Below are 222,083 nucleotides of genomic sequence, written 5' to 3' on the forward strand. Positions count from 1 at the left end.
AGATCACTCGAAGGATCACCCGATGACCGCGTTCACGTTCCCCGCGACGCGCCCACCGGGATCTCGTCGTACACCACTCTGCTGGACGCAACTGGCGGATTACAGTGCCTGCTGGGGATTCGAGGCTGTATGCGTTGCAGGTCTGAGGGAGAGCTGACCGCTGAAGCGTGCTTGGCGCCGTAGCCCGCTCTCGCCATGACAGCTGGATCACCACGGTCTTCGTTGCCGCTTTCCATCGCAGGAGGCTCACACATCAGGAGACGGCGGGGCGCGGTGGTGGTCGATCGCGTGGCCGCGCGCACCGCCGGGCGGTCGTCCGGATGACGCGGGCGATACCCCGCAGATCGTCGCGCGGCAGCCAGCTACACCTGGCGACAGCCAGCAAGGTCCGGCGGTAGCCGGCAAGGATGCACCGGCGATGAGCCGGGGGAGCACGCGTGGGGCCGGACCACGCGCGTTGCCTGAGTGTGCCCGGGATGGGATTCGAACCCGTATGCCTTGCGGCTGCGAGGCTTAAGTTCGACCTGGGGCTGTTCGGGGCGATCCGTGGACGGTCATCTCGTCTTGGTTGCGCGGCAATGCACGTCTCCCGAACGCGACTGAACTGGACCGAACTGCAACCGGCACTGCAACCGAGACGGTTGAGGTACCCGGCCGACTACCTGGCATCCCTCGGCGTCGCTGCAGCCCTGAACACCTGCTATCGGTGGTGGTCGGTTTGCGATCCGGCCACAGACCGTCGCTTCATAACGAACGAGGTCAGCTCCCTCGCCCTCGGGGCGGGTTCCCCGTACGGTCTGCGTCGTGAAGGAAAAGCTGCTGGTTCTCCTGGGTGGAGTGGTCCTCGCGGTTGCGGTAGGAGGAATTGCTGTGGTGGGGGATGGGCCTCCGATTCTCGCGTGTGCAGCGACCGTGGCCTTCGTCGCGCTGGGGTACGTGCTACGGCCCCGCGGACTGGCTCTGTTCATCGTGCGACGACGGCGGAAGCCGCTCGGAGTGGTAGGGGCCGCGGCCTTATTCGCCTTTCTGGGTGTCTGGTTGGTATGGGCGAGCACGGTTGCACTCGACGCCACCGATTCCTATACGCGCTTCGCGGGCTGGGTAGTGCTGGCTTGGTTCACCACTCTGGGGGCGAGCTCCGTGTCAGCACTGCGTTGCGCAGAGAGTCTGAAGGCCAGCCCGGCCGAGTAACCGCTTCTCTGACGCCTCCATGGCAGCAAGATTCAAGTTCGATCGGGCCATGTCTCGGCATGGTTCGAACAACGGTCGCCCTGTGGTCGCCGCGTCCGTGTGAACGCAGACGTCGCGGAGAGACCTGCAACTACGGCCAGAGGCTGACTACTTCCATGCCATGGTCGCCAGTCAGCCGAGCCAGCAAGACTGAAACCCGTCGATCGTCAATGAACCAAGGGGCTTCCGAGGAACGAGTTCGGACGAGATGCCGCGAGTTGATGGGCGTTGAAACGGGTGTGCGTCTCCCAAATCTCTCCCAACCGGCACCTCGGACGGTCATTCCCAGACGAGCGCGCCTCGTTGCAAACTCTTGCAACCGTTTCGAGCTCCTTGCCAACTGTTCTCGCCCGACAGCGCGACCGTTGCCCGTTCGTCGGCAAGGTGCCGCCTTCAGCGGGGGTTGGTGAGTTCTCGGGGAACGGTGCAGCTGATGCCAACGTCGTTCATGCGCTCGGTGATCGGCCGGCCTTCGGCGGTCGGGATGACGAACGGTGTGGGTCGATTCGAGCCGAGGTTGCGTGCGTATCGTGCTCGCTGGTCGATGAGTGTCTGCCAGTCCTCGAGCCAGCTGGGCGTTGGGCGGTCGTTGTCCAGGCGGTCGGATCCCAGAAGACGGATGGTGCGGATCATCGCGGCTACCGCGTCGTTCTGCTCCTCGATGGCACGGGCTTTGGTGGCATTGGTTGCACTAAGCGGAGGGGCGGCTTGTTGCACGGCCTGTGTCATGGTCGAGCAAGCGGATTCTGTCGTACTGACGACTTGTGGATCATCGATCAGTTCGGGCCGGTCGTGATTGATGTAGAGCCAGAGGCCGATCAGCGAGGCGACAAGAAATGCCCCGAGGACTGCTGCGACGGGGATCATGACCAGGGCCAGGACCCATCGCTGCCGACGTGTTCTTCTGCGCCTGGTTGGCTCGGGTGGCATCGGGAGCTGCCTCATGTCATCCGTCACGGATGCCATCGTGCCCGCACGCAGGCCAAGCTGCCACGACCCCAGCCGCAGGTTGACGGTTACGTGTCGAGGCGTGCGGTCAGTACTCCGCATCGGCCCCGATAGCTGCGCCCTTAGGTTCGGGTCGGTTACGTGTCAAGGGTCGGAGATCGCGGGGCGACGCCGGAGGCGCCCCTTGACGCGTGCCGGACCGGACCCCACTTCCAACGCTTGCTGTCGGGGCGATACGGAGCCCCAGCCATGTCGGCAGTCGGCAGGCGGCTTGAGCCACCGGCGTCGGTAGCCGGCCAATTGATGCCCACGGGTGTCGTTCGTTGATGACGAGATTTCGTTGTCTCCGGGCGGCACCGTTGTCGCCTGCGCGCCAAGCCAAGGGACCCGCCGGGAGCGCAGCGAAGCGGAGTGGAAGGCGGCACGGCCCGTCCTTCGGTGGTGGCGCGCTTTTCGGGCCCTGGAGGGGCCCGTCTTGAAGACGTAGAGAAAGTTGTCAGGGAACGGCTCCGGCAGGCTCCGGCCCCGTCGATTGGTGCACGACACTCGTCCGCCGGCAGTGGCTGGCCGGCCGATCTGGGTCTGACGTGCCCACAGGGTGGTCGGTGTTGCCGTATCTCACCGCGGGGGGCTCACGCATCAGGAGACGGCGCGGTGCGGGGGGTGTCGATCGCGCGGCAGCGGGGCGGCCCCGGGCGGCAGTCCGGAAGACGCGGGCGATAGCCCGCAGAACGTCGGCGTCAGCCGGCCACACCCGGCGTTAGCCGGCAAGGTCCGGCGGTAGCCGGCAAGGGATGTACCGGCGATGAGCTGGGGGTGGGTGGGAGCGGGTGTAGCGGGTGCGTTGAGGAGCGGAGCGACGAGGAGAGCGCCCGCGGAGCACGCGTGGGCCGGACCAGCGCGCGTTGCCTGAGTGTGCCCGGGACGGGATTCGAACCCGTATGCCTGTGAGGGCCGCGAGGTTTAAGCTCGCTGCGTCTGCCGTTCCGCCACCCGGGCTGCACGGCGAGGACTGAGACTACAACTTACTTGTAGACCTTGCGGGGGTAGACGGCGTGGGCGCCGGCGACGCGGTCGAGGAAGAGGTTGCCGTTGCAGTGGTCGATCTCGTGCTGGAGGGCGCGGGCTTCGAAGGCGTCGGTGGTGATGGTGAGTTCGTCCGTCGTACCGGGGAGGACGCCGGTGACGGTGAGGCGGGTGGCGCGTTTGACGTCGCCGGTGAAGTCGGGGACGGACATGCAGCCTTCGCGGCCCTTCTCCTGGCGGGTCGCCTCGACGACGACCGCGTTGCAGAGGACGAAGACGCCGTGGCAGGTGCGGGTCTTCGGGTGATCGGTGACGTCGAGCGAGAACATCTGCGCCGCCACGCCGACCTGCGGCGCCGCGAGCCCGACGCAGCCGGGGGACACCCGCATGGTCGCGACCAGGTCGGCGGCGAGCTGGATCATGGCCGGGTCGAGCGGATCCACCGTCGCGCCTTCGGTCGCGAGGACGGGGTGCGGTGCGTGGAGGACCTTCAGAACCTCGCCGGCAACCCCTAGCTGCGAAGGATCCCAGCCGGTCAGCACGGTCACAGGTCGTCGCTCTCGGCCGGCCGCAAGGTGACGCCGACGCCGAGCTCCTCGGCAGTGATCTCCAGGGCGCGGGAGAGCATCGACAGCTCGGCGGACGGCGGCAGCTCGACCTCCGCGGTCAGTACGTACAGCTCCCCGCTGAGCCGTGTGGTCAGGTCCGTGATCGTCCCGCCGGCCGCCGCGATCATCCGGGTCACCGCCGCCACGATCCCGGGCCGGTCCGCGCCGTGCACGCTCAGCATGTACGGCGGTCCGATCGGCGCGTGCTCGTGCTCCGGGCCGACCTGCCGCACCGTGATGACCAGCTCGCCACGCAGCGGCTCGAGCGCCGACTTCACCTCGTCGAACGGCCCCGAGCACACGATCATCATCGCGAAATGACCGCGCAGCAGCGTCATCGTGGAGTCTTCGAGGTTGACGCCGGTCCCGGCCAGGGCCTCGGTGACGTCCGCGATGATGCCCGGGCGGTCCGGGCCGATGACGGTGACAGCGAGCTGACTCATGCCCGGCAACCTACCGTTGACCTAAGTAGCTCAAGAAAACGACTTCGGTATCCGGACAGCCCCGAACCCTCCGGAGAGCGCTTACGCACCGCTACATTCGGAGACATGACCGCGTCCACGAACCGCCGCAGTACGCGCGACTGGATCGTGGACAGCATCACCTTCGTCCTGGCCGTCCTGCTCGGCCTGTACACGTACAGCGAGGGCGAGCACGACCCCGTCAACGACACATTGCTCGCGCTGGACCTCCTGTCGGGGATGGCGCTCTGCCTCACGCTCTGGTTCCGCCGCCGCTGGCCGGTGCAGCTGGCGCTCGTCGCGGCCGTGGTCTCGATCTACTCCGAGGCGGCCAGCGGCGCAACGCTGCTGCTGATCATGACGGTGGCGATCAACAAACCCTGGCGTACGTCGCTGCTGATCTTCGTCGCGAACTCCGTCAGCCTGGTCATGTACTTCCAGGTCAGGCAGAAGGACGACCAGCAGGCGCTCGCGGTCGCCGCGGTCGCGATCTACATCGCGGTGGCCGGCTGGGGCTTCTACATCCGCTCGCGCCGGCAGCTCCTGCAGACCCTGCGCGACCGCGCCGACCGGGCCGAGACCGTCGCCAAGCTGGAGGCCGAGCAGGCGCAGATGCGGGCCCGCGAGGAGATCGCCCGCGAGATGCACGACGTCCTCGGGCATCGGCTGTCGCTGCTGAGCGTGCACGCGGGCGCGCTCGCCTATCGACCGGACGCGTCCACCGAGGAGGTCTCCGGGGCCGCCGAGATCATCCGGGCCAGCGCGCACCAGGCTCTGCAGGATCTGCGCGAGGTGATCGGCGTACTGCGGGCTCCGGTCGGTGAACTCCCGCAGCCGACGTTCGCCGACCTGCCGCAGCTGGTCGAGGGCTCTCGCACGGCGGGCTTCCCGGTCGATCTCACGCTCGATGCTCCCGGCCCACTGCCGGACCACGTCGGGCGTACGGCGTACCGGATCGTTCAGGAAGGGCTCACCAACGCGATGAAGCACGCCCCGGGTGAGCAGGTGACGATCAGCGTGACCGGTGCCCCAGGCAACGGTCTGGAAGTCGAGGTGCGCAACCAGGCGCCGAACCGCAGACGGGGAGACGGGCAGGGTTTGAAAGGACTCGCCGAGCGCGCAGCCCTGGTGGAGGGGCGGGTGGAACACGGCCGCACCCCCGACGGCGAGTTCCGGCTGTTCGCCTGGTTACCGTGGCCCGCATGACCATTCGGGTACTCATCGTCGACGACGATCCGCTGCTGCGCGCCGGGCTGAAGATGATGCTCGCGGGCGCTCCCGACATCCGGGTGGTCGGCGAGGCCGGTGACGGCAGCGGCGTACAGGGCTTGATCGACCGGCTCGCCCCGGACGTGATCCTGATGGACATCCGCATGCCCGGCACCGACGGCCTGACCGCGACAGAAGCGGTACGGCGTCGCCCGGGCGCGCCCGAGGTCGTCATCCTCACCACCTTCGACGCCGACGAACACGTACTGCGCGCCCTCCGCGCCGGCGCGGCCGGTTTCGTCCTCAAGGACACCCCGCCCGTCGAGATCGTCGAATCGGTACGCCGGGTGGCCGGCGGGCAACCCGTACTCTCGCCGGCCGTCACCAAACGCCTGATCACCCGCGTCGCCGCCTCCGGCCACGACGACCGCAAGGCCAAGGCGGTCGCCCGGCTCCAGGGCCTGAACGACCGCGAGCGCGAGATCGCCGTCGCGGTCGGCGAGGGTAAGTCGAACGCGGAGATCAGCGCGACGCTCTACCTCAGTGTCCCGACCGTGAAGACGCACGTCTCCCGCATCCTCACGAAACTCGACTTGAACAACCGCGTCCAAATCGCTTTGCTCGTGCACGACGCGGGTCTCCTGCACTAGCCATCCCGCCGGAGCTACGACTAGGAGCGGCGCCCGCAGAGTGGGCACCGCTCCTGTCGACCACTGGTCAGGACTGCGTCGCCCGGCGGAACTCTTCGTTCGGAGTCTGCAGACTGCCAAGGCTGGTCACCTCGCGGCGGAAGAACAGCGCGAGCGTCCAGTCCAGGATCACGCGGGCCTTCCGGTTGAAGGTGGGGACGCGGGACACGTGGTACGTCCGGTGCAGGAACCAGGCCAGCCAGCCCTTCACCTTCACGCCGTACAGCTGGGCGACGCCCTTGTGCAGGCCGAGGCTCGCGACCGAGCCGACGTACTTGTGCTTGTAGTCCTGCGGCAGCTGACCGTCGACCACCCGAAGGATGTTCGCTGCGAGCTGGCGCGCCTGGCGGACCGCGTGCTGGGCGTTCGGAGCGCAGTAGGCGCCGGTCTCGCTCGTGAGGTCGGGAACGGCGGCGTTGTCACCGGCGGTCCAGGCGTCGGTGACACCCTCGATCCGCAGGTTCGCGAGCGTCTTGACGCGGCCCTTCTCGTCCAGCGGGAAGTCGGTCGCCGCGAGCGCCGGGTTCGCCTTCACGCCGGCGGTCCAGACGATCGTGTCGGCGTCGAACTCCTCGCCGTCGCTGAGGATCACGTGGCCCTTCTCGCAGGACTCCAGCCGGGTCTCCAGCCGGATGTCCATGTTCCGCTTGCGCAGCTGGTCCACGGTGTACTTGCCGAGATCCGGGCCGACCTCGGGCAGGATCCGGTCGGTGGCCTCGACCAGCACCCAGCGCATGTCCTCGGGCTTGATGTTGTCGTAGTACCGGGTGGCGTAGCGGGCCATGTCCTCGAGCTCGGCGAACGCCTCGACACCGGCGTACCCACCGCCGATGAAGACGAAGGTCAGCGCGGACTTGCGCAGCGCCGGGTCGGGCTGCGACGACGCGACGTCCAGCCGGTCCAGCACCTTGTTGCGCAGGGCGATCGCCTCTTCGACGTTCTTGAACCCGGTGGCCTCCTCGGCCAGGCCGGGGATCGGCAGCGTCCGGGCGATCGAGCCGAGCGCGACCACGATCTGGTCGTAGGCCAACTCGTACTCCGGGCCTTCCTCGGGCATCACCTTCGCGACCTTGTTCGCATGGTCGATCCCGGTCACCCGGCCGGTCACCACCCGGCAGCCTTTGAGGGTCTTGCGCAGCGGCACCACCACGTGCCGCGGTTCCACCGAGCCGGCCGCGGCCTCGGGCAGGAACGGCTGGTAGGTCATCACCGAACGCGGGTCGACCACGGTCACCCGGATCCGGCCCTTGCGAGCCGCGCGGCGCAGGCCGTACGCGGTGTACATCCCGACGTAACCGCCTCCGACGACGAGGATGTGCGGCACCTGGGCTGTCATGCGTTTCACTCTCCCTGAGTGGGTCCTCGACTTCATGTTCACTTCAACATTAAAGGCTCGTGAAAAATTTCACAAACCCTCTCAGGAGGGATCTCACCCACCGAACACTCCCCCGCCCGAGGGACCACCATCCCCTCATGGTGCGGCCCGGAACACCCTCCCGCCAGCACTGGCCCGCACCGTCATGGAACCGCAAGCCGCCCGCTCTGTTCAGCGTCTCCAAGCTCATCCCGCGAGGGTGAAGCCCGGGATTGTCCGGTCGGGTGAGACTCGCGGCATGACGCCTCCACGTGACGCCAGCGCCGCCGTCCGCGACCAGCACCGGGCTGCCCTGTCGACCTTGCCGATGTCCGATACCGCTGACTTCGAGGCGACCTCCCGGGGTCTGATCGCCGAGCTCAGCCCGGGCGTCGTACGGGCCGCGAGTGGCGAGGTCCTGTGGGACAACGACTCGTACGCATTCCTGTCCGGAGACGCCCCGGACTCGGTGCACCCGAGCTTGTGGCGGCAGTCGCAGCTGGTCGCGCGGCAAGGGCTCTTCGAGGTGGTCGAGGGCATCTACCAGGTCCGCGGCTTCGACCTGTCGAACATCACGTTCGTGGAGGGCGACACCGGTCTGATCGTCATCGATCCGCTGATCTCGTCCGAGACGGCTGCCGCCGCGCTCGCCATGTACCGCGAGCATCGTGGCGACCGGCCCGTCCACACGGTTGTCTACACCCACTCGCACATCGACCACTTCGGTGGCGTGAAGGGCGTGGTCTCGCAGGAGGAGGTGACCAGCGGCCGGGTGCGGATCCTCGCGCCGGAAGGGTTCACCGAGCACGCCGTCTCCGAGAACGTCTACGCCGGAACCGCGATGGCCCGGCGGGCCGGCTACATGTACGGCGCGGCGCTGGCTCGCGGCCCCCGCGGGCAGGTCGGCGCCGGGCTCGGCCAGACCACCTCGACCGGAACGATCACGCTGATCGCGCCGACCGAGTTCATCTCCACCACCGGCCAGGAGGAGACGATCGACGGGATCCGGATGGTGTTCCAGATGGCGCCCGACACCGAGGCGCCCGCGGAGATGCTGATCTACTTCCCCGACCACAAGGCACTGTGCGCCGCCGAGGACGCCACCCACACCCTGCACAACCTCCTCACCCTGCGAGGTGCGGTCGTCCGCGACCCGCACGGCTGGGCGGGCTATCTCACCGAGACCATCGATCTGTTCGGTGCGGATCTCGACGTCGTGTTCGCCTCACATCACTGGCCCACCTGGGGCAACGAGCAGGCCGTCGGCTACCTCGTGCTCCAACGCGATCTGTACGCCTACCTGCACGACCAGACCATGCGGATGCTGAACAAGGGACTGACCGGTGCGGAGATCGCCGAGCGGATCCAGCTCCCGCCCGCCCTCGAGAACGCCTGGCACACCCGGGGCTACTACGGCTCGGTGAGCCACAACGTGAAGGCGATCTATCAGCGCTACATCGGCTGGTTCGACGGCAACCCGGCCAAGCTGTGGCCACACCCACCCGTGGAAGCCGCCACCCGGTACGTCGAGTTCATGGGCGGAGCCGACGCCGTCGTGTCGAAGGCCCAGTCGTACTTCGATCGCGGTGACTTCCGCTGGGTCGCGGAGGTCCTCAACCACGTCGTCTTCGCGCAGCCGGACCACGCCGCCGCCCGCACCATGCTCGCCGACACCTACGAGCAGCTCGGCTACGGCTGCGAGAACGGCACCTGGCGCAACTTCTACCTCTCCGGTGCGACCGAGTTGCGCGAGGGCTCCTTCGGGACGCCGGCCCAGACCGCCTCAGGCGACATCCTCGGCCAGCTCAGCCCGGCGATGCTGTTCGACGCCCTCGCGATCCAGATCGACGGACCCCGGGCGTGGGACGAGACGTTCGCCATCGACATCGCGTTCGACGACGTCGACGAACGCTACCGGCTGCGCCTCTCCAACGGTGCTCTCACCTACAGCTCGGCGCCACAACGCGGAGACGCCGACGTGACCCTCAGCCTGCCTCGAGCCTCGCTGACGGCCCTGGCCCAGCAAACGACCGACCCCGCAGAACTGGCCGCCGCCGGCATCAAGATCACCGGCGACGCCAAGGTCCTCGCCCGGCTCTTCAGCCTCCTCGACCCCGGCGATCCGAACTTCACCATCGTCACCCCCGACTAGCTTCGCCCGGGCAGGCGGTAGACGGAGACGTGGGAGGGGGAGTCGGCGGTGAATTCCGTGCCGGTCCAGTCGGCGTGGCGGGATTCGAGGGTCAGGCCGGCGAGTTGGGCCATGAGGTCCAGTTCGGGTGGCCAGATGTAGCGGTGGGGGGTTCGGAAGAGTTGGGCCGCGGTGCCTTCGCCGAAGTGGAAGTGGTGGGAGGTGACGTGCTGGTTCAGGACGTCGTACGTGTCCAGGAGGATGTAGCCCGGGTCGGCGACGCCGACGGTGGCGGGGGTGCCGGGTGGGAGGCGGCGGAGTTCGGGGACCCAGAGTTCGACGACGAAGCGGCCGCCGGGGGAGAGGTGGCGGGCCGCGTTCCGGAAGCAGGCGACCTGTTCCTCCTGGGTCAGCAGGTTCGAGATCGTGTTGAAGACCAGGTAGACGAGGGAGAACTCGCCGGGAACGCGCACCGCGGACATGTCGCCGACGGCGACCGGGATCGTGGCCGCGTCGGCCTTCGTGCGGAGCTGGCCGAGCATCGCGGTGGACATCTCGATCCCGCTGACCGGTACGCCGCGTTCGGCCAGCGGTACGGCGATCCGCCCGGTGCCGATCGCGAATTCGAGCGCCCGCCCCTCGCCGGCCAGGTCCGCGAGCCGATCGACCGTCGGCCCGAGCACCTCCGCGGCGAACATCCCGGCTCCCGGGGTGTCGTACCGGCCGGCGGTCTCGGCGTTCCAGATCTCGTTCTGCCGCGCCGCGGCCGGGGCCAGCCAGCGGAGCTTGTCCTCGCCGTCGTCCCCGCCGATCCGCCGGAACCCGAGGCGGTCGTAGAGCCGCCGCGCGTCCGGATTGTTCCGCTCCACCCCGAGCTCCAGCGGTACCCCGGTCCGCGCGGCCTCGGACTGCAGTTCCGCGATGATCGCCGTACCGATCCCGCGGTTCTGGACCGAAGGCCGGAGCTGGATCCCGTTGAGCTCGAGCGCTTCCGCGGCCCGGCTGACCCGCAGTCGCCCGGCCGGCAGTCCGTCGACCTCGACGACGCTCAGGTCGGTGGATGCGTCCTCGATCGACTCGCGCGTCCACTCGGCGAACGATGCCCGCCACGCGGGCTCGTCGGTGTCGGCGGGCAGGCGGCCCTGCGCACGAGTCGCTTCGAAAACGACATCGGTGAGAACGTCGACGTCGTCGAGGACGGCCTGCCGGATCCGGTACGGGTCTGCCATGACTGATCAACCTAGGCAGCTGCGCCGGGATCGGCCACAGCTTTTACTCGCCGACCACGCCGTCGGTGGATTCCCGGAGGAGGTCGAGATGGCCGAGATGACGGGCCGTTTCCTCGATCATGTGGGCCAGCGCGTAGCGAAGGGTGAACGTCATACCGTCCGAGCGGGCGCGGTCGTCGAGGGACGCGGCCGCAGCGATCTCGCGCGAGCGGGCGCATTCAGCCCGGTACGACTCCAGCACGCCGTCGACCGTGTCGCCGGGAGCGATCGGGAACCCGCCGTGTGGATCCTCCTCGGTCCACGGCCACTCCACGTCCAGCCCGGCGAAGTCGATCGCGAACCAGAACCGCTCCACCGCGGTCAGGTGCTTGACGATGCCCGCCGGTGTCAAAGCGGACGGGTCGACCGGGCGGGCGAAGGCCTGATCCTCGGTCAGGCCGGTGAGCTTGAGCTCGATGGTCGAGCGGAGAAAGTCGAGCAGGCCGGTGAGCGTACCGCGTTCGCCGGCGTCCTCGGCGGGGCGGATTCGGGCGATCTCGGGCATTCGATCACGGTAGGCCCGATAGACCTCTGTGAGAAATGTTGATTGCCGGGGTCCGGTGAGGATCAATAGAAGAGTGGAGACCTACCGCAATCCGGTGCTGGCGGGTTCGTTGCTCGTGCCCCCGGCCGTGTGTGCGCTGCTGACGCCGTTCCGCGACAACTTCGACAATGCGAACGCCGCCCTGCTGCTGGTGGTCGTGATCGTCGGGGTCGCCGCGTTCGGGATCCGGCTGGCCGGTGTGCTGGCCGCGGTGTCGAGCGCGGTCTGGTTCGACTTCTTCCTGACCGTGCCCTACAACACGTTCACGATCAACAGCAGTGACGACGTCGAGCTGACCGTCCTGCTGGTGCTGATCGGGGCCGCGGTCACGGAGATCGCGATCTGGGGCCGGAGGCAACAAGCCAAGGCGTCCCGGCATCGCGGCTACCTGGACGGGGTGATCACCACCTCGCAGGCGGTCGCGGCCGGTGGGTCGACCGACGACCTGATCGAGCAGGTCCGCGCCGAGCTCACCGCCGTCCTGGGGATCGACGGGACGAAGTTCGTTGCCGGGGACAAGCAGACCCGGGCGCCGCGGCTGAACGCGGACGGCTCCGTGACCCGCGGCAGCCAGGTGCTCAAGGTCGAACGCGACGGTCTGCCGACGAACTCCGAGATCGAGCTGGCCGTCCAGCACGCCGGCGAGACCCGCGGCCGCTTCCTGCTCACCGCCGCCGCCCGGATCGCCCGGCCCGACCTCGAGCAGCGCCTCGTGGCCGTCGCCCTGGCCGACCAGGTCGGCGCCGCCCTCTCCACCCACGAAGCCCTGCACCCGCACCTCTGACAACCATCACCCCCGATCCGGCCTGCGGGAGCTCTACGTCCTGGGTGGCCGCCGGTCCCGGCGTCGTGCCTGCCCATACAGGCACGACGCCGCCAGACCGAGAGATTCCGTCCGCCGGAAACGCCCGTACGACGTACTCGCATCGGGAAGCGATTGGGTTGTGCAACCGCTTTCTCTGGAGGGGTTTCGGTTGGGGAACATCGGCTTGATTCTCAGATGTTGTTAAGGGTGGGACCGTAGTATCTCGATACGGCCCCGGGTGTGGGTCACCAGGAGGATGACATGCAGAGCAGTAACCCGGTCCTGAACCGGTCGAGTGCGTTCGCGCCTGGCCAAGGCCAGGCGTATCCGGGCGCCGCTCCGTACGGCCAGCCTGGACCGTACGGCTACGGCGGGCCGGGTCAGCCGCCGCAGCAGTACCAAGGTGCCCCGGCCGGCAGCCGGCCGATGACGCTGGACGACGTGATCGTCAAGACCAGCATCACGCTCGCCGTCGTCGTGGCTGCTGCTGCCATCGCGTGGTGGCGGACGCCGGACAATCTGGTCACCCCGGTGTTCCTGGCCGGTGCCCTGCTGGCCTTCATCATCGCGATGGTGCTGTCGTTCTCCCGCAAGGTGAACCCGGTGCTCGTGATGGTGTACGCCGCGGCCGAGGGCGTGTTCCTCGGGATCGGCAGCAAGTTCATCGCCAACTGGGTCGGTGACCCCGGCATCATCGTGCAGGCGGTGCTCGCCACCCTGGTGACGGCCGCCCTGACGTTGGCGACGTACAAGTACTTCGCGATCAAGGTGACGCCGCGATTCACCAAGATGGTGATCATCGCGACGATGGGCTTCGCCGGCGTGATCCTGATCAACTTCGTCGCCAGCCTGTTCGGCGTCAACACCGGCATCGCCGGGTTCGGCGCGATGGGCCTGATCTTCGCCGCGCTCGGTGCAGGCCTGGCGGTCTTCAACCTGATCCTCGACTTCGACCTGATCGAGCAGGGCGTCAAGCACGGCGCCCCGCAGCAGGAGGCCTGGCGGGCCGCGTTCGCCCTGACCGTCACCCTGGTCTGGCTCTACTGGAACATCCTGCGCATCCTCGCCATCCTCCGCGGCGGCGACTGATCCGCACTCACCCCGAAGGGCCGGCCCACCTGGGCCGGCCCTTCGGCCGTTTCTGGGCCCGGCTACTTGGACCAGACCTTGATGCGCGCGCCCCAGCGCTCGGAGGTCCACCAGTTGTCGGTGTACTCCTGCACGTAGATCGCGTTCAGGCTGTACGTCTGCTCGCTCACGTCGAAGGACTTGAGGTGGGCCATGCCGCACTTGCCGTCGGTATTGTTCACGATGTACTTCGTCTTGTCGTTGCCGATCAACGGATAGTCGAAGGTGACAGCCAGGGCGGCGTTCCGGTTGTCGCACTTGTCGTCCCGGATCCAGCCGTTGACTCGTGCCTTCTCGCCGTACGGCACGGTGACGTCGCCCCACGCCGACGCGCCGTCCACGCCGTACGTCTCGAAGTGGGTCGACCCACTGGCCTTGGCCGGAACTTGTACGCCGCTCGCCGTCAGAGTGCTGCCGGTGAGCGACAAGGCGGCTAACCCGAGGAGCAGTCCGGTTCGGGGTCTCATGCTCGAACCGTACGACTTACTTAGAGTGACGTCAACACTACCTAAAGTAATAGAGGAATCCGGAGGGAGATTGTCCGGATGTCGCCCTAGGGTGACCGTCATGGATGAGCTTGGGGACTGGCGGGCGGTCGGGGCTGGGGTGAGTGCCTGGTTCGGGGCCGGATCGCTGACGGCCGGCGCGGAGCTGGTTGAGCGGATCGCGGAGGTGGCCGGCGGCGAGCTGCCGGATGTGGATCTGCGGGCCGACGGGGTGCGGGTGGGGATCGGTGCCGACGGGACCTCGGAGGCGCTCGGCGAGGACGGCGTGGCCCTGGCGCGTGGGGTCTCGGCGGCGGCTCGCGAGTTGGGGCTGGCTGCGGATCCGGCGGTGCTGCAGGTCGTGCGGTTGGCGGTTGATGCTTCCGACCAGGCCGAGGTGATGTCGTTCTGGCGGACTGTCCTCGAATACGAGGTGGCGGGGGACGGCGTACTGGTGGATCCGTTGCGGCGGGATCCGCGCTTCTCGTTCCGTCGGCTGGATGAGCCTCGGCCGCTGCGCAATCGGATCCACGTCGACGTCAGTCGAGGCGCCGAGGCGGTAGAGGCGGTCAAGGCCGGGCTCGGTCGCGAGGCGTACGGCGTGTATGAGCTGACGCTCGCGGACACCGAGGGAAACGAGGTCGACCTGGTCCCCGGGGACGGGCTGCCGGACACGGCGGACTGGCGGACGCAGTTCGGCGCGATGACGTTCTATCCGACGGCATCGCCCGTACAGGCGAGTCGTCTGGCCGCTGGTGTGGCCCGGTTGGCCGACGAGGCCGGTGTGCCGATCCTGGTGGATTTGCGGCCGGAGGGCGTGACGATCGACAGCGGGAAGGACCAGTGGGACGACGACGGCACGGCCAGGCCGGACTTTGTCAAGCTCGCCGGCCGGATCGAGGCCGCCGCTCACGACCTCGGGCTCTCCGCCGATCCCAGTCGGCTGCGGTTCGTTCAGCTCGGGATCGATGCGGTCGACATCCCAGCCGTACGGGCGTTCTGGACGGCGCTACTCGGCTACGAGCAGGACCAGCGGGAGTTCCTCGCCGACATCTACGACCCGCGCCGCCTCAACCCGGTCATCATCTTCCAGCCGCTCGACCCGTCCGACGACCGCCTCCGCCAACGCAACCGCGTCCACTTCGAACTCGCCGTCCCGCGCGACCAGGCTCAGACTCGCATCAACACGGCCCTCGCCACGGGCGGCCGACTCCTGAGCGACCACCTGCTCGCCGACCCCGAGGGCAACGAGGTCTCTCTCATCACGCCCGCCTGAGCCCACACGTGCTACGCAGGCACTCCTTCGTCGCACCTGCTACGCGCGCTCCCACCCGCCCGAGGTTTCCTCCCGGCTGCCGCCCGCGCCTTGCGCGCTGCCGCGCTCGACTGCCCGGGCTGGTGTCCGTGCCCGGAGAGCCCGTTCGCACGCCAACCGTCGCCGCTGCGCTCACCAACCCGTGGTGGGTAACGCACACCCTGGCATCACGTCGTGCGGTGCCGAGCGCGAGACGGCCGAGTCGATGCTTCGTGCCTGCGTAGCACGCGTGGGAAGGACCGCGGGGGGAGAAACGTGAAGACCCGCCCTTCCACCTGAAAGGGCAGGTCTTCTGAAAGTTCGCTCCTGTTCGGGGTCAGCCCATTCGCCGGTGCGCCTTGACCAGGTCGTACTCGTGAACGATGGCGGTTGCGTGCCCGTGCGCGAGGGCGTACTCGCTGGAGAGCCATCTCACTCTGTCGTCGAAGCGCAGGAACGACGGTCCGTCGTTCATCAGCTGGAACCACTCGGTCATCTCACGTCCGGTGCACCTGGGCACCCTCTCCACCAGACGCTGATGCGTCTCCTCGGAGTGGCTCAAGCCCATCTTCGCCTCCCGTCATCGGGGTATTGCGTAGTTATCGACTGTGCACCACGAAGACGCCCACAGGCAAGACTTTCGTCATGAATGTCCCCGCTCAGCGGACGCACGAAAACGTCGCGACGCGACCGGAGCAGTCCCGGTACGGCGGAACGCCCCGAAGGTGACGCCGGACCGCCGTCCGATCCTGGTTTCTGCCGAGGGCGCGTCCCCGGCCGACCGGGCCGGCGTCAGTGCCCGACCGGGCCGGCGTCAGTGCCCGACCGGCATGGCGTCAGTTGCCGACTGGGACGGCGTCTGTGGGTTCGGTGGTGTCCTCGTCGACTCGGTCGACGTCGGCCTTCGGGTGGCGGCGGCGGTGTCGCAGGGCTGCCCAGCGACCGCGTGGGCCGCGCTCGCGGCCGGCGACCTCGGTGGCCGCGACCTCGGTCCCGGCGGTCCCGGCGGCCTGGACGGCGGCTTCCGCGATCGGCAGGATCGCCTCGCCCCGGAACGGCTCCGGGTGTACGAACGACTCCGGCCCGACCCCCATCGCGGCCGCGACCGAGGGCAGCAGCGCGGCGGAGGCGGCGGTGTACCCGGTGGCGGACGGGTGGAAGTTGTCCCGCCCCCACATCGACGGGTCGGTCCGGAACACCTCGCCGAGCAGCGATCCCAGCGACACAGTTCGGCCGCCTGCCTCGACCACTGCGATGGTCTGAGCGGCGGCCAGCCGGTGGCTCCAGGACCGGGCGACCTGCCGCAGCGGCGGCATGATCGACCGGACCACGCCGAGGTCCGGGCAGGTTCCCACCACCACCTCACAGTGCGCGGCCCGCAACCTGCGGACCGCGGCCGAGAGCAGCCGGACCGAGGTGGATGGCGGCATCTTCGACTTCACGTCGTTCACGCCGATCAGGATGACCGCGACATGCGGGCCCGCCTGCAGCGCGGCGTCCACCTGCGCGGCGAGATCGTTCGACCTCGCGCCGGTCTTGGCCACGTCGACCAGCCGCACCGGCCGTCTGGCCAGCTCGGCCAGACCAGAGGCGAGGAGCACCCCGGGCGTCTCGTCCGGCGACTCGGTGCCGTACCCCGCGGCACTGGAGTCGCCGAGGATGGCGAACGTGATCGGATGTCCTGGATACCGGCCGTACAGGCCGTTGCCCGGAGTCGGGTAGTAGCGCGCCGGTCCGATCACACGCTTCACATACTCGGCCTCAGCGGTGAGCACGCCGTACAGCGTCGCACCGATCAGACCGAGTCCCCCGCCCCCCAAAGCTGCGGCCTGGGCCAGTCGCTTCGCGGCCCTGGCTCTACTCATGAGTCAAGGATTACACGGAGTTACGACAACGCAAGTGAAAATAGGGGAACGGCGTACGTATCACTACAGTAAAGATGTGCGCTACGCAGACTCTCTCCTGGACCTGGTCGGCAACACCCCGCTCGTGAAGCTGGGGAGGACGACCGACGGTGCCAAGCCGCTCGTGCTCGCCAAGGTCGAGTACTTCAACCCCGGCGGCTCGGTGAAGGACCGGATCGCGGTCCGGATGATCGAGGCCGCGGAGGCCTCCGGCGAGCTCAAGCCCGGCGGCACGATCGTCGAGCCGACCTCCGGCAACACCGGCGTCGGGCTGGCGATGGTGGCCCAGCGGAAGGGCTACAAGTGCGTCTTCGTCTGCCCGGACAAGGTCAGCGAGGACAAGCGCAACGTGCTCAAGGCGTACGGCGCCGAGGTCGTGGTCTGCCCGACCGCGGTGGCCCCGGAGCACCCGGACTCGTACTACAACGTCTCCGACCGCCTGGTCCGCGAGATCGAGGGCGCCTGGAAGCCGAACCAGTACGCCAACCAGAACAACCCGCGCTCCCACTACGAGACCACCGGTCCGGAGTTGTGGGAGCAGACCGAGGGGAAGATCACCCACTTCGTCGCGGGCGTCGGCACCGGCGGCACGATCACCGGCACCGGCAAGTACCTCAAGGAGGTCTCCGGCGGGAAGGTGCAGATCATCGGCGCCGACCCTGAGGGCTCGGTGTACTCCGGCGGCACCGGCCGGCCGTACCTGGTCGAGGGCGTCGGCGAGGACTTCTGGCCGGAGACCTACGACCGGACCATCTGCGACCGCGTCATCGAGGTCTCGGACGCGGACTCGTTCGCACTGACCCGCAGGCTCGCTCGTGAAGAGGCGATGCTCGTCGGCGGTTCCGCCGGGATGGCGGCCGCGGCCGCGATCCGGCTGGCGCACGAGCTCGACGACCCCGACGCCGTCATCGTCGTACTCCTTCCGGACGGCGGCCGCGGCTACCTGACCAAGGTGTTCAACGACGACTGGCTGGCGCAGTACGGCTTCCTCGCGCACGCGCGCCAGGGCGCGACTCTCGGCGACATCCTGGCTCGCAAGGACGGCAGCCTGCCGCCGCTGGTGCACACCCACCCGCACGAGACGATCGCCGAGGCGGTCGCGATCCTGCGCGAGTACGGCGTCTCGCAGATGCCGGTCGTCCGGGCCGAGCCGCCGGTGATGGCGGCCGAGGTGGCCGGCGCGGTGTCGGAGCGGACGTTGATGGACGCCCTGTACTCCGGCAAGGCGCGGCTGGCCGACATGGTCGAGCAGCACATGGACCCGGCGCTGCCGTCCCTGGGCGCCGGCGAACCGGTCACCAAGGCGGTCGAGCTGCTCGAGGGTCGCGACGCCCTGATGGTGCTGGACGACGGCAAGCCGGTGGGCGTTCTGACCCGGCAGGACCTGTTGGTCCATCTGTCCGCCGACTGACTTCCCCGGAGGGAAAGACTTACCGGTCCACGACCGAGGGCACGATGGCGAGCAGGACCATGACCACGATGCCGATCACGATGGCTGCCGCTCCAGCGATCTGAAGGATTTCCATACCTCAAGAATCCTTCAGCGCGGGCCTGTGGACATCGGCCCGAGGACCGGTCTTGCCTTCATCCCAAGGTCGTAGATCCGCCGGCCCGGACTCCTCCTTCAGGAGTCCGGGTCATCACCTAGTGGACCAGGACGAAGTCGGCCGGATCCAGCCGCCGGGTACGGCGCCAGTACGACAGGGTCCACTCCGGCCAGATCGTCGAGTTCCGCCCGGACGCGTCCATGTACCAGCTGCTGCAGCCGGACTGCCAGACGGTGTCTCCGAGCTCACCCTGGATCCCGTCCACGAACCGCTCCTGGGCGTCGCCGCGGACCTCGACGTACGACGCTCCGCGCCGCCGGAGCAGGTGCAGCGCCTGCATCACGTAGCGGACCTGGGCCTCGATCATGAACACCATCGACGAGTGGCCGAGGACCGTGTTCGGGCCGACGAGCAGGAACAGGTTCGGGTAGCCGGAGACCGTGATGCCGAGGTGCGCGCCGATGCCGTTGCGCTTCCAGTGGTCGGCCAGGTCCACGCCGTCCTTGCCCAGGATCGGCATCCGGGTCAGGTTGGCCGACACCGCGAACCCGGTGCCGAGCACGATCGTGTCGCAGGCCCGCTCGGTCCCGTCCGTGGTGACGATGCCGGTCGGCGTGACCCGCGCGATCGGGGTGGTCACGACGTCGACGTTCGGCCGGGTGAGGGCGGGGTAGTAGTCGTTCGAGATCAGGATCCGCTTGCAGCCGATCTGGTAGTCCGGCGTCAGCTTGGCCCGCAGCTCGGGATCGGTGATCTGTTTGCGCAGGTGCCGTTTCGCCTGTAGTTCAAGGCCTTTCATCAACTTCGGGTTGCCCGCGAAGCCGGCGCCGCGGCCCTCGAGTCCCCAGTAGATGACGTTGCGGATCGCCCGCTGACCGGCCGGGAACCGCTCGTGCAGCCGGCGCTCCCACGGCCCGATCGAGCGATCCGGCTTGGGCGTGATCCACGGTGGGGTCCGCTGGTACACGTCGAGTTGCGCGACCTCCGGGGCGATCGCCGGCACGAACTGGATCGCGGACGCCCCGGTCCCGATCACGGCGACGTTCCGCCCGCGCAGGTCCTGGGAGTGATCCCATTGCGCGGAGTGGAACGTCGTGCCGGCGAAGGAGTCCAGTCCCGGGAGGTCGGGCAGCTTGGGCTGGTGCAGGCTGCCGACGCCCGCGACCAGGGCCTGGGTCTCGATCGTCTCGGCGTCGTTCACGGTCACGGTCCACCGGCCGGTCGCCTCGTCGAACACCGCCTCGGTGACCTCCGCGCCGTACCGGATCCTGTCCGCGATCCCGTACTTGTCCGCGCAGTGCCGCAGGTAGGCGAGGATCTCGTCCCACGGCGCGAACATCCGCCGCCAGTGCGGGTTCTGCTCGAACGAGAACGAGTAGAGGTACGACGGGATGTCGCAGGCGCAGCCGGGATAGGTGTTGTCCCGCCACGTGCCGCCGAGGTCGTCGGCCTGCTCCAGGATGACGAAGTCCTCACAACCGGCCTGCCGCAGCTTGATCCCCATGCACAACCCGGCGAACCCGGACCCGATGATGACAACCTCAGCCATAGCGCCCGACGTTACCCGCGAGTCACTCTCTGCGGCTAGATCAGCCGGTGGAGGATTTCGCCGGCGTTCGGGACCACCAGGGTGTCCGGGTCCTTCGCGTACTGCTCGAGGTCGACACTCGCCGGATCCAGGTAGCCGAGGTTGGCCCGGCGTACGACGTCCTCCGGGATGCCGGTGGCGAGGGTGACCCGGACGCGGAGGTGCTCGCCGGTCGCGGGGTCCCAGGTGCCGGCGCCGCGGAGATGGGTCGAGTGCGCGAGGACGCCCCAGTGCAGGTCGCGGAACCGCTCCCACTGGCCGATGAAGTAGTCGCGGCAGTGGTAGCCGATCTCCTCGATCTCGGGATGCATCGCGGCCAGCTGGGTGACGTGCGGCGCGTAGAGGACGACCTCACCGCCGTCCGCGACGATCGGCTCGACCTTGTAGAACCCCTTGGCCGCGGTCCAGATGTCGGCGTACTTGGGCGGCATCACCGACACCACGCGCTGGACCGGGTGGTCGACGTACCGGACGTGGGTCTGGGCCGAGATCTCGGCGGCCGCCCGCCACGACGAGATCGTGTCGCCGAACGCGACCGCGTGCAGGGCGTCGGTGCCGGACTGCGCGACGACCGAGAGCGCGAGCTTCTCGGCCGGGATCATGGCCGCGGCCTCGTCGATCAGGGCCCGGACCGGGGTGGTGCCCGGCCTACCGATGATGTTCGCGCTGGTGATCAGGGCGCCGAGCCAGTGGCTCAGGTCGATGACCTCCTGGCCGGCGACCCCGGGGAAGAAGTACTTGTTGCCGCCGGAGAAGCCGACCACCTCGTGCGGGAACACCGGGCCGACCACCAGCGCGACATCGTGCTCGACCACGGCGCGGTTGAGCCGGACCGGGACCTCGTCGCGGAGCATCTCGTCGGAGATCTCGCCGACCCGGTCCGGGGAGATCGTGCCGAGGTCGGCGAAGGTGTCCGGCTTCCACCACTCGTGGTTGATCACGTCCGGGTAGTCGCCGCCCAGGTGGGCGCGGAGCTGCTCGGGAGTCATCTCCGCATGGGTGCCCAGGGCAACCAAGATGGTGAGCCGGGAGACCCGGCCGTCGAGCGCGCCGTGGACCGCCTTCAGCAGCAAGGGGAGCGGGCAGCTCCGGGTGGCGTCCGGGACGATCACGCAGACGCTGCGCCCCGCCAGCCCCGCACCGGCCAGCGAGTCGCCGACGAAGCCGATCACCTCGTCCTCGGTCAGGACCTGTCCCGCACCACCGATCACCGCCGCAGTAGTCACGCTCCGACCCTACCGAGTCGTCGTCGGTGATCCCAGACCGAGAGCCGCTGCCGGGCGTGATCGGGTGCAAACCCTTGGTAGGGAAGGGGATTGCGTCATCGCGGGGTAAGGGACGAGGCGTTGACCGGGGCCGGGCGGGAGTGGACCATCGGTGGATCACCTGGGGGAGTGTGAGCAAGGGGGAGTTCCACCATGTCCGAGACGATCGAGTGGTCGAGACCGCAGGGTTTCGGGGGAGTGCTGTTGCGGGCCGGGGACGCGGAGTACGACGACGCCCGGACGGTCTTCAACGGGATGATCGACAAGCGGCCGGCGATGATCGCGCAGTGCGAGTCGGCGGCCGACGTCCAGGCGGCGGTCCGGTACGGCGTCGGCGAGGGACTCGAGGTCGCGGTCCGCGGTGGTGGTCACGGGGTGGCCGGTACCGCGGTCACCGAGGGCGGTCTGGTGGTGGACCTGCGCCGGATGAACAGCGTCCAGGTCGACCCGTTCGCCCGGATCGCCCGGGTCGGCGGCGGTGCGACCTGGGGTGATGTCGACCGGGCCTGCCAGACGTACCTGCTGGCGACGACCGGCGGGCGGGCGTCGACGACCGGGGTCGCCGGGCTCACCCTCGGCGGCGGGTCGGGCTGGCTGGAACGGAAGTTCGGGCTCGCCTGCGACGCGCTGATCTCGGTCGAGCTCGTCACCGCGGACGGGCGGTTGCTGATCGCGGACGAGACGAAGAACACCGAGTTGTTCTGGGCTTTGCACGGGGGCGGCGGGAACTTCGGGGTCGCGACGTCGATGACCTTCCATCTCCAGCAGTTGCCGACGACAACGTTGGCGTTGCTGATGTGGCCGGCGGCGATAGGTCCCGACGTACTCCGCGCGTACCGGGACCTGATCGAGGCGGGTGCGCCTGAGGACCTCGGGGGCGGCGTGATCTACCTGACCGGGCCGCCGGAGGAGTTCGTACCTCCGCACCTGCAGGGGCAGCTGATCGTCGGTGCGGCCGCGATCTACGCCGGGAGCGAGGCGGAGATGCGGGAGGCGTTCGCGCCGATGTTCGCGCTGGCGCCGGAGGCCGAGATGATCGCCGAGCTGCCGTACGCCGACCTTCAGTCGGCCCTCGACGATCCGCCGGGGTTCCGCAACTACTGGTCGGCGGAGCACCTCTCGTCGTTCCCGGATGCGGCGATCCAGGCGTTCGCCGACCGGTCGAAGGACATGATCACGCCGTCACCGTCGCAGCAGATCGTGGTCCCGTGGGGTGGTGCGGTGCTGCGTGGGGCCGACAAGTGGCCGCTCCCGCACCGGCAGGCGGCCTGGGTGGTGCATCCGTTCGGGCTGTGGTCCGATCCGACCGACGACGCGCGCGGGCGGCAGTGGTCGCGGGACCTGTGCCAGGACCTGGAGGAGTGGGCGACCGGGTACGTGTACCTGAACTTCATCGGCAACGAGGGGCAGAGCCGGGTGATCGCCGGGTTCGGCGAGGAGAACTACCAGCGGTTGTCGCGGGTGAAGTGCGAGTACGACCCCGAGAACGTCTTCCACCTCAACCAGAATATTGAGCCGGCCTGGCCTTGTTAGCCGGCTGACGCGACCACTGCACGGCCACGACCGCGGCGTAGGCGACCGCGCCCACCGGGACGGACCACAGCCGGAAGAACGGCAGTTGCCCGGTGAGCGCGGTCGCCGCGAAGATCACGCCGAACACGGTGACTCCGGCGACGGCCCCACGCCGCCTGCTGGCGAGCGCCGTACTCGGAAGTGGGCCCATGTGCCGGTCCAGGACGACGCCGAGCGCGCTCAGCCCGGCGATCGTCGCGATCACGCACAGGATCCCGCCGGGGAGACCGCCGAAGATGATCGCGGCGGCGTTGAAGAACGTGAGTACGGCGACCAGGACGCCGACATCGAGGGCGCCGAAGGTCAGCTGGTTGATCATCCGGCGGCGCAGGTTCACACCGTCCGCGGTCGTAGTGACGCCGGGTTCGCCGGAGAACTTCTTGAGGGTGTGGATCAGCCCGGTCACGAGCACGATCAGGACCAGTACGCCGACGACCGACAGCACCACGGACCGGGTCGTGGACATGTAGTGGACGGGGCCGTTCCCGAAGTCGCAGCTCGCCGACGGCGGGAACCAACCGGTGTGCACCTCGGCGCTGCCGCCGGGGTTGTCGTAGCCACCGAGCTTCCGCGTGCACGCCTCACTCGGGTCGAACCAGTTCGGCATGGACGCGGTCACCGCCGCCGTCCAGCCCAAGCTCAGAACCAGGCCCACCCCCAGCAACAACCCGGCCCGCCGCTTCACCCACTCCACACGCTCTACCCTCTCATCGATGACCTACGAAGGCTCATACCTGTGGGAGATCCGCCGGCGGGTGGGCTCGCGGCTGCTGCTGATGCCGGGAGCCCAGGTGCTGGTGGTCGACGCGGCCGACCGGATCCTCTTCCAGCGAAGCCGGGACTCCGGATTGTGGGAGCTCCCGGCCGGCGCCGCCGAGCCGGGGGACAGCTTCCGGGCGACGGCGGCCCGGGAGCTGTTCGAGGAGACCGGGCTGGTGGTGGAAGCTCAGGACCTGGTCCCGTTCGCGAGTCTGTCGGAGGCGGATCTGCATACGCTGACCTATCCGAATGGCGACGTACTGCAGTGCTTCGCGTTGTGCTTCGAGGCGCGTCGGTGGACTGGCTCGCTGGTGGCGGATCCGGGTGAGGTTCTGGAGCTCGGGTTCTTCGCCCAGGCGCCGGCCGAGTTGCACCCGCCGACGAAGGTGGTGCTGGAGTTGTACGCCGGCTATCGCGCGACGGGAGTGTTTCAGGCGCGGTAGGCGACGGTGACGATGTTCTCGCTGGTGGGGGTGAGGGGGCCTCGGGACCAGTCGCCGTACTGGGCTTCGACGGCGAAGCCGGTCTTGGTGAGTACGGCGTTCAGGGGATCGGCTCCGAGGAAGTTGAGGGTGGCGCGGTCGGTGCGGAGCGGGGTGTCGTCCCGCAGGGCGGTCGTTTCGGTGAAGGTGACGGCGTCGCCCTCGATCTGCTCGACGTGGTAGATCATCCGGAGTTCGCGGCCGGTGTGGTCGACGACGTCGTACGGGTTGGACGGGTTCCAGCTCTCCCACTCGCGGACCTGCGGGTTGCGGGTGCCGAAGACGAACCGCCCGCCGTCGACGAGCGCCGTACGGATCCTGGAGAGGGACTCCTCGAGGTCCGTCACCAGGAACTGGAACGCGTTGCTTGCCATCACCGCGACGTCGAACTCCCCGACCCAGGCGATGTCCGCGGCCTTCCCCTCGACCCACTCCGCATCCGGCACCCGCCGCCGCGCCCTGTCCAGCATCGCCACATCGGGATCGATCCCAGCCAACCGCCCGCTGTGCCCCTCCGCCCTGGCTCTCGCCAGCAGTGACCCCGTCCCACAACCCACGTCGAGCACATTGCGCGCGTCCATCACAAAGGACAGGTAGAAGTCGTCGCTCGCACCCCACCGGTTGAGCAGGTCATAGAGCGCGGCCGCATCGGCATCGGAGTACCCCATCCCCCCACCTTCTCCCACACCGCAAGTGATTTAGCTTCACTCGATCGGAGGTCGGCGAGAGGTTGTTGAAGGCAACCACCTTCCGGGAGGTCAGGCGCCGCGTGACTCCAGGACGGCGAGGTCGCGTTCGGCGTAGAGGTGGTGTTGCCATTCTTCGTTGAGGAGGATGAGGAGGCATTCGCGGACGGGGAAGCTCTCGGGTGGTGGCCAGCCGGCGCCTTCGGTGGGAGTGGTGTCGGCGGTCAGTTGGTCCTCGGTGAGGTTGTCGACATATCGCCGTACGGTCGTCATGCGGTCGGTTCGCAGGGCCAGGGCCTCGTCGAGGGACGGGCGGGCGGTGCGGTCGCGGGGTACGCCGGGGATGTCGGGCATCTCGTCCCACGGGAGGTCGAGCGGGTCCCACGGGCTCGGGTCGCCGAGGATCGCTCGCCGGATCCAGGAGTCGGTGGCGAACGCGAGGTGGCGCAGCGTCTCGATGAACGACCACTCGTCGTCGACCCGCTCATGGAGCAGCTCCGGCGGGAGCCGGCGGGCCCGTGAGACCGTCCCGGCCCACAAGCGTTCGACCACATCCCACGCCTCGCGGAACCCGGCCGGGTCGGTCGGTCGCATCTTCACGCGATCCGGGTACCGCCGGTCCAACTCGGCGTACACCAGTGGCGCGACCTCGACGCCGTTGATCACCAGATCCTCGATGTCGCCGTCGATCACCACGCGGCCCAGCTCCACGCCGCGCATCCGCGTCCCGCTCAACGACACCCCGCGGAACTGCGCGTCCCGCAGATCCACGTCCCGGAACACGGCCCGCCGCAGATCAACCTGCTCGAACACCTCAGCCATGCGAACAAGCTAAACCCGATTCCGGACAATTCCCGTCCGGAACGCCTGAACTCTGGCCGTGTCCCAGTTGCCCGGTTAGATTGCCACCAGCGCGAGACCTGGGGGACTGGTCGATCCGTTTTTTGGGGGAACCATGCGCATTTTCCGTCATCGTGGCGCCGCCGGCGCCGTCACTCTCACTCTGGCCGTGGCGTTGGTCGCCGCACAGCAGGCACCGGCCAGTGCCGATCCGAAAGACGAGCAGTACGCCGAACTGCTGGTCAAGAAGGTGGACGGCAAGAACGTCAAGAAACACCTGCTCGCCTTGCAGGCGATCGCCGATGCTAGCGGTGGTACGCGCGCCGCCGGCACACAGGGCTACGAACTGTCGGCCGCCTACGTGGCGCACCGGTTGAAGGCCGCCGGCTACAAGGTCACGCTCGACCCGATCAACTTCGTCGAGGCCTGGGTGGAGAACAGCCCACCGACACTGCAGCAGACGGCCCCGGTCGACAAGACGTACGTGCCGAACCAGGAATTCTTCACCTTCCAGCCGTCGCCGCCCGGTGACGTGACGGCCCAGGTCCAGGCCGTCGACCTGACGCTGCCGCCGACGCCGGTTCCGACGTCGACCAGCGGGTGCGAGACGTCCGACTTCGCCGGCTTCGTGCCGGGCCGGATCGCGCTCATCCAGCGCGGCACCTGCCCGTTCGCCACCAAGGTGCGCAACGCGGGCTTCGCGGGCGCGTCCGGGCTCATCATCTTCAACGAGGGCCAGCCGGGCCGGACCGACGCGTTCCCGCTGGACATCGGCGAGTGGCGGGCCGGGATCCCGATGGTGTTCGCCAGTTTCGCGATCGGCAACGAGTTGGCCGCGAATCCAGCGACCACAGTCCACCTGAAAGTCGACTCCACCTTGACCCTCGGCACCGATAACAACGTGATCGCCGAGACCGTGAAGGGCGACCCGAACAATGTCGTCATGGTCGGAGCACACCTCGACAGCGTCCCGGCCGGACCGGGCATCAACGACAACGGCTCCGGCACGGCCGCGATCCTCGAGACCGCGTTGCAGATCGGGAACTACCCGGTGAAGAACAAGGTCCGCTTCGGGTTCTGGGCCGCTGAGGAGATCGGCCTGCTCGGCTCCGACCAGTACGTCGAGGGCCTCTCCGCGGCGGAGCGCGACAAGATCCGGCTCTACCTCAACTTCGACATGGTCGCGTCACCGAACTACGCCTACAAGGTGTACGACGGGGACGACTCCGACGCGACCGGTGCACCGGCCGGACCGCCCGGCTCAGCGCAGATCGAGAACCAGTTGACGTCGTTCTTCGACAGCCGCGGCCTCGGTCACGTCGGCACCGACTTCGACGGTCGCTCCGACTACGGCCCGTTCATCGCGGCCGGCATCCCCGCCGGCGGCATCTTCACCGGCGCCGAAGGCATCAAGACCCCGGCCGAGGCCGCCCTGTTCGGCGGTACGGCGGGTGTCGCCTACGACGTCTGCTACCACCAGGCCTGCGACACCACGGCCAACGTCAACGACACCGCGCTGGACGTCAACTCCGACGCCATCGCCGACTCCACCGCCCGCTTCGCCTTCAACCTCAGCAGCATCCCCAACTGACACCGTCAGCCGACGTCGATGAGAACCTTGCCCACAGCGCCTTGTTCTACGGCGCTGTGGGCATCGGCGGCCTGCTCGAGCGAATAGTGATGCAGCGGTAGCCCAGCCTCGGGTCCGACGCGTACTGCGCCGGCCTGCACCGCGGCCGCGATATCGCCCACTGCCCGTGGGCGCCACGAGTCCGGAGCGTTGTAGAGCAGCACGAACTGCCACCGCACGTTCGGCACCATCGACGGCCGCACCGGCAACTCCATCGTGCTGCCTCCGTCGGTGGCGTACACCGCGACGGAGCCGTGCATCGCGACCACCTCGGCGTCGATGGCCGCGTTCGCCGCGGGGGACACCTCGACGATCGTGTTCACGCCATGCGGCGCGATCGCGCGGACTTCCTTGACGACGTCCTGCTGCTTGTAGTTGATGACGTGGTCGGCGCCGGCCAGCGCGGCCAGGTTGCCCTTCTCCGGGCTGCTGACCGTGGTGATCACGGTGGCGTCCGACCACCGCGCGAGCTGGATCGCGGCATTGCCGACCGCACCCGCGCCGCCGGCCACCAGGACGGTACACCCAGCCAACCTCCCCGGCCCGAGATGCTCAGGGCCGTCCTCGGTCACGGTCAGACAGCGATGAGCCGTCAGGAACGGCACACCGAGGCAGGCCCCGAGGTCGTACGACGCCTCGTCCGGGAGCGGCACCACATGCCGGACCGGGACCACCGCGTACTCCTGCGCCGTACCTCCGGAGGGACGCAGATAGGCCGCCTCCCAGATCCAGACGCGTCGGCCGTCGAGCGCCACGTCGACACCTTCGCCGACGGCGTCCACGGCACCGGAGCCGTCCTGGTTCGGGACCTGCGGCGGATCGACCGGCGTACCGGCGGCACTGCCCTGGCGCGACTTCCAGTCGGTCGGATTCACCCCGGACCGGTGGATGCGCACCCGCACCTCGCCCGGCCCGGGCTCGGGCATCGCCCGGTCGGCGAGCTTGAGAACACTGGGATCGCCGGTCATCGAGTACTCGATCGCACGCACCCCACGACGCTACCTCGCAGCCCCTCCGGCGACGAGAGGGCGCCGCCCGGAAGCGGCGCCCTGTCGTGTGTCAGCGAGTGGATCGAATGGCTTGCTCGATGACCTTGGTGACCGGGGCGGGGTCGGAGATCAGGCCGAGGTGGCCGGCCTTGATCCGGGTGATCGTGGAGCCGGCCCGGGTGGCCATGAACTCCTGGGCGGTCGGCGTGATGATCAGGTCCTTGGTGCCGAGGACGTACCAGGACGGGATCGTGGCGTACGCCGGCGTACCGGACGGCTCGAATCCGGCGCTGAGCGTCAACGGGCGCTGGGACGGGTAGAGGTTCTCCGCCTCGTGGCGGGGGACTCCGGACGCGAACGACGTCAGGAACGTGTCGTGCTTGAGGTAGAGGTCCACGTCACCGGCGGGTGCGCCGGGGTAGGGGACGAAATCGAAGACGGTGGAGGGTTCGACGGCCAGTGCGGAGTCCGCGCCGGCCAGGGGGAAGATCGCTTCTCCGGCCGCGGGGGCGAAGGCGTCGACGTACACCAGTGCCTTGACGTTCGGGTTGCCGGTCGCGGCGTTCGTGATGACGGCGCCGCCGTACGAGTGGCCGACCAGGACGATCGGGCCGGACAGCGTGGACAGGAAGTCCCTGATGGTTCCGGCGTCGTTGCTCAGGCTGCGCAGCGGGTTCGGTGGCACGCGGACGGTGTAGCCGTCGTTGATGAGACGACTGGTGACCTTGGCCCAGCTGGATCCGTCCGCCCAGGCACCGTGAACCAGGACGACGGTGGGTCTGGGCGAGGTCGAGTGTGTCGCCGCCGCGGGCGAGGCCGCGGCCAGCACCACGGCCAGTACGGCGACCAGGACGGTCAGCAAACGTTTGATCGGTGAGCGGTGCATCGAGAAATCCTTTCGTCGGGCGAGGGTCGCCATGGAAGGGCGCTGGTGCATGACGAACCCGGGGCGCCGGCTACGACCGGAGGAACTCCAGCAGGTCGGCGTTGACCACGTCGGCGTGCGTGGTCGGCATCCCGTGCGGGAAGTCCTCGTAGGTCTTGAGGACCCCGTTCTTCAGGAGGGCCGCGGACTTCGGGCCGGAGGCGACGTACGGAACGATCTGGTCGTCCTTGCTGTGCATCACCAGCACCGGGATCGTGATCTTCTTCAGGTCCTCGGTGAAGTCGGTCTGGGAGAAGGCGACGATGCCGTCGTAGTGTGCCTTGGCGCCGCCCATCATGCCCTGGCGCCACCAGTTGGCGATGACCGCTTCGGACGATTCCACGCCCGGCCGGTTGAACCCGTAGAACGGACCGGACGGCAGCGCGCGGTAGAACTCCGACCGGTTGGCCGCGAGCTGGGCCTGCAGGTCGTCGAAGACCTCCTTGGGCAGGCCCTCGGGGTTGGCGTCGGTCTTCACCATCAGCGGTGGCACCGCGCAGAGCAGCGCGGCCTTGGCAGCCCGTCCTTCGCCGTGCCGGGCCAGGTAGTGCGCGACTTCGCCGCCACCGGTCGAGTGACCGACGTGGATGGCGTCGTGCAGGTCGAGGTGCTCGACGACCGCGGCGAGGTCGTCGGCGTAGTGGTCCATGTCGTGACCGTCGCCGGTCTGCGTGGACCGTCCGTGACCGCGACGGTCGTGCGCGACGACGCGATAGCCGTGCTGCAGGAAGAACAGCATCTGGGTGTCCCAGTCGTCGGCCGACAACGGCCATCCGTGACTGAAGACGATCGGCTGGCCGTCGCCCCAGTCCTTGTAGAAGATTTCGGTGCCGTCGCTGGTCGTGATCGTTCCCACTGTTGGTGCCCCCTAGAAGGTCATCCGGGCATGACTCGAACAGACCGAACAGGCTCCCCACGGCCCCAGGCCCTCGGTCTCGGCATCAGCGCGAAACCCTTGTCCACAACAGGATCGGTGGCCTCGCCACCCCACGACACCTTATCCCCCGGTCGGCGATCTGAGGAGCCCCGAAATCATTCGTCGGGGGTGATGCGGGCCGCGGGGGTGGTGGGCAGGGTGGGCGCGAAGTCCACCGCCAATCGGAGGGAGGTCCCGATGGGGATCACACTTCCGGCCTTCACGCCGCTCGAGGACAGTCTGTGGTTGACCCTGTGCTGCCGTGCACTCGACTACCGATCACCAAGTCCGGTTCTCGGCGACGCGATGGCCGACCAGATCGTCCGTACCGTCGACTACGACTACAAGAAGCTGAAGATCGGCACCAACCTGCTGCTCAACGCGACCATCCGGGCGAAGAAGCTGGACGAGGTGGCGTCGAACTTCCTGGCCCGGCACCCGGACGCCGTCGGGCTCGACCTGGGCGCCGGACTCGACACCCGCAGCCAGCGGCTCGCCCCGCCGGACACCGTCGACTGGTACGACGTCGACTTCCCGGTCGTCGCCACCGCGCGCGGGGAGCTGATCCCGGAGCGCCCGCACACGCACGTCATCGGTGCCGACGTGACCGAGAAGGGCTGGCTGGACGGCGTCCCCGGCGACCGGCCGGCGATCATCGTGGCCGACGGGCTGATGGGGTTCCTCAGCCAGGACGAGCTGGTGGGACTGCTGGACCAGCTGACCACCCATTTCCCCAGCGGCCAGCTGGTGTTCAACAGCTACACCAAGTTCGCCGTCTTCGCGGCCCGGCACTCGCCCGGCACCGCGACGGTCGCCGAGCTGATCAAGTTCCCCGGCGTCGACGATCCGCGCGACTTCGAGAAGTGGAACCCGAAGCTGCAACTGGTCAAGGAGATCCTGCTCAGCCGCGAACCCGAGGTCGACCACTTCCCCAACCCCCTGCGCCTCTACTACAAGGCCCAGGCCCGCAGCACCGCGTGGTCCCGGAAGGGCACCATCGTGCTGCACTATCGCTTCTGACGAGTAGAGGTCATGAACTGACCGCTATGTCTTCTAGTCTCGGAGGATGACGACGAACGAGCAGACCCTGACCGGCGAGCGTGCGGACATCCTCGACTTCCTGGCCAAGCACCGCTACTTCCTGCGGCACACCGCGCAGGGCCTCACCGACGAGCAGGCGAACACTCGCAGCACCGTCAGTGCGCTGACGGTCGGCGGGCTGATCAAGCACGTCACCGCGGTCGAGCGGACCTGGGCCGACTTCGCGCAGCAGGGCGGCGGCAAGGAGGTCTCCGAGGAGACCGAGTACACGCCGGAGATGATCGCGGAGTGGGAGAACCAGTTCCGCCTCACCGAGGGCGAGACGCTGGCCGGCGTCCTCGCGGAGTACGAGAAGGTCGCGACCGCCACCGATGACCTGGTCCGCACGCTCGACCTGGACGCCAGCTACGAGCTGCCGGCCGCGCCCTGGCAGCCGCCGGGCGTCTTCTGGACGGTCCGCCGCGTGTTCCTGCACATCACCGCCGAGACCGCGCAGCACGCCGGCCACGCCGACATCATCCGGGAGACCATCGACGGCCAGAAGACGATGGGCTAGGCGCTCGTGGACTACACGATCAGGGCGCTGCGGGACGACGACCCGGAGGTGATCTCGGCGGCGTTCACCGCGATCGGCTGGGACAAGCCGGTGGCGCTGTACGAGAAGTATCTGGCCGATCAGCGGGCCGGGTTGCGTCAGGTGCTGGTGGCGACCGTCGACGACGAGTTCGCCGGGTATGTGACTGTGTGGTGGGAGTCGGCGTACGAGCCGTTCGGCGGGATCCCGGAGATCTCGGACTTCAATGTGCTGCCGGCGTACCGGCGGCGCGGGATCGGGAGCGGCCTGATGGATGCGGCCGAGGCGCTGGTCGCCGAGCGCTCCGACGTGGTCGGCATCGGCGTCGGCCTGTACGCCGACTACGGCACCGCCCAACGCATGTACGTACGCCGCGGCTACCTCCCCGACGGCCGCGGCCTGGTGTACGACGGCAAACCGGTCCCACCGGGCGAGCTCGTCCGCAACGACGACGCCGCCAACCTGATGTTCACCAAGCCCCTCCGCGCGTGAGTGGGACGCCGGTGCTCACCGGCGTCCCACTGTGCGGATCAGCGCTGGAGCAGTGCCTTGACGAGGCGGTCGGGCATCGAGGCGAAGGGGGAGTGGCTGGACGGGAGGGTGCGGACCACGAACTTGTTGCGGGGGGTGGCCGCGTCGGCCTCGCGGATCATCCGGTCCTGCAACGGCGTCGGGACGGTGTGGTCCTCGGTGGTTCGGATGAACACGCGCGGGACCCTGCCCCAGCGCTCGACCGTGCCCCGGGCGTCCTCGATCCCCACGCGCACGGGGAGATCCGGGTTGAAGGCGACGGCGTACCTGAGGTAGTCGTCGGTGCTCAGGTCGTTGTACAACGCCTGCCGGCCGCGTTCGACGTACTCCGGATCCCCGTTGCGCGGGTTGATCCGGACGGCGCCGGTGGCCACCGGATCGGCGACGACGATCGCGCCCGAGATGCCGGTCTGGTTCTCCGGGAGTTGGGCGTAGTCGTTGGCGGTGGCGAGGTTCACCGGCACGTAGGCACTGAGGTAGACCAGCCGCCGCAGCAGGTGCGGGACCGCCTCGGCCACCCGGGTGATCGTGAGGCCGCCCATGCTGTGACCGACCAGGGTGACCTTCCCGTGTTCGGCCATCTTCTCGACCTGGGCGATGACCGCGTTCGTGTAGTCCGCGAGGCCGATGTTCGCGACCGGCGACGGCTCGGTCGCGAAGGCGGCGAAGTCGTTGCGGAGGTACGACTGCGGGTAGGCGGCGTTGAGTCCGCTGCCGGGAAGGTCGATGGCGAAGGCGCGGTGCCCCATCGCCACCAGGCGTTCGGTGATCTCGTTCCAGTGCGTCGAGGAGTGCCAGGCCCCGTGGACGAAGAGGAAGTTCTGCTGGTCGTCGGTGGCGAGGGCCTGGGTGGCCGTGCCCGCGGCACCCGCGAGGGCGACGCCGGTACCGGCGATGAAGGTTCGTCTGTTCATGATCTTGATCCGTTTCTGTGAGGTCGGTTCTTCGAGGTCAGTACTCCCAGCGGGAGTACTCCGGGTTCTGGCGCTTCATGTCGTCGAAGAGGAGGCCCAGTTGCGGGTCGACGACGGCCGGGAGAACAGCACCGGGTTGACGCCCATGAAGACCAGCGACAGGCCGATCGGGATCAGCGACCACCAACCGATCCAGTCCCGGCTCCAGACCGAGATCGCGAGCAGGGGCAGGACACTGAAGCGGGTCCAGACGCTGACCGGGTTCGCGTGGCGCATCCAGTTGTCGTCGTCAAGGCCGAACATCCGCGCGAGCTTGGTCTCACGCGTGGGTGCGGCCGACTGAGTACTCATCTTTCCTCCGGGGATCGTCGATGGTGAGTGCCTTCGATCGCAGGTTGCGCCGGGCCGCTGCCGCCGTACTCGCGCCGCGGGGCCTTCCGCTGCCGTCGCGCTGCCATGGCGCTGCCGCATTGACGGGACCCCGGGTCCGAGGCAGCGTGAAATGTCGTGAGGGTGAAGATGCTCGGCCCGATCGAGGTCGAGGACGCCGACGGGAAGGCCGTGACGGTCGCCGGGACCAAGCAGCGCGCGGTGCTGGCGATCCTGGCGCTGAACGCGGCCCGGCCGGTGCCGGTCGAGACACTGGTCGATGCCGTCTGGGGTTCGGATCAGGCGTCGGACGCGCGCAACACCCTGCAGCACCAGGTGTCGCGCCTGCGCAAGACACTCGGCCGGTCGACGGTCACCAGCCAGGGGCCGACGTACGTACTGGACATCTCACCGGAGGACGTCGACGCCGTCCGGTTCGAGCGGCTCGCGACCGAGGGGCGAGCCAAGTTGCGGCTGGGGGATCTTCGCGCGGCTTCCGCCGTTCTCCTCCGGGCCGAGCAGTTGTGGCGTGGTCCGGCCTTGGAGGAGTTCGACGGGGATTGGGCGCGCGCCGATGCGGTCCGGCTCGAGCAGTTGCGGCTCGACGTACTCGAGGACCGGGTCGACGCCGATCTCCGGCTCGGCCATCATCGCGAGGTCGTCGGCGAGCTCGAGACGGCGGTGCGGGACCACCCGTATCGGGAGAAGCTCTGGGCGCACCTGATCGTCGCGCTCTATCGCTGCGGACGGCAGGCCGACGCGTTGGCGGCGTACCAGCAGGCCAGGACCTTGCTGGCGGCGGAACTGGGGATCGAGCCCGGACCTGAGCTGCGGGACCTGGAGGCCGCCGTACTGCGGCACGACCCGGCGCTGACCTGGTCGCCGCTGGACGGCTCGCCGGCTCCAGCCAGGTCCGCCGTCCAGGGCAGCCTGCCGATCCCGCTCACGAGCTTCGTCGGACGGGAAACCCAGCTGACGCAGGTACGGCGGGCAGTCGGCGAGCATCGCCTGGTCACGCTGACCGGTGCGGCCGGCTCCGGGAAGACCCGGCTCGCGATCGAGGCCGCTTCCGCCCTTCGCGACTCCTTCGCGGACGGCGTGTGGATGGTCGAGCTGGAACCGCTGGCCGATGCGGCCGCCGTACCGCAAGCGATTGCGTCCGCCCTCGCGGGCGGTGCCGCCGGGAGGCTGTCGGCCAGTGCGGATGAGGGGCCTGCTTCGGCCGGAGCCGGACTCCTCGAATACCTGCGGCCTCGGCAGTTGTTGGTGATCCTGGACAACTGCGAGCACTTGCTGTCGGGTGTCACCGAGTGGGCGCAGCTGGTGTTGTCGATCTGCCCTCGACTGCACGTTCTCGCCACCAGTCGCGAGCCGCTCGGCATCGTGGGCGAGATCCACTGGCTCGTTCCGCCGCTCGCCGTTCCCTCGGCGAGCGACGACGATCTCGCGACGCTGGCCGCGACGGAATCCGTGCGGCTGTTCGAGGAGCGGGCGCAGCGGGTGAGTGCCTTCGAGCTCACCGCCGACAACGCGCCAACTGTGGCCGGGCTGTGCCGTCACCTCGACGGGCTCCCACTTGCGATCGAGCTGGCCGCCGCGCGGACCAAGGCGCTGCCGGTGAGCTACATCGCCACCGAGTTGAGCAACCGCTTCACATTGCTTGTGTCGCCCGGCCGGACGTCGCCGGCGCGTCATCATTCGTTGCGGGCGACGATCGACTGGAGCTACGACCTGCTGGACGAGCGGGAGCGCACCCTGTTCGACCTGCTCTCGGTCTTCGAGGGTGGTTGCTCGATCGAGGCCGCGATGGCGCTGGCTCGCGTCGGCGGCATCGATCCGGCCGGGACGCTCGATCTGCTCACGCTGCTCGTCGACAAGTCGCTGATCGTTCCCGAAGCGGCGGGGCAGTTGAGTGCGCGCTACGACATGCTCGAGACGTTGCGCGAGTACGGGCGCGAACAGCTCGCCGCGGCTGGTCTGGTGGCGGAGGCGAGCCGGGCGCATCGCAACTACTTCGTCGCGCTGGCCGAGGAAGCCGAGGCCGGGCTGATGTCTCAGGACTACCGGGCTTGGCAGCTCCGGTTGGAGTCGGAGTTCGGCAACCTGCAGGCCGCGCAACGAAGTGCGATCTCGAGTGGGGCGTTCGAGGACTCTCTGCGGATCGCCTGTGGGCTGTGGTGGTTCTGGTCGAGCTCCGATCGGCATGCGGTCGGACGCGAGTGGATCGATGCGGCGCTCAGTGGATCTCAGGTGCGGCCGTTGCTGCGAGCTCGTGCCCTGACGGTGGTCTGCTACCTGGCCGGCCAGCAGCTCGATCTGGAGAACGCCATCGCCGCAGGAGAACAGGCTCTCGCGCTGGCAGTGGAGTCCGGTGACGCGTGGACGGCTGCTTGGTGCAAGCAGGCGCTCGGGCTGGCGATCGAGGTTGCGGGCGATCATCAGCGAGCCGCCGTACTGCTGGCCGAAGCTCGGGCGGTATTGGATGCTACGGGCAGTCATTGGTACGTCGCGGCGAACGATCTGATCACCTGTCTTCGATCACTGCGCACGGGTGACCTGGATGATCTCGACAAGGCGAGTCACGAAGTACTGAGTCGGGCTGCTTCGATCGGCTACGAACCGTTCCAGTGCTGGGCGTACCTGCTGTGCAGCCGGGTCGCGGAGCTCCGGGGCGAGAACAAGATCGCCCGTGCGGAGGCTGAACGAGCCGTGTTTGCAGCACGCCGTACGCAACTCAACCATTACGTGTCGTTCGCCTTGGTGCAGATGGGCCGCACTGCCCTCCTGGACAACGACCAGCCCGCCGCGGAAGGCGCCTACCGCGAAGCCGTGCTGGCCGCGGAAACAGCTGGAGCAGGCTGGTTCGCCGCGTTGGCGCGCGTTGGCCTGGCAGCCGCCCTACGCTCGAAGTCCGACGACCAGGCCGCAACGAGCGCCTTCCACCAGGTCCTCACGTGGGCCGACCACACCAACGCCACCAGCCGCCAGTTCTTCTATCTGGCCCTGGCCGGCAACCCCCAAACCCTAGCCACCGAAGCCCTCGCCTAGCTGGAGTATCGAATGACCCGTTATCTCTACCTGGCCAGGCATGCCGAGGCGCTGCCGGACCAGAGCGGATTGACCGAGCGCGGCCGTCGCCAGGCGGTCCTGCTCGGCCGGCGACTGCAGGACGTGCCGTTCTCCACCTTTCACCACAGTCCGCTTCCACGCGCAGTCCAAACCGCACGCCTCGTCAAGGACCAACTGAAGACCGACATCCCACCGGAGGTGGCCGAAGAGGCCGGAGACTACATCCCCTACGCGCCGGCCAGAGACGAGCTACCACCGGACTCGGCCGATTTCCTGCTCGGCTTCCTCCAGCAGTTCACCCCCGAGGAGCTCGAGCACGGACCAGAGCTCGGCCGCCTGGCCCTGGACCGCTTCACCGGCCCGGTCGACGGCGACCAGCACCACCTGCTGGTGACCCACAACTTCGTGGTCGCCTGGCTGGTCCGCGATGCCCTCGACGCCCCGAAGTGGCGCTGGCTGACCCTCAACCACTCCAACGCCGCCCTCACCGTCCTCATCTACCCACCCGACCGCCCCTCCTCGATCCACCTCTACAACGACATGCGCCACCTCCCTGCCAACCTCCGCTGGACGGGCTTCCCCCCAGACCTCCACATCTGAGCCGAGGAGTGCAGGACCGGAGCACGACCTCTGTTGAGTGGTCCGATATGTGGGGGGAGGGTGACCGGAGGGGGCGGTTAGGATAGCCTTTCCTCTGTGATCGTCTGCCATTGTGAGGTCGTCAGTGACCGCGAGGTGCTGGAGAGCATCGACGCCGGCGCTCGTACGGTCGCGCAGGTGTGCGGGGCGACCGGGGCCGGGCGGAACTGTGGTGGCTGCGTCTTCTCGTTGAAGCGGTTGTTGTGCCAGCATGGGAGGTCGGTCTCGGCACCATCGTTCACGGAGGTGGCAGGTGCAACCGGTTAGCCCACGCGTCGTCGTACTGCTCAACGAAGCGCTCACACTCGAGCTGACAGTGATCAACGGGTACTTCCTGGAAGCCCGGATGCTCGACAACTGGGGATTCAGCCGGCTCGGCAAGGTCTTCTACGACCTGTCCATCGACGAGATGAAGGACGCCGACGCGCTGATCAACCGCATCCTGCTGTTCGACGGTCACCCGAACCTGCAGAAGCTCGGCGCCGTGACGGTCGGCGAGGACGCCCAGGAGATGCTCCGGCTCGGCCTCGAGAGCGAGCACTCCGCTGTCGCCAAGTTCAACGCCTCCGCCCAGGAGTGCCACGACCTAGGCGACCACGGCACCGCCGCCGTCTTCGAAGACATGGTCCGCGACGAGGAGAAACACGTCGACTGGTTCGAGTCCCAACTCGACGCCATCCAACGCGTCGGCGCACAGCAATACCTGGCCCAGCAAATAGACCCAGGCAACTCACCCGGCTGAACCCTTCCCGATCACCGGATCAGCGGCGCGGTCTGCTCGTCAGGGTCGTGCGGGCGTCGAGTAGGTCGATCGCGGCGAGCGAGGTCCGGTACCACCTCACGCTGCGCTGGAAGACCGACTGGAACAGATTGCTGATCACGGAGAACCGGAAGTCCCAGTAGCAGAGGTCCCAGCTGTAGTTGTTCACACCGGCACCGCGCAACGCCTCCCAGTAGCGCCGCAGAAGCTCGCGATCCCGGCTGAGTCGATCGTCGGACGGTACGGCGGTCAAGCAATAGGCCAGGTCGTGTGGTGCCAGCCCGGGCTTCAGCTCGGACCAGTCGATCACCTTCGGGCGTGGTTCGCCCGCGGTGAAGAAGATGTTGCCGAGGAAATGGAAGTCGCCGTGGACGAGCGTGATCGCACGGCCGTCGGCGACGCGAGCCCGGAACTGGCGCTCCCACGCGTCGAGGACCTCCGGGAGGACCTGGCGCTCGGTCGGCTCGAGTTCAGAGGTCGTGGCGAAGAATCGTTCGGCCTCACTGCGCACCGCGTCAGCATTGCGCGTGATCACGTCGGGTGGCCACGCTTGCGCCGTACTGGTCGCCGACAGCTCGGCCTCGCCGCGGAGGTACTCCGGCACCTCGTTCCAGAAGTGGGCGTGGAAGTCGGCGAGCATGTCGATCGTGCCGTGGAGTTGTGCGTCCGAAACCTCACCACCGATGACGTGATAGCCCATCGCGCCCAGGTCTTCGGACAGCAGCAGGACGTCGTCGCCGTGATCCCGGAAGCCCAGCAGCCGCGGCGCGGGATGGTTCCACCGCGGCGCCAGTTCCTGGAAGAAGCGGATCTCCTGGCGGGCCGCGGTGGCGCCGGCACCGGTCGCCCGCTTGACGATGACGGTCGTGCTGGTGCCGTCCGGCCGGCGCAGTCGCAGCCGGACGACCTCGGCCTGCAACGCCGCGAACGTGTCGAGCACCTCCACGGCGGCCACCGGCGTACCCAGGGCCGCGCTGACGTCGGTGGCGGAGAGCGGTGCGCGGGTCATCGCGCACCATCTCACCACAGCAGAGCTATGGTCGCCCGCCCGGCTATTCGCCGGTTAGTTGGCTGCTGGTGCGGGAGGCGTGGGTGATGCCGTTGAAGACGACCGGAATCTTGCCGTAGGACACGATCGCGGTCGCCGTGCCGTTCGCCTTGCTCATGCCGTACTGGTAGCCGGAGTCGGTGTTGTGGTCGATCCCGACCACGACCGAGGCGCCGTTGGTGCCGCAGTGTTCGACGAGCAGGGACTCGAAGGACGACCAGCCGCTCTTGCGGATCAGTTTGACGACCGGCTTCGCCGTCGCCGTGACGGGAATGTGGATCGTGTAGAGCGCGCCGGCGGTGGTCGTCATCAGGAGCGTGTCGTAGGTCTGCATCTCGCTGATCACGGCCATCGTCTTGAAGCTCTTGAAGCCACCGAACGAGCCGTACGACTTGTAGCCGGTGCCGTTCGGCGCGTAGCGGTAGAGATTGCCGTTGCTGTTCAGGCCGTACAGATACGCGTGCGCGGGGCCGGGCGCGGGGGCCTGGTAGTTGGAGGTGGTGATGGACTTGAAGCTCGTCCAGCCACTTCCGAGCTTGGTCGCCGTCACCCGGTGCGTGCCGGTGACGGGCGTGGTGGTCACGTGCCGGTACAGGTTCCCGCCCTGGAGGAGAAGGCCGTAGGAGTACTGGGCGCCGCTGCGGCTCACCGTCCTGTACCACGTGGACATCGAGCGGATGGAGACGAAGTGGGCCAGGAGGAACCAGTCCACCACCATCGGTGGCTTCCGGGCCGTGATGCCGGCCTCGAGCGCGTCGTTCGCGGTATCCGTCCAGACCACCTCGTTGGTGCACGGGATGGCTGCCGCCCTCAAGGACGGTGGCGAGCCGGCGCCGACCGCCGTTCCAGGTACGGCAGCGGCGGCGAACAAGCCGACCCCGGCCAAGACGAGCGCAAGGCGTTGCAACTTCATCGAGTAATCCCCTCCAGCGAAGCCAGTCCCCCTGAGAACGAGCCACGATAACCGCACTCCCCGGCCAAATCCCCATCCATTGCCACTTCCTGCAACGCCCCGCTCGTACCGGGAAACGGCGCCGCACGATCGGCGCAGTTCCGCCCAGGGTGCTCAAGTGGGCTGGATGTTCTTGTTGTGGTGGAAGGTGTTGTCCGGGTCGTACTTGGCCTTGACCTCGGCGAGCCGCCGGTAGGTGTGATCGCCGTACGCCTCCCGAACCCGGCTGCTGTCGTCGTCGGCGTCGAGGAAGTTGATGTAGACGCCGGCGGCTCGGTGTGGCTCGAGGGCTTGCAGGAACTGTCGCGCCCACGCAGTCTCGTCGGCGGCCAGTTCGCCGGCTTGGTCGGGCAACCACACTCCTTCGATGACGATGTTGTGGGCCACCTCGCGACCGGCGTACGCGGTGGCGTCGTGGGGGACTCGGGCGACGGCGCCACCCAGATGAAACATCGCCGCGTACGACCGGGGCGAACCAGCGGTGTACGCGTGCTCGGCGATCACAGCGATGGCGTCGTCGGAGAGCCCGGCGAGATTCGTGGACTTCCAGTAGTAGTGCCAGCCATGGGGAACGGTGTCGTCGATCGCGCTCTGGAGCGCGACGTACGGCCTGGGTGCGAGCAGGTCCACGAGTGGCGTCCCGAACCGGCGGAGGCTCCGCACCGCACGCTCGCCCGCTTCGACGGCGCCGGCGTAGCAGCAGGCGACAGCGATCGCCGGCCGCCAGTGCAGGTCATCGGGGATGTCCGGCCAAGGAGGGACCGTGCCGAGCCGGACTACGCTGCCGAGTTCGTCGGGGGCTTCGGCAACGAAGTCCCGGTAGAAGCGCAGTACCTCCGCGGTGTCCTCGGCCGCCCAGAAGACGGGACCGGCGACGACGTCCGGGCCGAGGGAGTGCAGTGCGAACTGGAACGAGGTGACGATGCCGAAGTTGCCGCCGCCGCCCCGTAGTGCCCAGAACAAGTCGGGATGTTCGTCGGTGGAAGCCCGAACGATGCTTCCCTCGGCGGTGACCACCTCGGCGGCCAGCAAGTTGTCGACCGCGAGCCCGTGTTTGCGCATCAGCCAGCCGAGGCCGCCACCGAGGGTGAGCCCGGCGACGCCGGTGTGGCTCACGATGCCGCCGGTGGTGGCCAGACCGTGGGCCTGCGTCTCGTGGTCGACGTCGCTCCACAGGGCACCTCCCTGGACCCAGGCGGCCGGGCCGGCGGGGTCGACCCACACGGCCCGCATCGCCGAGAGGTCGATGACGATCCCGTCGTCGCATACCGCCGTACCGGCCACGTTGTGGCCCCCGCCCCGTACGGCGATCTCCAGGTCGTGGTCGTGGGCGAAACGCAGGGCAGCGACCACGTCGGCGGTCCCACTGCAGCGAGCGATCAGCCGGGGATGCCGGTCGATGACGCCGTTCCACACCGCTCGGGCGGCGTCATAGCCGGTGTGGTCGGCCATGATCAGCCGGCCCCGGAACCCATCGATCTCCATGGCGGCTACCTCCTCGCTCGGGTGGGCGACCTCGTCGGCCCTTCCGCTGCCGACGGCACCATCGCATCGCGGCCGACCCCGGCCGGGAAGTCAAGAATCTGGACTTCACACGCGAGGACCTCGGCAAGACACTGGCATCGTGAGGACATACGGCCAGTACTGCCCCATCTCGCGCGGCGCCGAGATCTTCGCCGAGCGCTGGACGCCGCTGATCGTCCGCAACCTGTATCTGGGGTGCGGCACCTTCAGCGAGATCCTGGAGGGCGCGCCCGGGCTCTCTCGCACCCTGCTCTCGCAGCGGCTCAAGCAGCTCGAACGGTTCGGAATCGTCAGCTCGGCACTCAAGCCCGACGGGCGCGGGCGCCACTACGAGCTCGCACCCGCCGGCCACGACCTGTTCAAGGTCTGCGTCTCGCTCGGCGAGTGGGGTGCCGCCTGGCTCGAGATCGCCCCCGAGCACCTCGATCCCTTTGTGGCGCTGTGGTCGATGTGCAACCTGCTCCGCCGGGACCGGCTCCCGGACCAGCGCGTCGTGGTCCGTTTCGACTTCACCGGCCGCCAGCACCCTGAGCGGTACTGGCTGCTGATCGAGCACGGCGACACCGAACTGTGCAAGACGTACCCCGGCCTCGACGAGGACCTCTACATCACCGCGGAAGCCGAAGCCTTCGTCAAGTGGCACGCCGGCCAGCTCAGCTGGGCAGAGGCCACCCGCAACCGTCGCATCCAGCTCCACGGCCCGTCGTCGCTCGTACGAGCGTTCCCGACCTGGAACGCCCGCAGCGCCTTCGCCCACATCAAGCCGATCCCCCACACCACAGCGACCTCAGCAGCCTGACCCGCGAGTCGCCGAGGGCGTCGCCGCCCCACCCGGCCTGTCTCCGATCTACTCGGATGGTGGCGCGAGGAGTAACGTCCGAAACAAGGACTGCGGACCGCGACGCGAGGGAGCCACCGCCCATCTGACTGGCGGGGATGCGTCGCCATGAGGTCGCCGCAGCTGCGGCCCCGGCCCCGTATGGCCGTATGCCTGGGCAACCGGGATCAAACGTATGTCGTGGGCGCGCGACCCTCGCCGCGTCGCACCACCGGGGGGAAGTCATGCGTGCGATCACCATACCCAGAGCGGCTGTCCGAGAGCCGGCATCCACACCACACCGAACGTCTCGATTCGCGGCTCTGGGAGGCCGCGCGGGGTGCTCGGTGGCCGCGATCGTGCTGCTGGCTGTAGCCCTGCTGACCGGCTGCTCCGTCGGCGTCCACATCGGGGACGACACGGTTGATTCGGACCGGACGGCGGACGCGGTCGGCGCGTACCTGCGTGAGCGGGTGCCCAACGTCCAGGTGGGCAGCGTCGCCTGTCCCGAAGGGGTGAAGGTCGCCGAGGGAGCGACCTTCCAGTGCACCGCAGAGCTGGCGGGCAGCACATTGCCGGTGACCGTGACCCTCAGCCAGGTGAGCGACGGCGATTACACCTACGAGCTCAAACCGGCCAAGCCGGTCATCGACATCGAGAAGGTCGTCGCCGAGATCCGGTCGAGGCTGCCGGCGCAGGCCGCGGGCGCCAAGGTCGACTGCGGTACGTCGCGTGTGCGGGTCGTCGAGGTCGGCGGGACGATCCCGTGCACCATCTCCTTGGGGACCAAGCGCCAGGCCGTACAGACCGTGGTCGAGAACCTTGACGGGACAGTGCATTTCGAGCCGGCCACGGTGTGGCCGGTGACGCCGCCGAAGCCTTCGACCGGCATGATCGGTGACAAGCTGACCGTCTACGGCGAGGCGGGTGCCGCCCAGCTCGAGGCCACCGTCACCCAGCTGAAGTTCGCTGCCGGCGACGACATCGACCGCCCCGAGCATGGTCTGTACATGGGCGCGTTCGTCAAGCTCCGCGCACTCGCGGACGAGCAGGACCTCGTGGAGATCACCGCGCTGGTGGGCGGCCACACCTACAGCGGGGACGCGATCATCACCTCGACCGCGTTCGATCCGCCCCTGGACCCGGTGATCCTCAACCGGGGCGAGCAGGCATCCGGCTGGCTGGTGTTCGATGTCCCTACCCGGCACGGCCAGTTGGTGATGCACGACCTCACCGGCCGTCAGACAGGCGCCTGGAAGTACTGAACGCCAGGGGACCCGAAGGGGTCCTGGCGCTCAGGGCCGGTTGTCAGCTGTCAGCCGGGAACGGAACACCGGTGTTGGAGTGGCACCGGTGGCCGTTGGGGTTCTTGTGCAGGTACTGCTGGTGGTAGCAATACCGCCAAGGCGATAGAAGCGTTGCGCACTTCCGCGCACAGATGTGCCGAGGAGGTGGCGGGGCTAGCGGCCGTAGGCGGTGAGGAACCGGTCCCGGAAGGTATCCATCGGCCAGACCGGTGCGCCGGCGTCCGGCCGCAGCCCGTCCCGCCAGCCCCAGTCGGCTACCCGATCCGTCACGGCCGGGTCGGCGGCGATGATACTCACCGGCACGTCGTGGCTCGCCCCATTGCCCGAGACGATGCTGGCCGGCTGATGGTCGCCGAGGACGACGAGCACCAGGTTGCGGTCGTGGAGCTGCTGTACGAACGAGGTCAGCGCGTCGAGCGAGTAGGCGATGGACTGTGCGTACGCCGCCTTCACCCGGTCCGGCTGCCGCCATACGTCTTCCGGCGAGTCGCCCTCGGCCGGCATCGGGTCGAAGACCGAGCCGTCACCCACCCGGCTCCAGTCGACCAGCCGGGGGAGCGGTGCCCAGGGTGTGTGGCTGGAAACCAGGTCGAGCTCGGCCATGACGGGAGCCCGGTTCGGCTTTTCCAACTCCAGCCGCTGGAATGCGGCCAGGGTGTACTGGTCAGGCATCGAGGCATAGCTGAACGACGGCCCGGCGTACCCCACGTTCCGGCGGTCGTAGACCATGTCGTAGTGGTAGTACGTCTTCGCCACCGACCAGTCCTCGTCGTTGGACGGTATGTCGGCGACTGTCCGCCAGCCGGCGCGACCGAACGCGTCGGTGAGGGTGACCCGATCGAGGGTGACGAGGTGGTCGTACAGCCGCTGGTTGTCCACCCACAGCCCGGACTGCAGGGAGGAGTGGGCCAGCCAACTGATGCCGCCGAAGGTCGGCGAGGTGAGGAAACCGCTGCGCGAGGAGAAGCCGGCCTGCTGCAGCCGCCGGTCCCCGGCCTCGAGCGCCGACCCGACCACAGGAGAGTCGAGCGCCGTGCGTCCGTAGCTCTCGACGAAGACCAGGAGCACGTCCTTGCCCCTCAGACCGGTCAGCAGGTCGTTGCCCGGGGTGTCGCGGAACGGATCCTGCTTGAGCGCCCGTTCGAACTCCCGCTGGTCGCGGAGGTCGTCACCGACTTGCGTGGCGAGCCGAGCTGCAGAGGTAGAGACGACCTGTCGTACGGGCTCCGGCCCGGCACCGGTCAGCGCCGGCACGATCGAGATCACGGCCAGGACGGCAACGATCCGCATCGTCGGCCGCCGGTGCCTCGCTACGAGCCGGGTCACCCGCACTGCCGACAGCGGCAGCAGCGCGAGCAGGGCCGCGCACAGTACTCCGGCTCCGATGAAGACTGCGATGGCGCCGACGCGGCCGATCGAGTCGCCGAGCAGGCCCAGCGCGGAGTCGGCGTACGCCGCGTCGTACACGGGGTGGAACCCGCGGTCGAAGGCGAAGTAGAAGCCTCTGTCGAGCAGCCGCAGAATCAGCAGCACCCCGACGAGCAGACCGCCGATGAGTGCGAGGATCCGCGCGAGTCTCGACGGCAGTACGCAGACCAGTACGACGAACACCAGGCCCTCGAGCGGGATCCGGAGGAAGGCGGCCGGCGACAGGCTTCCTGTGTGATCCGGCACGAGAAGCGCAGCCCAGAGCAGGAGCACTGCCAGCGCTGACGTCACGGCGGTGCGAGTGCCGGGCGGACTCCCGGCCTGGCGCCACAGCCCCCAGATCTGACGGCCGAACGACTCGGCCAGCAGTCCCAGCGCGATCAGCAGCACCACCGTCGTCACGGCATCGGGCAGGATGCCGGCCACCGCGGCGGTCAGGGTGATGCCCTGGATCGCGGCGACCACCTTGGCCCAGTAGCGGGGCGGGAGCGAGCCGCGCAGCCACGGCAACGCCCAGCCGGCGGCCACGAACAGATAGCGGGCCGCACCGATCGCAAGCACCCACCAGCCCGTCGTACGGGCGACGTACACGCTCAGGACGAGGACCAGGAATGAGTCGACCTCCATGTCGAAGCGCGCGCCGAACGCCGAAACGGTGCCGGTACGCCGGGCGACCTGCCCGTCCACCCCGTCGAGGACCAGCCCGATCGTCGCGAGCGCCACGAGGATCGCCACCGGCGCCTGGCCGCCGAGCGAGTCCGCCGTGAGCGCCGCGACCCCGCAGGCGAGGATCGCGCGAGCCAGTGTCACTCTGTCCGCAGGCCCCAGCCTGTCACGACGGTGATGCGCCATCGCGCGGGCGAGCAGCGCGGCAAGGCCGGCTCCGGAGACGACGCCGGTCACCCAGCCGGCGACGTCGAGGCCGGTGGTCTCCGCGAGTACACCGAGGAGCACGAGCAGGCAAGCGAAGCTGGCGAGTGGGCCGGTCAGGATGCCTTTGCGCACTCGACCCTGAACCAGACGCACAGTGCCTCCGTGTCTATGGGTACGACAGTCATACGAGAACAGCGTCGCACCGGTTCATCTGGCGGGAGAAGGAGGCGTGCGGTCTGCGGTGAGCCCGGGCACCGAGGTGCTGGTGTTCGCGGCTGACCGGCTGAACCAGCGGCAGGTGACAGTCGTGTCATTGTCACGGGGCCCCAACTACGAGATCGGAACCGCCATCAGCCGAAGCATCTGGACCTGGGCGCGCGTGGCGGGCGGCGCAGCGATCCTCGCCTTCCTCGCGTGGCGGGTGGGCGCCGGCCCGTTGGTGGACGGGCTCCGACTGACAACCGCATGGGCGCTCGCCGCCGCCCTGGCGATCACGTCGCTGACCACGTTGTGCTGTGCGTGGCGATGGAGGCTGGTCGCGGGCGGGCTCGGCGTCGAGATGCCGCTGAGGACCGCGGTGGCTGCGTACTACCGGTCCCAGTTCCTCAACGCCACGCTGCCCGGCGGGGTGGTGGGCGACGTACACCGCGCCGTGCGCCACGGGCGCGAAGTCGGCGACCTGGGCCGGAGCCTGCGCGCTGTCGCGTGGGAGCGGGCGTCGGGGTTTGCGGTACAGATCGTGCTGACCGTGGGCGTGCTGCTCCTGCTGTCCCGGCCCGCCGGCTCGCTTGTTCCCTCGGTCGCCGTGCCGGTCGTGGTCGTCGCCTGTGTGGCGCTCATCGCCGTACCCCTGTGCCTGAAGCGACGTCGCCTCCCTGCCCGGATCGCACGCGCATTCACCAGAGACCTCCGCGACGCGGTCCTCGCGCCGCGGGCCTGGCCGGGCATCGTGCTCGCCTCCACCGTCGCCGTGCTCGGGCACGCCGCGGTATTCCTGGTCGCAGTGCGAGCGACCGGGGTGGACGTGTCGCTGGGTCGGCTGCTGCCTTTGGCACTGGTCGTGCTGATGGCCTCGGCGGTGCCGACGAACATCGCAGGCTGGGGCCCGCGCGAGGGCGCGGCCGCATGGGCGTTCGGCTCGGTCGGGCTGGGCGCGGCGCAGGGCGTCACCGTCGCGGTGGTGTACGGCGTGCTCGCGCTGGTCGCCACCCTGCCTGGAGCTGTCGTCCTGCTGGTTGCGCGACGGCAGGCCCGGGACAGTGCGCGCGGCCCGACCGAGGTGCAGCCGGAGCGAGCCGGGAGCGTTGTGCATGGCTGATCGCCCTACACCCTGCTCAGCTGTGCCATGTCGATCGACGGCTACCTCGACACCGCCACCGACGAACGTCTGATGCTGTCCAACGATGCCGACTTCTTCGTCACCGGCGACATCGACAGCACTCCGATGCCAACCAGATAGTGCTGCCGTCGGTCACAGCGGCGCCGTAGTCACCCCAACGGGTCCGCGGCGGACCCCCCGACGAACGCCTTGTACGACGTGAATCCGTCAGCCGGCTCAGGCCTGCCGCTCCGGTCCAGGAGGCGCGCAAATACGCCTGATGCCCCTGAACTCGGAGAGTCCAGGGGCATCGCGGTGGATCTGTCAGGCGTCAGCCGGGAAAGGTACCCCGGTGTTGCTGTGGCAGCGGTAGCCGTTGGGCACCTTGTGAAGATACTGCTGGTGGCAGCGATACCAGCAAGGCGATAGAAACGTCGCGCTGCGCAGTCGGTCAACCCCTCCGCGTCTCAGATCGCCGGACCGGCGCGCGCCGCGCGAGGCCGGTCCGAGCCTGATTTCCGACTGCCGACTCGGGTCGGTTCGGAGGGAGGCGCCGGCTCTCGCGTCGCCTCCGGTCGGCGAGTAGCTTCAGGTCGAGAGGTCCTTTCGGGCGAGGAGAGTGCCTCGGCTCCCCGCTCTTGGGTGAAAGGGGGAGGCATGGGTAAGCGGTTGAGGGTTGTGCTCATCGGTGCCGCGTCGGCGGTGCTCTTGATTCCAGCGGGAAGTGCCAATGCGCTGAATCCGGACACGCTGATCACCGTCGGCAGCCCTAGCGCGCCGTTCTCGGCGAACAAGCAGAACGAGCCGGCGGTGGCGATCGACGCCAACCACCCGAGCGTGCTGGCGGCAGGCTCGAACGACAACATCGACATGGAGGCCTGCAACGCAGGTCTCGACAACGACTGTCCGTTCACCGAGGGGGTAGGCGTTTCGGGGGTCTACTTCTCGTTCAACAGCGGTACGACCTGGGTCCAGCCCACCTTCACGGGCTGGAGCGCGCGCAACTGCGCCGGCGTACCTGGCGACAGCGACCCAGCGTGTTCTCCGCGGGTCGGCCCGATCGGCACGTTGCCCGGGTACTTCGAGGCGGGCCTGGTATCCGACGGTGACCCTGCGGTGGCGTTCGGTCCCGTGTTCAGGAACGGCGAATTCTCGTGGGCGAACGGGTCGCGGCTGTACTACGCGAACCTGACGTCGAACTTCCCGGGTCGCTCGGCATTCAACGGCTTCGAGGCGATCGCGGTGTCACGGGTCGACGGTCCGGCCTCGACTGGACTGACAAACGCGATCGTGTCGAACCAGGCCAACTGGAAGCCACCGGTGATCGTCAGCAAGCAGAACTCGGCCCTGTTCTCCGATAAGGAGCAGGTCTGGGCGGACAATGCTTCCTCGAGCCCGTTCTTCGGGTACACCTACGTCTGCTCCGCGGCCTTCCGCGGTGTTCCGAGCAGGTCTCAGCCGCTGGTTGTCGCGACGTCGACCGACGGTGGTGACAACTGGACCACGCACCAGATCACACCGAGCACCAACAATCCCAACAGCCCGAACGGATTCGGCAGGTCCGGCTGCACCGTCCGGACCGACAGCCACGGTGTGGCGTACGTGTTCGCCTACCAATTCGCGTCAGGTACGCCGGGCAACGGCCTCCAGCTCATGTCCAAGTCCGTCGACGGTGGCCGGCACTGGACCCAGGCGCAACCGATCTTCCCGGCGACCGACCTGTGCAACGCCTTCGAGCCGTCCATCGGACGGTGCGTCGAAGACGGCATCGGCGGCGCCCGTGACGACCTCGGCCCGTCCCCGAGCGTGGATATCGCCAACGGCGCCCCGACTGGCACCGACGCGACGAACCAGATCGTCGACTCGTGGGCCGATGGCCGCGACGGCCTCAACCACGAGCACGTGATGTTCTCCACCTCGACCAACGGCGGCACAAGTTGGACCAGCGCCCGGACGATCGAGGCGGCCGGCGACCGTGGCTACTACGCCGCCCCGGCGATCTCGCCGAACGGGACCGACGTCTGGGTGGTGTACAACGCGTTCACCACGCCGTTCCGCAACGACACGACGTCGCCGAGGAATCTGGTCGGCGTGGTCAAGCACGCCGACGTCGGCCAAGGTGGCACCGTGGGTGCCTTCACCGAAACACACCGCAGCCCCGGCGGTGACCCGAGAGGCAGCAGCCAGAACAACCTGGCGGCGGAGTTCTTGGGCGACTACGTCTACGCCGCGGCCACCCGGACGTACGGAGCGGCCGTTTGGAACGACACCCGCGCGGCCGCCGTCTGCACGGCGATCAACACCTACCGCCAAGCTCTGCACAACGAGGCACTGGCGCTCGGAGCCCCAGTAGCGGACCCCGAAGAGCCACGCGGTGAGGAGGATGCCGTCCACCAGGCGTTCAAGACTCAAGAGCCGGATGCCGTAGCCCCGCCGGTCCAGCAGGTATGCGCCGGCACGTTCGGCAACTCCGACATATTCGGCGGGACCTACGCCGACCCGACTCCGTAGATGCGTGCGCGTCCGCGCCGGACGAGCGGGCGTTGATCAGTTCCGAACTACGACACGAACGAGGGCGCCACCCCTGCGGGTGACGCCCTCGCATCGCATCAAGTGTCAGCCTGGGAACGGGACCCCGGTGTTGCTGTGGCAGCGGTAGCCGTTGGGCACCTTGTGCAGGTACTGCTGGTGGTAACCCTCGGCGTAGTAGAAGGTGGTGGCGGGGGCGATCTCGGTGGTGATGTCGCCGTAGCCGAGGGGCTTGATGACCGGGGCGTACAGGTCGCGGGTGCGCTCGGCCTCGGCGCGCTGGGCGTCGGTGGTGTAGTAGATGGCCGAGCGGTACTGGGAGCCCAGGTCGTTGCCCTGGCGCATGCCCTGGGTCGGGTCGTGCGTCTCCCAGAAGACCTTCAGCAGGTCGGTGAAGGTGGTCTTGGTCGGGTCGTAGACGACCCGGACCGCCTCGGTCTGGCCGGTCCGCCCGCTGCAGACTTCCTCGTACGTCGGGTTCGGGGTGTAACCGCCCGCGTAGCCGACGGCCGTGGTGTAGACCCCGGGCTGCTGCCAGAAGATCTCCTCGGTACCCCAGAAGCATCCGGTACCGAACCAGACCTCCTCGAACCCCTCGGGCGCCGCCGCGGTCTGCGGCGTACCGAGCACGATGTTGTCCGCCGGGACGGCGAATCCGGGCTCCGGCCGGCCGGGCAGAGCGGCCTCGGGCTCGACCAGGGCTGTGTTGCGCTTGAAGAACGACATTCTCACGCCTCTCGCAGTGTGACTCTCATAGTGTCTCAACGCGACTGGTGAGGTGAACCTTCCCCGGCCCGATTACGGGACGCTCACGCGATCATGGCCGCCGTACGCCGGGTCGGCGCCGGCCCGCTGGTCAAAGCGGCGTACGACGACGCCAGCCGGCGGACCCCGTCACGCAGCGCATCCGCGGGCAGCGTGTAGGGCAACCGGATGAACGACTCCAGCCCGCCATCCGGCGAGAACCGCGCCCCCGCCACCAGCAGTACGCCGTTCCGCTGCGCGACCCCGACCAGACTCGAGCCCACCGGCTCCGGGAGTTCGCACCACAACGACAGACCGCCACCCGGCAGCCGGAATCGCCAGGACGGCAACTCGGTCGAGACAATCTCCGCCAGCGCGTCCCGCTGGCGAGCGAGGGCCAGCCGCCGCTCCGGGAGCAGTGCCGCCCGCTGCCGGAGCAGGCGTACGACGACCAACTGCTCCAGCACCGGAGCCCCCAGATCGAGCGACGCCCGCGCGTCGAGGACCTGGGCGACCAGGGACTCCGGCACCCGCATCCACCCGATCCGCAGCCCGCCCCAGAACAGCTTGCTCGCCGAGCCGACCGTGATCACCCCTTCCGGGTGGTACGACGCGAACGGCGGCGGCATCTCCTGACCGTCCAGCGACAGCCCGAACAGCGTCTCGTCGATGATCGCCGTCGTCCGGCTCCGCGCGAACGCCGTCGCCAGCTGCTGCCGGTCCGCCGCCGACATCAGCCAGCCGGTCGGGTTCTGGAAGTCCACCACCATCCAGGCGGCCCGCGGCGCAGTCTGCCTGATCGTTGCCTCCAGCAACGGCAGGTCCCAGCCGGTCGGCCCCATCGGTACCGCCACCAGCCGGCACCCGCTGCGCCGGATCGCGTCGACCGAGTTCGGGTGGGTCGGGCTCTCGGTCAGCACCCGGTCGCCGATCTGGGTCATCGCCCGGATCGCGATCGACGTCGCGGCCAGCGCCCCGGCGGTGATGATGATCTGCTCCGGCGAGGTCGGCAGCCCGCGTTCGGTGTAGACGGCCGCGACCTCCGCGCGCAGTTCCGGCAGACCCTGCGGGTGGTACCCGGGAGTCGCGAGGTGGGCCGGCAGATCGGGGGTCGCCGCGGCGACCGCGGCGCTGATCCCCGGGATCGCGGCCGGCGCCGCGGCAGTGAAGTCGTAGTGCGCGTCGGTGTCGAACGTGGGCGCGTGGTGCCGGCCGAGCTCGGGCTCGAGCCGGCCGGGGAGGGCCGTGACGCTGCCGGATCCGCGGCGGCTCATCAGGTACCCGCCGTCGCGCAACTCCCGGTACGCCGAGGCCACCGTCGTACGACTGACGCCGAGCATGTCGGTCAGCTCGCGCTCGCTCGGCAACCGTGAGCCGGGCATGATCCGGCCGTCCGCGATCAGCAGCCGGAGCCGCTCGGCGAGGACCCGGTACGCCGGACCGGTCCCGTCGGCCCAGGCGCCGAGCAGGCCGGCGAGCGTACTGGCGGGGAGATACTGCCCTTTCATGCAGTCCACTATTGCGTAATTGGCTATCGATTACCAGGCCACTTACTCCGCAGACTGGAGAAGTGACCGCCACTTCCGATGCCCCGCCGCGCCAACTCGCCCCCCTGAACCCGATCCAGCAGCTGAAAGCAGGCCACCTGCCGCGCCGTCTGGTCCAGCTGTACGTCGGCCTGACCCTGTACGGCGCCTCGATGGGACTGATGATCCAGGGCAACCTCGGCCTGGACCCGTGGGACGTGTTCCACTCCGGCATCACCAAGCACGTGCAGCTCAGCTTCGGCACCGTGGTGATCGCCGTGAGCTTCGTCGTACTGCTGGCCTGGATCCCGCTACGGCAGTGGCCCGGTCTCGGCACGATCAGCAACGCGATCGTGATCGGCCTGGTCACGGACCTGACGCTGGCGACGGTCGATCGGCCGGACGCGCTCTGGCTGCGGATCGTCTTCATGGTCGCGGGTGTCGTCCTGAACGCGCTGGCCAGTGCGCTCTACATCGGCGCCCAGTTCGGCCCCGGTCCCCGTGACGGCCTGATGACCGGCCTGGTACGCCGTACCGGCCTGAGCGTCCGCCTGGTCCGCACGACCCTCGAGCTCACCGTCCTCGCGACCGGGTTCCTGCTCGGCGGATCGATCGGAGTGGGCACGGTCGTCTACGCGCTGTCGATCGGCCCACTCGTCCACTTCCTCCTGCCGATCTTCACCGTCCGGCTGAAGACCGTGCGTCAGCCGACCGGTTCCAGCTGACGCTCCTCGGGAGCGGTCGAGCCGGAGGTGATCCGGCGCGGCCACCAGGCGCGGCGGCCGAGCAGGGCGACGACGCTGGGGACCAGGAAGATCGACATCACGAAGGCGGAGATGACGATGCCGGCGGCAACCGAGAAGCCCATCTCGGTCAGCAGCGCCATCCCCGCCAGCATCAGCGACGAGAACGTGCCGGCCAGGATCAGCCCGGCCGCGGCGACCGACGGGCCGCCGTGCTCGATCGCGAGGTCGGCGGCCTCGCGCGGTTCGGTCCCGCGCTCGGCCTCCTCCCGCAACCGCGCGATCATCAGGATGTTGTAATCGGTGCCGATGGCAACGACAAACAGGTAGAGCATGATCGGCAGCGAGAACGTCACACCCGCGTGCCCCGCGGCCCCCTGGAACACCAGCACCGTCGCGCCGATCGAGCTGAAGAAGCTCAGCACGACCGCGAGCATCAGCACCAGCGGAGCCAGCAGCGACCGCAGCAGCAGCGCGAGGATGATCGCGATCAGTCCGCCCGCGACCGGGAAGATCACCGACAGGTCCCGGCTGTTCGCGTCCCGGATGTCGGTGTAGCTCGCGGTCACCCCGCCGAGCAGCGCGGTCGTCCCGGCCGGCGCCTCGGCATGCGCGACCTCACGCAGCTTCCCGTCGACCAGGTCCAACGATGACGTCGCGTACGGCGGCTCACTCAGTACGACGTTGATCTGGGCAACCGTCTTGTCCGCGTTGAGCAGCGCCAGACTGCCGTCCGCGGTGGCCGGGAGCACGGCACCGACCCCGTCCACCTTCGCGAGCTTCCCGGCGTACGTCGTGAGCTCTGCCGGACTGAGCGCCGTACCGTCGGAGCTGCGCACGTAGACCGTGGTCGGGTTGAGCGCACCGGCGGGGAAGCCGGCCTGCAGATCCTTGACCGCGCGGGCGGATTCGGTGCCGTCGGGGAGCTGGCTGAACGCGTCGTAGTCGACCTTCATCCCGAGCGCGCCGAGGGCGAGCGCGACCATCACACCGCCCGAGGCCAGCGCGACCACGGCCGGACGCCGCGCGGTGAAGCGGCCGAAGCGCTTGAACATCGCGCCCTTCGGCGTCTTCTGCCACGACTTCGACGGCCAGAACACCTTCGAGCCGAGCAGCGAGACGACCGCCGGGATCAGCGTGATCGCGGCGAACGCCATCACCGCGACGGCGATCGCGAGGCCCGGGCCGAGGCTCTTGAACCCACCGAACACGGCCAGCAGCAGAGCACTGAAGGCGACGATGATCGCGCCCGCTGCCGAGACGATGACCTCGGCGACACGGGCGGTCGCGTTGACCAGGGCCTCCTTCGGCTGCTCGCCGGCGCGGAGACGTTCGCGGAAGCGGAACAGCAGGAACAGGATGTAGTCCGTGCCGACGCCGTACAGCACGACGGTCAGGATGGTCTGCAGATCCTGCGTCACCTGCAGGTCGAACGCCTTCGCCGCCAGCGCGATCAGACCGGGTGCGATCGCGGCGACCAGGCCGACGGTCAGGATCGGCAGGAACGCGGCGACCGGGCTGCGGTAGATGACCAGCAGCAGGCCGATGATCAGGACGACGGTTGCGATGCCGACCACGACGAACGCGTTGTTGAACGCGTCCTGGTTGTCGAGATAGAGCGCCGCGTCGCCGGTGACGCCGTACTCGAGATCCGCGCCGGTCAGGGCCGGGCCGGTGACGTCGCGGATCTTCTGCACCGCGTCGAGCACGGCCTGGTCGTCCGGCAGGCCCTTCAGGCCGACGCTGACGATCTGGACCTGCTTGTTCGGCGAGACCGCCTGCGGGCCGGTGATCGCGCCGGTGACGCGATCGATCTTCGCCGCGGTGATCTTCGTCGCGAGCTCGGCCACCTTGGCCTGGTCGGCGGCGGTCAGTTCGCCGCCGGCCGCGCGCTTGACCACGATGCTCGCGGTCGCGTCGTTGGTCTGCCCGAACGCGTCCGCGGCCAGCTTCTGTGCCTGCACGGACTCGTACGTGTCCGGCAGGAACGCTGCCTGGTCCTTGTTCGTGACGTCCGCGAGCGTCGGCGCGAAGGCGAGCACGGCCACCGCCGCGACCACCCACGCGGCGATCACTTTCCACGGGTTGTGGACGACGAATCGCCCGAGTCTGGTGAACACCCCGAACCCCTCCTGCGGGTTGTCTTTCCATCTCTACCTGCCGGTCGGTAGGTAGACTACCTGCCGCCCGGTAGGCAGGTGAAGTGAGAAGGTGGTGACGTGCAGCACGCGACCAGTTCCCGCGACACCAAGGCGGCCATCCATCGCGCCGCGCTCGAGCTGTTCTCGACCCAGGGGTACGAGAAGACGAGCCTGCGGGAGATCGCCGAGCAGGTCGGCATCACCAAGGCGTCGCTCTACTACCACTACTCGTCCAAGCAGGAGCTGCTCCGCGCGATCGTCGGCACCTTCCTCGACGACATGCAGCGCGTGCTGGCGCTGAGCGACGAGCTGGCCTGGTCCCCAGAGGCCGAGCGCGAGCTGCTCGGGGCGTACGTCGACGTCGTGATCCATCACCGATCGACCGGGCCCACGCTCCTCCGCGACATCGCCGCCGTACTCGCGGCCTTCGGTGACGACCTGGATCAGCTGATCGCGCGGAGCCGGCGATTCCAGCTCTGGCTCGCCGGCCCTGACCCGACGCCGGCCGACCGGCTACGCGCCGCCGCCGCGGTCGAGTCGATCGGGGCGGCGATGGCGATCGAACTCGACGTCGAGGTCACCGACGCCGAGATCCGATCCACCCTCCTGGACGCCGCCACCGCAATCCTCGCCCGCCGCACCCGCCAGGTCGCGGACGCATCACCGCTGAGCTAGCTGGGTTTGTCGGTGGTTGGGGTTAGCGTCTGGGGGTGAGCACGTTCCGGTTCTCGGCGCCGCTGTGGCAATACCCGGGTGAGGGCAGTTGGTACTTCGTCACCGTCCCCGAGGAGATCAGCGACGACATCGCCGACCTGACCGCAGGCACCCACAAAGGCTTCGGCTCGGTCCGCGTCACCGCCACGATCGGCAACACCACCTGGCAGACCTCGGTCTTCCCCAGCAAATCCGGCACCTATTTACTCCCCGTCAAGAAACCAGTCCGCACCGCCGAACACCTCACCGAAGGTGCCGAGGTGGAAACCCACCTCGAACTGGCCGACCTCTAGCCAGCCGCCCGCATGCCCCCGACTCTGCGCCGGCCGCCCCCGGCAGTCGGGAGCTGGGCCTGCACCAGGTGGTGACTGGTCCCGGCCGAGCGGTGCCTCTCCGCCGACCGGCGTCTGACGGCCGTCGGCGAGGTGGCACGGGCCGTGCCCGTTCCCACCGCCCGGCTCGCGTCGCGCGCCGTCCCGGGCTCGCCGGTCGGCGGGCGAAGGTCGATCGGTGGTCGGGTTAGGCGGCGTTGAGGTAGGCGACGAGTTCGCCGAGTTCGGCGGCCCAGCCTTCGGTGTTGCTGGTGAAGGCCTTGCGGTAGTCGTCGTCGGGGAGTTGTGCGAAGCCGGTCTCGACCACGGTGAGGCGGGTGCCGGTGTCGACGGGTTCGAGGGTGAACTCGACGTACGTACGCCGTGGGTCCTCGGCGGGGAGCCCGTAGATGTGCCAGGTGAAGCCGAACGTGGTCGGTTCGTCGACCCGCTCGATCCGCATCTCGGCCTTGTCGCCGCTGCTCCACGTCATCTGCGCGGACCCGCCCGGCCGCAGGTCGATCGTCGCCTGATGCCCGAACCAGGTGCCGAGCCCCTCGGCGGTGGTCAGCGCGGCCCACACCTTCTTCGGCGGATGCGCCAGCTCGACCGTCCGCTCGATCCGATCAGGAAACCCCATCACAACCTCCACAAATAGCAACCCATCAGTTGCAACCCAACTTATTGCAACCCTGAGGTTGCGTCAAGACTGGTGTGCGATCCAGGTGCCGCTGGAGGAGAGGCGCTGCGCTGGCGAGGGCTGCGGCTGGCCGGTGGCGAGGGCGAAGGCTGCGGGGGGTGATGGGGTGGGGAACGGCGAAGGCTGCGGGGTGCGGTGTTGGTGGGGTGGAAAGGCGAACGCCGCCGGGGTGGCCGGCGGCGTTCGGGGGGTGTTGGTGGTTACTTGGTGAGGTCGGGGCCTCGTTGGGTGGGGGATTGGGCGCCGGTCTTCTGAGCCTCGCCGTTGCCGGTCTGCTGTTGCGGGGCGCCTGCCTGCGGGCCGTGCTGGGCGGGAATGTTCCCGGCCGGAGCGAGGCCTTCGTTGGCGAACTTGTTGACGAGGTCGCGGTCGGAGCCGGCGGCCTGCTGGGTGTTCGAGGCCTGCATGGCCGCGGCGGCAGCGGCCAGGCGCTGGGCGGCGGCCGCCTGGGCCGCGGGACCCTGCTCCGCCGCTGCGACCAGTTGGTGGGCGTGAGCGGTCAGGGTCTGCAGATCCTTCTGCCCCGGGTCCAGCGCGACGAGATTCCGGTCGTTCCTGAACTGCTGGTACGCGCGCATCGCGGACTGCCCACGTTCGGTGGCGTAGGACCGCTTGCCCTGGTACCAGCGGGACACCTTGCCCGCGGTCTGCCGAGTGGCGTCGGCCACCTGGCGTCCGGCGCCCGCGACGGCCTGGGCGCCCGTCGTGACGGCGCCGCCGACGGCCCGGCCGGCGCCGCGGACCGCTTCGCTGGCTCGCTGCGCTGCCAGGTCGGCACGTACGGCGGTGTTCTGGCCGAACTGAACGGCGCTGTCCCGCATCTCGCCGACCCGGGCAGCGGCGTCACTGCCGAGCTGGCGCGCCTGGGCCGCCGTGTCGCGACCGAACTGAACAGCGCCGTCCCGGACCTCGCCGGCCCGAGCAGCGGTGCGCTCCCCGAACTCGGTCACGCGGTCGACGGTGTTGTCCCGGATCTCGCCGGCGCGGGCGGCGGTGCGCTGCCCGAACTCGGTCACGCGGTCGACGGTGTTGTCCCGGATCTCACCGGCCCGGGCGATGGCGTCGCGGCCGTACTGGCGGGTCTGGCTGGCCAGTGCCTGCGCGCTCTCGCTGAGGCGCTGCCCGGTCGCGATGGCGCTCTGCTGGACCCGCCTGGCCGTTTCGACGAGCCGGGTGAGGATCGGCTTGTGGTTCACCGCGCGGCGCAGATTCTCCTGCTGGGTGGCGTCGAGGTTCGCGAGCCATTCGAGCGCCCCGAAGGCGTCGCCCTGCCGCCACATCCCAGGGCCCTGGTGGGGGGTGGTCATATCCGAACTCCTAGTCGATGAAGACGGCGTAGTTGACGCCCACGGCCCTGGTCAGCGGGTCGCTGGTCGGTTTGTCGCTGAAGAGGTGGAACTCCGCCCCCGGGCGTACCCAGACGGCCAGATGCCGCCGGTCCGCGCCCGCGCCCGGGCCCCACTCGTCGAGGAAGGCCGGGCTGCTGTCGTCGCCGACGTAGTCGGGGTCGCCGAAGTGCTTGCGCGCGAGCTCGAGCTGAGCCGGCCAGTGCTCGTCCAGTCCGGTCTCGGCGGCCGCGATGTCGTCCGGGCCGATCTCGTACGCCGACCAGCCCGAGTTCCGGCAGTCGGCGAAGGCGAGGCCGTCGAAGACGATCATCGTGGTGCCGCGGCGGGTGGTGAAGCCCCAGGAGGCTACGGCGGGGTCGATCTGTTCACCGGCTTCCAGGGGCCAGGGCTGCCAGTCGGTGGCGGCGGTGACGCGCTGTACGAGCGCTCGCACCACGGCGGGGCCGGATGCGTCGCTGTCCGGGCCGGCCACCCTCGTCCAGTCCGCTACGTCGGCGAGGTCGGCCATCGCCAGGTCGTCCTCGTCGAGCGGCCTGTCCTGCGTCTTCATCCGGGCTTGTTCCTTCCGTCCGTGTCAAGCCTTTCGACCGCAACCGTAGGCCTCCGCCGGGGTCACGCCCGGCTTCCTGAACGGCGGTCGGATCCTGGGGTTGTAGGGGTCGTCAGCGTCGGAGTTGTGTGTCGGTGTTCCTGGTGGCGGCGTGGCCGTTCGTGCGGTGCTGTGCGGTGTCGGTGCCGGACTCGGTGACGGTTTCGCGGACCTGCTCGCCGGTCGATCCTTGCGCCTTCGCGACACCGCCGAACGCGGCGTGCATGTTCTGCATGTCGGCAGGGCTCAGCTCGGACTGACCGGTCACCGCCGGCGAATCGCCGTTGGCGAGTGCCTCTGCTTCCTGCCCATTGGCTTCGTGCTGGTCGGCAACCTGCGGCAGGGGCTGCACCGGAGCGTTGCCGGAGGCCACGTCGACCCAGTTCGACGGGTTGCTGGGGTCGGGGCCGGGCTGGAACGTCTCCTGGGTCTCGACGACGCGGTGCTTGCCGACGTAATCGGAGTTCTCCGCGACCGCCGCCGGCTGCTCGCCGCCCGGCTGTTGCGCCGCCGGCTCGTTGGTCTCGATGACCGCGTGCTTGCCGACGTGGTGCAGATTCTCGTCGACCCCCGCCTGCACGGCTTCAGGGCCGGGTTGTTGCTGCTGGCCTGTTTCCGGCTGCAGCATCTGGTTGACCTGGGCCTGCTGCGCCATCTGAGCCTGGTACATCGCGGTCAGCTGCGCGGTCTCGGCCTGGAGCTGAGCGATCCGGGTCTGCAGCAACTGCGCGGCCTGCGCCTGAAGCTGGTTGTACTCGGCAAGCAACTGCGTCATGCGGTCCTGCTGCGGCTGCATCACCTGTTGAGGCACCTGCTGCGGCTGAACCATCTGCTGCTGATCCGGCGCCGTCACCTGCTGCGATTGCTGCGGCATCGCACCGTTGCGGCCCTCAGGCAGGAAGGTCTGCTTCATATGCTCTTGGGAGAACGCCTGCAGATCTGCCGCGGTGAGCGTCGACCGCCCGATCGCTTCGCGCACGGCCGGATCCATCCGTTGCACGTCCCGCGCGGCTTGGATGTACGCCGCCTCGAGCGCCTTCGTGCCCTGCCGGGTATTTCGCCACCGGGAGACGCTGTTGGCCAGCCGCCGGAACGGATTGCTGGTCGGCGCCGCGGACGTCCCGGCTTGCTGCACCCGGGCGGCCGCGGAGCTCTCGAGGCCCTGCGCGGCCTGGCCGTACAGCTCCGGACGCCACCGGCGGCCGATGTTCGTTTCAGCGAGCATCTGCAGGTCGGCCGCGGTCATCTTGGCGCGCCCGATCCGCTCGCGCACGACCGGGTCGATCTGCTTCACGTCGCGGGCGGCCTGCGCGTACGCCGCCTTCAGCGTCTTCGTGCCGCGCCGCGTGGTGCGCCACCGCGAGACCCCGGTGCGCATGCGGCTCAGCCGGGAGGGTTCCTGGGAGGGCTCGCTCATCAGGTCTCCTAGTCGATGTACACGGCGTAGTTGACGCCGACGGCAGTCGTCAGCGGATCCTTGCTGGGCTTGGTGCTGTAGAGGTGGATCTGCGCGCCCGGCCGCAACCAGACCGCGAGGTGCCGTCGGCCGGTCCCGGCCCCGGGCTCCCACTCGTCCGCGAACGTCGGGCTCCGGTCGTCACCGACGTAGTCCGGCTGTCCCCAGTGCTTCGTCGCGAGCGCGAGGTGGTCGGGCCAGTGGTCGTCGAGCCCGCTCTCGGCGGCCGCGATGTCGTCCGGACCGATCTCGTACGCCGACCAGCCGCTGTCCGGGCAATCGGGGAACGCCAGCCCGTCGAACACGATCATCGTCGTCCCGCGAGGAGTGGTGAATCCCCACGAGACCATCTCGGCGCCGATCACCTCACCGGGCTCCAGCGGCCACGGCTGCCAGCTGGTCTGCGACATCACCCGATGGACGAGCGCGCGCACGACCTCGGGACCGGACTCGTCGCCGTCCGGGCCGGCGATGACGGTCCAGTCCGGAATCTCGGCGAGATCCGCCATCGCCAGGTCGTCCTGGTCGAGCGGCCTGTCCTGCGTCTTCATCCGGCGACGTGTCCTTCCGTATGCGGTCCGGTGGCAACCACTGTGCGCAACCGTAGGCTGCCGTACGGGTCAGTTGCCAGCGGGTTCGACGCGTCTGTGGACAACTCGGATCCACCGAATCGGCCCGGCTGTGGACGGCGTGCGTACCGGGATCAGACCAGGCCGTACGCTGGTCCGGTGAACACGGAACACCACTACGGCTTCGAGACGCTCGCCATCCACGCCGGGAACGAGCCCGACCCCACCACCGGTTCGGTGGTGCCGCCGATCTACGCGACCAGCACCTACAAGCAGGACGGCGTCGGCGGGCTGCGCAACGGCTACGAGTACTCCCGGTCGGCGAACCCGACCCGGACTGCGCTGGAGGAGTGTCTGGCCGCGATCGAGGCGGGCAGCCGCGGGTTCGCGTTCGCCAGCGGCCTGGCCGCCGAGGACACGCTGATCCGCTCGCTGTGCGTGCCCGGTGACCACGTGGTCTTCCCCGACGACGCGTACGGCGGCACGTTCCGGCTGTTCGCCCGGGTGCTCGGCACCTGGGGGGTCGAGATGACGCCCGCCGCGGTCACCCACCCGGCCGCGATCCGCGACGCGATCCGCCCCGGCAAGACCAAGGTGGTCTGGCTGGAGACGCCGACCAACCCGCTGCTGAACGTCGCGGACATCGCGATCGTCGCGCAGATCGCCCACGAGGCTGGTGCCCTGCTGGTGGTCGACAACACCTTCGCCTCGCCGTACCTGCAGCAGCCGCTGGAGCTCGGCGCGGACGTGGTCGTCCACTCGACCACGAAGTACATGGGCGGCCACTCCGACGTCGTCGGCGGCGCACTGATCGTCCGCGACGCCGAGCTGGCCGACAAGATCGCCTTCCACCAGAACGCGATCGGCGCGGTCGCCGGCCCGTTCGACGCGTGGCTGGTGCTGCGGGGCATCAAGACCCTCGGCGTCCGGATGGACCGGCACAGCGACAACGCGGAGAAGGTCGTCGAGTTCCTGCAGCGGCACAAGTCTGTCAGCCAGGTGCTCTACCCGGGTGTCGACGGCCATCCCGGCCACGAGACCGCCGCCAAGCAGATGAAGCGGTACGGCGGGATCGTGTCGTTCCGCGTCACCGGGGGCGAGCCGCACGCGCTGGACATCTGCAACAAGGCCGAGGTCTTCACGCTGGGCGAGTCGCTCGGCGGTGTCGAGTCGCTGATCGAGCACCCGGGCAAGATGACCCACGCCTCGGTCGCCGGCACGCCGCTCGAGGTCCCGGCCGACCTGATCCGGCTCAGCGTCGGGATCGAGACCGTCGACGACCTGTTGCAGGACCTCGACCGCGCGATGTCCTGATCCGTGGGCCTGGTGGTCGCGGTCGACTTCGGGTCGACCTTTACCAAGGCGATCGCGGTGGACTCCGGCTCGGGCGACCTGGTCGCCCGAGCCGAGCACCGCACCACGATCGACACGGACGTGATGGACGGCTGGCACGCCTGCCGGGCGATGCTGGCGGAGGTCGACCGCGGCGTCGAGAACGCCGAGGTGCTCGCCTGCTCGAGTGCGGGCGGTGGCCTGCGGATCGGTGTCGTGGGCAACGAGGAGCTCGTCACCGCGGAGGCTGGCCGGCGAGTCGCGCTGTCCAGCGGCGGCCGGGTCGTTGCTGTGGTCAACGGTGGGCTGACGGCAACCAGTCAGAAGGAGCTCCGCAAGGACCGCCCTGACGTGGTGCTGCTCTTGGGTGGCACCGACGGCGGCAACTCGGCAGTGTTGCTGAAGGCAACCGAGACGCTGGCGAAGTACAAGTGGCGCCGGCCGGTCGTTGTCGCGGGCAACGTCGAGGCCCGGGCCGAGGTCGGCGAGATCCTGACGGCGGCCGGCGTACCGCATGTGCTGGCGGACAACGTCGTACCGGAGATCGGGGTGTTCGCGCCGGACAGCGCGCGGGCCGCGATCCGGGAGATGTTCCTGAAGCATGTGATCGGCGGGAAGAACCTGTCCCGCGACCCCGCCTTCGCGCGCATGGTCCGGGCCGCCACGCCGGACGTCGTACTGCGCGGTGTCGAAGTGCTGGCCGGGTTGCACGGTGACGTGGCCGTCGTGGACATCGGTGGCGCGACGACCGACGTGCATTCGGTGATCGAGCTCGACCCCGAGGACGCGAACCTCGGCCGCGAGGTGGTCGCGACCCACCCGGTGACACGGACCGTCGAAGGCGACCTCGGCATGCGGTGGAGCGCCGTACCGGTGGTCGCCGCGGGTATCGAGGCCGGTCTCGTGGCGGACGACGACTCGATCCGTACGGCGGCCGCCCGCCGGCACGACGATCCGTCGTACCTGCCGGACAGTGCGATCGAGGCGTCGTACGACGAGACACTGGCGACCGTGGCCGCAACGGTCGCGCTCCGACGGCATGCGGGGCGGCAACGGATCGTGTTCGGCCCGGGGGGACGGGTGATCGAGCGGTCCGGGAAGGATCTGCGCGAGGTGGACCTGCTGGTCGGATCCGGGGGAGTGCTGCGGCACAACGGGCCGCAGGTGGCGGCGCGGATCCTGGGGGCGGTCGGGGCGAACGCACAGGAGGAAGGCTGGCTCGTTCCCGAGCGGGCCGAGGTCTGTGTGGACAAGGACTACGTGCTCGCGGGCGTCGGTCTGCTGGCCGACGAGAACCCGAAGGCCGCCGAGGGGCTGGCTGCGCACATTCATGGAACCAGCGCCACCGGGCACTAGTCTCAGCAGCAGGCGAGACGCGGAGGTGTGATGAGCGAGGCGGGGCGGGACGACGAGGACAGTCCGGTCGCTGACAACCAGGTGGCGGGGGAGTCCAGTGAGAGCGTGCCGGTCGAGCACGAGATCGCCGTTACGGACGAGCACCGGGTGGACACGGCGGATCGAGGGCCGTACGACGCCGGGGTGACGCGCGGGATGCACATCGCCAGTGCCTGGGCCTGGCGATTCCTGGTAATCGTGGCCGCCGTCGTCGTGATCGGCTACGGAATGCGGTACCTGTCCGAGGTGGTCGTTCCGGTCACGGTCGGCGTACTGCTCACCGCACTGCTTGTGCCGGTGACGAACGGTCTCCAGCGGCTGCGGCTCGCGCGTGGCCCGGCCGCGGGGATCACGGTGATCGCCACCATCGTGCTGGTCGCCGGCCTGCTCACCCTGGTCGGTACGCAGATCGCGAGTCAGTTCGACAGTCTGTCCACCCAGGTCGGCGAGGGCGTGCAGAAGCTCCGCGAGCTCGGCCGGATCAACCTCGGGCTCACCGACGAGGACGTCACCAATGCCATCAAGGCCCTGCGTGAGCAGATCACGTCCGGCGGCGCGCTCGGTCAGCAAGCCGCGGCGGTCGGTACGACGGCCACCCATATCGTCGCCGGGCTCTTCATCTCGCTGTTCTGCCTGTTCTTCTTCCTCTATCAGGGTGAGCAGATCTGGGCCTGGGTGGTCCGGCTGTTCCCGTGGCGGGCGCGGGAGAAGGCGGACTCGTCCGGCCGGAAGGCGTGGGTCTCGCTGACGGCGTTCGTCCGGGCCACGATCATCGTCGCCGCGGTCGACTCGATCGGGATCTCTCTGGGCGCGGCGATCCTGGGCCTGCCGCTGGTGAGTGCGATCGGCATCCTGGTGTTCGTCGGCGCGTTCGTCCCGGTGGTCGGTGCGCTGGTCAGCGGCATCGTCGCCGTGCTGGTCGCGTTGGTTGCCAAGGGCCCGATCGTCGCGATCATCATGCTGGGCGTGGTGATCGGCGTACAGCAACTCGAGGCCCACGTCCTGCAGCCGTTCCTGCTCGGCCGCGCGGTCAGCGTCCACCCCCTCGCCGTCATCCTCGCGATCGCCACCGGCGTGGTCATCGCCGGCATCGTCGGCGCCCTGGTCGCCGTCCCCACCGCCGCCGTCCTCAACACCATCGTCAACCACCTGGCCGGCAACGACGTGGACCCGGAACCCCCCAGACCCTTACCAAGACGAAGACACCACCCGACCGCCGGCCCCTCCGAGAACTAGCTCCCCCGCTCACCCATCCCGCGCCCCTGCTCGTACGGCGAGAACCGGCGGTCCGACTCGCCGTTCGAGCGAGCCGCCTGGCCGCTCCCGGGCCGCGCGTGACCGGAGTCCATCAGCCGCATCGCGTTGTCCATGTCGGGATTCGCCGCCCGGGTCCGCAACTGCTGGGCCCAGTTGGACATGTCCTGCTTGAGTGCCGCGGTCTGCTCACCGCTGAGGCCGTGCTCGGCGTACTTCGCGTCGGGGATCCGGCCGGCCTGGTCGAGCTGCTCGGCGAAGAGGTCGCGGTCGATCCCGGTCACCTCGCGCTCGTCGCCGAGCGCGAGCAGATCGTCGCGCGAGTACCGGCCGGACTGGGCGGCCGCCTCGAGGTCGATGTAGTCCTTCGCCTCGCCGCGCTCGTAGACCGCGCCGACCTTCGAACCGACCGCGTCCTCGGCGGAGATCATCGGGCCGACCTCGGTCTCGACCGGCGGCCGGCTGCGGAAGTCGCGCCCGACGTCGACCTGCGTGGTCCGGCCGTCCTTGGTCAGCTCGAACTGCGCGAACTCCGCGGACTGCCGGGAGATGTCGACCTGGTACCCCTCCTCGCGGTACGCCGTCTGCAGACGTCCGACCGCCGCGCCGAAGTCGGTCTGCCGATCGGTGAACAAGTCGACGTCCTGCGACTCCCGGACACCGATCCCGTGCGCGTTGAACGCCTGGCCGCCGGACAGGGCGAAGCCCTGGTCCCGGACCGCCGACAGCCCGATCCGGGCTACCTGGGCGTGTTCGGGGTCCATCACTGCCATATGCCGCCGGACCCCAGGGCCGCCAGTTGCGGGAACGCCTCGTGCCACCGGGGGACGCAGTACCGCGGCAGGCGCAGTTGGGGCCAGAGCTCGATCAGCAGGTCCTTGTTCAGGAAGCGGCTGAGGTCGTCCACGGTCGAGGCCTCGGTGATCACCTTGGTGTAGAGCGCAACGCGGTCGTCCGGGTTGTCCAGGTCGTAGCGGGGCTGCGGGCTCCAGTCGATCGGTCGCGGGAGCTCGATGATCCCGGTCCGCGGGCCGGTCAGTTGGTCCAGCGATTCGGGGACGACGTACGGGATGCGGGACGCGTACGTGTCCCCGGGTCGGGTCCGGCGCGGATCGTTCATTCGCCCATCTTCGCCGACGGCCGGTTCAGTTGTTCGGCCCACTCCAGGGCGGTGGACCGGATCCGGGCGATCAGCTCCGGGGTCGCGCCGTACCGCTCGAAGCCGCTGTCCGGCAGCCGGCTGCCGGCGCGCAGCTGTCCGGCGAACGTCGGCCGGTCGATCGGGGTCACTTCTCGCTGGTCCGCCAGCGCGAGTAGCGCGTCGCGGTCGTACCGGCCGCTGTCCAGGACGGCCTGGACGTCCATCAGGTCCCGAGGCTCGAGCCGTGAATACACGGCGCCGACCTTGCTGCCGACCGCATCCTCCTCCGAGAGGACCGGGCCGACCGCCATCGGTGCCGGCGGGAACTGGCGGTGGTCGACGCCGAGGTCTGCTTTGGCTTCGGCTCCCTGGGGGCCGGTGACGACGATCCGGGCGAAGGCGGGGGCTCGCCGGACGACCTCGGCTTGCAGGCCGTCCGCCCGGTAGGCGGCGACCAGCCGGTCGACGGCCGAGGCGAAGTGGTCGGCGTCCAGGACGTTGGTGAAGAGGTCGATGTCGTCGGACTCGCGGATGCCGTAGCCGTGGGCGCGGAGGGCGTACCCGCCGGCGAGCACGAAGCCGTCGTCGGCGATCGCGCGGAGGCCGACGGTCGCCATCCGGGTTTGCAGCGGATCCATGCGCTCAGTGTGCCGGGTCGGCTAGCGGGTGTGGCCGTCTTTGCCGGGGGTGCGCTGGTTGGTCTGAGGGCGTTCGGGGGTGGCTGCGGCAGCGCGGGTCTGGGTCGGACCGGTCGGTGGCAGGGAGGCGGCGCGGACGGAGTTGGCCAGGTCACCGGAGATGGCCGGCCGGGCCGTACGGGCTGCCGCGGCGGCGGTGAGGGCCTCGGGGGAGACGGTGCTGTTGGGGCCGGTGCCGGGGCGTACGGCGCTGTTGGCCAAGGCGTCTCGCTGGGCGGTGCGGAAGGCTCGCCGGGCCGTGACCGCGGGTCCTGCTGTCGTCATGTCCCCTCCTCGTTGAGGTAGACCACATAGTTGATTCCGACGGACACCGACAAAGGCTGCTTGGCCGGCTTGTTGCTGTACAGGTGGATCTCGGCACCCGGCGGGCTCCACACGGCCAGGTGCCGGCGATCAGCGCCCGCTCCCGGGGACCACTCGTCGACGAAGCCGGGGCCGCTGTCGGTTCCGACGTACGCCGGTTGTCCCCAGTGCCGGCGTGCGAGGTCGAACTTCGCCGGCCAGTGCTCGTCCAGGCCGGCGACCGCCGCGTCGATGTCGCCGGAACCGATCGCGTACGCGACCCAGCCGCTGAACGGGCTGTGCGGCAGGATCTGGTCGTCGTACACGGCCAGCTCGGTCTGGCGCCGGGTCAGGAAGCCCCAGCCGTCGAGCTGGTCGTCGATCACCGTCTTGCGGCCGACCGGCCACGGCCGCCAGCTGGTCGCGGACTTGACCCGCTTGATCAGCGCGCGGACGGGAACCGGGCCGGTCGCACCGGCGTGCGGGCCGCCGAGGCGGCGCCAGTCGCGGACCTCGGCGAGGTCCGCCATCGCGTGGTCGTCGTCGTCCAACGGCCGGTCGAGAGTCTTCATCCCGGTGAAAGTTAGTGGCCCGCGGGGTCAGCCGGACAGCAGAACAGCCGCCCCGGGAAACTCTCCCGGGACGGCTGTTCGATCGGACTGCGGTCAGTGCATCGCCGCGGCCGCGGAGGCCTCGACGGACTCCTCGCCGCTCTCCGGCTTCGGGCCGTCGTTGCGGCCGGCCAGCCGCTGCTCCGGCGTGATGATCGCCAGGATCAGCGCGATCGCCAGGAACGGGAGCGAGACCAGGAACACGTCGTCCATCGCGTCGACCAGCCCGTGCAGGGCGAAGCCCTTCAGCGGCTCCTTCAGCCCGTGCAGTGCCTGGACGCTGTTGGCCGCCTTGGCCAGTCCGTCGACCATGGCCTGCGTGGCGTTCGGAACGATGTCGGTCAGGTGGGCCTTCAGCCGGGTGGTCAGAACGGCGCCGTAGACCGCGGTGCCGATCGCGCCACCCATCGAGCGGAAGAAGGTCATCGTCGAGGTCGCCGTGCCCATGTGCTGCCGGGGCACGCTGTTCTGCGCGGCGGTGACGGTGATCTGCATCGACAGACCCAGACCGGCGCCCATCACGAACATGTAGATCGCCAGCTGCCAGTACGGCGTGGTCAGGCTCAGCGTGGACAGCAGCACCATCGCGCCGCTGACCAGGACCGCGGAGATGATCGGGAAGTGCTTGTACCGGCCGCTCTTGCTCATCATCTGGCCACTGGGGATCGACGCGGAGAAGATGCCGACGATCATCGGCAGCAACGCCAGACCGGAGCGGGTCGGCGACAGGTCCTTGACCGCCTGCAGGTACAGCGGCAGGAAGATCAGCGCGCCGAACATCGCGAATCCGAGCAGGAACGCGTACCCGGCGTACCCGGAGAAGATCCGGCCCTTGAACAGGTCCATCGGGATGATCGGCTCGGCCACCCGCAGCTCGATCACGACGAAGGCGACGGCCAGTGCGGCGGACGCGACCAGCAGACCGATCGTGGTGCCGGTGCCCCAGCCGTTGGTCGGGCCGCTCCAGGAGATCGCGAGCAGCAGCGACGTGACCGCGGCGGCGACCGTCGAGGCGCCCAGGTAGTCGATCTTGTGCGGACGCTTCACGTGCGGGAGCTTGAGCACGGCGGCGACGATGCCCAGGGCAACGAGTCCGATCGGCAGGTTGATCCAGAAGATCCAGCGCCAGCCGGGACCGTCGGTGAGCAGACCGCCGAGCAGCGGGCCGGCCACCGAGGACAGGCCGAAGACGGCGCCGAAGTACCCCATGTACTTACCGCGCTCGCGCGGCGGGATCACGTCGCCGATGGTGGCGAACGCCAGCGACATCAGACCGCCGGCGCCCAGACCCTGGACGGCGCGGAAGCCGATCAGCTGCTCGATGTTCTGCGACATCGCGGACAGCACGGAACCGGCGAGGAAGGTGACGATCGCCGCGATGAAGAGCGGGCGGCGTCCGTACAGGTCGGAGATCTTGCCCCACAGCGGGGTGGAGGCGGTCGAGGTCAGCAGGTACGCCGTGACCACCCAGGACAGCTTGTCCAGGCTGTTGAACTCGCTGACGATCCGCGGCAGCGCCGTACCGACGATGCTCTGGTCCAGCGCGGCCAGGAACATGCCGGCCATCAGGCCGCCGAGGATGACCAGGATCTGCTTGTGGGACAGGTAGCTCGGACCGCTATCGGGCGCAGCGCCCCCGGCGGTGGCGGGCTCAGTGGTGCTCATCTGGTGCTCTCCAGGTTGTTGTCGGTGTTCTCGCGGGCGGCGGGGTCTCCGCCGGGCGCGAAGTCTTCGTCGGTACGGCGCTCTGCCGGCGAGGCGGGGCGGATTCGCGGGGCGACCGCGGCCCAGCCCTTGTCGGCCCAGGCGCTGCCGGAAGGGGTCTCGGTTTGTGCGGCGACACCGTCGGCGAACCGGGTCATCAGTCGCTCGAAGGTCTGCACGTCGTCCTCGGACCAGCCCTCCATCGCCGCGCTGAGCAGCTCCATCCGGCGGCGGGCGTTGTCCTCCCACTGCTCGATGCCCTGCTCGGTCAGCTCGACCCGGAAGGCGCGGCCGTCGTCGGGGTCGGGGGAGCGGCGGACCAGGCCCAGCTGCTCCAGCGCCCGGACGTGCCGGCTCGCGGTCGAGGCGTCGAGCTCCATCCGCGCGGCCAGGTCGGACAGCCGCAGCGCGCCACTGCACCGCAGCACGAACAGCGCCACGTGCGCGCTGTGGTCGATCGTGTCGCCTGGCTGCTTGGCCTTCAGCCGGCGGCCGATCCGGGTGAACGCGTGCATGACGCCCTCGATGGGGGTCTGCGGAGTGTACGCGTCGTTTACTTGCATGCTGCAAGCATATACATGCTTGCGTGATACACGCAAATGAGTTTCCACAATGGACCAGTGAGTCGCCACTCACTTGCTCTCTGTCGCGAGCCGGTCACCGTCCGCAGTGGGGGAGAATCTGTGCACGCTTGTTCGACGGCTGAAGGGTGCCTTTTGTGACGCAGGTGGCAGTGGTGACCGGTGGCGGGTCCGGGCTGGGGCGGGAGATGGCGCTGGCGCTCGCGGCGGCCGGGTTCGAGGTGATCGTGACCGGCCGGACGGAGGAGCGGCTGCGCCAAACCGTGGCCGACGGCGGCGGGCGGGTGCGGCTCGCGGTGCTGGATGTCGCCGACGGGGACGCCGTCCGCGCGTTCTTCGGTGGGCTCGAGCGGATCGACGTACTGGTGAACAACGCGGGGACCGGGGCGCCGGCTGCGCCGGTGCAGGAGGTGTCGGAGGACGACTGGCGGCGGGTGGTGGACACCAACCTGACCGGCTCGTTCCTGTGTGCGCAGGCCGCGTTCGGGCTGATGCTGCGGCAGGACCCGAAGGGCGGCCGGATCATCAACAACGGGTCGATCTCGGCGCACGTACCGCGGCCGCACGGGATCGCCTACACCGCGAGCAAGCACGCGATCAGCGGTCTCACCAAAGGCCTCGAGCTGGAGGGCCGGGCGCACGGGATCACGGCCTGCCAGATCGACATCGGCAACGCCGCCACCCCGATGACCGAGCGGATGGGACAGGGCGTGCTGCAGCCCGACGGGTCGATCGCCGTCGAGCCGACGTTCGATCCCGGGATCGTCGCGGACTTCGTGGTCCGGATCGCGCAGTTGCCGACCTCGGTCGCGGTGCCGACGCTGACCGTGATGGCCGCCGGGATGCCGTACGTCGGCCGGGGTTGACCTCCAGCGTTGTTGAGGTTCTACGGTCACCAGATGGAACCGCCCAAAACGACAAGAAAAGTGTCGGGAGGTCCGTCTAGGGTCGGGCCCGTGAGCGAGCAGCGGGAGTCCTTGGTGCACGTCCGCGGGCTGCGGAAGTCGTACGGCGACTTCGAGGCGGTCCGCGGGATCGACCTGGACGTGTGGAAGGGCGAGGCGTTCGGGTTCCTCGGGCCGAACGGCGCGGGCAAGTCGTCGACGATGCGGATGATCGGCGCGGTCTCCCCGACCAGCGGCGGCACGCTGCGGATCCTCGGCCTGGACCCGGCCACCGACGGCCCGGCGATCCGGGCCCGGCTCGGCGTCTGCCCGCAGGACGACACTCTCGACACCGAGCTCACCGTCCGGGAGAACCTGACGATCTACGGGCGGTACTTCGGCCTCAGCCGGGCCGAGTCGCGGAGCCGGTCGGACGAGCTGCTCGAGTTCGTCGCGCTCACCGAGAAGGCGAACGTCAAGGTCGACGAGCTGTCCGGCGGCATGAAGCGGCGGCTGACGATCGCCCGCTCGCTGGTCAGCAAGCCGGACCTGCTGCTGCTCGACGAGCCGACCACCGGCCTCGACCCGCAGGCCCGGCACCTGCTGTGGGACAAGCTGTTCCGGCTCAAACAGGCCGGCGTGACGCTGATCATCACCACCCACTACATGGACGAGGCCGAGCAGTTGTGCGACCGGCTCGTCGTGATGGACGGCGGGCTGATCGCGGCCGAGGGGTCACCGGCCGATCTGATCCGGGACTACTCGACCCGCGAGGTGACCGAGCTGCGGTTCGGTCCGGACGTGATGCTGTCCGATCACGACGCGCTGGAGGACAAGGTCGCCGACCTGGCCCAGCGCATCGAGGTGCTGCCGGACCGCCTGTTGCTCTACACCGACGACGGTGAGCGCGCGGTCGCCGCGGTCCACGAGCGTGGCCTGCAGCCGGCCGCGGTGCTGGTGCGACGCTCGACGCTGGAGGACGTGTTCCTCCGGCTGACCGGTCGGACGCTGGTGGACTGATGGCCCTCGCACTGCAGAACGGGCGTCGCCAGTTCGACTACTGGCTGACCGTCTACAAACGGACCTGGAAGGGCACCCTGGTCAGCAGCTTCCTGCTGCCCCTGCTCTACCTGGCCTCGATGGGTGTCGGGCTCGGCTCGTTCGTCGACAGCAACGGGACCGGCGCGCTCGGTGGCGTGAGCTACCTGCAGTTCATCGCGCCGGGGTTGCTGGCCGCCACCGCGTTGCAGATCGCGGTCGGCGAGGCGACGTACCCGGTGATGAGTGGGCTGAAGTGGCAGAAGTTCTACCACTCGATGATCGCGACACCGCTGCGCCCGGCCGACGTCGCCTACGGGCAGCTCGGGTTCATCGCGTTCCGGGTGTTCAGCTCCTGTGCGGTGTTCATGGTGGTGATCACGCTGTTCGGCGGGCTGAAGTCGCCGCTCGGGCTGCTGGGGCTGCCGGTGGCCCTGCTGGTCGGGATGGCGGTGGCCGGCCCGGTCGCGGCGTACGCGACCAAGCTGGACAACGACTCGGGCTTCGCGATGATCTTCCGGTTCGGCGTGGTCCCGGCGTTCCTGTTCTCCGGTGCGTTCTTCCCGGTCTCGCAGCTGCCCAACTGGATCGAGTGGCTGGCCTATGTCAGCCCGTTGTGGCACGGCGTCGAGCTGGCCCGTGCGCTGAGCCTCGGCACGGTCGATCCGTGGCTCGCGCTCGTCAACATCGTCTACCTGCTGGTCTGGTTCGTCGGCGGCACCTGGCTGGCCGTCCGCGGCTTCTCGAAGAGGTTGGTCGGCTGATGACGACGATCGCTGCCCGCGTTGTCCCGGTTCCGGTTCGCCTCGGCGGCGGACGGCACATCGTCGAGCGGAACTTCCTGCTCTACCGGCGGTCCTGGGTGGTGTTCCTGTCCGGCTTCGTCGAGCCGGTGTTCTACCTGCTCTCGATCGGCATCGGGGTCGCGCACCTGGTCGGCGACTTCACCCTGTCCGACGGCACCACGATCGCGTACGCCGCGTTCGTCGCGCCGGCGATGCTGGCCAGTTCGGCGATGAACGGTGCGATCTTCGACTCGACGTACAACATCTTCTTCCGGATGAAGTACGCCAAGCTCTACGACTCGATGCTGGCGACGCCGCTGCGGCCGTGGGACATCGCCACCGGTGAGGTGACCTGGGCGCTGCTGCGGGGCGCTTGCTACGCGGCGATGTTCGTCGTGGTGATGCTGATCATGGGCCTGGTGTCGTCGTGGTGGGCGCTGCTCGCGCTTCCGGCCGCGGTGCTGATCGGGTTCGCGTTCGCGGGCGCCGGGATGGCGCTGACCACGTTCATGCGCAGCTGGCAGGACTTCGAGTTCGTGCAGCTGGCGATCATCCCGATGTTCCTGTTCTCGGCGACGTTCTACCCGATCGAGACCTACCCGGAGGCGATCCGCTGGCTGGTCGAGATCACCCCGCTCTACCAGGGCGTCGTCCTCGAGCGTGCCTTCACCACCGGCACCGTCGGCTGGTCGCTGCTGATCAACGCCGCCTACCTCGCCGTCATGGGCACCCTCGGAATGTACGTCGCCTCCGGCCGGCTCGGGAAGCTGCTGCTGAAGTAGTCACTGAGTGCGACCCGGCGGAACCGGAGGGTTTACGGCGCCGTCGGAAAGGCATGATCCGGCGGGTGAGGAATCCGATCGGGGCGTTGCGGCGCAGTCAGCAGGTGCGGGCCGGGTTGAAAGCACCCCGGGAGCGGCTGCCGGGCGGGCGCCGGCGCTGGATCCGGTCGTCGATGGACTGGCTGATCGCCGAGTTCGGGCGGGACGTCCTGCTCCGGCCGATCGTGCTGCCGGACGACCTCATCCCGGCCGGGTACGACGGCAGCCTCGCGGCCGCGGAGCAGCTGTGCGAGCGGGTCGCCGACCGGATGGGTCTCGTGCCGGGGCAGTGCGGACTCAGCTTCGAGCTCGTCGGTGACAGCGTCCGCCGACAGACGTACCGCAGGTCGGCTTCGACGCTGAAGTCGGCCTCGGCCGTCAAGTCGGTCTCGGTCGTGAAGGAGCCATCCGGCCGGTGGGTCCGTGGTGCCGACGGCAACCAGATCCACCTCGCGCCCGCGCTGGTCGCCGACCCGGTCGCGCTGATCGCGATCTACGCCCACGAGGTCGGGCACGAGCTCTTGCTTGGTAGCGACCGGATCTCGCTCGCACGGCGGCCGGACCACGAGCCGCTGACCGACCTGCTGACCGTCTTCTACGGACTCGGGATCTTCACGGCGAACGCGGCGTACGAGCGTCGCCCGCGACCGAACGGCCGGGGTAAGCAACCGCTCGCCCGCGGGTACCTACGCGAGGCGGCGTTGGCCGACGCACTCGCGTACTACGCCCTCCTGCGCGGCGAACGCCGTCCGGATTGGGACCGCTATCTCGACTCACCGGTTCGCCGCGGAATGCGGAACCAGTCGGCCATCTTGCACAAGTAGACGGGTCTACTGCTTGAGGAGCTGCCGCAGCCACCACACCGCTCCGCGGAACATGGACTCCCGGCTCGGCCCGGACAGGTGGTCCGGCAGGTGCAGCGAGGTCATCGTCTGGTGGAGCGCACCCAGCTCGTTGGCCAGCTCGAGCGCCCGGCGGAGCTCGGCCGGCGACGCGTACTCCTCCCACTCGGCCAGATAGGCGTCGGTCAACCGCGCGTCCTGCGAGATCGGTGAGCGGTCCTCCGCGAACGTCACCAGATCCAGGAACGGGTGCGACACGGACCCGTCGGTCCAGTCGAACGCCAGCACCCGGCCGTCCCGGACGGCGACGTTCCGCGGATGCAGGTCACCGTGCAGCAGGGTCTCCGGTACGCCGATCGCCGCCAGCTCGGTGATTGCCTCACGCAACTGTTCGGCCCGGCGCGGCAGCAGCGCGCGCTCGGCGGGCTCGAGCCGGTCGGTCGCCGGGTTCGGTCCGAGGAGGCGGTCGAGCTCGGCCGCCAGGACCGCGAGCCGCCGGTCGACGCAGCTGAACTCGAACAGCCGATCGGTCTGATCCACGTAGCTGCGCTGCAACCTGGCGTGCCCCCGCAGCGCGTCGATCCACACCGCGATGTCGGACTCGCCGGCCAACGGCGGGCCGAGATCGGGCAGCAGCATCCAGGCCCGCTTCTCGTCGATGGCCACGGGTGTCGGCACCGACCCGGGCCGATCCTCCGACAGCTCCTTCAACAGCAAAGGCTCGTGGGCGAACAAGAGTGGCAGTGCGTCCGGCCCAGCCGGCTGGATCGTGCTGGAGTGTGCGAGCGCCTTGAAGTAGATGTCCCCGTCCGGGCCGTTGACGCGCAGGACGTTCGACAACCCCCACGAGCGCACTTGGCTCCACGGGCCCGCAACGTGCTCGGCGATCCAGGGCAGGGCATCGTCGTACCAGTCCGGCATCGTCCACGCCGGGGTGACGGGGGAGTCCGGCGGCAGGGCGAGGTGTTGCCGCGCGGCGACCACTGCTGGGTCATCGACGTCGTACACCCAGCGCGCGTCGTCCGGTGCGGCGCCGGTCGAGACCATCAGGTAGGTCGTCGGCTCTTCGGTGAGGCAGGTCAGCACAGCGGCGTCGATACCGGCCAGTGCTCGCAGCACCGGCTCGACATCCGGGAACCAGACCTTCTCGGAGAACTCCACCCGCGGCAGACCGGACGGCAGTATCAGGACAGCCTGGTCGGACGCACGGACCACGACGGCTGTGATTTCCATGTCCTGCAGCGTATGTGGCCGGTGCAACGGCTTTTCGTGCGTAGGGTGAGGGCGTGATCGATGCCAGGGACATCGCGCGGGCGGCGGATCTGTTGCATGACGTGGTTGCGCCGACGCCGCTGGAGTACTCGCGGTGGCTGAGTGAACTCGTCGGTGGAGACGTGTTCCTGAAGTGCGAGAACCTGCAACGCACCGGGTCCTTCAAGCTGCGGGGTGCGTACGTGCGCATGGCCCGGCTGTCCAAGGCCGAACGCCGACGCGGTGTGGTCGCGGCCAGCGCCGGGAACCACGCCCAAGGTGTGGCGTTGGCGGCGCAGTTGCTCGGGATCAAGTCGACGGTCTTCATGCCGCACGGCGCCCCGATCCCGAAGGAGAAGGCGACTCGTGCGTACGGCGCCGAGGTCCGCTTCGTCGGGACGTCGATCGACGACTGTCTGCGGGCGGCCCTGGAGTTCGAGGCCGAGACGGGTGCGGTGCTGATCCACCCGTTCGACCATCCCGACATCGTCGCCGGTCAGGCGACCACCGGGCTGGAGATCGTCGAGCAGTGCCCGCAGGTGCGGACGGTCGTCGTACCGACCGGTGGCGGTGGACTGGTGGCCGGGATCGCGTGCGCGATGCAGCGTGACGGGGTGCCGATCGAGGTCGTCGGCGTCCAGGCCGCGGGCGCGGCGGCGTACCCGGCCTCGCTGGAGGCCGGCGAGCCGGTCCAGCTGGAGCACATGGCGACCATCGCGGACGGGATCGCGGTCGGGCTGCCGGGAAAGGTCCCGTTCGAGGCGATCCGGCAGTACGTCGGGGAGATGCGCACGGTCGGCGAGGATTCGTTGTCCAAGGCCCTCTTGCTGGTCCTGGAGCGCGCGAAGCTCGTGGTCGAACCGGCCGGCGCGGCAGCGGTGGCCGCCGTACTCGACGAGCCGAAGCGCTTCAAGCCGCCGGTCGTGGTGGTGCTGTCCGGAGGCAACATCGATCCGCTGCTGCTGATGCGCGTCATCCGGCAAGGGATGGCTGCGGCCGGCCGGTACCTGTCCTTGCGGGTGCGGATCCCGGACACGCCGGGTGGCCTGGCCAGACTGCTCACGCAGCTCGCGGACCTAGATGTGAACATCATCGAGGTGGTGCACGAACGCATCTCGGAGACGCTGCACCTTGATGAGGTCGAGGTGGCGCTGCAGCTCGAACTGCGCAGCGAGGATCACCGCGGGCGCGTGCTGAGCGCGCTGACGAGCAACGACTACAGCTACACGCTCAACTGATCAGTCGAGCGGGGCGCAGCTCTTCACCAGCGGGGCGTGCAGCCGCTCGGCCAGGACCTGGCGCTGGGTGGGCTTGGCCTCGGTCTGGCGCTGCAGGCCGGCCTCGGTCAGCCGGACGTTGACGGCGCGGCGGTCCTCCGCGCACATGTGCCGCTCGACCAGGCCGGCGACCTCGAGGCGGCCGATCACGCGGGACAGCGCGCTCTGGCTCAGGTGCACGGACTTGGCGATCGTCGCCACCTTGGCGGACTGCTCGGGCAGCTCGGCCAGGCGCTCGAGCACCTCGTACTCACTCATGCCGAGCTCGTGACCGGCCTGCAGGGCGCGGTCGAGGGCGCAGGTCAGGTCGGCGTGGCGAGCGAGCAGCTCACGCCATTCCCTGACATCAGCACTGACATCGGCGCCGGTCTCACCAGTCCCGACGCTGACCTTCGTAGCGGCCATGGAGGCGACGTTACCATGCGTGCGCAATCTATGCAAACGCATTTAATGCCTAGACATTAGATGCATGTGCATGGAATAGTCTCCCCTTGTGACACAGACAACGCACACCACATCACCGGCCCGCATGACCTGGGACGCGCGCCTCTGGGGCGCGCTTCTGGTGGTCTGCGGCGTGATCTTCCTCGACGGCCTGGACGTGTCCATGGTCGGTATGTCCCTGCCTTCCATCGGCGCCGACCTGGGCGTCTCGCTCTCCTCCCTGCAGTGGGTCGTGACCGGCTACGTGCTCGGGTACGGCGGCCTGCTGCTGCTCGGCGGCCGGACCGCCGACCTGCTCGGCCGGCGCCGCGTCTTCCTGATCGCGCTGGCCGTGTTCGCCGCGGTCTCGATGCTGAGCTCGCTGGCCACGAACGCCGAACTGCTCATCGCCGCGCGGTTCGTCAAGGGCGTCGCCGCCGCGTTCACCGCGCCGGCCGCGCTCTCCATCATCACCACGACCTTCCACGAGGGCCCGGACCGTAACCGCGCCCTCAGCATCTTCACCACCTGCGCCGCCAGCGGCTTCTCGATGGGCCTGATCCTGGGCGGCGCGCTGACCGAGGTCGGCTGGCGCTGGACCTTCCTGATGCCCGGCCCGGTCGCCCTGATCGTGCTGCTGTTCGCGATCAAGCTGATCCCGAACAGCCCGCGGGACGAGGTCGCCGGCGGGTACGACGTCCCCGGCGCGGTCACCGTCACCGGAGGCATGCTGTCGCTGGTCTACGCCGTCGTCGGCGCCGAGCACGCCGGCTGGGTCTCGGTGCAGACGTTCGGGATGTTCGCGCTGGCGATCGTCCTGCTGGGCGCCTTCGTCGCGATCGAGCTGCGGTCCAAGCACCCGCTGGTCCGGCTCGGCATCCTGCGCAACGCCTCGCTGCGGCGGGCCAACCTGGCCATCCTGACCGTGTTCGGTGCGTACGTCGCCTTCCAGCTGATCGGCACCATGTACATGCAGAACCTGCTCGGCTGGTCGTCGTTCGAGACCGCGCTGGCGTTCCTGCCGGCCGGCCTGCTGGTCGCCACCCTGTCGCCGAACGCGGGCAAGCTGGCCGACCGGTTCGGGACCGAGACGATGATCATCACCTCGATGGCGCTGTTCGTCGCCGGGTACGCCCTGTCGCTGCGGATCGGCCCGGAGGCGGCGTACTTCTCGACCGTCTTCCCGACGATCATGCTGCTCGGGCTCGGGTTCGCGATCGGGTTCCCGGCGCTGAACATCCAGGCGGTGTCGGGGGTTCCGGACCACGAGCAGGGGCTGGCGTCCGGACTGTTCAACACCTCCAACCAGGTCGGCGGCGCGGTGGTCCTCGCGATCGTGACCGCGGTGATCAGCAGCCAGTCGGTCGGTGTGACCACGCCGGCCGGGATGCTCTCGGCGTACAAGCCGGGGCTGGGTGTGGTGACCGGGATCGCGGCGCTCGGGCTGGTGATCGCACTGACCGGTCTGCGCGGGCTGCGGGCCCGCCGGGCCGCTGAGGAGGCGGAGACCGCTGAGCTGGCCGCCGTACAGAACGAACTGGCCGCGGAGGAGATGACCCCGGCCGCCTGACGACAACAACCAGCTCCTTGCTGGGGCTGTGCAGTTGATAGAGACGCAGTTGCGGGTTCCGGGCTACTCCCCGGGGCCCGCACTGCTGCGTTCGGTGAGGTTTCGGGGCCATCCCGGATTGGTTTCGACCCACCAGGGTGCTGGACTGGGGGCATGAGCAACCAGAGCGACTACGACCGGCGGGTCAAGGACATCCTCGACCGGGTCGCCAAGGGCCACTTGTCCCCGGAAGAAGCCACCACCCTGATCGCCGCCATCCCGAACCCGGCCGCCACTGAGGCCGCGGAGCCGACGGCGCAGCCTCCGGTTGCCGAAGACAACGCAGACTCGACAGCCGAGGGCGACGAGACACCGTCCCCCTCGGTGTGGGCCGACGTGGTCGACTCCCCGGACGCTGCTGACCAGCCCGCGCCCCGGCATGCGGCCGAATCTGCCGAGAACGGTGTCCAGGACAGTGTCGTCGACGAGGCCCCGGCCGAGACCGAGGAGGTCTCGGAGGAACCCACGGAGGTCGAGGAGGAGCACAGCAACGTGCCGGTGCCGGCGGGGGTGCTGCGGGTGACGGTTCGGGCGATCGGGCGGCGCGTGCGGTTGATCGGCGAGCCGGCGATCAACGGGGTCGCGGTGGACGGGCCGCACGTGATCAAGCGCGACGGTGACACCCTCGCGATCAGCAGTGAAGGCGACATGGGTGTCTCGATCGACGGGTTCAGCATGCTGCGCAACCCGACCGATCTGAAGTCCCACGTCAACGGCCTGGCCAAGGAGCTGTCCATCCGGGTCAACCCGAGCCTCCAGGTCGAGGTCGAGGTGACCGGCGGCAGCGTCAACGCCGAGCGCCTGCCCGGGCTGAGTCGGGTCCGTGTGACTGCCGGTACGGCGAAGGTCGCCGACGTCGACGGCCCGATCGACCTGCTCGTCCAGGCCGGCTCGGCCAACCTGGACGCCCAGCTCACCAAGGGCCGCTCCCGGGTCCGGGTCGAGTCCGGTACGGCGAACGTCGCCCTGCGCCGCGGTTCCGACGTACGCGTCCACACCGAGGCCCAGCTCGGCCGCGTCACCTGGACCGGCGCGGTCTCCGGTCAGTCCAAGGACGTGGAGATCGGCCGCGGTCGCGCCGCCCTCGACGTCGAGGTCCTGGTCGGCACCGCTCAGATCGCCTCCGACTGATCAAGGACCGCGGGGACGGTCCGCAGAGTACGGAACGGTGAGAAGTAGAGGAAGGACGTGCCTGCGAGGGTCGCCAGACCGGCGACCCACAAGGTCGCGTGCAGTCCGAACGCCGTACCGAGCGCACCACCCAGGAGGCTGCCGAGCGGCGCGGCTCCCCAGCTGACGAAGCTCATGGTCGCGCTGACGCGTCCCTGCAGCTCCGGCGGGCACAGGCGTTGTCGCAGGCTCACTTGCACGATGTAGCTGACGATGATGCAGAACCCGGCGAGCAGCATCGAGACGACGTACCAGCTGACCAGCCAGCCCGGTGCGGTCAGCGCCTGCAGGGTGAACGCGACGCCGATGCCGGTAGCGGACAGCAGCAGCGTACGGGCGTCGCCGTACCTGTTGCTGATCCTCTCTGTCACCACTGACGCGACTATGGCTCCGCCGAGGCCGATCATGCTCAGTACGCCGATCGTGCCCGGCTGCAAGTGCACCTCGCGGACGAGATAGACGATCATGATCGCGCCGGCGGCCGCCTGGAACAGCATGGTCGTCGCGGTGTTCAGTGCGATCGGCCGTAGCAGCGGATGCTTGAACACGTAGCGCAGGCCCTCTGCGATCTCGCGGCGCAGGTCGGGCCGGTCCGGCTTCACCGGTTGGGCTTCCGGCGTACGGATCGAGCGCAGCCAGAGTGCGGACCAGAGGAAGCTCAGGGCATCCAGTCCGATGGTCACAGCCGCACCGAGGAACTGGACGAGCACACCGCCCGCGCCGGCCCCGATCACCGCGCCGATGGAGTGATTGGCGGCCAGCTTCGCGTTGCCCGGCAGCAGCTGATCCGGCTCGAGCAATCGGGGCGGATAAGAACTGTGTGCCACGTCGAACAGCACGGCGAGGATCCCGGTCAGCGCCAGTACGACGTACAGCTGCGCCAGACTCAGTACGCCGAACCACGCGGCCACGGGGATCGACGCGAAGAGCAGTGCCCGGCCCAGATCGGCGTACACGAGCACTGGAAGGCATCGCACCCGGTCGACCCAAGCACCGGCGAACAGACCGAGGAGCAACCAGGCCGCCGTCTCGCAGGTCCGCAACAGCGACACCTGCAGGGTCGACGCGTCCAGCGTGAGTACGGCGAGCAGCGGGATCGCGATCATGCTCAGCCGCGAGCCGAGCTGGCTGAGCAGGTCGGCGATCCACAGGCGGCGGAAATCGGGGTGGCGGAGGATGCCCATTGCGTGACAGTAAGCGCCGGGTTGAGCGGTGTCGACTCAACTATCAACAAAGTTGAGCCTGGTCGACTCAATTTAATTCCCGGATGAAATTGTCGGACTCCTCGGGCATAGTGGCCTGCGTCACATCCAGAAGGGGGACGTGCGGAATGGCTGCTGTCGAGGCAACCGGCCTCGTGAAGACGTTCAAGACCAGGAAGAACACCGTCAAGGCGCTCGACGGGATCGATCTGGAGATCCCGGAGGGGAGTGTGCTCGGCCTGCTGGGGCCGAACGGCGCCGGCAAGACCACTGCGGTCCGGGTGCTGACCACCCTGATGACACCGGACGCCGGCTCGGCCCGGGTGCTCGGACGCGACGTGGTGAAGGACGCGGACACGGTCCGCTCGCTGGTCGGCCTGTCCGGTCAGTACGCCGCGGTCGACGAGCTGCTCACCGGCCGGGAGAACCTGTGGATGTTCGGCCGCCTGTACCGGCTGAGCAGCCAGCAGGCCAAGCAACGTGCGGACGAGCTGCTCGAGACGTTCGACCTCACCGACGCCGCGGACCGGATCCTGAAGACGTACTCGGGCGGCATGCGCCGGCGTCTGGACCTGGCCGGTTCGCTGATCGCCCATCCGAAGGTGCTGTTCCTCGACGAGCCGACGACGGGTCTGGACCCGCGCTCGCGGCTCGACCTGTGGAAGATCATCCGGGACCGGGTCAGCGAAGGCGTGACCATCCTGCTGACGACGCAGTACCTGGAGGAGGCCGACGAGCTCGCCGACAGCATCGTCGTGGTCGACCACGGCTCGGTGATCGCCCGCGGTACGGCGGACGAGCTCAAGGCGAAGGTCGGTGGCGAGCGGATCGAGGTCGTCGTGCACGACCCGGACGAGATCGATCGCGCCCTGGAGTTGCTGACCGCGGCTCTCGGCATCGTCGATCCGGACTCCACCACGCTCGAGCAGCACAGCCGGCGGATCACGGTGCCGGCGCCGGGCGGCTCGACCGCGCTGGTCGAGGTGATCCGGACGCTGGACGCCGCCGGGATCCGGATCGCCGACATCGGCCTGCGGCGGCCGACGCTGGATGACGTGTTCCTCACCCTGACCGGGCACGAGGCCGAGCAGAAGGAGTCGCTGTGAGTGTGGAGTTGCCGGCCCGGGTGAATCCGTTGGGCCGGGCGCTGACCGATGCCCGCATCCTGGCGTGGCGGAGCCTGAAACGGATCCCGCGGACGCCGGACATGGTGATCTACGCGACCATCCAGCCGATCATGTTCGTGCTGCTGTTCGCCTACGTCTTCGGCAATGCGATCCCGATCCCGGGCTTCCCGGGCCCGAAGGCGTACCGGGAGTTCCTGATGGCGGGGATCTTCGCCCAGACGATGGCGTTCGCGGTCGCGTCGGCGAGTGTCGGGCTGGCCGACGACATGTCGAAGGGGCTCATCGACCGGTTCCGATCGTTGCCGATGGCAAGGTCCGGGGTGATCGCCGGCCGCGTCGCCGGGGACCTGGTGTTCAACTCGTTCGTGATGGTGGTCATGGTGCTCTGCGGCCTGCTCGTGGGGTGGCGGTGGCACAACGGGTTCGGCCAGGCGCTGGCGGCGTTCGGGATCCTGTTGCTGTTCGCCTTCTCGATGCTCTGGGTCGGCGCGCTGATCGGCCTGTCGGTCGGCAGCCCCGAGGTGGCGGCGTCGGCCGGGCTGATCTGGCTGTTCCCGCTGACCTTCCTCTCGAACGCGTTCGTCCCGACGACGCAGCTGCCCAGCGGTTTGCAACCGATCGCCGTGTGGAACCCGATCTCATCGATTGTCGCCGCCTGCCGGCATCTCTTCGGCAATCCGTCCCCGTTTCCCAACCCGGACAGCTTTCCAGCCCAGCATCCCGTCTGGCTCTCGCTGATCTGGTGCTCGGTGATCATCGCCGTGTTCGCGCCGCTGGCCGTCCGCAAGTACCGGAGTGCCACGGCCCATTGACAAGACTTATACGCCGTACAAATAATTCGAACTGTGTTAAAGAAACCGGCGGCGAACTGGCGTGAGGCGCGGCGGGAGAGCGCCCGGGCCAGCGTGCTGTCGGCCGCCTGGGAGCTGGTCCGCGAGGACGGGCTGGCCGCCCTGTCCTTGCGCGAGCTCGCCCGCCGGGCCGGCATCACGACGCCGACGCTGTATGCGTACTTCGAGTCGAAGAACGCGATCCTGGACGCGATGTTCGCCCAGGCGGCGCAGGCGTTCGTCGACCTGAAGGCCTCACTTCCGGCGACGGACGACCCACAAGAGGATCTGCTGACCGAGGCGCGCGCGTTCACCGCGTTCTGCGTGTCCGACGTGCCTCGGTACCAGCTGCTCTTCCAGCACTCGGTCCCCGGCTTCACGCCGTCGGCCGAGTCCTACGAGCTCGCGATCGGTGCCCTGGAGGTCACCCGCGAGCTCCTCGCACGCAACGGCGTGCGCGATCCGCGGCACCTCGACATCTGGACCGCCATCACCGTCGGCCTGGTCGGCCAGCAGATCTCCAACGACCCGGGCGGCGACCGGTGGAGCGGGCTCGTCGAGGACGTCACCAGGATGTTCCTCGCCCAGTTCGGGAGCGGGGGAGCCACGTAACGCAAGGGGGAACCACTCATGACCACTGTCACCCAGCCACGACTCCATCACCTGGCCCTGACCGTGACCGACCTCGAGTCGAGCGTCCGGTGGTACGGCGAAGTGTTCGGAGTCCACCCGGTCATCGAGGTACCGCACGCAGGCGGTGTCGGCCGCATCCTCGCCGACCCCGACCATCAGCTGATGATCGCCCTGCACCACCACGACACCAACGACGGTGCCCTCTGCAAGGAGACCGTCACCGGCCTCGACCACGCCGGCTTCGCGGTGGACAGCCGTGCCGAGCTCGAGCGGTGGCAGGACCACCTCGAGGCCCACGGCGTCGTCCGTGCCGACACCGCCGACAAGCCGCTCACCCAGTCCCCGATCGCCGACGAGCCCTATGCCTCGGTCCTCGTCTTCCGCGACCAGGACAACATCCAGCTCGAGCTCTTCGCGCCGGCCGTTCAGTAGCCGAAAAGCAAGCGCCCCGGTGGTTGTCCACCGGGGCGCTCGGAGCTGGGTGGGTGAGGCCGTGTCTGATGGTTCCGCGCCTACTGCGCGGCACTCGGCACGGCACCTCGCCGCACGTGAGCAAAGGCCACGATGCTCCGCATCGAGACCTTCGCTCCCGCGCGCCGATGCACCGCACCGAGCACCTGCTCGCTACGGCGCGGAACCATCAGACACGGCCTAGCCGGTGAAGGGTTCCGCGCCGACGATCTCGACGGTCACGTCCTTGCCGTTGGGGGCCGCGTAGGTGGCCTTGTCGCCCTTCTTCTTGCCGAGGATCGCCGATCCGAGCGGGGACTGCGGCGAATACACGTCGATGTCGACCGACGCGTCCAGGGCGAGCAGTTCGCGGGAGCCGAGCAGGAACGTCTCGACGTCGTCGTCACCGGCGAACTTGATCGAGACCTTCATCCCCGGCCCGATCTTCGCGCCGGCCTTCGGGGTCTCGCCGACCCGGGCCCGCCGCAGCATGTCCTCCAGCTGCCGGATCCGGGCCTCGATCTTGCCCTGCTCGTCCTTGGCGGCGTGGTAGCCGCCGTTCTCCTTGAGGTCGCCCTCGTCCCGTGCCTCGCTGATCCGCTGGGTGATCTCGGCACGGGCGGGGCCCTTGAGGTGCTCGAGCTCGGACTTCAGCTGGTCATATCCATCCTGCGTCAGCCAGACAACGCTGTCCTCTTCGATCCGCTGCGTCACGGGCTGCTCCTTGTGTCGGTGGATGGGCAGAAAAGCTCTTGGCCGCCGTCGTCGACGGCGACCAATCCACTGAGCGTAGCAAGTTACGGCGGAGAACCCCACAGTTCTTCGAACCTTCAAACGCTGGGATACCGCTTGCCCGGTGGTTTTTCCCATCTCCTGGGCCGTTCACCGGCAATCGGTTGCCAATGGGGTCAGTGGGGCCGCTGGGAGTCGGCCGTCGTGCATCCGATCAGTACGACTGACGTCGCCGAGCGTTGCGTTGTCAGCGTGGCCGGGAGGGTCTGGTGACGGGGCGAGTCGGCCGGCACGGTCAGGGTGAGCTCGCCGACGATCGAGAAGTCGGCGGCCTTCGCCTGCAGCCGGCAGGTCGCCTCGACGGACTTGGTCCGGTCGACCTGGATCGTCGCCTTCGCACTGGTCGCCGACGTCACCTCGAACCCCAGCAGCCGCGACGTCACCTGGGGGTTGGACCCGACGATCGCCGCCCACGCGAGCCACGCCAGCCCTGCCAGCACCACCACGGCCAGCACGCCGATCAGCAACCACCGCCGCGACCTCCTGTCCCGCCCGTAGCGGGCGTCGAGGTCTGTCGTCGGGGTGCTGGGAGGTGACTCGGTCAACGTGGGTCCAGGGGGTCGGTGTGGGGTTGGGGCGGGGTTGGAGGACCATTGTGTCTTGTGAGCGGAGATCTTCGGTTGTTGCATGTGCACGCCCATCCGGATGACGAGTCGAGTAAGGGGGCCGCTTCGACGGCCCGGTACGTGGCCGAAGGTGTCCAGGTCATGGTGGCCACCTGTACGGGCGGGGAGCGCGGATCGATCCTGAACCCGAAGATGGACCGGCCGGAGGTGCTGGCGAACATCACCGAGATCCGCCGCAAGGAGATGGACGCGGCCCGGGAGATCCTCGGGATCCGGCAGGAGTGGCTCGGCTGGGTCGACTCGGGCTTTCCCGAGGGTGACCCGCTGCCGCCGCTGCCGGAGGGCTGCTTCGGTGCGCTCAAGGTCGAGGACGCGGCCGCCCCGCTGGTGAAGCTGATCCGCGAGTTCCGTCCGCAGGTCGTCACGACGTACGACGAGAACGGCGGCTACCCGCACCCGGACCACGTGATGTGCCACCAGATCACGGTGGCCGCGTTCGAGGCGGCCGGGGACAAGGACGCCTACCCGGAGCTCGGCGAACCGTTTCAGCCGCTCAAGCTCTACTACCACCACACCTTCCACTACGAGCGGATGAAGGCGCTGCACGACGGGATGCTCGCCCGCGGCCTGGAGTCGCCGTACGCCGATCGCCTCAAGGACTGGAAGCCGGACCCGGAGAACGAGCGCCGGATCACCACCCGGGTCGAGTGCGCCGAGTACTTCGAGGTCCGCGACCGGGCGCTGCTCGCGCACGCGACGCAGATCGACCCGGACGGCGCGTGGTTCGCCGTACCGCTGGCGGTGCACCAGTCCGCCTGGCCGACCGAGGACTACGAGCTGGCGCGGAGTCTGGTCGACTCGGAGCTGCCTGAAGACGATCTTTTCGCAGGGCTCCGCTGACGGCGGGTGTCGACAGTGAGAGACTGGTGGCGTGACAGCGACGACCTCCCTTCTGACGGCCGAGATCGACCCGAACTCGGTGCGCCCCGGCTGGGTCGCGCTGCTGATCGTGCTCGCTCTCGGTGCCGCCACGGTGCTGCTGTGGCGCAACATGGGCAAGCAGTTGAAGAAGATCGACTTCGACGGCGAGAACGACGGTGCGGCCGGCCCAGCACCGTCCGCCGGCCCAGCGACGCCGGACAGCTCGTCGTCCCCGGCTGGCGATGCCGAGCCGACGGCTACGGCGGAGACGCCGACGGCTACGGCGGAGACACCGACGCCGACGCAGAGTGAATCCAAGGAACACTCTCAGCAGTAATGCCGCGCTGATTTCCGTCGGCGACGCGACACGCTGATCACGAGATGGTGTCGGGCTGGGCAGCCCATCTCCGGCTGACCCTATAGTGAGCCGCGTGCTGAATGGTGCCGAGAGCGAGTCCGCTCTGTGACCGCGACCCGCGCCGCCCGGCACCGCATGCCCGGACGTCTGGTCGCGGGTGGTGTGGGTGCGATCGTGATCGCCACGGTGGTGATGGTGGTGGCCCTGTTCGCGGCCGACAGTGAGCCGCGCGACCTCGGGGGGATCGGCGGGCCGAGCCTGTTCGTGTCCTGGCTGCTGCCGTTCTTCCGGCTGATCGCCACGCTCGCGACGGTCGGCTGCGCGGGCGCCCTGCTCGCCGCGGTCGTGCTGCTCCGGGTCGAAGGCGGCCCGCTCGGTGTCCAGGGCCGCCGCGCGGTCCGGGATGCCAGCAACTCGGCCGTCATCTGGGCGGTCTGCTCCTTCGCCGGCGCGATCGTCACCGCGGCGATCCTGCTCGACACCCCGGTGAACCTGCTGCGCTTCCGCCTCGACGACGCGCTCGGCGTCCCCGAGGTCAAGTCGCTGCTGATCACCGGCATCCTGGTCGTCGCGCTCGCGATCGGCATCCGTCGGGTGCAGACCTCGTCGGCCGCGGGGCTCGGCGTCCTCGTCGCCATCGCCGCACTGGTGCCGACCGCGGTCACGGCGTACCCACGCAACGAGTCGTACGTCGTCATCGCCGGCGCGGCCCTGGTGGTGCACGTCATCGCCGCGACCACGTGGATCGGCGGTCTGGCCGGCCTGGTCAGGTACGGCCGGGCCAGTCGCACCGGGCTGCCGATCGTGCTCGAGCGCTACCAGCAGGTCGCGCTGATCTCGTCGATCGCGGTCCTGCTGAGCGGCTTGCTCAGCGCGGCCGGTCGCTTGGCCGCGGCGGGTGGCGGCTGGGGTTCGATCCCGGACGCCCTCACCTCGGACTCGTACGGCGCCCTCCTGATCGCCAAGGTCGCCGTCTTCGTAGTACTCATCCTGCTCGCCTGGCTCCACCGTCGCCGGGCGATCGGCGACCTCCTCGACGGCGGCCGCTCCTTCTGGCAGATCGTCGGCACCGAGCTCTTCGTCATGGCCCTGGCGCTGGGTCTGTCGGTCGCCCTGTCACAGACCGCCTGACCACGGGGCGGTGCGCAGGTCGTCCGTCGTACGGCGTTCTCGGTCGGCCGGGCGTTCTTCGGCGGCTCGGCCGACGGCGATCATCGAGACGATGTGCCAGCCCGCGCCGGGTGCCAGGTCCGCGGTCAGCCGGTCGAGATCGAAGGCCCGGAACTGACGGCAGGCCAGACCCATCGCGTGCGCCTGCAGGGTCAGGTGCGCGACCGACTGGCCCAGGTCGTAGTCCGCGAAGTCCGAGTACGCCCAATCGGTGTCCTCGACATAGCGATGCGCCATCGTCACGACCAGCAGCGCGGCGCTGGGCGCCCATCGGCCCGAGCTGGCCGCGAGGTGCTGGACGAGCCGCTTGTGGTCCGGCTCGCCGCGGCGCGCGGTGAAGTAGGCCCATGGCTGGGAGTTGCCGGCCGACGGTGCCCAGCGCGCCGCCTCCAGCAGGAGGTCCACGTCGTCATCCGTCAGGCTCCACCCGGGATCGAACCGGAGTGGGCTGAAGCGGGTGGCGAGCAACGGATGCACAGGCATGCCTGGTTCAAGTCTCGCCCGGCCCGGTCCATTCCGTCCGCAGCGACCGCCTACGGTTGAGGCATGGTCAACGAGCTCGGCCGAAGCACCAGCCCGTATCTCCGCCAGCACGCGGACAACCCGGTGGCGTGGCGGGAGTGGTCCGACCGGGCTTTCGCGGAGGCGCGCGAGCGGGACGTGCCGGTGTTCCTGTCGGTCGGGTACTCGGCCTGCCACTGGTGTCACGTGATGGCGCACGAGTCGTTCGAGGACGCGGAGACCGCCGCTTATCTGAACGAGCACTTCGTCAGCATCAAGGTGGACCGCGAGGAACGGCCGGACGTGGATGCGATCTACATGTCCGCGACCGTGGCGATGACCGGGCAGGGTGGCTGGCCGATGTCGGTGTTCCTCACGCCGGACGCGGAGCCGTTCTTCTGCGGGACGTACTTTCCGAAGGACCCGCGCGGCGGGATGGCGTCGTTCCGGCAGGTGCTGGAGTCGCTGACGGAGGCCTGGCAGACCAAGCGCGACCAGATCGACGGGATCGGGCGACGGGTGGTCGAGCAGCTGGGCGCCCGGCAGGCACCGGCCGAGGGCGAGATCGACACCGCGAGAGCGGCCCAGCTTCTCAAGACCGACTTCGATCTGGTGGACGCCGGCTTCGGGCAGGCGCCGAAGTTCCCGCCGTCGATGGTGCTCGACTTCCTGCTCCGCCACCACCGCCGGACCGGATCCCACGACGCGCTCGCGATGGTCGCGCAGACCTGTGAGCGGATGGCCCGCGGCGGCATGTACGACCAGCTCGCCGGCGGCTTCGCGCGGTACTCCGTCGACGGCCAGTGGGTCGTGCCGCACTTCGAGAAGATGCTCTACGACAACGCCCTCCTGCTCGACGTCTACACGCAATGGTGGGCGGTCAGCGCCGATCCGCTCGCCCGGCGCATCGCCGAGGAGACCGCCGGGTTCCTCCTGACGGAACTGCGCACGAAAGAAGGCGGTTTCGCCTCCGCCCTCGACGCCGACACCGAGGGGGAGGAAGGCAAGTACTACGTCTGGACGCCGCAGCAACTCCACGAAGTCCTCGGCACCGACGACGCCGCGTGGGTCGTCGATCTCTGCGACGTCACCGGAACGTTCGAGCACGGCTCCTCGGTCCTCCAACTGCGAAGCGATCCCGACGACGCCGAGCGCTGGCAGCGGATCCGGGCCCGGCTAGGGCAAGCACGGCAACTCCGCATCTACCCAGGGCGCGACGACAAGGTGGTTGCCGCCTGGAACGGTCTCGCCATCACCGCCCTGTCCCGGGCCGGCATCGTCCTCGACAAGCCCGAGTACGTCGAAGCCGCCGAAAACGCGGCCAGATTGGTCCGGGACGTACACCTCGACAGCGACACCGGTCGTCTCCATCGCACCTCCCGCGACGGCGTCCGTGGCACGGCTCACGGTGTGCTCGAGGACTACACGGCGTACGCGCAAGGCTGTCTGACGCTGTTGGGTGCCACCGGCAACATCGAGTGGTTCGAGACCGCACAGGCGTTGCTGGACCGGGCACTGGAGCAGTTTGTTGCTGATGGCTCCTATTTCGACACGGCCGCCGATGCCGAGGAGCTGGTCTGGCGGCCGCAGGACCCGACCGACAACGCCAGCCCGTCCGGCGTGAGCCTGGCCGCCGAGGCGTTCACGACCCTGGCCAGCCTGACCGGATCGGTCCGGTACGAGACCGCCGCCGAGCAGGCGCTGCAGGCCTCGGCGGTCATCGCCAACCGCGCGCCGAGGTTCGCCGGCCGCGCCCTGGCCGTCGCCGAAACGATTGCCGGCGGCCCCTTGGAGATCGCGATCGTCGGCGATTCCGCGGAGCTGCGGAGGGTCGCGCTGACCGCGGCGCCCTGGGGTACGGCGATCGTGGCCGGCGCCCCGGGTCTCGCCGTACCGCTGATGGAGGGCCGTGATCTGGTCCGGCAGCAGCCGGCTGCGTACGTCTGTCAGAAGTTCACCTGCCGGCTGCCCGTCGTGTTGCCGGAAGACCTTCGGCGGGAGCTGAACCCCGCCGGCTGACAACGCGGGCAGTGCGGGTTTTCCCTGTCGTTTCGGCCAAATCCCTTGACTCCGGGCGCGCCGGCGACCAGAGTCCTCCCTCAAGTCGGATGTAACAGAACTCGCACGTCCTGATACGTAGTGTCACAAATGAGGCAGTGGCACTGCTGCGTCAGTGCATCCGGCGTCCCCAACTGAATTCGGTCGCTGCGCCCAAACAGCGACCACACCGTGAGGAGATGTTGTCTTGAAACGACTGACATCAGCAGGGGCGGTGGCCATCGTCGCGGCAGCGGGTCTTGCCGGGGCGTTGACCGGCTCACCCGCGGGTGCCGCGCACCGAGCGGCTCCGCTTCCGGCGTCCGGCTTCAACCAGCCGGCCGCCGTCCAGGCCGAACAGGCGCTGACCGCGCAGACGGCCGCAGCCCTCGGACTCGCCGGTGGCGAGCAGCTCGTCGTCCGCGACGTGGTCAAGGACGCGGACGGCACCGAGTACGTCCGCTACGACCGCACCTACAACGGCCTGAAGGTCGTCGGCGGTGACCTGATCGTCAAGCGCACCGGCGCGACGGTCGGGCAGGTCACCTACAACCGCGGCGCCAAGGCCGTCGCGGTCGCCACCAAGCCGACTCTGTCCCAGTCGGCCGCGCTCACCAAGGCCGCCCGGTCGGCGAAGTTCAAGGCCACCGGGAACAAGGGTGCGCTGGTCGTCTTCGTGACGCCGAGCAAGCCCGTGCTCGCCTACGAGGTCGTCACCACCGGTGTGAAGCCGGACCAGACCCCGTCGGTGCTGCACTCGTTCATCGACGCGAAGACCGGCGCCCTGCTGGACCAGGACGACGAGATCAAGACCGGTACCGGCAACTCGATGTACTCCGGCACGGTCAGCATCGGTACGTCGGGCAGCTACACCATGACCGACCCGAGCCGCGGTGGGAACTACACCACCGACCTCAACGGTGCGACCTCCGGCAACGGCACCACGTTCACCGACCCCGACGACACCTGGGGCAACGGCGCCACGTCGAACCGCCAGACCGCCGGTGTGGACGCGCACTACGGCGCCCAGCTGACCTGGGACTACTACAAGAACGTCCACGGCCGCAACGGCATCTTCAACAACGGCCAGGGTGCTCGGTCGCGGGTGCACTACGGCAACGCGTACGTGAACGCGTTCTGGGACGGCACCCAGATGACGTACGGCGACGGCTCGGGCAACGCCCGTCCGCTGACCGCGATCGACGTCGCCGGCCACGAGATGAGCCATGGTGTCACCGAGGCGACCGCCAACCTGAACTACTCCGGTGACGCGGGCGGCCTGAACGAGGCGACGAGCGACATCTTCGGTACCGCGGTGGAGTTCTCGGCGAACAACTCGTCCGACCCGGGTGACTACCTGATCGGCGAGAAGATCAACATCAACGGTAACGGCACCCCGCTGCGCTACATGGACAAGCCGTCCAAGGACGGCCGCAGCGTGGACTGCTGGTCGACCAGCACCGGTGGGCTCGACCCGCACTACTCGTCCGGCCCGCTGAACCACTGGTTCTACCTGGCCTCCGAGGGCACCGGCAGCAAGGTCATCGGCGGCGTGACGCACAGCAGCACCGCCTGCAACGGCGCCACCATCACCGGTGTCGGCCGCGACGTGGCCGCCAAGGTCTGGTACCGCACGCTGAGCACCAAGCTCAGCTCGGGCAGCACCTACAAGGACGCCCGCGAGGGTGCCATCAACTCCGCCAAGGAGCTGTACGGCGCCGATTCCACGCAGTGCAAGGGCATCGAGGCCGCCTTCAGCGGGATCTCCGTCCCGGCCGGCGCGGCCGCCTGCACCGGTGGTGGCGACCCGGAGCCGCCGACCGGCGACAACCTGCTGCTCAACCCGGGCTTCGAGTCCGGCGCGGTGAACTGGACCGGCACCGCCGGCCCGATCACCAACAACACCGGCCGCCCGGCCCGCACGGGCACCTGGAAGCTCTGGCTGCAGGGCAACGGTCGCGCCACCACCGAGAACGTCGGCCAGTCGGTCGCGATCCCGGCCTCGGCGACGTCTGCCACGCTCTCGTTCTGGATCCGGATCGACACCGCCGAGACCACCACCGGGACCGTGTACGACACGGCGAAGGTGCAGATCGTCGACGGTTCGGCCACGACCACGCTGGCGACGTACTCGAACCTGAACAAGAACACGTCGTACGTGCAGAAGACCCTGAACGTCACGGCGTACAAGGGCAAGACCGTCACGGTGAAGTTCGTCGGCCAGGAGGACTCCTCCCTGCAGACCAGCTTCGTCATCGACGACACCTCGCTGACCGCGAGCTGAGAACTCCTATGCACAGGGTTCTCGGTCCGGGACTCGGTGCCGCACTGGTGGCCGCCACGTTGCTTGCTCCCGGCAACGTGGCGGTCGCCGCGGACTCCCCGGACATCTCCGTGACTAACACCAAGGCCCACCTGGACCAGTTGCAGTCGATCGCGACCAGCAACGGTGGCAACCGCTACACCGGCCGGCCCGGCTACAAGGCGTCGGCCGACTACGTGAAGGCCAAGCTCGACGCGGCCGGGTACACCACGACCCTGCAGTCGTTCAGCACCTCGGCGGGTACGTCGTACAACGTGATCGCGGAATGGCCGCACGGCGACGCGAACCACGTGGTGATGACCGGCTCGCACCTGGACAGCGTCAGCGCCGGTCCGGGGATCAACGACAACGGCTCAGGCAGCGCCGGCGTACTCGAAACCGCCCTCGCCTACGCTGCCGGCGGCCAGACTCCCAGGAACCGGTTGAGGTTCGGGTTCTGGGGTGCCGAGGAGCTCGGTCTGCTCGGCTCGAAGTACTACGTCAACAACCTGCCCGCGGCCGAGCGGGACAAGATCGAGCTGTACCTGAACTTCGACATGATCGCCTCGCCGAACCCGGGCTACTTCGTGTACGACGACAACCCGGCCGGCGACGGTGCCCGTGACGATCTGGTCTCCTACTTCACCGGTAAGAGCATCCAGACCGAGTTCATCGACGTCCAGGGCCGCTCCGACCACGCCGCGTTCCGGTCGCTCGGCATCCCGACCGCCGGGACGTTCTCCGGCGCGGAGGAGACGAAGTCGTCCGCCCAGGCAGCGAAGTGGGGTGGTACGGCGGGGCAGGCGTTCGACCGTTGTTACCACCGGTCCTGCGACACCATCAGCAACCTGGACCTGACCTCGCTGGACCGCCAGATCGATGCCATCGGCCACATGATCTGGAACTACGCCCAGAAGGACTACACCGGCGGCCCGCCGCCGACCGGCGGCAACCTCCTGCAGAACCCCGGCTTCGAATCCGGTCCGGCGAACTGGACCGGAACCACCGGCGTGATCACGAACAGCACGTCCCGGCCGGCGCACACCGGAAGCTACAAGGCGTGGCTGCAGGGCAACGGCCGGAGCAGTACCGAGAACCTCGGCCAATCGGTGGCGATCCCGGCCGCGGCCACGGCGGCCTCGCTGTCGCTGTGGATCCGGATCGACACGGCCGAGACCACCTCGTCGACGGTGTACGACACGGTGAAGGTGCAAGTCGTCGACGGCGCGACCACCACGACGCTGGCGACGTACTCGAACCTGAACAAGACCACGTCGTACGTGCAGAAGACGCTGGATGTCCTTGCCTACAAGGGGAAAACCGTGACCGTGCGGTTCCTCGGCCAGGAGGACTCGTCCCTGCAGACCAGCTTCGTCGTCGACGACGTGGCCCTGACGGCCGGCTAGATCTTCCGGCAGAGCTTGCCCGGTGGGATGGCGGCTTCGGTGAGCAGTTTGCTCACCGGGGCCGCCAGTGCCTTGACCTTGGGATCCTCCAGCCGGGCCGTCTTCCCGTTCGCGGAGACCGCGACGATCATGTCGTCGGGGTGCTTGAACGTCGGTTTGGTGGCGACCAGGCCGGCCCAGTCGACCTGCTGGGAGGCCGTGGAGATCATCGCCACCAGGCTCGGGTCGAGCTGGCAGCGGATCGTCTCCTTGCCCCGCGAACTCACCGTGGCGACACCGTCGGGAGTGATCAGCACCTGGTCGTCGAAGCCGGCGAACCCGCCGGTCCGGCTGACCGTCAGGGGCAGCCCGGCGCCGACCGGCGTCGACTGGGTGACCGTCGGAGTACTGCTCGGGGCCGCGGAGGGCGGTGGGTTGCCTGTGCCACCGCCGGACTCGTAACCGCACCCGCTCAGCACGAGTCCGGCGACCGCTGCGACCACTGCGTATCTGCTCAGGTTCCTCACGCACCATGGATACACGCAGGGGGTCTGTTCGTTGCAGCTGTGACAGTACTGAGATGTGATCGTCAGACCACCGGTGACACCAGGTCGACCAGCGCGCGGGTGAGCAGGACGCGGTCTTCGAACAGTCCCAGCGTGACCCCGTCCGCCTTGGTGATCTGCTCCAGCGGCAGCGCGGTGAAGGTCGCCCGAGCGCACAGCGAGCCGAGATAGCCGTAGAGCACCTGCTCCTCGGTCACCTGCATGCCCTCCTCGGCCAGGCCCTTCAGGAACGCCTTCACGATCACGCGGTGCACGCTCTGCAGTGCCTCCGGCGCCAGCTCGCCGGCGTGTGCGAGCCCGACGAGCAGCTGACCCAGGTCGAACCCGACCGCCTGCGGGCAGTCGAACCCCCAGTCGATCACCACGAACTCGTCCGGCTGTCCCTGCGGGACCAGGAGGTTCTGCGGACTCGCGTCCCCGTGCTGGTAGCACTGCGGGAGCGTGTCGAGCGCGTCGAGTACGGCGGGAAGCCGCTCGGCCAGGTCGAGCAGATCGCCCCGCAGCCGGTGGTCACCGACATTGCAGACCGCCGCCGCGAGTAGCGGATGCCGCCAGGTCTCCGGGTCCGCGATGGCCGGGATGGCGGCCCGCATCACGCGGCCGTCGGTGTAGTACCGCAGGCCGACGCCCGGAGTGGTGACGTTGCCGCGGGGGAGCAGCGGCTCGACCAGATGGGTCTGCCGTCTCGCCGAGAGCCGGCCGAGGAGGTACGCCGCCCGCTCGAACCGCCCGATCGGCCAGGGGCCGGGCTCCTGGATGACGTTCTCCATCCACAGCGTGCCGCGATCGTCGTCGTACACGTCGATCCGGTAGGCCCTGGGCAGGCGCATGCCGTCCGGGAGCAGTTCGGAGATACCGCTGCGGTGGACGGCGATCTCGAGCTGCCAGGGCAGGTTCTGGATGAAGGCGGCCCGGAACTGCTCGGGCACCATGTCGAGGAACGGCCAGTGCCGCACGGACTGCAGCTTCTTCACGAAACACGACCAGTCGACCGTGTCCCCGGTCGTGGTGGTCGCCGTACCGAACAGGCGGAGCAGTGCCTCGGTGCTCGGCGTACCGATCGGGTAGTCGACCGGCTCGACCCGGACGTCGCCGGGCGTGGCGGCCGGGTCCTCGGTGATGGTCCGGACGAGTTCGGTGAAGTCGTCGTGGGTCAGGGCATCCCGTCCCAGCGGTTCGAGTGCGGTGATCATGCGATTCCCCCAATGCCGTCTGGCTGCCCATCGTGCGCCCCGGCCTTCTGCCAGTCTTCAGAGCTGGCACGGAATGAAGTAAAGCAGCCTTACTATCTGGATAGTAAAGTTGCCTTATGACTTCCGTCAACGACCTTTCGGGCACTCCTGGCGGACCGTGGCCCGACCACATCGCCGGGCTGCTCGGGCAGGCGCTGAGGCGGCTCCGGGAGGAGATCCTGGCCACCTCGGACTTCCCGGGGCTGCGCGTGTCGCACTACCGGCTGCTCGAGTTGATTCCGGCCGACGGTGCCCGGATCACCGATCTCGCCGAGGTCGCGCTGATGACCAAGCAGGGCCTCGGGCAGCACGTGGACTACCTGCAGAAACTCGGCTACACCGAGTCGGACCGGCTCCGCGGAGACCGCCGGGTCCGGCTGGTACGGCGTACCGCCCGCGGCGACGACGCGGTCGCGTACAGCCGTGTCGCCATCGAACGCGTCGAAGCGCTCTGGGCGGACCAACTGGGCCCAGAGCGCTTCGAGGAATTCAGGGAGATCCTGCGGGTGATCGGGAGCTAGCCGGCCCGGTAGGTCGCGATGCTGACGGCGATGTAGTGGCAGATGAACGCCGCGACCGTGAACGCGTGGAAGATCTCGTGGAAGCCGAACCAGCGGGGGGACGGGTTCGGCCGTTTGGTGCCGTAGACGACCGCGCCGAGCGAGTACAGGCCGCCGCCGATCGCGATCAGCGTGACCACCGCGGCGCCGCCCTGGTGGTAGATGTCGCCCATCCAGAAGATCGCGACCCAGCCGAGCGCCAGGTAGATCGGCGTGTAGAGCCAGCGCGGAGCGTGCACCCAGAAGATCCGGAACAGGATGCCGGCCAGCGCCCCGCCCCAGACCAAGGTGAGCATCAGCAGTCGGTCCTTGCCGTGCAGCAGCACCATCCCCAGCGGGGTGTAGGTGCCGGCGATCAGCAGGAAGATGTTGGAGTGGTCGAGCCGGCGCAGGATCGCCTCACCGGTCGGGCCCCAGTAGAACCGGTGGTACAGCGCGGAGATGCCGAACAGCAGCATCGAGCCGGCCGTGTAGACCGCGGCGGCCCAGCGGGCGTTCGCGTGCGGCGCCAGGCAGATCAGCACGATGCCGGCGGCGGTGGCGAACGGGAAGGTGCCGGCGTGCAGCCAGCCGCGAAGCTTCGGCTTGAGCGGCCCGAGGCGGCCGGAGAGCCGGTGCCCGAGTTCCTGGGGCTGGGCGCTGGTAGCGGTCATCGCCGTCCTTTCGAGGGGTGCCGGGCGGTTCAGTACCTACGCAACCGTAACCTACGCAAGCGTAGGTTCAATGGTCCATAAGCACGAAATGTAGGCGATATCACCGATCGGCACACCGCCGCCCGCGTGTCCGACGCACGAACTCCGGCGAAAGTTCGAACTTCCCGGCAGGTTCCCCAGACCTGTTCTGTGCCCTCTCATTCCGGGTTGAATCTGGGCTAGCCTCGTGACCGAGAGCATTCGAGGCCCGGACGCGATGAGCTGTCCGACAAAGGGGGAGCACCCTGCCCATGCGGACACCTGGCAAGCAGAAGCTGCGCGACGCGGTGTACGGCCTGTACGAGCGCCGGCTGCGGCGATCCCTGGCACCCGACCGGATCCCGCGGCACATCGGCGTCATCATCGACGGCAACCGGCGCTGGGCCCGGGCGGTCGGCGACCCGGTCTCGCGCGGCCACGAGGCCGGGGCGAACAAGATCGTCGAGTTCCTCGACTGGTGCGACGACGTCGGCGTCAAGGTGGTCACGGTCTGGATGCTGTCCACCGACAACCTGAGCCGTCCGGCCGACGAGCTGGAGCCGCTGCTGCGGATCATCGAGCAGACGGTCGAGGAGCTGACCTCGATCGGCCGCTGGCGGATCCACCCGGTCGGCGCGCTCGACCTCCTGCCCGGAGCCACTGCCGAGGCGCTGAAGGGCGCCGAGGCGGCCACCCAGGGCGTCGAGGGGATGCTGGTCAACGTCGCCGTCGGGTACGGCGGCCGCCGCGAGCTGGCCGACGCGGTCCGCTCACTGCTGCTCGAGGAGGCCGCGCAGGGCATCTCGATCGAGGAGCTGGCCGAGCGGGTCGACGTCGAGCACATCGCGCGGCACCTCTACACGAAGGGCCAGCCCGACCCGGACCTGGTCATCCGGACCTCGGGTGAGCAGCGCCTGGGCGGCTTCCTGCTGTGGCAGAGCGCGCTGAGCGAGTTCTATTTCTGCGAAGCCCTCTGGCCGGACTTCCGGCACGTCGACTTCCTCCGTGCAGTCCGGAGCTACGCCCAACGAGAGCGCCGCTTCGGCACGTGACCCCGCGGCCGCACCGGGCGCACGTCGTACGGCGGCGCAGGTAGTAGGCGTAGGTCGCGGCGCCCAGAGCTATGCCCCAGACGACCCAGAGGATGCCGGGTGCGTTGATGGCCCAGTTGTCGCCGGTCAGGGGCAGTTGGCTGTTCATCAGCCCGGCCGGGATCAGGACGACGGCGACCAGGGACGCCGGGATGATGGCGAGCAATGGTGGGACGCGTTGGCCTGCCTTGAACCAGATCCAGTGCGGGTAGACCTCGCCCCAGCGGTGCACCAGGCCGTGGGTGAGGACGCCGCCGCCGAGGCCCAGCGCGGCCAGTCCGAGTCCCATCTCGAGCATCCCTGGCGTGTCGGCCATCATCCGGTGGAAGTCGTCGCTGATCCCGACCGGCCAGCCGAAGTACCAGGCCACGCGGGTGAACTCGTACGGAAGGTTCGCCGCCACCGCGACGGCGACCGCCCGCCGGCCCCACCGCAGTGCCGACTCAGGTCTCGTCCAGGCCTTCTCCACCCCGTCCGTACGACCGCAGGAGACGCAGGCGCCCCGGCTGCGGCGGTGGTACGCGAGTGCGGTCGCGGCCCACAGCAGACCGCCGGCGAACACGATGATCAGGTTCACCCGGTGCCAGTACAGGATGTCGCCGATGCCGGCCTGGTCCCCCGGTACGCCGGTGAACGCGAACACGACGATCGCCGGGGAGAGCGCGACGACCGCGATCAGTGTGTAGTCAGGGATCACGAGCGCCAGTCCGACCGCGAGTACGGCGGCGATCGACTGCAGCACCCGTCCGCGGGCTTGCCGTCGCGTCATCACGATCGCGAGGACGGCGCCGCCCAGGCCGAGCGCGGCGATGATCGGCGCGACCACGTGCACCGGCGACCCCTCCAGGATCGAGCCGGTCGCCCGATCATCGGCCACCTTCGCGAAGGGATAGGCCGCCCCGCCGAAGGCCCAATACAGCCCCAGGACGCCGTAGGCCAGGGACCACAGTGACGTTGCGTATCCGGTCCACACCGGCCAGTTCTTCCGCATGAGCCGAGGGTTTCGCGGCAGCCCGCCGGATCGGATCACCCGCCCGGGGGAACGGTCTCCCCCGCGTGGGGGGAAGGTGTAACACGGCGTTAACCCCGTGGCCGGGCGTGTCGGGCTGCGCCGTTTGCGGGACCCTCCTACCCTGACAATGACGGTCGGAGGGGAAGCCGGCTGTCCGGGAGGCCCGATCAGCTTGAGAATCGTTCGCCAGCCGGTTGCCCCATGAGGGGCAGAACGGAGTGCCCGAGACCCCAGGTCTCGATCTCACTGGTTCCCGGATCCGCTCGTGCGGCGATCCGGAGGGGATCTGCACCAGAACGCCCCCGCTCCCGGTCCAACACCTAACCACTGGTGGGCCGGGCGTGGTGCACGTCGCGGCCCGAGAGGACGTGCGACATGGCTGCCACCCACGCCAAGGCGTCAAGTACCTCATCCACACCGGACCAGCGCACTTTCGTGCTGGACACCTCGGTGCTCCTCTCCGACCCGCACGCGATGCTGCGGTTCGACGAGCACGAGGTGGTCGTCCCGGTGGTCGTCGTCACCGAATTGGAGGGCAAACGGCATCACCCGGAACTCGGCTACTTCGCTCGCACCGCGCTGCGGCTGCTCGACGAGCTCCGGATCCTGCACGGACGTCTGGACGCGCCCCTGCCAGTGGGGGAGAAGGGTGGAACGCTTCGGGTCGAACTGAACCATACGGACCCGGAGTCCCTGCCGGCCGGTTTCCGGCTCGGCGACAACGACAGCCGCATCCTGGCCGTGGCCTGCAACTTCATGGCCGAGGGCAAGGACGTCACGCTGGTCTCGAAGGACCTGCCGATGCGGGTCAAGGCCTCCGCCTGCGGCCTGCAGGCCGAGGAGTACCGGGCCGAGCTGACCCTGGAGTCCGGCTGGACCGGGATGGCCGAGCTCGAGGTCGAGACCCACGCGGTCGACGACCTGTACGAGAACGGCGTACTGGAGCTGCCGCAGGCCGGTGAGTTCCCGACCCACACCGGGCTGGTGCTGCTGTCCGAGCGGGGCAGTGCGCTCGGCCGGGTGATGCCGGACAAGCGGATCCGGCTGGTCCGGGGGGACCGGGAGGCGTTCGGGATCCGCGGCCGGTCCGCCGAGCAGCGGGTCGCGCTCGACCTGCTGCTGGACCCCGACGTCGGGATCATCTCGCTCGGCGGCCGCGCCGGTACCGGTAAGTCGGCGCTCGCGCTGTGCGCCGGCCTGGAGTCGGTGATGGAACGGCGGCAGCACAAGAAGGTCGTCGTGTTCCGGCCGCTGTTCGCGGTCGGCGGGCAGGAGCTCGGGTACCTGCCGGGCAGCGAGTCCGAGAAGATGCAGCCGTGGGCGCAGGCCGTGTACGACACGCTCGGCGCGCTGACCAGCGGTGACGTGATCGACGAGGTGATGGACCGCGGCATGCTCGAGGTGCTGCCGCTGACCCACATCCGTGGCCGCTCGCTGCACGACGCGTTCGTGATCGTGGACGAGGCCCAGTCGCTCGAGCGCAACGTGCTGCTGACCGTGCTGTCCCGGGTCGGCGCGAACTCGCGGGTCGTGCTCACCCACGACGTGGCCCAGCGGGACAACCTGCGGGTCGGCCGGCACGACGGCGTGGTCGCGGTGGTGGAGCAGCTGAAGGGGCATCCGCTGTTCGCGCACGTGACGCTGACCCGGTCGGAGCGCTCGCCGATCGCGGCTCTGGTCACCGAAATGCTGGACGATCTGCAGCTGTAAGGAGCGTCGGAGTTATTGGGTCATAGCTCTCGTGTAAAGCACGCGTAAGACTTCGAACGACGGTGCGGTCGCCACGCTGGCGGCCGCACTGTCGTGTTCGTGACCTGCTTGTGATCACGGACGGTTTACGCCAGAGTATGTTCTCGTTGCAGCCGACGGGGGTCGGGTTTTCTCGGAAGGACAGATGAAAGCGAAGCGCTCCGTCGCGGCTCTCTCAGTGACTGGGATCGTCGTCGTCTCCGTTGTCGCCGGTATCGACCTCTTCAGCTCCCCCGGGAGCAGCAGCGCGTCGGAGCAGGTGTCCGGTCGCGCCGAGATGGCCGTGCTGAACAGCGAGAAGGCCCACATCGCCAGTACTCCGTCGGTCAAGCCGAAGTCCGCCGCGGAGCAGGCCCAGGAAGTCATCCGGCTGCGGAACCAGATCGAGGCCGTCGAGGCGGCCCGGAAGGCGATGCAGGACCAGGCCGCGATCAAGCGGGCCGCGAAGAACGCGGCGCTGGCGCGGTACAAGGCGCTGCAGAAGACCGACGACAAGTCGCGCGAGGAGCGGGCCAGCCGCGACGCCGAGCGGAAGAAGATCGAGGGCACGCCCAAGGAGGTCGCGATGAACCTCCTGCCCGACCACGGCTGGGGCGAGAGCCAGTTCAGCTGCCTCGAGAAGCTGTGGAACAAGGAGTCCCGCTGGAAGGTCAACGCCGACAACCCGACCTCGTCGGCGTACGGCATCCCGCAGGCGCTGCCCGGTAACCGGATGGCGGCCTACGGCTCCGACTGGCGCACCAACCCGGTCACCCAGATCAAGTGGGGCCTGGACTACATCGAGGACGCCTACGGCTCCCCGTGCTCCGCGTGGGCGCACTCCCAGGCCAAGGGCTGGTACTGAGTTCTCTCCGTAGTGCTTCCGTGGCCGGCACGGAGGTGCTCGCGGTCCCTGCTGCGGCAGGCTTCGAACGGTAAGGACCACCTCTTCGAAGGAGAGCATCATGGCACTCGTCATCGCCGGGATCTCGATGTCGCTGGACGATTATGTGACCGGACCGCACGTCACCCGGGAACAGCAGCTCGGAGCCGGCGGCGACGTACTGCATCGCTGGCTGTGGGAGCCGACCGCGGAGGACGCGGCGCTCCTGGACGGCATGGTCGCGTCGGTCGGCTCGATCCTGATGGGGCGGCGCTCGTACGACCTGGCCGAGGGTGAAGGCGGCTGGGGTGACGGCGGGCCGGCCGGGCAGACGCCGTGCTTCGTCCTCACTCACAACGCGCCACGGACCGCTGTGGACGTGTTCACGTTCGTCACCGATGGCATCGAGTCGGCGGTCTCACAGGCCAAGGCTGCGGCGGGCGACGATCGGGTCGTCGGGGTGCACGGCGCGAGCGCCGCACAGCAGTGTCTGGCGGCCGGGTTGCTGGACGAGATCCAGTTGCATCTGGCCCCTGTTCTGCTGGAGTCGGGAACACGGCTGTTCGACAACATCGGCCGGCAGTTCCAGCTGGAGCGGACGGACGTCGTACCGACGGCGAACGCCACCCACCTGCGCTACAAGGTGCACTACTGAGGCCTGCCAAGGGGATGGGGCCGTCCCTTCCCGCTGACTGTCATGACACCATTCTCACCATGGAAGGCGAGGGGTTCGGCGTGGCGGAGATCGCGCGCGGGCGCAGCGAGCGGGGCGAGCTCGTCCTCCGGCGTCGCGAGGACGGTGCACTGGAGCTGCGGGTGAACGGTGTCTTCGTGATGGACGATCTGGAGACCTCCAGCGAGGAGCTGCTCGCGTCGGCCGCCTTGGCCGCGGTACGACGTCCCGACCGTGTGCTCGTGGGTGGCCTGGGGCTCGGCTACACCGTCCGTGCGCTGCTGGCCGACGCGCGCCTGGGCTCGGTGGTCGTCGCCGAGATCGAACCTGACCTGGTGGCGTGGATGCGGTCCGGGCTGGTGCCGTCGGTGCTCGACGACCCTCGCGTGTCCGTCGAAGTCGGCGACGTCCGCTCGGTCGTTGCCGCCTCACCGGATGCGTCGCTGGACGCCATCCTTCTCGACGTCGACAACGGGCCGGACTTCCTTGTCTACAACGAGAATTCGGCGATCTACACCTCGTCGTTCCTCGACGTGTGCCGCGGGAAACTCCGGCCCGGCGGTGCCCTTACCATCTGGTCGTCGTCGACGTCCTCTTCCCTGGAGTCCGCCGTTTCGTCGGCCTTCGGCGCCTGTGAGGTCAAGCCCGTTCCGGTCACGCTGCAGGGACGGGACGAGACCTACTACGTGTACCAGGGCTCGTTATCCACAGTCTGACGATCGGTCGCCGGTGGCGACGCGGAGCGACGTACTCTGCAGGTATGGGTGATGACGTGGAATTCAGGATCGAGCACGACACGATGGGCGAGGTCAGGGTGCCTCGGGAGGCGTTGTGGCGGGCGCAGACCCAGCGCGCGGTGGAGAACTTCCCGATCTCCGGGCGGCCGCTGGCGCCGGCGCTCGTGCACGCGCTCGCGCAGATCAAGGCCTCGGCGGCGGTGGTGAACGCCAGGCTCGGCGTGCTGGACGGGGAGCGGTCCGCCGCGATCGTGGCCGCCGCGGACCAGGTGGCCGCGGGGGAGTTCGACGCGGAGTTCCCGATCGACGTGTTCCAGACCGGGTCGGGGACGTCGACGAACATGAATGCGAACGAGGTGCTCGCGACGCTCGCCACCCGGTCGCTCGGCGCCGACGTGCATCCGAACGATCACGTGAACGCGTCCCAGTCCAGCAACGACACCTTCCCGTCGGCGATCCACGTCGCGGCCACGGCGGGTGTCGTCCACGAGCTGCTGCCGGCACTCGAGCACTTGGCGGATTCCCTGTCTCGTAAGGGATCTGAGTTCGCCGAGGTGGTCAAGTCGGGGCGGACGCACCTGATGGACGCGACGCCGGTGACGCTTGGGCAGGAGTTCGATGGGTATGCGCAGCAGGTGGGCCGCGGGGCGGACCGGGTCCGGGGGACGTTGTCGCGGGTGGCCGAGCTGCCGCTCGGTGGGACGGCGGTCGGGACGGGCATCAACACGCCTTCCGGGTTCGCCGCGGCCGTGATCGCCGAGCTGAACCGGCGGACCGGGCTCCAGTTCAGTGAGGCCGAGGACCACTTCGAGGCGCAGGGTGCGCGGGACGCGCTGGTCGAGCTGTCCGGGCAGCTGAAGACGGTCGCGGTCAGCCTGACGAAGATCTGCAACGACCTGCGCTGGATGGGATCCGGGCCGCGGGCCGGGCTGGGCGAGATCGCGCTGCCGGACCTGCAACCGGGTTCCAGCATCATGCCCGGCAAGGTGAACCCGGTGCTCTGCGAGGCGACGCTGATGGTCGCCGCCCAGGTGATCGGCAACGACACCGCGATCACCGTGGCCGGTGCCGGCGGCAACTTCGAGCTGAACGTGATGCTTCCGGTGATCGCCCGCAACCTGCTCGAATCCATCTCCCTCCTGGCGAACAGCTCCCGCCTGCTGGCCGACCGCTGCGTCGACGGCATCACCGCGAACGTCGAGCACGCCCGCGAGCTCGCGGAGTCCTCACCGTCGATCGTCACTCCGCTCAACCGCTACATCGGGTACGAGAACGCTGCCGCCGTGGCCAAGAGTGCTTTGAAACAAGGCAAGACGATCCGCGAGGTCGTGATCGAGAACGGGCACGTCGAGAAGGGTGACCTGACCGAGGAGCAGTTGGACGCGGCTCTCGACGTACTCTCGATGACGCGGCCGGACGCGTCGTGACGTCGGCCGCGGAGTCGGGGTTCTGGGAGCCGGGGACGACGATCGAGTGGGTGTACCAGGGGACCGGGCGGCATGCGGACCTGCCGAACGTCCGGCCGATGACGGTGGTGCGTGACGACGCGGACGGACTGGTCGCCTGGCTTGCCCCGGGGACGCCGCTGATCAAGCCGGTGCTGGCGGACGGACGCGAGACGCGGTACGCCGGTCCGATCGGGATGTTCACCGAGGACCGGGTGCTGAAGCTCGACATCTGGCGCGGCACCGGGATCCTCAAGGTGCTGCCACCGGACAAGCCGTGGTCGGTCTGGCACTTCTGGGGTGACGACGGCACGTTCCGCGGCTGGTACGTGAACCTCGAGGCGCCGCACCTCCGGGAGACCGGGGCGCGCCGGACCAGCACCGTCGATCATGTGCTTGACCTGTGGATAACTCCGGACCGGAAGATCGAATGGAAGGACGAGGACGAGCTGGAGGGCGCGGTCGTCGCCGGCCGTTTCACCGCCACCGAGGCAGCGTCGATCATCGCCGACGCCCACGCCGCGGTCCGCGAGATCGAAGCCTGGACCTCGCCGTTCTCCGACGGCTGGCAGACCTGGACCTCACCACCCCATTGGCACCTCCCGGTAGCGCCTACGACCCACCAGCCAACCCTCATAGCGGATGAACTCCACAGCTGACCGTAGGTGGGCTCACAACGGGTGGGTCACGAGCGGTTGCAACCTGCGGGTTCAGACTTACCTTGGGAATATGTACACGATTGAGCTGGAAGCCGAGGAGCTCCAACTACTGCGCTCGGCCTTGGGCTGCTACCTCCAGGCCTTCGGCCACAACGAAGCCGACCTCGTCAGCGCCGCAAGGGCTCTCCTCGCCAAACTCCCGGAGGCGGTCGACAGCAAGGCCAGCTGACGTCAGTCCGCTGCCTCCAGGACGGCGACCGGGATCGTGCGATGAGCCTTCACGGCGTATCGCCCGATGCGTGGATCCTCCCGCAGGATGACGTCGGTCCACGCCCGCGTCCGTTCCTCCCCGGTCAGCTCCCGCGCGTGCATCCGGACGTGCCGCGCGCCGATCTGCACGTGGGTCGTCGTCGCCGCGCGCAGGTTGCGGAACCAGTCCGGATCCTGCCGCGACCCTGACCCGGTGCCCCAGACGAGCAGCCCGTCGTCGGTCTCCAGGTACCGTACGCAGGTCGACCGTGGTTCGCCGGTCCGCCGGCCGGGCGTGGTCAGCAGCAGCACGTGCACGTTCTTGCTCCCGCTCGCCAGCCGCCCGTCGAGCGTGCGATACATCCACACCCCGATCTGGTTCCCGATCCGCAGCATCCGCCGGCCCATCACACCACCCCCCGTCTCCGAGGGTGATGCGATCATCCAGCCACGTCAAGCAGCCCGGTCAGCTCCGCGGGCGCACGGTGAGGGGGACTGGCTTGGCGGTGTCCGCCCCCACCACCAACTGCTTTTCAGCTCCGCGGACGCACGGTGAGGGCCACTGGTTTCGCGGTGTCCGCCCCCACCACCAACTGCTTTCAGCTCCGTGGGCGCACCGTGAGCGGAACTGGCTTGGCGGTGTCCGTGAAGAAGTCGTTGCCCTTGTCATCCACGACGATGAATGCCGGGAAGTCCTCCACCTGGATCTTCCAGACGGCCTCCATCCCGAGCTCGGCGTACTCGATCACGTCGACCGACTTGATGCAGTCCTGCGCCAGCCGCGCCGCCGGCCCGCCGATCGACCCCAGGTAGAACCCACCGTGCTCCTTGCACGCCGCCGTCACCTTCGCCGATCGGTTGCCCTTGGCAAGCATCACGAACGATCCACCGGCCGCCTGGAACTGGTCGACGTACGCGTCCATCCGCCCCGCCGTCGTCGGCCCGAACGACCCCGACGCGTACCCCTCGGGCGTCTTCGCCGGCCCCGCGTAGTACACGGCGTGATCGCGCAGGTACTGCGGCATCGGCTCGCCGGCGTCCAGCCGCTCCTTGATCTTGGCGTGCGCGATGTCGCGCGCCACCACCAGCGGCCCGCTCAGCGACAGCCGCGTCTTCACCGGCAGCTTGGACAGTTCGGCACGGATCTCGCTCATCGGCCGGTTCAGATCGATCCGTACGACGTCGGCCTCGTCTTCGAGGTGCTCGTCCGTGGTGTCCGGCAGGAACCGGGCCGGGTCGCGCTCGAGCTGCTCCAGGAACACACCCTCGGGCGTGATCTTGGCCAGCGCCTGCCGGTCCGCCGAGCAGGACACCGCGATCGCGACCGGGCACGACGCGCCGTGCCGCGGCAGCCGGATCACCCGGACGTCGTGGCAGAAGTACTTCCCGCCGAACTGCGCACCGATCCCGAACTGCTGCGTGAGCTTGAAGACCTCCTCCTCCAGCTCCAGGTCCCGGAACCCGTGTCCCAGCGGCGATCCCGCGGTCGGCAGCCCGTCGAGGTAGTGCGCGGACGCGTACTTCGCGGTCTTCAGCGCGTACTCGGCCGACGTACCGCCGACCACGACCGCGAGGTGGTACGGCGGGCAGGCCGCGGTCCCGAGCGAGCGGATCTTCTCGTCCAGGAACTTCATCATCCCGGCCGGGTTGAGCACCGCCTTGGTCTCCTGGAACAGGAACGACTTGTTCGCCGAGCCGCCGCCCTTGGCCATGAACAGGAACTTGTACGCCGGGTCGCCGTGCTGCGGGGTCGAGTACAGCTCGATCTGGGCCGGCAGGTTGGAGCCGGTGTTCTTCTCGTCCCACATGGTCAGCGGGGCCATCTGCGAGTAGCGCAGGTTCAGCTTGGTGTAGGCGTCGTACACCCCGCGGCTGATCCACTCCTCGTCGACCGCGCCGGTGAGCACGCCCTCGGACTTCTTGCCCATCACGATCGCGGTGCCGGTGTCCTGGCACATCGGGAGGACGCCGCCGGCCGAGATGTTCGCGTTCTTCAGCAGGTCGAGCGCGACGAACCGGTCGTTGCCGGACGCCTCCGGGTCGTCGATGATCCGGCGCAGCTGCGCGAGGTGCGCCGTCCGCAGGTAGTGCGAGATGTCGTGCATCGCCTCGGCCGTCAGCGCCTGCAGCACCTCCGGCTCCACTTGCAGGAACGTCCGGTCGCCCGCCGTGAACGTGCTGACACCCTCGGTCGTCAGCAGCCGGTACTCCGTCTCGTCAGCACCCAACGGCAACAGATCGGAGTAGTTGAAGTCGGCGGACACCGTCGTACCTCCAAGGCAGGTGGTCTGAGCCCTCCAAGCCTAGTTCGGCTCGCCCGCGGCTGCGCGCTCACCCCTGACCGCGCGCCAGGCCCCGCGCAGCTCGAAGCCCAGCGCCAGCCGGTGGTAGGCGAGCTGGTGGCCGGTCATGCTCCTGGTCAGCTTGTTCGTCGACTCCGGCACCCGGCGGCGAAGGACGAGGGACAGCGCGATGATGAGGAAGCCGCCGACCAGGAACAGGATGATCGCGCCGGTCTGCGGCGAGCCGTCTCCGGTCAATTGGCCGATCAGGGTCCACACGACACCGGCGTACAGAGCCGGGAAAGCAAGCAGATACGCGGCGGCCGTAGCCCGCCCCAGAAGTCCCGCGGGCCAGTTCATGGTGGACAGTATGACGGCCGGATCAGGGGTCGGGTCAGGGGTGAATCGGGGAAGAAACGGGCAGCGGGTGGGCTGGGGCGCGCGTATCGTTTTGGGCGTGGCTCAGGATGAGGTTCCTCAGGAGAATCGACCGCAGGATGTCGTGCCTGCCCAGGCGCCGCCGACCGGTGACGAGCTGGCGTTGCGCCGGCGGGTGTCCGACCTCGAGCGGGAAGAGGTCGCCGACGTACTGCGCGAGTCCGCCGCCGAGGGACGCCTGTCGTACGCCGAGCTCGAGGAGCGGCTCGAGACGTTGTACGCCGCCAAGACGTACGGCGAACTCGTCGAGCTCACCGTCGACCTGCCGAACGGTCCACGCGCTCCCGGTGTGCCGGCCGTCAGCCCGCACTACACCGGCGCGGTGGTCGAGAACGGCCCGGTGATCAACGCGTTCATGTCGGAGACCAAGCGCCAGGGCGGTTGGCTGGTGCCGCAGCGCCAGGAGGTCAACGCCGTCCTCGGCGACGTCACGCTGGACTACACCGAGGCCCAGATCCCGTTCGACGAGATCCACGTCGAGGTGAAGTCGATCCTCGCCGACGTGAAGATCCGCGTCCCGCAGAACGCGATCGTCCTGCTCGACAGCAACCCCATCCTCGGCTCCGTCTCCGAACAGGAAGCCGGCCTGGGCGTCGTTCCCGACCCCAACACCCCCGCCGCCCGCCCCACCACGTTCCACATCCGCGGCACCGCGATCCTGGGCGAGATCAAGATCAAACGAGGCCCCCGCCTCTCCAAACGCCTCCGCCTCACCTGACCCGCCGTTCGGCGAGCACCTCCTCCAACCACTTCGCGAAGGCTGGGATGTCGCGGATGTTGTCCTGGGTCAGGCGGTGGTGGGTGGCCCAGACGTCGGTCGGGATGATGGGGACGAGCAGGTAGAACTTCGGGCCGGTGGGGATGCCGATGGAGCCGACGGCGGTCCACGGGAGGTAGGTCCGGCCGGTGCGGATGCCGTCGTGGTCGATGATCACCGTGGGGCGCTGTGTGACGAACTGCCAGGTGCTGAGGCCGATGAGCACCAGGATGAGGGCGACGGACAACAGGCCGAGGACGAGGCGTGGTCCGCCGTCGTGGATCCACTCGGTGACCGACAGCGCCGGGTTGACGGCGAACACCGCGGCGAAGCACGCGCGCTGGATCACCAGCCGCTTCCGCCGTACCGGAAACACCACCCGGCCCGTCCGCCGGAACTCCTCCGCCCAGACCTCGGGCGGTTCCTCTCCCATCACCGCCATGTGCTCGCCCGGTGTTCGTCGAGCAGGGTCTCGAGCCAGCGGCGGAAGGCCGGGAGGTCCCGGATGTTCCGCTGCTCGAGCCTGAGGTCCTTCCCCCACGCGTCCTTCGCGATGATCGGCAACGACCTGCCCCACACCGGCCCATTCGCGATCCCGATGGCGCCGACCTCGGTCCACGGCATGAACCTCTTCCGGCCGCGCCGGATGCCCTCGAGGTCAACCGTCACCGTCGGCCGCTGGGTGACGAGCTGCCAAACACTGAGGCCGAGGGCAATCACGTAGGCCCCCACGAGCACCAGGACGCTGACACGTCGACCTCCGCCGGCCTCCAGCCCGCCCGGAACCCAGAAGACGGAGAACAACACGGCGGGCACCAGCCCCTGCGCCAATCCCCAGATCACCGTCCGCCGCCGGAGCGGAAACACCACCCGTCCCGCCCGCCGGAACTCCGCCGCCCAAACCTCCGGCGCCGCTTCACCCATCACCGTCATGCGTCCCCAGCCTTCACGACCCCACCCCCGGAGCAGGCTCACTGTAATGCACGAAAACCCTCGCCCGCGCAGCGAGAATTGCCGGATGAGTCGCGTCCGAGCAGCACCGAGCTGGGCCTTCGTCCGCGGCCCGGCCGCCGCCTACGAACTAGCGGACGGAAGCCGGCCGGGAGGCATGCGGCGGGCGACGGCTGGCGGCGGCGTGGGCAGCCGCTGGTGCCGTTGTCGCTGGTCGCGTTCTTCGCGTTGATGACGGCCGCCTTGGGCGCGGACGGCGGGTATTCGTGGCACCAGTCGCGGCCGCGCTCGGAGCCGACCGCGGTCGTCGACGGGATCGTTGTGGCGGAGCGCGAGCCGGGGTGGTTCAGCAAAGGGTCCGGTTCGGTGGTGATCCGCTACACGGTCGGCGGGGTGGGCTACACGATCGAGACCGGCAAGGAGCCGGGGGACCGTGTCCTCCGCGCGGGGGACGTCGTACCGGTGGAGTACGTCGTCACCCGGGCGGCGGATGGGTGTAGTACGTGGGCCGTGGAGGCGGCGCGGTCGGACGGGGTGTTCGGTCTGGTTGGTGCGTCCGGGTGTGCCGCGCTCGGTGTGCTCAGTGGGGTCGGGTACTTGGTCGGGCGGTGGCGGTCCAGCGGCCGGCGTGGTGGGTGATGTGGATGGGGTGGTTGAAGGCTTGGGAGACGAGGTCGGTGGTGAGGACGTCGTACGCCGGGCCGGCGGCCAGGACCCGGCCTTCGTGGAGGAGGGCTGCGTGGGTGGTGCAGGTGGGGAGCTCTTCGAGGTGGTGGGTGACGAGGACCCAGGCCAGGTGGGGATGGGAGGCGTTGATCTGGTCGAGGGTCTCGAGGAGTTGCTCGCGGGCCGCCACGTCGAGGCCGGTCGACGGTTCGTCGAGCAGCAGGAGGCGTGGGTCGGAGATCAGCGCGCGGGCGATCAGCGCCCGCCCGCGTTCGCCCTGGGACAGGGTCGTCCAGGAAGACGTGGCCAGTGCGCTGATACCGAGCAGCTCGATCAGCTCGAGAGCGCGCTCCCGCTGAGCAGGCGTCGCCTGCCAGCGGGGCATGAGCTCGATGGTCCCGGTCAGCCCGGTGAGGACGATGTCCACGATGCTCAGCGGAGACCGCAGCGGGTGCCGCGGATTGACGTGACCGATCGACTCGCGCAGCGTGCGGATGTCGACGGTGCCGAGCCGGCGGCCGAGGATCTCGACGGTCCCGCGGGTCGGGTGCGTGATCGCGCCACACAATCCCAGCAGCGTGCTCTTCCCGGCGCCGTTCGGCCCGAGCAGCGCCCACCGCTCACCCTCGCCGACCGTCAGCGACACCCCGCCGAGCAGCAGTTTGCCGTCCCGGACGAAGTCGACGTCCTTCAGTTCGAGCACCCGAAAACCTCCTCGTACAACGCCTTCAGCTCCTCCGCGCTCGCTTCCCGCCCGGTCCCGTCGGTGTGCCGCTGCACGTGCCGCGCGAACTCCCGTTCCTGCGCCGCCGACAGCCGCACGCCGTACGCAGTCTCCAGTACGTGCGCGATCCCGCCCTTGCCGGACTGGCTGTTCACCCGGACGACCGCCTCGTACCCCCGGCCCACATCCATCGGATCGATCGGCAGGTACGGCACGTCCCACGCACCGGGCCCTTGGACGGCGAACCCCTTCCGGATCGCGTCCTGATGGGTCCCTGAGAACGCCGTGTAGACGAGCTCCCCGACGTACGGATGCCGTGGATGGATCGGCATCCGCGTGCAGTGCTCCACGACCTCCCGGATCCGGTCGATGTCGGAGAAGTCGATCATCGGGTCGACGCCCTGGGCGTGCAGGTTCAGCGCGAGGGTGGCGATGTCGACGTTCCCGGTGCGTTCGCCGTTGCCGAAGATGCAGCCCTCGACCCGCTGCGCGCCGGCGAGTACGGCGAGCTCCGCGCAGGCGATGCCCGTGCCGCGGTCGTTGTGCGGGTGCACGGACAGGATCACGCCGTCGCGCCGCGGCAGGTTCTTGTGCATGTACTCGATCTGGTCGGCGTACACGTTCGGTGTCGCGGCCTCGATCGTGGCCGGCAGGTTGAGGATCACCGGCCGCTCCGGCGTCGCGTCCCACTGCTTGGTCAGGTGGTCGCTCAACTCGAGCACGTAGTCCGGCTCGGTCAGGTTGAACACCTCGGGCGAGAACTGGAACCGGACCGAGTCGCCGGCCAGCCGGAGGATCTCCTCGGATCCTGCGTAGATCATCGACGCGAGTTCGTCCTGCGTACGACGCAGTACGACGTCCCGCCACACCGGAGCCGTCGCCGCGTACATGTGGATCACCACGTCGCCACGCATCCCGGCCACCGACTCGACGGTCCGCGCGATCAGGTCGGGCCGGGCCGGCGTGAACACCACGATGGTGACATCGGCAGGCACCAGGTCCGACGTCGCCAGCAACCGGACGAAGTCGAAGTCGGTCTGCGAGGCGGACGGGTACCCGACCTCGATCTCTTTGTAGCCGATGGCAACCATCAGCTCGAAGAACGCCCGCTTGCGGTCGGGATCCATCGGGTCGGCCAGCGCCTGGTTGCCGTCGCGGAGGTCGACCGGCACCCACAGCGGCGCGGTGCTGATCCGGCGGTCCGGCCAGTCCCGGTCGATCGGTGCGACCGGCACCTTGGCGAAGATGTCGCGGTATCGGTGGCTGGGCATGGGGGAGTGCTGCTGGCGGTTCCAGTCCATGGGTGGTCCTTCGGTTCGAAGCGGAGGGACCGGCGACGACGGCACTCCACGGAGGGAGCGCCGATCGAATCAGCTCCCGCCGTGGCGGCCAAGGCGGAGGAGGCCCGCGCGCAGAAGGATCGACGACATGCCGAGCACGCTACCAACTCCTCAGACAAGCTGACAACTCGGATCCCTCTAGACTGACCCGCATGATTCGCCGTCACCCCCTCGCCGAGCAGGCCGCGGAGGAGCTCCTGCGCCGGATCGGCAGCGGTGAGTGGGCGCTCGGCGCGAAGCTCCCGGGCGAGACGACGCTGGCCGCGCAGCTCGGCGTCGGCCGGTCGACCATCCGCGAGGCGGTCCGCGAGCTGGCCGGTCGCCGGGTGCTCGAGAGCCGGCAGGGCGCCGGGGTGTTCGTGATCGCGCACCAGGCCGCCGAGGACTGGGACAAGGTGCTGCGGAAGGCCGACATCACCGACGTCCTCGAAGGACGGCTCGCGATCGAGACCGAGGCGGCCCGGCTCGCGGCCGAACGCCGTACGCCGGCCGACCTGAAGACCTTCCGCTACACGCTGGCCGACCGGAAGAAGGCCTCGGAGAAGTCACCGGACGACTGGTACGTCGAGGCCGACCTGGCCTTCCACCGGGCCGTGGTCACGGCCGCGCACAACGCCGTACTGACCGAGCTGTTCGACACGTTCGTACCGCGGATCCGGCGGGCGATGATCGACATGCTGAAGCTCGACGACCAGCATCGCCACCGCCACGACCAGGCCGCCCACGAGGCGATCGCCGACGCGATCCGCGCCCGCGACCCCGAGCTGGCCGCGGCACGCTCACGCGAACACCTCAGCGCCGTCCGGAGCAGCGTGTCCTAGGACCTGTGCTGGTCGAGCAGGGCGCGCAGCCAGGGAGTCAGCGCGTTCAGATCCTCGACGTTGTCCTGGGGAATGGTGATCGGACGGGTACGCCGATCCGCCGGCCGGATCTGCACGGTCCGGATCCCCGGCAGCCCGGCCGGGTCGTCGATGCTGGTGATCCCGGACCACCGCAGGCTCCGGCCGCGGGTGATGCCGTCGGCGTCGACCGTGATCACCGGTCGATTCGTGACCAGCTGCCACACCGTCAGCCCGGTGCCGTAGACGAACGCGGCCAGCGCCGTCAGTCGCAGTACGCCGAGCGCCCCGGACACGTCGTTCGCCCGGAAGTGGTCGAGATTCGTCCACGCGGACAGCACCATCAGCAGGCCGAACCCAGCCAGCCGGAGCATGAGCCGGCCACGGCGCGGCGGGAACACCACGCTGCCTTTGGACTCCAGTTCGGACGTCCAAGTCTCGGCGGACACCGTCATGAACCCCACTTTGCCGTGTGCTCGGCGGCCGTTGGCGGGTCAGCGCCGTGTCGCGTGCAGGTGATCGCGGCCGCCTTCACCGCGTAGTCCACGACAGCTCGCAGATCCTCGGCCGTCAGCCCGGCCAGCCGGGTCGCGCCGAGCAGGCCGCGGGCCTGCAGACCGGCGATCAGCGCGGCCATCAGCGAGTCGCCCGCGCCGACCGTGTCGACCACCTCGATCACCGGCGCCGGGACCTCGACGCGGAAGTCCCGGGTGATCCCGAGCGCGCCCTCGCCGCCGCGGGTGATCACGACGCACCGGGTCCGCTCGACGGTCAGCAGCTCGGCCGCGATCTCCTCCGGCGGCCTCCCGGGCTGCAGGAACTCGCAGTCCTCGTCGCTCAGCTTCACCAGGTCCGACCACGCGGCCAGGTGCCGGACAGCGACCCACGTCGACACCGGATCCGGGGTGATCGCCGGGCGGGCGTTCGGGTCCAGCGTCACGGTGACGGGTTGGTCGGCGACCGCCTTCAGGAACTCGCGGATCGCCGTCGCCCCCGGCTCGAGCATGGTCGCGATCGAACCGGTGTGGATCGCCGGGCACCCGCGCAGCAGCGACAACGCCGGCGGGTCCCAGGTCATGTCGAACTGGTACGACGCGACTCCGGCCGCATCGAGGGTCGCGGTCGCGGTGCTCGTCCGGAAACTCGGGTCGACCGTCCCGGGGGCGAGCTGAACCCCGTTCCCGAACAGGTGCGCCCCGAGCATGTCGCCGTACGGATCGGTCCCGAACCGCGCCACCAACTCGGTCGGCACACCGAGCCGCGCGAGACCGACCGCGACGTTCGCCGCGAAGCCACCAGGCACCGCGGTGGCCTTGCCGTTCCCGTTGCCGTTCCGCGCACCGCGGGATGCGGGCGCGACGATGTCCACGAGAGCCTCGCCGACGACGAGGACAGGTGCGGTCATCGGGCGTGCTCGAAGTCGATCGCCGAGTACGCGCGCAGCTTGGCCAACTGGTGCTCGCTCTCGATGCTGCGGATGGTGCCGCTGCGGGACCGCATCACCAGGGAGTGGGTTCGTGCGGTGGAGCGGCCGTAGCGGACGCCGCGGAGGAGTTCGCCGTCGGTGATGCCGGTTGCGACGAAGAAGCAGTCGTCGCCGCTGACCAGGTCGTCGGTGCTGAGCACCCGGTCGAGGTCGTGGCCGGCGTCGATCGCCTTCTGCCGTTCCTCGTCGTCGCGCGGCCAGAGCCGGCCCTGGATCAGGCCGCCGAGGCATTTCATCGCGCAGGCGGCGATGATGCCCTCCGGCGTACCGCCGATGCCGAGCAGCATGTCCAGACCGGTGTCCGGGCGAGCCGCCTCGACCGCACCGGCCACGTCGCCGTCGCTGATGAACTTGATCCGCGCGCCGGTGGCCCGGACCTGCTGGGCCAGGTCCTCGTGCCGCGGCCGGTCGAGGACGACGACAGTCACGTCGTCGACCGTCGAGCCCTTCGCCTTCGCGACCCGGCGGATGTTCTCGGCGACCGGGAGCCGGATGTCGACCACGTCGGCCGCCTCCGGGCCGACCACGAGCTTCTCCATGTAGAACACCGCGGACGGGTCGTACATCGAGTCGCGCGCGGAGACCGCCATCACGGCGATGCCGTTGTTCATGCCCTTGGCGACGAGCGTCGTACCGTCGACCGGGTCGACCGCGACGTCGCACTCCGGTCCGTCGCCGGAGCCGACCTGCTCGCCGTTGTAGAGCATCGGGGCGTTGTCCTTCTCGCCCTCGCCGATCACCACCACGCCGTTCATCCCGACCGTGCCGATCAGCGTGCGCATCGCGTTCACCGCCGCGCCGTCGGCGCCGTTCTTGTCGCCGCGACCGACCCAGCGGCCCGCCGCCATCGCCGCGGCCTCGGTGACCCGGACCAGTTCGAGGGCGAGGTTGCGGTCAGGCGCGTGCGCCTCGACCTCCAGATGGGCAGGTGGCGTGGTCGGGTCGCTCATGCCACCGGATCGTAGCCAACCGGTGTGAGGTCGTGCCCGGCGATCCCCCGCCTACTGCGCGGTGCTCGGCACGGCGTGGGATCACCGGTCACGACCTAGCCGCTGTTCGGCCGCATTGGGGGTCGCGAGACACTGGTGACATGAGTTCGACAGGTCAGGGCCCTTCCAGCGACGGCGCCCCCGCGGCGACGGAGGATCCGCGGGTCGTGGCCGCGGCCCGGGAGAAGGCGCGGGCGCGGGCCGAGGCGATCGCTTACCGGGAGCAGAACCGCAAGGACCGGGCGAAGGCGCGCACCCTGACCAACATGGTCTGGGCGCTGCTGGCCTGTTTCGTCGTGGTCGCGTTCCTGATGATCGTCACCTGGCGGCCCAAGAACGAAAACGTCCGCGCCATCGAGTACACCGCTCAACTGCAAGACGCCCGAAAGGCCGCCTCGTGGGTCCGTGGCCCGGAGCCGTTGCCGGCCGGCTGGGCCGCGACCAGCGTCGAATTCCGCGCCCCGGAGCAGGAGCCGATCACCTGGCACCTCGGCGTCGTGACGAACGAGAAGAAATACGTCGGCCTGGAGCAATCCAATGTCACCGGCGGCAAATTCCAGTCCGACAAGATGGGCCGGACCAGCGACAACGGGACGAGTACGGTCGGCGGGGTGACCTGGCAGCGCAAGGTCCTGCTCGACCGCAAGGCCGAGAACGCCTTGGTGCTGGTCGGTTCCGGAGTCACCACGATCGTCACCGGAAATGCGGGATATCCCGCGCTCGAAGCGTTTGCCTCGACTTTGCGTTAAACGCTCGCTGCGGAGTGTGATCCGCCGTACTGCTCAGAATTCCGGGTGTTGCTGACCACGTTCCGGACGGTCGTTGACACATCTGTCGGGCGCGGGGTTCCATCGATTCTTCGGCTTGTACTCGCTCGGGGAAAAGCGTTAGGGAGCCCTTACGTGGTCGCGGTATCTCCGGGCGGGAGTTGATCCGCCGATGTTCGTCACCGGGCTGCTGCTGGGCGCCGACAGTTCTCCACACCTCGGCGTGCCGTGGCAATTGCTGGCCTACCACGGCGAATCCCTGCTCGGCGCGACCCTGGACGTCGCGCGCGAATGTTCCTTCGACCAGCTGATCGTCACCTTGGGCAGTGCGTCGGAGCAGATCCACGACCGCGTCGACCTCTCCGGTGTCCGCGTGGTCGAGTCACCGCACGCGGACACCGGCAGCTCGTCGATCGTGCCGGCGCTGGACGCGGTGGACCGGCGGACCGGCGGCATCGTCGTACTGCTCGGCGACCAGCCCGGCGTGACGTCGGCCACGGTCTGGTCCCTGGTCGCGGAGGTCGCCGGCCCGGCGACCCCGATCGGGGTGAGCCGGTACGACGACGGCCACGGGCATCCGTGCTGGTTCGGGCGCGAGTTGTTCGGCGAGCTGCGGCAGTTGCGCAGCGACGCGGACCTGTGGGAGCTGATCGAGGGCGGCAGCTACCCGGTCACCCAGGTCGATGCCATCGGCAACGTTCCGCCGCGGGCCGGCACCTGGGACGACTACCGCCGCCTGGTCTCCGGCTACAGCGCCGCCCCCGGCGCCATCACCCCCGGCGCCTTCGAAGGCCCACCCGTAGACACCCACCCCGTCCCCCTCCCCACCCACACCCGCCCCCGCCGCCGCACCACCCACTAACCCGGCTCACCACCAGCTCCCGGCCCACCGCCACACCGCCGGCCACCGGCCATGCATCAGCGGCTCCCCGCCACTGCCAACACCGGCGGGTCCCCTCGACCACGCCACCGGGCCGCCCGCCGTCTCCCGCGGCGCCGCCGCTCGGCGGCACCGCCCGCCGCCGCTCGCCCCGGCCGGTGCCGCTCGCCCCGGCCGCTGCCGGGGAGCTGCGCTGGGTCGGACGCCGGGCACTCACCAACCGGCCTGCCTGGCTGGGGCTCAGGCGTGGGCACGCCTGCGGGGGTTGATCTGGTTGTGGTTGGTGAGTGGTGGGCGTCCGGCTAGTCGGCTCCGGCCAGGCGGAGGCCTACTACGCCGGTGACTATGAGGGCTATGCAGGCCAGGCGGGCGGGGGTGATGGGCTCGCCGAAGAGGATGATGCCGAGGGTCACCACCCCGACCGAGCCGAGGCCGGTCCAGATCGCGTACGCCGTACCGACGGGGAGCCGGTCCAGCGTCTTCGCCAGCAGGACGACCGAGATCACGCCGAACACGAGGACGCCGACGGTCGGCCACAGCCGGCTGAACCCTTCGCTCGGCTTGAGGCTGAGAGCGAACGCGATCTCGAACGCCGCGGCCGCCAGCAGCACGAGCCACGTCATCAGGCCGCCATGGCCCCGCGCAGATGCCGCTGGGTCACGGTCGCAACCCGGGCGCCGAGGGCTGCCGCAGTCCGCAGATCCGTCGCCGGCGGCGCCTTCTCGGCGGAGAGATCGGCGTCGGACTGCGCCATCGCGCCGAGCCAGCTGCCCAGCCGGTTGAGGTCCTCGATGCTCGCGGTGCTCTCCGCCCAGCCGGGGTAGAGGTCCAGCCCGACCCAGATCATCCCGTGCTGCGCGGCGAAGACTGCGAGGTCGACCAGGCTGTTCAGCTTGTCGCCGGACATCGCCTTCGAGTTGGTGAATCCGGCGGCGATCTTGTCCCGCCAGGCCAGGTCGGCGGCCCAGACCCGCACGCTCTCCTCGGCGAACTTCTTGAACACCGCACTCGGGCTGCCCATGTACGTCGGTGCGCCGAAAACGATCGCGTCCGCGGCGGTGAGCCGGGCCCAGACGTCCTCGGTCAGCTCGTCGAGCGGGACGAGCTCGGCGACGGTGCCCGGCACGGACTCGGCTCCGGCGGCGACCGCCTCGGCCTGCTTGGCGGTGTGACCGTACCCGGAGTGGAAGGCGATCGCGATCCGGGCGGGGGTAGTGCTCATGTGCTTCCTCCAAAGTCGTTAGCGGACTACAGTCCGTCTTATGAACGACAGTACCGGACCGCGGTCCGCTTCACAACGGAGTCTGCCGGTCGTCGGCGAACCACGCCCGGAACGCGCGGACGCGAGGCGCAACCGGCTGCGCGTACTGGAGGCGGCCGACCGGCTGTTCACCGAGCACGGCGTGAAGAACGTGTCGCTGGACGCGATCGCCGCCGAGGCCGGCGTGGGGAAGGGCACGGTGTTCCGCCGCTTCGGCGACCGGGCCGGTCTTGCGGTCGCCCTGCTCGACGAGCGCGAGCAGGAGTTGCAGGCCAAGGTCCTGAGCGGGCCACCGCCGCTGGGGCCGGGCGGCGTGCCGCCGGTGATCCGGGTGTTGGCGTTCCTCGATGCCTACCTGGATCTACTCGATCGGCACGTCGAGTTGTTCGTGGACAGCGAGAACGCGTCCGACGGCGCGCGCTACCGCATCGGCTCGTACCACCTCTGGCACCGGCACCTGGCGATGCTGATCGAGAGCGCCCGGCCGAACCTCGACGCCGACTACACGGCCCACGTCCTGCTGGCCCCGCTCGCGGCGGACCTGCACCACGCCCTGCGCATCCAAGGCTTCACCCTCGATCGGATGAAGTCCGGCCTACAAGCAGTCGTCACCAACCTGCTGGGACCCTAGGTTGTCACCGCCAGCCCGGGACCCTAGGTCGTCACCACCGGGCTGGGACTCAAGGGTGTCATCAACCTGCTAGGGCCTTAGGCCGTCATCACCTGCTGGGACCCTCGCTCGTCATCACCCGCTGGGATGGTTAGCCGGCACCGTCGAGCTGGGACCTCTACTTCGGCTTCTCGTCGTGGGCGGCTTGGGCTTTGGCGAGGCGTTCGCGGGCGCCGTCGAGCCAGCGCTGGCAGGTGGCGGCGAGTTCCTCGCCGCGCTCCCACAGCGCCAGGGACTCCTCGAGGCTGGTGCCGCCGGCCTCGAGTTTGCGGACCACCTCGACGAGCTCCTCGCGGGCCTGCTCGTAGGAAATCTCCGGTCGGTCGCCGCTCACGTGTCCTCCTCGGACTTGACTTCGACCGCGAACCGGCCGTCACTGACCCGCGCCTGCAGCAGGTCTCCAGGCGCCACCTGCGCCACTTCCCGGACGGCGGTCCCGTCGGCCAGCTGGAGCACCGAGTACCCGCGCTCCAGCGTCGCCTTCGGGGACAACGCGCGTACGCTCGCCAACCGGTGAGTGATGTCGTCACTCGCGCGGTCGAGGCGATGCGTCAGCGTCCGCCGGCTCCGGTCGATCAGGGCCGCGATCTCCTCGGACCGCCGCTCCAGCCCGCTCACCGGAGCGGCGAGCGCGGGCCGGCTCCGGATCGCGGCCAGCGCGTGCATCTCCCGATCCAGCCATGCGGTGATCGCCCGCTGCCCGCGCTCCCGCAGGAGGCGGACGCCGTCGAGCTCCTCGCGCACGTCCGGCACGATCCGCTTCGCCGCATCCGTCGGCGTGGACGCGCGCAGATCCGCGACGAGATCCAGCAGCGGTGAGTCCGGCTCGTGCCCGATCGCGCTCACCACCGGGGTCTTCGCCTGCGACACGGCCCGGATCAGCCCTTCGTCGGAGAACGGCAGCAGGTCTTCCAGCGAGCCGCCGCCGCGCGCGATCACGATCACGTCGACCGTGTCGTCCCCGTCGAGCTTCCGCAGCGCCGTCATCACCTCACCGGCCGCCGCCGGCCCCTGCACCGACGCGTACTCGATCCGGAACGCGACCGCCGGCCACCGCCGCTTCGCGTTCTCGAGTACGTCGCGTTCCGCCGCGGAGTCACGCCCGCAGATCAGCCCGATCGTGTGCGGCAGGAACGGCAGCTTCTGCTTCCGGTACGACGCGAAGAGCCCTTCGGCCGCGAGAAGTTGCTTCAGGCGCTCGATCCGGGCCAGCAGCTCACCGATGCCGACGTGCCGGATCTCGCTCACCGCCAGCGCGAGCGTGCCGCGCCGGGCGAAGAAGTTCGGCTTCGCGTTCACGACGACGCGGGATCCGTCGGTCACCGGCGGATCCACCGCCTCGAACACGCGCCGGTTGCAGGTGAACCGCAACGAGATGTCCGCGTCCGTGTCGCGCAGGGTCCCGAAGACCGTCGTCGTGCCGCGCCCGATCGAGACGTCCGTCAGCTGCCCCTCGACCCACACGGCGCCGAGCTGGTTGATCCAGCTCGCGATCCCGTTCGCAATCGTGCGAACGGCCGCAGGCGCATCCGGTGAGGTCTCCAAAGCCACCCCCAGACCCTACGACCCCCCACCGACAAACCCTAACGTTGAGTGATGCGCCCGCTCCTCTTACTCGACGCCGCCCCCCAACCGGGGTGGCCGTCACGGGAGCCGGTACGGCGCGGCTCCTGGAAGACGCCGTACGTCGCGAGCCGGGTGAGGGATCGTCCGTCCGCCGCGATCCGGGCTTGGGTGGGCGGAAAATCCTTTGCCGACAAGGTGTTTCGGCCGCAGACTTGAGGCCTGGTTACACCTCCCACGGGGGAGCCGTCCGGACAGGGCGGACGGCTCCTCGACGCCTGATCGCCGTGATGCTGCTCACAACGGCTGGGAGCGGTGCGCCACGGGCGGCCCGTACGATGGGGGCGTGACTGCCCAGCCTGAGACCTCTGGTACGACGACCGCCGTCCGGACCAAGCGGGTGCTGCTCGCCGCGCCGCGGGGGTACTGCGCCGGCGTGGACCGGGCGGTCGTGGCGGTCGAGAAGGCGCTCGACCTCTACGGGCCGCCGGTCTACGTGCGCAAGGAGATCGTGCACAACAAGCACGTCGTGCAGACCCTGCAGTCGCGCGGCGCGATCTTCGTCGACGAGACCGACGAGGTGCCCGAGGGCCAGACGGTGATCTTCTCCGCGCACGGCGTCGCCCCGGTGGTGCACCAGGAGGCCGCCGCGCGGCAGCTGAAGACGATCGACGCGACCTGCCCGCTGGTCACCAAGGTGCACCACGAGGCGAAGCGGTTCGCCGCCACCGACTACGACATCCTGCTGATCGGTCACGAGGGCCACGAGGAGGTCATCGGGACCAGCGGCGAGGCGCCGGAGCACATCCACCTCGTCGACGGACCGGGCGACGTGCCGAACGTGGTGGTCCGCGACCCGGAGAAGGTCGTCTGGCTGTCCCAGACCACGCTGTCCGTCGACGAGACGATGGAGACGGTCCGCCGCCTGCGCGAGCGGTTCCCGAGGTTGCAGGACCCGCCGAGCGACGACATCTGCTACGCGACCCAGAACCGCCAGGCCGCGGTGAAGAAGCTGGCCCCCGAGGCCGACCTGATGATCGTGGTCGGCTCCCGCAACTCGTCGAACTCGGTGCGCCTGGTCGAGGTCGCCGTCGAGCACGGCGCCAAGGCCGGCTACCTGGTCGACTACGCGGCCGAGATCGACGAGTCCTGGCTGGACGGCGTCGACTCCGTCGGTGTCACCAGCGGCGCGAGCGTTCCGGAGATCCTGGTCCGCGACGTGCTCGACTGGCTGGCCGAGCGTGGGTACGCCGACGTCCAGGAGGTCACCACGGCCGAGGAGAGCCTGACGTTCGCGCTCCCTCGTGAGCTCCGCAGTGACCTCAAGGCCGCCGGCCTCCCCACCACCGGTACCTCCGACCACGCCTGGACTATTTGATCGTCACCGTGGCGGTTCTGGTCACCGGCACCCAGTCCTGCGCGCCGCAGTACCGGACGGTGTAGCTGAAGGTGTAGGTGCCGGGCTTCGTGTACGTGTGCTTGGTCGGGGGGACCGGCCCTGGCGCGGTCCAGTCGATCAGCGTCCGTGTCGCCTGTCCGGTCTTGGTGGTCCGTGCCTTCGGGCAGTTCACGGCGCCGGAGTCGGAACCGGTGTCGTTGCCGTCGCCGTACGAGTACCGCTCGCTGCCGAGCACCGAGTAGAACCCTCCGCTCCCATCGTCTCCGATCGGCACCATCACCGTCCCCTTGACGGTGGCCTTGACCGTCAGCGTGCGGCCGCTGACCACCGGGTCGAGGGTGAGGTGCAGCCCGAGTGACGGCGTGTTCGTGGTGTGTTCCGACGCCGGGGGCGGGGTGTTGTTCTTCGGCGTGTGCACCGCACCGGTCGCGCCTACGGTGCCCGTGGTCTTCGCGGGTGTCGGGGTCGTGGCCGGCGTGGTGGTCGGCGTGGTCGTCGGCGGCCCGGTGACGATGGTCGTCGGGGCGCTGGGGGTGTGGGTCACCGGCGGGCTGCTGTTGATGTCCGTGAGGTTGCCCGCGGCAACGGCGACGGCGACCACCGCGGCCGCGACCAGCGTGACCACCCCGGCGGTACGACGGCGCCGTACGGTCCGGACCCGGGCGAACACGGTCTCGCTCGGCACCGCGCTCGGCGGCGGCGGATCGGCGACGAGCCGCTCGAACTGGTGCTTGAGATCGTCGGTCATGGGTCAGCCCTCCTTCTGGGCCGGAGCGGAAACGGCGTCGACCAGGTGGTGTTCGCGGAGCTTGGCCAGTCCGCGGGAGACGTTGGATTTCACGGTGCCGACCGAGCAGCCCATGATCTGGGCGATCTCGGCCTCCGGGAGGTCCTCGAAGTACCGCAGTACCAGCGTCGCGCGGGTACGGCGGGGGAGCGTGGCCAGTGCCCGTAGCAACAGGTCGCGGTCGTCGACGCTGCCGTACTGCTCCTGGGCCTGCGGCTCGGGCAACTGTTCGGTCGGGGTCTCGCCCCGCCACTTCCGCCGCCACCACTGGGTGCTGGTGTTCACCATCACCGTCCGGGTGTAACTCTCCAGCGCGTTGCCGCTGCGCAGCGAGTTGCGGTGGAACCACACCTTGGTCAGCGAGGTCTGCACCAGATCCTCGGCCAGATGCCATTCACCGGTCAGCAGGTAGCCGAACCGTTGTAGTGCGGTGAACCGCCCGTCCACGAATTCGGCGAACTCGTGGTCGCGTCCTGGATCCATCCCAACCCCCATCTCGTCCATCTCGGTCAGACATGTGATGACCGGGTGGGAGCAAAAGGTTGAGTCGCCGCCGGCAGCGCGCTTCAGACGGAGGCGTCGTACTGCGTCTGGGCCTCGGTGATGGCCGGGAGGTGCTCCTCGGCCCAGTTGCTGACGGCGGTGATCGGCTCGATCAGGGACTCGCCCACCGGGGTCAGAGCGTAGACGACGCGGGGTGGGATCTCGGCGAAGACCTCCCGGGTGACCAGGCCGTCGCGCTCCAGCCGGCGCAGCGTCTGGGTCAGCACCTTGGGCGCCACCCGGCCGATCCCGTCGCGGAGCGCGGTGAACCGGAGCGGGCCGTCCCGGAGCAGCAGGACGGCGAGCACCGTCCACTTGTCGCCGATCCGGTCGAGGATGACGCGGGTCGGGCAGTTCGGGTCGAAGACGTTGCCGCGCTCATTAGTTACCACAAGGTACTTATAGCACGTTGAAGTAGCCAGTTACCAATAGATACCGTTGCCGCGACATCAGCCAGTCGAGAGGAACGGTTATGAAGATCGCGGTCTACGGAGCGAGCGGCATGGTCGGCAGCCGGGTCGCCGCGGAGGCGGTGGGCCGGGGCCACGAGGTCGCCGGCATCACCCGCTCCGGCTGTGCGTTGCCGGACGGTGTCCGGGCGGTGCGGGGGAGCGCCAACGACATCGCGTCGGTGAAGGAGACCGCGGCGGAGGCCGACGTACTCGTCGCCGCGATCGGCCCGAGCCGGACCGGCGGTGACCACCAGGACTACCTCGACGCGATCGACACCCTGGTCGCGGCGGTGCGCGGCACGGCGACCCGGGTGCTCGTGGTCGGCGGCGCCGGCAGCTTGGTTGTCAACGGCAACCGGGTCGTCGACGGGCCGGAGTTCCCGGCCGAGTACAAGGCCGAGTCGCTCACCGTGTCGCAGGCGCTGGAGAATCTCCGCGCCAGCGACATCGACTGGAGCATGCTGTCCCCGGCCTTCGTGATCGCGCCGGGCGAGCGCACCGGGACCTTCCGGCTCGGCCTCGACGAGCCCGTCGGCGACCACATCTCCGCCGAGGACTTCGCCGTCGCCCTGGTCGACGAGCTCGAGAAGCCGGCGCACCAGCGCCGCCGTTTCACCCTTGGCTACTGAACGGCTTGCCCAGGTACCCGCGGGCGATCATCGTCACCCATTGGTAGACGGCGTCCTCCGCGGGTGCCAGGGGGCCGGGCCGGAAGTGCGGTGACTCCGCGCCACGCTGGACCGACTCGCACGCGGCCCAGTCCTCCCGGTTCGTGACGTCCCAGAACTCCACGGCGTACGACGGGTCCGTCACCTCGGCGGGGAAGTACCAGGAGCATTCGATCGCGGTCAGTCCGGGCGCGCGGGGCTCGAGGCGGTGGGTCATCACGTAGTCCGGGTGCAAGGAGAGCAGCAGGTTGGGGAAGAGCCCGAGGTAGTTCACCCGGCGCGGATCCACGCCCGGCAAGGGGATCCCGGCCGACCGCCCGTCGAGCGACATGGTCTCGGCCTCCGGTCGCAGGTCCATCAGTCCACCGACCCACGCGCCGGGGAGGTTCCAGTTGTCACCCGAGGTCGGCGGCGACACCTTGCACAGCTCGGGGTGGATCAGCGGGCAGTGGTAGCACTCGTGGTAGTTCTCGACGATCGTCTTCCAGTTCGACGCCACGTCGTAGGAGTGCCGCGCCTTCAGGACAAGGGTCTCCGGGGCGTACGGCGCGACCAGTTCGGTGATCCCGCCGAGATGCTCGGCGAACGACGTCGCCGTACCGGTGGCGTTCACGAACAGCCAGCCGTGCCACATCTCCGCGGGCAGCTCGACCAGGTTGTACGGCGTCGGGTCGAAGGTGTCGCCCATCCGGGGTGCGGCCTTCACCGCGCCGTCGAGCTCGTACGACCACCCGTGGTACGGGCAGACCACGGCCCGCCGATCGCTGGTCTCGTCCCGCCGGAGCAACTCGTGGCCGCGGTGCCGGCAGGTGTTCGCGAACGCGCGCGGCCGATCGCCGAACGTCAGCACCACGGCGATGTCGCCGATGGTCACCGCGCGATGCGTCGTACTCGCGGCCAACTCGTCGACCCGGCCGAGACAGGTCCAGCTGCCCGCGAAGAAGTGCCGGCGTTCCCACGCGAGGACGGCGGGATCGACGTACGCCTCGCGCGGCAGCATGACGGATTCACCATGCGGCCGCAGCGAGGCCTCCAGAGCGCGGGCATCAACGGGAGCGTTCGCCATCTGCCCACTATCGGCTGTGTACGGCGTGCCCCGCTACTGCAACGAGGACACGTACTGGCCGAGGACGTAGTCCCAGCCGGTGTCGTAGCCGGCCCGGGCGCGGGCCGCGTCAGGCCGGCGCTCCCAGCCGGAGTGCACGAGTTCGACCTCGGTGCCGGTGTCCGTCGGGGTGAACGAGACAGTCACGTGTCCCGCCTGCTGGGGATCGCTGCCCGGGTGCCAGGTGAAGCTAACCGTCTTCGGCGGATCCCAGTCCGACACCGTGCCCCAGGTGGCGAGCTCGCCCGCGTCGCCGTACTCGACGATCCGCCCGCCGACAGCTCCCTCGAGCCGCACCTCGCGGGCCTGGTCCTCGCCCACGGAGTGCGAAGGCAGCGGCCACCAGGCCGACATCTCGGCCGTGAACACCTCGAACGCCCGCTCCACACCCACCGGCACGACAACCTTCTTCACCAGCGGTGCGATCTCTTGCTCCACAGTCATCCCCGCTCCTCCTCGGTCCGTTCGATGTGGTCGGCGTACGCCTGCAGAGCGTCACCCCAGAACTGATCCAGCCAGTCCCGCAGCTCGTCGAGACCGGCCCGATGGATCCGGTAGATGTTCCGCGTCCCACGTGATTCGTGGCGCACCAGTCCGACCGCGCCCAGCACCTTCAGGTGCTGCGAGATCGCCGGCCGGCTGACGGGCACCTGTTCGGCCAGCACGCTGACCGAACAGGGCCCGCCCCGCCGCAAAGTCTCCAGAATTACCCGCCGCGTCGGATCTCCCAGTGCGTCCAGCACCGGGCCCGCGGTCTGCAGTGATTCGTAAGTCCCCACGAACGGTAAGTTGCCACTAACCAAGGCTGGAGTCAAGCCTCAGTCGAACGGGTCGAGGATGAGGCCGGCCTGCTGCGGGTTGCCGTCGTGCACGAGCGCCTCGTGGTTGCCGACGTCGTCGAACGCGAAACCGTACGCCTTGCCGTCCGCCATCTGCGCGTGGATCGCGCGGGAGTACTGGTTGGTGACCGCGTCCTGGTAGAAGTTGCCGTTGTCCGGGTCCGGCTGGTTCGGGTTGACCAGCAGGGTCGAGCGGTTGAAGCCCGCGCACAGGGTGCGGGAGATCGGGCCGCGGACCTGGTCGTTCGGCGCGTCGAGCAGGCCGGCGCAGCCGAAGATGCTGGCCGAGTTCGGCTTCTGGAACGACGTCACGGTGGCACCCGAGGCGTTGGTGAAGTTCATGACGTTGCCGGAGACGCGACCGAAGTACTTGATGCTCGGCTGGTCGCCGAACGGCGTGACGGTGAGCGTCTCCGAGCTGTACTTCGCCCAGACGCGATTCACGTAGTCGTCCAGCACGGTGGCGGGGAGCGCCCCGGTCTCGACGCCGTACAGCGGGGAGAGGGCTCGCAGGACCGAGCCGTCGGGTGCTGCCTGGATCAGGTTCGCCCAGCCGCCGGACTGGCCGCGGATCGCGTTGTAGAGGGCGTTGTAACCGCCGGGCTTCAGATGCCCCGTGGTCCTGGTGCTGCCGTCGGCCGCCGTCACCGAAACGGCGTACGGCGCGGAGACCATGTCCACCTGGGTGCTGTTGATCCAGATGCCGGAGTCGTTCAGCGTGTACTCCGACCAGTGGAACAGGATGTTCCGGTTCGGATCGCTCGGATTCTGTACGGCGGGCTGCACCAAGCCGCCCGTGGTCAGCTTGAAGACCAGCTTCTGCCCGTACGAGAAGTACACCCGGCCGGAGAACTTCGGCATCCGGATCGTGACCGACTGCCCGTTGGCCGGCCCGGCGATGGACGCGTCCGGGGCCGGAGTCGGCGGGTTGCCGCCGGCCGGCCAGGCATGGAAGTTGCCTGCGGCATCGGCCCAGCCCTGCTGCCCGGTCGCCAGGTTGGTGCCCAGGTTGTAGAGGTAGACCGCGTCGCCACGGCCGGAGTTGTTGGTGATCGTCAACGGAATGGTGGCCGGGACCGCTTGGGCCGGCCGGTCGATGGTCGCGGTCAGGACGCCGGCCACGCTCACCGCGGCCGCGACGAGCGCCAGCACTCGAGTTCTGATGCGCACAGTTCCTCCTCTGGTCAGTCCCTACGAGAAGGCGATGCGCCGGCCGGCCCACCCACAGCACCACCAGGCAGCAGCGGCACCCGAACCGGCGCTCAGGTCGCAACGGCGAGGGACGGTAGACCGCCGTACGACCGAGAGAGCGCTCTCATCGTTCCCCAATCCGGCCCCCTGCTGTCAACAGCCCACCCGTGTCGGGTTTCCGACAGCGATTCGCCGGAAACTGTCGGTGGGCTTCGGCACTATCTGTGACATGACGGGTACGACGGTGTTGCTGGTGCTCCTGTTCCTCGTGGTGGGGCTGCTGCTCGGGGCGGTGTTCGGCGTGCTCTGGGTGCGCGGGCGGGACGGCGCCCAGCTCGCGCGGGTGACTGCCGAGCGGGACGCGGCCGAGGATCGCGTCGTCGAGCTCACGCAGGAGCGCACCGCGGTCGGGCAGCAGATGGGTGGTCAGGCCGTCGTGAAGGAGGCGCTGGATCGCCTGCACGCACAGCTGAACCAGCTCGAGCAGGGCCGGGCGGCGTGGCAGAGCCAGCTCCATCAACAGGTCAACGAAGTGCGGATGAGCGGCGAGGCCTTGCGGCGCGAGACCGCGTCGCTGTCGACCGCGCTGCGCAAACCGCAGGTCCGCGGCCGCTGGGGTGAGCTGCACCTGCGGCGCACCGTCGAGCTGGCCGGGATGGTGGCCCACTGCGACTTCACCGAGCAGGCGACGACGTTCGGCGAGGACGGTGTCCTGCGGCCGGACCTGGTGGTGAGACTTGCCGAGGGCAAGAATCTCGTCGTCGACTCGAAGGTCCCGCTGGCGGCGTTCCTGGAGGCGGCCGAGTCGGATGACGCCGGGTTCCGCGAGGAGCGGTTGCTCGCCCATGCGCGGCACCTGCGGACGCACGTGGACCAGCTGGCGGCGAAGGCGTACTGGACGCGGCTGTCCCCGTCACCGGAGTTCGTCATCCTGTTCGTGCCGGGGGAGTCGTTCCTGTCCGCGGCGCTCGACGTCGAGCCGTCCCTGCTGGAGTACGCCGCCGAGCGCCGGGTGATCCTGGCGACGCCGACGACCCTCATCGCGACGCTGCGGGCGGCGGCGTACGCGTGGAACCAGTCGGCGCTGACCGAGTCCGCGCAACAGGTCTTCGAGCTCGGCCGCGAGTTGTACGACCGGCTGAGCGTCATGGGCGAGCACCTCGGGCGGGTCGGGCGCTCGCTGACGTCCGCGGTCGAGGCGTACAACGGCACTGTCGGGTCGTTCGAGCGCCGCGTCTTCATCACCGCCCGCAAACTCCGCGACCTGCACGTCACCGAGGCCGAGCTCACCGCGATGGAGTCGATCGAGGCCTCGGTCCGGCCGCTCACCGCACCGGAGTTCCTGGCCGTCGAGGACACCGACACGAGGAGGTGGCCGCCCTCCCAGACCGGCTAGCAGTCCATCGCGGGGAACTCGTAGCCCTGGGTCTTCAGGATCGGCAGGACCTGGTCGAGGGCCGCGACCGTCTGGGCGCGGTTCCCGCCGCCGTCGTGCATCAGGATGATGTTGTGGTTGTGCGCGTGCGTGAGGATGTTGTGCACGATCGCCGCCGTGCCGGGGCGGGCCCAGTCGCGCGGGTCGACGTCCCACAGCACCTGGACCATGCCGGCGGCCTTGATGTCCGCGCGGACCTTCGGGTTCGACGCGCCGTACGGCGGCCGGAAGCAGGTCGACTTCGGTCCGTCGAAGATCTCGTGGTGCCGCTTGGCGGGCGAGATCGCGGTCAGCTGCGGGTGCGTGATCGAGTGGCTGCCGATGGTGTTGCCGGCGGCAAGCACCTGCTCGCGCAGACCCGGATGGGCCGCCTGCATGGAGCCGAGCTCGAAGAACGTCGCGTGCGCGCCGTGCTTGGCCAGCACCTGCAGGACCTTCGGCGTCCAGTACGGGTCCGGTCCGTCGTCGAAGCTCAGGAACAGGACCTTTTTGTTGCCTACGGCAAGTGCCGCGGTCGGGTTCGGTGCCGGGCGGCGCGGGGTCGACGGCGGGGCGTTGACCGGCGTCTGGGTCGGCGTCGCGGACGGGGTGGCCGACGAGGTCTGCGTGGTCGCGGCGGCCGGTTTCGGAGGCCGTGAATGCCCGAGCGCCAGGGCCAGCAACGATCCGGCGACGACGGCCATGGCCACCCCGGTCGCGACGAAAGCTGCGAACTTTCGGGACATGATGCTCCCTTGCAGATCAGGCGGATGTTCCCCAGTCGCTCCCGCTCAGGAGCCTCACACGGAAGGAGACGCGTCACTCCTCGCTCTGGTTGGCGTCCCCGTGTTGCGGTGAGATCTCGACTGTTGCGGGCGCGCCCCGGTGGTACAGCCGGCCCTCGAGGGACTTCACGCTGGCGACCAGGACGAAGCTCATGCTGACCAGCAACGACCACGCGCCGAACTTCTGCGGGTGCACCAACTGCCACACGTCGACCTGGTCCGGGTAGTTCCAGGCATCCAGGAACGTGCCGAAGTTCTCCGCGATCCACAGGAAGAAGCCGATCAGCGCGAACGACAGCGCGAGCGGCATGCGGTACCGCCGTACACCGACCGTGTAGAAGACCCAGGTACGGCGGAGTACGACGAGCAGCCCGAGGGCGATCGGGATGCGCAGGTCGGGGAGCCAGTGGTGGGTGAAGAAGTTCGCGTAGATCAGCAGCGCGAGGATCGTGGTCTGGATCGGCCGGTAGCCGCTCACCCGCAGATCGAAGCGCCGCCAGGCCTGACAGAGGTAGCTGCCGACCGCGGCGTACATGAACCCGGCGAACAGCGGTACGCCGCCGAACTTGGTGACCGCGTCACCCGGGTACTGCCACGACCCGATCCGCACCTTGAACAGCTCCAGTCCGAGACCGACCAGGTGGAACCCGAAGATCACCGCGACCTCACGCCACGTCTCCAGGCGGACCACCCAGAACAGCAGGGTCAGACCGAGGCAGTAGATCAGCAGAGCGTCGTACCGGGCGATCGGCAGCTCGACGTACTTCGAGATCGCGAGGCCGGCGAACAGGAACGCCGGGAACAGGCACGAGACCAGCTCGAGCCATCCGAACCGCAGGAATTGCAGGCAACTGAACACGAAGCGTGAGGAGGATCCGGTGCGCAAGGTCCAAGTGGTCACAGACTGGAGACGTTGCTTGCACCGAGCTGGTTGGGACGGATAGATGAATCGGCAAGCGATGGGGAGGTGCCGATGGATCCGAAGGTGGTCTACGAGACGGACCGGCTCGTCGTACGTGACTGGGTGGACGCGGACGAGGACCGGGTGTTCGACATCTACCGGCGCTGGGAGGTGTCCCGGTGGCTCGGCGCCGAACCACGCGTGATGACCGACCGCGGTGCGGCCGCCAAGGTGATCGAGCGGTGGAACGAGCGCAACCAGAACCCGCCGTACGGCGTCTGGGCCGTCGAGGAGCGCTCGACGGCCACGGTCGCGGGGACCGTCCTGCTGGTGCCGCTGCCCGAGCCCTCCGACGGGACCGCGAGCAAGGGCGAGATCGAGGTCGGCTGGCACTTCCACCCGGACGCGTGGGGCCGCGGCCTGGCGACCGAGGCGGCGCGGGGCGCGATCGCGCACGGGTTCAAGTCCGGTCTCGGCCAGATCTACGCCGTGGTCCGGCCCGGCAACGTCGCCTCGCTCGCGGTCTGCCGCCGCCTCGGCATGCGCCCCATCGGCCGGGTGAGTCGCTGGTACGGCGCCGAACTGGAAGCCTTCCTCATCTGAATTGGGGTACGGGGCTGTTCCCCGCGTACTCTTGACGCCCGTGGCACTCACCATCGGAATCGTCGGGCTCCCCAACGCGGGCAAGTCCACCCTGTTCAACGCACTGACCAAGAACGACGTGCTCGCCGCGAACTACCCGTTCGCGACCATCGAGCCGAACGTCGGGGTGGTCGGCGTCCCGGACGCCCGACTGGGCAAGCTGGCCGAGCTGTACGACTCCGCGAAGGTGATCCCCGCCACCGTGCAGTTCGTCGACATCGCCGGCATCGTCCGCGGCGCGTCGGAGGGTGAGGGGCTGGGCAACAAGTTCCTCAGCCACATCCGCGAGTCCGACGCGATCTGCCAGGTCACCCGGATGTTCCGCGACGACGACGTCACCCACGTCGACGGCAAGGTCTCGCCGGCCGACGACATCTCCACCATCCAGACCGAGCTGATCCTGGCCGACCTGCAGACCGTCGAGAAGGCGATCCCGCGGCTGGAGAAGGAAGCCCGGCTGAAGAAGGAGAGCGCGGTCGTGCTCGAGGCGGTCCGGGCCGCGCAGAAGCACCTCGAGGCCGGTACGCCGATCATCGCGACCGACGTGGACCGGGACGCGATCCGCGAGCTCATGCTGATGACGGCCAAGCCGTACCTGTTCGTCTTCAACTGCGACGCCGACGAACTGTCCGACGAGCCGCTGAAGCAGCAGATGCGGGACCTGGTCGCGCCGGCCGAGGCGATCTTCCTGGACGCGAAGTTCGAGGCTGAGCTGGTCGAGCTCGGCGACGAGGACGAGGCCCGCGAGATGCTCACCGAGATGGGTATCGAGGAGCCCGGCCTGGACGTGCTGGCCCGGGTCGGCTTCGACACCCTCGGCCTGCAGACCTACCTCACCGCCGGGCCGAAGGAATCCCGCGCCTGGACCATCAAGCGCGGCGCCACCGCCCCCGAGGCCGCCGGCGTCATCCACACCGACTTCCAGCGTGGGTTCATCAAGGCCGAGATCGTCTCCTACACCGACCTGATGGAAGCCGGCTCCATGAACGCCGCCCGCTCCGCCGGCAAGGTCCGCATGGAGGGCAAGGACTACATCATGCAGGACGGAGACGTAGTCGAATTCCGCTTCAACGTCTGAGAAGAACCCCCTTCGGGGGGTTGGGGTGGGGACGGCGATGTAGTGGAGTTCCGGTTCAACGTGTAGTTGCTTCGTAGATGGTTCGGGCGGCTTCGCGGACCAGGGTGGTTAGTTCGGGTGGGGCCAGGACTTGGGCGTTGCCGGCTTGGGCGAGGACGGCGGCGCAGGCTTCGTGGGGGTTTTCGAGGTCGGTGTGGATGATCCACCAGCCGTCGGATTCCGGGTGCATGGGGGCGGTGGGGCGGAAGCGGCGAATGGCGTGGTCGCGGACGCGGAGGACGATCGGGTACGACGGGCGGCCGGCGCGGAACTCTCGTTGGGACTCGGCCCAGTAGCCGGCCAGGTCGAAGCCGGGTGGTCTGGTGAAGTTCTCCACCGTGAGACTTGCCGAGGTCAGGCGGCCCAGGCGGTAGGTGCGGAGTTGGCGGTCGGGGCGGGCTGCCACCAGGTACCAGGTGCGGGCTTTCGCTACCAGGCCCAGCGGCGCGACCGTGAAGGGGTCGGTGCGGTCCGCGTAGGTGATGGTGATGCGGCGTTCCTCCCACACGGCTTCGCGGCAGAGGTCGAGCCAGCGGGGTGCCTCGCGGCGGTCGTCCCACCCGGCGTGATCGATCAGGAGTCGTTGGCGCGCGTACTCCGCCTCCCGCCGGGTGCCCTCGGGTAGCGAGGCGATCAGCTTCGCCACAGCCTGGTCGCTCGACGCGTCCAGTCCGAGATCGGCCAGCACGTGGGCGGTGGCGCCGACGAAGACCGACATCACCTCGGACGGCGTCAGGCCGGTGAGCCGGCTGCGGTAGTCGGGGAGGAGGGCCCAGCCGCCGCCCCGGCCGCGGATCGAGTAGACGGGCACGCCGGCCAGGCTGAGTGCGTCGAGATCGCGCTGCACTGTCCGTGGCGAGACCTCGAGGGTGTGCGCGAGCTGGTCGACCGTCGACTGACCACGGGTCTGCAGGTGCAGCAGCAGTCGGAGGAGCCGTTCGGCGCGCATGGTTCGACTATGGCAGGAAAACAAGCCGTCAGCTGGCGTCTTTTCTTCCTACGGTCGGCGCATGACTGTTGTCGAGGTCGACGAATTGACCATGTCCTACCGCGCCCCGGTCCGCAAAGGTGGCCTCCGGGCGGCCCTGGGTTCCCTCGTCCGGCGTGAGTACCGAGCGGTGCAGGCCCTCGATCAGGTGACGTTCGCGATCGAGCCGGGTGAGGTCGTCGGCTTCATCGGCCCGAACGGCGCCGGCAAGACGACCACGATGAAGATCCTGTCCGGGATCCTGCACCCGACCGGCGGGCGGGTCCGCGTGCTGGAGTCCGTCCCGTGGCAACGACATTCCGGCTTCCTCAAGCGGATCGCGTTCGTCCGCGGCAGTCAGCCGGTCGGCGGCTCCCAGGAACTGACCGTGCTGGACGCACTGGAGTACCAGCGCCTGCTGTACGACGTACCGCGCCCGGACTTCCGCCGTACGCTCGCCGAACTGGAGGAACTGCTCACGCTGGGACCGCTGCTCGAGCGGCAACTGCGGGCACTGAGTCTCGGCGAGCGGATGCGGATCGGGCTGGCGATGGCGCTGATCTATCGCCCCGAGGTGCTGTTCCTCGACGAGCCGACCATCGGGCTCGATGTCACCGCGGGCAGCCAGATCCGCGAGTTCGTCGCCGACTACGTGCGGCAGACCCACGCGACCGTCCTGCTGACGAGCCACTACATGGCCGATGTCGCGTCGTTGTGCCCGCGGCTGATCCTGATCGATCAGGGCAGCGTCGAGTACGACGGACCGCTCGCGGAGTTATCCGCACGACTGTCGCCGTACAAGCTGATCCGGATCGCGGCGCGTGGGGACAGCGGCTCGCTCGGGGAATTCGGTGAAGTGGTCGAGTCGGCCGAGGGACAGTGGGTGCTGCGGGTCCGGCGGGACGAGGTCGCGCAGACGACGGCCCGGTTGCTGCAGGCGCTCGAGGTCGTCGATCTGTCGGTCGAGGAGCCGCCGCTGGAGAAGGTCATCGACCGGGCGTACCGCGAAGGCGTGCGATGAGGACGGCGCAACTGCTGGGATTTCGCGTCCGTCAACAGGTGCTGGAGTGGTCCGGCGCCTGGTGGTTCCTGCTGACTCTCGTCGTCCAGGCGGTGGTCGCGCCGTTGATCGGGTTGTTCATCTGGTCGGCGGTGTATCCGGACGATCCGGCGATCGCGCGCTATTACGTGGCCATCATGCTCGTGACCTTGATGACCGAGTCGTTCGAGCAGCACACGTTCTCCGGCAAGATCTACGACGGCACGCTCAGCCACGAACTTCTGCGACCGCAGCCGGTGGTGATCGGCGTCCTCGGCGAGAATCTCGCCGTCCGCGGCTGGCTGACCCTGCTCGGCGCGCCGATCGTGCTGCTGACCGGGATCGCGCTCCGGGCCGGCTTCGACTGGCGATCGGTGCTGCTCAGCCTCCCGTGCGTCGCCCTCGCGGCGGTGCTCGTCTTCCTGTACACGTTCCTGTTGTCGATGACGGCGTTCTGGACCGATCGCGTCCATGCGGTCGTCGGATTCGGCGGCCAGGTGAGCTTCCTGCTCGGTGGTACGGCGGCCCCGATCAGCCTGCTCCCGGACGGGTGGCGCCGGATCGCCGAACTGTCGCCGTTCTACGGCATGAACGGACTACCGGCCGAGATCGCGTCCAGCACGCCGTACGACGGATCGCCGGCCAGGGCGCTCGGGTATCAACTCGTCTGGGTGGTCGTGTTCGTGGTCATCGTCGCGGCAGTCTGGCGAGCCGGCGTACGGCGGTACACGGCGGTGGGATCGTGAAGCTGCTTCGCCTGCTGGGTGCGGGCTTCTCGATGTCTTTGCGACGGAGCGTCGCGTTCCGGATCAACCTGGCCTTCGATGTGCTGCTGGCGTTCACGGGTCTCGGTACGGCGGTGGCCGCCGTACTGATCGTGTTCACCCGGGCCGACACGCTGGCGGGCTGGTCGAAGGCGGAGTTCCTGGTGCTGATCGGGACGTACCAGCTGATCACCGGGCTGCGCGGGACCTTCATCGATCCGAATCTGTCCTGGTTCCCGGAGAACGGGATCCGCAACGGCAAGCTCGACGGGTATTTGTTGCAGCCGGCATCGAGTTTGTTCCTGGCGAGTCTGTCGCTGTCGTCGCCGTTGGCGTTGATCCAGGTTCTGCTGGGGATCGGGGTGCTCGGGTGGGGCCTCGGGGCGGCCGACGAGTCGCCCGGTCCGGGTGGCGTGGTGAGCTGGGTGGTGCTGGTCGTTGCCGCGTTGGTGGTGACGTGGGCGCTGAGCGTGTTGCTGGCCTGTCTGGCGTTCTGGGCGCCGAAGTTGCAGCTCGATGTGTTCTACCACTCCGCTTGGCAGCTCGGCCGGTATCCGACGGATGTGTTCGCGCGGCCGATCCGGGTGCTGCTGACGTATGTGTTCCCGATGGCCCTGATCGCGTCGGTGCCGACGGTCGCCCTCCTGCGCGGACCGCAGGTTGGTGTGCTGGCGGCCGGGGTGGCAGCGGCCGCGGGTGCCGCGGCGCTGGCAACCCTGGCGTGGAGAGCCGGCCTACGCCGCTACACCGGGGCGACCTCTTAATCTGTTGGCCGGGGAGTGCCTTGGAGGGTTAGCGTCGCGAGATGGTTGACGACTTGTTCGGGGTGCCCCGGTTGGCGGCGTTGTATGACGCGCTGGAGGAGGGGCGGGGGGATCTGGCGCACTACGCCGCGATGGTGGTGGAGTTCGGTGCGCGGCAGGTTCTGGATGTGGGCTGCGGGACCGGTGAGCTGGCCTGTCTGCTGGCGGGGCAGGGCGTCGAGGTCGTCGGGGTCGATCCGGCGGCGGCGTCGCTGGAGATTGCTCGGGGCAAGGAATTCGCGGACCGGGTGCGGTGGATCCACGGTGACGCGACGACGTTGCCGCCGCTGCAGGCCGACCTCGCGGTGATGACGGGCAACGTGGCGCAGGTCTTCCTGACCGATGACGAGTGGTCGGCGACGGTGGCCTGCGTCCATGCCGCGCTGAAGCCCGGTGGGCGGTTCGTGTTCGAGACGCGGGATCCGGCGCGGCGGGCGTGGGAGGAGTGGACGCGTGAGAATACGCATCAGGTGCAGTCGGTCGAGGGTGTCGGCACGGTGGAGAGCTGGGGCGAGTTGACCAGCGTTGAGCTGCCGTTCGTGTCCTTCCGGGGTACGTACGTCTTCGCGGCCGATGGCGCCGTACTCACGTCGGATTCGACGCTGCGGTTCCGCGAGCGGGGTGAGGTCGAGGACTCGCTGGCCGGGTTCGTGGTCGACGAGGTGCGGGAGGCGCCGGATCGGCCGGGGAAGGAGTTCGTGTTCGTGGCTAGGCGGCTGTGAGCAGCGCGGTCAGGGTGTGGTGGGCGGTGCGGGACATCACCGGGTTGGTCTCGACGTAGTACCAGAGGCAGCCGATGGCCTGGGCGAACGACCAGCCCATGCCGCGGCGCCACTCGGCGTCGTCACTCCCGAGCGCGGCGCGGAACGCCTCGCGGGCGCGCGCGTCGAGGAGGTTCCACGCTGGTTGGAGATCCATGGCGGGATCGGAGACGGTGAACGTGCCCACGTCGATGACTCCGGCCAGGCGACCGTCGGCGACGAGCAGGTTGCCTGGCATCAGGTCGCGATGCGTCCACACGTCCGGCTCGGTGCGCGGGGTGGTGCGCAGGTCCGCCCAGAGCCGGGCGAGCGCGTCCACGTCGATCATTCCGCGACTGCGCTCGAGCCCGTCGGCGACATACTCGTCCTGCGACGTCAGTACGCCGCCGCGCCACGTGCCGGTGAACACCCGGCCGTCGGTCGGTGCTGCCCGCAGTGCGAGGACGAAACGGGCGAGGTCCTCGGCGAAGGCGGTCGAGCCGGCGATGGCCACGTCGTACGCGATCGTGCCGTCGAGCCAGCTGTAGACGGCCCAGGGCAGCGGGTAGCCCTCGCCCGGTTCGCCGATCGCGATCGGCTCCGGAGTCGGGTACGGCGAGATCGCGCTGAGCCGGCGCGCTGCGTCGGCCTCGTCCTCGAGCTCCTTGCGGAGGTCGACCGGGTCGCCGGGCAGGATCGGGAACCGGCCGACCAGGTCGTCGCCGATCCGGAACAGCGCGTTGACCGTCCCGTGCGACGGCACCGCGCGGATCGCCGACGTACTCCACTCCGGGAACTGTGCCCGGAGCAGCCCCGCCACCAGGTCCGTCGTCACATCCAGCTGTCCAGCATGCATCGCCACGCCCAGCAGTATCCGCGAGCCCTCCAGCCCGCCGCACACGATTTAGCCCGGCACTGCAAGGCTCAGTGGGTCGCGAGGGGGCGAGCCCGGTCGGTGGCGAGGCGGACGGCGAACACGGCCAGGGCGGTGCCGGTGAGGTAGCGGTGGATGCGCATCCAGGTCGGGCGGCGGGCGAGGAAGACGGCGATCGAACCGGCGGTGATCACGAAGACCGCGTTCATCGCGACGCCGACCGCGAGCTGGATCAGGCCGAGGATCAGGCTCTGGGTGCCGACGTGACCGCGGCCCGGGTCCAGGAACTGGGGGAGCAGCGAGATGTAGAGGATCGCGATCTTCGGGTTCAGCAGGCAGGTGAGCAGGCCCATGCCGAACAGCTTCCGCGGCCGGTCGGGCTCGAGCTCCTGGGTCGCGAAGACGGAGCTCCCGCCGGGGCGCAGCGCGTTCCACGCGAGCCAGAGCAGGTAGGCGGCACCGGCGAGCTTCAGCGTCAGGTAGATCTCGGGGACCAGCGCGAACAGCGTCGCGAGGCCGACGCTCGCCGCCAGCAGGTACACCAGGAAGCCGATCCCCACGCCGGCCAGCGAGATCAGCCCGGCCCGGCGGCCCTGCGCGATCGACCGCGACACCAGGTAGATCATGTTCGGCCCCGGCACGATCACCAGACCCAGCTCCACCAGGGCGATCCCCAGCATCGCCTCACCACTGACCAGCATCCGCATCCCCTTTCGTCGCCCAAGAACCTACCGGCGCCGAGGCCGGGCCGCCGGGGTTTTCCCCAGGCTGAGATACCTTGCAGGTGAGTAAGCGGCCGGTATTCCGGTCGCGGTCTGTCCTTACCCTCGGTTAGCGTGGGTCCGTACGCCTGACGGTTTGTGAAGGAGACGGTATGAGCGACAAGTCCAGCAAGCCGGCGGACGATCTGCAGAAGAAGTTCCGTGAAGCGCTCGAGAAGAAGAACGCTCATCACAGTGCGCACCCGGGGTCCGGGACGCGCCGTGAGGGTGTCGGCGAGGCGCACAACGACAAGCAGAAGCGCCAGTTCCGGCGCAAGTCCGGCAGCTGAAGTCAGCCACCACTGTCCATCCATCCGCCTGAGCCCTGGGTTGCCACCCAGGGCTCGACCTTTGTCCGCAGGCTTTCAGCCTCGATCGGCCACGGGGTCTTGGGCGGTGAGGAGGTCGGCCAGGCGGGTCAGTTCCGGCTCCCAGCCCAGGCGGTGGTTCGCGGCGTCCTCCGCGGTCGCGAAGCCGGTGTGGGTGAGGAGCATGCGGGTGCCGTCGGCGACCTCGGTGAGCTGGACCTCGACCCGGGTCGGCTCGTCGTCGGTGCCGTCCCACTTCCAGCTGAACGCCAGCCGGCGCGGCGGCTCGACCTCGAGGTAGGTGCCGCGGACCACGTGCGGTCCCATCTCGACCACATAGTCGCCGCCGACCCGGACGTCGGCGGCGACCTTCAGGTCCCAGGCGGGGTTCGGGCAGTACCACCGGGCGAGCAGGTCGGCCCGGGTCCAGGCGTCGTACACCTGCCCGATGGTTGCCGGCAGCACCCGTTCGATGTGTACCTCAGTGTTCATGCCCGTCCCCTCGCAGGAGTTCTTCCAACCGGTCCACGGTGCTGTTCCAGTACGACGTGAGGTCGCCGAGCCACTGCTCGACCTCCGAGAACGCCTCCGGCCGGATCGTGCACACCACGGTCCGGCCGACCTTCCGTCGCGTCACCAGCCCGGCGTCGACCAGCACCCCGACGTGTTTGGTCATCGCGGGCAAGGTGATCCGGTGCGGCTCGGCGAGCTCGCCCATGGTCGCGTCGCCCCGGCTCAGCCGGCTCACGATGGCCAGCCGAGTCGGGTCCGCGAGCGCTCCGAAGGTCGTCGTCAGCACACGCAATACTTCACCAATTGGTTAAGTCTCTTGTCAAGGGCGCACCTCGAAGACCAGGTTGAACGGCGTCTCGGCGACCGTGCGGAACTGGGTGAAGCCGGCGGCCGTGGTGACGTCGTGGATGCGGGCCGGGCCGGCCTGCGTGCCCAGGGCCAGGCCGACGGGTTGCGAGAGCGAGGCCGGCGTACACAGGAGGGTGGAGAAGCCGTAGTACGCGCGGCCGACCGGGTTGAGGTTGTCCTCGACGCGATCGCCGGCCATCGGCTCCACCAGCATCCAGGTGCCGTCCGGCGCCAGCGACTCGCGGACGTGCCGGGCCGCGCCGACCGGGTCACCCATGTCGTGCAGCGCGTCGAACGTCGTCACCAGGTCGTACCCGGTACCACTGAAGCCGGCGGCCGGCGCGACCTCGAACCGCACCCGCTCGTCCAGGCCGGCCTCCGCTGCCCGCAGCCGAGCAGTTTCGATCGATTCCGGGTGATAGTCCGAGCCGACGAACGTCGACCGCGGGAACGCCTGGGCCATCAGGATCGTCGACGCGCCGTGCCCACACCCGATGTCGGCCACCGTCGCACCGCGCTCCAGCTTCGCCACCACACCGTCGAGCGCGGGCAGCCAATTGGTCAGCAGGTTCGCGTTGTACGACGGCCGGAAGAACCGCTCGCAGCCGACATGGACGTCGGAGTTGTGCTCGTGCCATCCGATCCCGGCACCGCTGCGGGCCGCTTCGATCGTCTCCGTGGTGTGCTGCACCGTGCCCAGTGCGATCTGGAAGAAGCCCGGCAGGTACGCCGGACTGCTCGGGTCGGTCAGCGCCACGGTCTGCTCCGGCGGCAGTGTGTAGCGGCCGGTCTCCGGGGCGTACTCGACGAAGCCGCCGGCGGCCTGCGCGTTCAGCCACTCCCGGGTGTAGTGCTCGCTGGTGCGGGTGGTCTCGGCCAGCTCACCCGGTGTGAGCGGGCCCAGGTCGGCGAGCGCCTGGTAGTAACCGAGCCGGTCGCCCATCACGACCAGGGCCGCGTTCAGCGTCGCCCCCACCTCGTCCACGGCCTTGTACACCAGGCCCATCAACTTCTCGCCGTCGATTGCAACAGTCATTTGCTTACTCCCCCTTAGGTTGTACGGCGAACCTAGGTAAGGCCGGTCGCCCGTCGCATCAGGTGGGGCACCTGGTGCACACTGCGAGACATGCTCATCGGGCGGGAGGCCGAGTGCCGGGTGATCGAGCAGCTTGTCGCGGGGGCGCGGGTCGGTGCTGCCGGCGTACTGCTCGTCACCGGCGAAGCCGGCATCGGTAAGACCGCCCTCCTCGACCAGGCCGCTGCTCTGGCGGGCGGACTCCGCGTTCTGCGTGCCCGTGGCACCGAGGCCGAGCAAGAGGTCCCCTTCGGCGCTCTGCTCCAGCTGCTGCGCCCAGCGCTCGACAGCCTCGACCGCATCCCCGGTCCGCAACAGGCCGCGCTCGCAGCGGCCCTGGCACTCGGACCGGCCACCCCGGCAGACCGCTTCGCTGTCGGTGCCGCGACACTCAGCCTGATCTGCCGGTACGCCGAAGAGGCGCCGCTCGCACTCATCGTCGACGATGCGCACCTGCTGGATCGCCCGTCCGCAGAAGCCCTGCTGTTCGCGGCCCGGCGCTTGGTGGCGGACCCGATCGTGTTGCTGATCGCAGCCCGTGCTCGCGAGCCGCATCCGTTGGCCGATGCGGATCTTCCGACGCTCCAACTCGATGGACTGCCCCTGGATGCCGCACGGCAGATCGTTCGGCACCTCCCGGCTGAGCTGGTCGAACGACTGCACCACACGTTCGCGGGTAATCCGCTGGCCTTGCTGGAGCTCGCCGACGATCCGGACCAGCTCCATCGCATGCCGCCCAGCGTTCCGTTCCCGGTCCCTGCCCTGCTCGCGGAGGCCTTTACCGCAAGGGCAAACCGCCTGAGCCCGGAGGCGCGGACCGCACTGCTCGTAGCAGCGGTCGACGACTGCGAGCTCAGGGCAGTGTCCAGAGCCTGCGAGCTGCTCGACGTAGAGGTCGGATCGCTGGAGGAGGCCGAGACAGCTGGGCTTGTGGCGATCCGCGAGGGCGAGGTCCAGTTCAGGCATCCCCTCGTGCGCTCCGCGGTCTATGCGAGCGCTGCGCCGGCTGAGCGTCGTACTGTGCACCGGGCGGTCGCTCGGGTCACGTCGGATGAGGACCGACGCGCCTGGCACCTGTCCGAGGCGGTGCTGGGCCCGGACGACGAGGTGGCCGCCGCACTGGTGGTCGCGGCTGAGCGAGCGGCCGGTCGTGGCGCGCATGCCGTCGCAGCGACGGCCTACGAACGCGCCGCCCGCCTCAGCGAAGGACTGCTGGACCGCGTATTGAGACTCATCGCGGCCGGCGAAGCGGCCTGGTCCGCCGGACTGGCCGATCGGGCCGACACTCTGCTCGACGATGCGTTGTCGCTCGACCCGCCGCTCCCGATCCGCATCGGCGCGGAGGAGCTCCGCGGTGACATCGAGGTCAAGTGCGGATCGCCTGCACGTGCCCGCGACATCCTGCTCACTGCCGCCGCGGAGTGCACGGACCCGGAGGTGGCCATCGGGCTGCTCGCCGACGCGGTCGGAGCCTGTTTCCGGCTGTGCGACACCGCGGCGGGTCTGGAGGTCGCCCACGTCATCGACCGTCTGCTGCCGGCCGTCGAACGGCAGGGCCCGCGCATCATCGGCATGCTGGCCAGCGGTGTCGCCAAAGTCCTGAGCGGACAAGGCGGGATGGACCAGATTCGTACGGCGGTCGCACTGGCGCCGTCCGACGAACTGGACCGCGATCGCCGCCGGCAGGTGTGGATGGTGATCGCAGCGCTGTTCCTCCGGGAGAGCGATGCCGGCCGGACGCTGCTGCAGCAGGCCATGCTCGAGCGACGCGAGGAGGTCGCGCTCGGCACTCTGCCCGGGCTGCTGTTCGTGCTGGCCCGCGACGATGCCACGACCGACCGCTGGGCCGACGCGGCGACGTCGTACGACGAGGGGATCCGGCTGTCCCGGGAGACCGGCCAGACGACCGAGCTGGTGATGAATCTGGCCGGACAGGCCTGGCTGTCCGCGCACCAGGGGCGTGCGGAGTGTCAGACCCTCGCTGCCGAGGCTCTGCGGATCTGCACCGAGCGCCAGATCCACCTGGGCACGGTCTGGTCGCTGTTCGCGCTCGGAGACCTGGAGCTCGGTCGAGGCGATCCTGCGCTGGCGCTACCGCACTACGAGCGGCTGGTCGACGTACTGCTCGCGAACGGGCTCAAGGACGCGGACTTGTCGCCCGCACCGGAGTTGGTCGAGGTCTACCTGCGACTGGGCCGGCCTGGTGACGCAGAGGAGATCGCGCGGGAGTACGCCGTACTCGCGGAGACGAAAGGGCAGCCGTGGTCACTCGCGCGGGCCGCGAGGGTCCGTGGCTTGGTCGAGGAGAGTGAGGCGGAGTTCGAGAGCGCACTCCGGTGGCATGCGGAGACTCTCGACGTGTTCGAGCTGGCCCGGACACGGTTGGCGTACGGAGCCTGGCTGCGCCGAGTGCGGCGGCGTGTGGACGCGCGTACTCAGCTCCGGCAGGCGGTGGAGGCGTTTGACGCGTTGGGCGCGGCCGGCTGGGCGGATCAGGCCGCGGCGGAGCTGAAGGCGACCGGGGAGACCGCACGGCGCAGGGTGCCGAGCACTGTGGACGAGCTGACCCCGCAGGAGCGGCAGATCGCGGTGCTGCTCGCCGACGGGCAGAGCATCCGGGAGGCCGCGGCCAGGCTGTTCCTGAGTCCGAAGACCGTCGAGTACCACCTCCGCAAGGTCTACGCGAAGCTCGGCATCCACTCCCGCGGGGAACTCGCAGCCCGTCTCGAAACGTAGTGTGCTGATATGAGGCAGCCGTTCACCGAAACCAGTGGGATTGCCCGTCATTGGGGCTTCGAGGACCTCGCGGCCAAGGGACCTGTGCAGTACCTGACGCTGTTCACCGGTGTCCCGGTCTGGCTCGTCACCGGGTACGCCGAGACCCGCGAGCTGCTCGCGCATCCGGACGTGGTCCGGTCACCGATGGACGGACCGCACCGCGACACGGTCGAGGAGCAGCTGATCAGCCGCACCGAGCGGCACATGCTCGGCGCCAATCCGCCCGATCACACCCGCTTGCGCAAGCTGGTGACGGCCGCCTTCACCCGCCGCCGGATCGAGGCCCTGGAGCCGCGGATCCGCGAGATCGCCGCCGGTCTGCTGGACGAGATGGCCGCCGCGGGCGACCGCGTCGATCTGGTGAACGCCTACAGCTACCCGTTGCCGATCACGGTGATCTGTGAGCTGATCGGGATCCCGCCGGTCCGCCGGGAGGACTTCCGCCGGTGGTCGTCGGTGTTCGTGAACGCGACCATGCACACCGCCGAGGAGTACGTCGACGCGACCACGCTGATGCTCGGCTTCGTGCACGACCTGATCGAGGAGAAGAGCGCCGCGCCGGCCGACGACCTGCTGTCCGGCCTGATCGCGGCGCGGGACGGCGGCGACCGCCTCAGCGAGGACGAGCTCACCTCGATGATCTTCCTGCTGCTCGCGGCCGGTCACGAGACCACGGTCAGCCTGATCACCAACGGCGTCCACGCGCTGCTGCGGCACCCCGACCAGCTCGCGCTGCTGCGGGCCGAGCCGGACCGGCTCCCGGCCGCCGTCGAGGAGCTGCTGCGGTACGACGGCCCGCTGCAGGCCGCGATCCCCTACATCGCCCGGGCGCCGATCGAGATCGCCGGCGAACGGATCGGGGCCGGCGAGGTGATCGTGTTCGCGCTGCTGCCGGCCAACCGGGACCCGCGCCGGATCGACCGGCCGAACGATCTGGACATCACCCGGACGGAGAACGCGCACCTCGCGTTCGGGCACGGGATCCACCACTGCATCGGGGCGCCGCTGGCCCGGCTGGAGGGCCGGATCGCGCTCGGCATGCTGTTCGAGCGGTTCCCCGATCTCCGGCTGGCCGAGCCGGACCGGGATCCGGCCCGGACGCCCGGACTGCTGATGAACGCCATCCGCGAACTGCCCGTACTGCTGTGACCACACCCTGCGGTCCGCGCTGAACATCCGGTGAACCACGCCTGAATCACACCGGTGGGATTGCGGTGGTTTTGGAAAGAGATGGCATCCTTCATCGGGTGACGGAGTTGATGGAGGTCTCGCGACACCTGCTGGGCGTTGCCATGGCCTCGCACTGGCTGCTGCTCATCCTGTTCGTGGCCGCCGCCGTCGACGCCGTCTTCCCGGTCGTGCCGAGCGAGGGCATGGTCGTGACCGCGGGGATGGCCGCTGCCGCCGGACACCAGAACCTGCTGCTCGTGATCGTGGTCGCCATGCTCGGCTCCGTCATCGGCGAGTCCGTCTGCTACTTCATGGGCCGTGGTTCCGGCCCCGCGCTGCACCGCTGGATGAAGCGGCAGGAGCGACGGCAGGCGATGTACGACAAAGTGTCGTCCGCGCTGCATTCCCGCGGCGGGCTGATCCTGATGACGGTCCGCTACATTCCCGGCGCGCGGATGGTCGCGACGCTGACCGCCGGCGCGACCCGGTACTCGTTCAAGAAGTTCATCATCTTCACGTTCGCGGGCGTGACCGTCGCGTACACGTACGTCGCTCTGCTCGGCTACGTCGGCGGGGACGCGTTCGCACACGACTCGCTGAAGGCCCTCGCCTTCAGCCTGAGCCTCGCAGGACTGATCGGCCTGGTGATCGAGACGTCCCGCCGGATCGCGGTACGCCGCCGGCGGTCGGCGGTCGTCCCGACGGAGTGACCACGGCGGGTTCGGGCAGCGCCCGCAGTCGCCGGACCGGTGACACGACCACCGCCGGGATCACGGCAGCCGATCCGATCGCGGCGATGATCAGTGCCTGCCGCGGCCCGAACGCGTCGCTCGCCAGTCCGGCGGCGAGGCCACCGAGCGCGCCGCCGCCGAACAGCAGCGTCCGGAACACCGCGGTCATGCGGCCCATCATCGCGGCCGGAGTGAGTACCTGACGCAGGCTGACGATGATCACGCCCGCGACCCCGAGTCCGAGGTAGGTCAGGAAGAAGGACGCGGCGAGCTGCGCCACCCGGAAGGACGCCGGTCCGGCCCAGGGGAGAAACGCGGGGCCGATCAGCAGCAGGCTCTGGGCGACGACGTACGCCCGGCCGAGCGGCACCCGGCGGATCACCCGCCGCGACAGCGCCGCGCCGATGAGGCCGCCGGCCGAAGCCACCGCGAAGATCCCGCCGATCGTCGGTGCGGCCAGAGCCAGATCCCGGCTGCCGTACAGCAGGAACATCGTCCAGACCGTGATCATCGAGAAGTTGCAGCAGAAGCCGATCAGCGCCAGCGCCCGCAGCACCGGGTTGCCGAACACCCAGCGCAGGCCGTCCCGGAACTCGGCCCGAACCTTCCTTCCCGTAGGAACCGGGCGTGGTTCGCGTGCTCCGATCCGCAGCAACGCCCCGATCGAGACCAGGTACGACACCGCGTCGACGACAAGGGCGACCGGCGCGGTCAGGGCGCCGATCAGCACGCCGGCCAGCCCCGGACCGGCGATGTCCGCGGCCGACGAACTCGTCGCCAGCTTGGCGCTCGCCTCGACATAGTGCACCGGGTCCTCGACCAGCGTCGGCACGTACGACATCCAGCTGACGTCGAACAGCACCGACGCCACCCCGATCGCACACGCGATCACCAGGAGCGGAGTGAGACTCAGTAGCCCCAGCCAGTGCAGCACCGGTACGGCGGTGATCAGCACGAACCGGGCCAGGTTCGCGCCGAGCATGACGTGGCGCCGCCGGACCCGGTCGACCCAGACGCCGAACAGCATCGCGAGCGCGAGGTAGGGGACGAGCTGCAGGAACCGGAGCAGGCCGACCTGCCGGTCCGACGCGTGGAAGGCGTCGATCGCGGTCAGCGGCAGGGCGAGGCTGGTCACCTGGGCCCCGACAAGGGACACCGACTCGCCGAACCAGAACCGCAGGAAGTCCCGGTTCCGCCAGAGCCCGCTCACCACGCCGCCCCGGCCGGCCCGGCGATGCTGCCGGCGACCAGGTGCGCCGAGCTGGTCCGCCGGCGATCCAGCTCCCGCCGACACCCGGAGTCTCCGCCCGATGCGGCCCCTGGTAGCACTTCTTCGTCGTGGTCGGTAGCGCTATTATCATCTTTCATGAATGACAGTACCAGTTCGGTTCGCGTGCTGGTCGACGAGTTGCGGCGGACCATCACGGAGCTGCGGCCGGGTGACCGGCTTCCGTCCAGCCGCGAGTTGATGGCCCGGTATCAGGTCGGTCCCGGCACGGTGTCGCGGGCTGTCGCGCGGCTGACTGCCGAGGGGATCGTGGAGCCCCGGGCGGGCAGCGGCACGTACGTCGCCGCCCGTCGAGCCGCCGCGAACCCACCGGCCGACCTGGCCTGGCAGTCGCTGGTGCTCGGCGACCGCACGGTGGATGCCACGCCGGTGTCCGATGACCTCGGTCAGTCGGCGGAGGGCACGATCCTGCTCGACGGCGGGTACCTGCATCGTGCACTTCAACCCACCAAGGCGCTGACGGCCGCGATGGTGCGAGCAGCACGTCGCCCGGACGCCTGGGATCGCGCGCCGGTGAGTGGCCTCAGTCCGTTGCGGTCGCTGTTCGCAGCCACCGTCGATGCGGCTGCCGAGGATGTCCTGATCACCGCAGGTGGCCAGAACGCCCTGTCGATCGCTTTCCGCGCACTGGCCGCGCCCGGCAGTCCGGTCCTGGTCGAGTCACCGACCTACCAGGGCGCCCTCGCCGCGGCGCGCAGTGCGGGGCTGCGGCCGGTGCCGGTACCGATCGACTCCGATGGCGTGCGCCCGGAGTTGCTAGCCGACGCATTCGAGCAGACCGGCGCTCGGGTCTTCTATTGTCAGCCTGCGGTACAGAATCCGGCCGGTACGACGCTCGAGGTGGAGCGGCGGACGCAGGTGCTGGACATCGCCCGGGCGATGAACGCCTTCGTGATCGAGGACGACTTCGCTCGCCTGCTCGGTCACGGGTCCGCTCTGCCGCGTCCGTTGCTGACCGACGACGGCTACGGGACGGTGGTCTACCTGACCTCGCTGACCAAGCCGGCCGCACCCAGCCTGCGGATCGGCGCGCTGATCGCTCGGGGCCCGGTGGCCGCGCGGCTGCGCGCCAGCCGGCAGGTCGACGACTTCTTCGTCAGCCGGCCGCTGCAGGAGGCGGTGGTCGAACTTCTCGGCTCCCCGGCCTGGGATCGTCATGTGCGCGCCCTCGGAGCCGAGCTGCGGCACCGCTGCCGAATCCTCGCCGACGCTCTCGGCGACCAGGTGCCGGGGTGGAGTATCGACCGGATGCCGGCCGGAGGTCTGCATCTGTGGGTCCGGCTGCCGGCCGTCCGAGACGAGAGTCGGATCCACACCGCGGCCCGGGAACGTCGGCTCGCTGTCGGCGCGGGCGTCCGCTACTTCGCGGCCGAGCCGCCCGGCGGATACCTGCGCCTCAACTTCGCGGCGACCGCGTCCACGGACGACCTGGTCGAGGCCGCACGGCGGTTGGCCGATGCGGCCGCCCCGGTGTGAGTGTGCGCGCGAAGGTCACAGGCGTGTAACGATCGACCCCTGGGTTTCCGCGCGGGTGCGTGTCCCGGGCCGACCTCACCGGGTGGGCATGCGTCAGTAGAGGCGTGCTGAGGCCTGGGGTGAACCTCGCAGGCGTCGCGCTCCTGGTCGCGGCGCTGGTCGTGGGATGCGCCGATGTTCCGCTCGAAGGTGCTCCCAGCCCGAGCAGCACGCCGACCAGGTCGGCGTCGCACCGACCCACTCCAACGCCAAGTCCGCGGCCGACCCCCACTCCTCCAACTCCCACCGCGAAGCTGCCCGATGCGGCGCCGGTGACCCGGGTGTTCCCGGGCCGGTTGCCGAGTGGCAAGCCGCCGCTGTTCGTCGTCGTCTCGTTCGACGGCGCCGGCGATCTCGCGCTCTGGGCACGCTGGCGGGCCGTCGCCCGGCAGGTCAACGCGCGGATGACGTTCTTCCTCTCCGGTCCGTACCTGTATCCCGGGGACCATCGCACCGACTACACACCGCCGTACCACCAGCCCGGTGCGTCCGACATCGGCTGGGGGGACGCGACGAACGTGCTCGGGCGGACGGCGGTGCTCCGGCAGGCGATCGCCGAGGGACACGAGATCGGTACGCACGCGAACGGGCACTTCTGCGGTACGACGGGCATCGGCCGGTGGACGACCGCGCAGTGGACCGCGGAGCTGGGCGCGTTCGACCGGATGGTGCGGACCGGGCCGACGCTGGCCGCCGGCAAGACGGTCGCGCCACCGTTCGACCCGGCGACCGTGAAGGGGATGCGGACGCCGTGTCTCGAGGGCAACCGGCCGGCGTACCGGCAGGCGATGGTCCAGCGCGGCATGCTGTACGACGCCTCCGCGCCCGGGTACATCGCCTGGCCGAAGAAGGTCGACGGTCTGTGGAACTTCCCGCTGCAGTCGGTCACGCTCGCAGGAAGCGGCAAGAAGACGCTGACGATGGACTACAACCTGTGGTTCAGCCAGACCGGCGCGAAGACCGCGCCGGTCACTCAGGTGCCCGCGCTCAAGGCGCAGGTCCTCGCGACGTACCGCCAGGCACTCGCCAGATCCCGGGCCAGTGGCAACCCGCCGCTGTTCCTCGGCAACCACTTCAACCGGTGGAACAACAGCGTCTACTCCGACGCCCTGACCACGTTCGTCGACGAGACGTGCACCCAGCCGGACGTGCGCTGCGTGAGCAACATGGAGCTCGTCAGCTGGCTCGCGAAGTACGGCGTACCGTCCGGCCGCAACCAGCCGTCCTAGAGCCGCAGGTAGCCGTACGCGCTCTGCCAGGTGCCGCCGTCCTTGATCCGGCCGACGACGAGCCGCTGCAGCCTGGTGTCCTGCGGGAGCTCGTCCAGGTGGTCGGTGCCGTGGGTGCGGAAGGTGAAGAAGATGGCGCCGTCCTGGCTGTCGGTCGGCGTCCCGTACGGCGTGAAGCGGCGGCCGAAGCGGACCATGTTCGAGTCCTGCGGGAGGTTGTCGAGCAGGTACGGATCGATCAGCCAGGACCACAGGTTCGCGGTCTTCACCGGGTACTCGGGGAAGTACCGCGGGAAGAACTCGCGGGCCTGCGCGAAGCTGTCGTCGACCGCCTCGGGGGTCAGCGGACCGGTCTCCGGGATGTGGACGCCGATGATCCACTCACCCGGCTCGGTCCCCGGCACCGGATTGTCCGCCGGGACCTGGTGCAGCAGGAACTGGAGCCGGCCGAGCGCGTAGATGTGCCCGGTCCAGGCGATCGTCAGCCACCAGTGCGTCTCCAGGCTGTACTCGCCGTGGGTCCGGCGACTCACCTTCAGCTGCTGACCGAGGTCCGCGAGGCTGGCCCAGCTGATCTCGTCCGGGATCCCGCGCTCGGTATGGAACCGGCGGATGTCCGGCACGGTGTCCAGGAACGCCTGCACCGAGTTGCGCCCGTCCTCCGGCATCCGCAGCTGCGGCTCCCGGCCGAGCTTCCCGATCTCCGCGCGGATCTGATCGGCGAGGTCCTTCACGACCACCTGATCCGCGTCGAACGCCTCCGCCGCCTCTCGGTCAGCGTCAGCGAACCCCAGCAAGCGATACTCGTCAGCAGTTGTCACTCGCCAACCGTAACCGATCCGGCGAGGGCCAGAGACTTACATTCCAGTCAGCGTTCCTCGGCCAGTCCGAGGTACAGGATGGTGGGGTCGGAGGGGTTGAAGGCGAGGGACGGGATGCCGTCGTTGTGGTTGTGGTTCTTGGTGAGATCGCCGGTCGAGGGGCGGAGGCGGTAGAGGTCGGCGCCGAAGTTCGCGAAGGAGGTGCCGAAGCTGAAGTACAGCAGGTCCGGATCGGCGGGACTGGCCCACATCCTGTTGCCGTTGATCAAGTCGGCGCGGCTCTGGTCGAGCACCTCGCGGAACTTCAGCCCGCCGTCGGCCGACTCCCAGATGAACCGGGCCGACCGGTCCCGGTCGTACCCCTCCATCCAGACCTTCGACGGGTCGGCCGGTGAGATCGCCAGGCTGAACGCGTTCACCCGTTCGACCGGCCGGGACCGGGTCCACGTGCGGCCGCCGTCGTACGTCACGTAGACGCCGTCCGACATCACGCCGATGACGATGTGGTCCGGGTTCCGTGGGTCCACGACAGCGTCGTACACGAAGAGATCCCGAGCCGCCGGTACGCCGTTGCGCTGCCAGCTCACGCCGTCGTCGGTCGAGTCGTACACCTGGCTGTCGCCCGCGACGACCCGCAGCCGGCCGGGCCGGGCGGCGAGCGCGGCGAGCCCGTTGCCGTCGACCGGTCCCTGGACGGTGGTGACGCGGGAGCCCTTGACCCGGTGGATCGGCTGGTCGTTCACGCTGTAGATGTACGCCGTGTCGCCCGGGCCCGGCTCCACGTCGTACGTACTCAGGTCATCGGGTGCCTTGTCGAGCAGTTGCCAGCTGCACCCCGCGTCACTGGATCGCTGGATCGACTGCCGGCCGATCGTGATCAGGGTGTTCGGCTCTTCCAGCGCGGCGACCTTCGCGTACGTGACCGGCCGCAGCGTGCCGGTCGTCGGTACGAGCGTCGCGCCGTCGGTCGTGGTGATCGTCACCGACCCGTCGCCGTACACGGTGTCGCAGTGGGGCTGGTTCCAGAACCAGCCAGGGCCCGACGCGCGGGCGGGTGCGGGGACGAGTGCGATCAGGACGGTGGCGGTGGCGCCGAGGGCGGCGAGGCGGCGTGAGGTCATGCCCCAAGATCTACGGGCCGATCGTGCACGTCTGCCAGCACTTGCGCTGGCAGACAACCGCCATGACGTACTGTGGCCAACCCGGAGGGGTCAGCCGGCCGCGGTGTCGATGTGCCGCGCCAGCACGAGGTCGTCCTCGGTGACGCCGCCGGCCTCGTGGCTGCTGACGCGGAACGTGATCGTCGTGTAGCGGATGTCGATGTCCGGGTGGTGGTTCATCGACTCGGCCAGCTGGGCGACCGTGGCGACCAGGCGGATGCCGTCCAGGAACGTGGCTGCGGTGACACTGCGGACCAGTTCCTTCTCCACGACCTTCCACTCCGGCAGGTGGTCACGGATCGCAAGATCGATCTGGTCGTCGGTCAGCAGCTCAGCCATGGGGTCACTCTAGACCCCGGCCTGATCCGGGTGCCGCCGCACTCGGCCGGCGGTCAGCAGACCCAGCAGGGCCAGGCCCGCGCCGGTGGTGATGATCGATCCGAAGACCCACGGCCGTGGGTCGTCGGCGTTGAGAGCGAGGAGCGTTCCGCTCACCGCCAGGGCGGTCGCGATGCTCATGGTGGCGGCCATCTGACCGGCGCTGCTGTTGCGGCCGGAGTTGCTGTGATCGGACAGGTCCAGTGTCAGCACCGACAGACTCGAAGAGCTCAGTCCCATCCCGATGCCCGCGAACGCCCACCCGATCAACCCGAACCACGTCGTGGTGTCCGTCCACGCGAGCAACGACGTGACCAGCAGACCACCCGTCATGAACGCGAGCCCGGCGCGCAACACGGTGACGCGCTCGATCCCGTGATCCCGGCCCTGCAGCCACGACCCGAACGCCCAACTCACGCCGGTGATCGACAGCGTCACCCCGGCCCGCGACGCGCTGAAGTCGTGCTGCAACGTGAGCAACAGCGGCAGGTACGCGCCGACTCCGGCGAACGCCGCCCCGCCGAGCCCGCGCACGGCGACCACCGCCGGGAAGCCGCGACGCGCGACGAACGTCCCCTTCGGCATCACGCGTACGGCGGCCAGCCCGAGGATCACCAGCGCCACCGGAATCGCCGTACCGCCGATCACCGGATGCGCCGCGAGGTGGTCACCGGCCAATGTCATCGAGAACAGCGCGACCGATGCGGCGAAGGCCCAGGGCAGTGCGGCCCGCCAGGCCTCCAGTTCGGCCGCGTCCTCGGCGCTGCGCTCGGGCGCCGGGGTGGTCAGCGACTGACGCATCGCCGGACCGAGCAACATCCAGCTCGGCACCAGCAGGACGACCGCGCCGAGGAACACCCAACGCCAGCCGAACTGCTCCGTCACCAGACCGGTCAGCACCGGGCCGAGCACCGACGGCAGGATCCACATCGCGGCGAACAACGAGAACATCCGCGGCCGCAGTACGGCGGGCAGCGCACGGGCGACCAGCACCATCAGCGAGACGTCGAGCAAGCCCTCCGCGAACCCGCTGAGCAACCGGCCGGCGACGACCATCGGCATCGCCGTCGCGGTCCCCACCAGCAGTTGCGCGAGGGCGAACGCGACCGCACCCACGCGCAACGTCGGGATCGGACCGCGCCGGTCGGACCACAGGCCGGCGATCGCGAGCGAGATGAGGTAGCTCGCGTTCGGGGCCGCGTTCGCCAGCCCGAAGCTGCCCAGCGCGTCGAACTCGCGCACCATCGTCGGCAACGCCGTACCGACGGCCCGGTTCTCGAACGCGCCGAGGGTGACGAGGCCGATCACCCCGAGCACGAGCGGCAGGTGCGGGCCGGTGAACAGCCGGAGGCGAGGGGCGTCGACGGGCGTGGTGGAAGTCATGCCCGCCATGGTCGAAGTTCAAGTGAGGTTGAAGTCAAGACGATCGGTGGCCGGGCAGCCGGAAGACCAGGACCAGGACGCGCAGGACGAGGACCGCGCAGATCACCAGCAGGTTGTAGCCGAACAGCTGGAACAGGCTCATCGAGTCGGTCACCGCCGGGCCGCCCGGCGTCCCGAGGAGGAGCACAGCCATGATGCCCGCGGTCGCGCCGAGGACCGCCAGCAAAACCTGGTGCAGCAGGCTGGTGAAGTGCCGGCGATCGCGTTCGTCCGCGAACAGCCGCACGTTCAGGCCGAGCCGCCCGCTCTCCGCCGCGGCCGCGATCCGGTCGATCCGCCGCGGCAGCCGGCGCAGCATCGGCAACAACGTCGCCAGTTCCTCGGTCGCCGTACGGCGTAACGCGCCGGGCGCCAGGCGGTCGGTGACATGGGCCGCGGCGAACTGACGTGACGCGGCCACCAGATCGAAACCGGGGGAGATCCGCGAGATCGTGCCCTCGATCGTCGCCAGCGCCCGGAACACCGCCGCCACCTCCGGCGGTACGCCGAGATCGTGCGAGGTGATGATCCTGAACAGGTCGTTGAACATCGCCGGCCCGAGCGTCACGCCCGCGGCGAGGTGCCGGGTCATGAACTGGCCGACGGCCCGCTCGAGAGCACGCTCGTCGATGACGTCGGGACGGTAGACGATCTCCAGCAGGGCGTCGGTCGCGGCCACCGGATCGCCGTGGTCGATCGCGAGCAGGAAGCGCTGCAGCGCGTCGCGGGTGGCCGGGTCGAGCCGGCCGACCGACCCGAGGTCGAGCATGCCGATCCGGCCGTCGGCGAGCAGCAGGAAGTTGCCGGGGTGCGGGTCGGCGTGGAAGACGCCGTCGATCGCGACCTGGCCGAGCAGGCAGTCGAACAGCGCGCGGCCGAGGCGGGCGGCGTCCAGGCCGCGTTCGGTGATCGCCTGGGCGGCGCTGCCCAGGCCGATGCCGTCCAGTCGTTGCATGGTCAGCACCCGGCGCGTGGACTGCTCCGGGTAGAGCTCGGGCACGACGAGGTCGTTGCTGGTGGCAACGGATCGGCCGGCCGCGACCGTGGTCATGTTGCCGGCCTCGACGGTGAAGTCGAGCTCCTCGCGCATCGCGTCGGCGAACCCGGCCGCCAGTGCGCGGACGCCCATCGAGCGGCCCCAGTCGGTGTTCCGTTCGAGCAGGCGGGCGAGCCGGGAGACGATGTCGAGGTCCCGCTCGATGACGCTCGCGATGCCGGGGCGCTGGACCTTGACCACGACGCGCGGACCGTCGGGCAGGCGGGCCGCGTAGACCTGCGCGACACTCGCGGACGCGAGCGGCTTGGTGTCGAAGTCGGCGTACAGGTGGTGTGGGGAGGTGCCGAGCTCGTCGGTGAGGACCTGCTCGATGTCCCGCCAGGGGGCGGGGGAGACCTGGTCCTGCAGGCGGCTGAGCTCGATGGCGACCGAGGCGGGGATGACGTCGCTGCGGGTGGACAGGACCTGGCCGAGCTTGACGAACGTGACGCCGGCCTCGTCGAGGGCGAGGCGGAGCGAGCGGGCCAGCTCCGCCTGGCCGGCGGCGTTCTCCCGGCCGGGGCGACGGCGGCCGCGCAGGTACGGGCCGAGGCCGTGGCGGATCGCGATCCGGAGGATCTCCAGGTAGCGCCGGGTGCGTGCGATCCGGCCGCTCAGGTCCCGCCGGAGATCACGGGCCCTGGGCAACGATCCGGTCGGCACGAGGGCCTCTGACAGCACCAGGAAGACGAGTCCGGCGAGCATCGAGCAGACCGCGGTCAGCGCGAGGAACGCGACCGCGGCGGCGTTGGAGCCCTCGAAGGGCAGTCGCCCGACCAGTGCGTTCGCGATCGGACTGAACACCGTCAGCGTCAGCGCGGCCCCCAGCGCCAGCCGCACCAGCCCGAACCGCACCCCCAGCAACCGCTGCGAGAACGGCACGAAGATCACCATGAAGACCGCAATGCTGAACAACCCCGCCACAACGATGTCCATGCCGGGAACCCTAGGTGCAGGACCAGCCCAACCACCTCACCTACGCGAGTGAAGGGGCCCCGACCTCACCCCGGAAACGCCGCCCCGCCGCCCTCCGGGCGGCGGGGCGGCGGAAGAAAGGCGAGGAGCCGGCCGGCCCCTTGGCTGGGGCCAGTTGCGCGCCGGCAGCCGGCTGCCGGCCACGGGCAGCGGAAAGCCCCTGACCGAGCAGTCAGGGGCTTCCCACCGGATGCATCAGGCCGGGCGGCGGCGGATCTTGTTGCCCAGCCAGACGATCGGGTCGTACTTGCGGTCGACGACGCGTTCCTTCATCGGGATGAGGGCGTTGTCGGTGATCTTGATGTGCTCGGGGCACACCTCCGTGCAGCACTTGGTGATGTTGCAGAAGCCCAGGCCGTGCTGCTCCTGGGCCGCGTGCTGCCGGTCGGCGTCGTCGAGCGGGTGCATGTCCAGCTCGGCGATCCGCATCAGGAACCGCGGACCGGAGAAGTTCTCCTTGTTCTCCTCGTGGTCCCGGATCACGTGACAGGTGTCCTGGCACAGGAAGCACTCGATGCACTTGCGGAACTCCTGCGAGCGTTCCACGTCGACCTGCTGCATCCGGTACTCGCCCGGCTTGACGTCCGCCGGCGGCTTGAAGGCCGGGATCTCCCGCGCCTTCTGGTAGTTGAACGACACGTCCGTGACGAGGTCGCGGATCACCGGGAAGGTGCGCATCGGCGTCACCGTGACGACCTCGTCCTCGCCGAACGTGTTCATCCGGCACATGCACATCAGCTTCGGCATGCCGTTGATCTCGGCGCTGCAGGACCCGCACTTGCCGGCCTTGCAGTTCCACCGGACCGCCATGTCCGGCGCCTGGGTCGCCTGCAGCCGGTGGATGACGTCGAGGACGACCTCGCCCTCGTTCACCTCGACCTCGTAGTCCTTGAGGTCACCGCCCTCGGAGTCGCCCCGCCAGACGCGGAACTTGCCTTGATAACTCATTTGGCGGGCAGCTCCTCTTCGGTCAGGTACTTCTTCAGCTCGTCGAGTTCGAACAGTTCCAGCAGGTCCTCGCGCATCGGGATCTGGTCCTTGCGGACCACGTTCACCGAGTCGTCGGCGTCGAGTGAGCAGACCAGCAGGATCTTGCGCCAGTCGGCGTTCATGCCCGGGTAGTCGTCGCGGGTGTGACCGCCGCGGGACTCCTGCCGCTGCAGGGCCGCCTTCGCCACGCACTCGGACACGGTCAGCATGTTGCGCAGGTCGAGGGCCAGGTGCCAGCCGGGGTTGAACTGCCGGTGACCCTCCACCGTCATCTTCGCGATCCGGCCGCGGAACTCGGCCAGCCGGCCGAGCGCCTGCTCCATCTCCTCTTCCTTGCGGATGATGCCGACCAGGTCGTTCATCGACTGCTGCAGTTCCTGGTGGATCGAGTACGGGTTCTCGCCGCCCTCGAGCTCGAACGGTGCCAGTGCCTCGGCGGCCGCCGCGTCGATGTCGGCCTCGTCGATCTTCGGCCGCTCCTGCAGCGAGTCGACGTACACCGCCGCGCCCATGCCGGCCCGGCGCCCGAAGACGAGCAGGTCGGACAGTGAGTTGCCGCCCAGCCGGTTCGACCCGTGCATGCCGCCGGCCACCTCACCGGCCGCGAACAGGCCCGGTACGACGGACTGCGCGGTGTCCGGGTCGACCTCGACCCCGCCCATCACGTAGTGACAGGTCGGACCGACCTCCATCGGCTCGGCGGTGATGTCGACGTCGGCCAGCTCCTTGAACTGGTGGTGCATCGACGGCAGGCGCCGGGTGATCTCCTCGGCCGGGAGCCGCGTCGACACGTCCAGGAACACCCCGCCGTGCGGCGTACCCCGGCCGGCTTTCACCTCGGAGTTGATCGCCCGGGCGACCTCGTCCCGCGGCAGCAGTTCGGGTGGGCGCCGGTTGGTGTCCGGGTCCTTGTACCAGCCGTCCGCCTCCTCCTCGGTCTCGGCGTACTGCGCCCGGAAGACGTCGGGGACGTACTCGAACATGAACCGCTTGCCTTCGGAGTTCTTCAGTACGCCGCCGTCGCCGCGGACCGACTCCGTGACCAGGATCCCCTTCACCGACGGCGGCCAGACCATGCCGGTCGGGTGGAACTGGATGAACTCCATGTTGATCAGCGTGGCGCCGGCCCGCATCGCCAGCGCGTGCCCGTCACCGGTGTACTCCCAGGAGTTCGAGGTGACCTTGAAGGACTTGCCGACGCCGCCGGTGGCCAGGATGACCGCGGGGGCGTCGAACAGGATGAAGCGGCCGGACTCGCGCCAGTACCCGAAGGCGCCGGAGATCGCGTCGCCGTCCTTGAGCAGCTCGGTGACGGTGCACTCGGCGTACACCTTGAGGTTGGCCTCGTAGTCGCCGGTCTTCTCGAAGTCCTCCTGCTGCAGCGAGACGATCTTCTGCTGCAGGGTGCGGATCAGCTCCAGGCCGGTGCGGTCGCCGACGTGCGCGAGCCGCGGGTAGGTGTGGCCGCCGAAGTTGCGCTGGCTGATCCGGCCGTCGGGCGTGCGGTCGAACAGCGCGCCGTACGTCTCCAGTTCCCAGACCCGGTCGGGGGCTTCCTGCGCGTGCAGCTCGGCCATCCGCCAGTTGTTCAGGAACTTCCCGCCGCGCATGGTGTCGCGGTAGTGGACCTGCCAGTTGTCGTTGGAGTTCGCGTTGCCCATCGCGGCCGCGCAACCACCCTCGGCCATCACGGTGTGCGCCTTGCCGAACAGGGACTTGCAGACGATCGCGGTCCGCTTGCCCTGCTCACGGGCCTCGATCGCCGCGCGCAGGCCGGCGCCGCCGGCCCCGATCACGACGACGTCGTATGAGTGTCGTTCCAGCTCAGTCATGTCTGCAGAGATCCGTATCAGTTGAGAATGCGCAGGTCGGAGAACCACTCGGCCGAGAGCGCCATGATGTAAGCATCGGTGAGGATCACGGTGAACAGCGACGCCATCGCGAACGTGCCGTGCTTCGGGTTCAGCTTGGACACGAAGGTCCAGTACCGGTAGCGCATCGGGTGCTTGGAGAAGTTCTTCAGCCGGCCGCCGACGATGTGCCGGCAGGCGTGGCAGGACAGCGTGTACAGCCACAGCATCACCAGGTTGACCCAGATGATCACCGTGCCGAGGCCGATGCCGAAGCCACCGTCCTTGCCGTGGAAGGCCTGGATGCCGTCGTACACGTTGAGCAGGCCGAAGACCAGCGCACCGTAGAAGAAGTAGCGGTGCAGGTTCAGCGCGACCAGCGGGAACTTCCGCTCACCGGTGTACTTCTTGTGCGGCTCCGGGACCGCGCACGCGGCCGGCGCGAAGAACAGCGACCGGTAGCCCGCCTTGCGGTAGTAGTAGCAAGTGCCGCGGAAGCCGGCCAGCACGACGAACGTGATGATGCTGAACGGGATGATCCGGGGGAAGGCCCCGAACCAGGTGCCCAGGTGACTCGAGCCCTCGACACAGGACGAGGTCAGGCACGGTGAGTACAGCGGGGTGAGGTAGTGGTACGCGTCGACCCAGTACCACTTGTTCATGAAGATCCGGACCGTCGCATAGACGATGAAGAAGATCAGGATCACGCCGATCCGCAGCGGCGCCAGCCACCAGCGGTCGGTTCGTAGGGTTTTCTGCCCGATCTGCGCGCGACCGGGTGCGCTTACGCCCGTCGCCATCAGGGAGCGTGCCTGTCCGGCGCGCCGAAGCCTTCATGCTCCGCGTCTGTCCACATGGACGCGTCATACTCCACGTCGGGAATCTCCTCGAGTTCCTCCGGAACAGGTCCGGGTCTGTGCTTGGGGTCGGGTGGGCCGAGCTCTGCGAGATCGTCGTTCAGCCGGGCCACGTCGGACACCAGGCGGCGGATGCCGAGGGTGTCACCGTACTCCTGGCTGAGTTTGCCGACGGCCGCATGCAGTCCTTCGAGCGCGCGGACGACCGCGGCGACGCCGCTGTTGCCCCCACTGTTGACCTCAGCACCCATGCCGACTCCAGTGATGATGATGTTGCTGTCAGTATGGGCACACTTTGCCCCCGCCAGGCGCCCATTGGAAGACCCCTCGGTACGGCGTGTTTCCAGTTAGGGTCACCTCAGTTGCGACGTGCCGACGGGTGGAGTAATGGAGCGAATCCGGCCTGCAGCACAACGAGATTCGCCGGTGGGGTGAGGACCGCGACGTCGCGCAGTCCCGGTGGTTGCCGGGGTTCGCCGTACCCCTGCCAGGACCAGGGCAGGACCTGGTGGCCGAGGACGAGGGCAGGGCGTCCGTCGTACCGGATCATCGCTCCGTCGGGGAGGGTGGCGAGGTCCTGGACGGTCGTGCGTTGTTGCCTGGTGCGTGGATCGACGCGTTCGCTGTGGAGTTGCGCGTCCATCGCGGCGGCGCGCGGCCGCTCGTCGAGGTCGCGGCCGCGCGCCCAGGCGCCGGCGTAGAGGAGGAAATCCCTGCGACGGCAGTAATGACAGGGGCGATGGCCGGCCGCGAGGGCGACGGCTTCGTCGAAGAAGAACAGTGCCGTCCAGCGGCCGGGTGGCATCGGATCGCGCTGAACGCCCTTCCAGTCAAGGACGCAGCAGATCCACGCCTTCGAGCGCCAGCGGGTGGTGCCGAGGCGGCGATCCGGGCTGTGCAGGGTGCCGCGGTTGCCCATCAGCAGGCCGCGGCCGTCGTCGGCCACGATCTCCTGGGTGGGGAGAACCCTGTTCTGCAACGGCATGTGGCCCATCCTGCCGAAGTTGACCGACAGTTTCTGGCAGAGTCACGACGTGCAGATTGTCGTGGGAGTAGCCGTAGTACGGGATGGCTTGGTGCTGGCGGCGTACCGGCCGGGGCCTGAAGGCGGCTGGGAGTTTCCCGGTGGGAAGGTCGAGCCGGGGGAGACCGAGGAGCAGGCGGCGGTGCGGGAGATCCGCGAGGAGCTCGACCTGGAGATCAAGGTCGGGGAGTCGCTCGGGCCGGCCGTCGACATCTCCGAGCGCTACCGGCTGCACGTCTACCTGGCGTCGATCGTCGACGGCGAACCGGTACGCCGGGAGCACGACGAGCTCCGGTGGTTCGGCGTCGCCGAACTGGACGAAGCGGAGTGGCTGGTCCCGGATCGGCCGTTCGTCCGGGAGCTCCGGACCCGGCTCTGAGTGGCGGAAGTCACACCAGTTCGGAGCGTGCGGAAAGCCATCACGGCCTCACGCAGAGGAACTTGTATGGGTCAGTTGTATGGGTTGTACCTGGTGAGTGGATCAGACCACCGAGACAATCCTGCCCTGGGACTTCTTGGGGAGGAGTGAGGTATGTCGGTGTATCCGGCCGTTACTGCGGTGCGGGACTTCGCGCCGGAGATCGTCTGTGAGGTGTACGAGCTGGGGTCGCGACGGCAGACTCCGGTCGCGGTCAAGGAGCTGACCAGCCGTCAGGTGGCGATCGGCCGGATGATGTCCACCGGCGCCAAGGACGCCGCGATCGCGCGTGAGCTGGGGCTGTCGCTGCGCACCGTGCGGGCCGAGATCAGCGCCCTGATCCTCGGGCTCGGCGCCAAGTCCCGCTTCCAGGCCGGCTGCCTGCTCGTCCGCCGCTTCGGCTGAGCGGACGTCCGTTTCTGTCCGGGGGTCGACGTAGGCTTTCGGCATGGTTGAGCTTCCGGATCGCCGGCTGATGCTGGTGCACGCCCACCCCGACGACGAGACGATCAACAACGGCGTGACGATGGCGCGCTATGTGGCCGAAGGCGCCCATGTCACGTTGATCACCTGCACCCTCGGTGAGGAGGGGGAGGTGCTCGTCCCGGACCTCGTCCACCTGGCCGCCGACCAGACCGACCAGCTCGGTGAGCACCGGATCGGCGAGCTCGCCGCGGCGATGGCGGAGCTGGGGGTCACCGACCACCGCTTCCTCGGGGCCCCGGGCAAGTACCGCGACACCGGGATGATCTACAACGACGAAGGCAACGCGGACGTCCCGCCGGAGACCCGCAAGGACAGTTTCTGGCAGGCCGACCTGCTGACCGCCGCCAACGATCTGGTCCCGGTCATCCGGGAGATCCGGCCCCAGGTGCTGGTGACCTACGACCAGTACGGCAACTACGGCCATCCCGACCACATCAAGGCCCACCGCGTCGCGACGTACGCCGCCGCCCTGGCCGGCGCGCGGTCCTACCGGGAGGACCTCGGTGAGGCGTGGGACATCCCGAAGATCTACTGGACGGCGATGGCGGAGTCGCGGATACGCGCGAGCCTGCGCGAGCTGCGCGACGCCGGTGACACCACGACCTTCGAGGGGCTGGACCCGGACGGTCCGCTCGGCCCGTTCGTCACGCCGGACCGGCTGATCGACTGCGTGATCGACGCGGACGCGTACCTGGATCGCAAGATGAACGCGATGAAGGCGCACGCCACCCAGATCACCGTCGACGGACCGTTCTTCGCGCTGTCGAACAACAACGGCAACCAGATCTGGGGCTCGGAGCCGTACCGCCTGGTCAAGGGCACGGCCGCGCCCGGTCCGGACGGTGTCGAGCACGACCTGTTCGCCGGTCTGTAGACCGGAGTGACCGTTCCCACACGCTCGGTTGAGGCATCAACCTTCCAGCGGGCATAACCTGCTGGGGTGTCCGCATCCGAGCCCAGTGGGAGTGTTGCGCCCGCGGAGTTCCGTGCGGCGCTGGGACGGTTCGCGTCCGGGATCACGATCATGAGCACGCTGCAGGACGGCGTGGCCCACGCGATGACGGCGAACGCGTTCACCTCGGTCTCGCTGGATCCGCCGCTGGTGCTGGTCTGCGTCGACAAGGGTGTCCGGATGCACGACGCCGTACTGGACTGTGGTTATTGGGCCGCCTCGGTGCTGGCGGGGGACCAGCAGCCGATCGCGGACCGGTTCGCCCGGTCCGGACGCGACCTGTACAGCCAGTTCGACGGCATCGGTACGACAGCCGGCCCGAAGACCGGCTGCCCGTTGGTCGACGGCGCGCTGTCCTGGATCGAGTGCCGGACCTGGGCGACGTACGACGGCGGCGATCACACGATCGTGGTCGGTGAGGTGCTGAGTCTCGGGCTGGGCGAACCGGCCGATCCGAGCGCCCTGATCTATCATTCGAGTCACTACCGGCAACTGCCCGACGCCTGAGGGTGATCTCGGGGCACCCCGGGGCAGGCCCATCGGTCGGAGGGGCATGCCCCGTCCCGTAGTATGTGCCCTTGTGCCTGCGCTGCGTCCGTGTGGCGCAGCCTGACCATGGCTTCGAGCAGGAGGACACTTTCCGGTGGGGAGAAAGCAGCTCGCGGGGATCATCGCCGCGGCGGGGCTCGGTGTGTTCCTGGTGGGGTACGGGGCGGCCTTCGCCTTCGCCGGCGACAAGATCCCCGGTGACACCACCATCCTCGGCATCCCGGTCGGTGGCCTCTCGAAGCCGGACGCGAAGGCCAAGCTCCAGGCAGGTCTCGAGGACCGCGTGAACCAGCCGATCGCGCTGAAGGCGGGCGAGGCGAAGTTCCAGGTGAACCCGGCCGACGCCGGCCTGTCCGTGGACCTGGACGCCACCGTGTCCGCCGCGGGCGCGGGCCGCAGCCTGGCCCCCGGCCGGATCTGGCACGGCCTGACCGGCGGCGACGCGATCCAGCCGGTGGTCACCAAGGACGACGCGAAGCTGCGGGCCGCGGTCGAGAAGCTCGCCAAGCAGGTGAACCGGCCGGCCACCGAAGGCACCATCACGTTCGACGGCACCAAGCCGGTCACGCAGGCACCGGCCGACGGCCTGCAACTGGACAACGCCAAGGCCGAGGACGCGGTGCTCGCCGCGTATCCGACCGACGGCGACGCGAAGGATCTCCCGGTCGGCGTGACCAAGCCGCAGGCCGGGACCGACGCGCTCGACAACGCCCTGAAGGAGTACGCCGAACCGGCGATGTCCGGCCCGATCCGGCTCACCGTCGGGTCCAAGTCGGTCGAACTGGAGCCGGCCGAGATCGCGCCGGCGCTGGCGGTGACGCTGCCCGGCGGCAAGATCACGCCGACGCTGGACGCGAAGAAGCTGGAGCCGCTGTTCCAGAAGCGGTTCAAGGCCCTGGAGACGTTGCCGAAGGACGCGACCGTCCAGATCGTCGGCAACGCGCCGAAGGTGGTGCCGGCTGTCGACGGCATGGTTGTCGACCGGACCAAGGTGGCGCCGGCGATCCTCGGCATCCTGGCCAAGCCGGCCGGCGAGCGCCGGGCCGCGGTCGGGCTGGCGAACACCCAGGCGGCGGTGACGACCGAGCAGGTGACCGCGCTCGGGATCAAGGAAGTGATGGGGGAGTTCACCACCCGCTTCCCGCACGCGCCCTACCGCAACGTCAACATCGGCACCGCGGCGGCCAAGATCAACGGCACGCTGCTGAAGCCGGGCGAGACGTTCAGCCTGAACAAGATCGTCGGCGAGCGGACCAAGGAGAACGGCTTCACCGAGGGCAACATCATCAGCGGCGGGAAGTTCGTCCTCGATCTCGGCGGCGGCGTGTCGCAATCGGCGACCACCACCTTCAACGCGGCGTTCTTCGCTGGGCTGAAGGACGTCGAGCACAAGGCGCACAGCGTCTACATCAGCCGCTACCCGATCGGCCGGGAGGCAACGGTCGCCTGGCCGGCGGTGGACATGAAGTTCCTGAACGACTCCGGCCACGGGATCCTGGTGCAGACCATCTTCAAGGCGTCCACGCCGGGCAGCCAGGGCAGCATCACGGTGAAGATCTGGGGCACCAAGGTCTGGGACATCACCGCGGGGCAGTCGGGGAAGTCCAACCCGCGCGCACCGAAGGTGGTCTACAGCCAGGCGGGCGACTGCCGGCCGCAGGCGCCGACCGCCGGGTTCGACATCACCGTCTACCGGTACTTCGCGCAGAACGGCGTACGGAAGAAGACCGAGTCGTTCACCACCAAGTACAACGCGGCCGACGACATCCGCTGCGGCCCCAAGCCCGGCACCACGCCGCCGCCGCCCGGCATCAGCACCCCGCCCACCCTCGGCAAACCCACCACGCCCCGCCGCCCCAGCTAGCTGCGGTGGAGGGTGTGGAGTTCGGCGGCGACCTCGTTGAAGAGGTCCTCGCCGATGACGGCACCCTCGCGGCGGACCTGGGACGGGTCGATCCGTAGCACCCGGTCCAGGCGGATCTCGCTGCGGCGGCCCTCCTTGTCCCAGGGGCCGCTGCCGATGTCCATCCAGACCCGCCCCCAGCGCGCCTCGTCGGCGGCGTCGCGGTCGTGGTCCTTGCTGGTCAGGATCAAGGCCAGCAACAGCGGCCCGTCCGACCCGACCACCAGCACCGGCCGGTCCTTCCCGCGGGTGTAGTCCTCCTCGAACGGCACCCAGGTCCACACGATCTCGCCCGGATCCGCCACCCCGTCGTCCGGGTGCGGCGTGTACTCCACGTGCACCGTTCCCTCGAAGTCCCCCGCGTACTCGGGCCGTTCCGCCACGTGATCCGCCATGGCACCCGAGACTAACGCCCTCACATCCCACCCACCTCGAACCGTTCCTCCGAGCGTGGCACTCACTCAGACTCCGACGCGCGGCCGGAACGCGATCCTCGCCGTCCTGCTGACCGGCCAGTTCATGGCGAACATCGACACCGCGGTCGCGAACATCGCCGGCCCGTCGATCGGCGCCGATCTGCACGCCTCCGAGGGAGCGGTCGGCCTGGTCGTGTCCGGATACGTCGTCGCCTTCGCCGTGCTGCTGATCACCGGCGCCCGCCTCGGCTCGTCGCTCGGCTACCGTACGACGTTCCTCCTCGGCCTGACCGTGTTCACGGTGGCCTCGCTGGCGTGCGGGCTCGCGCCGGAGATCATCACGCTGGTCGTCGCCCGCTTCGTCCAGGGTGCCGGCGCCGCGCTGATGGTCCCGCAGGTGCTGAGCGGCATTCAGCTGCACTTCCAGGGCCGCGATCGGCTGAAGGCACTCGGCTACTTCTCGATCGCGCTGTCCGGCGGTGCCGTCGCCGGGCAGATTCTCGGCGGCGTCCTGATCGCGGCTGACCTGTTCGGCACCAGCTGGCGCCCGATCTTCCTGGTCAACGTCCCCATCGGCATCGCCCTCGCGATCGCCGCGCGCCGACGGCTCCCCGCCGATCCGGCCGGGCACCGTGATCGCCTGGACCTGCTCGGCGTACTCACGTTGTCCACAACGGTTCTGCTCGTCATCGTCCCGCTCCTGCTGGGCTCGGAGCGCGGCTGGCCGGCCTGGTCCTGGGTCTGCCTCCTGCTGAGCCTCCCGGCCCTGGCCCTCTTCGAGTACGGCGAACGCCGTACAGCCGCCCGTGGTGGTCGTCCACTGATCGCCCGCCAGGTCTTGAGCACCCCGTCCGTCCGGGCCGGTCTGCTCGCTCACGGTTGTACGTCGGGCACGTACTTCGCCCTGCTCTTCGTTCTCGCCCTCTACCTCCAGGACGGCCTCCACAAAGGCCCTGCCTACTCAGGCTTCGCCATGGTGATCTGGGTGGCCGCCTTCGGTCTGGCCGGTCCTGTACTACCCAGACTGCGCAGGGGAGTGCGGTGGATGCCGGTCATCGGCTGCCTGGTCCTCGCGGCCGGCTATCTGTCGGTGCTGGCCTATCTGCTGCTGGGCGGCCGCACTGGGCCATTCCTGTTCGTGTTGCTGGGCATCGGCGGCCTCGGGCTCGGTATCAGCGCCAACACGCTGATCGGGGCCATCACATCCAGCATGACTCCGCAGTACGCCGCTGACCTGTCTGGAGTGGTTGCCACCAACGCACAGCTCTCCGGCGCACTGGGCGTCGCTCTGGCCGGTTCTACCTATGCCGCGCTGGCAACTGACCCCAGTCGCGCGCTGAGCGTCGTACTGGCTGGGTTTGTCGTTCTCACCCTGATCGGGGCGGGCGCGGCTCAGCGGCTGGTCAGGTAGCGGTAGCGGTACGCCTCGCGGTAGCCGAGCCTTCCGTAGGTGGCTATCGCGGGGCCGTTCTCCTCCAGCACCTCCAGGTAGGTGCGGCGACCGCCCAACGGACCGGACCAGCGGGCCAGAGCCTGCAGGATCGCCGAGCCCAGGCCACGGCGGCGGTACGCCGGGTCGACGCGGATCGCATCGGCGCCGAGCCAATGGCCCGTCATGGATCCACGCCCAACGGCCACAATCCGGCCGTCCAAGGTGATCGAGGCGAAGACGGCCTTCGGTGCGCCCTCGAGCACCTTCGGCGCGGGCTCGGGCACCGGACCGTCGAACGCGGCCGCGTACCAGGCGTCTCCCGGGTGCTCCGCGACCAGTACGTCGTACTCCGGTGCGGCGTTCACGTGGTCGAGCGTGGTGTGCATGACGAGGACGTCGGACTGCTCGGGGCGGGCGTCGACCCAGCCGAGGTCACGGAGCTCCTCCGCCTCCGGGCTGCCGAGCCGGATCAGGGCCTGCGGGGGCAGGCCGCGCTCGTCGTAGAAGGCTTCAGCGTGCTTGAGGGCCTCGGCCACGGGCATCCCGGGGCTGCCCGCCGGCAGCAGCGAGTTCCCCCGGCCGGTCCAGCCGGCCGATGCCCGGAGCAACCAGTGACCGACGTACGACGTTTCGACCGCGGGGCGGCCCAGTGCGGTGGTCAGGAAGAGCTGCTCGACGTCCACCGGGCGCAGCGGCAGCTCGGGGATCGTTTTCGCCGCTGTAACCTCACCGGCGCCGATCTGGTGCAGACTGCTGTCAGCGTGCCGAACGACCAGGCCTGCGGGGTCCCAGGACTGCAGGACGCCGATCACGTCGGTGAGGCCGCCCGGTATCCGGTGCCGGACCACGACACGGTGGCCGATATCACGGGTATCCAGGCCTGACACGATGCGGACTCCTGGCAGAGTGGGCGAAGTATTACCGTGATACTAGAGACCCTGCACCAAGCACAGCACCACCGCATCGCAGCACCCCAAGTCCAGCGCTGCGCTTGCCTGCCATAGGAGGAGAGCAGTGACCTACGTCATCGCGCAGCCGTGTGTTGACCTGAAGGACCTCGCGTGTGTCGAGGAGTGCCCCGTCGACTGCATCTACGAGGGCAACCGGATGCTGTACATCCACCCCGACGAGTGTGTCGACTGCGGAGCGTGCGAGCCGGTCTGCCCGGTAGAGGCGATCTACTACGAGGACGACACCCCGGAGCAGTGGAAGGACTACTACACCGCGAACGTCGACTTCTTCAACGACCTGGGCTCCCCCGGCGGCGCGTCGAAGATGGGCAAGATCGACAAGGATCACCCGTTCATCGCGGCGCTGCCCCCGCGGGAGCACGACGAGTAATCGTCCGACTACCTACTGATGCGGGGCGTCCTCGAGTGGGCGCCCCGCATCATTGCTCCTGGACGTCCACGTGGACGTGGTCGAGGTGGCGGAGGATGGCCGGGTCGCCGGAGCGCTCAGGTGGGGTGTAGTCCCGCCAGCCGCTGTCCGAGCGGCCGCCCGCGGTCCAGATCTTGTCGCTGAAGATGACCGTCTTGATCTTCAGCACGTCCGCCCGCGCGACCAGGTACTGCGCCATCGCCCAGCCCTTGGTCGTGTTGGCCGCCGAGATCGGCCGGACGAACACGTCGACCGCCCGGCCGTCGTAGTGCGCCGAGCCCTCCATGTGCCCTGACCGGACGCCACCCGCCGCGTATCCGCCGGTCGACAACTCCCCGAACGTCTGGATCAGATCCTTCCGTACGGCGTCCGCCCGCGGCGTCAGCCCGTTCCGGCCCATAGTCTCGGCCGGCACCGACGCCGTGTTCACGGTGCAGCTGAACACGCTCTTCGACTGCCCGGTCAGCGCCGACGCGAGGACCCGGGCGTCCGCCTCGTGGTCGGCGTACGCGTTGGGGAACGCGCTGCGCTGCACCGCGTCTGCCGCGACCGTGACCGCGAGCTTCTGGTAGTTCTTCACCTTCACCAGCGCGTCGTAGAACTTCCCGGCCGCGTAGTGCGGGTCCCGCACCTGCGCCTCGGTGCCCCAGCCCTGCGACGGCCGCTGCTGGAACAGCCCGAGTGAGTCCCGGTCCCCGTGCGCCAGGTTGCGCAGTCCGGACTCCTGGTACGCCGTCGCGAGCGCGATCGTCGCCGCCCGCGCCGGCAGCCCACGGCGTACGGCGACGCCCGCGATGATGGCGGCCGACTCGGCCTGCTCCAGGTCGAGGACCACGGTCTGGTTGTCGACCGTGGCCTCGCACTGCTCTGGGGGCGGCAGGATCGACCCGATGTTCTTGCCGCCGACCCACGCGATGCCGACGCCGATCGCCAGGCTGAGCGCCCCGATCGCGCCCAGGGCAACCACGGCACCCCGCTTCATCGGCATACCGCTCCCAACGTCCGGGGGCGGTGGGCAGGTTCCGATCTGTGCGTCACGAAGTGGTTGACGTGCACAACCTCACATTGGTTGGCCGAAGTCACGCGTTGGCGTGCAGGGCCTCGTTGAGCGTGATGCCCTCACCCTTGCGCGGCCGCGCCTCGACCGCACCGGTGACCGAGTTGCGGATGAACAGCAGGCCAGGCTGGCCCGACAGGTCGCGGGCCTTCACCACGCTGCCGTCCGGGAGGGTGATCTTGGTACCGGCGGTCACGTACAGACCGGCCTCCACCACGCAGTCGTCGCCGAGCGAGATGCCGGTGCCGCCGTTCGCGCCGAGCAGGCAGCGCTTGCCGATCGAGACGACCCGCGTGCCGCCGCCGGACAAGGTGCCCATGATCGACGCCCCCGCACCGATGTCGCTGCCGTCGTCGACCACGACGCCGGCCACGATCCGGCCCTCGACCATCGACGTACCGAGCGTGCCGGCGTTGAAGTTCACGAATCCCTCGTGCATCACGGTCGTCCCCGAGGCCAGGTGCGCGCCCAGCCGGACCCGGTCCGCGTCGCCGATCCGGACCCCACTCGGTACGACGTAGTCCGTCATCCGGGGGAACTTGTCGACGCTGGTCACCGACAGGTGCTGCCCGGCCGCGCGGGCCCGGAGCCGGACCTGCTCGATCTCCTCGACCGGGACCGGGCCGAGCGACGTCCACGCGTTGTTCGGCAGGGCGGCGAAGATGCCGTCCAGGTTGAGGCCGTGCGGGCGGACCAGGCGGTGTGACAGCAGGTGCAGCCGCAGGTACGCGTCCGCGGTCCCGGCCGGGGCCTGGTCCAGCGTGATCCCGGTCGCGACGACCGCACGCCGTACCTGCCGGAGCTCGTCGTAGCCCTCGGCCGCGATCAGCTCGGCGGGCGCCTTCGCGCCGTCCGGCTGGGTGCCGAGCTCGGGGGCCGGGAACCAGACGTCGAGGACGGTCCCGGCGGCGGTGACGGTGGCGAGGCCGAAGCCCCAGGCGTGCGTGGCGTTCTCGGTCATACCCACACCCTAATTCGGCGGCGCCCGGCGACGGACCGTGGTCTACTCTTCGGATGCTTCCCGCCTGGCTTCCCCGCGGCCCGGTCCTCCGGGCGACCGAGGCGCCGTCGGTCGAGGCGTTGCACGGGGAGCTGCTGCGGCAGTGGGGGTCGTCGGAGGTGTGGCGGCTGTCGTACGGCCTGCGCAGCGTGATCGTGAAGCGCGGGACGGACGCGCAGTCCGGTGAGGCGACGGCGTACGAGCGGTTCGTCGTTCCGCTCGGTTTGCCGGCTCCGGAGCTGCTCTCGGCGACTGACGGCGTGCTGGTGCTCGCGGATGTCGGACGGGTGACCCTGGAGCAGGAGCCGTCGGCGGAGGGGTTCCTGGCCGCGGCTGGGCTGCTCGCCGAGATTCGTCGCCGGGCTGTTTCCGGACCGACCGGTTTCCCGCCGGAGCACGCCAAGGAACTGGCCGACCGGATCGGGCGGGTCTCGTTCGATGTGGCGCCGTTGACGCAGGCACTCGCCGCGCTCCACCAGCAGGCGCCGCTGGGTATCGTCCACGGCGACTTCGTACCGAAGAACCTGGTGACGGACGGGACCTCTTGGACCGCAGTCGACTGGCCGCTCGTGTACGTCGCTCCGCACCTCAGCGACCTCTACACGCTGGTCCGCGATGCCGTTGCCCTCGGCCACGACCGTGGGCCGATCGTGGGCCGGTACGTCGAAGCCGCCGGAGCCGACCCCTTCCTGGTCGACCGGCAGGTGCTCGTCGGCGGCGCGTGTTTCTGCCTGCGCGCCCTGGACTTCGTCATCGCGGAAGGTCTGCGCACGATCCCGGGCTCCGAGGACTGGATCGATCCGCTGCTGGCCGAGCTCGAAGGTCTCGTGGGGCAGCTCGCGTGAAGCTCCTCGTCCTCGGCGGCACGAAGAACCTCGGCCGCCACGTCGTCGAGGCCGCTCTCCGCGACGGCCACGAGGTGACCCTGTTCAACCGCGGGCGGACGAATCCCGGCCTGTTCCCCGAGGTACGCCGGTTGACCGGTGAGCGCGCGGATCCCGGCGTACTGGCGACGGGGGAGTGGGACGGCGTCATCGACATGTCCGGCTTCCTGGTCCACGACGTCCGCCTGAGCGCCTCGCTGCTCCGCGACCGCTGTGCGCACTACACGTACATGTCGTCGATCGCCGTCTACGCCAGCAAGACCACGCCCGGCATGACCGAATCCGCGCCTCTCTTGGCTTGGCCGGCCGGCGCACCCGAGGACCACTTCACCATGGATCTCTACGGCCCCTCCAAGGTCCGGTGCGAGGCGCTGCTCGCCGACACCTTCGGCCCCCGGACCGCCGCCGTACGCTCCGGCTTCGTCGTCGGCCCCTACAACCCCGACTTCGGCAACTGGGGCTGGGCCCTGGCCCACAACACCCCGATGGAATGCGCCGCCCGCCCCGGCCAGCCCATCCAGTACATCGACGCCCGCGACCTGGCCGCCTTCCTCCTCCACCTCACCACCGCTGCCGTCCCCGGCCCCTACAACGCCGTCGGCCCCACCCACACCATGTCCGCCCTCGCCGACACCTGGCGCTCCGCCGTCCCCACCGCACCCCCCATCAACTGGACCCCCGCCGTGGACCGCTTCCACCTCCCCCACGACGGCACCAACGACGGCACCTTCCAACTGGACAACACCCGAGCCCGCACCGCCGGCCTCCACCTCCGCCCACCCGAATCCACCGCCCGCGACTACATCACCTGGGTCCAAGATGGGAACACCCCACCCCCACCACCGCACTGAATCCAGGGCAACCTGGGGCATTCAAGAGCAGATATCCACAGACCCAGTTCTGAGCCGCCACGGACGCCTGCCGGCTCATAGGGTTTCCGTCCATGTACTTCGAACGGCCGCTGGTGCGTGCCTACGTGGACGAGACCGGCGACCGTGGTCTGTCGCTGCGTGCGTCGCGATACTTCGGCATGGTCGCGGTCGTCGTCGCTGACGAGGACGATGCAGGGCTTCGGCGTGCGATCGCGCACTGCAGGCATCGGCTGTCGGTCCCGGTGCGGAAGCCGTTGCACTGGACAGAGCACGTGAAGAGGTTCCCCCGGCGGCAGTTCGTGGCGGCGCAGCTGGCGGCGGTGCCGGGCGTTGTGGTGAATTTCGTTCTGGTGGAGAAGTCGGCGATCGGCCTGCTGGAGGAGGCGATCTCCGATCAGGTCGCCTTCTACAACTTCGTGGCCGGGCGGGTGCTCGAGCAGGTGCTGCGGACGGCCGACGAATGGCCGGGAGGTCGGCGGGATGTGGTGATCTCCTTCGGGCATGTCCGGGGGTTCCGGCATGAGGAGACGTTGGCCTGGTTCGAGAAGTTGCGGGTGCGGGCTGCCGATCGTGCGCCGTGGGAGCTGCTGCGAGGGCGGCCCGCATTCCTGGGTCCCGGGCAGCTAGACGGGCTCCAGGCTGCGGACCAGTACGCCGGCATGCTGAGGGCAGCGCTCGAGGCGGACGAGTTCGGGGGCTTCGAGGCGCACCACCTGATGGCTGTCCGGCATCAGATCCGACGTGCAGACGACGGCCCAGGTGGCTTCGAGGTCGTCGTGGTGCCTGGGACGTTGGAGGCGTACCCGTGGTGGCCGCGCACCGGGTTGTGAACAGCAACGAGACCTTCGATGGTCCGGAGCGCCGCACCTGATCAGGCGGGTCTGGCAGCAGACCTGGCGTTCTCTCCGCGGCCATCGAAGGCCTCGTAATCAACAGCCTAGCAGGAGACCAGCACGCCTTGAGACGTTTGCACGGCCCGCCGCGTTGAAACGTAGCATTGCGGCCGTGATGATCGAGACAGGTGGCGGTCCGGGTGGGCCGAACAGTCCGCGGGCCGGGTTCAGCAGTGTTGACGCTGTGCGTTATGCGGGGGCGGGTGGGCGGCAGGAGGCCGAGCTGCCGGGCGTTGACGTTGGTGCGCGGGCCGGGGATCGGTTGCGGTACAAGATCTATCCGGAGCTTGATGGTCAGCTGAGCTACGCGGCGACGTACGCCGCGGTGGATCTGGTGTTCACCGACGGGTCCCGGCTGTCGGAGGCCGGTGCCACGGATCAGTACGGGATGCCGTTCGACGCGGCGGGGCAGGGTGCGGCGAAGATTCTGTACGCCGACCAGTGGAACGACGTGCAGGTCGATCTCTCGGCGGTCGTGGGGAAGACGGTCGAGCGGGTGCTGCTGGTGGTTGATGCGCCGGACTCGGACTTCCAAGGGTGGATCGACGACCTCGAGATCTCGCCGGCACCGGCGCGACTCGACGGGTCGGACCTGGTTGCGTACGTCGACACGCGGCGCGGCACCAACGCCAGCCACGGCTTCTCCCGCGGCAACACGCTGCCGATCACCGCCTGGCCGAACGGATTCAACTTCCTCACCCCGGTGACCGACGCCTCCACGCATCGCTGGCCGTACGAGTACCACCGGACCAACAACGCCGACAACCGCCCCGAGCTGCAGGGACTCACGTTCTCCCACCAGCCGAGCCCGTGGATGGGCGACCGCGACCAGCTCACGATCATGCCGGTCGCGGCGGCCGAGCCGCTCGGCGATCCGGCCGAGCGAGCCGTTGCCTTCAGCCACGATGACGAGCTGGCGCGCCCGGACGTGTACTCGGTTGCCCTCAGCAACGGCGTACGCGCGGAACTGGCGCCGACCGACCACGGCGCGATCTTCCGCATCACCTTCCCCGGCGACGCGCCGGGCCGGCACCTGGTCTTCGACACCATCGACGAGAACGGCGCCTTCGGGTACGACGGGACCGCGCTGACCGGCTGGGTCGAGAACGGCTCGGAGACCGGCCGGACCCGGATGTACTGCTACGGACTCTTCTCCGCGACCCCGACCGGCTTCGGACCGGCGACCGGCGGCCGGGAGAACGCCCGCGCCGCGACGTTCGGCGCGTCCGAGGTGACCCTGAGGATCGCGACGTCGTTCATCGGCGTCGACCAGGCCCGGCACAACCTGGAGCTCGAGCTCGACGGCCGCACCTTCGACGACATCCAGCGGGCCGCCAACGAAGCCTGGAACGAGCGCCTGCAGGTGATCCGCCCCGAGGGCGCGACCGAGCCGCAGTTGCGCACGGTCTACGGCAACCTCTACCGCCTCAACCTCTACCCGAACTCCCACTTCGAGAACGCCGGTTCGCACGACGCCCCCGACCACCGCTACGCCAGCCCGGTGCTGCCGACCGAGGGTACGGCGACCGACCGCGAGACCAACTCGGTCGTCAAGCCGGGGAAGATGTACGTCAACAGCGGCTTCTGGGACACGTATCGGACCGCGTGGCCGGCGTACGCGTTCCTCTACCCGGAGCTGACCGCCGAGCTGGTGGACGGTTTCGTGCAGCAGTACCGCGACGGTGGGTGGATCGCCCGCTGGTCGTCGCCCGGTTACGCGGACTGCATGACCGGGACGAGCTCCGACGTCTCGTTCGCGGACGCCTACCTGAAGGGCGTCGCGCTGCCCGACCCGCTGGCGACGTACGACGCCGGTCTGCGCAACGCGACCGTCGCGCCCACCGAGACCGAGGTCGGGCGGAAGGGTGTGGCGACCGGGTTCTTCGCCGGCTACGTGAGTACCGACACCGAGGAGAGCGTGTCGTGGTCGCTCGAGGCGTACCTCAACGACTTCGGTCTCGCGCTGATGGCCGACCGCTTGGCCGACGACCCGGCCGTGCCCGCGGAACGACGGGCCCGCTTGCACGAGGAAGCGTCGTACCTGCGGCGCCGCTCGCTGAACTACGTCCTGCTGTTCGACCCGGACATCAACTTCTTCCAGGGCCGGCGGCCGGACGGGCAGTTCGCGAAGACGCCCGCGGAGTTCGACCCCTGTGAGTGGGGCGGCGACTTCACCGAGACCGACGGCTGGAACTTCGCCTTCCACGTCGCCCATGACGGCCGCGGCCTGGCGAACCTGTACGGCGGCCCGCGTGGTCTGGAGGCCAAGCTCGACGAGTTCTTCGCAACGCCCGAGCTGGCCACGAAGAAGGGCACCTACTCGATCGTCATCCACGAGATGCTCGAGGCCCAAGCCGTCCGGATGGGCCAGTTCGGCTTCAGCAACCAGCCGGCACACCACATCGCGTGGATGTACAACTACGCCGGTACGCCGTACAAGACGCAAGCGATCGTCCGCGAGGTCCTGCAACGCCTCTTCGTCGGCGAACAGATCGGGCAGGGCTACCCGGGCGACGAGGACAACGGCGAGATGTCCGCGTGGTACCTCTTCAGTGCCCTAGGCATCTATCCGCTCCGCGTCGGCGCCCCCGAGTACGCCATCGGCTCCCCGCTCTTCGCCCGGACCGTGGTCACCCCGCTCGGCGGCACGCCGATCGTGATCACCGCCTCCGATCACCGGCACCCCTACGTGCAAGAGGTCCTCGTCGACGGCAAACAGTTGCCGACAGCATCCATCCCCGACGACGTCCTGCGGTCCGCCCGCGAGCTCCACTTCGTCCTCGGCCCCGAGCCGTCCGACTGGGGAACCCTCGACACCCCACCCGCGCTCACCACCGACGACGCGGTCCCCGCACCCCTGATCGACCTGATCCCTCGCCAGGACCACCCGCTCTTCGACGACGACTCCACCACCGAAACCCGCTTGTCGACACCGACGGTCACCTGGTCCCTCCCCGAGCCCGCGACCGCCGGCTTCTACACCCTCACCTCCGGCTCATCCGAAGGTGACCCAACCTCCTGGCGCCTGGAGGCGTCCCTCGACGGCACCACCTGGTCCGTCCTCGACACCCGCACCAACGAGACATTCCCCTGGCGCCGCCAAACCCGCCCCTTCACGATCACCACCCCGGACGCCTATACGCACTACCGCTTGACGATCACGGCCTCGACCTCGGACGTCAGCCTCAGCCAAATCGAGCTCCTAGCCTGACTAGGTAGACGTCGCAAGCGCGGTCGGTGGCGGACGGTCTCAACCATCCGCCCCGACCGCGCTGCGTTCGGCATGTGGGCCGCGGCAGTAGCAGGTGGTGTCACGCTGACCGAGTCGACTGGTTTCGCCGGCGTCAGTGCCAGAGCTCGGCGATTAGCTCCGCCAGCGCTCGGCCCTGGTCGTAGCCTCCTCGCGCGGCCTGCACACGGGTTGACGGATCCATCGCATTGGCGTTGAACACGTCACCCGCGCCGACATCCGGAAAGACCGTCTCGACCCTGCTACCCCCGGCGCGCAGCTCGTCGACCTGGGTCGCGAGATCCATGCCCCACTCCAGCGGCATCCGCGACCTGCCGCCGAACGGCGACAGCACCAGCACCCGCCCGTAGCCAGCCGCCAGGTCAGCGTTCTCGCTCCGTCGGTAGCCCCCGTTGATGTACCGGTTCTTGCCGACGCGGTACGGAGGGACGGAACCGAATCCGTTGCTGGTGCTGGCGGCAACGGCATCCACCAGCTCGATTCCGCTGTGTCGGTCGAACACGACCGGTTCCCCGGTCTGTGCATCAACAGCCGTGATGAGCACACGCCGTTCCGGCCACTGCCGACTGGGAAGCCGAGCCGCCACGATGTCGCGCCAGCGCGGGTTGAAGCCGTTGGAAGCATCCGCCTCGAGCGCCGCGGCCCCCATCCTGCGGCGCATGTCGGCCGCATCCCGAGCAGAACCGATGATCGCGTTCGACCAGTCCAGATAGCTCTGCCCCGACAAACTTGGAGCACGTCCGCCGGCCGATCCGGCGCCGCTGGTCTGTGGCTGAGGCACCTCGCCGAGGATCGCCGCATACAGTTCGGCCGGCCGAGTCCCGCTGGTGATCTGGGCAGCCACTGTCGACCCTGCCGACGTCCCGATGATGAGATCAGCCTCGGTGACATCAACCCCGGCATCGGCCAGCCCAGCGATGAGACCAAGCTCCCACGCATTGCCCGCCGCCCCACCACCAGCGAGAACCAAGGCCCGCTTATCCGAGTCGCCCGCTAGTCCTACGGAGTCGACCCGCTGCTCGACCATCGGCCCGTGCCCTGGCATCCGCGCCCCCGCGATGCCATCGGACGCAGCCGTCGAGCTGCTGCCCGGAGTCGAAGAAGATGTTGTGTCCATGGGAGTCGCCTTTCACAAGTTGCCTGTCAGGCGCTCCCAGCCGCGACTACCTCAGTAGCCCGATCGCAGACTGCAGGGAAGCACCCACTACGGATACTGCGCACATGGGTCCCACCTCCCGCCGATCGATCCAATACCGCCAAGATGCTAACAGCACCTAACGCCCATCGCGCCGGCTCATGTCACATCCCACGCACCGCCGGAGGGCGGTCGCCTGCCGTGTGAGGGAGCCCGTGGTCCCTCCCGCGCGCGACCTCTCGCCCCACGATCGCCACCACCTGCCGCGCACAGACCCACGAGGTTGCCCCCCTCAACCGGAGGGTTGCCCAGCAGGTTCTCGGTGGGCAACCCTCCAGCTGATGGGGCAACCTCGTGCGGTGTCGCCCAAAGCTCGGCATGGTCGACCCGGAGATGACCGAGGACGACGCGGACAGCACCTGGCGCTAACCGCGCCGGCTCGTGTCACATCCCGCGCCCACCGCCGAAGGCGGCCGGACTAGCAGTCGCCGCGAAGCGGTGTCCTTTTCACGTGCAGCCCGCACACCGACAGCACCTGGCGCCAACCCGGCCGGCTCGTGACTCATCCCGCGCGCCGCCGCCGGAGGAGCAGTCGCCGCGAGCGGTGTCCCATCACGTGCAGCCCCCTCACCCACAGCACCTGGCGCCAAACCCGGCCGACGCGCGACACATCCCGCGCCTGCCGCCGGAGGCGGCCGGAGGAGCAGCTCGCCGCGAAGCGGTGTCCTTTCACGTGCGGGGCCCGCTCATCCACAGCACGTGGCGCCAACCCGGCCGGCTCGTGACTCATCCCGCGCCCGTCGCCGGAGGCGGCCGGAGCAGCAGTCGCCGCGAAGCGGTGTCCTTTACCTCTTGCGGGGGGCTGAGGTGGCTCGGATGTGGAGTTCGGTGCGGAGGGTGACCGTGGACGGCGGGCGTCCGGGGGAGGCCGTCCGGTCTTTCAGGAGCAGCCCGGCGGTTCGACCCAGCTCGTACGTCGGCTGGGCCACCGTAGTCAGGCTGGGTACGACGAGATCCGCCCACGGGATGTCGTCGAAGCCGACCACGGCGATGTCCTTCGGTGCCCGAAGCCCCTTCTTGGCCAGGCATTCCAGCGCCCCGACCGTCATCAGGTTGTTCGTCACGAACAGCGCCTCGGGCGGCTCCGGCAACTCCAGCAAGCTCTCCATCGCCGCATACCCGCCCGCCTCGCGGAAGTCCGCGTGCCGGACCAGATCCTTGTCGTACCGGATGCCGCCCGCCCGCAGCGCGGACCGATACCCGGCCAGCCGGTCCATCGCTGTGGAGACCTTGCGCGGCCCAGTGATGCAGGCGATCCGCCGGTACCCACCGTCGATCAAGTGTTTGACGCCCTCGTTCGCACCGTGTTCGTTGTCGACCAGCACGGTGTCCGCCTCGACCCCGTCGACGCGCCGGTCGATCAGCACCATCGGGAGCTTGGCATCCGCGAGCAGCTGCACGCCTTCCGCCGTACTGGTCGGGGAGATCACCACGCCGGCCATCTGATCGGTCAGGACGGCGGACGCGTACGCCGCTTCCTTGGCGGGATCCTCGTCGGAGTTGCAGAGGACCACGTGGTAGCCCTCGGTCTGGGCGACGTCCTCGAGGCCGCGGACCAGCGAGGTGAAGAACGGGTTCTCGATGTCGGAGATGACGACGGCCCACAGGTTCGTGCTGGACTTGCGCAGGTTGCGGGCGACGCCGTTCGGGCGGTACCCGAGCTCGGCCACCGCGGCGCGGACCTTCTCGGACAGCTCCGGATCGACGTTGCGGCGGCCGCTCAGTACGCGCGACACGGTTGCCGGCGACACACCCGACCTGCGCGCGACGTCGTAGATCGTCGTCATGCCCGCTCCCCGCTGGTCCGATGGTCGTCTGGGTCGCACCTTAGTCCCGATCCAGAGCAAAGGATCTCACGGAGACCGCAAACTGAGGGGGGCGCGCCATCCAGGAAGGCAAGGGCGGCGGCCCGACGCAGTGCCGAGTCCGCGGCGCCGTTGACGGTTGTCGACAATGCACCGGCCGCGTTGGCGAGCCGGACGGATTCCACCAGGTCAGCGCCGGAGGCGAGGGAGGCAGCCAGCGAGCCGCAGAAGGCGTCACCCGCGCCGACGGCGACCTGTGGCCGTCCTGCTGGGCCGGCAACGACGAGCTGTACGCCGCCAACGGCGACGGCAAGGGATTCAGCCTGGGCGGCGACTTCGCCGGCATCGCGGTCAGCGAGACCAACGGCACGCCCGGAAACTTGTCCGGGGCAACGATCTCCCCGGGAAGATCAGGTCGGATCGGTGTGGAGTGGTGCCGGGTACAACCGCAAGCCCATGAGCGTCGGCATGCAGGCGTTCGTCGGCGAGACCGCCACCGGCCTGGTGTGTCCCGGCGACACCCTCTACTCGCGGTCCAGGATCTCGCGCTCGACTTCAACGACGTACCGGCCGCAACGATCCTGAAGTCCACGGGCCACGGCAAGACCTGGGCGTGGGACAGGAAGAAGCCGATGTTCGCGGACCACCTGTTCACGACGATCTGGTTCGCCGACTTCGGTCGCGGTGGCGCGCTGGCGCCGGACGGTACGTCCATACCTACGGGCTGGACGGGAACTGGCGGGACTCGTTCGACGACACGGTGCCGGATCCGCAGGATGTGTTCCTGGCCCGGTTCCCGCTTCACGGTCGGCTAGGGCCAGGGGAGCAGGTCGGGTGCCGGGCCGCTGATCGGGCCTGGCGCCTTCCTGCCTGCGTACCAGGCGGTGAGGTCGGTGAGGTTGCCGGTGAGGGCTCGGGGGTCGCCGGTGCCGGTGTCCCAGGTGGGGCCGTTGTCGGCTTGGAGGATGAGGTGGATGTCTTCGGGGGTGCGGGCGCGGAGGAAGTCGAGGAGGTGGAGGCAGAAGTCGGTCGGCCACTCGGCTGGGGTGGCGCCGAGGTTCAGGTCGGTGGTGTGGATGGTGAGTTCGCGCCAGGTCGCGTCGAGGCCGGCGGCGAGGTTGCTGTTGCGGTGCAGGATGGGGCGGGCCCAGTCGTCGGGGCCGACCTTGTCCCAGGCGGTCAGCAAGGCGGTGGTTGCTTGGGTGAGGTGGTCGGTCAGCTCGGCGGCGGGGCGGTGGGCTCCGGCCTCGATACCGGCGTCCCGGGCCGGGCGGCCGCCGTCGTACACCTCGATCACGCGGCCTTTGAGGGCCTCCTCGACCTGGCGGGTCATGGCTTCGGAGAAGTTGGCGATGTGAGTGATCACGTGGCCGCGGGACCAGCCCGGCAGGCCGGACGCGGCCCGCGCGGTGTCGTCGTCCAGGTCCGCCACCAGAGTGTTCAGCCGGGTGGCGATCGTCTTCACGTCGGTCAGGGCCACAAGCGCTCCTTGGTCCAGTCGGGTCCGTCCAGCCGGTAGCGGAGGCGGAGATGCCGGCGATCCGGATCCGCCTGCCAGAACTCCACTTCGTCGGCCTGCAAGCTGTAGAGAGTCCAGTTCGGTGCGACCAACCCCGGCTCGGCCGTCAGTCGCTCGGTCTGCTCAGCAACCACCGCACTGATGTCCGCCGGATCATCCAGTACGGCGCTCTGCCGTCCGGCCAGCGTCTCGGCCCGAGCCGGCATCGGCCGCGACAGGAAGTCCCGCGCCGAGTCCTCCGGATCCGCAGGCACGACCCGGCCCAGCACACGGACCTGCCGCCCCAGTGGGATCCAGTAGAACGTCAGAGCGGCGTACGGCGATGCACTGAGCTCCTCGCCCTTCCGGCTGCTCGCGGACGACGCGAACTGCCAGCCGTCGTCGGTCACGTCCTTGAGGATCAGCACTCGCGCATTGGGCCGCCCGTCGGCGCGCACCGTCGACAGCGTCGCCGCACACGCTTCCGGCACTTGTCGGTCAACCGCGTCCAGCAGCCAGTCGACGAACAGCGGCTGCGGCGTCTCCGGAGTACGGACGGGGTCGAACGCCGGCGGGGTCCCGGTCAGCGTCGGTACGGCGCGAAGCCTCGTGCGGAGATCGGTCACGGGGCGACCCTAGAGCAGCTATTCACATGGCAGCAAGCGGATATCCCATTAGGATGGCGACCGTGAGCATGCTGGCTTTCGCACTGGCGGCGACGATCAAGCACGACGGGCACGGTGGCGTCGCCGACCTCCTCGCGACCCCCGAGGAGGCTGGGGGATGGCTCGAGCAGCACCAGGAGTTGGTGACCGGGGTGCTCGGCCGGCCGCTCGGGGGAGTGGACGACGCGCGCGACGAGCTGGTGCGAGTCCGGCGTGCGGTACGAGCGCTCTTCGCCCGGGCGGTCGCGCCGGAGCCGCCGAGCAAGGCGGACGCGGATCGGCTGATGGATGCGGAGGCCGCGCTGCGCATGGTCAACCGGGCCGCCGACAGGCTCGGGACCCTGCGGTTGGACTGGCCCTCCGAGGGCGCACCAGTCATGCGCTGGGCCGGACGAACGGAAGACCCGGTCGCGTTGCTGGTCGGTGCGGTCGGCCGGTCCACGATCGACTTCCTGGCCGGACCGGACCGGGCTCGGCTGCGCGCCTGCCCGGCCGGGCGGTGCGTCAAGTACTTCCTGCAGGACGATCCGCGCCAGCTGTGGTGCTCGCCGACGTGCGGCAACAGGGAGCGGGTGAACCGCCACTACCGTCGGCAGCAGGGCCGATAGCCTTTGCGTTATGACCGTCGCGCGTTTCAAGGACTTGTGTGTCGATGCGACGTGCCCCAGTGCGATGACGGCGTTCTGGGGGCGGGTGATCGGGCTGACGTCGCCGGCCGACCACCCGAACGTTCTGGTCGGGGACGTGCCGGAGAAGACCATCTGGATCAACAAGGTCGACGAACCGCCGACGGTGAAGCATCGGGTGCACCTGGACGTGCACACCGGCGCGATCGCCGATCTGGAGCGCGAGGGCGCGACCGTGCATTCGCCGTCGACCGACGAGCAGCACTGGACCGTGCTGGAGGACCCGGAGGGCGGTCAGTTCTGCGGATTCGTCCGCGCCGCGGTTCCGGCGTACCGGCTGATGGAACTCGTGGTCGACTCGGCCGATCCGGAGGCCCAGGCGCGCTGGTGGGCCGGTGTGGTCGGTGGCGACATCGCGAGTACGCCGGGCAAGCCCTGGCGCTGGCTGGAGAACGTACCGGGGCTCCCGTTCCCGTACTGGGTCTTCGTACCGGTGCCCGAGCCCAAGACAGTCAAGAACCGGGTGCACTGGGATGTCACCGCGCCCGCGCTGCAGCCGGTGCTCGACGCGGGTGCGACACTGCTGCGGCCCAAGGACGACGAGATCGGCTGGAACGTCTGCGCCGACCCCGAAGGCAACGAGTTCTGCGTGTTCCTGCCACCAGCAGAGGAGTCTTGATGGCCAAGCTCGACCTCACCATGTCCGGCCCCGACCTGACCGAGGCGCTGGTGAACATCTCCTCGGTCAGTGGGACCGAGGAGCCGCTTGCGGACGAGGTGGAGGCCGCGCTGTCGTCGTACGCGCATCTGAAGGTGTTCCGGCACGGAAACACCGTCGTCGCGCGGACCGACCTCGGCCTGGACGAGCGGATCGTCATCGCCGGGCACCTCGACACGGTCCCGCTGAACGACAACCTCCCGGCCCGCCGTGCCGACGGACTGATCCACGGGCTCGGCGCGTGCGACATGAAGGGCGGTGTCGCGGTCGGACTCCGGCTGGCGGCGACGCTGGACGAGCCGAACCGGGACGTCACCTATGTCTTCTACGACTGCGAAGAGGTCGAGTCCGAGCGCAACGGCCTGTTCCGGCTGACCCGGTCCAACCCGGAGCTGCTGGAGGGCGTGTTCGCGGTCGTGATGGAGCCGTCGAACGCCGTGGTCGAGGCCGGTTGCCAGGGCACCATGCGGATCGAGGTCACCACCCGCGGGGAGCGCGCGCACTCGGCCCGGTCCTGGATGGGGACGAACGCGATCCACGCCGCGGGCGAGGTGCTCGCGCGACTGGCGGCGTACGAACCGCGGCGGGTGCCGATCGACGGGCTGGAGTACCGCGAAGGGCTGAACGCGGTCGGGATCCACGGCGGCGTCGCGGGGAACGTCGTACCCGATCTGTGCACGGTGGAGATCAACTACCGGTTCGCACCGAGCCGGTCGGAGGCCGAGGCCGAGGCGCACCTGCGCGAGGTGTTCGACGGGTACGACGTGGTCGTGACGGACTCGGCGCCCGGTGGGCTGCCGGGGCTGGAGCGGCCGGCCGCGGCGGCGTTCCTGCAGGTGGTCGGGGGTGAGCCGAAGCCGAAGTTCGGGTGGACCGACGTGGCCCGGTTCACGCTGCTCGGCGTACCGGCGGTGAACTACGGGCCGGGCGACCCGCTGTACGCGCACAAGCAGGACGAGTTCGTGCCGGAGGAGGAGATCGAGCTGTGTGAACAGCGGCTGAGGGCCTGGTTGACGGCGTAGGTACTCCGGGTGGCGGACCTCGCGTTTCCGGGCTCGCCCGGAATGTCCGCACTAATCTGGAGGTATGGCAGAACCATCGATCCACCCCGACCGTCCGATCGGCCAGCAGCAGCGCGGGCCGGTCGTGATGCGCCGCAACCAGGTGCAGCAGTCCACCTCCGAGCAGCGGCTGCTGGACAGCCGCGGACCCTCGGACTGGGTGCACACCGACCCGTGGCGGGTCTTGCGGATCCAGTCGGAGTTCATCGAGGGGTTCGGCATGCTCGCCGAGCTCGGCGCGGCGATCAGCGTGTTCGGTTCGGCCCGGACCAAGCCGGACGACCCGATGTACGCGGCCGCGGAGGTGCTCGGGCGGAAACTGGTCGAGGCCGGTTTCGCGGTCATCACCGGTGGCGGACCGGGCGTGATGGAAGCGGCGAACAAGGGCGCGTCCGAGGCCGGCGGCGTGTCGGTCGGGCTCGGCATCGAGCTGCCGTTCGAGAACGGCCTGAACGAGTGGGTCGACGTCGGGATGAACTTCCGGTACTTCTTCACCCGCAAGACCATGTTCGTGAAGTACGCGCAGGGGTTCGTGGTGATGCCGGGCGGGTTCGGCACGCTCGACGAGCTGTTCGAGGCGCTCACGCTGGCGCAGACGCGGAAGGTCACGTCGTTCCCGGTCGTGCTGTTCGGTACGTCGTACTGGGGCGGCCTCGCGGACTGGCTGCGGGAGACGATGCTCGCGGACGGGAAGATCTCGGCGGCCGACCTCGAGATGTTCACGATCACCGACGATGTGGACGAGGCGATCAGCTACATCGTGAAGGCCGGCGAACTCGCGGACGCGGCGGCGGAGGAGGCCGCCGCGACGGCGGCGCGCGAGGTGGCCGAGGCGGACAGTCCCGAGGCCCGGGCGCGACGCGAGGCACACCGGTTGGGCTCCGACGGAAGCTGACCGCGGTCCTGCTGCGGCGTGGCCGTCGCCTGGTTCGGCCTGCTGTTGTGGGCGTTGCCGGGGGTGTGGGAGCTTCGCTCTCGGCCGAATCGGGCTCCGATTGTGCGGGTGACTTCGTCGGCATGGCACGATCGGTCCCGTGATGTGGTTCTTCGGGCTGATCGTGGTGCTGTTGATCGGGGCTGTCGCGGTAGTGGCCTCGGGTCGTTGGGGTGCCATGAGTACGGCGTACGACGACCGGCCCGACATGACCGTCCCGGCCCGGCAGGCACTGACCTCCACCGACATCGAGTCGGCCCGGTTCGCCGTCGGGCTGCGCGGCTACCGGATGGACGAGGTCGACACGCTCCTCGAACGCGTCGCGAAGGAGGTCGCCGAACGCGACCGCCGCATCGCCGACCTCGAACGCGCCGTCGCCCCCATCGTCGACGCCCCCGACGGCGCCGGCTTCACCTCCCGAGCCACCTACGACCCCGCCGACTTCGACGACACCGGCACCCAGAAACCCATCCTCGTAGGCGGCGACTTCCCAGCCACGACCGCCGAGCCCGGTCCTGCTGGGACCTCCACCGAGACCGGCCCTGCTGGGACCTCCACCGAGGTCGGCGCTGCCGGGATTGCCACCGAGGCCGGCGCTGCTCGGACCTCGACCGAGGCCGGCACCGCTGGGACCGCCACCGAGTCAGGCCCTGCTGGGACCGCCGCCGAGTCCGCCGGCGCACCCGCTGACCCAGCCGCCGCCGCGCCCGCCGAGTCGGCCCCCGCTGCGCCGGCGTCCGGTACTGCCTCGCCTCCGCCCGACTCTCCGTCGACTTCAACCGCCCAGTCCGCGTCGGCACCCACCGAGGGCCCCGCCCGGACCACCGCCGAGGACGACGAGCCCGACACCAGCGAGATCCCTCAAACCACCCACGCAGAAGCGGCCAACGAGTACGAGCGCCTCCAAGCCGAAGCCCGCGCCCTCCTCGACGCCCAGTCCCACCCCACCACCCCCCGCCGCCCAACCGGCCCCGCCGCACCCCAGCCACAAGCACCACAACACCCGGGCGCAGCCTCACCCGAGCACCCCCAGGCGCAAGCAACCGAGCAGCCCGGCACGCAGCAGCCCCAGCCCGGTGCCTACTCCCAGCAGCCCGAGCAGCAGGCCTACACAACCCAGCACCCCGAGGCGCACTCGCAGCAGCCGGAGCACCAGGCGTACTCGCCCCAGGCACAGACCTACGAGCCACACCAGCCGGAGTCCGAGCCCTGGTTCCAACCGACCGACCCCACCACGGACCCCCGGTCGCCCCAGGCACGCGCCGCACGACAGTCGCCCGTACAGCTGCAGCAACCCACGCAACCCCCGCCGCAGTCCACGCCCACGCAGCCCTCGCCGCAGTCCGGCCCCACCCAGCCGCAGACCTCGGCCCTGCAGTTCCCCACAGACCAGCCGCCCACGCTGAACCCGCAGATCCGCCTACAACAACCCCAGGCCGACCTCTCACCCCAGCAAGCCCCGCCGGAGCCGGCCCCCGCCCAGTCCCACACCTCAACCCTGCTCCTCCCCACCGACGAGCAGCCCCCCACACAACCCCAAATCCGCCTGCAGCAACCCACAGCCGACCAAGCACCCGCGCAGCAACCCCCCACGCAACAGCCACGCACGCAGGACTGGCCCGCCCAGCAGCCACCCGCGCAGCAATCGCCCACGCAGGAGTGGCCGGCCGAGCAGCCGCCCGCGGAGCCCACCTCCGCGCAGCCGCAGCAGTCGCCGACGGACCCCGGCTTGGCGCAGCCGCAGCCCGCACTGCGGTTCTCCATGGACCAGCAGGCTCCAGCTGAGCACCAGTCGTCAGCGCAGCAGCACCCGGCAGGCTCCAGTCGCGAACCGCAGTACGACGCCCCCGCGCAGCAGTTCCCGGCCGGGCAACAGTCGGCACCGAACCCGCAGACGCCGACCGCACCGTCATCCGACTGGTCGCAGCCGTCTGCACCTCCCGCCGGAGCGCAGTCCGAGCGGACCCTGCACTGGACCCTCGCCGACCCAGCCTCCCAGTGGCAGCAGCCGTCGGACTCATCCCCACAGCCGCCCACCCAGCAGACCCAGTGGCAGCAACCGACCGCCTCCACGCAGCCACCGACTCAGCAACCTGCACAGCCCGACTACCAGCACGAGCAGCAGGCGCGCTACCCGTCGGACGAAGAGCAGACCTCCGAGCATCCGGCGTACGTGGACGACGAGCCGCAGACCGCCGAGCACCCGGCGTACCTGGACGACGAGCCGCAGACCGCCGAGCACCCGGCGTACAAGCAAGACCACCAGCCCGCGCAGCAGCCCACCTACCAGCAGCAGCCGCGTCCGGCGTTCGAGCGGGAACAGCGGCCCGCCCACCAGTCGGCGTACCAGCAACCGCAGCAGCCGGCCTACGAGTCGGCGCAGCAACAGCAGCCGGGTTACCAGCCAGCGCACCAGCAACAGCAGCCCGCTTACGAGCAAGCGCAGCAGGCGCCGCAACCGCAGCCGACCGCGTACGAGCAGGCGCCCCGGCAGCAGCAGGAACCGGGCTACCAGCAGCCGACGCAGCAGCAGTCGACGCAGCCTCAGTACCAGTCATCGCAGCAGCAAGCGGCTGAGCGCGAGTACGAGCAGCCGCAGCAAGCGGCTGAGCGCGAGTACCAGCCGCGGCAGCCAGCGGCGCAGGGCGAGCACTGGCAGCCGCAGCAGTCCGCGCAGCCTGAGCACCAGCAGGATCAGGCTGCGCAGCCTGAGCACGAGTCGCAGCGCGACGCTCAGCCGCAGCGAGCCGCGCAGCCTGAGCACGAGTCGGAGCGGTCCGCGCAGTCTGACGCTCAGCCGCAGGAGGCGGCTCAGCCTGGTTATCAGCCGGCGCAGGAGCCCGCGCAGCAGGAGGGCGACGGATGGCAGTTCTGGCCGCCGGCGGATCAGCAGGGGGCTCCGGTGTGGCCGGCGCAGCCGGGGAACGGGCAGCCGACGGATCAGGGTGGCTCGGCAGGCGACGGTACGCACGGGCGGCACAGTGCGGCGCCTGGTGAGGGTGCTTATCAGCGTCCCAACTGATCTACTCGGGTGATGGATTCCGAGGGCGGATGCCACGCGGAGGCATCAATCGAGCTGGACCTGGACCCGCAGACCGCGTGGGACGTGGTGATGGACTGGGAGCGCCAGTCCCGCTGGATGCTGCTGACCCGCGTCTGGGCAACCAACCAGAACGGCACCGGCGTAGGCGCCGGCGTCGCAGCCCGGACTTCTGTCGGTGCCATCGGGTTCACTGACCACATGGTCATCACCCACTGGGACCCACCTCGAGAATGCACGGTCAAACACCTGGGCAAACTCGTCCGAGGCACCGGCACCTTCACCATCACCCCGACCTCGTCCACCACCCCGTCCTCCGGCACCACCGTGGGTTCGGGCGCCTCGCCATCGTCCGGCACCATCCCCGGGTTCGCGTCCACCGCGAGGTCCTCCGGCGCTGCGCCGGCTTCTCCGTCCACGCCGGACTCGACTGCACCGGCTTCTCCGGCCGCACCGGGTTCGGCCGGGCCGGGTTCGGCCGGGCCGGGTTGGGCCGGGCCGGGTTGGGCCGGGCCGGGTTCGACCATGCCCGGCTCGACCGGTCTGGGCTCGACTGCGCCGGGGTCCTCCAGTGCGTCGGCTTCGACGAGCACGTCGGCTTCTGCCACGGCCGGCGAGTCGGGTGCCGGTGCGGGTGCGGGTGCCACGGGGAGCAGGTTTACGTGGGCGGAGGACGTTGTGCCGCCGTTGGGGAGGGTGGGGGTGCTGGCTTGGCCGGTGGTTCGGGTGGGGTTCGAGTGGCTGATGCGGGTGTCGTTGCGGCGGCTGGTGCGGGAGGTGGCGGGATGACGGTGATCGGGGCGGACGGGCAGCCGCGGTGCGGGTGGGCGACCTCGGCGCCGGAGTACGTCGAGTATCACGACAACGAGTGGGGCAAGGAGATCCGCGACGACATCGCGCTGTTCGAGCGGATGACGTTGGAGGGGTTCCAGTCGGGGCTGTCGTGGATCACGATCCTGCGGAAGCGGGAGAACTTCCGGGCCGCGTTCGCGCACTTCGACCCGGCGATCATCGCGAAGTACGACGGTGCCGACTTCGATCGGCTGATGGCGGATCCGGGGATCGTTCGCAACCGGCTCAAGATCAACGCGACGATCTCGAACGCGCGGGCGTTGCTCGAGCTCGACGAGGGTGAGTTCACCGAGCTGCTGTGGTCGTTCCGGCCGGCCGAGCACAAAGCTCCGAAGACGCTCGGCGATGTGCCTGCGACCACGCCGGAGTCCGTTGCCATGTCGAAAGCCCTGAAGAAGAAGGGTTTCGTCTTCGTGGGGCCGACCACGGCGTATGCGTTGATGCAGGCAACGGGCATCGTCAACGATCACCTCTCCACCTGCATCGCCCGCTGATCCACGCTTGGCGGATTGTGGGAACCGAGGGCGGAGTGTGGTGAGTTGCACCTTCGCTAGTCGGTGGTGAGGCGAGGTGCGGATGGTCGGGCGATGGCCTGTGCTGCTGGTCGTTGAGACGGCGCAGGTGGGGCGCAGGTGGGTGCGGGTTGGCGGGCGTGCCGGGGGTGTCCGCGGTTGGTGGGGGCGTGGGATGCGGAGGGGATGGCGTGCGTTGTCTGACTGTCCGCGGGTGCGGCGCTCGCGTGCGCGGTCGGTGGGTGGGAGCGAAGGGGTGGATGGGGGCGCGTTTCGCTTGCTGACGGGCTGCGAACGAGGGGCCGGGTGGGGTGGGTTTTGGACTGGTCCTGGTGGGTGGTTGGGGTGGGGTTTGTGGGGGTGAATGCCGCGTGTGGGTGGGGGTTTCGGCGTGCGTTCAGCACCTGCACGTGCAGGTGGAATGTGCATCTGCAAGGGGTGCCGGAGATTGATGAAATTGGGTAAAACACAAACGGCTGAACGAGTTGTGCTTTGGGCACTGAACGTGATGAGGTGTTCCTCGGGCGCCCCCGGCTGTCAGGTGGTTGTCCGGCCGTGACTCGCCCGGCCGGAACACGGTCGGGGGGCCCACCAACGTTTACAGGCCCCTCCGATGTGCGTGGACGACCAACGTTTGCGGGCCCGCTCGGGCTCAGCGACCTTTGTGGCCTAGCCGAGGTTCACCGACCCACCAACAGATGCGTGCCGAGCTCCTCCTCCGGGACGTTGACGGACCGGCCTCGGTGTTGACAGGTCCACCCGAAGTTGCCGCACGCCCGCGTTTACGGGGCTTCGTTGTCGCCTTCCGGGGTGTAGGTGGTGTGGAAGGTGTCGGTGGTGGTCAGGCCGGAGAGGTGGATGCGGGTGGGTGTTGGGGCGAGGTAGAGGTTGGCCTCGGCGAAGGGGTCGGCGGCGTCGTCGTCGGGGGTGCCGAACTGGCGGGTCCAGGTTCGGGTGTGGCCGGGGGAGTACTTCGTGAGGACGGCGTCGAACTTGCCCAGGGGTGTTTCGAGGGCTCCGTCGGTGAAGCCTGCTGCGTAGAGGTTGCCGGAGTCGTCGACCGCTAGTGCGGCGCCCTTGTCGTTGCCGGTGGTCCCGAATTGGTCCCGCCAGGTCACAACGCCGTTGACGTCGACGCGCGCGACCAGGAAGTCCTTGTCGCCGGCCAGAGTGCCGGAGAAGTCGCCGGCGGTGTAGCCGGTCAGGTAGACGCCGCCGGCTGGATCGGCCGCCAGCCCCCAGGCTTCGTCCGACGCGGGTGTGCCGAACTGCGTCATCCAGACCGGCTCGCCGGAGGTCGAGTAACGAGCGACGAAGCCGTCGATTCCGCCGGCCGGTGTCCCGAGGGAGCCTGCTGTCATGCCGGCGATGTAGACAGAGCCTCCGGAGAACGTGATCGCCATCCCCTTGTCCTCGGCGGTGCTTCCGACCTGGCGCAGCCAGACCTGTCGGCCGTCGGCGTCGAGCCGGGCGAGGAAGACATCCTTGTCGCCCTGGTTCGCGCCGCCCAGCGAGCCCTTCGTGTAGCCGCCGACATAGATGTCCGACCCGTCAACAGCGATCGAGTAACTCCGATCAGCAACCCCAGGTACGCCGAGTTGCGTCACCCACCGGCGATTGCCCGCAGCGTCGTACTGCGCCACGAACGCATCGTCCGAAGCGTTCCCCGCATGCGCGCCGTCGAGATCACCAGTCGTGTAGCCGGTCACCACGACACGCCCCTCCGCGTCCACGGCAACGCCGTACGGGCGTTCGGTCCCAGCGGTCCCGAGTGAGCGCGTCCACTCGCGTGTCCCGTCCGGGCGGGTCTTGATCAGCGCGACGTCCTTCGCGCCGGCGTACGGCTGACCGTCCAGCGAGCCCTCCACCGCGATCGCCTGATAAACGTTGCCTGAGGCATCAGTTGCGATCCCGCCGGCCCGGTCCTCGCCCGGCGTGCCGGTGATGGTCGCCTTCATCGGGACGGCCGGCGGCTTCCCGATGTACTGGAAGATGTACTTCGCTCCCTCGGCGAACGTCGCCCCCCAGACGTCCCAGTCGTGCCCGCCGTCGACGACCCGGAACTCCGAGGTCAGTGTCGGCACCCGGACCGCCTGGTTGAACACGACATGCGCCTCGAAGTCGAGGTCGTGGGTCGCGTCGATCGCCTTCGGGTTCTTGTACTCGTCGTCGCCGACCGCGATGTAGAGATGCGACGGCAGCCCGGTCGCCGCGAACGACTTCAGCGCCGCCGGCCAGTTCAGCCGCAGGTACGTCGCCTCCGAGAACGGATCCTTCCCCTTGCCGAAGGCACCGAACTCCCGGGTGCTCGAGTCCGCCGGTGGCAACGGGAAGTACACCGCCGGACTGAGGGCGATCGACGCGCCGAACACCTCCGGATGCGCCAGCGCATAACGCAGCGCGCCCGCCCCGCCCATCGAGTACCCGGCGACCGCGCGCCCGGTCCGGTCCGCGATCGTCCGGTACGACGCGTCCACCTGCGGGATCAGATCGTGGAAGAACGCGGTCTCGACCGGCCGTCCAGGGGGTACGGCGCCATCCGCGGAGCCGCGGTACGCCGAATCGACGTACCAGCCGGCGCGGTTGCTCCAGGGGGCATCCGGCATGATCGCGATCGTCGGCGGGATCTCGCCGGAGCCGATCAGCTCGTCGAGCCGGCTCTTCACCTGGGTCCAGGCGGCCATCGAGTCGCCGCGGCCGTGCAGGAGGTAGAGGACGGGGTAGCGCTGGGTCGAGTCGGCGTACCCGGCCGGGAGGTAGACGTTGTAGTCGATGTCCTCGCCGAGGGTCGCCGACCGCACGCTGGCGGCGGTGATGGTTCCGGGCTGGGTGGTCGGCTGAGCACTCGAACCGGGCACGACAAGACTCCCAACCAACGTGGCGACCGTCAGGGCGGCAGGCAGCAGCAGTTTCCTCACACGTCAGGTTGTAATCGGTTACGTAAACGATTACAAGAGCCGGGACCCAGCGAACGGCGGGAGGGCGGACGCCGGCTAGCGGCCGGTGAAGGTGGGCTTCTGCTTGGCGACGAAGGAAGCGACGGCGTTGTGATGGTCCTCGGTGTCGCCGGTGAGTTGCATCTTCCCCGCCTCGAAGACGAGGGACTCGGCCAGCGTGTGGGTCGCCGAATAGCCGAGGGACTGGCGGACGGCGCCGTACGCGACCGTCGGGCCGGTGGCGAGCTTGCCGGAAAGGTCAGCGACGGCGGAGGCCAGCTCGGCGGCGGGGACCACCGAGGTGGCGAGCCCGAGGTCGAGGGCCTCGGCGGCGGGGATCGTACGGGGGAAGTAGAGGAGCTCGAGCGCCTTGGCGTGCCCGATCAGGCGGGGAAGGGTCCAGGAGATGCCCGTGTCGCAGGACAGGGCGATGCCGGTGAAGGCGAGGTTGAAGCCGGCCGTGTCGGCCACCACCCGGAAGTCGCACGCGAACGCCATCGACGCGCCGGCGCCGGCCGCGACCCCGTTCACCGCGGCGATCACCGGCTTCGGCATCTCGGCCAGCGCCAGCGCGATCGGCGCGTAGTGGTCCGGGACCGTGCTCCACAGCGCGGCGGTGTCGTTTGCCTGGAGCAGCCCGATGTGCTCCTTCAGGTCCTGACCGACACAGAACGCCCGGCCGGTCCCGGTCAGCACGACGACGCGGACGGCGTCGTCCTCGGCGGCGGCCTGGACGGTGTCGCGGAGCAGGACCTTGGTCGCGGTGTCGAGCGAGTTCATCGCGTCCGGCCGGTTCAGCGTGATGGTGGCCACGCCCTCGGCGACGGCGTAGGTGACGGAGTCACTCATCGTGGTCAGCTCCTTGACATTCGGTGAGATTTTCAGTGCAGTGTCAGGCAGTCGTCGACGAAACGCCCGGCCGCGGGGCTCAGTCGTTCGGCGTGGAAATCGAAGAACGCGGCGGCCCGGGTGCCGGCCCAGTCGGCGGGCAGCAGCTCGGCCGGCAGCCCCGGATCCCGGAACAGGAACTTGCGCCATTCGTGCACGAGTTCGGACCGGACCGCGAACGCCTGCTCGTCGGTGGTGTCGTCGCCCGCGGCGTCGACCAGCGCCTTGGCTTCGATCAGCCAGGCGTCGTACGACGCGCCGAGCTCGTCGAGCCGCCAGACCCGCCGGGCGAACTCGACCGCGCCGTCGTCGATCGGTGCGCGGAACCGGTCCGCGGCGATCCCTTCCACGCCGAGGATCTGGTCCACCTCGGCGTCGTTGCGCAGTCCGACCCAGGCGCCGTCGGACAGCGGAGCCCAACCCAGAAAGGCGAGTTGGCTCGCGAGCTGTTCGCGGCGGCGCGCGTTCGGCACCTCGCGGAGGACACCCAGATGCCAGTGCCGGTCCCAGTCCGCGGAGCCCTCGGAACCGGCCGCGACCGGGGTGCCGTCGGGGGCGGTGCGATAGATCCGGGCAGCCGCGTCGTCGAGGCGGCGACGCGCCCGGGACGTCAGCGCGTACCCGGGCTGGCCGTCGAGCCGGACCGGCTCCAGCCAGCCCTGCCGGACCATCCGGGACACGGCGGTGCGCACCGCCGGCGGATGGACGCCGAGCGGCGCGAGCAGCCGGACCAGGGCCGCGACCGGGGCCCGCGCACCTCGCGCGCGCAGGTGGTCGCCGTAGAGGTCGAAAAGGGCTGAACGGGCGTGCACAAGACTTGAGTCTGCCGTATGGTGCACGGCTCTGGCCTGTGATCGGGAATAATGGGGTCCGATACACACTGCGATACGCGCCGACGGCGCATCACCGCAACGGCGCCGGCGACGGTCGGTCCCGCGCGGTGTCGTCGCTCAACACCGACACTGGGAAGGGGTGCGCGCATGGCGGCGATGAAGCCGCGGACGGGCGATGGTCCGCTCGAGGTCACCAAGGAGGGTCGGGGGATCGTGATGCGGGTTCCGCTCGAGGGCGGCGGCCGGCTCGTCGTCGAGCTGAATGCCGACGAAGCCACCGAGCTCGGCAACGCGCTCAAAGCAGTCGTCGGCTGACCGGATCCTCCCGGGGTGCTCTCGCACCTCTGCCAATCATTCCGACCCCGGTGGGTGCCCTTTTCGGCACCGGCCGGGGTCGTTACGGTTGGCCCGGCACAACTCCCTTTGATCAAACTCCAGTGAGGTCGTCCTAGTGGCTCGCCGCAGCAGTTCGTTCGCGTTCCCGACTCTTCCGGCTGTGGCCTGGCAGCCAGGGCTGCCCGTGCACGGCGCCCCGACCTGGGTGGTCGTGGTCGGCGAGGGCGGTCTGCCGGCCGCCGCGAAAGAGGCCGGTGAACGGCTCGGCGTCGATCTCGGCCGGCTGCTCGAGGCGCAGCAGGCGACCGGCTTCACCACAGCTGCCGGCGCGACGGCGGCGTACCCGCTGCTGGCCGGCGAGGTGACCGAGATCCTGCTGGTCGGTGCCGGTGACGGCAGTGCGAAGGACCTGCGACACGCCGGGGCGGCGATCGCCCGGTTCGGTCGCGGCAAGGACGAGCTCACCACGGTCGTTGCTGAGGGCATCGATGACGCGGCGCTGCAGGCGTTCGCGGAGGGCATCGTGCTCGGATCGTTCACGTACACCCTCAAGACCGTCGACGCGGGCAAGCCGGTGCTGGCCCGCCTCACGCTGACCGACGGATCGTCGGCGGCCCGGCAGCCGGTGCTGGACCGTGGCGTCGTGATCGGGCGGACCGGCTGGCTGGCCCGGCAGTTCGCGATCACCCCGTCGAACGAGAAGGACCCGGCCTGGCTGGCCGCCCGCGCCACCGAGCTGGCCGCGTCGACCGGTCTCGAGGTGACGGTCTGGGACGAGAAGAAGCTGGCCGCCGACGGGTTCGGCGGCATCCTCGCGGTCGGCCAGGGATCGACCAGGCCGCCGCGGTTCATCCGGCTGGACTACGTGCCGGAAGGTGCCACCAAGGACACGCCGTACGTCGTCCTGGTCGGCAAGGGCATCACCTACGACACCGGTGGCCTGTCGCTGAAGCCGCGCGAGGGCATGGTGTCGATGAAGCGCGACATGACCGGCGGCGGCTCCGTGATCGCCACCCTGTCGGCGCTGCGCGAGCTCGGTGCCCAGGTCAAGGTGACGGGCCTGATCTGCTCGGCCGAGAACATGCCGTCCGGTACGTCGTACCGCCCGGACGACGTGATCCGGCACTACGGCGGCCGCACCACCGAGGTGAAGAACACCGACGCCGAGGGCCGGCTGGTAATGGCCGACGGACTCGCGTACGCCGTGAAGGAGCTCAAGCCGGACGTCCTCGTCGACATCGCCACGCTGACCGGCGCGATCAAGGTGTCGCTCGGATCGATGCTGTACGGCGGACTGTTCGCGACCGATGACGCGCTGGCGGACAACCTCGCGGACGCCGGCCGGGTGTCCGGTGAGGAACTGTGGCGGATGCCGCTGCCGGCCGAGTACGAGGAGCTGATCTCGACGCCGATCGCCGACTCGGTCAACAGCTCGAAGGGCCCGGGCTCGATCACCGCCGCCCTGTTCCTGAAGGCCTTCGCCGGCGATGTCCCGTGGGCGCACCTCGACCTGTCGTCGATCGCCGAGTCGCCGGCCGACCGCTTCGAGTACTCGATCGGTGCCACCGGCGCCGGCGCCCGCCTCCTCACCACCTGGCTGACCTCAGACACGCCAACCTCCGGCATCGGCTGAGTCAGCCGATCATCCCCGGGCTCCGATGGAGTCGAGTTCGGCGACGGCGTCGGACGGGAGAGCCAGGTCGGCGGCCGCGGTGTTTTCGCGAAGGTGGGCTACCGACGAGGTGCCGGGGATGACGATGCTGGTGGCGGAGCGCTGCAGGAGCCAGGCGAGGGCGACCTGTTGCGGGGACGCGTTCAGGCGGGTGGCGACCTTGGCCAGGGTTTCCGACTGGAGCGGGCTGAAGCCGCGGAGGGGGAAGAACGAGGCGAAGGCGATGTTGTTGGCGGCGCAGTAGTCGACGACGTCGTCGTCCTGGCGCCGGACCAGGTTGTAGAGGTTCTGCACGGTGACGACCGGCGCGATGGCCTGCGCCTCGCGGATCTGGGTGACGGTGACGCCGCTCAGCCCGAGATGGCGGATCAGGCCTTCCTGCTGCAGCTCGGCCAGCACGGTGAACGGAGCGGCGATCGAGTCCTCGCTGCCGCCGTCGTGTGCGGCGCTGCGGAAGTTGACGACGTCGAGGACGTCCAGGCCGAGGTGCTCGAGATTCTCATGGACCTGGGCCTTGAGGTCGTCCGGCTCCTCGGAGTGGATCCAGCTCGCGTCGTCGCCGCGGCGGGCGCCGACCTTGGTGACGAGGTGCAGGTCCGCCGGGTACGGGTACAGCGCCTCCTTGATCAGCTCGTTGACCACGGCCGGGCCGTAGAAGTCGCTGGTGTCGATGTGGGTGATGCCGAGGTCGACGACCTCCCGCAGTACGGCGATCGCCTGGTCGCGGTCCTTCGGTGGGCCGAAGACACCCGGGCCGGCGAGTTGCATGGCGCCGTACCCGAGTCGGGTGATGGTCAGGTCGTCGGCGAGGGTGATGGTGGTGTTGGTCATGCCTCCACTGTTCGTCGGCTTGACGCCGGCAGGGAGTACCCCGCTGTTCCTGGTAGTGACAGGACCCAGTCACCGGAGCGTGCCTCCCACTACCGTGGAAGGCATGGAGAGTACGAACGCGCTCGGCGAGTTCCTCCGCGCCCGGCGCGAGCAGGTCAAGCCCGAGGACGTCGGTCTCCGCCGGGTCGGGCTGCGACGGGTGCCGGGGCTGCGGCGCGAGGAGGTCGCGATGCTGGCCGGGATCAGCTCGGACTACTACCTCCGGCTGGAGCAGGGCCGGGACCGCAACCCGTCCGTGCAGGTCCTCGAGTCCCTGGCCGACGTACTGCGGCTGGACGCGGACGCGACGGCGTACCTGATCGGGCTCGCCCAGGAGCGTCCGCACGTCGCCCCGAGGCTGCGGGCGAGCGTGCCGGACAGCATCCTGGAGCTGATCGACGGCTGGCCGGACAACCCCGCCTACGTGCAGAACAAGTACACCGATGTCCTCGCCGTCAACGCGTTGTGCGCGGCGCTGTCCCCGAACTACGCCGTCGGGGTGAACCTCCTGTCCGCCGTCCTGCTCGACCCCAGCGAGCGCGAGCTGCGCCGGGACTGGGACGAGCTGACCGAGGAGGGCGTCGCGATCCTCCGCACCGAGCTCGGGCCGGACGTGGACGACCCGCGCCTGAAGGAGCTGGTCGGCGACCTCTCGCTGCGCAGCGACAGGTTCCGGCAGCTGTGGGCGCGGCACGACGTGCGCCCACGGCGCGGCCGGCTGAGCCAACTGACCCATCCTGCCGTCGGTGATCTGGACCTCCGCTCCGACAAGCTCACGATCGGCGGCACCGACAACATCACGCTCGTCGTCTTCCATGCCGTGCCCGGCTCGCGTGACGTCGAGTCGCTCGCGCTGCTGGGCAGCCTCACCGCCACCACCGAGGACGTGCCGGAGCGGAGCATCAAGCCCACCGACCGAAAGCCCGAATGATCCGCGGGAACGCCGCGTACGCCGTGCCGAAGTGGTCGACCGCGCCCATCGAGTGGACGGTGACCTCGGCGCCTCGAGCGCGCAACGAGGTGGCGCAGGAGTCTGCGTTCGCGGCCACGACGTCTGTGTCCTTCGTGCCGCTGTAGAGGTGTACCGGGACTCGCGGAGTCCAGTCATGGCAGATCTCGTCAGCCGCGCGCAGTGCCCGCAGGAAGCGGCCGGTCGGGTGCTGGAGACGCTCGGCGAACTCGGGTGTGAACAGCTTCTGCGGTGAGTCCGGCAGTGCGGCGGCGATCTCCTCGTCGGGGTGTGTCCCGTCGAACAGTCCCTCGATGGTGTCGGCGTACGGCTCCCGGAAGGCCTCGCGGGGGTCGTCGTACAGGCCGACCGTTCGGTTCCAGGCGGTGACGAAGTACGCGAGGTAGAACGCCGCGGTCGGGGGCGCGACACCGCCGTCGAAGGTTGCCGGCAGTTCGCTGCCGAGCAGGTCGTACGGTCCGGCGACGGCCTGTAGCGCACCGAGCCGGAACGGCCCGGCCTCACCGCGGCTCAACGCCCGCCCGAGCGCGAGCGAGGCCCGGCCGCCCTGCGAGAAGCCGGTGACCAGGACGTCCCGCTTGAGTGCCACCCCGTGCTTGGCCGCGAAGGTCCGGGCCGCGAGCAACAGGTCCGCGGACGCGGTCGTCTCGGTCCTGGTGTCGATGTACGGGTGCAGACCCGGACCGAGTCCCAGACCGAGGTAGTCCGGCGCGACGCCGACCAGACCAGCCCCGGCGAAGAGCGCGGTGACCAGGCGATCGGTCGAGGTGTCGTCGACCGACGCCGCGTAGGCCTTGGTCGCGAGGGTCCCGTGCAGGTACTCCGCGACCGTGAGCGCGCCCCGCCGCCCGTTCGGCAGCACGACGATGCCGCTCGCGGTCGTCGGCCGGCCGTCATGGTCGATCGTGCGATAGATCAAGCGGTACGCCGTCACGCCGTACCGAGCGGGTGGGGTGCCAGTGAAGTCGGCCGCGGCGGCGTCCAGTTGGGCGGCCGTCAGTGTGGCGACGGGGACCGCGGAGACGAGCGCGCCACGGACGGCATGCGTGCTGGTGACGGCGGCCTCGGACAGCGTCGGCTGGGTGACCGAGGCGTAGGCCGAGAGCGGGAAGGCGACGAGGGCTGCGGTGGCCAGGGTGGCGGCGACCGTCTTGGTCAGGCGAGAAGTCATACCTCAACCCAACCGCCGGGCCGCCACCCGGACGATGGTGCGAACCCCCGTGCCCGTAGTGGGGTTTTCCCTACCCGAGCAGGCCGGTGTACAGCTGCACGGTCCGGTCCGCGACGGCGTCCCAGCCGAACTCCGAGACCGCGCGCTCGCGACCGGCCTTGCCCATCGCCTCGGCCTTGGCCGGGTCGCCGACCAGCTCGTTGATCCCCGCGGCCAGCCCGCGCTCGAAGGTGTCGATGTCGTTCTCGTCGTACGGCACCAGGATGCCGGTCTCCCCGTCGTTGACGACCTCGGGGATCCCGCCGACCGCGCTGGCCACGACGGCCGTCTCGCACGCCATCGCCTCCAGGTTGACGATGCCGAGCGGCTCGTAGATCGACGGGCAGCAGAACGCCAGCGCGTGCGTCAGCACCTGCCGGACCTCTTCGCGCGGCAGCATCTCGGAGACCACGAACACGCCGTCCCGGGCCAGCTTGAGGTCGTCGATCAGCGCATCCGTCTCGGCCTTCAGCTCGACCGTGTCGGCCGCGCCGGCCAGCAGCACCAGCTGCACGGAAGGGTCGAGCCGCAGACCGGCCCGGAGCAGGTGCGGCACACCCTTCTGGCGGGTGATCCGGCCGACGAACGTCACGTACGGGCGGTTCAGGTCGACCCCGAGCCGCTCGAGCACGCTGGTCTTCGGGTCCGGGCGGTAGAAGTCCGCGTCGATCCCGTTCGAGATCACGTGCACCTTGGCCGGGTCGATCGCCGGGTAGCAGTCGAGGACGTCGTCCCGCATCCCGCGGCTCACCGCGACCACGGCATCGGCCGCCTCGTACGCCGTCTGCTCGGCCCAGCTGGACAGCCGGTAGCCACCGCCGAGCTGCTCGGCCTTCCACGGGCGGCGCGGCTCCAGCGAGTGGGCGGTCACCACGTGCGGGACGCCGTACAGGAGCTTGGCCCAGTGGCCGGCCATGTTCGCGTACCAGGTGTGGGAGTGCACGAGCTGTGAGTCGCCGACCGCGGCGGTCATGGTCAGGTCGGTGGACAGGATGCGCAGGGCCGCGTTCGCGTCGCGCATCCTGTCGTCGTCCTCGGAGTGCGCGGTCGCGCCGTGCCGGGGCTCGCCCATGCAATGGACGTCCACGTCGATCAGGCGGCGCAGCTCGCGGACCAGGAAGTCCACGTGCACTCCCGCCCCGCCGTACACATCCGGAGGAAACTCACGCGTCAGGATGGCGACCTTCATGAGGCCGACCATAGGTCATCACGCGACGTGTGTCGGCACCCAGAACCGCAGCTTTCCGTGTCGTTCGTCTTCCAATTCGCCACCGGCCGCCTCGATGACCTTGCGCGAGGCGGCGTTGCCGGTGTCGCAGGTGACCAGGGCCGGGTCGATGCCGAGGGCGGCCGCGATCGGGAGCGACTGGGTCAGCATCTGGGTCGCGTAGCCCTTGCGGCGGGCCGACGGGCGGACGTAGTACCCGATGTGGCCGCCGATCTCGGTCAGGGCCGGGGTGAGGTCGTGCCGGATCGACAGCCGGCCGAGCCACTCGATGCCGTCGACGAACCAGAGCACGGTCTGGTGCACGATCCCCGGCGGCAGCTCGGTCTCCGGCTCCGCCTCGACTCTGATGGCGTCGACCATCCGGGCGAACTCGGCCGGATCGTCCGCCTGCTCCCGCGTCCACTCCTCCTCCGCCCCCGCCACCGAGCGCGCCCCCATCCACCGCTCCTCCGCCGCCCCCGCCTCGTCCCAAGCAGCCAGGAACCCTCGGTGAACAGCGGTAGACGGTACGACAAGGATCGGCATCTGCCCAGTGTCCAGGGTCGGGGGTGGCTTCGCACCAGCGCCGACCCTGAACACTTAGTGTCGCGACACTCGCAAGCGCTTATGCCTGCGGGTTCTCGGAGCTAAGGCCATGTGCCCCCCTCCTGCACAGCACGATCGGGCACTCGGTGGGCACCTCGCGGCACCGGAGAGCCGACCACGATGCTCCGCATCGAGGTCACCTCTCCGGCACCCCGATGCACTCCACCGAGCACCCGCTCGCACTGCACATGAGGGGGGCACATGGCCTAAGGTGCGGACATGGCAAAGGCGCCCAGAGTTCTCGGAATCGTGCTGGCCGGCGGTGAGGGCAAGCGGCTGATGCCGCTGACCGGGGACCGGGCCAAACCGGCCGTCCCGTTCGGGGGCAGTTATCGGCTGATCGATTTCGTGCTGTCCAACCTGGTCAATGCCGGCTACCGGAACCTCTGCGTGCTGACGCAGTACAAGTCGCACTCGCTCGACCGGCACGTCACGCTCACCTGGCGGATGTCGACGCTGCTGGGCAACTTCGTCACCTGTGTGCCGGCCCAGCAGCGGCTCGGCCCGCAGTGGTACCAGGGCAGCGCGGACGCGATCTACCAGTCGATGAACCTGATCGCCGACCACAAGCCCGACATCATCGTCGTGTTCGGCGCCGACCACGTCTACCGGATGGACGCCTCGCAGATGGTGGCGGCGCACCTCGAGCGTGGGAACGGCGTGACCGTGGCGGGGATCCGGGTGCCCCGGGTGGAGGCGACCGAGTTCGGCGTGATCAAGACCGGCGCGGACGGGCACTCGATCGAGGAGTTCCTGGAGAAGCCGGCCGACCCGCCGGGCCTGCCGGACTCCCCGGACGAGACGTTCGCCTCGATGGGCAACTACGTGTTCACCGCCGACGTCCTGGTCGAGGCGCTGCGCAAGGACGCCGCCAACCCGGCGTCCCGGCACGACATGGGCGGCGACATCGTGCCGATGCTGGTTGCCGAGGGCAAGGCCGGCGTCTACGACTTCAAGGACAACGACGTCCCGGGCGCGCTGGACCGGGATCGTTCGTACTGGCGCGACGTCGGGTCGCTGGACTCCTACCACGAGGCCCACATGGACCTGGTCTCGATCCAGCCGGTGTTCAACCTCTACAACTCCGACTGGCCGATCTTCACCTCGCACCCGCAGCTGCCGGGCGCGAAGTTCACCGACGACGCGACCGTCGGCGAGTCGATCGTCTGCCAGGGCTCGATCGTGTCCGGCGCGACCGTCGAGCACTCGGTGCTCGGCTCCAACGTGATCGTCAGCGCCGGCGCCTTCATCGAGCGCGCGGTGATCATGGACAACTGCAAGATCGGTGCGAACGCCGTCCTGAAGAACGTCATCCTGGACAAGAACGTGATCGTCCCGGACGGCGTCGAGATCGGCGTCGACCCCGATCACGACCGGGAGCGGGGATTCACTGTCTCCAAGGGCGGTGTCACGGTGCTCGGCAAGGGCCAGGTGATCGATCCGCCGAAGGCCGATGCCGCGTCCGACGAGTCAGAAGACGAGGTTGCCAAGGCGTGAGCACGGAGACTGAGGCATTGGAGCTCGATGCCACGGATCCGGGGCATCGCGACCTCTTCGACGTACCGCTGGCGCAGGGTGGCGACCACGCCGACGTGGCGTACTTCGCCGGCAACTCGCTCGGCCTGCGCCCGCGCGCGACCCGCACCGAGCTGCTCGAGGACCTCGACGCGTGGGCCGCCCTGGGCGTCGAAGGGCACCTGGACGCCGAGCGGCCCTGGCTGCCGTACCACGAGCTGCTGACCGGTCCCGCGTCCCGGCTGGTCGGTGCGCTGCCGAGCGAGACCGTCGTGATGAACTCGCTCACCGTCAACCTGCACCTGCTGATGGTCTCGTTCTACCGCCCGACCCGCTCGCGGCACCGGATCGTGATCGAGGACTCGGCCTTCCCCTCGGACAGTTACGCCGTCCGCTCGCAGGCCCGCTTCCACGGGTACGACGCCGAGGACGCAATCATCCGCCTCCGGCCCCGGCCCGGCGAGGACTGTCTGCGGACGGCGGATGTCGTCGAGCAACTGGGTGCCGACGTGGCGCTGGTCCTGCTGGGCGGCGTGAACTACCTGACCGGTGAGCTGATGGACATCCCCACGATCACCAAGGCCGGTCACGCGGCCGGCGCGATCGTCGGCTGGGATCTCGCGCACGCGGCCGGCAACGTCCCGTTGGCGTTGCACGATTGGGGTGTGGACTTCGCGGCCTGGTGTTCGTACAAGTACCTCAACTCGGGGCCCGGCGCGCTCGCGGGCGCCTTCGTGCACGAGCGGCACGTCGGTGGCGACCTCCCGCGGTTCGAGGGCTGGTGGAGCACGGACCCGTCGACCCGGTTCGAGATGACGCCGGAGTCGCGGCCGCCCGCGTCCGCGGATGCCTGGCAGGTGTCGAACCCGCCGATCTTCTCGATGAGCCCGGTCCGGACGTCGCTGGAGATCTTCGACAAGGTCGGCATCGGGGTGCTGCGCGAGCGCAGTCTGCGGCTGACGGCGTACCTGGAGAAGCTGTTGACCGGATGTTCCTTGCGGGTGATCACGCCGTCCGACCCGGAGAGGCGTGGGGCGCAGTTGTCCTTGAAGGTGGTGGGGATGCGGGCGGGTGACTTGGCGCGGCGGCTCCGGTTCGAGTACGGCGTGATCGCGGACGCGCGGGAGCCCGACGTACTGCGGCTCGCGCCGGTGCCGCTCTACTCGACGTACCACGACTGCTGGCGGGCCGCGTCCGCTCTGGCCGAGGTGATGCCGGCATGAAGGTCGCGATCGTCGGGGCGGGGCTGACGGGAAGCTTGCTCGCGTGTTTCCTGGCGCGGCGTGGATTGCAGGTGATGTTGTACGAGCGGCGCCCGGATCCGCGGGTCGCGCAGGTCGAGCGCGGCCGGTCGATCAACCTGGCGATCTCCGAGCGCGGACTGGACGCGCTGCGGCGGATCGGCTTGGTCGACCAGGTGATGGCCGACGCGCTGCCGATGAAGGGCCGGATGATCCACCCGGTCTCCGGGCCGCTGGATTTCCAGGCCTACTCGGCCTCCGGCGATCGCGCGATCAACTCGATCAGCCGGGGTGCGCTCAACAACGCCTTGCTGACGGCGGCTTCGGACGCCCCCGGGGTGACTGTCGTCTTCGAGCATCGGCTGGTGGAGCTGGACTCGCAGGCCGGCCGGATGGTGTTCGCGACGCCGTCTGGGAAGGTGTCGGCGTCGGCCGACGTGGTTCTGGGTGCGGACGGAGCGGGCTCCGCGGTCCGCGAGCAGTTGCTTGCCGAAGGCATCGTTGCCGAGGACGTCGACTTCCTCGACTACGGCTACAAGGAGCTGTCGATCCCGGCCGTGGACGGCGAGTTCGCGCTCGATCCGGGCGCCCTGCACATCTGGCCGCGCGGGACGTCGATGATGATCGCGCTGCCGAACCCGGACCGGTCCTTCACCTGCACGCTGTTCTGGCCGGCCGGATCCTTCGACGCACTGACCGACGCCGCCGGCATCGAAGCGCACTTCCAGCAGAACTACCCGGACCTGTTGCCGTTGGCACCGGATCTGGTCGACGACTACCTGCACAACCCGGTCGGTGTGCTCGGCACCGTCCACACGTTGCCCTGGCAGGCTCACGGGCGTACGGCGCTGCTCGGGGACGCCGCCCACGCGATCGTCCCGTTCTACGGCCAGGGGGCGAACTGCGCCTTCGAGGACGTGGTCGAGCTGGACCGGTGCCTCGACGACACGGGCGGCTCGTGGGCCCGGGCATTGCCGTTGTTCGAGGCGCGTCGCCGTGAGAACACCGAGGCCATCGCCAGTATGGCGCTGGCCAACTTCATCGAGATGCGCGACAAGGTGGCGTCCCCGGTCTTCCGGCTGACCAAGCGCTTCGAGCACGCGCTGGAGCGGTTGCTCCCCGGCCGGTACGTCTCCCGCTACGAGCTGGTCTCCTTCTCGACCACGCCGTACGCGGAGGTCCAGCAGCGGGTGAAGCGGCAGCATCAGGTGCTGGGGCTGGGCGCGGTCGCCGCGGCCGGTGTACTCCTCGGGGTGGCGCGAAGGCGGGGCCGGCGATGAGTTTGTGGACACCTGAGTTGCTGACCGGGCAACCGAGCTCGGTCGGATTGTTGCGGCACTTCGTCGACGGACAGTTCGTGGAGAGTGCGTCGACGTTCGCGAAGGTCTCACCGGTGACCGGCGAGCAGATCTTCGACGTGTGTGAGGCGGACTCCGACACCGTCGATGCGGCGGTTCAGGCCGCGCGGGGTGCGTTGCGCGGTCCGTGGGGCCGGATGAGCGAGCAGGAACGGGCCGCGGTCCTGCGGCGGGTCGCGGACGGGTTGGAGCGGCGGTTCGACGACCTGGTCGCGGCCGAGGTGGGCGACACCGGGAAGTCGGTCAGCCAGGCGCGGACGCTGGACATCCCGCGCGGCGCGGCCAACTTCCGGGCCTTCGCCGACTTCGCCACCACGGCGGCCACCGAGTCGTACACGACCGTGCTGGCCGACGGGCGGCGGGCGCTGAACTACGCGGTCCGGAAACCGGTCGGTGTGGTCGCGATCGTCGTACCGTGGAACCTGCCGTTGCTGCTGCTGACCTGGAAGGTCGCGCCGGCGCTTGCCTGTGGCAACGCGGTGATCGTCAAGCCCTCCGAGGAGACCCCGGCCTCGGCGACCGTGCTCGCCGAGGTGATGGCGGAGGCCGGCGTACCGCCGGGGGTGTTCAACCTCGTGCACGGGTTCGGGCCGTCGTCGGCGGGGGAGTACCTGACCCGGCATCCGGGCGTGGACGCGATCACGTTCACGGGCGAGTCCGCGACGGGTACGGCGATCGCCAAGGTCGCGGCGGATCGGGTCAAGGCGGTGTCGTTCGAGCTGGGCGGGAAGAACGCCGGGCTGGTCTTCGCCGACGCGTCGCTGGATGCCGCGGTCGAGGGATCGGTGCGATCGGTCTTCACCAACGGCGGGCAGGTCTGCCTGTGCACCGAACGCTTGTACGTCGAACGGCCCGTCTTCGACGAATTCTGCTCCCGACTGGCCCACCGTGCGTCCGAGCTGACCTACGGCTGGCCTTCGGACGAGGCGACGATGAACATGCCGCTGATCTCGAAGCAGCACCGCGACAAGGTCCTGTCGTACTACGACCTCGCGCGGACCGAGGGAGCCGAGGTGCTCACGGGTGGCGGCGTACCGTCGTTCGGCGATGCCCGTGATGGTGGTTGCTACGTGCAACCAACCGTCGTCACCGGGCTGCCGGCCGACGCGCGGACGAACACCGAGGAGATCTTCGGCCCGATCTGCCACATCGCGCCCTTCGACAGCGAGGAGGAGGCGTACGCGCTGGCGAACGGGTCCGACTACGGGCTGGCGGCAACGGTCTGGACCCGCGACGTCGGCCGCGCGCACCGGGCCGGGCCGGCCCTGGAGGTCGGCATCGTCTGGGTCAACACCTGGTTCCTCCGCGACCTGCGCACGCCCTTCGGCGGCATGAAGCTGTCGGGCGTCGGGCGCGAGGGCGGCCGGCACTCGCTGGACTTCTACTCCGAACCGACCAACGTCTGCGTGGAGCTGACATGACCCTGCTTTTGGCCGGGCCTTCGGCGCCGGCGTGGTCATGGGACCTTGGCTCCCGGCCTTCCCTCGTCGCTCCGGTCGCTTCGCTCCCTGCGCTCCTCAGTCCAGGCCGGGAGGCCCCATGACCGTCGTGCCAGGTAAGGCGGTGCCGCGGGGGCGGTTTCCGCACGTCAAGGTCAGCGGTGGGTTCGCGTTCGTCTCCGGGACGTCGAGCCGGCGGCCGGACAACACGATCGCCGGTGCGTCCGTGGACGAGCTGGGGACGGTGGCGCTGGACATCCGGGAGCAGACCCGGGCGGTGCTGGAGAACATCGCGGACGTCCTCGGGGCCATCGGCGCGGGACTGCAGGATCTTGTCAGCGTGACGACGTACCTGGTGACGATGAACGACTTCGGCGGGTACAACGAGGTGTATGGCGAATTCTTCGACGAGTCCGGGCCGGCCCGGACCACCGTCGCAGTCCATCAGCTGCCGCATCCCCAGCTGCTGATCGAGATATCCGCTGTCGCGGCGATCCCGCACAAGGAGGAGTAGGGCATGGCCAACCTGGAGTCGACGAACTTTCCGCAGTGGATCGAGGAGAACAAGCACCTGCTGAAGCCGCCGGTCGGCAACAAGCAGATGTTCCCGACCGGTGACGACTTCATCACCATGGTGGTCGGCGGGCCGAACCAGCGCACCGACTTCCACGTCGACCCGTACGAGGAGTTCTTCTACCAGATCCGTGGGCACGCCCACGTCAACGTCATGACGGAGGACGGGCCGGCCCGGGTCGACATCGACGAGGGCGAGATGTGGGTCCTGCCGCGGAACATGCCGCACTCCCCGCAGCGCGCGGCGGACTCGATCGGCCTGGTGATCGAGCGGGTCCGTGAGCCCGGGGTCCTGGAGAAGTTCCGCTGGTACTGCGAGAACTGCAACGCGATCGTGCACGAGGTCGAGCTCCAGGTGACGGACATCGTCGCCGACCTGCCGCCGGTGTTCAAGGCCTTCTACGAGAGCGAGGACGCGCGCACCTGCCCGGAGTGCGGCACTGTGCACCCGGGCAAGGGCTGATGACCGTTGACGTCCACACCCATCTGGTGCCGAAGGGGTGGCCGGATCTCTCGGTAGCGTGCGGCGGCGACGGCTGGCCGTGGCTGCGGATCGACTCCGAGCGGGCCGCGATGATCATGGTCGGCTCGACCGAGTTCCGCCCGATCGGCCCGCAGGCCTGGGATCCGGCGACCCGGCGTGCGGACATGGATGCCGACGGCATCGACGTCCAGGTGGTCTCGCCGACGCCGGTGTTCTTCGGCTACGACCGGCCCGCCGACCAGGCGGTGAAATTGGCGCGCATCTTCAACGACCTCACCCTGGAGACCTTGGCCGGGGACGACCGCTTCGTGGCGTTCTGCCAGGTGCCGCTGCAGGATCCGGACGCCGCGTGCGCCGAGCTCGACCGCTGCCGGGCGGCCGGTCACGCGGGGGTGGAGATCGGGAACCACGTCGGTGACAAGGATCTCGACGACGCCGGGATCGTTGCCTTTCTCAACCATTGTGCCGCGACCGGGACACCGGTGCTGGTGCATCCGTGGGACATGCCGGGCGGTCCGCGGCTGGACCGGTGGATGGCGCGCTGGCTGACCGGGATGCCGGCCGAGACCCACCTGTCCGTGCTGGCGATGATCCTCGGCGGTGCCTTCGACGCGCTTCCGCCGTCGCTGCGGATCTGTTTCGCCCACGGGGGTGGGAGTTTCGCGTTCTGGCTGGGCCGGCTGGAGAACGCCTGGCACCGGCGCGGCGACATCGTCCGTGGTTGCTCCGAGCATCCACCGTCGCACTACCTGGACCGGTTCTTCGTCGACACGGTGGTGTTCGAATCAGCGCCTTTACGGCTACTTGTCGATACCTTGGGGGAAGACCGCGTTCTGGTCGGCAGTGATTATCCCTATCCACTGGGTGAGCGGCCGGTCGGGGAGGTGGTACGGAAGGCCGGTTTCCTGACCGCGGACCAGCAGCGGAAACTGCTGTCCACGAACGCACTGCGCTATCTCGGGAGGTCTGATGAGTGAAGACCGATCGGTACTGTCGCGCGAAGCGCGTGAGCCCGACGAGGAGCTCCGGTACGGCGACCACGCGGACCAGGTGATCGACTACTGGCACGCGAAGGAGTACCGGCCGCTGGTCGTGTTCGTGCACGGTGGTTTCTGGCGGCCGGAGTACGACCGGATGCACGCCCGCCCGCTCGGTGAGGCGATCTCCGACCTCGGCTGGCCGGTGCTGTCCCTGGAGTACCGCCGCGAGCCCGGCGATCCCGATGTCACGACGTCGGACGTCCGTACGGCGCTCGACGCGCTACCGGACCTGGTCGACGTCCACGCCGGCTACGTGCTGATCGGCCACTCCGCGGGCGGCCAGCTCGCCCTGTGGGCCGCGTCCACCCTGAACCCGGTCCGCCTTCGTGGCCTGATCGCGCTCGCCCCGGTCGCCGACCTGCTGATGGCCGACCGCCTGCACCTCGACGACGGCGCCGTCCAGGACTTCATCGGCAGCGGCGTCCGCAACGACCTCGACCCGGTCCACCTCCCCGCCTCGATCGCCCGCGTCACCCTCATCCACGGCACCGCCGACATCCGCGTCCCCATCACCGTCACCGAGTCGTACTTCACCGCCCACCCCACCGCCCGCTTCGTCCGGGTGGACCACGCCGGCCACTACGATCTCATCGACCCGCTCAGTGACGCCTGGCACGAGGTCACCACCGAACTCACCCACCTGACGGGCTGATCAGCATGCTCAAGGGACGACGGATCGTGTTGCGTCCGGTGCGTGAGCGCGACCTGGACGCCTTCATCACCGCCCACACCGAGATCTCCACCCGCGGTGCGTACTTCCCGCTCGGCGTCCACTCGGAGTCGGTGCTGCGGCGGACGTACGCCGAGACCGGATTCTGGGAGCGTGACGAGGGCACCCTGCTGATCTGGGACCGGGAGGAGATCCTGGTCGGCCACATCGAGTTCTTCAAGTCGGTCGGCTACTGGGACGCCTACGAACTCTCCTACCAGCTCTACGGCCCGGAGCACGCCGGCCAGGGCTACACAACCGAGGCGGTCTGCCTTCTGGTCGACTACTTGTTCGGCTCGAAGAAGGTCAACCGCCTCTCCCTCGTCATCGTCCCCGAGAACGCTCCGAGCCGGCGCATCGCCGAGAAGTGCGGCTTCCAGCTCGAAGGCACCGCCCGAGGCGCTTTCTTCAACGCCGGCCGCAACCTCGACGTCCTCGTCTACTCACTCCTCCGCGACGACCCCCGCCCCTGGCACCGCCCCAGCTGAGGCGGGCGGCCTCAGCCCTCGCGCCCGGGATCGCGGCGCGGGTCGGAGGTGACGGCGTCGATGACGTCGTCGAGGGCGGCCGGAGCTTCGTCGTCACCGGCTCGCGCGGGCACCTCCGCCTGGTCGGCCTCGGCCTCCTCGAGCTGCTCGGCGATCTCGACGACGTCCGCGGCGGTGAGGTCCTGATCGGCCAGCCGCGCGTGCACCACGAACTCGTACAGCAGGAACAGGCTGACGTCGTCGTCCCCGCGCTCCTGGCCGACCTTGAAGGGTTTGTTGATGACGTTGAGCAGCCGGAGCAGGTAGAGGAAGAAGAACGACAGGAACCCCAGCGTCACCAGGGTTTCCGTCTGGCCCCCGATCCTGGTGAACATCAGCAGCAGCACGATCATCACCACGAACGAGACGATCATCGCGTAGGCCGAGGGCAGGAACTCCTCACGCTGGATGTGGTAGACCCGCAGTGCTGATTTGCGCAGACCGGCCTGCTCGGCCCGGAGCCGTACGACGTAGTTGGCGGGGGCGTCGGACTCGTCCAGTTCGACGAACGACTCCGAGAGCTGCTCGATCGCGTCCTGGCACTTGCGGGTGTCACCCGCGCTGATGTCCTGTCGCAACGCGTCCACGACGCCGATGAGCCGCTCCCGCAGCGAGTGCAGGTTCGGCGACCCCCAGACGCGGCTCATCGATTCGCATTCCCGCAGGATCGCGTACAGGCCCGCCGCGAGGTCGGTGGGGGCGCGTTCGGCGTCCTTGTAGTCCGACAGGGTCCCGGCGATCACCAGCGCCATCACGAACACCCCACCGGCGATGATGCTCGAGGCGAGCGCGGTCGGGCCGATGCCCTCGACCCCGATGCTCCACAGCACCGCCCGGATCCCGACCAGCACCACGACGACGGCCAGCGTCTGGAGGGCGAGGCGGTAGTCCTTCAACGAGTTTCGCCACGGCATCTGCGGCCTCCACGTGCTCCCTGCTACTGGGCATCTCCCGCTCCGGAACGGAGGGGCGGACCGCGGCGACCGGCAGTCACGCCCGTCCCGAACACCGTAACGTCCACAGAGACCCGAGGCGACGCCTGGCACGAACCGGTGTGGGCATCAGGCGGATTTGTGGCGGGCACCGCCCTCGATGTGGATCGTCTCGCCGGAGATGAAGCCCGCGCGGAGGAGCCACATCACTGTGTCGACGACGTCCTCGGTCTCGCCATGGCGGCCGACGAAGGTGCCGGCCGCGCTCTTGCTCAGCAACGCGGCCTTGTTGTCACCCAGACGATCCCATGCGCCCGAGTCCACAACACCGGGCGAGACGGCATTGACCCGCACCGGAGCGAGATCCGCAGCCAGGTGGCGCGCGGCGTACTCGACCGCACCGTTCGTGATCCCCTTGACCAGCGAGCCCGGCCCGGGCCGCCAGCCGACGACGCCGGAGAACATCACTATCGACCCGGTCGGCCGCAGAACAGGGGCGAAGTGCTTGGCGACCAGCAGGGGGCCGACCACCTTCGCCGTGAACGCAGCCAGCAGCTTGTCGCGATCCAGCTCGGTCGCGCGCACGTCGTGCGGCGCCGAACCGGTCGTCACGAGGTGATCGATTCCGTCCTTCAGCCGCTCCGCCGCGGCCGCGATCGTCGACTCGTCCTGCAGATCGACCCGTATCGCGGTGGCGCCGATCTCGCGGGCGAGCACGTCGGCCGCCGCCAGATCACGCGCGCCGACGACGACGTCGTACCCGTCCTTCACCGCACGCCGCGCCACGGCCGCGCCGAGCGCCCGTGCACCGCCGATGACCAGGATCCGCTCCATGTGTGTCACTCCCTCTCGTAGGATCGGGAGTAACGGTATGGATTTGATACCGGTATCTTCAACGGAACTGGGAGCACCCATGGGCAAGGCGTACAACGTGATGGCGGCGACCTGCCCGAGCCGCACCGTGCTGCACCGCATCGGAGCCCGCTGGACCGTGTTCGTCGTCAACGCCCTGGACGAGGGACCGCGCCGCTTCACCGAACTGAAGGCGCACATCCAGGGCATCACCCCGAAGGTCCTGACCGAGACCCTGCGTTCCCTGGAAGCCGACGGCCTGATCAGCCGGCGCGATTACGACGAGAACCCGCCTCGCGTCGAGTACGCCCTGACGCCACTGGGCCGTTCTCTGCTCATCCCGCTCCGCGCCGTGCGGCTCTGGGCCGAACAGCACGTCCCCGACATCGAGGCAGCCCGAGCCCGTCGGCCTACGCACCTCAGCGGCTGAGGCATCACCGTCGAGCCGCAGCCCGCCTGGCCCGTAGGTACTCGCCCGGTCCCGCAGTTGTCGTGGTGGGTCAGCTGAGGCGTTTGGCGGCGGTGAGGAGGCCCTCGGAGGTGGGGAGGAGGGCGGAGACCAGATCGTCGTCGTCGCGGACGGCGCGGATGAGGTCGCGGAGGGCGTTGGTGTCGGGGTCGCGGATGGCCGGGTCGGCGACGCGGCCGCCGGTGAGGATGCCGGCGAAGGCGACGACGCCGCCGGGACGCAGCAGGCGGAGCGCCTCGTGCAGGTACGCCGTGTTCTCGCGGCGGTCGGCGTCGCAGAAGACGAGGTCGTAGTGGCCGTCGGTGAGCCGGGTGACCACGTCCAGTCCGGCACCGGCGATCAGGCGGAACCGGTTCGACGGGATGCCGGAGTCCAGGAACGTCTTGCGGGCCAGGCGCTGGTTCTCCGCGTCGATGTCGACCGTGGTCAGGGTGCCGTCGGTGCGCATGCCGCGCAGCAGCGCCAGCCCGGAGACGCCGGTGCCGGTGCCGATCTCGACGACCGCCTTGGCGCCCACGCCCGCGGCCAGCATGCTCAGCGCGGCGGCCGCGCCGGGGCCGATCGGGGCGACTCCGCTCTCCGCGGCGCTCGCCCGTGCACCGGTGACGACCTCGTCCTCACCGGTGTAGTCCTCGGCGTAGGCCCAGGACGTCGGGTCGATGCCGGTGGCGATGATGCCCTCCCAGGGATCTACGGCTGCGCTACTCATGCTGAACCGAAGCCTAGCGCCCCGAGGTCCGCATTCCGTGCTGCACGCGCGGACACTGCGCACTCCTGCTCATTACACACGGGCTTGAATCAGATATGATCGTCCTTTGGCAGGTATGGCGCGGTCCGGTGAGGGGAGGTGCGGAGTGAGTTCAGGCGCGGATGACGTCGATGCCGGCTTCCTTGAAGACGGTCAGCTGGGACTCGTCGGCCTGGGCGTCGGTGACGAGGGTGTCGATCTCGCTCAGCTCGCAGATCCGGGCGAACGCCCGCTGCCCGAGCTTGGAGGAGTCGGCCACCACGACGACCTTCGCGGCCCGGCTGACGATCAGCTGGTTGATGTTCGCCTCGCCCTCGTGGTGGGCGGTGGCGCCGGTCTCGTCGATCCCGTCCACGCCGATGAAGGCGATGTCCAGGGACAGGTCGGACAGGATCCGGTGCGACAGCGGCCCGATCATCTCGTAGGACTGCGGCCGGGCGACGCCGCCGGTCAGCACCATCTTCACGTGCGGCCGGACGATCAGCTCGTTGGCGATGTTCAGCGCGTTGGTGACGAGGGTGAACGCGGGCTCGCCGTGCTCGGCCGACAGCTCCGGCCGGGTCGCCAGCGTGCGCGCCACCTCCGAGATCGTGGTGCCGCCGTTCATCCCGATCACCATGCCGCGGCGCACCAGTGTGGCCGCCGCCTGCGCGATCCGCTGCTTCTCGGACGCGAAACGCGCAGTCTTGTAGCGCAGCGGCAGGTCGTACGACACCGCGTTGGCGACCGCGCCGCCGCGGGTCCGCGTCAGGAGCTGCTGCTTGCCGAGGTGGTCCAGATCGCGCCGAATCGTCGCTGCGGACACATGCAACTGCTCGGCCAGCTCATCGACGTCGATGGCGCCCTTCTCGGCGAGCGACTCGAGCAAGGTGTTCAGGCGTTCATAACGCTTCACCCGGGGCTCCTCCTTCACACAATCGGTCAGCCCGGTGGCGGCTGGTTGGCACCATTCGATCACGTTCGAGCAGTTTCGACCATGACAAGTGCGGAGACGACATGACGCAGACGCCATTTGTGAGCACTGAGATCGCCACCCAGCCGGACCTGTGGAGGCAGGTCTCGGACGGTTTCGCGCAGTACGGCGGTGCATTGCCGAAGGCCGGTCAACGGGTCGCCGCGGTGGGCTGCGGCACGTCGTGGTTCATGGCGATGGCGTACGCCGCCCTCCGCGAGGACCTGGGTCAGGGGGAGACCGACGCCTTCGCCGGCTCGGAGTTCCCGGCGGGCCGCACGTACGACGCGGTGGTTGTGATCAGCCGCTCCGGGACGACGACCGAGGTGCTGGACCTGATCCGCACGACCGACCTGCCGACCATCGCGATCACGGCGACCCCGGGCTCGCCGATCGTCGACCTGGCGGACCAGACCATCATGCTGGACTTCGCGGACGAGCAGTCCGTGGTGCAGACCCGGTTCGCGACCACCACGCTGGCGTTGCTGCGCGCTTCGCTGGGCCAGGACCTCACGCAGGCCGCCGCGGACGCTCAGACCGCGCTGACCATCGACGTGGACGAGCTGGCGAAGCTGGAGCAGGTCACGTACGTCGGCACCCGGTGGACCGTCGGCCTGGCGCACGAGGCCGCGCTGAAGCAGCGTGAGGCCGCGTCGGCGTGGACCGAGGCGTACCCGGCGATGGACTACCGGCACGGCCCGATCGCGATCGCCCAGCCCGGGCGCGGCGTCTGGATCTTCGGCGAGTCGCCGGCCGGCCTGCTCGACGACGTCGCAGCCACCGGTGCGACCGTCGTCCACCACGCTGAGCTCGACCCGATGGCCTCCCTGGTGGTGGCCCAGCGGGTCGCCGTCGCCAAGTCCCTCGCTCTCGGCCTGAACCCGGACCAGCCCCGCAGCCTCACCCGCTCCGTCATCCTCGACTGATCCCGGCGAGCCGACCGAGCGCCGCTGCGGCGACCAGGCCGAGTCCGACGGTGACCACGGCCACGTGGGTGCCGACCGCCGGTACGAGGACGCCGGCGGTCGCCTGACCGAGCGCGGAACTGCCGACACGGAGGCTCGCGGCGGAGGTGCTGACGCGGCCCTGCAGCGACCGCGGGCTGTACTGCTGACGGGCCGCGAACATCGCGGGCAGCGCAGGTCCTTCGGCCAGGCCCGCGGCGACCGCGAGCAGCAGGAGTACGGCGAACGTCGGGGCGAGCGGCCAACTGGTCAGCACGAGGCCGTAGGCGGCGACCGACAGCATCACGACGTACTCGGGACGCAGGCGGGTCTGCAGGCGCCCGAGGAGCAGCGCCGTGGTGACGCTGCCGAGCTCGACCGCTGTCCACAGGTAGCCGGCCGTGGACTTCGGCAGGCCGAGCTCCGGCATGTGCAGGGGCAGTGCGATCAGCAGGATGCCGGTGAAGCCCATGAGCAGGGTGGTCGTCACGGTCGAGGCGCGCAGGCGCGGGGTGTGTGCGAGGTGCACGAGACCGCCGACGACCGCCGTCAGGAAGGGCTGGCCGCCGGCGCCGACCGGCGGGAGCGCCGGCAGGCGACCGATCGCGACGATGCTGAGCATCGCGGCACCGACGATGACCGCGACCGCTGCGTCGACGGAGACCACGGCCGTCACGGTCGCGGCGGTGGCGGGACCCGCGATGGTCGCGGCGCTGAAGCTGGCCGACTCGAACGCGTTGGCCCGCGCCAGCCGCTCCGGCCGGAAGAGGCTCGGCAGCATGCTCGTGAACCCGCCGCTCACCATCGGCAGCGTCGCGCCGGCCACCGCGGCCAGGGCCGGTGCGACCCAGTGCGCGCTGTGCCCGACGACGGCGAGGAGGGCGAGCATGACCGCGGCCAACGTCGCCTGGTTGATCGCGAGCGCGCTCCGGCGATGGGAGGTCCGGTCGAGCCAGGCGCCGAGCAGCGGACCCGTGACGACAGCAGGCAGCGCGTAGGCCGCGCCGGTGACGCCCGCCAGTGCCGGGCTGCCGGTCCGGTCGAGCACCAGCAGGACGAGCGTGAACGCCACCATCTCGTCGGCGAACCGGGCCAGCGTCGCCGCGAGGTAGTAGCTGGGCACGCCGATCCTCCTGTAACGCAAAGGTGGTTGTTACGCGTTACGCTAACAAATACGTTACGGGAGGAGTCCAGTGGAAATTCAGACCTCGGACCGGCTCGTCCGGCTCGCCGTCGACCTGGTGAACACCCGCACCCGTGATCCGGAGCAGTTGACCACCCTCGCAGACGTTCGCGAGTTCCTGCTCGAGCACGGTGAGCCGGAGCCGGTCGCGCTCGACGAGGACGATCTGGCGCAGATCCGGGCGGTCCGTGAACGGATACGGCCGGTTTTCCACGCCGATCCGCCAGCGGCGGCCCGACTCCTCAACGAGTTGCTGACGGAGTACGCCGTACGCCCGTATCTGTCGGAGCACGACGGGGCGCCGTGGCACTTGCACGTGAGTAAGCCGGAGGCCACGTGGGCCGAGTGGCTGGCGGCGACGACCGCGCTCGGGTTGGCGAGTTTCGCGGCCGGCCACGGGTTCGGGGCGCTCGGGGTGTGCGCGGCGGTGGATTGCGAGCGGGTCTTCGTGAATCCGGCCGAGCGGCGGCCGCGGAGGTTCTGTACGCCGCGGTGCGCGAGCCGGACCCGGGTCGCCTCACACCGGGCCCGCCAGGGCTGAGCGAAACCAGTTTCGCTTCAGGTCTGGTCTTTGCGAAAGCGCTTGCGCTACTCTGCGGAACGGTCGGCTCGCCGATCGCCATCCCCGCTGAGGAGTTCCGATGACCAGAACCGCAATCCGTTCCACCGCAGCGCTTTCCGCCTCCCTGACCGTGCTGGCCGGACTGGTGGCCTGTTCCAGCGCGCCGTCCGCGTCCGGTGATGCCGCTGCCTCCGGGCAGGTCACGATCACCGTCGGTGACCGCCCGAGCAGCTCCGATCCGGCCAACCGGGCCTCGTTCGACAAGAAGGTGGCCGACTTCCAGAAGGCGAACCCGGACATCAAGCTCGACCCGGTCGAGACGATCTGGGACCCGACCACGTTCCAGGCCCAGGCGGCCGGCGGCCAGTTGCCCGACGTACTGAACGTGCCGTTCACCGAGCCGCAGGGCATGATCGCCCGCAAGCAGGTCGCGGACCTGACCAAGGTGCTCAAGGACGACGGTCTGCTCGACGAGCTGAACCCGAACGTGCTGAAGATCGCCCAGGACCAGTCCGGCAACGTGTTCGCGGTCCCGACCGCGGCGTACTCGGTCGGCCTGGTCTACAACCGCGACCTGTTCACCAAGGCCGGGCTCGACCCGGACAAGCCGCCGGCGACCTGGGACGAGGTCCGCGCCGACGCCAAGCTGATCGCTCAGAAGACCGGTCAGGCCGGCTACGCGCAGATGACCACGAGCAACACCGGCGGCTGGATGTTCACCACCCAGACCTACGCCTTCGGCGGCACGATCGAGAACGAGGACGGCACCAAGGCGTCCTTCGACGACGCACCGTCGCGGGCGGCGCTGCAGGCACTGCACGACATGAAGTGGGTCGACAAGTCGATGGGCCAGGCCGTGCTCTACGACATCGACGGCATCTCGAAGGCGTTCGCGGCCGGCAAGATCGGCATGTACATGTCCGCGCCGGACGCCTACCGCACGCTGGTCGACACCAACGGCCTCAAGGCATCGGCCTTCGGGATCGGTCCGATGCCGCAGCAGGGCGGTGACCACGGCACCCTCAGCGGTGGCAGCGTGCAGATCGTCAGCCCGAACGCGACGGACGCCGAGAAGGCGGCCGCGGTCAAGTGGATCAAGTTCAGCTACCTGAACAAGTACGTCGACCAGGACGCCGCGGTCACCAGTGCCAAGAACGGCGTGGCGGGCAAGCTGCCGGTCGGGGTGCCGGGTCTCCCGGTGGTCGCGACCGACCAGTGGGCGACGTACCAGTCCTGGATCAAGCCGTACGTGAACGTGCCGCTGGCGAACTTCGCGCCGTACACGAAGGTGGCGGCCGACCAGAAGATCATCCCCGAGCCGCCGGTCAAGGCGCAGGAGGTGTACGCCGCGCTCGACCCGGTGGTGCAGACCGTGCTCGGCAACGAGAAGGCCGACATCCCGGCCCTGCTGACCAAGGCCACCGCCACGGTGAACGCCAAGCTCGGGCGCTGAGTTGATCCGGCGCCTGCGCAACGGAGTGCCGGCAGTGCTGTTCGCGCTGCCGGTGCTCCTGGTCTTCCTGGTCTTCTCCTGGGGCCCGATCGTCCGCGGGCTGGTGATGAGCCTGCAGCAGACCAATCTGATCGACCCGGTCAAGTGGGTCGGCCTGGAGAACTTCCGGTACGTGCTGACCGATCCTGCGGTCGGTCAGGCGACCGTGAACACGGTCTGGTTCACCCTGCTGGCGCTGCTGTTCGGCTTCCCGTTGCCGATCCTGCTGGCGATGTTCCTGTCCGAGCTGCGCGGCCGGTCCTGGGCCTACACGACGCTCGCGTACCTGCCGGTGATCACGCCGCCGGTGGTGGCGATCCTGTTGTGGCGGTTCTTCTACGACCCGTCGCCGAGCGGGATGTTCAACAGCATCCTCGGGGTGTTCGGGCTCGGACCGTTCCCCTGGCTGGACAGTCCGTCGTCCGCGATGCCGTCGATCGTGCTGGAGGCGACGTGGGCCGGCGCGGGCAACGCGGTGATCATCTATCTGGCCGCACTGACCTCGGTCCGGGCCGATCTCTACGAGGCGGCCGAGCTGGACGGTGCGGGCGTGTTCCGGCGGGTGTGGCATGTGATGCTGCCGCATCTGCGCGGCGTACTGCTGCTGATGCTGCTCCTGCAGGTGATCGGCACCATGCAGCTGTTCACCGAGCCCCTGCTGTTCACCGGTGGAGGACCACAGAATGCGACGATCACGATCCTCCTGCTGATCTACAACTACGCCTTCGTCAACGGTGACTATGGCGCCGCCACCGCGTTGAGTGTGCTCCTGGCGATCGCACTCGGCGTGATCTCGGCGGTCTTCCAGTTGGCGACGCGTGGCTGGAGCTCCGAGTGAGTGGCGAGCGCGGTGCGCTGTCGGACACCGATCGCAAGCAGACCGGCATCCGCGTGCCGTTCGTGATCGGACAGGTCGTGGTGTTCGCCGGACTGCTGGTGGCCGGCCTCGGACCGTTCCTGTGGTTGCTCAAGGCAGCGATCTCGCCGACCCAGGACAGCATCCGGCATCCACTCGCGTTGTTCCCTTCCGGTCAGGTGCAGTGGCAGAACCTCGCGACGGCCTGGCAGCAGGGCCATATCGGCTACTACCTCGGCAACACCGCCATCATCGCGGCGGGTACGGCGCTCGCGTCGCTGATCATCTGTACGACGGCCGGCTACGTGCTCAGCGTGCTCCGGCCGCGCTGGGGACCGTTGTTGTCGGCGGCGATCCTGGTGACGCTGTTCGTGCCGCACATCGTCTCGCTGGTCCCGCTGTACCTGACCGTGCTGAAGCTGCCGGTGGTGCACACCAACCTGACCAACACGTTCTGGGCGGTCTGGCTGCCGCCCGCGGCCAGCGCGTTCAACGTGCTGATCGTGAAGCGCTTCTTCGACGGCATCCCGCGCGAGTACTTCGAGGCGGCCCGGATCGACGGGGCCGGATCGCTGCGGGTCTTCACCTCGCTCGTGCTCCCGCTGTCGCGGCCGATCCTCGGTGTGGTCGTGCTGCTCAGCATCATCTCTTCCTGGAAGGACTATTTGTGGCCTCTGCTGGTGCTGACCAATCCGGATCTGCAGCCGGTCTCGGTGGCGTTGCCGAAGATCGCGAAGGTGACGGAGCTCAACATCCAGTTGGCAGGCCTGTTCCTGGCCCTGCTGATCCCGGTGGCGCTGTTCCTGGTCTTCCAGCGGGCGTTCCTGCGTGGCGTCGGCCTGTCCGGGGGGATCAAGGCGTGAGGCGGGTCCTGGTCACCGGTGCGGACGGATCGATCGGCCGGGCCGCGGTGGCCGGTCTCCGCGAGGCCGGGTACGACGTCACCGGGCTGTCGCTGCGCTACGACCACACGAGTACGGCGGACCGCCCGCTGGTCGGCGACGCCCGGTCACCGGTCGATGTCGCGGCCGCGCTCGACGAGGTGGACGCCGTACTGCATCTGGCGGCGATCCCGCATCCGAGCCTCGGGACACCGGAGGAGGTGTTCGAGAACAACGTGGCGGCGACGTTCAACGTGCTCGCCCAGGCCGGGCAGCGGGGGATCCGCCGGGCCGTGATCGCGAGCAGTATCAACGCGTTCGGCGTACCGATGAACGTGAACCCGGTGGTGCCGGCGTACTACCCGCTCGACGAGGAGGTGCACGCCGACATCTCCGACGCGTACTCGTTGTCGAAGAGCGTCGACGAGCAGAGTGCCCGGATGGCCTGGCGCCGATGGGGGACCAACGTGATCGCGCTGCGCTTCCCGCTGGTGAAGTCGCGCGAGCAACTGTTCAAGTTCGCGGCCAACGCCGAGCGCGATCCGTCCACGATGGCCCGCGAGGGCTGGGCCTACCTCGACCTGCGCGACGGTGTGCGGGCGATCATCGCGGCGCTCGAGTCACCGGCGACCGGAGCCCATGTGGTCGGGCTGGCCGCCGACGACATCCTGATCGACCGCCCGACCGGCGAACTGCTGCGCGAGTACGCCCCGACGGTTCCGGTACGGCGTCCTGTCCCGGGACGCAGCTCACTGGTCGACACGACCCGCGCCCGCGAGCTCCTCGGCTTCAGCCCGCGCTACTCGATCCACGAGGACGGTCAGACGGTCTCCGCGATGACCAGCTGAGGGGCGACGTACTGGATGCCGGGCTGGGGGTCGGGTTCGAGCAGACGGGCCGCGACCTGGCGGCCGATCTCCTCGAGTCCGACCTCGATCGTGGTCAGGTGCCGGCTGACGCGCTGGTCGTGCATCAGCTGCTCCCAGTTGTCGACGCCGATCAGCGCCACGTCCTCGGGCACCCGCCGGCCGGTCGCGCGGACGACCCGCTCGGCACCGCGGGCGATCGCGTCGCTGCCGCAGAAGATCGCGTCGACGTCGGGCACCTCGGCCAGCACCTCGCGCGCGGCCTCCTCGCCCCAGCCCTCCCGCCAGCGGCCGAACCGCACCGGCGTGGCCCAGTCGAGACCGGCGTCGGCGAGGACCTGGCCGGCGCCCGCGGCCCGGCGCTGGGCGGCGTAGTCGTGCGGCTCCGCGGTGATGTGAGCGATCCGGCGACGGCCGGTCGACAGCAGGTGGGTCGCGGCCAGCCGGCCGATCGCGGTGTCGTCGGAGGTGATGACGACGTCGTCCGGGTCCTCGGTGAAGGTGAACGCGTAGATCACCGGGACCTCGAACCGGCTGGTGAGTGACGGGGTCGGGAACGACGTCCCGGTGCCGATCACGATCACGCCGTCGATCCGGCGGGCCCGCAGCTGCAGGATGCTCTCGGTGACGTCCTTCTCGTCGATCCGGGCGTCGTACAGCAGGATCGCCTGCTCCTTGGCGCCGAGTTCGGTGGCGGCGGTGGCCAGTACGACCCGGGTGAACGGGTTCGACGCGCGGTGGGTGAGGACGCCGATGGTCTGGCTCCGGCCGCGGGCGAAGGACCGGGCCAGCGCGTTGTGCCGGAACCCGAGCCGGTCCGCGGTGACCCGGACGTGCTCGCGGGTCGCCTCCGAGATCCGGTCCGTGCCGTTGAGCGCCTTCGAGGCGGTCGACAGCGACACCCCCGCGGCAGCGGCCACGTCGGACAAGGTGATCAGCTGGTCGGCCATCTCCTCATCGTAGTCAGTGATGAGCCGTTGACAGCGGGCTCGGCGAGGATCAAGGTGTGATGTGCGAAATCGCTTTCGCATATCTGGGAGGAGAACTCCATGACCCGTCGCCGCTCCGGCGCAGTCGGTCTTCTCGCGGCCGGCTTGCTGCTGGCCGCCGCACTGCAGATCCCCACCACCCTGCCGGCCGCCGCCGCGGCTCCGGCGCTGACGATCGTCCCGACCACGGTCGGCAACGCGTTCACCGTCGGTCAGCAGGTCAAGCTCGGCTTCACCACCGACGCAGCCACGATCGGCTGGACCGTCCGGGACGCGACCGGCACCGAGGTCGCCAAGGGCTCGGCCTCGGCCGCGTCGCTCAACGGCCAGCTCGCCCTCTCGATCAGTACGCCGGGCTGGTACCAGGTCGACCTCACCGCGACGGCCTCCGACGGCTGGGTGACCAACGGCGGCACGGACTTCTCCGTGCTCACCCCGCACGACTTCTCTACCTCGACCGACGCCCGGATCGGCATCGCCACCGGGCTGGGCTTCAGCAGTGGCGCCAATCCAGGCCTCGACTCGGTGCCGCTGCTGGCGATGGGCGGCATCTCGACCGCGCGCGACGAGGCCTTCTGGGCGTCCGCGGAGACCACGAAGGGCGTCATCCAGTTCCCGCAGAAGGTGAAGGACTACAAGGCCGCGCTGGACGCCAACAACGTCGACTTCCTCAACATCCTCGACTACGGCAACCCGCTGTACTACCCGGACGAGGCGCCGTCGACGGACGAGCAGCGCCAGGCCTTCACCCGGTACGCCGTGGCCGCGGTCAACGAGTTCGGCACCGCGCACACGACGTACGAGCTGTGGAACGAGTGGAACTGGCGTGACCTGGACGGCGCTGCTGGTGGTACCGCCGACAACTACGTCGCACTGCTCAAGATGGTCGCCCCGGCGGTCCGGGCCGCGAACCCGGACGTGAAGCTGGTCGGCCCGGCGCTCGCGGTGATCTCGGACTGGCAGGCCTGGTTCACCCG

General features: G+C 69.2%; 223 protein-coding genes, 1 tRNA gene and 2 pseudogenes (1 of these 226 running past the window's edge). 116 read left to right on the forward strand and 110 right to left on the reverse strand.

The window, feature by feature from the left end; genetic code table 11:
• Positions 1-804: 804 nt before the first annotated feature.
• Positions 805-1,191, forward strand: a complete 387-nt coding sequence (locus ACZ6O0_RS23375; RefSeq protein ID WP_465767076.1) for a hypothetical protein — start codon at positions 805-807, stop codon at positions 1,189-1,191.
• Positions 1,192-1,623: 432 nt separating this feature from the next.
• Here ACZ6O0_RS23375 and ACZ6O0_RS23380 read toward each other — a convergent pair whose 3' ends face one another.
• The 4 genes from ACZ6O0_RS23380 to ACZ6O0_RS23395 all read right to left on the reverse strand — a co-directional run bounded on the left by ACZ6O0_RS23380 (position 1,624) and on the right by ACZ6O0_RS23395 (position 4,255).
• Entirely contained in the window at positions 1,624-2,187 is a 564-nt protein-coding gene (locus ACZ6O0_RS23380) for a hypothetical protein (protein ID WP_465767077.1), read from the reverse strand.
• Between the two features lie 907 nt (positions 2,188-3,094).
• A tRNA-Leu gene (locus ACZ6O0_RS23385) sits at positions 3,095-3,177 on the reverse strand.
• A gap of 26 nt (positions 3,178-3,203) precedes the next feature.
• Entirely contained in the window at positions 3,204-3,752 is a 549-nt protein-coding gene (def, locus tag ACZ6O0_RS23390) for a peptide deformylase (protein WP_465767078.1), read from the reverse strand.
• On the reverse strand, positions 3,749-4,255 hold the full coding sequence (locus ACZ6O0_RS23395) for a glycine cleavage system transcriptional repressor (RefSeq protein WP_465767079.1): 507 nt from the start codon (positions 4,253-4,255) through the stop codon (positions 3,749-3,751). Before ACZ6O0_RS23395 ends, def begins: the two co-directional genes overlap by 4 nt.
• A 105-nt stretch (positions 4,256-4,360) precedes the next feature.
• Here ACZ6O0_RS23395 and ACZ6O0_RS23400 point away from each other — a divergent pair, with 105 nt between their 5' ends.
• On the forward strand, positions 4,361-5,479 hold the full coding sequence (locus ACZ6O0_RS23400; RefSeq protein ID WP_465767080.1) for a sensor histidine kinase: 1,119 nt from the start codon (positions 4,361-4,363) through the stop codon (positions 5,477-5,479).
• The gene (locus ACZ6O0_RS23405; RefSeq protein ID WP_465767081.1) at positions 5,476-6,132 is read left to right on the forward strand and encodes a response regulator; all 657 of its coding nucleotides are present in this window, start codon (positions 5,476-5,478) and stop codon (positions 6,130-6,132) included. The genes ACZ6O0_RS23400 and ACZ6O0_RS23405 overlap by 4 nt, the downstream gene beginning before the upstream one ends.
• A 67-nt stretch (positions 6,133-6,199) precedes the next feature.
• Here ACZ6O0_RS23405 and ACZ6O0_RS23410 read toward each other — a convergent pair whose 3' ends face one another.
• On the reverse strand, positions 6,200-7,507 hold the full coding sequence (locus ACZ6O0_RS23410; protein WP_465767082.1) for an NAD(P)/FAD-dependent oxidoreductase: 1,308 nt from the start codon (positions 7,505-7,507) through the stop codon (positions 6,200-6,202).
• 277 nt (positions 7,508-7,784) lie between these two features.
• On the opposite strand from ACZ6O0_RS23410, the gene ACZ6O0_RS23415 reads away from it, so the two are divergent.
• A complete protein-coding gene (locus ACZ6O0_RS23415) occupies positions 7,785-9,677 on the forward strand; it encodes an alkyl/aryl-sulfatase (protein ID WP_465767083.1) in 1,893 nt (630 codons plus the stop codon).
• Here ACZ6O0_RS23415 and ACZ6O0_RS23420 read toward each other — a convergent pair.
• Together ACZ6O0_RS23420 and ACZ6O0_RS23425 are read right to left on the reverse strand one after the other, a co-directional pair.
• Positions 9,674-10,885 (reverse strand): GNAT family N-acetyltransferase, encoded by a 1,212-nt coding sequence (locus ACZ6O0_RS23420; RefSeq protein ID WP_465767084.1) that lies wholly within the window; start codon positions 10,883-10,885, stop codon positions 9,674-9,676. The two genes, ACZ6O0_RS23415 and ACZ6O0_RS23420, sit on opposite strands and share 4 nt — an antisense overlap.
• Positions 10,886-10,928: 43 nt before the next feature.
• Positions 10,929-11,429: a DinB family protein gene (locus ACZ6O0_RS23425; RefSeq protein WP_465767085.1), complete on the reverse strand. Its 501-nt coding sequence runs from the start codon at positions 11,427-11,429 to the stop codon at positions 10,929-10,931.
• Positions 11,430-11,502: 73 nt separating this feature from the next.
• On the opposite strand from ACZ6O0_RS23425, the gene ACZ6O0_RS23430 reads away from it, so the two are divergent.
• Both ACZ6O0_RS23430 and ACZ6O0_RS23435 read left to right on the forward strand, forming a co-directional pair.
• Entirely contained in the window at positions 11,503-12,252 is a 750-nt protein-coding gene (locus ACZ6O0_RS23430) for a DUF4118 domain-containing protein (RefSeq protein ID WP_465767086.1), read from the forward strand.
• Between the two features lie 282 nt (positions 12,253-12,534).
• Positions 12,535-13,362, forward strand: coding sequence for a Bax inhibitor-1/YccA family protein (locus tag ACZ6O0_RS23435; RefSeq protein ID WP_465767087.1), 828 nt, complete (start codon positions 12,535-12,537; stop codon positions 13,360-13,362).
• Between the two features lie 62 nt (positions 13,363-13,424).
• Here the strand turns inward: ACZ6O0_RS23435 and ACZ6O0_RS23440 are convergent, their stop codons facing one another.
• Positions 13,425-13,868, reverse strand: a complete 444-nt coding sequence (locus ACZ6O0_RS23440) for a hypothetical protein (protein WP_465767088.1) — start codon at positions 13,866-13,868, stop codon at positions 13,425-13,427.
• 100 nt (positions 13,869-13,968) lie between these two features.
• On the opposite strand from ACZ6O0_RS23440, the gene ACZ6O0_RS23445 reads away from it, so the two are divergent.
• Entirely contained in the window at positions 13,969-15,162 is a 1,194-nt protein-coding gene (locus tag ACZ6O0_RS23445; protein ID WP_465767089.1) for a VOC family protein, read from the forward strand.
• A 355-nt stretch (positions 15,163-15,517) separates the two neighbouring features.
• Here the strand turns inward: ACZ6O0_RS23445 and ACZ6O0_RS23450 are convergent, their stop codons facing one another.
• Positions 15,518-15,748, reverse strand: a complete 231-nt coding sequence (locus ACZ6O0_RS23450; protein WP_465767090.1) for a DUF4287 domain-containing protein — start codon at positions 15,746-15,748, stop codon at positions 15,518-15,520.
• Between the two features lie 268 nt (positions 15,749-16,016).
• Positions 16,017-17,045: an SGNH/GDSL hydrolase family protein gene (locus tag ACZ6O0_RS23455; RefSeq protein WP_465767091.1), complete on the reverse strand. Its 1,029-nt coding sequence runs from the start codon at positions 17,043-17,045 to the stop codon at positions 16,017-16,019.
• Positions 17,046-17,121: 76 nt separating this feature from the next.
• On the opposite strand from ACZ6O0_RS23455, the gene ACZ6O0_RS23460 reads away from it, so the two are divergent.
• The gene (locus ACZ6O0_RS23460) at positions 17,122-18,495 is read left to right on the forward strand and encodes a cystathionine beta-synthase (protein WP_465767092.1); all 1,374 of its coding nucleotides are present in this window, start codon (positions 17,122-17,124) and stop codon (positions 18,493-18,495) included.
• A 233-nt stretch (positions 18,496-18,728) separates the two neighbouring features.
• On the opposite strand, the gene ACZ6O0_RS23465 is transcribed toward ACZ6O0_RS23460, so the two are convergent.
• The gene (locus ACZ6O0_RS23465; protein ID WP_465767093.1) at positions 18,729-20,180 is read right to left on the reverse strand and encodes a flavin-containing monooxygenase; all 1,452 of its coding nucleotides are present in this window, start codon (positions 20,178-20,180) and stop codon (positions 18,729-18,731) included.
• Positions 20,181-20,215: 35 nt separating this feature from the next.
• Positions 20,216-21,445, reverse strand: a complete 1,230-nt coding sequence (locus ACZ6O0_RS23470) for a lactate racemase domain-containing protein (protein WP_465767094.1) — start codon at positions 21,443-21,445, stop codon at positions 20,216-20,218.
• Positions 21,446-21,637: 192 nt separating this feature from the next.
• Between ACZ6O0_RS23470 and ACZ6O0_RS23475 the strand changes: the two genes are divergently transcribed.
• A complete protein-coding gene (locus ACZ6O0_RS23475) occupies positions 21,638-23,017 on the forward strand; it encodes an FAD-binding oxidoreductase (RefSeq protein WP_465767095.1) in 1,380 nt (459 codons plus the stop codon).
• Here the strand turns inward: ACZ6O0_RS23475 and ACZ6O0_RS23480 are convergent.
• Positions 22,983-23,750, reverse strand: a complete 768-nt coding sequence (locus tag ACZ6O0_RS23480) for a hypothetical protein (protein ID WP_465767096.1) — start codon at positions 23,748-23,750, stop codon at positions 22,983-22,985. The genes ACZ6O0_RS23475 and ACZ6O0_RS23480 overlap by 35 nt on opposite strands.
• Positions 23,751-23,769: 19 nt before the next feature.
• On the opposite strand from ACZ6O0_RS23480, the gene ACZ6O0_RS23485 reads away from it, so the two are divergent.
• Complete coding sequence (locus ACZ6O0_RS23485; RefSeq protein WP_465767097.1) at positions 23,770-24,258, forward strand: NUDIX domain-containing protein; 489 nt, start codon at positions 23,770-23,772, stop codon at positions 24,256-24,258.
• Here the strand turns inward: ACZ6O0_RS23485 and ACZ6O0_RS23490 are convergent.
• Together ACZ6O0_RS23490 and ACZ6O0_RS23495 are read right to left on the reverse strand one after the other, a co-directional pair.
• Positions 24,246-24,965: a class I SAM-dependent methyltransferase gene (locus tag ACZ6O0_RS23490; protein ID WP_465767098.1), complete on the reverse strand. Its 720-nt coding sequence runs from the start codon at positions 24,963-24,965 to the stop codon at positions 24,246-24,248. The genes ACZ6O0_RS23485 and ACZ6O0_RS23490 overlap by 13 nt on opposite strands.
• Positions 24,966-25,055: 90 nt before the next feature.
• On the reverse strand, positions 25,056-25,805 hold the full coding sequence (locus ACZ6O0_RS23495; protein ID WP_465767099.1) for a DinB family protein: 750 nt from the start codon (positions 25,803-25,805) through the stop codon (positions 25,056-25,058).
• A 133-nt stretch (positions 25,806-25,938) separates the two neighbouring features.
• Between ACZ6O0_RS23495 and ACZ6O0_RS23500 the strand changes: the two genes are divergently transcribed.
• Positions 25,939-27,414, forward strand: coding sequence for a M28 family metallopeptidase (locus ACZ6O0_RS23500; RefSeq protein ID WP_465767100.1), 1,476 nt, complete (start codon positions 25,939-25,941; stop codon positions 27,412-27,414).
• Between the two features lie 5 nt (positions 27,415-27,419).
• Here the strand turns inward: ACZ6O0_RS23500 and ACZ6O0_RS23505 are convergent, their stop codons facing one another.
• The 3 genes from ACZ6O0_RS23505 to ACZ6O0_RS23515 form a co-directional block, all read right to left on the reverse strand.
• The gene (locus ACZ6O0_RS23505; protein WP_465767101.1) at positions 27,420-28,442 is read right to left on the reverse strand and encodes an NADPH:quinone reductase; all 1,023 of its coding nucleotides are present in this window, start codon (positions 28,440-28,442) and stop codon (positions 27,420-27,422) included.
• A 70-nt stretch (positions 28,443-28,512) separates the two neighbouring features.
• Positions 28,513-29,328: an alpha/beta fold hydrolase gene (locus ACZ6O0_RS23510; RefSeq protein ID WP_465767102.1), complete on the reverse strand. Its 816-nt coding sequence runs from the start codon at positions 29,326-29,328 to the stop codon at positions 28,513-28,515.
• Positions 29,329-29,398: 70 nt separating this feature from the next.
• Positions 29,399-30,223 carry an alpha/beta fold hydrolase gene (locus tag ACZ6O0_RS23515; protein ID WP_465767103.1) on the reverse strand — a complete coding sequence of 275 codons (825 nt, stop codon included), beginning with the start codon at positions 30,221-30,223 and terminating at the stop codon, positions 29,399-29,401.
• Between the two features lie 258 nt (positions 30,224-30,481).
• Here ACZ6O0_RS23515 and ACZ6O0_RS23520 point away from each other — a divergent pair, with 258 nt between their 5' ends.
• From ACZ6O0_RS23520 to ACZ6O0_RS23530, 3 genes are read left to right on the forward strand one after another with little or no spacing between them, the layout of a single operon-like run.
• Entirely contained in the window at positions 30,482-31,303 is an 822-nt protein-coding gene (locus ACZ6O0_RS23520) for a class I SAM-dependent methyltransferase (protein WP_465767104.1), read from the forward strand.
• A gap of 46 nt (positions 31,304-31,349) precedes the next feature.
• Positions 31,350-31,880, forward strand: a complete 531-nt coding sequence (locus ACZ6O0_RS23525; protein WP_465767105.1) for a DinB family protein — start codon at positions 31,350-31,352, stop codon at positions 31,878-31,880.
• A gap of 6 nt (positions 31,881-31,886) precedes the next feature.
• Positions 31,887-32,390 (forward strand): GNAT family N-acetyltransferase, encoded by a 504-nt coding sequence (locus ACZ6O0_RS23530; RefSeq protein ID WP_465767106.1) that lies wholly within the window; start codon positions 31,887-31,889, stop codon positions 32,388-32,390.
• Between the two features lie 38 nt (positions 32,391-32,428).
• Here the strand turns inward: ACZ6O0_RS23530 and ACZ6O0_RS23535 are convergent, their stop codons facing one another.
• Positions 32,429-33,343: an alpha/beta fold hydrolase gene (locus ACZ6O0_RS23535; protein ID WP_465767107.1), complete on the reverse strand. Its 915-nt coding sequence runs from the start codon at positions 33,341-33,343 to the stop codon at positions 32,429-32,431.
• 75 nt (positions 33,344-33,418) lie between these two features.
• The gene (locus ACZ6O0_RS23540; RefSeq protein WP_465767108.1) at positions 33,419-33,694 is read right to left on the reverse strand and encodes a DUF6653 family protein; all 276 of its coding nucleotides are present in this window, start codon (positions 33,692-33,694) and stop codon (positions 33,419-33,421) included.
• Between the two features lie 156 nt (positions 33,695-33,850).
• Between ACZ6O0_RS23540 and ACZ6O0_RS23545 the strand changes: the two genes are divergently transcribed.
• From ACZ6O0_RS23545 to bfr, 4 genes are all read left to right on the forward strand, one after another.
• Entirely contained in the window at positions 33,851-36,760 is a 2,910-nt protein-coding gene (locus tag ACZ6O0_RS23545; RefSeq protein ID WP_465767109.1) for an AfsR/SARP family transcriptional regulator, read from the forward strand.
• A gap of 12 nt (positions 36,761-36,772) precedes the next feature.
• The gene (locus ACZ6O0_RS23550; RefSeq protein ID WP_465767110.1) at positions 36,773-37,381 is read left to right on the forward strand and encodes a histidine phosphatase family protein; all 609 of its coding nucleotides are present in this window, start codon (positions 36,773-36,775) and stop codon (positions 37,379-37,381) included.
• 96 nt (positions 37,382-37,477) lie between these two features.
• Positions 37,478-37,687 (forward strand): (2Fe-2S)-binding protein, encoded by a 210-nt coding sequence (locus ACZ6O0_RS23555; protein WP_465767111.1) that lies wholly within the window; start codon positions 37,478-37,480, stop codon positions 37,685-37,687.
• Complete coding sequence (bfr, locus tag ACZ6O0_RS23560; protein ID WP_465767112.1) at positions 37,674-38,162, forward strand: bacterioferritin; 489 nt, start codon at positions 37,674-37,676, stop codon at positions 38,160-38,162. Before ACZ6O0_RS23555 ends, bfr begins: the two co-directional genes overlap by 14 nt.
• 19 nt (positions 38,163-38,181) lie before the next feature.
• Here the strand turns inward: bfr and ACZ6O0_RS23565 are convergent, their stop codons facing one another.
• The 3 genes from ACZ6O0_RS23565 to ACZ6O0_RS23575 all read right to left on the reverse strand — a co-directional run bounded on the left by ACZ6O0_RS23565 (position 38,182) and on the right by ACZ6O0_RS23575 (position 41,665).
• On the reverse strand, positions 38,182-39,189 hold the full coding sequence (locus ACZ6O0_RS23565; protein ID WP_465767113.1) for a phosphotransferase family protein: 1,008 nt from the start codon (positions 39,187-39,189) through the stop codon (positions 38,182-38,184).
• Positions 39,190-39,232: 43 nt separating this feature from the next.
• Positions 39,233-40,141, reverse strand: coding sequence for a hypothetical protein (locus ACZ6O0_RS23570; RefSeq protein WP_465767114.1), 909 nt, complete (start codon positions 40,139-40,141; stop codon positions 39,233-39,235).
• A gap of 153 nt (positions 40,142-40,294) precedes the next feature.
• A complete protein-coding gene (locus ACZ6O0_RS23575; RefSeq protein ID WP_465767115.1) occupies positions 40,295-41,665 on the reverse strand; it encodes an FAD-binding oxidoreductase in 1,371 nt (456 codons plus the stop codon).
• 139 nt (positions 41,666-41,804) lie between these two features.
• Between ACZ6O0_RS23575 and ACZ6O0_RS23580 the strand changes: the two genes are divergently transcribed.
• Both ACZ6O0_RS23580 and ACZ6O0_RS23585 read left to right on the forward strand, forming a co-directional pair.
• Positions 41,805-42,503, forward strand: coding sequence for a winged helix-turn-helix transcriptional regulator (locus tag ACZ6O0_RS23580; RefSeq protein WP_465767116.1), 699 nt, complete (start codon positions 41,805-41,807; stop codon positions 42,501-42,503).
• Positions 42,504-42,868: 365 nt separating this feature from the next.
• Positions 42,869-43,786, forward strand: a complete 918-nt coding sequence (locus ACZ6O0_RS23585; RefSeq protein WP_465767117.1) for a DUF4333 domain-containing protein — start codon at positions 42,869-42,871, stop codon at positions 43,784-43,786.
• A gap of 195 nt (positions 43,787-43,981) precedes the next feature.
• Here ACZ6O0_RS23585 and ACZ6O0_RS23590 read toward each other — a convergent pair whose 3' ends face one another.
• Complete coding sequence (locus ACZ6O0_RS23590; RefSeq protein WP_465767118.1) at positions 43,982-46,282, reverse strand: CDP-alcohol phosphatidyltransferase family protein; 2,301 nt, start codon at positions 46,280-46,282, stop codon at positions 43,982-43,984.
• A gap of 76 nt (positions 46,283-46,358) precedes the next feature.
• Between ACZ6O0_RS23590 and ACZ6O0_RS23595 the strand changes: the two genes are divergently transcribed.
• Together ACZ6O0_RS23595 and ACZ6O0_RS23600 are read left to right on the forward strand one after the other, a co-directional pair.
• Positions 46,359-47,447, forward strand: coding sequence for a lysylphosphatidylglycerol synthase transmembrane domain-containing protein (locus ACZ6O0_RS23595; RefSeq protein WP_465767119.1), 1,089 nt, complete (start codon positions 46,359-46,361; stop codon positions 47,445-47,447).
• Positions 47,448-48,104: 657 nt separating this feature from the next.
• Positions 48,105-49,958: a sialidase family protein gene (locus tag ACZ6O0_RS23600; RefSeq protein ID WP_465767120.1), complete on the forward strand. Its 1,854-nt coding sequence runs from the start codon at positions 48,105-48,107 to the stop codon at positions 49,956-49,958.
• A 105-nt stretch (positions 49,959-50,063) separates the two neighbouring features.
• Here ACZ6O0_RS23600 and msrA read toward each other — a convergent pair whose 3' ends face one another.
• Positions 50,064-50,702, reverse strand: a complete 639-nt coding sequence (msrA, locus tag ACZ6O0_RS23605; protein ID WP_465767121.1) for a peptide-methionine (S)-S-oxide reductase MsrA — start codon at positions 50,700-50,702, stop codon at positions 50,064-50,066.
• Positions 50,703-50,785: 83 nt separating this feature from the next.
• Positions 50,786-52,228 (reverse strand): MocR-like transcription factor YczR, encoded by a 1,443-nt coding sequence (yczR, locus tag ACZ6O0_RS23610; protein WP_465767122.1) that lies wholly within the window; start codon positions 52,226-52,228, stop codon positions 50,786-50,788.
• 62 nt (positions 52,229-52,290) lie between these two features.
• Between yczR and yczE the strand changes: the two genes are divergently transcribed.
• Entirely contained in the window at positions 52,291-52,971 is a 681-nt protein-coding gene (gene yczE / locus ACZ6O0_RS23615; RefSeq protein ID WP_465767123.1) for a membrane protein YczE, read from the forward strand.
• Here the strand turns inward: yczE and ACZ6O0_RS23620 are convergent.
• Entirely contained in the window at positions 52,950-55,109 is a 2,160-nt protein-coding gene (locus ACZ6O0_RS23620) for an MMPL family transporter (RefSeq protein ID WP_465767124.1), read from the reverse strand. The two genes, yczE and ACZ6O0_RS23620, sit on opposite strands and share 22 nt — an antisense overlap.
• Before the next feature lie 99 nt (positions 55,110-55,208).
• Between ACZ6O0_RS23620 and ACZ6O0_RS23625 the strand changes: the two genes are divergently transcribed.
• Both ACZ6O0_RS23625 and ACZ6O0_RS23630 read left to right on the forward strand, forming a co-directional pair.
• Positions 55,209-55,805 carry a TetR/AcrR family transcriptional regulator gene (locus ACZ6O0_RS23625; RefSeq protein ID WP_465767125.1) on the forward strand — a complete coding sequence of 199 codons (597 nt, stop codon included), beginning with the start codon at positions 55,209-55,211 and terminating at the stop codon, positions 55,803-55,805.
• A 35-nt stretch (positions 55,806-55,840) separates the two neighbouring features.
• Entirely contained in the window at positions 55,841-56,137 is a 297-nt protein-coding gene (locus ACZ6O0_RS23630; RefSeq protein WP_465767126.1) for a DUF1905 domain-containing protein, read from the forward strand.
• A 226-nt stretch (positions 56,138-56,363) separates the two neighbouring features.
• On the opposite strand, the gene ACZ6O0_RS23635 is transcribed toward ACZ6O0_RS23630, so the two are convergent.
• The 5 genes from ACZ6O0_RS23635 to ACZ6O0_RS23655 all read right to left on the reverse strand — a co-directional run bounded on the left by ACZ6O0_RS23635 (position 56,364) and on the right by ACZ6O0_RS23655 (position 60,800).
• Complete coding sequence (locus ACZ6O0_RS23635; RefSeq protein ID WP_465767127.1) at positions 56,364-56,795, reverse strand: SRPBCC domain-containing protein; 432 nt, start codon at positions 56,793-56,795, stop codon at positions 56,364-56,366.
• A 260-nt stretch (positions 56,796-57,055) separates the two neighbouring features.
• Complete coding sequence (locus tag ACZ6O0_RS23640; RefSeq protein WP_465767128.1) at positions 57,056-58,162, reverse strand: hypothetical protein; 1,107 nt, start codon at positions 58,160-58,162, stop codon at positions 57,056-57,058.
• A 10-nt stretch (positions 58,163-58,172) separates the two neighbouring features.
• A complete protein-coding gene (locus ACZ6O0_RS23645; RefSeq protein WP_465767129.1) occupies positions 58,173-58,754 on the reverse strand; it encodes a hypothetical protein in 582 nt (193 codons plus the stop codon).
• Positions 58,755-58,866: 112 nt separating this feature from the next.
• On the reverse strand, positions 58,867-60,066 hold the full coding sequence (locus ACZ6O0_RS23650; RefSeq protein WP_465767130.1) for a hypothetical protein: 1,200 nt from the start codon (positions 60,064-60,066) through the stop codon (positions 58,867-58,869).
• 152 nt (positions 60,067-60,218) lie between these two features.
• Positions 60,219-60,800, reverse strand: a complete 582-nt coding sequence (locus ACZ6O0_RS23655; protein ID WP_465767131.1) for a hypothetical protein — start codon at positions 60,798-60,800, stop codon at positions 60,219-60,221.
• A 177-nt stretch (positions 60,801-60,977) separates the two neighbouring features.
• On the opposite strand from ACZ6O0_RS23655, the gene ACZ6O0_RS23660 reads away from it, so the two are divergent.
• From ACZ6O0_RS23660 to ACZ6O0_RS23670, 3 genes are read left to right on the forward strand one after another with little or no spacing between them, the layout of a single operon-like run.
• Positions 60,978-62,132, forward strand: coding sequence for a cystathionine gamma-synthase (locus ACZ6O0_RS23660; RefSeq protein WP_465767132.1), 1,155 nt, complete (start codon positions 60,978-60,980; stop codon positions 62,130-62,132).
• A 3-nt stretch (positions 62,133-62,135) separates the two neighbouring features.
• Positions 62,136-63,506 (forward strand): glutamate mutase L, encoded by a 1,371-nt coding sequence (locus tag ACZ6O0_RS23665; RefSeq protein ID WP_465767133.1) that lies wholly within the window; start codon positions 62,136-62,138, stop codon positions 63,504-63,506.
• 30 nt (positions 63,507-63,536) lie between these two features.
• Positions 63,537-64,781: an AI-2E family transporter gene (locus tag ACZ6O0_RS23670; RefSeq protein WP_465767134.1), complete on the forward strand. Its 1,245-nt coding sequence runs from the start codon at positions 63,537-63,539 to the stop codon at positions 64,779-64,781.
• Here the strand turns inward: ACZ6O0_RS23670 and ACZ6O0_RS23675 are convergent.
• From ACZ6O0_RS23675 to ACZ6O0_RS23705, 7 genes are all read right to left on the reverse strand, one after another.
• Entirely contained in the window at positions 64,778-65,572 is a 795-nt protein-coding gene (locus ACZ6O0_RS23675) for a nucleotidyl transferase AbiEii/AbiGii toxin family protein (protein WP_465767135.1), read from the reverse strand. The genes ACZ6O0_RS23670 and ACZ6O0_RS23675 overlap by 4 nt on opposite strands.
• On the reverse strand, positions 65,563-65,919 hold the full coding sequence (locus ACZ6O0_RS23680) for a hypothetical protein (protein ID WP_465767136.1): 357 nt from the start codon (positions 65,917-65,919) through the stop codon (positions 65,563-65,565). Before ACZ6O0_RS23680 ends, ACZ6O0_RS23675 begins: the two co-directional genes overlap by 10 nt.
• Positions 65,916-66,578: a nucleotidyl transferase AbiEii/AbiGii toxin family protein gene (locus ACZ6O0_RS23685; protein WP_465767137.1), complete on the reverse strand. Its 663-nt coding sequence runs from the start codon at positions 66,576-66,578 to the stop codon at positions 65,916-65,918. The genes ACZ6O0_RS23680 and ACZ6O0_RS23685 overlap by 4 nt, the downstream gene beginning before the upstream one ends.
• 21 nt (positions 66,579-66,599) lie before the next feature.
• Positions 66,600-66,902: a hypothetical protein gene (locus ACZ6O0_RS23690; protein WP_465767138.1), complete on the reverse strand. Its 303-nt coding sequence runs from the start codon at positions 66,900-66,902 to the stop codon at positions 66,600-66,602.
• Positions 66,899-67,492: a hypothetical protein gene (locus tag ACZ6O0_RS23695; protein ID WP_465767139.1), complete on the reverse strand. Its 594-nt coding sequence runs from the start codon at positions 67,490-67,492 to the stop codon at positions 66,899-66,901. Before ACZ6O0_RS23695 ends, ACZ6O0_RS23690 begins: the two co-directional genes overlap by 4 nt.
• 93 nt (positions 67,493-67,585) lie before the next feature.
• On the reverse strand, positions 67,586-69,196 hold the full coding sequence (locus tag ACZ6O0_RS23700; RefSeq protein WP_465767140.1) for an MDR family MFS transporter: 1,611 nt from the start codon (positions 69,194-69,196) through the stop codon (positions 67,586-67,588).
• Positions 69,193-69,798: a MarR family winged helix-turn-helix transcriptional regulator gene (locus ACZ6O0_RS23705; protein ID WP_465767141.1), complete on the reverse strand. Its 606-nt coding sequence runs from the start codon at positions 69,796-69,798 to the stop codon at positions 69,193-69,195. Before ACZ6O0_RS23705 ends, ACZ6O0_RS23700 begins: the two co-directional genes overlap by 4 nt.
• A gap of 155 nt (positions 69,799-69,953) precedes the next feature.
• Here ACZ6O0_RS23705 and ACZ6O0_RS23710 point away from each other — a divergent pair, with 155 nt between their 5' ends.
• From ACZ6O0_RS23710 to ACZ6O0_RS23730, 5 genes are all read left to right on the forward strand, one after another.
• Entirely contained in the window at positions 69,954-70,682 is a 729-nt protein-coding gene (locus ACZ6O0_RS23710) for an SDR family oxidoreductase (protein WP_465767142.1), read from the forward strand.
• A gap of 90 nt (positions 70,683-70,772) precedes the next feature.
• Complete coding sequence (locus tag ACZ6O0_RS23715) at positions 70,773-71,720, forward strand: ABC transporter ATP-binding protein (protein WP_465767143.1); 948 nt, start codon at positions 70,773-70,775, stop codon at positions 71,718-71,720.
• Positions 71,720-72,502, forward strand: a complete 783-nt coding sequence (locus ACZ6O0_RS23720) for an ABC transporter permease (RefSeq protein ID WP_465767144.1) — start codon at positions 71,720-71,722, stop codon at positions 72,500-72,502. Before ACZ6O0_RS23715 ends, ACZ6O0_RS23720 begins: the two co-directional genes overlap by 1 nt.
• The gene (locus ACZ6O0_RS23725) at positions 72,502-73,305 is read left to right on the forward strand and encodes an ABC transporter permease (RefSeq protein WP_465767145.1); all 804 of its coding nucleotides are present in this window, start codon (positions 72,502-72,504) and stop codon (positions 73,303-73,305) included. The genes ACZ6O0_RS23720 and ACZ6O0_RS23725 overlap by 1 nt, the downstream gene beginning before the upstream one ends.
• A 65-nt stretch (positions 73,306-73,370) precedes the next feature.
• Positions 73,371-74,168 carry a hypothetical protein gene (locus ACZ6O0_RS23730; RefSeq protein ID WP_465767146.1) on the forward strand — a complete coding sequence of 266 codons (798 nt, stop codon included), beginning with the start codon at positions 73,371-73,373 and terminating at the stop codon, positions 74,166-74,168.
• A 6-nt stretch (positions 74,169-74,174) separates the two neighbouring features.
• Here the strand turns inward: ACZ6O0_RS23730 and ACZ6O0_RS23735 are convergent, their stop codons facing one another.
• Positions 74,175-75,419 carry a phosphotransferase family protein gene (locus tag ACZ6O0_RS23735; RefSeq protein ID WP_465767147.1) on the reverse strand — a complete coding sequence of 415 codons (1,245 nt, stop codon included), beginning with the start codon at positions 75,417-75,419 and terminating at the stop codon, positions 74,175-74,177.
• A 53-nt stretch (positions 75,420-75,472) separates the two neighbouring features.
• On the opposite strand from ACZ6O0_RS23735, the gene ilvA reads away from it, so the two are divergent.
• Positions 75,473-76,675: a threonine ammonia-lyase gene (ilvA, locus tag ACZ6O0_RS23740; RefSeq protein ID WP_465767148.1), complete on the forward strand. Its 1,203-nt coding sequence runs from the start codon at positions 75,473-75,475 to the stop codon at positions 76,673-76,675.
• On the opposite strand, the gene ACZ6O0_RS23745 is transcribed toward ilvA, so the two are convergent.
• Complete coding sequence (locus ACZ6O0_RS23745) at positions 76,676-77,119, reverse strand: MarR family winged helix-turn-helix transcriptional regulator (protein ID WP_465767149.1); 444 nt, start codon at positions 77,117-77,119, stop codon at positions 76,676-76,678. It abuts the gene before it with no gap.
• Positions 77,120-77,207: 88 nt separating this feature from the next.
• Between ACZ6O0_RS23745 and ACZ6O0_RS23750 the strand changes: the two genes are divergently transcribed.
• Both ACZ6O0_RS23750 and ACZ6O0_RS23755 read left to right on the forward strand, forming a co-directional pair.
• Positions 77,208-78,707: an MFS transporter gene (locus ACZ6O0_RS23750; protein ID WP_465767150.1), complete on the forward strand. Its 1,500-nt coding sequence runs from the start codon at positions 77,208-77,210 to the stop codon at positions 78,705-78,707.
• A 153-nt stretch (positions 78,708-78,860) separates the two neighbouring features.
• Positions 78,861-79,877 carry a hypothetical protein gene (locus tag ACZ6O0_RS23755; RefSeq protein ID WP_465767151.1) on the forward strand — a complete coding sequence of 339 codons (1,017 nt, stop codon included), beginning with the start codon at positions 78,861-78,863 and terminating at the stop codon, positions 79,875-79,877.
• On the opposite strand, the gene ACZ6O0_RS23760 is transcribed toward ACZ6O0_RS23755, so the two are convergent.
• Positions 79,859-81,100 (reverse strand): MFS transporter, encoded by a 1,242-nt coding sequence (locus ACZ6O0_RS23760; RefSeq protein WP_465767152.1) that lies wholly within the window; start codon positions 81,098-81,100, stop codon positions 79,859-79,861. The two genes, ACZ6O0_RS23755 and ACZ6O0_RS23760, sit on opposite strands and share 19 nt — an antisense overlap.
• A 146-nt stretch (positions 81,101-81,246) precedes the next feature.
• Here ACZ6O0_RS23760 and ACZ6O0_RS23765 point away from each other — a divergent pair, with 146 nt between their 5' ends.
• The 4 genes from ACZ6O0_RS23765 to ACZ6O0_RS23780 are packed head-to-tail and all read left to right on the forward strand — an operon-like array spanning position 81,247 to position 84,140.
• Positions 81,247-82,224, forward strand: a complete 978-nt coding sequence (locus tag ACZ6O0_RS23765; RefSeq protein ID WP_465767153.1) for an ATP-binding cassette domain-containing protein — start codon at positions 81,247-81,249, stop codon at positions 82,222-82,224.
• On the forward strand, positions 82,221-83,057 hold the full coding sequence (locus ACZ6O0_RS23770; protein ID WP_465767154.1) for an ABC transporter permease: 837 nt from the start codon (positions 82,221-82,223) through the stop codon (positions 83,055-83,057). The genes ACZ6O0_RS23765 and ACZ6O0_RS23770 overlap by 4 nt, the downstream gene beginning before the upstream one ends.
• Positions 83,058-83,090: 33 nt before the next feature.
• Positions 83,091-83,687: a TetR/AcrR family transcriptional regulator gene (locus ACZ6O0_RS23775; protein WP_465767155.1), complete on the forward strand. Its 597-nt coding sequence runs from the start codon at positions 83,091-83,093 to the stop codon at positions 83,685-83,687.
• Positions 83,688-83,705: 18 nt separating this feature from the next.
• A complete protein-coding gene (locus ACZ6O0_RS23780) occupies positions 83,706-84,140 on the forward strand; it encodes a VOC family protein (protein WP_465767156.1) in 435 nt (144 codons plus the stop codon).
• Between the two features lie 219 nt (positions 84,141-84,359).
• On the opposite strand, the gene greA is transcribed toward ACZ6O0_RS23780, so the two are convergent.
• Complete coding sequence (gene greA, locus ACZ6O0_RS23785; RefSeq protein ID WP_465767157.1) at positions 84,360-84,872, reverse strand: transcription elongation factor GreA; 513 nt, start codon at positions 84,870-84,872, stop codon at positions 84,360-84,362.
• A gap of 194 nt (positions 84,873-85,066) precedes the next feature.
• Positions 85,067-85,495 (reverse strand): DUF4307 domain-containing protein, encoded by a 429-nt coding sequence (locus ACZ6O0_RS23790; protein WP_465767158.1) that lies wholly within the window; start codon positions 85,493-85,495, stop codon positions 85,067-85,069.
• Positions 85,496-85,552: 57 nt separating this feature from the next.
• Between ACZ6O0_RS23790 and mca the strand changes: the two genes are divergently transcribed.
• The 3 genes from mca to ACZ6O0_RS23805 all read left to right on the forward strand — a co-directional run bounded on the left by mca (position 85,553) and on the right by ACZ6O0_RS23805 (position 87,926).
• On the forward strand, positions 85,553-86,416 hold the full coding sequence (gene mca, locus ACZ6O0_RS23795) for a mycothiol conjugate amidase Mca (protein ID WP_465767159.1): 864 nt from the start codon (positions 85,553-85,555) through the stop codon (positions 86,414-86,416).
• Positions 86,417-86,447: 31 nt separating this feature from the next.
• Positions 86,448-86,774, forward strand: coding sequence for a hypothetical protein (locus ACZ6O0_RS23800; protein WP_465767160.1), 327 nt, complete (start codon positions 86,448-86,450; stop codon positions 86,772-86,774).
• A 126-nt stretch (positions 86,775-86,900) separates the two neighbouring features.
• Positions 86,901-87,926, forward strand: coding sequence for a copper resistance D family protein (locus tag ACZ6O0_RS23805; protein ID WP_465767161.1), 1,026 nt, complete (start codon positions 86,901-86,903; stop codon positions 87,924-87,926).
• Here ACZ6O0_RS23805 and ACZ6O0_RS23810 read toward each other — a convergent pair.
• Positions 87,912-88,448 (reverse strand): nitroreductase family protein, encoded by a 537-nt coding sequence (locus ACZ6O0_RS23810; RefSeq protein ID WP_465767162.1) that lies wholly within the window; start codon positions 88,446-88,448, stop codon positions 87,912-87,914. The genes ACZ6O0_RS23805 and ACZ6O0_RS23810 overlap by 15 nt on opposite strands.
• A gap of 63 nt (positions 88,449-88,511) precedes the next feature.
• Here ACZ6O0_RS23810 and ACZ6O0_RS23815 point away from each other — a divergent pair, with 63 nt between their 5' ends.
• The 3 genes from ACZ6O0_RS23815 to ACZ6O0_RS23825 all read left to right on the forward strand — a co-directional run bounded on the left by ACZ6O0_RS23815 (position 88,512) and on the right by ACZ6O0_RS23825 (position 94,211).
• Complete coding sequence (locus ACZ6O0_RS23815) at positions 88,512-90,485, forward strand: thioredoxin domain-containing protein (RefSeq protein WP_465767163.1); 1,974 nt, start codon at positions 88,512-88,514, stop codon at positions 90,483-90,485.
• 226 nt (positions 90,486-90,711) lie between these two features.
• On the forward strand, positions 90,712-92,787 hold the full coding sequence (locus ACZ6O0_RS23820) for a M4 family metallopeptidase (protein WP_465767164.1): 2,076 nt from the start codon (positions 90,712-90,714) through the stop codon (positions 92,785-92,787).
• Between the two features lie 8 nt (positions 92,788-92,795).
• A complete protein-coding gene (locus ACZ6O0_RS23825) occupies positions 92,796-94,211 on the forward strand; it encodes a M28 family metallopeptidase (protein ID WP_465767165.1) in 1,416 nt (471 codons plus the stop codon).
• Here ACZ6O0_RS23825 and ACZ6O0_RS23830 read toward each other — a convergent pair.
• Together ACZ6O0_RS23830 and ACZ6O0_RS23835 are read right to left on the reverse strand one after the other, a co-directional pair.
• Entirely contained in the window at positions 94,208-94,717 is a 510-nt protein-coding gene (locus ACZ6O0_RS23830) for a hypothetical protein (RefSeq protein ID WP_465767166.1), read from the reverse strand. The two genes, ACZ6O0_RS23825 and ACZ6O0_RS23830, sit on opposite strands and share 4 nt — an antisense overlap.
• A gap of 62 nt (positions 94,718-94,779) precedes the next feature.
• A complete protein-coding gene (locus ACZ6O0_RS23835; protein ID WP_465767167.1) occupies positions 94,780-95,949 on the reverse strand; it encodes a phosphotransferase in 1,170 nt (389 codons plus the stop codon).
• A 116-nt stretch (positions 95,950-96,065) separates the two neighbouring features.
• Here ACZ6O0_RS23835 and ACZ6O0_RS23840 point away from each other — a divergent pair, with 116 nt between their 5' ends.
• Positions 96,066-96,509, forward strand: coding sequence for a MarR family winged helix-turn-helix transcriptional regulator (locus ACZ6O0_RS23840; protein ID WP_465767168.1), 444 nt, complete (start codon positions 96,066-96,068; stop codon positions 96,507-96,509).
• Here the strand turns inward: ACZ6O0_RS23840 and trhA are convergent.
• On the reverse strand, positions 96,506-97,201 hold the full coding sequence (gene trhA / locus ACZ6O0_RS23845) for a PAQR family membrane homeostasis protein TrhA (protein WP_465767169.1): 696 nt from the start codon (positions 97,199-97,201) through the stop codon (positions 96,506-96,508). The genes ACZ6O0_RS23840 and trhA overlap by 4 nt on opposite strands.
• 290 nt (positions 97,202-97,491) lie before the next feature.
• Between trhA and ACZ6O0_RS23850 the strand changes: the two genes are divergently transcribed.
• The 8 genes from ACZ6O0_RS23850 to ACZ6O0_RS23885 all read left to right on the forward strand — a co-directional run bounded on the left by ACZ6O0_RS23850 (position 97,492) and on the right by ACZ6O0_RS23885 (position 105,676).
• Positions 97,492-98,271, forward strand: coding sequence for an isoprenyl transferase (locus ACZ6O0_RS23850; protein ID WP_465767170.1), 780 nt, complete (start codon positions 97,492-97,494; stop codon positions 98,269-98,271).
• A gap of 1,426 nt (positions 98,272-99,697) precedes the next feature.
• Positions 99,698-101,032 carry a PhoH family protein gene (locus tag ACZ6O0_RS23855; protein ID WP_465767171.1) on the forward strand — a complete coding sequence of 445 codons (1,335 nt, stop codon included), beginning with the start codon at positions 99,698-99,700 and terminating at the stop codon, positions 101,030-101,032.
• 184 nt (positions 101,033-101,216) lie between these two features.
• The gene (locus tag ACZ6O0_RS23860; RefSeq protein ID WP_465767172.1) at positions 101,217-101,915 is read left to right on the forward strand and encodes an aggregation-promoting factor C-terminal-like domain-containing protein; all 699 of its coding nucleotides are present in this window, start codon (positions 101,217-101,219) and stop codon (positions 101,913-101,915) included.
• Between the two features lie 100 nt (positions 101,916-102,015).
• The gene (locus ACZ6O0_RS23865; protein WP_465767173.1) at positions 102,016-102,588 is read left to right on the forward strand and encodes a dihydrofolate reductase family protein; all 573 of its coding nucleotides are present in this window, start codon (positions 102,016-102,018) and stop codon (positions 102,586-102,588) included.
• A gap of 59 nt (positions 102,589-102,647) precedes the next feature.
• Entirely contained in the window at positions 102,648-103,322 is a 675-nt protein-coding gene (locus ACZ6O0_RS23870) for a spermidine synthase (protein WP_465767174.1), read from the forward strand.
• Between the two features lie 44 nt (positions 103,323-103,366).
• The gene (locus tag ACZ6O0_RS23875; protein ID WP_465767175.1) at positions 103,367-104,770 is read left to right on the forward strand and encodes a class II fumarate hydratase; all 1,404 of its coding nucleotides are present in this window, start codon (positions 103,367-103,369) and stop codon (positions 104,768-104,770) included.
• On the forward strand, positions 104,767-105,447 hold the full coding sequence (locus tag ACZ6O0_RS23880; RefSeq protein ID WP_465767176.1) for a ribonuclease FAU-1 family protein: 681 nt from the start codon (positions 104,767-104,769) through the stop codon (positions 105,445-105,447). The genes ACZ6O0_RS23875 and ACZ6O0_RS23880 overlap by 4 nt, the downstream gene beginning before the upstream one ends.
• Positions 105,448-105,517: 70 nt before the next feature.
• Positions 105,518-105,676: a hypothetical protein gene (locus ACZ6O0_RS23885; protein ID WP_465767177.1), complete on the forward strand. Its 159-nt coding sequence runs from the start codon at positions 105,518-105,520 to the stop codon at positions 105,674-105,676.
• A 2-nt stretch (positions 105,677-105,678) separates the two neighbouring features.
• Here the strand turns inward: ACZ6O0_RS23885 and ACZ6O0_RS23890 are convergent, their stop codons facing one another.
• From ACZ6O0_RS23890 to ACZ6O0_RS23900, 3 genes are all read right to left on the reverse strand, one after another.
• Positions 105,679-106,140, reverse strand: coding sequence for a nitroreductase/quinone reductase family protein (locus ACZ6O0_RS23890; protein ID WP_465767178.1), 462 nt, complete (start codon positions 106,138-106,140; stop codon positions 105,679-105,681).
• Positions 106,141-106,295: 155 nt separating this feature from the next.
• Complete coding sequence (locus ACZ6O0_RS23895; RefSeq protein ID WP_465767179.1) at positions 106,296-107,960, reverse strand: fumarate hydratase; 1,665 nt, start codon at positions 107,958-107,960, stop codon at positions 106,296-106,298.
• Positions 107,961-107,999: 39 nt separating this feature from the next.
• The gene (locus ACZ6O0_RS23900; protein ID WP_465767180.1) at positions 108,000-108,338 is read right to left on the reverse strand and encodes a hypothetical protein; all 339 of its coding nucleotides are present in this window, start codon (positions 108,336-108,338) and stop codon (positions 108,000-108,002) included.
• 97 nt (positions 108,339-108,435) lie between these two features.
• On the opposite strand from ACZ6O0_RS23900, the gene ACZ6O0_RS23905 reads away from it, so the two are divergent.
• A complete protein-coding gene (locus ACZ6O0_RS23905) occupies positions 108,436-109,134 on the forward strand; it encodes a DUF1707 SHOCT-like domain-containing protein (protein WP_465767181.1) in 699 nt (232 codons plus the stop codon).
• Here the strand turns inward: ACZ6O0_RS23905 and ACZ6O0_RS23910 are convergent.
• A complete protein-coding gene (locus ACZ6O0_RS23910; protein ID WP_465767182.1) occupies positions 109,127-109,606 on the reverse strand; it encodes a hypothetical protein in 480 nt (159 codons plus the stop codon). The two genes, ACZ6O0_RS23905 and ACZ6O0_RS23910, sit on opposite strands and share 8 nt — an antisense overlap.
• On the reverse strand, positions 109,606-110,106 hold the full coding sequence (locus ACZ6O0_RS23915) for a hypothetical protein (RefSeq protein WP_465767183.1): 501 nt from the start codon (positions 110,104-110,106) through the stop codon (positions 109,606-109,608). The genes ACZ6O0_RS23910 and ACZ6O0_RS23915 overlap by 1 nt, the downstream gene beginning before the upstream one ends.
• A gap of 216 nt (positions 110,107-110,322) precedes the next feature.
• Between ACZ6O0_RS23915 and ACZ6O0_RS23920 the strand changes: the two genes are divergently transcribed.
• A complete protein-coding gene (locus tag ACZ6O0_RS23920; RefSeq protein ID WP_465767184.1) occupies positions 110,323-110,763 on the forward strand; it encodes a hypothetical protein in 441 nt (146 codons plus the stop codon).
• Here the strand turns inward: ACZ6O0_RS23920 and ACZ6O0_RS23925 are convergent.
• A complete protein-coding gene (locus ACZ6O0_RS23925) occupies positions 110,705-111,493 on the reverse strand; it encodes an ABC transporter ATP-binding protein (RefSeq protein WP_465767185.1) in 789 nt (262 codons plus the stop codon). The genes ACZ6O0_RS23920 and ACZ6O0_RS23925 overlap by 59 nt on opposite strands.
• Complete coding sequence (locus ACZ6O0_RS23930) at positions 111,481-112,815, reverse strand: 2-isopropylmalate synthase (RefSeq protein ID WP_465767186.1); 1,335 nt, start codon at positions 112,813-112,815, stop codon at positions 111,481-111,483. Before ACZ6O0_RS23930 ends, ACZ6O0_RS23925 begins: the two co-directional genes overlap by 13 nt.
• A gap of 191 nt (positions 112,816-113,006) precedes the next feature.
• Here ACZ6O0_RS23930 and ACZ6O0_RS23935 point away from each other — a divergent pair, with 191 nt between their 5' ends.
• Positions 113,007-113,675: a FadR/GntR family transcriptional regulator gene (locus ACZ6O0_RS23935; RefSeq protein ID WP_465767187.1), complete on the forward strand. Its 669-nt coding sequence runs from the start codon at positions 113,007-113,009 to the stop codon at positions 113,673-113,675.
• Here ACZ6O0_RS23935 and ACZ6O0_RS23940 read toward each other — a convergent pair.
• Genes ACZ6O0_RS23940 through glpX form a run of 3 tightly spaced genes read right to left on the reverse strand, consistent with a single transcriptional unit; the run spans position 113,672 to position 116,129 of the window.
• Positions 113,672-114,148, reverse strand: coding sequence for a hypothetical protein (locus tag ACZ6O0_RS23940; protein ID WP_465767188.1), 477 nt, complete (start codon positions 114,146-114,148; stop codon positions 113,672-113,674). The two genes, ACZ6O0_RS23935 and ACZ6O0_RS23940, sit on opposite strands and share 4 nt — an antisense overlap.
• Positions 114,145-115,098 (reverse strand): carbohydrate kinase family protein, encoded by a 954-nt coding sequence (locus tag ACZ6O0_RS23945; RefSeq protein WP_465767189.1) that lies wholly within the window; start codon positions 115,096-115,098, stop codon positions 114,145-114,147. The genes ACZ6O0_RS23940 and ACZ6O0_RS23945 overlap by 4 nt, the downstream gene beginning before the upstream one ends.
• Positions 115,095-116,129: a class II fructose-bisphosphatase gene (gene glpX, locus ACZ6O0_RS23950; protein ID WP_465767190.1), complete on the reverse strand. Its 1,035-nt coding sequence runs from the start codon at positions 116,127-116,129 to the stop codon at positions 115,095-115,097. The genes ACZ6O0_RS23945 and glpX overlap by 4 nt, the downstream gene beginning before the upstream one ends.
• Positions 116,130-116,269: 140 nt before the next feature.
• Between glpX and ACZ6O0_RS23955 the strand changes: the two genes are divergently transcribed.
• Positions 116,270-116,917, forward strand: a complete 648-nt coding sequence (locus ACZ6O0_RS23955; RefSeq protein WP_465767191.1) for a DUF4245 domain-containing protein — start codon at positions 116,270-116,272, stop codon at positions 116,915-116,917.
• Positions 116,918-117,107: 190 nt separating this feature from the next.
• A complete protein-coding gene (locus ACZ6O0_RS23960) occupies positions 117,108-117,797 on the forward strand; it encodes a nucleotidyltransferase family protein (protein ID WP_465767192.1) in 690 nt (229 codons plus the stop codon).
• Between the two features lie 320 nt (positions 117,798-118,117).
• On the opposite strand, the gene ACZ6O0_RS23965 is transcribed toward ACZ6O0_RS23960, so the two are convergent.
• Complete coding sequence (locus ACZ6O0_RS23965) at positions 118,118-118,438, reverse strand: DMT family transporter (RefSeq protein ID WP_465767193.1); 321 nt, start codon at positions 118,436-118,438, stop codon at positions 118,118-118,120.
• The gene (locus tag ACZ6O0_RS23970) at positions 118,438-119,037 is read right to left on the reverse strand and encodes a flavodoxin family protein (RefSeq protein WP_465767194.1); all 600 of its coding nucleotides are present in this window, start codon (positions 119,035-119,037) and stop codon (positions 118,438-118,440) included. The genes ACZ6O0_RS23965 and ACZ6O0_RS23970 overlap by 1 nt, the downstream gene beginning before the upstream one ends.
• A gap of 40 nt (positions 119,038-119,077) precedes the next feature.
• Between ACZ6O0_RS23970 and ACZ6O0_RS23975 the strand changes: the two genes are divergently transcribed.
• Positions 119,078-119,707 carry a TetR/AcrR family transcriptional regulator gene (locus ACZ6O0_RS23975; RefSeq protein ID WP_465767195.1) on the forward strand — a complete coding sequence of 210 codons (630 nt, stop codon included), beginning with the start codon at positions 119,078-119,080 and terminating at the stop codon, positions 119,705-119,707.
• A 157-nt stretch (positions 119,708-119,864) separates the two neighbouring features.
• On the opposite strand, the gene ACZ6O0_RS23980 is transcribed toward ACZ6O0_RS23975, so the two are convergent.
• Positions 119,865-120,080 carry an exodeoxyribonuclease VII small subunit gene (locus ACZ6O0_RS23980; protein WP_465767196.1) on the reverse strand — a complete coding sequence of 72 codons (216 nt, stop codon included), beginning with the start codon at positions 120,078-120,080 and terminating at the stop codon, positions 119,865-119,867.
• Positions 120,077-121,297: an exodeoxyribonuclease VII large subunit gene (gene xseA, locus ACZ6O0_RS23985; protein WP_465767197.1), complete on the reverse strand. Its 1,221-nt coding sequence runs from the start codon at positions 121,295-121,297 to the stop codon at positions 120,077-120,079. The genes ACZ6O0_RS23980 and xseA overlap by 4 nt, the downstream gene beginning before the upstream one ends.
• A 358-nt stretch (positions 121,298-121,655) precedes the next feature.
• Between xseA and ACZ6O0_RS23990 the strand changes: the two genes are divergently transcribed.
• On the forward strand, positions 121,656-122,687 hold the full coding sequence (locus ACZ6O0_RS23990) for a 4-hydroxy-3-methylbut-2-enyl diphosphate reductase (protein ID WP_465767198.1): 1,032 nt from the start codon (positions 121,656-121,658) through the stop codon (positions 122,685-122,687).
• Here the strand turns inward: ACZ6O0_RS23990 and ACZ6O0_RS23995 are convergent.
• The 3 genes from ACZ6O0_RS23995 to ACZ6O0_RS24005 form a co-directional block, all read right to left on the reverse strand.
• Complete coding sequence (locus ACZ6O0_RS23995; protein WP_465767199.1) at positions 122,680-123,456, reverse strand: hypothetical protein; 777 nt, start codon at positions 123,454-123,456, stop codon at positions 122,680-122,682. The two genes, ACZ6O0_RS23990 and ACZ6O0_RS23995, sit on opposite strands and share 8 nt — an antisense overlap.
• A gap of 3 nt (positions 123,457-123,459) precedes the next feature.
• Complete coding sequence (locus ACZ6O0_RS24000; RefSeq protein WP_465767200.1) at positions 123,460-123,978, reverse strand: SigE family RNA polymerase sigma factor; 519 nt, start codon at positions 123,976-123,978, stop codon at positions 123,460-123,462.
• Between the two features lie 83 nt (positions 123,979-124,061).
• Positions 124,062-124,430, reverse strand: a complete 369-nt coding sequence (locus ACZ6O0_RS24005; protein ID WP_465767201.1) for a winged helix-turn-helix transcriptional regulator — start codon at positions 124,428-124,430, stop codon at positions 124,062-124,064.
• An 80-nt stretch (positions 124,431-124,510) separates the two neighbouring features.
• Between ACZ6O0_RS24005 and ACZ6O0_RS24010 the strand changes: the two genes are divergently transcribed.
• A complete protein-coding gene (locus ACZ6O0_RS24010) occupies positions 124,511-125,119 on the forward strand; it encodes an NAD(P)-dependent oxidoreductase (protein ID WP_465767202.1) in 609 nt (202 codons plus the stop codon).
• Here the strand turns inward: ACZ6O0_RS24010 and ACZ6O0_RS24015 are convergent.
• From ACZ6O0_RS24015 to ACZ6O0_RS24030, 4 genes are read right to left on the reverse strand one after another with little or no spacing between them, the layout of a single operon-like run.
• A complete protein-coding gene (locus tag ACZ6O0_RS24015; protein WP_465767203.1) occupies positions 125,103-126,224 on the reverse strand; it encodes an aromatic ring-hydroxylating oxygenase subunit alpha in 1,122 nt (373 codons plus the stop codon). The two genes, ACZ6O0_RS24010 and ACZ6O0_RS24015, sit on opposite strands and share 17 nt — an antisense overlap.
• 33 nt (positions 126,225-126,257) lie before the next feature.
• Positions 126,258-126,707 (reverse strand): SRPBCC domain-containing protein, encoded by a 450-nt coding sequence (locus tag ACZ6O0_RS24020; RefSeq protein WP_465767204.1) that lies wholly within the window; start codon positions 126,705-126,707, stop codon positions 126,258-126,260.
• Positions 126,704-127,042 carry an ArsR/SmtB family transcription factor gene (locus ACZ6O0_RS24025; protein ID WP_465767205.1) on the reverse strand — a complete coding sequence of 113 codons (339 nt, stop codon included), beginning with the start codon at positions 127,040-127,042 and terminating at the stop codon, positions 126,704-126,706. Before ACZ6O0_RS24025 ends, ACZ6O0_RS24020 begins: the two co-directional genes overlap by 4 nt.
• 39 nt (positions 127,043-127,081) lie before the next feature.
• Positions 127,082-128,272 (reverse strand): glycoside hydrolase family 64 protein, encoded by a 1,191-nt coding sequence (locus ACZ6O0_RS24030; RefSeq protein ID WP_465767206.1) that lies wholly within the window; start codon positions 128,270-128,272, stop codon positions 127,082-127,084.
• Positions 128,273-128,522: 250 nt separating this feature from the next.
• Between ACZ6O0_RS24030 and ACZ6O0_RS24035 the strand changes: the two genes are divergently transcribed.
• Complete coding sequence (locus tag ACZ6O0_RS24035; RefSeq protein ID WP_465767207.1) at positions 128,523-129,689, forward strand: DNA recombination protein RmuC; 1,167 nt, start codon at positions 128,523-128,525, stop codon at positions 129,687-129,689.
• Here the strand turns inward: ACZ6O0_RS24035 and ACZ6O0_RS24040 are convergent.
• Entirely contained in the window at positions 129,686-130,453 is a 768-nt protein-coding gene (locus ACZ6O0_RS24040; RefSeq protein ID WP_465767208.1) for a polysaccharide deacetylase family protein, read from the reverse strand. The two genes, ACZ6O0_RS24035 and ACZ6O0_RS24040, sit on opposite strands and share 4 nt — an antisense overlap.
• 73 nt (positions 130,454-130,526) lie before the next feature.
• Positions 130,527-131,393, reverse strand: coding sequence for a DUF817 domain-containing protein (locus ACZ6O0_RS24045; protein WP_465767209.1), 867 nt, complete (start codon positions 131,391-131,393; stop codon positions 130,527-130,529).
• A gap of 72 nt (positions 131,394-131,465) precedes the next feature.
• Here ACZ6O0_RS24045 and ACZ6O0_RS24050 point away from each other — a divergent pair, with 72 nt between their 5' ends.
• Positions 131,466-131,996: a GNAT family N-acetyltransferase gene (locus ACZ6O0_RS24050; protein ID WP_465767210.1), complete on the forward strand. Its 531-nt coding sequence runs from the start codon at positions 131,466-131,468 to the stop codon at positions 131,994-131,996.
• A 40-nt stretch (positions 131,997-132,036) separates the two neighbouring features.
• Positions 132,037-133,113 (forward strand): redox-regulated ATPase YchF, encoded by a 1,077-nt coding sequence (ychF, locus tag ACZ6O0_RS24055; RefSeq protein ID WP_465767211.1) that lies wholly within the window; start codon positions 132,037-132,039, stop codon positions 133,111-133,113.
• A gap of 55 nt (positions 133,114-133,168) precedes the next feature.
• Here the strand turns inward: ychF and ACZ6O0_RS24060 are convergent, their stop codons facing one another.
• Positions 133,169-134,101: a helix-turn-helix transcriptional regulator gene (locus ACZ6O0_RS24060; protein WP_465767212.1), complete on the reverse strand. Its 933-nt coding sequence runs from the start codon at positions 134,099-134,101 to the stop codon at positions 133,169-133,171.
• Between the two features lie 61 nt (positions 134,102-134,162).
• Here ACZ6O0_RS24060 and ACZ6O0_RS24065 point away from each other — a divergent pair, with 61 nt between their 5' ends.
• From ACZ6O0_RS24065 to ACZ6O0_RS24080, 4 genes are read left to right on the forward strand one after another with little or no spacing between them, the layout of a single operon-like run.
• The gene (locus ACZ6O0_RS24065; protein WP_465767213.1) at positions 134,163-135,140 is read left to right on the forward strand and encodes an ABC transporter ATP-binding protein; all 978 of its coding nucleotides are present in this window, start codon (positions 134,163-134,165) and stop codon (positions 135,138-135,140) included.
• A complete protein-coding gene (locus ACZ6O0_RS24070; RefSeq protein WP_465767214.1) occupies positions 135,137-135,904 on the forward strand; it encodes an ABC-2 family transporter protein in 768 nt (255 codons plus the stop codon). Before ACZ6O0_RS24065 ends, ACZ6O0_RS24070 begins: the two co-directional genes overlap by 4 nt.
• Positions 135,901-136,686 (forward strand): ABC transporter permease, encoded by a 786-nt coding sequence (locus ACZ6O0_RS24075; RefSeq protein ID WP_465767215.1) that lies wholly within the window; start codon positions 135,901-135,903, stop codon positions 136,684-136,686. Before ACZ6O0_RS24070 ends, ACZ6O0_RS24075 begins: the two co-directional genes overlap by 4 nt.
• 41 nt (positions 136,687-136,727) lie before the next feature.
• Positions 136,728-137,447 (forward strand): class I SAM-dependent methyltransferase, encoded by a 720-nt coding sequence (locus tag ACZ6O0_RS24080; protein ID WP_465767216.1) that lies wholly within the window; start codon positions 136,728-136,730, stop codon positions 137,445-137,447.
• Here ACZ6O0_RS24080 and ACZ6O0_RS24085 read toward each other — a convergent pair.
• Together ACZ6O0_RS24085 and ACZ6O0_RS24090 are read right to left on the reverse strand one after the other, a co-directional pair.
• Positions 137,434-138,321: an aminoglycoside phosphotransferase family protein gene (locus ACZ6O0_RS24085; protein ID WP_465767681.1), complete on the reverse strand. Its 888-nt coding sequence runs from the start codon at positions 138,319-138,321 to the stop codon at positions 137,434-137,436. The genes ACZ6O0_RS24080 and ACZ6O0_RS24085 overlap by 14 nt on opposite strands.
• 68 nt (positions 138,322-138,389) lie before the next feature.
• Complete coding sequence (locus tag ACZ6O0_RS24090) at positions 138,390-139,040, reverse strand: LysE family translocator (RefSeq protein WP_465767217.1); 651 nt, start codon at positions 139,038-139,040, stop codon at positions 138,390-138,392.
• A 173-nt stretch (positions 139,041-139,213) separates the two neighbouring features.
• Between ACZ6O0_RS24090 and ACZ6O0_RS24095 the strand changes: the two genes are divergently transcribed.
• Positions 139,214-139,390, forward strand: coding sequence for a DUF5302 domain-containing protein (locus ACZ6O0_RS24095; RefSeq protein WP_465767218.1), 177 nt, complete (start codon positions 139,214-139,216; stop codon positions 139,388-139,390).
• Positions 139,391-139,465: 75 nt separating this feature from the next.
• Here the strand turns inward: ACZ6O0_RS24095 and ACZ6O0_RS24100 are convergent, their stop codons facing one another.
• Genes ACZ6O0_RS24100 through ACZ6O0_RS24110 form a run of 3 tightly spaced genes read right to left on the reverse strand, consistent with a single transcriptional unit; the run spans position 139,466 to position 141,305 of the window.
• Positions 139,466-139,900, reverse strand: coding sequence for an SRPBCC family protein (locus ACZ6O0_RS24100; RefSeq protein ID WP_465767219.1), 435 nt, complete (start codon positions 139,898-139,900; stop codon positions 139,466-139,468).
• Positions 139,890-140,207, reverse strand: a complete 318-nt coding sequence (locus ACZ6O0_RS24105; protein WP_465767220.1) for an ArsR/SmtB family transcription factor — start codon at positions 140,205-140,207, stop codon at positions 139,890-139,892. The genes ACZ6O0_RS24100 and ACZ6O0_RS24105 overlap by 11 nt, the downstream gene beginning before the upstream one ends.
• A 33-nt stretch (positions 140,208-140,240) precedes the next feature.
• Positions 140,241-141,305, reverse strand: coding sequence for a class I SAM-dependent methyltransferase (locus tag ACZ6O0_RS24110; protein ID WP_465767221.1), 1,065 nt, complete (start codon positions 141,303-141,305; stop codon positions 140,241-140,243).
• Positions 141,306-141,395: 90 nt separating this feature from the next.
• On the opposite strand from ACZ6O0_RS24110, the gene ACZ6O0_RS24115 reads away from it, so the two are divergent.
• The 3 genes from ACZ6O0_RS24115 to ACZ6O0_RS24125 all read left to right on the forward strand — a co-directional run bounded on the left by ACZ6O0_RS24115 (position 141,396) and on the right by ACZ6O0_RS24125 (position 146,002).
• Entirely contained in the window at positions 141,396-144,080 is a 2,685-nt protein-coding gene (locus ACZ6O0_RS24115) for a helix-turn-helix transcriptional regulator (protein WP_465767222.1), read from the forward strand.
• A gap of 9 nt (positions 144,081-144,089) precedes the next feature.
• Positions 144,090-145,271, forward strand: coding sequence for a cytochrome P450 family protein (locus ACZ6O0_RS24120; protein WP_465767223.1), 1,182 nt, complete (start codon positions 144,090-144,092; stop codon positions 145,269-145,271).
• Between the two features lie 98 nt (positions 145,272-145,369).
• On the forward strand, positions 145,370-146,002 hold the full coding sequence (locus ACZ6O0_RS24125; protein WP_465767224.1) for a DedA family protein: 633 nt from the start codon (positions 145,370-145,372) through the stop codon (positions 146,000-146,002).
• On the opposite strand, the gene ACZ6O0_RS24130 is transcribed toward ACZ6O0_RS24125, so the two are convergent.
• Positions 145,905-147,317: an MFS transporter gene (locus ACZ6O0_RS24130; RefSeq protein WP_465767225.1), complete on the reverse strand. Its 1,413-nt coding sequence runs from the start codon at positions 147,315-147,317 to the stop codon at positions 145,905-145,907. The two genes, ACZ6O0_RS24125 and ACZ6O0_RS24130, sit on opposite strands and share 98 nt — an antisense overlap.
• Before the next feature lie 72 nt (positions 147,318-147,389).
• Here ACZ6O0_RS24130 and ACZ6O0_RS24135 point away from each other — a divergent pair.
• The 3 genes and pseudogenes from ACZ6O0_RS24135 to ACZ6O0_RS24145 form a co-directional block, all read left to right on the forward strand.
• Positions 147,390-147,581: pseudogene (locus ACZ6O0_RS24135) on the forward strand (GntR family transcriptional regulator); the annotation flags it as partial.
• A gap of 198 nt (positions 147,582-147,779) precedes the next feature.
• Positions 147,780-148,787 (forward strand): aminotransferase-like domain-containing protein, encoded by a 1,008-nt coding sequence (locus tag ACZ6O0_RS24140; RefSeq protein ID WP_465767682.1) that lies wholly within the window; start codon positions 147,780-147,782, stop codon positions 148,785-148,787.
• 311 nt (positions 148,788-149,098) lie between these two features.
• A complete protein-coding gene (locus tag ACZ6O0_RS24145; protein WP_465767226.1) occupies positions 149,099-150,055 on the forward strand; it encodes a polysaccharide deacetylase family protein in 957 nt (318 codons plus the stop codon).
• On the opposite strand, the gene ACZ6O0_RS24150 is transcribed toward ACZ6O0_RS24145, so the two are convergent.
• The 10 genes from ACZ6O0_RS24150 to ACZ6O0_RS24195 all read right to left on the reverse strand — a co-directional run bounded on the left by ACZ6O0_RS24150 (position 150,052) and on the right by ACZ6O0_RS24195 (position 160,529).
• Positions 150,052-150,876 (reverse strand): acyltransferase domain-containing protein, encoded by an 825-nt coding sequence (locus ACZ6O0_RS24150; protein ID WP_465767227.1) that lies wholly within the window; start codon positions 150,874-150,876, stop codon positions 150,052-150,054. The genes ACZ6O0_RS24145 and ACZ6O0_RS24150 overlap by 4 nt on opposite strands.
• 47 nt (positions 150,877-150,923) lie before the next feature.
• Positions 150,924-151,997 (reverse strand): WD40/YVTN/BNR-like repeat-containing protein, encoded by a 1,074-nt coding sequence (locus tag ACZ6O0_RS24155; protein WP_465767228.1) that lies wholly within the window; start codon positions 151,995-151,997, stop codon positions 150,924-150,926.
• A gap of 90 nt (positions 151,998-152,087) precedes the next feature.
• Positions 152,088-152,375: a 4a-hydroxytetrahydrobiopterin dehydratase gene (locus ACZ6O0_RS24160; RefSeq protein ID WP_465767229.1), complete on the reverse strand. Its 288-nt coding sequence runs from the start codon at positions 152,373-152,375 to the stop codon at positions 152,088-152,090.
• Between the two features lie 9 nt (positions 152,376-152,384).
• On the reverse strand, positions 152,385-153,797 hold the full coding sequence (locus ACZ6O0_RS24165) for an MFS transporter (protein WP_465767230.1): 1,413 nt from the start codon (positions 153,795-153,797) through the stop codon (positions 152,385-152,387).
• A 34-nt stretch (positions 153,798-153,831) separates the two neighbouring features.
• Positions 153,832-155,808 carry an ABC1 kinase family protein gene (locus tag ACZ6O0_RS24170; protein WP_465767231.1) on the reverse strand — a complete coding sequence of 659 codons (1,977 nt, stop codon included), beginning with the start codon at positions 155,806-155,808 and terminating at the stop codon, positions 153,832-153,834.
• 234 nt (positions 155,809-156,042) lie between these two features.
• Complete coding sequence (locus ACZ6O0_RS24175; protein ID WP_465767232.1) at positions 156,043-156,795, reverse strand: succinate dehydrogenase/fumarate reductase iron-sulfur subunit; 753 nt, start codon at positions 156,793-156,795, stop codon at positions 156,043-156,045.
• A complete protein-coding gene (locus ACZ6O0_RS24180) occupies positions 156,792-158,669 on the reverse strand; it encodes a fumarate reductase/succinate dehydrogenase flavoprotein subunit (RefSeq protein WP_465767233.1) in 1,878 nt (625 codons plus the stop codon). The genes ACZ6O0_RS24175 and ACZ6O0_RS24180 overlap by 4 nt, the downstream gene beginning before the upstream one ends.
• Positions 158,670-158,686: 17 nt before the next feature.
• Positions 158,687-159,487: a hypothetical protein gene (locus ACZ6O0_RS24185; protein WP_465767234.1), complete on the reverse strand. Its 801-nt coding sequence runs from the start codon at positions 159,485-159,487 to the stop codon at positions 158,687-158,689.
• The gene (locus tag ACZ6O0_RS24190) at positions 159,487-159,795 is read right to left on the reverse strand and encodes a hypothetical protein (protein WP_465767235.1); all 309 of its coding nucleotides are present in this window, start codon (positions 159,793-159,795) and stop codon (positions 159,487-159,489) included. Before ACZ6O0_RS24190 ends, ACZ6O0_RS24185 begins: the two co-directional genes overlap by 1 nt.
• 107 nt (positions 159,796-159,902) lie before the next feature.
• The gene (locus ACZ6O0_RS24195; protein ID WP_465767236.1) at positions 159,903-160,529 is read right to left on the reverse strand and encodes a hypothetical protein; all 627 of its coding nucleotides are present in this window, start codon (positions 160,527-160,529) and stop codon (positions 159,903-159,905) included.
• A 49-nt stretch (positions 160,530-160,578) separates the two neighbouring features.
• Here ACZ6O0_RS24195 and ACZ6O0_RS24200 point away from each other — a divergent pair, with 49 nt between their 5' ends.
• The 5 genes from ACZ6O0_RS24200 to ACZ6O0_RS24220 all read left to right on the forward strand — a co-directional run bounded on the left by ACZ6O0_RS24200 (position 160,579) and on the right by ACZ6O0_RS24220 (position 164,837).
• The gene (locus tag ACZ6O0_RS24200; protein ID WP_465767237.1) at positions 160,579-160,947 is read left to right on the forward strand and encodes a (deoxy)nucleoside triphosphate pyrophosphohydrolase; all 369 of its coding nucleotides are present in this window, start codon (positions 160,579-160,581) and stop codon (positions 160,945-160,947) included.
• Between the two features lie 153 nt (positions 160,948-161,100).
• Complete coding sequence (locus tag ACZ6O0_RS24205) at positions 161,101-161,391, forward strand: LuxR C-terminal-related transcriptional regulator (protein WP_465767238.1); 291 nt, start codon at positions 161,101-161,103, stop codon at positions 161,389-161,391.
• Between the two features lie 43 nt (positions 161,392-161,434).
• The gene (gene mshB, locus ACZ6O0_RS24210) at positions 161,435-162,346 is read left to right on the forward strand and encodes an N-acetyl-1-D-myo-inositol-2-amino-2-deoxy-alpha-D-glucopyranoside deacetylase (RefSeq protein ID WP_465767239.1); all 912 of its coding nucleotides are present in this window, start codon (positions 161,435-161,437) and stop codon (positions 162,344-162,346) included.
• Positions 162,347-162,412: 66 nt separating this feature from the next.
• Positions 162,413-162,931, forward strand: coding sequence for a flavin reductase family protein (locus tag ACZ6O0_RS24215; protein WP_465767240.1), 519 nt, complete (start codon positions 162,413-162,415; stop codon positions 162,929-162,931).
• A gap of 136 nt (positions 162,932-163,067) precedes the next feature.
• Entirely contained in the window at positions 163,068-164,837 is a 1,770-nt protein-coding gene (locus ACZ6O0_RS24220; RefSeq protein WP_465767241.1) for a VanW family protein, read from the forward strand.
• Here ACZ6O0_RS24220 and ACZ6O0_RS24225 read toward each other — a convergent pair.
• Complete coding sequence (locus ACZ6O0_RS24225; protein ID WP_465767242.1) at positions 164,834-165,271, reverse strand: type II toxin-antitoxin system PemK/MazF family toxin; 438 nt, start codon at positions 165,269-165,271, stop codon at positions 164,834-164,836. The genes ACZ6O0_RS24220 and ACZ6O0_RS24225 overlap by 4 nt on opposite strands.
• A gap of 55 nt (positions 165,272-165,326) precedes the next feature.
• Between ACZ6O0_RS24225 and ACZ6O0_RS24230 the strand changes: the two genes are divergently transcribed.
• Positions 165,327-166,703 (forward strand): MFS transporter, encoded by a 1,377-nt coding sequence (locus ACZ6O0_RS24230; protein ID WP_465767243.1) that lies wholly within the window; start codon positions 165,327-165,329, stop codon positions 166,701-166,703.
• Here ACZ6O0_RS24230 and ACZ6O0_RS24235 read toward each other — a convergent pair.
• On the reverse strand, positions 166,685-167,611 hold the full coding sequence (locus ACZ6O0_RS24235) for a GNAT family N-acetyltransferase (protein ID WP_465767244.1): 927 nt from the start codon (positions 167,609-167,611) through the stop codon (positions 166,685-166,687). The genes ACZ6O0_RS24230 and ACZ6O0_RS24235 overlap by 19 nt on opposite strands.
• A gap of 127 nt (positions 167,612-167,738) precedes the next feature.
• Here ACZ6O0_RS24235 and fdxA point away from each other — a divergent pair, with 127 nt between their 5' ends.
• Positions 167,739-168,065 (forward strand): ferredoxin, encoded by a 327-nt coding sequence (gene fdxA / locus ACZ6O0_RS24240; RefSeq protein ID WP_465767245.1) that lies wholly within the window; start codon positions 167,739-167,741, stop codon positions 168,063-168,065.
• A gap of 49 nt (positions 168,066-168,114) precedes the next feature.
• On the opposite strand, the gene ACZ6O0_RS24245 is transcribed toward fdxA, so the two are convergent.
• The gene (locus ACZ6O0_RS24245) at positions 168,115-169,092 is read right to left on the reverse strand and encodes a VldE C-terminal domain-containing protein (RefSeq protein WP_465767246.1); all 978 of its coding nucleotides are present in this window, start codon (positions 169,090-169,092) and stop codon (positions 168,115-168,117) included.
• Positions 169,093-169,183: 91 nt separating this feature from the next.
• The gene (gene dapD / locus ACZ6O0_RS24250; RefSeq protein ID WP_465767247.1) at positions 169,184-170,122 is read right to left on the reverse strand and encodes a 2,3,4,5-tetrahydropyridine-2,6-dicarboxylate N-succinyltransferase; all 939 of its coding nucleotides are present in this window, start codon (positions 170,120-170,122) and stop codon (positions 169,184-169,186) included.
• A 53-nt stretch (positions 170,123-170,175) separates the two neighbouring features.
• Between dapD and ACZ6O0_RS24255 the strand changes: the two genes are divergently transcribed.
• From ACZ6O0_RS24255 to ACZ6O0_RS24270, 4 genes are all read left to right on the forward strand, one after another.
• On the forward strand, positions 170,176-171,006 hold the full coding sequence (locus ACZ6O0_RS24255) for a phosphotransferase (RefSeq protein ID WP_465767248.1): 831 nt from the start codon (positions 170,176-170,178) through the stop codon (positions 171,004-171,006).
• A complete protein-coding gene (locus ACZ6O0_RS24260; RefSeq protein WP_465767249.1) occupies positions 171,003-171,896 on the forward strand; it encodes a Rossmann-fold NAD(P)-binding domain-containing protein in 894 nt (297 codons plus the stop codon). Before ACZ6O0_RS24255 ends, ACZ6O0_RS24260 begins: the two co-directional genes overlap by 4 nt.
• Before the next feature lie 92 nt (positions 171,897-171,988).
• Positions 171,989-172,747, forward strand: a complete 759-nt coding sequence (locus ACZ6O0_RS24265; RefSeq protein WP_465767250.1) for a DUF3800 domain-containing protein — start codon at positions 171,989-171,991, stop codon at positions 172,745-172,747.
• A 178-nt stretch (positions 172,748-172,925) separates the two neighbouring features.
• Positions 172,926-176,021 (forward strand): GH92 family glycosyl hydrolase, encoded by a 3,096-nt coding sequence (locus ACZ6O0_RS24270; RefSeq protein WP_465767683.1) that lies wholly within the window; start codon positions 172,926-172,928, stop codon positions 176,019-176,021.
• Positions 176,022-176,154: 133 nt separating this feature from the next.
• Here ACZ6O0_RS24270 and ACZ6O0_RS24275 read toward each other — a convergent pair whose 3' ends face one another.
• The 3 genes and pseudogenes from ACZ6O0_RS24275 to ACZ6O0_RS24285 form a co-directional block, all read right to left on the reverse strand.
• Positions 176,155-177,177 (reverse strand): patatin-like phospholipase family protein, encoded by a 1,023-nt coding sequence (locus tag ACZ6O0_RS24275; protein WP_465767251.1) that lies wholly within the window; start codon positions 177,175-177,177, stop codon positions 176,155-176,157.
• Positions 177,178-178,040: 863 nt separating this feature from the next.
• The gene (locus ACZ6O0_RS24280; RefSeq protein WP_465767252.1) at positions 178,041-179,042 is read right to left on the reverse strand and encodes a LacI family DNA-binding transcriptional regulator; all 1,002 of its coding nucleotides are present in this window, start codon (positions 179,040-179,042) and stop codon (positions 178,041-178,043) included.
• A pseudogene (locus ACZ6O0_RS24285) lies at positions 179,039-179,356 on the reverse strand (PfkB family carbohydrate kinase); the annotation flags it as partial. The pseudogene ACZ6O0_RS24285 and the gene ACZ6O0_RS24280, both read right to left, overlap by 4 nt.
• Positions 179,357-179,566: 210 nt before the next feature.
• Here ACZ6O0_RS24285 and ACZ6O0_RS24290 point away from each other — a divergent pair.
• A complete protein-coding gene (locus ACZ6O0_RS24290; RefSeq protein ID WP_465767253.1) occupies positions 179,567-179,875 on the forward strand; it encodes a hypothetical protein in 309 nt (102 codons plus the stop codon).
• Here ACZ6O0_RS24290 and ACZ6O0_RS24295 read toward each other — a convergent pair.
• Together ACZ6O0_RS24295 and ACZ6O0_RS24300 are read right to left on the reverse strand one after the other, a co-directional pair.
• Complete coding sequence (locus tag ACZ6O0_RS24295; RefSeq protein WP_465767254.1) at positions 179,872-180,540, reverse strand: maleylpyruvate isomerase family mycothiol-dependent enzyme; 669 nt, start codon at positions 180,538-180,540, stop codon at positions 179,872-179,874. The two genes, ACZ6O0_RS24290 and ACZ6O0_RS24295, sit on opposite strands and share 4 nt — an antisense overlap.
• Positions 180,531-181,184, reverse strand: a complete 654-nt coding sequence (locus tag ACZ6O0_RS24300; protein ID WP_465767255.1) for a pyridoxine/pyridoxamine 5'-phosphate oxidase — start codon at positions 181,182-181,184, stop codon at positions 180,531-180,533. The genes ACZ6O0_RS24295 and ACZ6O0_RS24300 overlap by 10 nt, the downstream gene beginning before the upstream one ends.
• 68 nt (positions 181,185-181,252) lie before the next feature.
• Here ACZ6O0_RS24300 and ACZ6O0_RS24305 point away from each other — a divergent pair, with 68 nt between their 5' ends.
• The 7 genes from ACZ6O0_RS24305 to ACZ6O0_RS24335 all read left to right on the forward strand — a co-directional run bounded on the left by ACZ6O0_RS24305 (position 181,253) and on the right by ACZ6O0_RS24335 (position 188,948).
• On the forward strand, positions 181,253-181,831 hold the full coding sequence (locus ACZ6O0_RS24305; RefSeq protein ID WP_465767684.1) for a CGNR zinc finger domain-containing protein: 579 nt from the start codon (positions 181,253-181,255) through the stop codon (positions 181,829-181,831).
• 10 nt (positions 181,832-181,841) lie between these two features.
• The gene (locus tag ACZ6O0_RS24310; RefSeq protein WP_465767256.1) at positions 181,842-182,528 is read left to right on the forward strand and encodes a VOC family protein; all 687 of its coding nucleotides are present in this window, start codon (positions 181,842-181,844) and stop codon (positions 182,526-182,528) included.
• Complete coding sequence (gene dapE, locus ACZ6O0_RS24315; RefSeq protein ID WP_465767257.1) at positions 182,528-183,589, forward strand: succinyl-diaminopimelate desuccinylase; 1,062 nt, start codon at positions 182,528-182,530, stop codon at positions 183,587-183,589. The genes ACZ6O0_RS24310 and dapE overlap by 1 nt, the downstream gene beginning before the upstream one ends.
• Positions 183,590-183,653: 64 nt before the next feature.
• Positions 183,654-184,523 carry an LOG family protein gene (locus ACZ6O0_RS24320; RefSeq protein ID WP_465767258.1) on the forward strand — a complete coding sequence of 290 codons (870 nt, stop codon included), beginning with the start codon at positions 183,654-183,656 and terminating at the stop codon, positions 184,521-184,523.
• 142 nt (positions 184,524-184,665) lie between these two features.
• The gene (locus ACZ6O0_RS24325; RefSeq protein WP_465767685.1) at positions 184,666-187,584 is read left to right on the forward strand and encodes a DivIVA domain-containing protein; all 2,919 of its coding nucleotides are present in this window, start codon (positions 184,666-184,668) and stop codon (positions 187,582-187,584) included.
• A 90-nt stretch (positions 187,585-187,674) separates the two neighbouring features.
• Positions 187,675-188,391 carry a hypothetical protein gene (locus tag ACZ6O0_RS24330; protein WP_465767686.1) on the forward strand — a complete coding sequence of 239 codons (717 nt, stop codon included), beginning with the start codon at positions 187,675-187,677 and terminating at the stop codon, positions 188,389-188,391.
• A complete protein-coding gene (locus ACZ6O0_RS24335; protein ID WP_465767259.1) occupies positions 188,388-188,948 on the forward strand; it encodes a DNA-3-methyladenine glycosylase I in 561 nt (186 codons plus the stop codon). Before ACZ6O0_RS24330 ends, ACZ6O0_RS24335 begins: the two co-directional genes overlap by 4 nt.
• Before the next feature lie 800 nt (positions 188,949-189,748).
• Here ACZ6O0_RS24335 and ACZ6O0_RS24340 read toward each other — a convergent pair.
• From ACZ6O0_RS24340 to ACZ6O0_RS24350, 3 genes are all read right to left on the reverse strand, one after another.
• On the reverse strand, positions 189,749-191,884 hold the full coding sequence (locus ACZ6O0_RS24340) for an SBBP repeat-containing protein (protein ID WP_465767260.1): 2,136 nt from the start codon (positions 191,882-191,884) through the stop codon (positions 189,749-189,751).
• Between the two features lie 75 nt (positions 191,885-191,959).
• A complete protein-coding gene (locus tag ACZ6O0_RS24345) occupies positions 191,960-192,751 on the reverse strand; it encodes an enoyl-CoA hydratase/isomerase family protein (protein WP_465767261.1) in 792 nt (263 codons plus the stop codon).
• A 32-nt stretch (positions 192,752-192,783) separates the two neighbouring features.
• A complete protein-coding gene (locus ACZ6O0_RS24350) occupies positions 192,784-193,602 on the reverse strand; it encodes a PaaX family transcriptional regulator (RefSeq protein ID WP_465767262.1) in 819 nt (272 codons plus the stop codon).
• 168 nt (positions 193,603-193,770) lie between these two features.
• On the opposite strand from ACZ6O0_RS24350, the gene ACZ6O0_RS24355 reads away from it, so the two are divergent.
• Positions 193,771-193,938: a DUF3117 domain-containing protein gene (locus ACZ6O0_RS24355; protein WP_012923066.1), complete on the forward strand. Its 168-nt coding sequence runs from the start codon at positions 193,771-193,773 to the stop codon at positions 193,936-193,938.
• Positions 193,939-194,119: 181 nt separating this feature from the next.
• Positions 194,120-195,592 (forward strand): leucyl aminopeptidase family protein, encoded by a 1,473-nt coding sequence (locus ACZ6O0_RS24360; RefSeq protein ID WP_465767263.1) that lies wholly within the window; start codon positions 194,120-194,122, stop codon positions 195,590-195,592.
• A 9-nt stretch (positions 195,593-195,601) separates the two neighbouring features.
• Here the strand turns inward: ACZ6O0_RS24360 and ACZ6O0_RS24365 are convergent, their stop codons facing one another.
• The gene (locus tag ACZ6O0_RS24365) at positions 195,602-196,462 is read right to left on the reverse strand and encodes an oxidoreductase (protein ID WP_465767264.1); all 861 of its coding nucleotides are present in this window, start codon (positions 196,460-196,462) and stop codon (positions 195,602-195,604) included.
• Positions 196,463-196,565: 103 nt separating this feature from the next.
• On the opposite strand from ACZ6O0_RS24365, the gene ACZ6O0_RS24370 reads away from it, so the two are divergent.
• The gene (locus ACZ6O0_RS24370) at positions 196,566-197,432 is read left to right on the forward strand and encodes a helix-turn-helix domain-containing protein (protein WP_465767265.1); all 867 of its coding nucleotides are present in this window, start codon (positions 196,566-196,568) and stop codon (positions 197,430-197,432) included.
• Here the strand turns inward: ACZ6O0_RS24370 and ACZ6O0_RS24375 are convergent.
• The 3 genes from ACZ6O0_RS24375 to ACZ6O0_RS24385 form a co-directional block, all read right to left on the reverse strand.
• Entirely contained in the window at positions 197,404-198,642 is a 1,239-nt protein-coding gene (locus tag ACZ6O0_RS24375; RefSeq protein ID WP_465767266.1) for a hypothetical protein, read from the reverse strand. The two genes, ACZ6O0_RS24370 and ACZ6O0_RS24375, sit on opposite strands and share 29 nt — an antisense overlap.
• Before the next feature lie 70 nt (positions 198,643-198,712).
• The gene (gene glgA, locus ACZ6O0_RS24380; protein WP_465767267.1) at positions 198,713-199,870 is read right to left on the reverse strand and encodes a glycogen synthase; all 1,158 of its coding nucleotides are present in this window, start codon (positions 199,868-199,870) and stop codon (positions 198,713-198,715) included.
• Positions 199,871-199,888: 18 nt separating this feature from the next.
• Positions 199,889-200,434 carry a GNAT family N-acetyltransferase gene (locus ACZ6O0_RS24385; protein ID WP_465767268.1) on the reverse strand — a complete coding sequence of 182 codons (546 nt, stop codon included), beginning with the start codon at positions 200,432-200,434 and terminating at the stop codon, positions 199,889-199,891.
• A gap of 279 nt (positions 200,435-200,713) precedes the next feature.
• Between ACZ6O0_RS24385 and glgC the strand changes: the two genes are divergently transcribed.
• From glgC to ACZ6O0_RS24430, 9 genes are all read left to right on the forward strand, one after another.
• On the forward strand, positions 200,714-201,991 hold the full coding sequence (gene glgC, locus ACZ6O0_RS24390; RefSeq protein WP_465767269.1) for a glucose-1-phosphate adenylyltransferase: 1,278 nt from the start codon (positions 200,714-200,716) through the stop codon (positions 201,989-201,991).
• The gene (kynU, locus tag ACZ6O0_RS24395) at positions 201,988-203,232 is read left to right on the forward strand and encodes a kynureninase (protein ID WP_465767270.1); all 1,245 of its coding nucleotides are present in this window, start codon (positions 201,988-201,990) and stop codon (positions 203,230-203,232) included. Before glgC ends, kynU begins: the two co-directional genes overlap by 4 nt.
• Positions 203,229-204,530 (forward strand): FAD-dependent oxidoreductase, encoded by a 1,302-nt coding sequence (locus ACZ6O0_RS24400; RefSeq protein ID WP_465767271.1) that lies wholly within the window; start codon positions 203,229-203,231, stop codon positions 204,528-204,530. Before kynU ends, ACZ6O0_RS24400 begins: the two co-directional genes overlap by 4 nt.
• A complete protein-coding gene (locus ACZ6O0_RS24405; protein ID WP_465767272.1) occupies positions 204,527-206,029 on the forward strand; it encodes a 2-hydroxymuconic semialdehyde dehydrogenase in 1,503 nt (500 codons plus the stop codon). Before ACZ6O0_RS24400 ends, ACZ6O0_RS24405 begins: the two co-directional genes overlap by 4 nt.
• A gap of 118 nt (positions 206,030-206,147) precedes the next feature.
• On the forward strand, positions 206,148-206,561 hold the full coding sequence (locus ACZ6O0_RS24410; RefSeq protein WP_465767273.1) for a RidA family protein: 414 nt from the start codon (positions 206,148-206,150) through the stop codon (positions 206,559-206,561).
• Positions 206,562-206,564: 3 nt separating this feature from the next.
• Positions 206,565-207,083: a 3-hydroxyanthranilate 3,4-dioxygenase gene (locus ACZ6O0_RS24415; protein ID WP_465767274.1), complete on the forward strand. Its 519-nt coding sequence runs from the start codon at positions 206,565-206,567 to the stop codon at positions 207,081-207,083.
• Complete coding sequence (locus ACZ6O0_RS24420) at positions 207,083-208,081, forward strand: amidohydrolase family protein (protein WP_465767275.1); 999 nt, start codon at positions 207,083-207,085, stop codon at positions 208,079-208,081. Before ACZ6O0_RS24415 ends, ACZ6O0_RS24420 begins: the two co-directional genes overlap by 1 nt.
• A complete protein-coding gene (locus ACZ6O0_RS24425; RefSeq protein WP_465767276.1) occupies positions 208,074-208,796 on the forward strand; it encodes an alpha/beta hydrolase family protein in 723 nt (240 codons plus the stop codon). The genes ACZ6O0_RS24420 and ACZ6O0_RS24425 overlap by 8 nt, the downstream gene beginning before the upstream one ends.
• A gap of 5 nt (positions 208,797-208,801) precedes the next feature.
• The gene (locus tag ACZ6O0_RS24430; RefSeq protein ID WP_465767277.1) at positions 208,802-209,341 is read left to right on the forward strand and encodes a GNAT family N-acetyltransferase; all 540 of its coding nucleotides are present in this window, start codon (positions 208,802-208,804) and stop codon (positions 209,339-209,341) included.
• An 11-nt stretch (positions 209,342-209,352) separates the two neighbouring features.
• Here the strand turns inward: ACZ6O0_RS24430 and ACZ6O0_RS24435 are convergent, their stop codons facing one another.
• Positions 209,353-210,294: a hypothetical protein gene (locus ACZ6O0_RS24435; protein WP_465767278.1), complete on the reverse strand. Its 942-nt coding sequence runs from the start codon at positions 210,292-210,294 to the stop codon at positions 209,353-209,355.
• Between the two features lie 147 nt (positions 210,295-210,441).
• Positions 210,442-211,146, reverse strand: coding sequence for an SDR family NAD(P)-dependent oxidoreductase (locus tag ACZ6O0_RS24440; protein ID WP_465767279.1), 705 nt, complete (start codon positions 211,144-211,146; stop codon positions 210,442-210,444).
• 79 nt (positions 211,147-211,225) lie between these two features.
• On the opposite strand from ACZ6O0_RS24440, the gene ACZ6O0_RS24445 reads away from it, so the two are divergent.
• Positions 211,226-211,594: a winged helix-turn-helix transcriptional regulator gene (locus ACZ6O0_RS24445; RefSeq protein ID WP_465767280.1), complete on the forward strand. Its 369-nt coding sequence runs from the start codon at positions 211,226-211,228 to the stop codon at positions 211,592-211,594.
• A 70-nt stretch (positions 211,595-211,664) separates the two neighbouring features.
• Here ACZ6O0_RS24445 and ACZ6O0_RS24450 read toward each other — a convergent pair whose 3' ends face one another.
• The gene (locus ACZ6O0_RS24450) at positions 211,665-212,342 is read right to left on the reverse strand and encodes an O-methyltransferase (RefSeq protein WP_465767281.1); all 678 of its coding nucleotides are present in this window, start codon (positions 212,340-212,342) and stop codon (positions 211,665-211,667) included.
• 151 nt (positions 212,343-212,493) lie between these two features.
• Positions 212,494-213,276, reverse strand: coding sequence for a DeoR/GlpR family DNA-binding transcription regulator (locus tag ACZ6O0_RS24455; RefSeq protein ID WP_134108530.1), 783 nt, complete (start codon positions 213,274-213,276; stop codon positions 212,494-212,496).
• 119 nt (positions 213,277-213,395) lie between these two features.
• Between ACZ6O0_RS24455 and ACZ6O0_RS24460 the strand changes: the two genes are divergently transcribed.
• Positions 213,396-214,259: an SIS domain-containing protein gene (locus ACZ6O0_RS24460; RefSeq protein WP_465767282.1), complete on the forward strand. Its 864-nt coding sequence runs from the start codon at positions 213,396-213,398 to the stop codon at positions 214,257-214,259.
• Here ACZ6O0_RS24460 and ACZ6O0_RS24465 read toward each other — a convergent pair.
• Positions 214,246-215,400: an MFS transporter gene (locus ACZ6O0_RS24465; RefSeq protein ID WP_465767283.1), complete on the reverse strand. Its 1,155-nt coding sequence runs from the start codon at positions 215,398-215,400 to the stop codon at positions 214,246-214,248. The two genes, ACZ6O0_RS24460 and ACZ6O0_RS24465, sit on opposite strands and share 14 nt — an antisense overlap.
• 70 nt (positions 215,401-215,470) lie before the next feature.
• Here ACZ6O0_RS24465 and ACZ6O0_RS24470 point away from each other — a divergent pair, with 70 nt between their 5' ends.
• The 5 genes from ACZ6O0_RS24470 to ACZ6O0_RS24490 all read left to right on the forward strand — a co-directional run bounded on the left by ACZ6O0_RS24470 (position 215,471) and on the right by ACZ6O0_RS24490 (position 220,099).
• Positions 215,471-216,001: a CGNR zinc finger domain-containing protein gene (locus ACZ6O0_RS24470; RefSeq protein WP_465767284.1), complete on the forward strand. Its 531-nt coding sequence runs from the start codon at positions 215,471-215,473 to the stop codon at positions 215,999-216,001.
• A 100-nt stretch (positions 216,002-216,101) separates the two neighbouring features.
• The gene (locus ACZ6O0_RS24475; RefSeq protein ID WP_465767285.1) at positions 216,102-217,475 is read left to right on the forward strand and encodes an extracellular solute-binding protein; all 1,374 of its coding nucleotides are present in this window, start codon (positions 216,102-216,104) and stop codon (positions 217,473-217,475) included.
• A gap of 34 nt (positions 217,476-217,509) precedes the next feature.
• Entirely contained in the window at positions 217,510-218,352 is an 843-nt protein-coding gene (locus ACZ6O0_RS24480) for a carbohydrate ABC transporter permease (RefSeq protein ID WP_465767286.1), read from the forward strand.
• The gene (locus ACZ6O0_RS24485; protein WP_465767287.1) at positions 218,349-219,233 is read left to right on the forward strand and encodes a carbohydrate ABC transporter permease; all 885 of its coding nucleotides are present in this window, start codon (positions 218,349-218,351) and stop codon (positions 219,231-219,233) included. The genes ACZ6O0_RS24480 and ACZ6O0_RS24485 overlap by 4 nt, the downstream gene beginning before the upstream one ends.
• On the forward strand, positions 219,230-220,099 hold the full coding sequence (locus tag ACZ6O0_RS24490; RefSeq protein WP_465767288.1) for an NAD-dependent epimerase/dehydratase family protein: 870 nt from the start codon (positions 219,230-219,232) through the stop codon (positions 220,097-220,099). Before ACZ6O0_RS24485 ends, ACZ6O0_RS24490 begins: the two co-directional genes overlap by 4 nt.
• On the opposite strand, the gene ACZ6O0_RS24495 is transcribed toward ACZ6O0_RS24490, so the two are convergent.
• Positions 220,072-221,067, reverse strand: coding sequence for a LacI family DNA-binding transcriptional regulator (locus tag ACZ6O0_RS24495; RefSeq protein ID WP_465767289.1), 996 nt, complete (start codon positions 221,065-221,067; stop codon positions 220,072-220,074). The genes ACZ6O0_RS24490 and ACZ6O0_RS24495 overlap by 28 nt on opposite strands.
• Positions 221,068-221,166: 99 nt before the next feature.
• Here ACZ6O0_RS24495 and ACZ6O0_RS24500 point away from each other — a divergent pair, with 99 nt between their 5' ends.
• A protein-coding gene (locus tag ACZ6O0_RS24500; protein ID WP_465767290.1) for a sugar-binding protein crosses the window boundary here: on the forward strand, positions 221,167-222,083 show its 5' portion. Its footprint extends 2,161 nt past the window's final position; the window shows 917 of its 3,078 coding nt (coding positions 1-917); its start codon is at positions 221,167-221,169; the stop codon falls past the right edge of the window.

This window comes from Kribbella sp. NPDC048837 (genome assembly GCF_055586945.1).

What these genes read in the sequence shown, in the direction of transcription:
- ACZ6O0_RS23395 (WP_465767079.1), bottom strand. Translation starts at nt 4,255, where the DNA reads ATGAGTCAGCTCGCTGTCACCGTCATCGGCCCGGACCGCCCGGGCATC.
- ACZ6O0_RS23400 (WP_465767080.1), top strand. Translation starts at nt 4,361, where the DNA reads ATGACCGCGTCCACGAACCGCCGCAGTACGCGCGACTGGATCGTGGAC.
- ACZ6O0_RS23405 (WP_465767081.1), top strand. Translation starts at nt 5,476, where the DNA reads ATGACCATTCGGGTACTCATCGTCGACGACGATCCGCTGCTGCGCGCC.
- ACZ6O0_RS23410 (WP_465767082.1), bottom strand. Translation starts at nt 7,507, where the DNA reads ATGACAGCCCAGGTGCCGCACATCCTCGTCGTCGGAGGCGGTTACGTC.
- ACZ6O0_RS23415 (WP_465767083.1), top strand. Translation starts at nt 7,785, where the DNA reads ATGACGCCTCCACGTGACGCCAGCGCCGCCGTCCGCGACCAGCACCGG.
- ACZ6O0_RS23420 (WP_465767084.1), bottom strand. Translation starts at nt 10,885, where the DNA reads ATGGCAGACCCGTACCGGATCCGGCAGGCCGTCCTCGACGACGTCGAC.
- ACZ6O0_RS23425 (WP_465767085.1), bottom strand. Translation starts at nt 11,429, where the DNA reads ATGCCCGAGATCGCCCGAATCCGCCCCGCCGAGGACGCCGGCGAACGC.
- ACZ6O0_RS23435 (WP_465767087.1), top strand. Translation starts at nt 12,535, where the DNA reads ATGCAGAGCAGTAACCCGGTCCTGAACCGGTCGAGTGCGTTCGCGCCT.
- ACZ6O0_RS23440 (WP_465767088.1), bottom strand. Translation starts at nt 13,868, where the DNA reads ATGAGACCCCGAACCGGACTGCTCCTCGGGTTAGCCGCCTTGTCGCTC.
- ACZ6O0_RS23445 (WP_465767089.1), top strand. Translation starts at nt 13,969, where the DNA reads ATGGATGAGCTTGGGGACTGGCGGGCGGTCGGGGCTGGGGTGAGTGCC.
- ACZ6O0_RS23450 (WP_465767090.1), bottom strand. Translation starts at nt 15,748, where the DNA reads ATGGGCTTGAGCCACTCCGAGGAGACGCATCAGCGTCTGGTGGAGAGG.
- ACZ6O0_RS23455 (WP_465767091.1), bottom strand. Translation starts at nt 17,045, where the DNA reads ATGAGTAGAGCCAGGGCCGCGAAGCGACTGGCCCAGGCCGCAGCTTTG.
- ACZ6O0_RS23465 (WP_465767093.1), bottom strand. Translation starts at nt 20,180, where the DNA reads ATGGCTGAGGTTGTCATCATCGGGTCCGGGTTCGCCGGGTTGTGCATG.
- ACZ6O0_RS23475 (WP_465767095.1), top strand. Translation starts at nt 21,638, where the DNA reads ATGTCCGAGACGATCGAGTGGTCGAGACCGCAGGGTTTCGGGGGAGTG.
- ACZ6O0_RS23485 (WP_465767097.1), top strand. Translation starts at nt 23,770, where the DNA reads ATGACCTACGAAGGCTCATACCTGTGGGAGATCCGCCGGCGGGTGGGC.
- ACZ6O0_RS23490 (WP_465767098.1), bottom strand. Translation starts at nt 24,965, where the DNA reads ATGGGGTACTCCGATGCCGATGCGGCCGCGCTCTATGACCTGCTCAAC.
- ACZ6O0_RS23495 (WP_465767099.1), bottom strand. Translation starts at nt 25,805, where the DNA reads ATGGCTGAGGTGTTCGAGCAGGTTGATCTGCGGCGGGCCGTGTTCCGG.
- ACZ6O0_RS23500 (WP_465767100.1), top strand. Translation starts at nt 25,939, where the DNA reads ATGCGCATTTTCCGTCATCGTGGCGCCGCCGGCGCCGTCACTCTCACT.
- ACZ6O0_RS23510 (WP_465767102.1), bottom strand. Translation starts at nt 29,328, where the DNA reads ATGCACCGCTCACCGATCAAACGTTTGCTGACCGTCCTGGTCGCCGTA.
- ACZ6O0_RS23520 (WP_465767104.1), top strand. Translation starts at nt 30,482, where the DNA reads ATGGGGATCACACTTCCGGCCTTCACGCCGCTCGAGGACAGTCTGTGG.
- ACZ6O0_RS23525 (WP_465767105.1), top strand. Translation starts at nt 31,350, where the DNA reads ATGACGACGAACGAGCAGACCCTGACCGGCGAGCGTGCGGACATCCTC.
- ACZ6O0_RS23535 (WP_465767107.1), bottom strand. Translation starts at nt 33,343, where the DNA reads ATGAACAGACGAACCTTCATCGCCGGTACCGGCGTCGCCCTCGCGGGT.
- ACZ6O0_RS23540 (WP_465767108.1), bottom strand. Translation starts at nt 33,694, where the DNA reads ATGAGTACTCAGTCGGCCGCACCCACGCGTGAGACCAAGCTCGCGCGG.
- ACZ6O0_RS23550 (WP_465767110.1), top strand. Translation starts at nt 36,773, where the DNA reads ATGACCCGTTATCTCTACCTGGCCAGGCATGCCGAGGCGCTGCCGGAC.
- ACZ6O0_RS23565 (WP_465767113.1), bottom strand. Translation starts at nt 39,189, where the DNA reads ATGACCCGCGCACCGCTCTCCGCCACCGACGTCAGCGCGGCCCTGGGT.
- ACZ6O0_RS23570 (WP_465767114.1), bottom strand. Translation starts at nt 40,141, where the DNA reads ATGAAGTTGCAACGCCTTGCGCTCGTCTTGGCCGGGGTCGGCTTGTTC.
- ACZ6O0_RS23575 (WP_465767115.1), bottom strand. Translation starts at nt 41,665, where the DNA reads ATGGAGATCGATGGGTTCCGGGGCCGGCTGATCATGGCCGACCACACC.
- ACZ6O0_RS23600 (WP_465767120.1), top strand. Translation starts at nt 48,105, where the DNA reads ATGGGTAAGCGGTTGAGGGTTGTGCTCATCGGTGCCGCGTCGGCGGTG.
- msrA (WP_465767121.1), bottom strand. Translation starts at nt 50,702, where the DNA reads ATGTCGTTCTTCAAGCGCAACACAGCCCTGGTCGAGCCCGAGGCCGCT.
- yczR (WP_465767122.1), bottom strand. Translation starts at nt 52,228, where the DNA reads ATGAAAGGGCAGTATCTCCCCGCCAGTACGCTCGCCGGCCTGCTCGGC.
- ACZ6O0_RS23635 (WP_465767127.1), bottom strand. Translation starts at nt 56,795, where the DNA reads ATGGGGTTTCCTGATCGGATCGAGCGGACGGTCGAGCTGGCGCATCCG.
- ACZ6O0_RS23640 (WP_465767128.1), bottom strand. Translation starts at nt 58,162, where the DNA reads ATGACCACCCCCCACCAGGGCCCTGGGATGTGGCGGCAGGGCGACGCC.
- ACZ6O0_RS23645 (WP_465767129.1), bottom strand. Translation starts at nt 58,754, where the DNA reads ATGAAGACGCAGGACAGGCCGCTCGACGAGGACGACCTGGCGATGGCC.
- ACZ6O0_RS23655 (WP_465767131.1), bottom strand. Translation starts at nt 60,800, where the DNA reads ATGAAGACGCAGGACAGGCCGCTCGACCAGGACGACCTGGCGATGGCG.
- ACZ6O0_RS23670 (WP_465767134.1), top strand. Translation starts at nt 63,537, where the DNA reads ATGAGCGAGGCGGGGCGGGACGACGAGGACAGTCCGGTCGCTGACAAC.
- ACZ6O0_RS23675 (WP_465767135.1), bottom strand. Translation starts at nt 65,572, where the DNA reads ATGGCAGTGATGGACCCCGAACACGCCCAGGTAGCCCGGATCGGGCTG.
- ACZ6O0_RS23680 (WP_465767136.1), bottom strand. Translation starts at nt 65,919, where the DNA reads ATGAACGATCCGCGCCGGACCCGACCCGGGGACACGTACGCGTCCCGC.
- ACZ6O0_RS23685 (WP_465767137.1), bottom strand. Translation starts at nt 66,578, where the DNA reads ATGGATCCGCTGCAAACCCGGATGGCGACCGTCGGCCTCCGCGCGATC.
- ACZ6O0_RS23690 (WP_465767138.1), bottom strand. Translation starts at nt 66,902, where the DNA reads ATGACGACAGCAGGACCCGCGGTCACGGCCCGGCGAGCCTTCCGCACC.
- ACZ6O0_RS23695 (WP_465767139.1), bottom strand. Translation starts at nt 67,492, where the DNA reads ATGAAGACTCTCGACCGGCCGTTGGACGACGACGACCACGCGATGGCG.
- ACZ6O0_RS23700 (WP_465767140.1), bottom strand. Translation starts at nt 69,196, where the DNA reads ATGAGCACCACTGAGCCCGCCACCGCCGGGGGCGCTGCGCCCGATAGC.
- ACZ6O0_RS23705 (WP_465767141.1), bottom strand. Translation starts at nt 69,798, where the DNA reads ATGCAAGTAAACGACGCGTACACTCCGCAGACCCCCATCGAGGGCGTC.
- ACZ6O0_RS23720 (WP_465767144.1), top strand. Translation starts at nt 71,720, where the DNA reads ATGGCCCTCGCACTGCAGAACGGGCGTCGCCAGTTCGACTACTGGCTG.
- ACZ6O0_RS23725 (WP_465767145.1), top strand. Translation starts at nt 72,502, where the DNA reads ATGACGACGATCGCTGCCCGCGTTGTCCCGGTTCCGGTTCGCCTCGGC.
- ACZ6O0_RS23735 (WP_465767147.1), bottom strand. Translation starts at nt 75,419, where the DNA reads ATGGAAATCACAGCCGTCGTGGTCCGTGCGTCCGACCAGGCTGTCCTG.
- ACZ6O0_RS23745 (WP_465767149.1), bottom strand. Translation starts at nt 77,119, where the DNA reads ATGGCCGCTACGAAGGTCAGCGTCGGGACTGGTGAGACCGGCGCCGAT.
- ACZ6O0_RS23755 (WP_465767151.1), top strand. Translation starts at nt 78,861, where the DNA reads ATGAGCAACCAGAGCGACTACGACCGGCGGGTCAAGGACATCCTCGAC.
- ACZ6O0_RS23760 (WP_465767152.1), bottom strand. Translation starts at nt 81,100, where the DNA reads ATGGGCATCCTCCGCCACCCCGATTTCCGCCGCCTGTGGATCGCCGAC.
- ACZ6O0_RS23765 (WP_465767153.1), top strand. Translation starts at nt 81,247, where the DNA reads ATGGCTGCTGTCGAGGCAACCGGCCTCGTGAAGACGTTCAAGACCAGG.
- ACZ6O0_RS23780 (WP_465767156.1), top strand. Translation starts at nt 83,706, where the DNA reads ATGACCACTGTCACCCAGCCACGACTCCATCACCTGGCCCTGACCGTG.
- ACZ6O0_RS23810 (WP_465767162.1), bottom strand. Translation starts at nt 88,448, where the DNA reads ATGCCTGTGCATCCGTTGCTCGCCACCCGCTTCAGCCCACTCCGGTTC.
- ACZ6O0_RS23815 (WP_465767163.1), top strand. Translation starts at nt 88,512, where the DNA reads ATGGTCAACGAGCTCGGCCGAAGCACCAGCCCGTATCTCCGCCAGCAC.
- ACZ6O0_RS23825 (WP_465767165.1), top strand. Translation starts at nt 92,796, where the DNA reads ATGCACAGGGTTCTCGGTCCGGGACTCGGTGCCGCACTGGTGGCCGCC.
- ACZ6O0_RS23835 (WP_465767167.1), bottom strand. Translation starts at nt 95,949, where the DNA reads ATGATCACCGCACTCGAACCGCTGGGACGGGATGCCCTGACCCACGAC.
- ACZ6O0_RS23840 (WP_465767168.1), top strand. Translation starts at nt 96,066, where the DNA reads ATGACTTCCGTCAACGACCTTTCGGGCACTCCTGGCGGACCGTGGCCC.
- trhA (WP_465767169.1), bottom strand. Translation starts at nt 97,201, where the DNA reads ATGACCGCTACCAGCGCCCAGCCCCAGGAACTCGGGCACCGGCTCTCC.
- ACZ6O0_RS23850 (WP_465767170.1), top strand. Translation starts at nt 97,492, where the DNA reads ATGCGGACACCTGGCAAGCAGAAGCTGCGCGACGCGGTGTACGGCCTG.
- ACZ6O0_RS23855 (WP_465767171.1), top strand. Translation starts at nt 99,698, where the DNA reads ATGGCTGCCACCCACGCCAAGGCGTCAAGTACCTCATCCACACCGGAC.
- ACZ6O0_RS23860 (WP_465767172.1), top strand. Translation starts at nt 101,217, where the DNA reads ATGAAAGCGAAGCGCTCCGTCGCGGCTCTCTCAGTGACTGGGATCGTC.
- ACZ6O0_RS23865 (WP_465767173.1), top strand. Translation starts at nt 102,016, where the DNA reads ATGGCACTCGTCATCGCCGGGATCTCGATGTCGCTGGACGATTATGTG.
- ACZ6O0_RS23870 (WP_465767174.1), top strand. Translation starts at nt 102,648, where the DNA reads ATGGAAGGCGAGGGGTTCGGCGTGGCGGAGATCGCGCGCGGGCGCAGC.
- ACZ6O0_RS23875 (WP_465767175.1), top strand. Translation starts at nt 103,367, where the DNA reads ATGGGTGATGACGTGGAATTCAGGATCGAGCACGACACGATGGGCGAG.
- ACZ6O0_RS23885 (WP_465767177.1), top strand. Translation starts at nt 105,518, where the DNA reads ATGTACACGATTGAGCTGGAAGCCGAGGAGCTCCAACTACTGCGCTCG.
- ACZ6O0_RS23890 (WP_465767178.1), bottom strand. Translation starts at nt 106,140, where the DNA reads ATGATCGCATCACCCTCGGAGACGGGGGGTGGTGTGATGGGCCGGCGG.
- ACZ6O0_RS23900 (WP_465767180.1), bottom strand. Translation starts at nt 108,338, where the DNA reads ATGAACTGGCCCGCGGGACTTCTGGGGCGGGCTACGGCCGCCGCGTAT.
- ACZ6O0_RS23910 (WP_465767182.1), bottom strand. Translation starts at nt 109,606, where the DNA reads ATGGGAGAGGAACCGCCCGAGGTCTGGGCGGAGGAGTTCCGGCGGACG.
- ACZ6O0_RS23915 (WP_465767183.1), bottom strand. Translation starts at nt 110,106, where the DNA reads ATGACGGTGATGGGTGAAGCGGCGCCGGAGGTTTGGGCGGCGGAGTTC.
- ACZ6O0_RS23930 (WP_465767186.1), bottom strand. Translation starts at nt 112,815, where the DNA reads ATGGACTGGAACCGCCAGCAGCACTCCCCCATGCCCAGCCACCGATAC.
- ACZ6O0_RS23935 (WP_465767187.1), top strand. Translation starts at nt 113,007, where the DNA reads ATGATTCGCCGTCACCCCCTCGCCGAGCAGGCCGCGGAGGAGCTCCTG.
- ACZ6O0_RS23940 (WP_465767188.1), bottom strand. Translation starts at nt 114,148, where the DNA reads ATGACGGTGTCCGCCGAGACTTGGACGTCCGAACTGGAGTCCAAAGGC.
- ACZ6O0_RS23945 (WP_465767189.1), bottom strand. Translation starts at nt 115,098, where the DNA reads ATGACCGCACCTGTCCTCGTCGTCGGCGAGGCTCTCGTGGACATCGTC.
- glpX (WP_465767190.1), bottom strand. Translation starts at nt 116,129, where the DNA reads ATGAGCGACCCGACCACGCCACCTGCCCATCTGGAGGTCGAGGCGCAC.
- ACZ6O0_RS23955 (WP_465767191.1), top strand. Translation starts at nt 116,270, where the DNA reads ATGAGTTCGACAGGTCAGGGCCCTTCCAGCGACGGCGCCCCCGCGGCG.
- ACZ6O0_RS23960 (WP_465767192.1), top strand. Translation starts at nt 117,108, where the DNA reads ATGTTCGTCACCGGGCTGCTGCTGGGCGCCGACAGTTCTCCACACCTC.
- ACZ6O0_RS23965 (WP_465767193.1), bottom strand. Translation starts at nt 118,438, where the DNA reads ATGACGTGGCTCGTGCTGCTGGCGGCCGCGGCGTTCGAGATCGCGTTC.
- ACZ6O0_RS23970 (WP_465767194.1), bottom strand. Translation starts at nt 119,037, where the DNA reads ATGAGCACTACCCCCGCCCGGATCGCGATCGCCTTCCACTCCGGGTAC.
- ACZ6O0_RS23975 (WP_465767195.1), top strand. Translation starts at nt 119,078, where the DNA reads ATGAACGACAGTACCGGACCGCGGTCCGCTTCACAACGGAGTCTGCCG.
- ACZ6O0_RS23995 (WP_465767199.1), bottom strand. Translation starts at nt 123,456, where the DNA reads ATGACCGACGATCTCAAGCACCAGTTCGAGCGGCTCGTCGCCGATCCG.
- ACZ6O0_RS24000 (WP_465767200.1), bottom strand. Translation starts at nt 123,978, where the DNA reads ATGGATCCAGGACGCGACCACGAGTTCGCCGAATTCGTGGACGGGCGG.
- ACZ6O0_RS24010 (WP_465767202.1), top strand. Translation starts at nt 124,511, where the DNA reads ATGAAGATCGCGGTCTACGGAGCGAGCGGCATGGTCGGCAGCCGGGTC.
- ACZ6O0_RS24015 (WP_465767203.1), bottom strand. Translation starts at nt 126,224, where the DNA reads ATGGCGAACGCTCCCGTTGATGCCCGCGCTCTGGAGGCCTCGCTGCGG.
- ACZ6O0_RS24020 (WP_465767204.1), bottom strand. Translation starts at nt 126,707, where the DNA reads ATGACTGTGGAGCAAGAGATCGCACCGCTGGTGAAGAAGGTTGTCGTG.
- ACZ6O0_RS24035 (WP_465767207.1), top strand. Translation starts at nt 128,523, where the DNA reads ATGACGGGTACGACGGTGTTGCTGGTGCTCCTGTTCCTCGTGGTGGGG.
- ACZ6O0_RS24040 (WP_465767208.1), bottom strand. Translation starts at nt 130,453, where the DNA reads ATGTCCCGAAAGTTCGCAGCTTTCGTCGCGACCGGGGTGGCCATGGCC.
- ACZ6O0_RS24050 (WP_465767210.1), top strand. Translation starts at nt 131,466, where the DNA reads ATGGATCCGAAGGTGGTCTACGAGACGGACCGGCTCGTCGTACGTGAC.
- ACZ6O0_RS24060 (WP_465767212.1), bottom strand. Translation starts at nt 134,101, where the DNA reads ATGCGCGCCGAACGGCTCCTCCGACTGCTGCTGCACCTGCAGACCCGT.
- ACZ6O0_RS24065 (WP_465767213.1), top strand. Translation starts at nt 134,163, where the DNA reads ATGACTGTTGTCGAGGTCGACGAATTGACCATGTCCTACCGCGCCCCG.
- ACZ6O0_RS24070 (WP_465767214.1), top strand. Translation starts at nt 135,137, where the DNA reads ATGAGGACGGCGCAACTGCTGGGATTTCGCGTCCGTCAACAGGTGCTG.
- ACZ6O0_RS24080 (WP_465767216.1), top strand. Translation starts at nt 136,728, where the DNA reads ATGGTTGACGACTTGTTCGGGGTGCCCCGGTTGGCGGCGTTGTATGAC.
- ACZ6O0_RS24085 (WP_465767681.1), bottom strand. Translation starts at nt 138,321, where the DNA reads ATGCATGCTGGACAGCTGGATGTGACGACGGACCTGGTGGCGGGGCTG.
- ACZ6O0_RS24090 (WP_465767217.1), bottom strand. Translation starts at nt 139,040, where the DNA reads ATGCTGGTCAGTGGTGAGGCGATGCTGGGGATCGCCCTGGTGGAGCTG.
- ACZ6O0_RS24095 (WP_465767218.1), top strand. Translation starts at nt 139,214, where the DNA reads ATGAGCGACAAGTCCAGCAAGCCGGCGGACGATCTGCAGAAGAAGTTC.
- ACZ6O0_RS24100 (WP_465767219.1), bottom strand. Translation starts at nt 139,900, where the DNA reads ATGAACACTGAGGTACACATCGAACGGGTGCTGCCGGCAACCATCGGG.
- ACZ6O0_RS24110 (WP_465767221.1), bottom strand. Translation starts at nt 141,305, where the DNA reads ATGACTGTTGCAATCGACGGCGAGAAGTTGATGGGCCTGGTGTACAAG.
- ACZ6O0_RS24115 (WP_465767222.1), top strand. Translation starts at nt 141,396, where the DNA reads ATGCTCATCGGGCGGGAGGCCGAGTGCCGGGTGATCGAGCAGCTTGTC.
- ACZ6O0_RS24120 (WP_465767223.1), top strand. Translation starts at nt 144,090, where the DNA reads ATGAGGCAGCCGTTCACCGAAACCAGTGGGATTGCCCGTCATTGGGGC.
- ACZ6O0_RS24140 (WP_465767682.1), top strand. Translation starts at nt 147,780, where the DNA reads ATGGTGCGAGCAGCACGTCGCCCGGACGCCTGGGATCGCGCGCCGGTG.
- ACZ6O0_RS24155 (WP_465767228.1), bottom strand. Translation starts at nt 151,997, where the DNA reads ATGACCTCACGCCGCCTCGCCGCCCTCGGCGCCACCGCCACCGTCCTG.
- ACZ6O0_RS24160 (WP_465767229.1), bottom strand. Translation starts at nt 152,375, where the DNA reads ATGGCTGAGCTGCTGACCGACGACCAGATCGATCTTGCGATCCGTGAC.
- ACZ6O0_RS24165 (WP_465767230.1), bottom strand. Translation starts at nt 153,797, where the DNA reads ATGACTTCCACCACGCCCGTCGACGCCCCTCGCCTCCGGCTGTTCACC.
- ACZ6O0_RS24170 (WP_465767231.1), bottom strand. Translation starts at nt 155,808, where the DNA reads ATGGACATCGTTGTGGCGGGGTTGTTCAGCATTGCGGTCTTCATGGTG.
- ACZ6O0_RS24175 (WP_465767232.1), bottom strand. Translation starts at nt 156,795, where the DNA reads ATGAGTTATCAAGGCAAGTTCCGCGTCTGGCGGGGCGACTCCGAGGGC.
- ACZ6O0_RS24180 (WP_465767233.1), bottom strand. Translation starts at nt 158,669, where the DNA reads ATGACTGAGCTGGAACGACACTCATACGACGTCGTCGTGATCGGGGCC.
- ACZ6O0_RS24185 (WP_465767234.1), bottom strand. Translation starts at nt 159,487, where the DNA reads ATGGCGACGGGCGTAAGCGCACCCGGTCGCGCGCAGATCGGGCAGAAA.
- ACZ6O0_RS24190 (WP_465767235.1), bottom strand. Translation starts at nt 159,795, where the DNA reads ATGGGTGCTGAGGTCAACAGTGGGGGCAACAGCGGCGTCGCCGCGGTC.
- ACZ6O0_RS24195 (WP_465767236.1), bottom strand. Translation starts at nt 160,529, where the DNA reads ATGCCGTTGCAGAACAGGGTTCTCCCCACCCAGGAGATCGTGGCCGAC.
- ACZ6O0_RS24205 (WP_465767238.1), top strand. Translation starts at nt 161,101, where the DNA reads ATGTCGGTGTATCCGGCCGTTACTGCGGTGCGGGACTTCGCGCCGGAG.
- mshB (WP_465767239.1), top strand. Translation starts at nt 161,435, where the DNA reads ATGGTTGAGCTTCCGGATCGCCGGCTGATGCTGGTGCACGCCCACCCC.
- ACZ6O0_RS24225 (WP_465767242.1), bottom strand. Translation starts at nt 165,271, where the DNA reads ATGGCGGATCACGTGGCGGAACGGCCCGAGTACGCGGGGGACTTCGAG.
- ACZ6O0_RS24245 (WP_465767246.1), bottom strand. Translation starts at nt 169,092, where the DNA reads ATGCCGATGAAGCGGGGTGCCGTGGTTGCCCTGGGCGCGATCGGGGCG.
- dapD (WP_465767247.1), bottom strand. Translation starts at nt 170,122, where the DNA reads ATGACCGAGAACGCCACGCACGCCTGGGGCTTCGGCCTCGCCACCGTC.
- ACZ6O0_RS24255 (WP_465767248.1), top strand. Translation starts at nt 170,176, where the DNA reads ATGCTTCCCGCCTGGCTTCCCCGCGGCCCGGTCCTCCGGGCGACCGAG.
- ACZ6O0_RS24265 (WP_465767250.1), top strand. Translation starts at nt 171,989, where the DNA reads ATGTACTTCGAACGGCCGCTGGTGCGTGCCTACGTGGACGAGACCGGC.
- ACZ6O0_RS24270 (WP_465767683.1), top strand. Translation starts at nt 172,926, where the DNA reads ATGATCGAGACAGGTGGCGGTCCGGGTGGGCCGAACAGTCCGCGGGCC.
- ACZ6O0_RS24275 (WP_465767251.1), bottom strand. Translation starts at nt 177,177, where the DNA reads ATGGACACAACATCTTCTTCGACTCCGGGCAGCAGCTCGACGGCTGCG.
- ACZ6O0_RS24280 (WP_465767252.1), bottom strand. Translation starts at nt 179,042, where the DNA reads ATGACGACGATCTACGACGTCGCGCGCAGGTCGGGTGTGTCGCCGGCA.
- ACZ6O0_RS24305 (WP_465767684.1), top strand. Translation starts at nt 181,253, where the DNA reads ATGCTGGCTTTCGCACTGGCGGCGACGATCAAGCACGACGGGCACGGT.
- ACZ6O0_RS24310 (WP_465767256.1), top strand. Translation starts at nt 181,842, where the DNA reads ATGACCGTCGCGCGTTTCAAGGACTTGTGTGTCGATGCGACGTGCCCC.
- dapE (WP_465767257.1), top strand. Translation starts at nt 182,528, where the DNA reads ATGGCCAAGCTCGACCTCACCATGTCCGGCCCCGACCTGACCGAGGCG.
- ACZ6O0_RS24320 (WP_465767258.1), top strand. Translation starts at nt 183,654, where the DNA reads ATGGCAGAACCATCGATCCACCCCGACCGTCCGATCGGCCAGCAGCAG.
- ACZ6O0_RS24325 (WP_465767685.1), top strand. Translation starts at nt 184,666, where the DNA reads ATGTGGTTCTTCGGGCTGATCGTGGTGCTGTTGATCGGGGCTGTCGCG.
- ACZ6O0_RS24330 (WP_465767686.1), top strand. Translation starts at nt 187,675, where the DNA reads ATGGACTGGGAGCGCCAGTCCCGCTGGATGCTGCTGACCCGCGTCTGG.
- ACZ6O0_RS24335 (WP_465767259.1), top strand. Translation starts at nt 188,388, where the DNA reads ATGACGGTGATCGGGGCGGACGGGCAGCCGCGGTGCGGGTGGGCGACC.
- ACZ6O0_RS24345 (WP_465767261.1), bottom strand. Translation starts at nt 192,751, where the DNA reads ATGAGTGACTCCGTCACCTACGCCGTCGCCGAGGGCGTGGCCACCATC.
- ACZ6O0_RS24355 (WP_012923066.1), top strand. Translation starts at nt 193,771, where the DNA reads ATGGCGGCGATGAAGCCGCGGACGGGCGATGGTCCGCTCGAGGTCACC.
- ACZ6O0_RS24365 (WP_465767264.1), bottom strand. Translation starts at nt 196,462, where the DNA reads ATGACCAACACCACCATCACCCTCGCCGACGACCTGACCATCACCCGA.
- ACZ6O0_RS24370 (WP_465767265.1), top strand. Translation starts at nt 196,566, where the DNA reads ATGGAGAGTACGAACGCGCTCGGCGAGTTCCTCCGCGCCCGGCGCGAG.
- ACZ6O0_RS24375 (WP_465767266.1), bottom strand. Translation starts at nt 198,642, where the DNA reads ATGACTTCTCGCCTGACCAAGACGGTCGCCGCCACCCTGGCCACCGCA.
- glgA (WP_465767267.1), bottom strand. Translation starts at nt 199,870, where the DNA reads ATGAAGGTCGCCATCCTGACGCGTGAGTTTCCTCCGGATGTGTACGGC.
- ACZ6O0_RS24385 (WP_465767268.1), bottom strand. Translation starts at nt 200,434, where the DNA reads ATGCCGATCCTTGTCGTACCGTCTACCGCTGTTCACCGAGGGTTCCTG.
- glgC (WP_465767269.1), top strand. Translation starts at nt 200,714, where the DNA reads ATGGCAAAGGCGCCCAGAGTTCTCGGAATCGTGCTGGCCGGCGGTGAG.
- ACZ6O0_RS24400 (WP_465767271.1), top strand. Translation starts at nt 203,229, where the DNA reads ATGAAGGTCGCGATCGTCGGGGCGGGGCTGACGGGAAGCTTGCTCGCG.
- ACZ6O0_RS24405 (WP_465767272.1), top strand. Translation starts at nt 204,527, where the DNA reads ATGAGTTTGTGGACACCTGAGTTGCTGACCGGGCAACCGAGCTCGGTC.
- ACZ6O0_RS24410 (WP_465767273.1), top strand. Translation starts at nt 206,148, where the DNA reads ATGACCGTCGTGCCAGGTAAGGCGGTGCCGCGGGGGCGGTTTCCGCAC.
- ACZ6O0_RS24415 (WP_465767274.1), top strand. Translation starts at nt 206,565, where the DNA reads ATGGCCAACCTGGAGTCGACGAACTTTCCGCAGTGGATCGAGGAGAAC.
- ACZ6O0_RS24420 (WP_465767275.1), top strand. Translation starts at nt 207,083, where the DNA reads ATGACCGTTGACGTCCACACCCATCTGGTGCCGAAGGGGTGGCCGGAT.
- ACZ6O0_RS24425 (WP_465767276.1), top strand. Translation starts at nt 208,074, where the DNA reads ATGAGTGAAGACCGATCGGTACTGTCGCGCGAAGCGCGTGAGCCCGAC.
- ACZ6O0_RS24430 (WP_465767277.1), top strand. Translation starts at nt 208,802, where the DNA reads ATGCTCAAGGGACGACGGATCGTGTTGCGTCCGGTGCGTGAGCGCGAC.
- ACZ6O0_RS24435 (WP_465767278.1), bottom strand. Translation starts at nt 210,294, where the DNA reads ATGCCGTGGCGAAACTCGTTGAAGGACTACCGCCTCGCCCTCCAGACG.
- ACZ6O0_RS24440 (WP_465767279.1), bottom strand. Translation starts at nt 211,146, where the DNA reads ATGGAGCGGATCCTGGTCATCGGCGGTGCACGGGCGCTCGGCGCGGCC.
- ACZ6O0_RS24445 (WP_465767280.1), top strand. Translation starts at nt 211,226, where the DNA reads ATGGGCAAGGCGTACAACGTGATGGCGGCGACCTGCCCGAGCCGCACC.
- ACZ6O0_RS24450 (WP_465767281.1), bottom strand. Translation starts at nt 212,342, where the DNA reads ATGAGTAGCGCAGCCGTAGATCCCTGGGAGGGCATCATCGCCACCGGC.
- ACZ6O0_RS24475 (WP_465767285.1), top strand. Translation starts at nt 216,102, where the DNA reads ATGACCAGAACCGCAATCCGTTCCACCGCAGCGCTTTCCGCCTCCCTG.
- ACZ6O0_RS24495 (WP_465767289.1), bottom strand. Translation starts at nt 221,067, where the DNA reads ATGGCCGACCAGCTGATCACCTTGTCCGACGTGGCCGCTGCCGCGGGG.